The sequence below is a fragment of the Ancylobacter moscoviensis genome (assembly GCF_007559435.1).
In the GTDB taxonomy this organism is placed as follows: domain Bacteria; phylum Pseudomonadota; class Alphaproteobacteria; order Rhizobiales; family Xanthobacteraceae; genus Ancylobacter; species Ancylobacter moscoviensis.
Genome location: NZ_VMBP01000003.1, coordinates 170,725 through 395,797, shown reverse-complemented (window position 1 = coordinate 395,797; position 225,073 = coordinate 170,725). Strand labels below are relative to the sequence as shown.

Genomic DNA, 225,073 nt, shown 5'->3' with positions numbered 1-225,073 from the left:
GGCGGTGGGCGGGCGACGGGACAAGGGCGCTCATGACGGGCGGTCCCACGGGCAGCGCTCCGTCACCAGATTGGGCATCTGGGGCGCATCGCTGGTGCGGTTGGCGAGGCCCACCGGGGTGTCGTAGAGGCGCAGGGTCAGCACGATGCGGTCGCGCGCGCCGGTCGGCAGCCAGTTGCCCGGCCGCGCCCGCGGCCCGAGCAGCACGTCGAGCGTACCGTCGCGGTTCCAGACCACTTCGGTGCTGGTGAAGCCCGAACGATCGGCGGCGTTCTCGATCAGCCGGCCCTGGGCGTCGGTCGCGGTGAGCGTCCACAGGCGCGCCTGCGGCACGCTGCCGGACAGCCGGATGTCGCAGCGCCCGTCGAGCGCCCGCCCGTTCGCATCGACGGCGGCGGTGAAGGCGATGCCGTCCGCCAGTTCGAGCGGCAGTTCGCCGGCCCGCGCGAGGGCGGCGCGCGCATAGGGATCCGCCGTTTCCGTACCGGCCTTCGGCCAGGTCTCCCACGGGCCGGAGCGCACCAGGCCGGGGCCGTAGCCGTTCACCGTGGTGATCCAGGTGAGGCCGAGCCCGACGGCGGCGCCGATAGCCAAGGTCAGAAGGAACAGCAGGGAACGCACGGTCGGCAGCAATCCGGTGAAGCGGGGCGCCTCATGCATGGGCGCATGCGGCACGAAGGTCAATCGTGGGCGTAGTGTCAGTTGTTTCCGGCCTGGGGTGAGCCGGGCACCGCCACCGGTTCGGCGGCGGCGGTCGGACGGCGAACCGGTTGCCCCGCCGCCTCGCGCAGCCGGGCGGACAGGCCCATCAGCCGTTCGGCGGAAGCGGGTGTGAGGGTGACGGGACGCTGCACGCCCTCGATCTCGAGCGGTGCCGCCTGCGCGACCGCGCCGTCGAGCTTCGGCGCGGGCTGGTTGCCGAGGCCGGGCGTGGGCTTCAGCTCGATGCCCTGATGGGCGAAGGCCATCACCTTCTGCCAGGTCATGGCCGGGAGCGAGCCGCCGGTCATCTTCTTCGTCGAGGCATAGTCGTCATTGCCGAACCAGATCGCCCCCACATAGTTGCCGGTGAAGCCGACGAACCAGGCATCGCGATAGGCGTTGGTGGTGCCGGTCTTGCCGGAGACCTTGGTGCCCGGGATCATGGCGCGCCGGCCGGTGCCGTTCTCCACCACGCTGTTCAGCATCGGGTTGATCATGGCGATGATCTCGGGCGGGATGATCTGCTTCGGCTTGGGCGCGTTCTGCGCAAAGCTCCACACCGGATCGCCCGCCGGGGTGCGCATCTCGACGATGGCGTGGGGGTCGACCGAATAACCTCCGGAGGCGAAGACCGAGTAGGCGGTCGCCATGTCGACTACCGTCACCTCCGCCGCGCCGAGCGGCAGGGCGCGGGTGATCTTGAGTTCCGTGCGCAGGCCCATCGCATGGGCGAGGTCGACGATGCGCCCGCGCCCGATCGCCTCGGCGAGCTTCACCGCCACCGTGTTGAGCGAGCGGGTGAGGGCGCCGATGAGCTGGATCGAGCCGGCATAGGAGCGGCCGTAATTCTGCGGGCACCAGTTGCCGATGCAGATCGGCCCGTCGACCACGATGGTGGTGGGCTTGTATTTACCGGTCATCAGCGCCGCCGTGTAGACGAACGGCTTGAACGAGGAGCCGGGCTGGCGCAGCGCGTCGGTGGCGCGGTTGAACTGGCTCTCGCCATAGTCGCGCCCGCCCACCATGGCGCGCACCGCGCCGTTCGGCTCCATCACCACCATGGCCGACTGCTTGGCGCCGTAGTCCTTGCCGAACTGCTTGAGGCTGTCGCGGATGGCGGTGTCTGCGGCCTTCTGGATATTGGGATCGAGCGCCGTGCGCACGACGAAGGAGCGCTCGGCATAGCCTCTGGGCAGGGTGTCGACGATCTGCTTCACCTGATCGAAGGCGTAGTCGAGATAGTATTCCGGCAGGTCGTCCTGCTTGCGGTCGATGGGTGTCGCCGGGTTGCGGCGGGCGCCGAAGACCTGGCCCTCCGTCATGAAACCGGCGTCGACGAGATTGTCGAGTACGACGCTGGCGCGTCCGCGCGCCGCCGGCAGGTTGACGTGCGGGGCGAACTTCGACGGGGCCTTGAACAGGCCGGCCAGCATGGCCGCCTCGGCGAGGTTCACGTCGCGGGCGGACTTGCCGAAATAGTACTGCGCCGCGGCGTCCACGCCGAAGGCGCCGCCGCCCATGTAGGCGCGGTCGAGATAGAGCTTGAGGATCTGGTTCTTGGTGAGGTGGAACTCCAGCCACAGCGCCAGGAAGGCTTCCTTGATCTTGCGCTCCAGCGTGCGCTCGTTCGACAGGAACAGGTTCTTGGCGAGCTGCTGGGTCAGCGAGGAGCCGCCCTGCACGACGCCGCCGGCGCGCGCGTTCGACAGCACGGCGCGGAAGGTGCCGGGGATGTCGATGCCGAAATGCTCGTAGAAGCGCCGGTCCTCGGTGGCGAGCACCGCCTTGATCAGGTGATCGGGGAACTCCTCCAGCGGCACGGTATCGTTGTGGCGGATGCCGCGCTCGCCGATGGTGTTGCCGTAGCGGTCGAGGAAGGTGACGGAGAGCTCCGCCTTCTTGAGCCAGTCGTCCGAGGTCTCGTGGAAGGCCGGCACGGCGAGGGCGAGCACGAGCACGGCGCCGACCGCGCCCCACGTCATGCCCTCGGAAGCGAGCGAGATCGCCCAGCGTCCCGGTCCCTGCACGTTGAAGCGCTCGGTGAAGGCGACGAAGCCATCCCACGCTCCGCGCAGCCGCACGCCGCCCGAATAGATCGTGCTGTCGATCCAGGAATCGATCGCCAGCAGGGCATTGCGGATCCGCTTGCCGGCGGTGCGCGGTGCGGGCGCGCGTTCGGGCGGTTCCTGCGTATCCTGCGGCCGGCTGTCCGGCGGATCGGTGTTCGGCGTATCGTTCAAGCCCGTACTCCCGGGGCGCCCGGACGTTCCGTTCATGGCATCGCGCCCTTATAGCGAAGCCCGTGCCGTCGGACGAGGGCGGCATGAAGGCTCGCCAGAGCGAACGTGCAACGCTATCTAAGGTTTGATTGCCGGTTCGTGAAGCGCGGGGCCGGCTTCCTGATTATCCGACGGAAACTCGACCCTTATGGCTTACGACACGGCCGAGGATGCGGCCGATAGCGATGCAGCGCCGTTCTGGCGCACCAAGTCTCTGGAAGAGATGAATTCTTCCGAGTGGGAGAGCCTATGCGACGGCTGTGGCCGCTGCTGCCTCGTCAAGCTGCAGGACGAGGACACCGACGCCATCGCCTATACCGACATCGGCTGCAAATTGCTCGACGAAGACGGCTGCCGTTGCCGCGACTATCCCAACCGGCAGGCGCAGGTGCCCGATTGCGTGCGCCTGACGCCCGAGGCTGTGCGCTCGCTGAGCTGGCTGCCGCCGTCCTGCGGCTACCGGCTGGTTGCCGAGGGGCGTGACCTCTACTGGTGGCACCCGCTGGTCTCGGGCGATGCCGAGACCGTGCATGCGGCGGGCGTCTCCGTGCGCGGCAGGGTCCCGGTGCTGGAGGACGAACTGCCGCTGGAGGATTACCTCGACCACATGGTGCGCTGGCCGGTGCGCCTGCCGCGTGGGGCGATGCGCAAGGTCAGACGCTAGCGGGCAATCAGGGCGTGGGGCCGCCGCCGCCGCGCTCGTCGGCATATTCAATGCCGTTCTGAACCTGCTGGATTGCCTGCTGGATCAGGTCGATCGCCGTCTCGCGGTGGCCGCCCTTGTTCGGCGTCGCCTCGCGCAGGGAGGCCAAGGCGGAATAGAGCGCTGACAGCGCCCGTTCCATATTGCCCTGATAGGCGGAGGCCGGCAGCACCGGCAGGGTCGCGAAGGCTGCGGCGAGGGCGCCACCCGCCGCGAGCGCCGAAAGGTCACGGCGCGTCATCATCTCTTTGGACATGTCGATCTCCATCTCTCCCGGCAGAGCGAGCATGGATCGGCATCTCGCCGCGGGCAATGGAAAAGCCGCGCGTGAAGGGCGGCTGTCCGGGCATCTAGCGCAGAAGCGGCGCGGTCAGAAGCACAACCGCAAAGGCGCTGACAGCCGCGGCCCCGACCCGCGGCACCAATCCGGTGCGGCCGGCCGCTTCCGCTGCCCGTCCCATCAGGGCGCCGACGCCGATCCAGCCGAGGGCGACGCCGGCCGTGAGGCCTGCAAAGGCCACGAGATAGAGCCAACCGGCCTCGGCCTGCAGCGGCACGATGCCAAGGGCGAAGACGATGGCCTTGGGATTGAGCAGCGTGGTCAGAAAGACCCGGGCGGGCGTGACGATGCCCGCGCCGGCGGCAGGGCTCGCCGCGCCGCGCCAGAGCTTCCACGCGACGTGCAGCAGATAGAGGCCGACCAGAAGCCGCAGCGTCAGCCCCAGCGCGGGCGAGGCCGCCACCACCGGGCCGAGCAGGTAGCCGATGAGTGAAATGGCGATGAGATAGCCCGTCGCCTCTGCCGGAATGAGCGGCAGCGCGCGCCGGAATCCCGCCGCGGCGCCGGCCGTGGCCAGCAGCGCGTTGGTTGGGCCGGGAGTGGCCAGCAGCGCCAGGACGGCGAGGACGAACAGGACGGGATCGGTCATGCCGCCCTGTCTAGCGGCGATCGCGGAGCGCCCGCATCGGGGGCTCTGCTTAGGCGCCGACGGTCGCCCCGGCCGCCGGCAGAGCCGGAAGGCCGGGGGGAGACGCTCTTCGGGGCAGGTCCTCTCAGAGGGCGAGGACGCTCTTGTCGACCTGGGTGATGTCCTTGACGCCGGTGAGCGCCATGGAGACGTCGAGCTCCTTGCGGATGAGCTCGATGCCCTTGGCCACGCCCGCCTGGCCACCGGCGGCCAGTGACCACAGGAAGGCCTTGCCCATCATGCAGCCCCGGGCGCCGAGCGCGACGGCCTTGAGGACATCCTGACCCGACTGCACGCCGCCGTCGAACCAGATCTCGCTCTTGCCGCCGCCGATGGCGTCGACGATCTTCGGCAGCGCGGAGATCGAGGACACGGCGCCGTCGAGCTGGCGGCCGCCATGGTTGGAGACGACGATGGCGTCCGCGCCGGTGGAGGCGGCGATCTTCGCGTCCTCCACATCGAGCACGCCCTTGAGGATGAGCTTGCCCGGCCAGATCGAGCGGACCCATTCGACATCCTTCCACGACAGGGAGGGGTCGAACTGGCCGGCGATCCACTGCGAGAGGGTGGTGAGGCTGTCGGCGCCCGGCACGCGCTCGGCGAGATTGCCGAAGGAATGGCGCTTGCCCATCAGCACCTTGGCCGCCCAGACCGGCTTGGTGGCGACGTCGATGGCATTGGCGAGGGTGAGCTTGGGCGGAACGGCGAGGCCGTTCTTGAGGTCCATGTGGCGCTGGCCCTGGATCTGCAGGTCGAGCGTCAGCACGAGGGCCGAGCACTTGGCGGCCTTGGCGCGCTCGATCAGCGATTCCGAGAACTTGCGGTCCTTCATCACATAGAGCTGGAACCAGAAGGGCTTGTTCACCGCGCCGGCCACGTCCTCGATCGAGCAGATCGACATGGTGGAAAGAGTGAAGGGGATACCCGCGGCGTGCGCGGCGCGGCAGCCGTGGATTTCACCGTCGCCGTGGAACAGGCCGGTGAGGCCGGTCGGGGCGATGGCGAGCGGGAGGGAGACCTTCTCGCCGATCATCGTTGTCGCGGTCGAGCGCTCCGAGACGTCGATCATCACGCGCTGGCGCAGCGGGATGGCGGCGAGGTCGGCCTTGTTGGCCCTGAGCGTGGTCTCGTCATAGGAGCCGCGGTCGGCATAGTGGAAGATGGCGCGCGGCACCTTCCGCTTGGCGATGGCTCGCAGGTCCTGGATGTTGGTGACGGTGACCATCGTGCGGGCTCCTTGCAGAAGTGTTTCGGGGGAGGCTGATACGCCTCCCCCGGTTTACGTCAATGGTGGATGACGAGGCTGGTGAACGGCCAGACATAGGCCTGGAGCGTGACCAGCAGTCCGACCAGCACCGCGAGCGCGATGGAATGGAAGAACACGTACCGCAGGATGGTACCTTCCGAGTTCTGCCAGCCGGTCGCGGTGGAGGCGACCACGATCGACTGCGCGTCGATCATCTTGCCCATCACGCCGCCCGAGGAGTTGGCGGCGGCCATCAGCGTAGGCGACAGGCCGAGCTGCTCGGCGGTGATCTTCTGCAGGCCGCCGAACAGCACGTTCGACGCCGTGTCCGAACCCGTAAGCGCAACGCCCAGCCAGCCGAGCATGGTGCCGAACAGCGGGTAGAACGGCCCCGTCATCGCAAACGCCAGCCCCAGCGTGGCATCCAGACCCGAGTACCGGGTTAGGAAGCCTAGCGCCAGCATGATGGCGATCGTGGCCAGGGAGAAGCGCACCTTCCAGATCGTGCGGCCGTAGATCTTCACCAGACCCACCGGCGAGAAGCCCATCAGCAGGCCGCCGACGATGGCCGACAGGAAGATGCCGGTGCCGGTCATCGACAGGATGTTGAAGTTGAACACGGCGGCCTCGGCGTGCGCGGTCGCGACGACCGGCGGCACCTTGAACACCATGTTGTGCAGGCCCTCGAACGGGATCTTCGAGATGAAGATGGCGTCGAGCGCGGTCTTCACCTGCGGGATGCCCCAGGCGAACACGAACACGGTCAGGATCGCCCAGGGCAGCCACGCGCGCACCAGCGCGCCGGCGGTGGGACGGTCGGCCGAGAAGTCGGTGGCGGTCTTGGTGGTGAGCCCTTCCGAGCCGTCGCCGTTCGTGCGGCCCTTCAGCGCGGTCGAGGTCCAGATCTTCTTCGGCTGCCAGACGCGCAGGAAGGCGATGAGGCACAGCATCGACACGATGGCCGCCACCACGTCCACCAGCCACGGGCCGTGGAAGTTCGAGACGAGGAACTGCGGCAGGGCGAAGGTGACGCCGCAGACCAGGATGGCCGGCCAGATCTCCATCATGCCGCGCCAGCCCGCGAACGCCCAGATGAGCCAGAACGGCACGATCAGCGAGAAGAACGGCAGCTGGCGGCCGATCATCGCCGACAGGTCGAGCAGGTCGAGGCCGGTGACGGCCGCCAGCGCGATGACCGGGGTGCCGAGCGCGCCATAGGCGACCGGGGCGGTGTTGGCGATCAGCGACAGGCCCGAGGCGGCGAGCGGCGAGAAGCCGAGGCCGATGAGCAGCGCCGCGGTGACGGCGACCGGCGTGCCGAAGCCCGCCGCGCCCTCGAAGAAGGCGCCGAAGGAGAACGCGATCAGCAGCAGCTGCAGGCGGCGGTCGCCGGTGATGCCGGCGATGGAGCGCTGCAGCGTCGTGAAGGACCCGTTGGCCTCGGTCAGCTGATGCAGGAAAATGATGTTGAGAACGATCCAGCCGATCGGCATCAGGCCGTAGGCGGCGCCATAACCGGCGGCGAGACCGGCCTTGTCCGCCGGCATGCCAAACAGGAAGACGGCGATGACGAACGCGGCCACAAGGCCGGCAAAGGCGGCGACATGCGCCTTCATGTGCAGGAAGCCGAGGCCGACAAGCATGACGACAATCGGCACCGCAGCGAAGAGCGTCGACAGCGCCAAGCTGCCGAACGGATCGTATACTTGGTTCCAGGTCACGGGCGTTTCTCCGGGGGCAGGGGAACGGAGTTGCTCTCCGCTTATGGCGAATATGCTTGGGCGCGGCCTCGACCGTGCCAACCTTCCCAGGCTGGAAGGAGGTTACAAAAAAGTCTCGTTTGGTAAGTTCGTCTTACCAGACGAGTCAATTGGTTCTCAGCTTAGCCATTGGTTGTAGTGCGGCCAGCGGACGACCGAAAATAATATAGGAAAAACAATGGGGAGGGAGCCGACCGTGGAAAGGCTACGGACACCGAAGCTCGCCGAGGCGATTGCCGAACATATAGAAAGACTCATTCTCGAAGGCGTTCTGCGCCCCGGCGAGAAGCTGGCCAGCGAGCGCGACCTCGCCGAAAGGCTGGAGGTCTCGCGCCCTTCGCTGCGCGACGCGCTGGAGATTCTGGAGCGGCGCGGGCTGCTGGCGACGAGCCGCGACGGCACCCGCGTCACGCAGTTCCTCTCCGGCCTGACCGACCCGCTCGCCGGGCTGCTGCAATCCAACGAGCAGGTGACGGCGGACTATTTCGAATATCGCGCCGCGGTCGAGCGCACCGCCGCCGGCCTCGCCGCCGTGCGGGCCACCGAGCCGGAGCGGCAGGCGATCCGCGACTGCCTCGCCGAGATGGAGGCCGCGCATCAGGCACAGGAGGCCGACCGCGAGGCGGAAGCCGACATCGTGCTGCACCGGCTGGTCTACGCGGCCTCGCACAACCTCGTCATCCTGCACGTCATGCGCGCCTTCTCGGAGATGCTGCGGCGGGACATCTTCTTCAACCGCACCAGCCTGTTCACGCAGGCGGAGTTCCGCGACGCGCTGCTCACCCAGCACAAGGCGATCGGCGAGGCGGTGGTGGCGGGAGACCGCGAGGCGGCGGAGAGGGCGATCTACGACCACCTGAAATTCACCGGCGACACGGTGGAGCGGACGCGGCGCGACGCCGCGCGGGTGGACCTCGCGGTGCGCCGGCTCAACCGCTCCACGCTTCTGTCGCCGTGAGCGGGCGCGTGTCGCCGTGAGCGCGCGCGGAGCGGAAAAATGCCGCCGATCGCCGCGAGCGACTGTCCATCGGCCCGTTTAGAGAGTAGGGAAGGCCGATGAAAATACTCGATCGCTTCCAAGACCGTCAGCAAGCCTCCGCCACCGCGAAGGCCCGTCTCGTTGCCCGCCTCGCCGAACGGCCCAGCGCGGACGACCCCGCCGTGATCGCCCGTGCCGCCGAGCGCAAGGCCGCGGCGGAAGCCCGCGAGGCCGCCCGGATCGCCCGCAAGGAAGCCGCCGCCGCCGCGGCGGAAGCCGCAGCCGCAGCCGCGGAAGCCGCGCGCGCCGCCGCCGCCGAGCAGGCGGTCGCCGACGAGGCGGCCCGGAAGGCCAAGCGCGACGAGCGCTACGCCGCCCGCAAGGCGCGCGTCGGCCAGCGCTAGCCTCGGGCCAGCCAGAGAGACAACGCCTCACCGGCGCGGCGGGACACCCGTCGCGCCGTTTGCCTTCGCGCTGCTGCCTTCGCGCCGCTTGCGTGGCAGCGTCAGCCGGCCGCGCGCTGGCCGGCGAACTGGCCGCCATAGCCGCGCTGGGGAACGCCGAGCGTCTGTTCGAGGATGAGCTGGCACACCTTCATGCCGGCGCGCAGGCGGATGGGACGCGGGCCGAGATTGATGATCTCGAGCTGGATGCGCCCGGTGGAGCCGGCATGGATGGTCGGCGCGGTGAGATGAACGATGAGGCCGATGCGGGCGAGCGAACTCTTGCCCTCCACCCGCGCGGCGAGGCGCGCCCCGGCGCGCAGGTCCACCCGCTCCAGCGTCCAGCCCAGCACCAGCCGGCCGGGATCGAGCACGAAGCCGCCGTCGCCGATCTCGATATCGTCGGCCATGCCGGTGATGGCTTCGCGGAAGCTGTAGCCCGGCCCGGCGGGATCGATGACCGGATCCTCGCCCTCGGCGGGATCGCGGTACAGGGTGAGGCGGCTGTCGAGGCGCAGGTCCACGCCATTGGGCGCGTAGAACTCGGCCGGAGGGGCGGGGTCGATGGCGACGGAGCCTTCGGCCATGGCGTCGAGAATGTCGCGGTCGGTCAGGATCAAGGGGATCGGCTCTCCACAGATCAGCGCAACGTCAGGATCGGTAACATGGTTTTCCCGGCCGGGGAACGGCGCGGGGTGCGCGGCACATGCACGCCCGGATGCCCGGCCATGCAAGAAGCGTTGTGCGCGAATGCAATGAATCGGGCTTGAGCATCGCGCGGCGCCGCCCGAATGTAACCGTCGATGTGATCCGCCCGTTTCCGGGCGCAGCAATTGGAGTTTCTGATCGATGTCTGGCCTTCCCAAGCTTCTCGGCATTTCCGGCAGCCTGCGTTCCGGCGCCTTTTCCACCGCCGTGCTGGAGGCCCTGAAGGTCGCCATCGCTTCCAAGGCCGAGCTGACCGTGCTCACCCTCAACGACGTGCCGCTCTACAACCAGGACGAGGACGGCGCCACGCAGCCTTCCGGCGCGGCGGCGCTGCGCGCGGCCATCGCGGCGGCGGACGGCGTGATCTTCGCCTCGCCGGAATATAATTACGGCCCCTCGGGCGCGCTGAAGAACGCCATCGACTGGGGCTCGCGCCCCTATGCCAAGGGCGCGCTGCTCGGCAAGCCGGCGCTGGTGATCACCTCCTCGCCGGGCTCGACCGGCGGCATCCGCGCGCAGGCGCAGGTGCGCGAATCGCTGAGCGCGGCCGGCGCGCGGGTGGTGACCTATCCCCACCTCGCCATTCCCAATGTCGGCGACAAGATCAAGGACGGCGCGTTCGCCGACGAGAAGACGCAGAGCTTCGTGACCGGCGGCGTCGACGTGCTGCTGAAGGAAATCCGCCTGACGGCGCTCGCCAAGAGCGCGTGACGACGGGCGCCACGAGCGCATGACGGGGGCGCCGGCTGGCCGGCATCCCTTCCCGCAGATCGATCCCGGAGCGGCTGGCAGGCCGTCTCCGGGATTTGCGTTTCGGGGGAGCGGATTGGCCTGCCGGCGCTTGTCCGCACAGCGCTTTTCCCGATAGCGGTTTTCCCTTGAGAAGCCGGGGCGCTCGGTCACTATGTCCGCCGCCTTGCCATGGGGGAGACCCGAATGCCCAGCCAGCCCCGACCGACATCGGCGCGCCTTCGCTCCGGCGGCTCTGCGCGTGCCCGTCGCGCGCCCGCCTTGCTTGCCGCCAGCCTGGCGTCCACCCTGACCGGCCTCGCGCTGCTGGCCGTGCCCGCCGCGGCGCAGGGCGTCTCCCGCGAGCGGATCCAGGCGGCGCTGCCGCAGCTCGACGCCATGGCCGCCAGGGCGGTCGCGGATGGACAGGTGCCGGGGCTCTCCATCGCCATCGTCCACGAGGACGAGGTGGTGTTCCTCAAGGGCTACGGCCTGCGCGAGGCGGGCAAGTCCGGCGCGGTGGACGCGGACACGGTGTTCCAGCTCGCCTCCTTCTCCAAGCCGATCTCCGCCACCATCGTCGCGGCGCTGGTGAGCGAGGGCGTGGCGGACTGGGACGACACCGTCGCCGCGCTCGACCCGGCCTTCCAGCTCCACGACGCCTATCCCAGCCAGCAGGTGACGGTGCGCGACCTGCTCGCCCACCGCTCGGGGCTGCCGGGCGATGCCGGCAACGAGCTGGAGGCGCTCGGCTACGACCGCGCGACGATCCTCGAGCGGCTGCGGCTGGTGCCGCCCTCGTCGAGCTTCCGGGCGGGCTATTCCTATTCGAATTTCGGCTACACCGCCGGGGTCCTCGCCGCCGCCGCGCCGACCGGCAAGCCGTGGGAGGAGGTGGCGCGGGAAAAGCTGTTCGGGCCGCTCGGCATGGGCTCGACCTCCGCGCGCTACGCCGATTTCATCGCCCGCGACAACCGCGCCGCGCTGCATATCGGCGGCATCGGCCACTGGGCGGCGAAGCTGAAGCGCGAGCCGGACGCGCAGGCGCCGGCGGGCGGGGTCTCCTCGAACGCGCGCGACCTCGCACGCTGGCTGCGGCTGGAGCTCGCCGGCGGCACTTTCGACGGCAAGCGGCTGATCGCGCCGGAGGCGCTGGCCGCCACCCACCAGCCGGTGATGGCGCGCGGCAACAACCCGGTGACGGGCGCCGCCTCCTTCTACGCGCTCGGCTGGAACGTCGAGTTCGGCCGGCACGGGCTGAGCTGGGGCCATGCCGGGGCGTTCAGCGTCGGCGCGCGCACGCTGGTGACGATCTACCCCGAGGCGAAGATCGGCATCGTCGTGCTGGCCAACGCCTTCCCGACCGGCGTGCCGGAGGGGCTGGCCGACAATTTCCTCGATCTCGCCTTCGACGGCCGGCTGGAGAAGGACTGGATCGGCCCGTGGAACGCCGGCTATGAGGGGTTGTTCGGCCCGGCGGTGGCGGCGGCGCAGAAGCGCTACGCGCCGCGCCCGGACCCGCTGCCGGCGGCGCCGCCCGCCGCCTATGCCGGGCGCTACGCCAACGCCTATGTCGGCGCGGCCGAGGTGGCGGTGGCAGACGACGGGCTGGAACTTCGGCTGGGGCCGGAGGGGAAGGCGCGCTTCACGCTCACCCATTTCAACCGCGACGTCTTCACCTACACGCCGACGCCGGAGCTGCCGGACATGCCGGTCGGCGTCAGCTTCGCCCTCGGCCCGGACGGGCGGGCGGAGGCGGTGACGATCGAGGATCTGAACGGCTTCGGGATGGGGACGCTGGAGCGGCAGTGAGCGGCGGGCTCACTCCCCCACCTGCCGGTCGCCGGGCTGCTCGGGGGCGATGGGGGTGAAGAGGGCGCGATCGGGCTTCAGGTCGAGGAGCGGGGTGCCGTCGACGCAGTCGAGCCCGCGCACCAGCAGCACGCCGTCGCCGTCGATGCTGATGAGGCGGGCGATGGCGGTGCCAATGGGGTTGGGCCGCACCGGCGCGCGCAGCGAGAACGTGCCGTGCAGCTCGCCGTCATTGGCGGGGCTTTGCAGCACGAGGTCGCGGCGCGACAGGTGCATCCAGTACAGCACCTCGATCCGCGCATAGGCCTCGATGCCGGCCAGCGCCCGCCGCCACGGCTCGAAGATCTCGACATGGCAAAGCGGCCCGTCCGGCCGGCCGAGGCGCGGGGTCTCCAGCCGCGAGGTCCACGGCGTGCGGATGCGGCCGATGAAGACCAGGCCGGCATCGCGCGCGGCCGGCGGGTCGACGGCGACCTCGCCGGCCCTGATCTCGTTGAGACGGACGATGCCGGCCTCCCCTCAGTCGACGGCGATCATGACGTCGGAGGCCTTGATGACGGCATAGGCCTTGCCGCCCTCCTTCAGGCCGAGCTCGTCCACCGCCTCGTTGGTGATGGAGGAGGTGATGACCTGACCGCCGCCGATGTCGATGCGCACATGCGAGGTGGTGGCGCCCTTGGTGACCTTGAGGACGGTGCCGGGGACGATGTTGCGGGCGCTGAGCTTCATGGCGTTTTCTCCTGTGGGATGGGATCGAGCACGCGGACGGAAATCCGCGCGATGTCGAAGACGTTGCGCGCCCCGCGCCGGTCGCCCGGCACGATGAGGCGCGGAAGGCGATCGGCGGCGAGGGCCTCGCCCTCGCGCGCATAGGCGAGGAGTACGGGCGTGTCGCCCAGCTCCGGCGCGAGGTCGGCGGCCGCCAGCACGAGCGTGTAGCCGTCGCCGGCGGTGACGACGACGAGGGTGCGCAGCAGCGCCGGATGGTTCGCCGGATCGACGAAGCCGTGGCCGGCGAGCAGGTCCCACAGCCGCGTGCCGGTGTAGCGCGCCCTTTCCTCGCCCTTGGAGGAGAGGAAGGACACTTCGCGCGTCTCGGCCGGCAGGGCGCGCAGCGCGTCGAGCGGGAGGGCGACCTCCTGTCCCGGCGCCGGCCCGGCGAGCATCACCGGATCGCGCGCCGCCGCCGGGACGGCGAGCAGCGCGAGAAGGACCGGCAGCGCGGGGATCAGGCGGGGCAGGGGCATGGGGACGTGCTCAAAGGTATATCCGAAGGGATATATGAAGGCGCCTGCCGGGGCAATGCGCGGCGTGGGGCGGGGTCATGGCCGAAGAGTCTTTCCTGGGTCCCGGATCGGCGCTGCACGCCGTGCCGCTTGTCCGGGACACGGCGGCGCGCGGCCGATGGGGCGATGCGCCGCCCATACCGGATGGGAGCCGTCCCCGTGCACCGTCATGCCCGGCCTTGGGCCGGGCATTCAGACGTTCCGCCGGGTCGGAGGCGTGGATGGCCGGGATGGGCCCGGCTACGACCGCGAGAGGCGGAAAGGTTGCTTGTGAAGGGCGTCCGCACGGGCGGCTTTGGCGGGATATCGCGCTTGCAGCTCCGGCTTTGGCCAATAAATCCTATGATAGGAAAATAGTCCTTGACAGCGTGACGCTGCCGGGGTAGGTTTTCGTCATGCTCCACAAATGCGTCGAGAGGCCGGGCGTCCTTCCGGTGCGGGGCATAGGGATTGGCGGCGCTGCCCGACGGGCGCGCCGGGGCCGGCCTTCGGGCCGGCTTTTTGTTTCCAGCCTCATACGGGGAGGTGGCATGTCGGCAGGTAGTCGCATCGCTCCGAGTGGACGGAACCTCTCGCCGGCGGCGCTCATCGAGGCGCGGCAGCTCTATGAGGAGACCAACGTGCCGGTCGAGAGCATCGCGGTGCTGCTCGGCATTCACAAGACGACACTCTATCGCCATGCCCGGCACAAGGGATGGCGCTCGCGCCTTCTCGACGGCCGGGTGCCGTCGGCCGTCGCCGGGCAGACGCCGGTGCCGGCGGGGCCTTTGACGGAGGCGGCTTCGGTTCAGCCGGGCGTCGCCGCGCCGGATTTTTCCGCGTTGGCCGCCGGCGTGCCGGAGGCTTTGGGCGGCGAGGTTTCGGGCGGCAAGGTTTCCGGTGGCGAGGCTTCGGGCGGAGAGACGGCGGGGACGCCGGTCGCGGGGCGGGACAAGCTGCCGCGCGGCGAGCTGATCGCCCGGCTGGTGCGGCGGATCGAGGCGGAGATCGCCGCCATCGAGCGGCTGATCGCCCGCGCGGGCTGCGAGCGCGTGACCGACGGCGTGGCCGAGACCGAGCGCGCGGCGCGCACGCTGGCGGTGCTCGTGCGCTCGCTGCGCGAATTGTCGGCGCTGGAGACCAACGGGCCGGACGGGGACGAGAATGACGCCAGCCGTGACGCCGACGCCTTCCGACGCGAGCTTGGCGAAACTCTTGAACGTGTGCTGGCGGCAGGGGAGGCTCCCTGAGGCCATCGCCGCGCTGCCGCCGGGAACGGCGGAATGGCTGCTGCACCACTGGCCGCTGGTCGGCCGGCCGGCGCAGCAGCCGCCGCGCGCGGCGCAGGGCGGCGGCGACTGGCTGACCTGGCTGGTGCTGGGCGGGCGCGGGGCCGGCAAGACCCGCGCCGGCGCCGAATGGGTGCGCGCGCTGGTGTTCGGCCGGGCCGGGCCGCCGGCCGGGCGCATCGCGCTGGTGGCGGAAAGCCTCGCCGACCTGCGCGAGGTGATGGTGGAGGGCGTCTCCGGCCTGCTCAGCGTGCATCCGCGCCACGAGCGGCCGAGCTGGGAACCGACGCGCCGGCGCCTCGAATGGCCGAACGGGGCGGTGGCGCAGGGCTTTTCGGCGGACGACCCGGAAAGCCTGCGCGGGCCGCAATTCCATGCCGCCTGGTGCGACGAGCTGGCCAAGTGGCGCTACGCGCAGGCGGCGTTCGACATGCTGCAATTCGGGCTGCGGCTGGGCCGCCGCCCGCGCCAGATGGCGACCACGACGCCGCGCCCGAACCCGCTGATCCGCGCGCTGATCGCCGATCCGCGCACGGCGGTGACGCGGATGGGCACGGCGTCCAACGCGGCGCATCTGGCGCCGACCTTTCTGGAGACGGTGGTCGGCCGCTATGCCGGCACGCGGCTTGGCCGGCAGGAGCTGGACGGCGAGCTGATCGAGGACCGGCCGGACGCGCTGTGGAACCGCGCGGCGATCGAGGCGGCGCGGGAAGGCGCGGCGCCGGAGCTCGTCCGCCAAATGGAGCGTGTGGTGGTGGCGGTGGACCCGCCGGCCTCCTCGCGCAAGCACGCCGACGCCTGCGGGATCGTGGCGGCGGGGATCGACCGCGACGGCATGGTGCACGTGCTCGGCGACGAGAGTGCGCAGGGGCTGACGCCCATCGGCTGGGGCGGCCGGGCGGTGGGGCTGTTCCACCGGCTGGAGGCCGACCGGGTGGTGGTGGAGGTGAACCAGGGCGGGGAGATGGTGAAGACCATCCTCGCCGGGATCGACCCCGCCGTGCCGGTGAGCGAGGTGCGGGCGACGCGCGGCAAATGGCTGCGCGCCGAGCCGGTGGCCGCGCTCTACGAGCAGGGCCGGGTGCGCCATGCCGGCGCCTTTCCGGCGCTGGAGGACGAGATGTGCGATTTCGGCCCCGAGGGCCTGTCGAACGGGCGCTCGCCCGACCGGCTGGACGCGCTGGTCTGGGCGGTGACGGCGCTGGCGCTGGGGCCGCGGGAGGCCGCGCCGCGGGTGCGGCGGGTTTAGGTCGGCCGAAGGGTTTTCCTGGATCCCGGCTCGGCGCCGCGCTGCGCGCAGCTGGTCCGGGAAACGGAGAGCGGAACCGTGTCCCGGACCAGCGGAGGCGAAGCCGAAGCGCCGATCCGGGATCCAGCGCAAAACTCTGCTGCCCCCCACGGCGGCGGGTGTGGGCTGAAGCAAGCGGCTGTCATGGCCGGGCCTGGCCCGGCCATCCACGCCCTCTCCGTCGCCCGGGCAAGGGCAAGCTCTATCGCCCAGGCAAAGGCACGTCGTGGATCCCCGGGCCAGGCCCGGGGATGACGCCGATCCCTACGGAAGCGGCGATCCGTTTCGATACATCAGGAGCCCCCATGAAGCTCTTTCCTTTCCTGCGCCGGCCGGCGGCGCCGCCGGAGGCCAAGGCCTCGCGCACCCAGGCGCTGGTGGCGCTGCTCGCCGGACACCGGCCGCAATGGACGCCGCGCGACTATGCCGGGCTGGCGCGCGAGGGCTATCTGCGCAACGCCGTGGCGCATCGCTGCGTGCGGCTCGTCGCGCAGGCGGCGGGCGAGGTGCGCTTCACCCTGATGGAGGGCGGACGGGAGAGCGAGGCGCATCCGCTCGCCGAACTGCTGGCGCGCCCCAACCCGCGCCTTTCCGGCACCGGGCTGATGGAGGCGCTGGCGGCGCATCTGATGATCGCCGGCAACGCCTATGTCGAGGCGGTGGCGCTGGGCGGCGAGCTGCGCGAGCTGCACGTGCTGCGCCCCGACCGCATGCGGGTGGTGCCCGGCGCGGACGGGTGGGCGCAGGCCTATGAATACACGGCGGGCGGGCGCAGCGTGCGCTTCGCGCCGGAAGGTGGGGGTGGGGCGCCCGTTGCGCCGATCCTGCACATCGCGCTGTTCCACCCGCTCGACGACCATTACGGCGCCCCGCCGCTGGAGGCGGCGCAGGTGGCGCTCGACCTCCACAACGCCGCCGGCGCCTGGAACAAGGCGCTGATCGACAACGCGGCGCGGCCTTCCGGAGCGCTGGTCTATGGCGGGGCGGGCAACCTCTCCGACGAGCAGTTCGACCGGCTGAAGGAGGAGCTGGAGCAGAATTTCTCCGGCAGCGCCAATGCCGGGCGGCCGCTGCTGCTGGAGGGCGGGCTGGACTGGCGCCCGCTCTCGCTCTCGCCCAAGGACATGGATTTCCTCGAGGCGCGCAACGCGGCGGCGCGGGAGATCGCGCTCGCCTTCGGCGTGCCGCCGATGCTGATCGGCATTCCCGGCGACGCCACCTATGCCAATTACGCCGAGGCGAGCCGGGTGCTCTGGCGCCAGACCGTGCTGCCGCTGGCGCGCCGGCTGGGGCAGGAGCTGGCCGGCTGGCTGGCCCCCGCCTTCGGCGAGGCGCGGCTGGCGCTGGAGCCGGACCTCGACGCCATCGCGGCGCTGAGCTTCGAGCGCGAGGCGCTGTGGCGCCGGGTGAGCGAGGCGGACTTCCTCACCGACGAGGAGAAGCGCCAGGCGGTCGGCTACGGGACGCGGGACTAGGAAACACACGACGTCATGCCCGGACGTGATCCGGGCATCCACGCCTCGGCCGATGAAGGCGTGGATCCCCGGGTCAGGCCCAGGGATGACGGCGATCTGTGTGGAGGCGATCCATGAACACCCTCATCGAGGCATTCGCGGCCAAGGCGGACCTCGCCCATCTCGCGCTGCTGATGTGGGCGCTGGGCGCCTCGGCGCTGGCGGCGCTGGCGCTGCGCGAGCTTGGCCGCGCGGTGCGGCGCTTCGACGACTTCGTGCGCGAGATCGCGCGCTTCAACGCCCTGTTCGGCGATTTCGGAGACGAGGAATGACATCCACGCCCCGCATCCGGGCCTTACTGCCCGGCGGTTTCCATGGGGTGCGCGGCCGCCTGCCGGTGTCGAGCCGGGCCGGCGACGCGCCGCAGGTGTTTCGCCGGTTCGGCCACACGCTCAGCCGGCTGGAGCGCGCTGCCGCCACCCGCCGCCCGCGCGGCGACGGGGAGGGCGCATGAACGGGTGGACCCATCCCGCTGCGCCGATCCAGACCAAGGCGCAGCCCGGCGCGCTGGCGCGGATCGAGCCGGACGGCAGTTTCGAGGGCTATGCGGCGCTGTTCGGCCGGGTCGATCTCGGCCGCGACCTGATCCTGCCCGGCGCCTTCTCCCGCTCGCTCGCCGAGCGCGGCGCGCCGGGGGTGCGCATGCTGTTCCAGCATGATCCGGCCGAGCCGATCGGCACCTGGCTGTCGCTGCGCGAGGACGGCGTGGGGCTGCATGTGCGCGGCCGGCTGACGCTGGACGTCGCCCGCGCCCGCGACGTGCTGGCGCTGATGCGGGCGGGGGCGATCGACGGGCTTTCCATCGGCTTCCGCGCGGTGGAGGGGCGCACCGACCCGCGCACGCGGGTGCGGCGGCTCTCGCGCATCGATCTGTGGGAGGTGTCGGTGGTGACCTTTCCCATGCAGCCGGACGCCCGCATCGCCGGCGTGAAGCACGCCCCGCTCGCCGCTGCCATCCGCCGCGGCGCCCGGCGCCTGCGCGCCCTTCCCGGGCTGCGGCCGGCGATGGCCTAGCGGCCTTTTCGGACCGTCATGCCCGGACTTGTTCCGGGCATCCATGACCTTGCCGATGAAGGCGTGGATCCCCGGGCCAGGCCCGGGGATGACGGTGCTCTTTCGTCATATCGAACATGGACATGAGCAACATGGATTTCAGCCATTCCGCCCCTGAAGTGAAGTCCGTCGCCGGCCCGGAGGTCGCGGCGGCGTTCGAGGAGTTCATGGGCGCCTTCGAGGCGTTCAAGGACGCCAACGACCAGCGGCTCGGCGAGCTGGAGCGGCGCGGCGTCGACGCGGTGACCGCCGACAAGGTGGAGCGCATCAACGCCGCCCTCGACACGCAGAAGGCGCTGATCGACGAGCTGACGCTCAAGGCCCGCCGCCCGGCGCTGGGCGGCGGCGATCTCGCGACCGGCTTTGTGAGCGATCTGGCCGCCCGCGAGCACAAGGCGGCGTTCGACGCCTATGTGCGCACCGGCGAGGCGGCCGGGCTCAAGCGGCTGGAGGCCAAGGCGCTCTCCGCCGGCATCGGCGCGGACGGCGGCTATACCGTGCCGCACGAGACCGAGCGCGAGATCGGCAAGCGCCTGACCGCGCTCTCGCCGATCCGCGCTATCGCCGATGTGCGCACCATCTCCGCCGGCACCTACAAGAAGCCGTTCATGACCTCCGGCCCGGCGGTCGGCTGGGTGGCGGAAACGGCGGCGCGGGCGCAGACCGCGAGCCCGGTGCTGGACGAGATCGCCTTCCCGGCCATGGAACTCTACGCCATGCCGGCGGCGACGCAGACGCTGCTCGACGATTCGGCGGTGAACATCGACGAATGGCTCGCCATCGAGGTGGAGGCGGCCTTCGCGAGCCAGGAGGGCACCGCCTTCGTGACCGGCGACGGGATCGCCCGGCCGAAGGGCTTCCTCGCCTATGACACGGTGGCGGAGAACGCCTGGGAATGGGGCAAGCTCGGCTTCATCGCCACCGGGGCGGCCGGCGACTTCCCCGCCGCCGGCCCGGCCGATCCGCTGGTCGACCTCGTCTATGCGGTGAAGGCCGGCTACCGCCAGAACGGCAGCTTCGTGATGAGTCGGCGCACGCAAGGGGCGGTGCGCAAGCTGAAGGACGAGAACGGCCAGTATCTGTGGGCGCCGCCGACCGCGCCGGGGGCGCAGCCGAGCCTGCTCGGCTTCCCCGTCCATGAGGCGGAGGACGTGCCGGAGATCGGCGCGGGCAGCCTTTCCATCGCCTTCGGCGACTTCCGGCGCGGCTATCTGGTGGTGGACCGGGCCGGGGTGAGGGTGCTGCGCGATCCCTATTCGGCCAAGCCCTATGTGCTGTTCTACACGACGAAGCGCGTGGGCGGCGGCGTGCAGGACTTCGACGCCATCAAGCTGCTGAAGTTCGCGGCCTGACGCCGGTGCGGGGAACGGCATAAAGAAAAGGGGCGCCCGGAAAGGGCGCCCCATTCAAGACGGTCAGTCATGCGGGATCAGCGATTGCTGCGGGCGTCCTGCGCGACCGAGGCCTTGATGTAGGCGTCGGAGACGGTGGGGACGGCGACCGCGGCGTTGCGGCCTTCGACGATCTGCGTCACGGCCGGACGACCGTAGAGGCTGGGATCGCGGCCGCCATCCGCCTGGGCGGCGACGGAACCGAAGGCGGCCAGCGCGACGGCGGCAAGAACGATTTTGTTCATGATGGAATCTCCTGTCGGGGACCGGCGCTCGCTCTCATGGGGGCGCCGGATTGTCGGGAAGGGTTGTCGGAAGGGATCAGCGATTGCTGCGGGCATCCTGCGCGACCGAGGCCTTGATGTAGGCGTCGGAGACGGTGGGGACGGCGACCGCGGCGTTGCGGCCTTCGACGATCTGCGTCACGGCCGGACGGCCGTAGAGGCTGGGATCGCGGCCGCCATCCGCCTGAGCGGCGACGGAACCGAAGGTGGCCAGCGCGACGGCGGCGAAGAGGATCTTGTTCATGGTGACTTCTCCTGAAGAGTGGAGGCGGGTCGTTGTGGCCGCGCCGTTTTCATGAGGAGAAGCTAGGCTCGGCCCGGCTGCATTGCCAGTTGTGTTATGGCGCTGACGACATTGCGCATGTGCAATGAATTGGCCGTGCGGACGGGGAAGCGGGGGCTTGCCCCACGATGGAGCGGCCGGGCGTTTTCGACAGGCCGGCCCGGGACGGGCCGGGGAACCGGGAGGCGGTGAGCCGGACCGGCGCGGGCGGTTCGTGAGGGGTGCGTCGGCGCCGCGCGGGCGCCGCTTCAGCGGCCCATGCCGCGCGCGGTGGCGTCGATCCAGGCGCGCTGCGGGCCGACGAGGGTGGCGCCGGTGACGCCGCCGCAGCCACGCGCGCCGCCGGCCGCCGTGGACCAGCCGATGATGCCGGCGACCACGCCGTCGAGCAGCACCGGGCCGCCGCTGTCGCCGGTGCAGCCGCCCTTGGCCGCGCCGTCGGACAGACGGACCATGATGCCGCCGGTGGTGCCGATGCTGGGCAGATCGACACTGCGCAGCGTGCCGGCCGACTTGCCGTCGCCGTCCTTCGTCACGCCGAAGCCGGCGATGGTGAAGGCGGTGCGCCGGGCCGGCAGGGCCGGCTGGTCGGAGAGCGCGGCCGGGCGGAAGCTCGACGGCAGCCCTTCGGCGAGGCGGACCACGGCGAGGTCCGGCGTCGGGCGCCGGGTCTCGAAGGAATTCGGATCATAGGCCGGGTGCAGGGCGATGCGGGTGACGGGGACCAGCCGCGGCGCGCCGCCGGCCTCGAACACCACCACCGCGTAATCCGCCGCCGGCTGCACGCAATGGGCGGCGGTGAGCAGCGCGTTCGGCGCCAGCACCACGCCGGTGCAGGAGGCGCCGCGCGTCGAGACGATCATCGCCGTTTCCGCCTTCAGCGCCGGATCCGCCGGGCGCCCGCCGACGATGGCGTGGGCGGGCACAGTGAAGACGAAGGCGGCGAGGGCGGAGAGGATGAGGCGGCGCATCGGAGATTCCGGGTGTGGGCGCCGCCGTTGTGGCGGCGGCAGGGCGCGACGTCAATCGGCACCCGCATGAACGAGGTCATGCCCGGGCTTGACCCGGGCATCCATATCTTTTTGCCAGGCGCGTCCAGGCGGCACCGCGTGGATGGCCGGATCACGTCCGGCCATGACGTCGCCGTGTGGGGCGGGCCTTCCAGACATATTGCAGGAGCATCCATGCCCGCGATCCTTCTCGCCGGGCCGGCGGCCGAGCCGATCACGCTCGCCGAGGCCAAGACCTATCTGCGCGTCGACCACGACGCCGAGGATGCGCTGATCGCCTCGCTGATCACCGCCGCGCGGGCGACCGTGGAGGCGCTGACGCGGCGGGCGCTGATCGACCAGAACTGGCGGATCGTGCGTGACGCCTGGCCGGCGAGCGGGCTGATCCCCGTGCCGGTGAACCCGCTGCGGGAGATTCTCGCCGTCCATGTGGTGGATGCCGGCGGCGCCGAGGTGGCGGTGCCGGCCGACGCCTTCACCGCCGACACGGCGCGGCTGCCCGGGCTGATCCGGGTGGCGCGCGGCGGCGTGCCGGCGCCGGGGCGGGCGCTGGCGGGCATCGCCATCGACATCGTGGCCGGGCATGGCGCGAGCGCCGACCACGTGCCCTCGCCGCTGGTCGAGGCGGTGCGGGTGGTGCTGGCGCATTTCTACGAGCACCGCGACGTGCCGGGGCCGGGGGCGGCCTTTCCCGCCCGGCTCGACGCGCTGGTCGCGCCCTTCCGGGTGACGCGGCTATGAGCGCGCCTGGCGGGGGCATGGGCACGGGCACGGGGGCGCTGCGGCACCGGCTGGTGCACGAGACGCCGGTGGAGACGGCGGACGGCATGGGCGGGGTGACGCGCGCCTTCCTCGCCGTGGACGCGCTGTGGGGCGCGATCGAAACGGGCGCCGCTCCGGCGGAGATCGCCGACCGGCCCGGCGCGGTGCTGAGCCACCGGGTGAGCCTGCGGGCGCCGGCGACGGTGCAGCCGGGCGACCGGCTGCGGCTGGGGGCGCGGCGCTTCCTGGTGGAGGCGGTGAGCGATCCCGAGGGGCGGGGGCGGCGGCTCGTCTGCGACTGCCGGGAGGAGACGCCGTGAGGTTCGCGATCCGCCTGAGGGGACTGGAAGCGCTGCGCGACAGGCTGGCCGGTCTGGCGGCGCGGCGGGCCGCGCGGCCGAACGGGAGGGGGCGCCGATGAGCGGGGCAATGGCGGGCGCGGCGGTGGCGCTGCGCCGGGCGATCCATGCGGCGCTGGCGGGAGATGCGGCGCTGACCGCCGCGCTGGGCGGCGGGCGGGTGCATGACGTGCCGCCGGGCGCGCCGGACTTCCCCTATGTGACGCTCGGCGAGGCGCAGGTGACCGACTGGTCCACCGCCACCGAGAGCGGGGAGGAGCACCGGATGACGCTCGCCGTCTGGTCGCGCCAGGGCGGGCACGGGGAGGCGCACGCGCTCGCCCATCTGGTGCAGCAGGCGCTGCACGACGCGGCGCTCGAGCTGCCCGGCCACCGGCTGGTGAATCTGCGCTTTTCCAGCGCCGAGATCCGGCGCGAGCCGGGAGGACGCAGCTACCGCGCGCTGCTGCGGTTTCGCGCGGTGACAGAAACCGATTGAGGTTTTCCCGATGTGTGAGGAACTGGCCGCAAGCGACTCCGGGGACTCGGGAATCTGCGTGAATCTGAATCTGAAGATGAAGCGACTTGGCGGCGTTTGCTGAACCAGATCGTCAGCGTCCGCGCGGCGCATCCGGGCACCGCATGGGAGGCAATCTACCCCATCGCGGTTAACCGTCTCTGAATACCGACGGGCGCGAGCCCCTGCAAGGAAAGGATCGAGCCGATGGCGGCGCAGAAGGGCAAGGATCTCCTGCTGAAGATCCACGACGGAACGGCTTATGCGAGCGTGGCGGGGCTGCGCTCGCGGCAGATCGCCTTCAACACCGAGCCGGTCGACGTGACCCACGCCGAGAGCGCCGGGCGCTGGCGCGAGCTGCTCGCCGGGGCCGGGGTGAAGCGGGCGGCGGTGGCGGGCTCGGGGGTGTTCAAGGACGCCGCCTCGGACGCGCTGATCCGCCAGAGCTTCTTCGACGGGACGATCCGCCAGGCGCAGATCGTGGTGCCGGATTTCGGCGCCATCGAGGGGCCGTTCCAGATCACCGCGCTGGAGATCGCCGCCGAACACGACCGCGAGGTGACGTTCGACATCGCGCTGGAGAGCGCGGGCGAGATCACCTTCGCGGCGCTGTGAGGACGACGATGGCGAACCGGCATCGCGGCGAGATCGCCGCCGAGCTCGACGGGCGGACGTGCACCCTCGTGCTCACGCTCGGCGCGCTGGCCGAGCTGGAGGACGCCTTCGGGGCGCAGGACCTGGTGGCGCTGACCGAGCGCTTCGCCCGCGGGCGGCTCTCGGCGCGCGACGCCATCCGCATCGTGGCGGCCGGCCTGCGCGGGGCGGGCGAGAGCGTCACCGAGGACGAGGTGGCGCGCATGACCACGCCGGGCGGCGCGGCCGGCTTCGCGCGGATCGTCGGCGAGCTGATCGCCGCCACCTTCGGCGCGGCGGGGGAAGGGGCGGGGCGTGCCGTCTCCCCGCCGGGCGCGGCGGATGTCGCCGGCACCGATGTCGCCGGCGAGGGAGGGGCGGCGGAGGACGGCCGCCCTTTCGGGCCGGCGGGGCGTTGAACGGGACTTCGCGGGAGCGCGGATCGGATGCGGTCCGGGCGTTTCCGTGGGAGGCGGCGATGGCGTTCGGCTTCGGCCGCCTGCGGCTGTCCTCCGAGGCCTTCTGGCGGCTGACGCCGCGCGAGCTGGCGGCGGCCATCGGCCGGGAGACCGGCCCGGCCCACGCGCCGCTCGACCGCGCGGGCCTCGCTGCGCTGATGGCGCGGTTCCCCGATTGAGGGGAGCGAGCCCCGGCGGGCGGGACGCGTGGAGGTGGGGAGGTCTACGCATGCGGCGGGGAGACGGCTTCCGCAAACTGGCGCCTCACCTCCGAGACCGTGGGCATTCTGTATGCGTCGGGGGAGACGGCCGAAGAGTTTCTCCTGGGTCCCGGATCGGCACGGCGCGAAGCGCCGCTTGTCCGGGCGGCGTAGGCCGGGCAGATCGGGGAACGGATGGGTGCCCGCCGTGTGGTGGCGGTTGCTTCGACCTCTCCCATGGGAGAGGCGCGTCGCGCCACGCCGCATAGCGGCGGGTGAGGGGCGCGCGCTTGCGGCGCGTTGGAGATCCCTGCGGAGCGTCGAAGACCCCTCACCCCAACCCTCTTCCCGGCGGGGAGAGGGAGCGGACGCGGGGCGCGCGACGGCCCGGGAGGGCGGCGCTGGCGCTCGGGGCACCCGGTTCCGCGCCGGGACAGAACGGCGCCGGTCCGTCCTTAACGGGCGTTCCGGCGCGCGGCGATGGGCCGTTCCGCTCGCGCTAACGGTTGGCACCGGCCGCTCGCCGGTGACGCTTCCGGTTCGGGCCGGCGGCGCGGGCGATCATGGCATCACTCCAGCAGCGGGCACGACATGGCTGACGGTTTTTCCGACGATAAGCTGACGGTGGAGATCGACGCCGACACCAGCGCCTTCCGGCGCGAGATCGGCGAGGCGGAGCGGCTGGCGAAGGGGTTCGGGCGCTCGCTCGGCGACGCGCTGATCGGCGCGGCGGTGAAGGGGCGCGAGGCGGACGACGTGCTGCGCTCGCTGGCGTCGCGGCTGTCCTCGCTGGCGCTGGACATCGCGTTCAAGCCGCTCGAGCAGGGGCTCGCCGGCCTGCTGCAGGGCCTTGTGGGCGGCGGGCTGGGAAATATCGGCGGCGCGCTGGGCTTCGCCAGCGGCGGGGCGCTGGCCGGCGGGCGCGTGCTGCCTTTCGCGCAGGGCGGGGTGGTGGCGGCGCCGACCTATTTCCCGATGGCCGGCGGCAATCTCGGCCTGATGGGCGAGAGCGGGGCCGAGGCGATCCTGCCGCTGCAACGCGGCCCGGACGGCCGGCTCGGCGTCGCGGCGGGTGGCGGGCGGCGCGGCGTCAGCGTGACGGTGAACGTCGCCACGCCGGACCCGAGCGCCTTCCGCCGCTCCGACGCCTATCTGGCCGGGCTGGTGGCCCGCGCGGTGGCGCGCGGGGAAAGGAGCCTCTGAGCTACCTTTTCCCACCCTTCTTGTTGGCGGCCTGAGCCAGTGCTGAAGCGGCCACCGATACATGATGCGGAAGTCCCGGCATGGGCCGGGATGCCCTGTGAGCGATCGCCGGGGCGCCTTCGCCATGGCGCCCTTCCTCGCGCGCCTCGAGATTTCGATCCATCTCCCAGAATTGCGGGTGGCCGACATGCCGGGTTTTCACGAGACGCTGTTCCCGCTCGACATCGCGCTGGGCGCGGCGGGCGGGCCGGAGCGGGCGACGGAGATCGTCACCACGCTGACCGGCCGCGAGGAGCGCAACACGCGGCTCGCCCATTCGCGCCGGCGCTGGGACGCCGGCTATGGGGTGAAATCGCTGGCGCAGCTCTCAGGCGTGGTCGCCTTCTTCGAGGAGCGGCGCGGGCGGCTCCACGGCTTCCGCTGGCGCGACCGGCTGGACCATTCCTCCGCCGCGCCGGGCGCCGCGCCGACGCCGTTCGACCAGCCCATCGGCACGGGCGACGGCGCGCGCATGGTCTTCGCGCTGGCCAAGACCTATGGCGGGGCGCACGCGCCCTATGTGCGGCCCATCGCCAAGCCGGTGGCCGGCTCCGTGCGGGTTGCTGTCAATGGAGCCGAGCGCACGGCCGGCGCGCATTTCACGGCGGACCCGACCAGTGGCGCGGTGAGCTTCCTTGCCGGCCATGCGCCGCCCGCCGGGGCGAGCGTCACCGCCGGCTTCCTGTTCGACGTGCCGGTGCGCTTCGACACGGATTTTCTGGAGGTGAACCTCACGGCCTTCGAGGCGGGGGAGATCCCGCGCATCCCGATCCTGGAGATACGGATCTGAGGGGCGGAGCACCGTCATCCTGAGGTGCCGCCGCAGGCGGCCTCGAAGGATGGGACCGTGGCGTCGGGGCGAGCCTCCTTCGAGGCCCGGCCGCTGGCCGGGTACCTCAGGAAGGCACTGTGCCGGTCAGGACGGAGACCGGGCGGGGGCGGAAGGGTGACGCCTGCCGGGAAGGGCGGATCGAACCATGAGGAACTGCCGATGAGGGATATTCCCGCGCCGCTTGCCGCGTCTCTCGCCGGCGGGGTGACGACGCTGGCGCGCTGCTGGCGCATCACCCGCCGCGACGGGGCCGTGATCGGCCTGACCGAACATGACGAGGACCTGTTCGTCGATGGCACGGGCTTTCGCTCCGCCAGCGGCGCGGGCGGCAGCGAGGACGCGGCCGCGCTCGGCTTCGCGGTGGGCGGGGGCGAGATGTCGGCGGCGCTGACCTCCGAGCTGATCGACGAGGCCGATCTCGACGCCGGCCGCTATGACGGAGCGCGGATCGAGCTGATCCTCGCCGACTGGTCGGCCCCGGCGCATTTCCTGCTGTTGCGGCGGGCGAGCCTCGGCGAGGTGCGGCGCGAGGGCGGGAGCTTCACCGCCGAGCTGCGCGGACAGGCGAACCAGCTCAACGTGGTGCGCGGGCGGCTGTTCACCTCGGGCTGCGACGCCGATCTCGGCGATGTGCGCTGCAAGGTGGCGCTGGCCTCGCCCGCCTATGCCGGCGCCGGCACGGTGGCGGCGGTGGAGGGGCCGGGGCTGGTGGTGGCGGCCGGGCTGGAAGCCCATGCCGCCGGCTGGTTCACGCAGGGCCGGCTCGCCTTCACCTCCGGCGCCAATCAGGGCTTCGTCACCGAGGTGAAGACGCACGGCACGGCCGGCGGGGTGCGGCTGGAGCTGTGGCAGCGCCCGCCCGAGCCGATGGCGGCGGGCGACGCCTTCACCGTGAGTGCGGGCTGCGACAAGCGCTTCGAGACCTGCCGCGACCGCTTCGCCAACAGCCTGAATTTCCGCGGCTTCCCGCACATGCCGGGCAATGACGCGGTGCTGCGCATCGCCGTGCCGGGAGGGCAGTGACATGGGCCGTGACATGGGCGGGCGCGAGATGGGCGGGGGCGAGACGAGCGAGGGCGAGGCCTTGCGCGCGCGCATCGTCGCCGAGGCGCGCGGCTGGATCGGTACGCCCTATCTGCACCGTGCCTCGCTGAAGGGGCAGGGCGCGGATTGCCTGGGCCTGGTGCGCGGGGTGTGGCGGGCGGCGATCGGCCCGGAGCCGCAGCTGCTGCCGCCCTACGCGCCCGACTGGGCCGAGGCGACGAAGGCCGAACGGATGGCGCAGGCGGCAGGCCGGCACATGCGCGCGGTGGCGCCGGAAGACGCCGCGCCGGGCGACGTGCTGCTGTTCCGCTGGCGCGAGGGCTTTCCCGCCAAGCACGCGGCGGTGCTGGTGACGCGGGAGCGCATGGTGCATGCTCATGACGGGGCGGCGGTGGCGGAGGTGTTCCTCGCGCCCTGGTGGCGTCGGCGGCTGGCCTTTGCGTTCGCCTTTCCGGGGGCGTGAGGGCACGCCGGCATGCGCGGCCTCCGGCCGGGGAAGGCGTGGATGGCCGGGACAGGCCCGGCCATGACGGTGTTCATCCTCCTGCCGCCCTCCCGGACGGTCCGCAGGCGGGCGGAAGCGATGCTTTCCTTGATCTCTCGCCGGCGGGGACAGGTCGTCGCGCAGCGACGGGTGAGGGGAGGCGGCGGAAGCCCCTCACCCCAACCCTCTCCCGGCGGGGAGAGGGAGCCGGCGGCGTCTTGTCCGCCATTTGATCGGGAGCTTCCATGGCCACACTTGTTCTCGGCGCGCTGGGCGGAACCATCGGCGGGGCGCTGTTCGGGCCGCTCGGGGCGATGGCCGGGCGGGCGCTCGGCGCGCTCGGCGGGGCGGCCATCGATTCCATGGTGCTGACCCCCGGCCGACGCAGCGAGGGGCCGCGCCTGACCGAGTTCGTCACCATGACCTCGACCGAGGGGGCGGCCATGCCGCGCCTCTATGGCCGGGCGCGACTGTCGGGGCAGGTGATCTGGGCGGCGCCGGTGGAGGAGGTGGTCTCGACCCAGACGCAATCGGCCGGCGGCAAGGGCGGGGAGCTCGCCGGGGGCGTGACCACGACGACCTACCGCTATTTCGGCAGCTTCGCGGTGGGGCTGTGCGAGGGGCCGGTGACGCGTATCGGCCGCATCTGGGCGGACGGGCGGCTGCTCGACACCACGCGGCTCGCCGTGCGGCTGCACCGCGGCGGCGAGGACCAGCTGCCCGACCCGCTGATCGAGGCGCGCGCGCCGGGGGCGCCGGCCTATCGCGGGCTCGCCTATGTGGTGTTCGAGCGGCTGCCGCTGGTGGGCTTCGGCAACCGCCTGCCGCAGATCTCCATCGAGGTGGAGCGGGCCGTGGGGGCGCTGGAGAACCAGCTCCGGGCGGTGACGATGATCCCCGGCGCGACCGAGTTCGGCTACGAACCGCGCGAGGTGGTGCGGGGCGACCGGCCGGGCGTCTACCAGCCGGAGAGCCGGCATGTGACGACCCATCCCAGCGACTTCTCCGCCGCGCTGGACCAGCTGCTGGCGAGCTGCCCGAACCTGGAACGGGTGGCGCTGGTGGTCTCCTGGTTCGGCACCGACCTGCGAGCGGGGGCGTGCGAGGTCCGCCCCGGGGTCGAGCGGCGCCACAAGCCGACGCAGATCTTCGGCCTGAACAAGGAATGGAGCGTGGCGGGCGAGACGCGCGCCTCCGCCTATCTGGTCAGCCAGCACGACGGGCGGCCGGCCTATGGCGGCACGCCGGCCGACGACAGCATCGTCATGGCCATCACCGCGCTGAAGGCGCGCGGGATCAAGGTGACGCTCTATCCCTTCGTGATGATGGACATTCCCGCCGGCAACGCGCTGCCGGACCCGTGGAGCGGGGCGGGCGCGCAGCCGGCCTATCCCTGGCGCGGGCGCATCACCTGCCACCCCGCGCCCGGCCGGCCCGGCTCGCCCGACGGCACGGCGGCGGCGGGGGCGCAGGTGGCGGCGCTGTTCGGCGCCGCCGGCGCGGCGGACTACGCGGTGGCGGGGCAGCGCGTGGTCTATTCCGGGCCGGAGGAATGGACGCTGCGCCGCATGGTGCTGCACTACGCGACGCTGGCGGGGATCGCCGGCGGGGTGGAGGCGATCCTCATCGGCTCGGAGATGGCGGCGCTGACGCGCGTGCGCTCGGGCCCCGGCATCTATCCGGCGGCGGGCGCCTTCGCGGAGCTGGCGGCGGAAGTGAAGGCGATCGTCGGCGCGGGCACGCAGGTCGGCTATGCCGCCGACTGGACGGAATACGGCGCGCATGTGCGGGACGGGGGAGCGGAGGTGCGGTTTCCGCTCGACCCGCTCTGGGCCGCGCCGGGGCTCGATTTCATCGGCATCGACTGGTACCCGCCGCTCGCCGACTGGCGCGACGGCGACGCCCATCTCGACGCGGCGGCCCATGAGAGCGGCTACGACCGCGCCTATCTCGGCGGCAACCTCAACGCCGGCGAGGCGTTCGACTGGTACTACGCGGATGAGGCGGCCCGCGCCGCGCAGGCGCGCGTGGCCATTACGGATGGGGCCTATGGCGAGCCGTGGATCCACCGCCAGAAGGACGTCGCCTCGTGGTGGGGCAACGCCCATCACGAGCGCGTCGGCGGGGTGCGGCTCGCCTCGCCCACGGCCTGGGTGCCGGGCTCCAAGCCGATCCGCCTGACCGAGATCGGCTGCCCGGCGGTGGACAAGGGCGCCAACCGGCCGAGCGTGTTTCCCGACCCGAAATCCGCCGAGGGCGGCGTGCCGCCCTTCTCCAGCGGGCGGCGCGACGACCTGATCCAGCGCCGGCACCTCGAGGCGACGCTCGCCGGCTTCGCGGGCTCGCTCGCCGTCAACCCGCCGGCGCCGGGCCTGCCGGGCGGGCGGATGGTGGACCCGGCGTCGATCTATGCCTGGACCTGGGACGCGCGGCCCTTCCCGGTGTTCCCGCTCGCCCGCGACGTGTGGGCGGACGGGGCGAACTGGGAGAGCGGGCACTGGCTGACCGGCCGGCTCGGCACCGCCCCTCTGGCGGAGCTGACGGCGCGGCTGGCGGTGGATTTCGGCGTCGAGGGCCTGGATACCTCGGCGCTGCGCGGCGTCGTCGACGGCTATGTGATCGACCGGCCGATGACGGCGCGGGCGGCGCTGGAGCCGCTGGCGCGCGGCTTCGGCTTCGACCTCACGGAGCGCGGCGGCGCGCTGGCCCTGCGCCCGCGCGGCGGGCGGGTGCGGGCGGTGCTGACCGACGCGGAGATCGTGACCGGCGAGGGCGTACCGGCGCCGCAACTGGTGCGCGCGGCGGAAGGCGAGCTGCCGGCGAGCGCCACGCTGGGCTTCATCGACGGGGCGGCCGACTACCGCCGCGCCACCGCCGCCTCCCGCCGCCTTGCCGGTGGCGCGCGAGCGGAGACCGGGCTCGACATCGCCATGGTGGCCGATCCCGGCCTCGCGGCGGGGCTGGCGGAGATGTGGCTGCAGGACATGTGGGCGGGGCGGGATAGCGCCAGCTTCGCGCTGCCGCCCTCCTGCCTCGCGCTGGAGCCGGGCGACCTCGTGCGGCTCGACCGCGACGGGCGGGCGCGGCTCCTGGAGATCACCGCTATCGAGGATCGCGAGGCGCGGGCGGTGAGCGCACGCGGCATCGACCCTTCCGTGTTCGACCTCGCGGTGCGGGTGGGGCGGCCGGCGCAGATGGAGGTGCCGGCGAGCGCCGGGCCGCCGCAGGTGCAACTGCTGCAACTGGCGCTGCCGGGCGGCGAGGGCGGCGCGGTGCTGGCCTGGATGGGCGCCTTCGTCGCGCCCTGGCCGGGCGGCCTGAATGTGTGGCGGGCGGTGGACGGCGGCAGCTTCCAGCCGGTCGCCACCCTCGCGGCCCCGGCGGTGACGGGCGCGACGCTGGCCGACCTGGCGCCGGGCCGGCCCTGGTGCTGGAGCCGCGCGAGCCTCGACATCGAGCTCGACGGCGGGCTGGTCGCCGGGGCGAGCGAGGAGGCGGTACTGGGCGGGGCGAACGCGCTGGCGCTGATCGCCCCTTCCGGGGAGGCGGAGGTGATCCAGTTCACCGAGGCGGTGCTGACCGGCGAGCGCCGCTGGCGGCTGACCGGGCTGCTGCGCGGCCAGCTCGGCACCGAGGCGCGGGCCGGTGCCATCTGGCCGGCGGGCACGCGGCTGATGCGCGTCGACGCGAACCTCGTGCCGGTGGCGACCGGGCTCGACATGCTCGGGCGCGCCGTCGTCTACCGCATCGGCCGGGCCAATGCCGACCATGGCGACGCCGCCGTGAGCGAGCTTGCGGCGACGATCGGGCCGGCGGCGCGGCTTCCCTTTGCCCCGGCGCATGCGCGCGCCCGGCGCATCCCGGCCGGCATCGCGCTGGGCTGGACCCGCCGCACGCGGGCGGACGGCGATTCATGGGATCTGGTCGAGGTGCCGCTCGGTGAGGCGAGCGAGGCCTACCGCGTCGAGATCCTGAACGGCGCGACGGTGGTGCGCGCCTTCACCGTGAGCACCCCCGCGCTGACCTATGAGGCGGCGCAGGAGATCGCCGATTTCGGCGCGCCGCAAGGCTTCCTCGACGTGCGTATCGCCCAGCTCTCGGCCGCTGTCGGAGCGGGCGCGGCGCTGGAGGCGCGGCTGCGGCTTTGAGGCGTGCCCCCTTACCGTCATGCCCAGCCCGGCCGGGCATCCATGACTGGCTCGGCGGCCGAGCGGAAGGCGTGGATGGCCGGGTCGAGCCCGGCCATGACGGGGGCGAGGGTTCCTGCGGCCTTCGACACTCCTCTCATTCTGATCTCTCTCAACTCGCCTCCCTCGCAGGGGAGCGCGGCCGGAGTTCTTCATGTCCGAGACCACACCCCATCTCGCGCTGCCGCTGATGGCGGCGGCGCAGGCGCAGAAGCATGTGACGCACAATGAGGCGCTGCTGCTACTCGACGCGGCGGCGCAGCTCGGCGTGATCGATCGGCTGCGCACCGTGCCGCCCGCCGCGCCCCAGCCGGGCGACCGGCACATCGTGGCGCCGGGGGCGGGCGGCGAGTGGACCGGGCATGACAACGAGATCGCGCTGCATGACGGTGGCGGCTGGCGCTTCCTGATGCCGCGCGCGGGCTGGCGCGCCTATGTGGACAGCGACACGCGCGCGCTCCAGTTCGATGGAAGCGGCTGGCGCGACATACTGGTCGGCTCGGCCTCGGGAGGGCGAGCGACGCTGCGGGTGGTCGAGGAAGATCTCGCGCTGGCCGGGGCCTTCGTCGAGAGCAGCATCGCCATCCCGAACCGGGCGATCTGCCTCGCCGTGGCCAGCCGCACCCTGGAGACCGCGACCGGAGCGACGGCCTATGAGGTCGGCGTTGCCGAGGAGACATCCAAGTTCGGCGGGCTGCTGAGCATTGCCGCCGGCGCGACCAATATCGGCGTGATCGGGCCGCAGGCCTTCTATGCGGCGACGCCACTGCGTATCACCGCGCTCGGCGGAAGCTTCACGGGCGGCCGCGTGCGGCTCGTGCTGAGCTATTTCGTCTTCGGCATCTGACCGGCGGCCGGCTATTCGGCCGGGCCGGGCGTGCGGTAAGCGGCCGGAGGCGTCGTCATGCGGGCCGGCGTCGCGACGATGCGGCGCTGGGCGCTCTCCACCACCTCGGTGAGCTTTTCCAGCCGCTTGAGCCGGGCGATCTCGTTGTTGAGGCGGTCGATCTCGCGGCCGACCGCGTCGCAGATCGCATGGTAGCTCTCATGCGTCAGGCGATCGCGCATGAAGGCAACTTCATGCGGCCGGCCGGGGGTGGCGCCCTTCAGGACGAAGGGTGCCGTAGCGAGGAGGGCCTCGGCCTGAACATGGCCTGAGGTTTTACGCGCATCGTCGAAGATACTCCTCAGATCGTCGACGAGTTGATCCGACTTTCCCATACCGAGCAACGCCCCTTTGCTGGATGTTGCGCAAATCGTCCATGAAATTCCCGAAAATTGCAACGGACGAGCGGCAACGGCTGGCGCTAATAACGCGATTCGTCCCCAGCGGGTTCCGTTTTTTGCGCTGATCCCTTCCTCCATTACCGGAGAATACGATGACCGTGGCGAGCTTCGAGGGGGCGCTCCGGCGCGTCCTTGCGCATGAGGGCGGCTATGCCGACCACCCGGCCGATCCCGGCGGGGCGACGATGAAGGGCATTACCCAGCGCGTCTATGACGGCTGGCGCCGGCGGCAGGGGCTGCCGGCGCGGGCGGTCCGCCGCATCGCGGCCGGCGAGGTGGCGGCGATCTACCGCCGGCAATACTGGGACGCGGTGCGCGCCGACGACCTGCCGGCGGGGCTCGACTACTGCGTCTTCGACGGGGCGGTGCATTCCGGGCCGGCGCAGGCGGCGAAATGGCTTCAGCGCGGCCTCGGCGTCGTCGCCGACGGGCAGGTCGGCGAGGCGACGCTGGCGGCGCTCGCCGGGCGCGCGCCGGCGGCGCTGGTCGACGCGGTGTGCGACCGGCGCCTCGCCATGCTGCGCGGCCTGCGGACCTTTCCAACTTTCGGCGCCGGCTGGACGGCGCGCGTCGCCGAGGTGCGCGCGGCGGCCCGGAGCATGGCGCGCGGCGGCGCGGGGCCGGAGCCGGCCGTGCCCGTGCAGGGGCCGGCGGACGCCAAGGCCCGGCCCGCCGACACGCGGCTCTCGCGGACGCCGGAAGGGGCGGGCGGGCTGATCAGCGGCGGCGGCGCGCTGGGCGCGGTGATCGCCGAGCAGGCCGACCGGCTGGCGCCGCTCGCCGGCTTCGCCGAGACGCTGAAATGGCTGTTCGCGGCGCTGATGCTGGCCGGGGTGGCGCTGACGCTGGCCGGCGCGCTGCGGCGCGTGCGGGCGGGCGAGGCGGCGCCGTGACGGCGCTGCTGGGCCTGCTCGCCAGCCCGCTCGGGCGGGCGGCCGTGCTGCTCTTCGCCGTGCTGGCGGCGATGGCCGGGAGCTATCTCAAAGGACAGGCGGCGGGCGGCGCGGCCTGCCGGGCGGAAGGGGAACGCGATGTTCTGGAAACCATCGAGCGGGCGGCGCGCGCGCGTACTGATGCTGACCGGCGCCATGCTGACGAGCGCCGGCTGCGCGACGACGACGCCTTCCGCCGCGACTAGGGGCGCGTGCGGCGCCTTCCGGCCGATCTCATGGGCGCGCGCCGACACCGGTCCGACCATCCGGCAGGTGAAGGCGCACAACGCGGTGGGGCGCGAGCTGTGCGGGTGGCGGGGAGCGCCGGCGGCCTCCTGACCTGACAGCGGCGCCGTTGGGTGGCATTCTCCCCGCGCCGCGCCCGCTTCGCGCGGCGATGCGTCGAGGAACTGCCGTGCGCCTGCTCGTTGTCGAGGACGATCCCGATCTCAACCGCCAGATGTATGAGGCGCTGAACGACGCCGGATACGCCGTCGACCGCGCCTATGACGGGGAAGAGGGCCACTATCTCGGCGAGACCGAGCCCTATGACGCGGTGGTGCTCGACATCGGCCTGCCGAAGATGGACGGGCTCTCGGTGCTGGAAGCCTGGCGCCGCGAGGGGCGCAAGATGCCGGTGCTGATCCTCACCGCGCGCGACCGCTGGAGCGACAAGGTGCAGGGCTTCGACGCCGGCGCCGACGACTATGTCGCCAAGCCCTTCCACATGGAGGAGGTGCTGGCGCGCATCCGCGCCCTGCTGCGCCGCTCCGCCGGCCACGCGGCGAGCGAACTGACCTGCGGGCCGGTGATGCTCGACACCCGCTCGGGCCGGGTGACGGTGGACGGGCGGCAGGTGAAGCTGACCTCCCACGAGCACCGCCTGCTCGCCTATCTGATGCACCATACCGGGCGCGTGGTCTCGCGCGGGGAACTGGTCGAGCATCTCTACGACCAGGATTTCGACCGCGATTCCAACACCATCGAGGTGTTCGTCGGGCGGCTGCGCAAGAAGCTCGACGTCGACGTGATCCAGACCGTGCGCGGGCTCGGCTATCTCCTGGCGGCGCCCGAGAGCCCACGCCAGGAGGCGCCGTCAAAGGGAACGCCCGGCTGATGCGCACCGGCTCGCTGGCGCTACGCCTGTTCATCTCGGCGACGGTGATCAGCGGCGCCGTGCTGACGATCACCGGCTTCGCGCTGCATTCGGTCTATCGCGACGCGGTGGAGCGCGCCTTCGACCAGCGGCTCGACGTCTATCTCAAGACCATCGTGGCGGACGTCGCCAACTCCGCCACCGGCAGCATGCCGGAGCCGACGACGCTCGGCGACCCGCTGTTCAATTTCCCGATCTCCGGCTGGTACTGGCAGATCACCCGCACCGACGGGGCGGCGCCGCAGGTGAAGACCTCGCGCTCCCTGCCGGAGGGCAAGCTGCCGCTGCTGTTCGAGCGCGAGGGCCGGTCCGACGTCTCGGGCCTGCGCGAGGGCTATGCGAAGGGCCCGGCCGACCAGAACCTGCGCATCGTCGAGCGCGTGGTCGATCTCGGCGAGGACGGGCGCTACGCGGTGGCGGTGGCGGCCGACGCCGGCGAGATCGAGGAGGAGGTGCAGGCCTTCGACCGCGCGCTGGAGCTGACGCTGGCGGTGCTGGGCGGAGCGTTCCTGCTCACCCTCGTCTTCCAGGTGCTGTTCGGCCTGCGCCCGCTAAAGCGCATGCTCGCCGCGCTGCACGACGTGCGCACGGGACAGGCGGACCGGATCGTCGGCGACTATCCCGTCGAGATCGCCCCGCTCGCCGCCGAGGTGAACGCGCTGATCGAGACCAACCGCGAGATCGTCGAGCGCGCCCGTACCCATGTCGGCAACCTCGCCCATGCGCTGAAGACGCCGATCTCCGTGCTGCAGAACGAGGCCGCGCGCGCCGCCGCGCAGGGCGACCCGCTCGCCGCCAAGGTGGGCGAGCAGGCGGAGATCATGACGGGGCAGGTGGCGCACCATCTGGAGCGCGCCCGCATGGCCGCGCGCGCCTCGGTGGTCACCACGGTGGAGGAGGTCGGGCCGATCGTCGGCAAGCTGGCGGGGACGCTGGCCAAGGTCTATCGCGGCCGGGGGATCGAGGTGGAGGCGGAGGTCGCCGACGGCGTGCGCTTTCGCGGCGAGCGGCAGGATCTGGAGGAGATCCTCGGCAACCTCGTCGACAATGGCTGCAAATGGGCGCGCTCGCTGGTCGAGATCGCCGTGGCGCCGGTGCCGGGGACGGCGGGCGAGCGCGACTATTTCGAGATCACCATCGACGATGACGGGCCGGGGCTGACGCCGGAGCAGCAGGCCGAGGCGCTCAAGCGCGGCAAGCGGCTCGACGAGACCCGGCCCGGCTCGGGGCTCGGGCTGTCGATCGTCTCCGAGCTGGCGGGGCTCTATGGCGGCCGGCTGGGCCTCGACCGCTCGCCGCTCGGCGGGCTGCGCTGCGTCGTGCGGCTGCCGGCGGCGTAGGAATGCGACACGGAATGTGACCAGGGCGCTTGACGCCTCGTCATGGCCGGGCTTGGCCCGGCCATCCACGCCTTCGGTTCGGCGTGGAGCGCCCGGCAAGTCGTGGATCCCCGGGGCCGAGCCCGGGGATGACGGTCCATAGGCGGTGTCGGCAGACCAATTGCGCGTCGACCTGCGGTGTCCCGATATAGGTGACGGAGCCGCGCTTTCGCCCTATTCCTCACGCTTGGTGCGGCAAAGTTCCGTGACTGTGCTGGAGGGATTCGTTTCATGCGCGCATACCAACTCGTCGCCGTCGGCCTGGTCGGAGCCACCCTTGCCGGGTGCAGCACCGCCCAGGAAAACCCGAACACCGTCGGCGGCGCGGCTCTCGGCGCGCTGGCGGGCGGCGTGATCGGCGCCGCGGCCGGCCGCAACGTGGCGGGCGCGGCCATCGGCGCCGCCGTGGGCGGCCTGATCGGCGGCAGCATCGGCAACGCGCTGGACCAGCAGGATCGGGCGCGGGCGCGCGACGCGGAGATGCAGGCGCTGGAATACGGCAACCCCGGCGCGCCGGTGAGCTGGCGCGGCGACAGCGGCGCCTACGGCACCATCGTCCCCGGCCCGGCCTATGCGCGCGGCGGCTCGCCCAAGTGCCGCGAGTTCACCCACACCATCTATATCAACGGCCAGCCGCAGACGGCGCGCGGCACCGCCTGCCGCAACCCGGACGGCACGTGGTCGCCGGTCGCGGGCTGACGCCGGCTTCCGGTCACGGCTGACGCCTTGGCCTCTCACGGGCGCGGTGCGGACCCCCGCACCGCCGACCTGTGGCGGGTTGACGCAAGGTCCCGTCGCGCTCTCGCGACTGTGAGCCTGCGGCGATCGGACTGAGGCTGTTACGGATTGGCGACGGCGTTCCGGTCGGCTACCTCAGCGCATTAGAGGAAGACTAATGTTGCTGTGGATCGCCTTCTCGCTGATGACCGGCGCCGCCATTCTGGCGGTGCTTTGGCCTTTGCGCTCCGTGGCTGCCGGCGTGCCGGCGGCGGCCAGCGCCGCCGAGGCCGACCTTGCCGTCTATCGCGACCAGCTCGCCGAGATCGAGCGCGACCGCGAGGCCGGGCTGATCGGCGCGGCGGAAGGCGAGGCGGCGCGCACGGAAGTCGCCCGTCGCATCCTGCGCGCCTCGGCGGAGGCGGAGCAGCAGAAGGCGGCGTCGAAGGGCGCGGACACGCGCCGGCGCGCCGCTGCCATCATCGCGCTGATCGGCGTGCCGGCCATGGCCGGCGGTCTCTATCTTTTCCTCGGCTCCCCGCTCTATCCGCCGCAGCCGCTGGCCCAGCGGCTGGAGGCGCGGCCCGACCAGACCGACATCGCCATCCTCATCCGCAAGGTCGAGACGCATCTCGAGGCCAACCCGAATGACGGGCGCGGCTACGAGGTGGTCGCGCCGATCTATTCGCGCCTGGGACGGCTCGACGACGCGGCGCGCGCCTGGTCGAACGCCATCCGCCTGCTCGGTTCCAACGCGACCCGCCAGACCGGCCTCGGCGAGGCGCTGACCACGCAGGCCGGCGGCGTGGTGACGGCGGAGGCCAAGGCGGCCTTCCAGGCGGCGCTGGCCGCCGATGCCAAGGACCCGAAGGCGCGCTATTTCCTCGGCCTCGCCGCCGAGCAGGACGGCAAGCCCGCCGAGGCGGGCCGGATCTGGGGCGCGCTGGCGGCGGATTCCCCGCCGGATGCGCCGTGGCTGGGGCTGGTGCGCGAATCCATGGCGCGCGTCGGTGCCACCCCCGCCCCCGCGCCGGCGGGAGCCGTTGCCGGGGCGCCCGGCCCGAACGCCGCCGATGTCGCGGCCGCCGAGAGCCTGACGCCCGAGCAGCGCAGCCAGATGGTGCGCGGCATGGTCGAGCGCCTCGAAACCCGTCTCGCGGAGGACGGCAACGACATCGAGGGCTGGCTGCGCCTGATGCGGGCGTGGAACGTGCTGGGCGAGGCGGAGAAGGCCAAGGCCGCCGCCGGCGAGGCCCGCGCCCATTTCGCCAAGGACGAGGGCGCGCTCGGCCGCATCGATGCGCTGGCGCGCGAACTCGGTCTCGGGAGCTGATCATGACCCGCAAGGGACGCCGCCTTCTCCTCATCTCCTGCGCGCTCGGCGTGCTCGGCGTCGCCGCCGGCGTGGTGCTGTTCGCGCTCAACGACACCATCGTGTTCTTCCGCTCGCCGAGCGAGATCGCCGCCGAGCGGACCGCGCCCGGCACGCGGCTGCGGCTCGGCGGGCTGGTGAAGGACGGCAGCGTGGTGAAGTCCGACAACACCCATGTGCGCTTCGTCGTGACCGACGGCGGGGCCGACGTGGCGGTGAACTATGTCGGGCTGCTGCCGGACCTGTTCCGCGAGGGACAGGGCGTGATCGCCGAGGGCGTGATGGTGCCCGACGGCAGCTTCCGCGCCGACAGCATTCTCGCCAAGCACGACGAGAACTACATGCCCAAGGAAGTGGCCGACGCCCTGAAGAAGCAGGGTGTCTGGAAGGAAGGGGAGACGGCGCAATGAACCCGGAGATCGGGCATTACGCGCTGGTGCTGGCGCTCGCCGTCGCCATCCTGCAGACCGCCCTGCCGATCTGGGGCGCGCGCACCGGCGACGCGGCGCTGATGCGGGTGGGGCCGGTGCTGGCGCTGGTCTTCGCCGGCTTCGTCAGCCTTTCCTTCGCGACGCTGGTCACGGCCTATGTGCAGTCCGATTTCTCGGTGCTGAACGTCGTCGAGAACTCGCACTCGGCCAAGCCGCTGCTCTACCGCATCACCGGCACCTGGGGGAACCATGAGGGTTCCATGCTGCTGTGGGTGCTGGTGCTGGCGATCTTCGGGGCGCTGGTGGCGCTGTTCGGCGGCAACCTGCCGGCCCGCCTGAAGGCGAACGTGCTGGGCGTGCAGGGCTCGGTGGCGGTGGCCTTCCTGCTGTTCATCCTGCTGACCTCCAACCCCTTCATCCGCGTCGTGCCGGCGCCGGCGGAAGGGCAGGACCTCAACCCGATCCTGCAGGATATCGGCCTCGCCATCCATCCGCCGCTGCTCTATCTCGGCTATGTCGGCTTCTCCATCACCTTCGCCTTCGCCGTGGCGGCGCTCATCGAGGGGCGGCTCGACGCCGCCTGGGCACGCTGGGTGCGGCCCTGGGCGCTGACCGCCTGGGCCTTCCTGACGCTGGGCATCGCCATGGGTTCCTACTGGGCCTATTACGAGCTCGGCTGGGGCGGCTGGTGGTTCTGGGACCCGGTCGAGAACGCCTCGCTGATGCCGTGGTTCGCCGGCACGGCGCTGATCCATTCCGCCGTGGTGATGGAAAAGCGCGACGCGCTGAAGGTGTGGACGGTGCTGCTCGCCATCCTCGCCTTCTCGCTGTCGCTGCTCGGCACCTTCCTCGTGCGCTCGGGCGTCCTGACCTCGGTGCACGTCTTCGCCGCCGATCCCTCGCGCGGCGTGTTCATCCTCGCCATCCTGATCTTCTTCATCGGCGGCTCGCTGGCGCTCTACGCGCTGCGCGCGCCGACGCTGCGCCAGGGCGGCATCTTCGCGCCGGTCTCGCGCGAGGGCGCGCTGGTGCTGAACAACCTGCTGTTGACGGCGGCGGCGGCGGCGGTGTTCGTCGGCACGCTCTACCCGCTGGCGCTGGAAGCCTATAACGGCGCGAAGATCACGGTCGGGCCGCCCTATTTCAACCTGACGGTGGGCGTGCTGATGCTGCCGGTCGCCTTCGCCATGCCGTTCGGGCCGCTGCTGGCCTGGAAGCGCGGCGATCTCGCCGGGGCGGCGCAGCGGCTGATGGCGGCCTTCGGCGCGGCGCTGGTGGTGGCGGCGCTCGCCGCCTATGCACAGGGCGGCGGCCCGGTGCTGGCGCCGTTCGGCATGGGGCTGGCGGCGTTCGTGATCATCGGCGCGGGAGTGGAGATCTTCGAGCGCGCCGGCTTCGGCCGGGTGCCGCTCGCCACCGCCTTCGCGCGCCTGCGCGGCCTGCCGCGCTCGGTCTTCGGCGGGGCGCTCGCCCATGCCGGCGTCGGCATCTGCCTGCTCGGCATGATCGCGGAGACGAGCTGGAACGCGGAAGGCGTCGCCGGCGTGCGGGTCGGCCAGAGCCTGAATGTCGGCGGCTACGAGCTCACCCTCGACCGGCTGGAGCCGCGCAGCGGGCCGAACTACCGCGATCTCACGGGAGTGTTCTCGGTGCGGCGCGGCGGGGTGGACGTCGGCACGATCGAATCCTCCAAGCGCCTGTTCACCGCCCGCAACATGCCGACCACCGAGGCCGGCATCCGCACCCTCGGCCTCAGCCAGCTCTATGTGAGCCTCGGTGACGAGCTGCCGGGCGGCGCGGTGGGCGTGCGCGCCTACTGGAAGCCGCTGGTGACGCTGATCTGGCTCGGCGCCGTCATCATGGCGCTCGGCGGGGCGCTGTCGCTGACCGACCGGCGCCTGCGCGTTGGGGCGCCCAAGCCCGCGAAGAACAAGTCGGCGAAGAAGCCGGAGAACGTCGTTCCGGCGCCGGCGGAGTGAGCGGGATGCGTGCGGCGATCGCCCTCTCCCTGCTGGCCCTGACGCTGGTCGTCCGCCCGGCGGCGGCCGTCCAGCCCGACGAGATCCTGCCCGATCCGGTACAGGAGACGCGAGCGCGCGAGCTCTCCAAGGAGCTGCGCTGCATGGTCTGCCAGAACCAGTCGATCGACGATTCCGACGCGCCGCTGGCGCGCGACCTGCGCCTTCTGGTGCGCGAGCGCATCACGGCCGGCGATACCGACCGCGAGGTGCTGGACTATCTCGTCGCGCGCTATGGCGAGTTCGTGCTGATGCGCCCGACCTGGCATGGGGCCAACGTGCTGCTGTGGGGGGCGCCCTTCGCCGTGCTCGTCATCGGCGGCTTCGGCCTGTGGGTGGCCTATCGGCGCCGCGCCGCGACCGTGCCGGCCGCCGCCGCGCTCAGCGCCGAGGAGGAGGCGCGGCTGCGCGACGTGCTGGGCACGCACAGTGCCGGCGATGCTCCGGCCGACGTTACGAAAGTTTAACGCCGCCGCCAGCCTGCGTTAAGGAGACGCCCTCTACGTTCCCGTTCAAGCCTCCCTGAGGGGAGTGAGATTTGTCGAACGAGGAACGACACATGTCGCGCAACGCGCTCAACCAGACCCGCACCGCTTCGTCCACCCTGCGCGGGAGCCGTTCGCGGCTGCTCGCCGGCGTCTTCACCCTGGTGCTCGCCGGTGGCGCCGTTGGCGCCTTCGTGATCCCCGAGACCGTCACCCCCGCCTTCGCCCAGCTCTCCACCAACCAGCCGGCCGGCACGTTCTCCTTCGCCGACATCGTCGAGAAGGTTTCCCCCGCCGTCGTCAGCGTGAAGGTGAAGAAGGACGAGGAGCAGGTCGCGGCGAATGGCGACGAGGACTCCCTCGGCGGCCAGAACGTTCCCCCGCAGATCGAGCGCTTCATGCGCCGCTTCGGCTTCGGTCCCGGCTCTCCCGGCGGCCCCGACATGGGCCCGCGCCGCGGCCCCGGTCACCGCGCCGTCGTCGGCCAGGGTTCCGGCTTCTTCATCTCGGCCGACGGCTATGCCGTGACCAACAACCACGTGGTGGACGGCGCCTCCGAGGTCGACCTGACTACGACCGACGGCAAGACCTACACCGCCAAGGTGGTGGGCACCGATCCGCGCACCGACATCGCGCTGATCAAGGTCGACGGCAAGTCGGACTTCCCGTGGGTGAAGCTCGCCGAGAAGGCGCCGCGCGTCGGCGACTGGGTGGTGGCGGTCGGCAACCCGTTCGGCCTCGGCGGCACGGTGACCGCCGGCATCGTCTCGGCCCGCGGCCGCGACATCGGCTCGGGCCCGTATGACGACTTCATCCAGATCGACGCCCCGATCAACCGCGGCAATTCCGGCGGCCCGACCTTCGGCCTCGACGGCGAGGTCATCGGCGTGAACACCGCCATCGTCTCGCCCTCGGGCGGCAATGTCGGCATCGCCTTCGCCATTCCCTCCGAGACCGTCTCCGAGGTGGTCGCGGCGCTGAAGGAAGGCGGCCAGGTGGCCCGCGGCTATGTCGGCGTGCAGATCCAGCCGGTGAGCGACGATGTCGCCGAGGCGATGGACCTCAAGCAGGCGGAAGGCGCGCTGGTCGCCCAGGTGCAGCCCGGCACGCCCGGCGAGAAGGCCGGCCTCAAGCCCGGCGACATCGTGACCGCGATCGACGGCGCGACCATCAAGGACTCCCGCGAGATGTCGCGCGAGATCGCCCGCAAGAAGCCCGGCACCACGGTGAAGCTGAGCGTGCTGCGCGACGGCAAGGCGATCACCGTGCCGGTGACGCTGGAGCAGCTCCCGACCAACGTTGCCTCGGCCGACAAGGCCCAGGGCGGCGAGGAGCGTGAGCAGGGCGCCCGCGACGTGCCGCGCCTCGGCCTCTCGCTGGCTCCCGCCAAGGGTGTCGCCGGCGCCGGTGACATCGGCGTGGTCGTCACCGAGGTCGATCCGAACGGCCCGGCGGCCGAGCGCGGCCTGAAGGCGGGCGACGTCATCCTCGACGTCGGCGGCAAGCCGGTGATGACCCCCGCCGACGTGCGCGACGGCCTCGCCGCCGCCAAGAAGGACAACCGCAAGGCCGTCCTGATGCGCGTCAAGTCCGAGCAGGGCACCCGCTTCGTCGCGATCTCCCTCGGCGATCAGCGCGGCTGATCCCCGGCGGACCTGAGAGTTCCGGTTGCGGCTCGTTCCGTCGCCCCTTGGGCTGCGGCCGGTTCGGTGGCGCGGGGAGTCCGAAAGGGCTTCCCGCGTCATCTTTTTCGCAGGGGCGCAGGCACGGCTTCCCTGACCATGGGAGCGATAGGCGCGAGGCTCGAAATGACGTACATGGTGACGAATTCGAATCCCACCGCCGCCGCCGATTCCCCGTCGCGTCACGATGGCCCGGTCATCGACCTCGTGGATATCCGGCGGGCCACCCGCGAGTCCGCCGAAGAGTCCCCCATGCGCCTGCTCATCGTCGAGGACGACCGTGACGCCGCCGACTATCTGCGCAAGGCGTTCCGCGAGACCGGCCATGTCGTCGACGTCGCGTCGGATGGCGAGGAGGGCCTCGCCCTCGCGCTGGACGGGGGCTACGACGTGCTGGTCATCGACCGCATGCTGCCGCGCCGCGACGGCCTGTCGCTGATCACCGAGCTGCGCGGGCGCGGCGACAAGACGCCCTCGCTGATCCTTTCCGCCCTCGGCCAGGTGGACGACCGCGTGACCGGCCTGCGCGCCGGCGGCGACGACTACCTGCCCAAGCCCTACGCCTTCTCCGAGCTGCTCGCCCGCGTCGAGGCGCTGGCGCGGCGCGGCGGTCCGCAGGCGACCGATACGACCTATCGCGTTGCCGATCTCGAGCTCGACCGGCTGGCGCATCGCTGCACCCGCGCCGGGCAGGAGATTCCGCTGCAGCCGCGCGAGTTCCGCCTGCTCGAATATCTCATGCGCCATGCCGGGCAGGTGGTGACGCGCACCATGCTGCTGGAGAATGTGTGGGACTACCATTTCGACCCGCAGACCAACGTGATCGACGTCCACGTCTCGCGCCTGCGCTCGAAGATCGACAAGGGCTTCGATCCGCCGCTGCTCCATACGGTGCGCGGCGCGGGATACATCATCCGTGACGGCGCTCGGTAAGCTCATCCGCACCACCGCGTTCAAGCTGATCGCGGCCTATCTGCTCGTCTTCGCGGTCTTCGCCGGCTCGGTCATCGCCTATCTCGGCTGGCACACGCAGCGTCTTGTCACGCGGCAGGCGATCGAGGCGATCGAGAACGACACACGCTTCATGCAGGCGCAGTTCGAGCGCGGCGGCATCTCGCGCCTCGTGCAGGTGGTGACGCGCCGCGCCCGCGCGCCCGATGCCGGGCTGCTGCTGCTGACCAGCTTTTCGGGCGAGCCGCTTGCCGGCAACGTGCTGAACCTGCCGCTGAACTTCCTCGACAAGGAAGGCTGGCGGGAGATCGACTATGTGCGCTCGGAGGAGGCCGCCGGGCCGCCGAGCCGGGCGCTGGTGCACGTCATCTTCCTGCCGGGCGAGTTCCGCCTGCTGATCGGCCGCGACATCGTCGAGCGCGAGGAACTGCGCCAGATCATCATCGGCCCGGCGGTGTGGGGGCTGGTGCTGCTGGTGGTGCTCGGCGTGGCCGGCAGCCTGTTCGTCACCCGCCGCGTGCTCAAGCGCATCGACCAGATGACGGCGATCTCCGACGGCATCATGGCCGCCGATCTTTCCGGGCGCCTTCCGGTCGCCGGGACGGGCGACGAGTTCGACCGCCTCGCGCTCAGCGTCAATGCCATGCTGGAGCGCATCGCGGCGCTCATGGCCGGGCTGAAGGAGGTCTCCGACAACATCGCCCACGATCTCAAGACGCCCCTGACACGCCTGCGCAACCGCGCCGAGGACGCGCTGCGCACGGCGAGCGGCGACGAGGAGTGGCGCGCCGCGACGGAGCAGACCATCGAGGAATCCGACGGGCTGATCCGCACCTTCGACGCGCTGCTGATGATCGCCCGCGCCGAGGCCGGGCAGGCCAGCGCGCGCATGGTGCGCTTCGACCTCGCCGATACCGCTTCAAGCGTCGCCGAGCTCTACGAGCCGGTGGCCGACGAGGCCGGGCTCGACCTCGTGGTCGAGGCGCCGGGGCCGCTGCCGATCCACGGCGTGCGCGAGCTGTTCGGGCAGGCGCTGTCCAACATGATCGACAACGCGATCAAGTACAGCGCGCCCGACACGCCCGGCGAGCGGCGTGAGATCACGCTGACGGCGACGCGCGAGGGCGAGCGGGCGCGCCTCGTCGTCGCCGACCGCGGGCCCGGCATTCCCGAGGCGGACCGGCCGCGCGTGCTGGAGCGTTTCGTGCGGCTGGAGGCGAGCCGCACCCGTCCCGGCTTCGGGCTCGGCCTGTCGCTGGTTTCCGCCGTGGTGCACCTGCACGGTGGCACGCTGTCGCTGGAAGGCAACGATCCGGGCCTGCGGATCGTTATCGAGCTGCCGCTCGATCTTTCGGATGAGACGCCGCCGGCGTGACGGCGGGAGCAATCACCGGCGGATCGGGGTAAGGTTGCCGCAGAGGGAGGCGGATACGTATGGCGGCGCGGCGGGGCAAAGCGGCGGGCAAGGCGGGAGCGGCAAAGGCGGCGGGAGCGGCGGTGCGGCCGGGGGCGGACGAGCGCAGCCTCGTGGCATGCCTGCGACACGACGCCGGCTTTCCAGTGCCGGACGGGCTGCCGGCCGCGCTGAAGGATGCCATTTCCGACGCGCCGAAGGCGGTGCGCACGCGCATCGAGACCCTGCTGGCGGCACAGCCGCAAGCGCGCGCCGTGCTGGCCGGCATCGCCGACCATTCCCCATTCCTGACCGACCTGATCCGCGTCGACCCGGCGCGGCTGGTGCGGGTGCTGGAGGGCGATCCCGTCGACACGCTCGCCGCCGCCCGCGCCGCCACTGTGGCGGCGCTGGAGGCGACCAGGGACGAGGACGCGGCGATGGCGGCGTTGCGCCGCCTGCGGGCGGAGACGGCGCTGACCGTCGCGCTGGCAGACATCGGCAACGTGTTCGACCTCGCCACGGTGACGGCGGAGCTGACCGCGACGGCGGACCTCGCCATCGCGCTGGCGGTGGATTTCCTCGCTCGCGAGGCGGTGGGCGCGCGCAAGCTGAAGAAGGTCGGCGACGAGGGGCTCGGCTACACCGTGCTCGCCATGGGCAAGCACGGGGCGCGTGAGCTGAACTATTCCAGCGACGTCGACCTGATCGTGCTCTACGACCCCGAGGTCGCGCCGCTGGGCAAGGACGTGGAGGCCGCGCCCTTCTTCGTGCGGATGACCCAGCGCCTGGTGAAGCTGATCCAGGAGCGCACCGGCGAGGGCTATGTGGCGCGCGTCGACCTGAGGCTGCGCCCGGACCCGGCCTCGACGCCGGCGGCGCTCTCGGTGGACGCGGCGCTCGATTATTACGAGCGCGAGGGCGCCACCTGGGAGCGCGCGGCCTATATCAAGGCGCGCCCCATCGCCGGCGACATCAAGCTCGGCCACGCCTTCCTGCGCCAGCTCGCCCCGTTCGTCTGGCGGCGCGCGCTCGACTATGCCGCGGTGGCGGAGGTCCATGCGATGAAGCAGGACATCCACGCCTTCCGCGGCCATGAGGCGATCGCGGTCGAGGGGCACAATGTGAAGCTCGGGCGCGGGGGCATCCGCGAGATCGAGTTCTTCGCCCAGACGCAGCAGCTCATCGCCGGCGGGCGCGACCCGCGCCTGCGCACGCCGCGCACGCTGGAGGCGCTCGCCGTGCTGGCGGAGACCGGCTGGATCGGCGAGACGGCGCGGGCGGAGCTGGATGAGGCCTACCACTTCCTGCGCCGTGTCGAGCATCGGCTGCAGATGGTGGCGGACGCGCAGACCCATACCCTGCCCGAGGACGAGGAGGCGCTCGCCGGCTTCGTGCGGTTCATGGGCTATGAGGACCGCGCGGGCTTCGCGCAGGCGCTGACGGCGCGGCTTGCCCGCGTGCAGGACCATTATTCCAAGCTGTTCGAGGACGCCCCGCCGCGCGCGGTGGTGGAGGGGCGGCTGGAGTTCCCGCCGGCCAAGGACGACCGCGAGACGCTGGCGACGCTGAGCGGGCTCGGCTATGCCGACGCGAAGGCGGCGAGCGCCACGGTGCGCGGCTGGCTGGCCGGCGAGCCGCGGGCGCTGCGGCCCGAGAGCGTACGCGAGGAACTGGCGGCCATCGTGCCGCTGCTGATCGACGCGCTGGCGCGCGGCGGCGCTCCCGATGCCGGGCTCAACGCCGCCGACCGCTTCTTCCGCGAAATGCCGACCGCGCTGCGCCTGATGCCGGCGCTGCGGCACAATCCCGACCTCGTGCGCCTGCTGGCGACGATCCTCGGTACCGCGCCGCGGCTCGGCGAGATGCTGGCGCACCGGCCCTCGCTGCTCGATGCGCTGCTCGACCCGGCCTTCTTCGGCACGCTGCCCGACGAGCCCGAGCTCGCGGCACGGCTCGACGCCGAACTGGAGCTGGCCGAGGACGAGGAGGACCTGCTCGACCGCGCCCGGCGCTTCCGGCAGGAGCACCATGTGCTGATCGGCGTGCGCATCCTCTCCGGCACCCTGCCGGCGGCGCGGGCGGGGGAAGCCTTCGCACGGCTGGCCGACATCCTCATTAGGGCGCTGGAGAAGGCGGTCGCCGCGCGCTTTCGCGAGGCCCATGGCCGCCTTGCCGGTGCCGAGGTGGCGGTGCTCGCCATGGGCAAGCTCGGCGGGCGGGAGATGACGGCGGGCTCGGATCTCGACCTCATCGTGCTCTACGATTTCGACGAGGAGCACCCCGAGAGCGATGGGCCGCGCCCGCTCTATGGCGGGCAGTATTTCGCCCGGCTGACCCAGCGCCTCGTCAGCGCGCTGACCACGCCCACCAATGCCGGCCAGCTCTACGAGGTGGACCTGCGGCTGCGCCCGTCGGGTCGCGCCGGTCCGGTGGCGACCAGCCTGCCGCGCTTCGAGGCCTATCAGGCCGAGGAGGCGTGGACCTGGGAGCACATGGCGCTGACGCGGGCCCGCGTGGTGGTGGCCTCTCCGGCCTTCCGCGTGCGGGTGGAAGCGGCGATCGGCGAGGTGCTGCGCCGCCCGCGCGATGCGCGCCGGCTCGCCGCCGATATCGTCGACATGCGCGGCGCCATCGCCGACGAGAAGGGCGACGACGCGCCCTGGGACCTCAAATATGCGCGCGGCGGGCTGATCGACATCGAGTTCATCGCCCAGTACCTCGTCCTCGCCCACGCGGCGAATGAGCCGCGCATCGTCGACACCTCGACGCTGCGGGTGATCGAGGCGGCGCGCCGTGTCGGGCTGCTCGACGCGCAGGACGGGCAGGTACTGGCCGATGCCTGCCGCCTGCTGCACGACCTGACTCAGGTGCTGCGCCTCGCGCTCACGGGCCCCTTCGTGCCGGGCGAGGCGAGCCCGGCGCTGCGCCGGCTGCTGGCGCGGGCCGGCGCGATGCCTGATTTCTCGACGCTGGAGGCGCATCTGTTCGACACGCAGCGGCAGGTGCGGGCGGCCTTCGAGCGGCTGCTGAGCACCGAGCCGCAGCGCCGGCGGAAGCGAGCCTGAAAGGCGCTTCCTCCTCGTCGGAACGAGGGAGCTAGGCGAGCTTCTCCGCCACCCGATCGGCGATGGCGAGGCTGGCGGTGAGGCCGGGGGACTCGATGCCGAAAAGCTGCACCAGCCCCGGCACGCCATGCTCGGCCGGGCCGTCGATGCGGAAGTCCGCCGCCGGCGCGCCGGCCGGGACGATCTTCGGCCGGATGCCGGCATAGGCCGGGTTCAGCGCGCCGTCCGGCAGCGCAGGCCAGTAGCGGCGGATGGCGGCATAGAACGTGTCCCCGCGCGCCGGATCGACATCGTAATTCGGCGCGTCGATCCATTCCGTGTCCGGCCCGAAGCGGGCCTGCCCGCCGAGGTCGAGCGTCAGGTGAACGCCGAGCCCGGCCTGTTCCGGCACGGGATAGACGAGGCGGGAGAAGGGCGCCCTGCCGGACAGGGTGAAATAGGAGCCCTTGCAGAAATAGGCGGGCGGGATCGTCTCGGCGGGAATGCCGGCGATGGCGCGGGCGAGCGGCACCGCGCCGTGGCCGGCGGCGTTGACGAAGATGGAACACGTGAGCCGCATCGGCTCGGCCCCGCCGACCTCCAGCACGATGCCGTCCGCCGTCACCTCGCCGCGCAGCACCGGCGCGTTGAAGGCGATCATGCCGCCCGCATCTTCCAGATCGCCGCGATAGGCGAGCATCAGCGCGTGGCTGTCGACGATGCCGGTGGAGGGCGAGAGCAGGGCCGCCTCGGCGGAAAGCGCCGGCTCCAGCGCCCGTGCCTGCGCCCCGGTGAGCGGTTCGAGATCGGTGACGCCGCAGGCGCGGGCATGGGCATCGATGGCGGCGAGCCGGTCGGTTTCCGCGGCGCTGGCGGCGACGATGAGCTTGCCGCAGCGCCGGTGCGGGATGCCGCGCTCGGCGCAATAGGCATAGAGCGCGTCCCGCCCGGCGACGCAGAGCCGGGCCTTCAGCGTGCCGGGGGCATAGTAGATGCCGGCGTGGATGACCTCGCTGTTGCGCGCGGAGGTGTCCGAACCGACGAGCCCGGTCGCCTCCAGCACCAGTACCTCGCGCCCGCGCAAGGCCAGCGCGCGGGCGACGGCGAGGCCGATCACCCCGGCCCCGGCGACCACGCAGTCGACCGACGATTCCTCACTGGCGCTCATGCGGCGATCTTATTCGGCGGGAACGCTGCGGCCACTGCGATATTGCAGCGCCGGCCGTCCGTTGAGCGGCAGGCGGATGACGATCGTGGTGCCGACGCCTTCCGAGGAGCGGATGCGCATCGTGCCGCCATGCAGCTCGACCAGCGACTTGGCGATGGCGAGGCCGAGGCCCGATCCCTTGTGGGTCTTGGTGAACTGGCTTTCCACCTGCTCGAACGGCTTGCCGATCTTGGCGAGCGCGCTCCTGGGGATGCCGATGCCGCTGTCCTCGATGACCAGCAGGGCGGCGCGGGCGGAGCGGCGGGTGCGCACGGTGACGCGGCCCTTCTCCGGCGTGAACTTGATGGCGTTGGAGAGCAGGTTGAGGGCGATCTGCTTCAGCGCCCGCTTGTCCGCCTCGATGGTGACGGCCTCGTCGGAATCGGCGCTGATGGTGAGGTGCTTCTCGTCGGCGCGCACCGACATGACGCGGATCGCGTCGGCGATCACTTCGTCGAGCGCGACCGGCTGCAGGTTGAGCTGCACGCGGCCCGCTTCGATGCGCGACATGTCGAGGATGTCGTTGATGACGTCGAGCAGGTAGCGGCCGGAATCGCGGATGTCGCGGCAGTATTCGTTGTACTTGTCGCTGCCGAGCGGGCCGAACAGGCCGCTCTCCATCAGCTCGGAGAAGCCGATGATGGCGTTGAGCGGCGTGCGCAGCTCGTGGCTCATATTGGCGAGGAATTCGGACTTGGCGCGGTTGGCGTCCTCGGCCTTGGTCTTCTCGTCGGCGTAGTTCTGGGCGAGCTCGGCGAGCTGGAGGGCCTGCATCTCCAGCGTCTGCTGCGATTTGCGCAGGTCCGCGACGAGGGCCATGAGGCGCTTCTCGCTCTCCATCAGCCGCTCTTCGTGACGCTTGAGCGCGGTGATGTCGGTGCCGACCGAGACGTAGCCGCCATCCTTGGTGCGGCGCTCGGCGACCTTGAGCCAGCGGCCGCCCTCGAGCTGGGCCTCGAAGGCGCGGGCGCCTTCCTCCGGCCTGTCCTCGGGGCGCAGCGGAATGCGCACGACGGGCTGGCGGGCGAGGGAGGCGACGGCGTCGAACTCGGTGCCGGGGATGACATTGGCGTCGCCGATCCCGTGCAGCGACTGGAACTTCGAGTTGCACATCACCAGCCGGTTCGCGCTGTCCCACAGCACGAAGGATTCGGAAATGCTCTCGATGGCGTCGCGCAGGCGCATGTCGGCGGTGGCGGTGCGCTCGGCGAGGCGGCGCTCCTCGGTGACATCCACGGCGATGCCGACGAGATGGGGCGGCTCGCCATTTTCCTGCGGCACCACCTCGGCGCGGGCGCGCAGCCAGATCCAGTGACCGTCGGCATGCTTCATGCGGAACACCCGGTCGATGGTCCGGCCGGGCTTGTCGGCGATTTCCTTGGCGATGTCGTAGAGGTTGGTGTCGTCGGGATGGACGAGGCTCGCCACCTCGCCGAAGGAGACCAGCTCGTCGCGCGGCTCGTGGCCGATGATCTCGAACATCGATTCCGACCAGAACATGCGCCCGCGGCCCATGTCCCAGTCCCACAGGCCGCAGCGCCCGCGGGAGAGGGCGGTGTCGATGCGCGCGCGCACCGTCTCGTAGATGCCGTCGGCCTCGCGGGCGCGGCTCGCCTGCCAGTGGAAGGCGAAGCCGAGGATGAGCAGCACCGCGCCGGTGGTCGAGAGCAGGGTGACGGTGAGGATGGTGTCGGACTGCCAGGTGGCCAGCGCGCCGGCGAGCGGCTGCACCACGACGAGCTGCATCGGTGCGCGGGGCAGGTTGCGCACCGTGGCGAGCGCCGGCGAGCCGTCCGGCATGGCGACGTCGAGGACGCCGGCATTCTCGGCGAAGATGGTCAGCGCCTGCGTGTTGGCGAGAAGTTCGCTGAGCTCCGCCGGCGCCGTCGCGGCGTCGTCATGCGCGGCGAGCACCTTGCCGCCGGCGTCGACTAGACCGTAGCGGCGGCCATCCTCGGTGGCGCGGGGCGGCAGGCTGGATTTGAGCAGGGTGTCCGGCCCCATGGCGGCCGGGTCGTGGCGGCCGGTCTCGCTGGCGATGGCGGCGGCGAACAGCGCCAGCTCGTCCTTCGCGTTGGCGATGGCATCGGCGCGGTAGGCGCGGATCTGCACCACGGCGGCGATGGCGATGGAGGCGATGAAGGCAATGATGAGCGCCGGCACAGCCTTGCGCATGAAGGGCTCTGCGTCGACCAGCCGCTGATACGCAGGTCGCGCCACCGAGCGTGCAAGCCCTCGCATGGCTTGTACGCGCACGGACGCGCCTGCAGCGTTGGCGCGAGCCATCGCCGGCCTCCCCCGAAGTCCCAATACCCGTTCCCATCTTGATAGGAGCGATGTGCCGCATCTCTCCGAATCACCCTGATTTGAATCGAATCGGCCCCTCCCTGTCCAGAGTCCTCGGGAGTCAAGTTAACGATTCGGCAACCTCCGGGTGGTCCCGCGGTGCTGCGATACGTGGCGGAAGCCGACAGCGGCCGCGGCGGAAGGCGACAACCGCGTCGCATGGACGCCGCGCGGCGCCCGATGTTATGCGCTGACGCCCGATTTCGGGTGCCAGAAGGGAGAGACGACCACATGAGCGACATCTGGTTCCGCACCGGCGAGGCGACCGTGCTCGCCGCCGACGGGCAGTTCACCGACGCCATGCCGGAGGTTCTGATCGGCTCGGTCCGTGGGCCGGCCGGGCATGCCTTCGCCTCGATGATGGGCCAGGTCCAGGGCCACACCCGCATGTTCGTGGTGCGCGACCTGAACCAGATGGTGCGTCCGGCCACCATGATGACCACCAAGGCGACCATCCATACGCTGGAATATGTCGACCTGCTGGGCGGCGTGGTGCAGGGCGCGATCGGCGACGCCATCGTCGACGCGCTGGCCGAGGGCATCCTGCCGAAGGACCAGGCCGACGAGCTGTGCATGATCGTGATGGTGTGGCTCGACCCGCGCTGCGCCGAGGATCCGAACCTCGACAAGGCCGACCTCTACCGCACCAATTACGAGGCGATGAAGATCGCGCTCGAACGCGCCATGACCGGCAAGCCGACGGTCGACGAGCTGATCGCCAACCGCAAGACGATCAAGCACTACGCGCTGGACGGCGTGGTGGAATACTGAGGTTCAGCGCCGGGCCGTTGAGCCCGGCGCGGCCGTCCCGTCCGGGGCGGGCGGAACCCCGTCCGCGACCGGCACGGGGCTCATGGAGCCGTCCGCGCCCAGCACGAGAATGCGGTTTCGTCCCGCCTGCTTGGCGGCGTAGAGCGCGCGGTCGGCGCCGGCGATGAGGCCGGGGCTGGGCAGGGGCGGCGTGTTCGCGTCGTACAGGGTGATGCCGATGCTCACCGTCACGATGCCCTGCGGGGTGCCGGCATGGGGCAGGCGCAGCGCCCGCACCGCCCGCAGCATGTGCGTGGCCACGGCGATGGCGTCGTTCTCGTCGGTGTCGGCGAGGATGGCGGCGAACTCCTCCCCGCCATAGCGGGTGACGAGGTCGCCGGCCCGGCGCGCGCAGCCGCGCAGCGCCTCGGCGATGCGGCGCAGGCACTCGTCGCCCTCGATGTGGCCGTAGAGATCGTTGTAGGTCTTGAAGTCGTCGACATCGATCATCATCAGCGCGAGCGAGGGCTTGTGCCGCCCCGAGCGCTTGATCTCGTGCGCCAGCACCTTGTCGAACTTCCGCCGGTTGGGCAGCTCGGTGAGCGGGTCCATCTCGGAGAGTTCGGTGAGGCGGCGGTTGGCCTCGATCAGCTCGCGTTCCAGCCGCTCGCGCTGGCGCACCGTGGCGGCCAGCTCCTCCTCGATCTGCTTCTGCCGGGTGATGTCGACGCTGGTGGCGAGCAGGCGCAGCGGCCTGCCCTCTGCGTCGCGCTCGACGATGCGCCCGCGCCCGAGGATCCAGCGCCAGCGGCCGAACTTGTCGGGCACGCGGTAGACCGCCTCGAAGATGTCGCTGCTGCCGGAGAGCACCTGCTCGTAGCGCTGCACCACCATCGGCCGGTCGTCGGGATGGATGATGCTCCAGGGGGTGCGCTCGTTCTCCTCGGGCGTATCGTCCGGGCCGAAGCCCAGCGCCATCTTCCAGCGCGGCGAGCGCCGTACCACGCCGGAGCGGATGTCGAGCTCCCACACCCATTGCCCGGCGCTTTCGAGCGCCACGCCGATGCGCCGCTCGCGTTGGGCGAGGCCGGCGCGCAGCAGACGGCGGCGGGTGATGTCGGTCAGCGCGATCGACAGGCTGGCGGACTTGCCCTCGACGTCCGGCACGGCGCGCGCGGAGGCGAGATAGGTGCGCCCGCTCGCCGGATCGGACCATTCCTGCTCGGAAACCGCGCGGCCGGCGGCTACCCGCTCGAACCAGCGGCGCACGAGGGCCGAGGACCCCGGCAGGAAGTCGTCGACGGGATGCCCGACGATCTCCTGAGCCGGCCGGCCGAGCAGGGCGGCCATCTGCATGTTGACGGCGAGCAGCCGCAGGTCGTCGCTCACGACGCACAGCGCAACCGGCGCCTCCGCGAGAGCCGCTTCCGATTGCACCCGGGCCGCGTCATTCGACGGGAGTGCGTCACTGCTCATCGACCGGCTTTCCCTCCGCCGCGACGCAGTCTAGCGCCGATCCGCACCGCCCGGAATGCCCGGAAACCGGATAACTATACAGTTGTCCAATGCGGCGGATGCGGGCCGGAGCGGCGCTCGGCCGGTGTCAGGCCGGTTCCAGCGAGCGCGAGACGATGTCGACGACATCCGGCGAGAGGCCCGGCTTGGCGGCGACGCGGCGCAGGGCGCGCTCGGCCGAGGCGCGGCGTCCCGGTTCCAGCGAGCGCCAGCTCTTGAAGGCGGCGAGCAGGCGCGCCGCCACCTGCGGGTTGCGTCCGTCGAGTTCCAGCACCGCGTCGGCGACGAAATCGTGCCCCGCGCCGTCCGCCCGGTTGAACTGCGTCTGGTTGGCGCCGGCGAAGGAGCCGACGAGCGAGCGCACGCGGTTGGGGTTGCCCCACGAGAAGGCCGGATGGCCGGTGAGCCCCCGTACCCGTTCCAGCGTCCCCGGCTCGGCGATCTGCGCCTGCAGGGCCAGCCATTTGTCGACCACCAGCGGATCGTCGCGGAAGCGCTCGTAGAACGCCGCCAGCGCCTCCTCCCGCGCGTCGGGCGCGTTGTGGGCGAGCACCGACAGGGCGAGGAAGCGATCGGTCATGTTGTCCGCGTCGCGGAAATGAGCGAGCGCCCGCGCGAGGCCAGGCGCCGTGCCTCCCGCCGCGAGCAGGTCGAGGCAGGCGTTGCGCAAGGCCCGCCGGCCGGCGGAAGCGGCGTCGGGCGCATAGGCGCCGGTCGGGGCATGCCGGTCATAGGCGCCCTCCAGCGCCGGCCTCAGGGCCGCGCTCAGGGCGCGCCGCAGCGCCTGGCGGACGTCGTGGATGGCGTCGGGGTCGACATCGTCGGCGATCTCCCGCGCGACATCGCTTTCCGATGGCACGGAGAGCGCCTGGGCGATGAAGGCGGGATCGAGCGTGGCGTCGGACAGCGTCGCGCCGAGCGCCTCGACGAGGGCGGCGGGGGACGGCAGGTCGCGCCCGGCCCGCCGCGCCGCCGTCGCCTCGACCAGATGGGCGAGGGCGATGGTCTGGGCGGCATCGAAGCGGTTGAACGGATCGGCGTCGTGGCGGGCGAGGAAGACGAGGTCCTGCGTGGTGAGGTCGCTGGTCAGCTTCACCGGCGCGGAGAAGCCCCGGTTGAGCGAGGCCACCGGGCGCTCGGCCACATCGCGGAAGACGAAGCTCTGCCGGGGCCGGGTGACCAGCAGCACGCCGCGTTCGGCATTGGTGCCGTCGTCGAGGCGCATCGGCAGGTCGTTGCCGTCCGGCCCGACGAGCCCGAGCGCGAGCGGGATCACCATAGGCTGCTTTTCAGGCTGGCCGGGCGTAGGCGGCAGGGTCTGGACGACATCGAGCCGATAGGTGCGTGCCTGCGCGTCCCAATGGCCGCTGACGGCGAGGTGCGGCGTGCCCGACTGGGCGTACCACAGCGCGAACTGGGTGAGATCGATCCCGTTGGCGTCGGCGAAGCAGGCGAGGAAGTCCTCCACCGTCGCGGCGTCGCCGTCGTGGCGATCGAAGTAGAGATCCATGCCGGCGCGGAAGCCTTCCTCGCCCAGCAGGGTCTTCAGCATGCGCACGACCTCGGCGCCCTTCTCGTAGACGGTCGCCGTGTAGAAGTTATTGATCTCGCGATAGGTCGAGGGGCGCACCGGATGCGCCAGCGGGCCGGCGTCCTCGGGGAACTGGTGCCCCTTGAGCAGGCGCACGTCGGAGATGCGCTTCACCGGGCGCGAGCGCTGGTCGGAGGAGAATTCCTGGTCGCGGAAGACGGTGAGCCCTTCCTTTAGGCAGAGCTGGAACCAGTCGCGGCAGGTGATGCGGTTGCCGGTCCAGTTGTGGAAATATTCGTGGGCGATAATGCCCTCGATATTGGCGTAGTCGGCGTCGGTCGCGGTCTCGGGGCTGGCGAGCACGTATTTGTCGTTGAAGATGTTGAGGCCCTTGTTCTCCATCGCGCCCATGTTGAAGTCGGCCACGGCGACGATGTTGAACACGTCGAGGTCGTACTCGCAGCCGAACACCTCCTCGTCCCAGCGCATGGAGCGCTTCAGCGCGTCCATGGCGTAGCCGGCGCGCTCGGTCTTGCCCGGCTCGACATAGATGCCGAGTTCGACCTTCTTGCCGGTGGCGGTGACGAAATGGTCGGTGATGCGGTCGAGCCGCCCGCCGACGAGGGCGAACAGATAGCTCGGCTTCGGCCAGGGATCGTGCCAGATCGCATAATGGCGGCTGGTGCCCTCGACGGCGCCGCTCTCGACCGGATTGCCGTTGGCGAGCAGCACGGGCGCTTCCTCGCGCTCGGCCTCGATGCGGGTGGTGTAGACGGCGAGCACGTCCGGCCGGTCGGGAAAATAGGTGATGCGGCGGAAGCCTTCCGCCTCGCACTGCGTGCAATAGGCGCCGCTGGAGCGGTAGAGGCCCATCAGCTTGGTGTTGGCCGAGGGGTCGACGACCGTCTCGATCTCCAGCGTCAGCGCGCGCTGCGGCGGGGCGAGGACGGTCAGCGTGCCGGCGGTGGTGACATAGGCGCTGCCGGCAAGCGGCGTGCCGTCGAGCGCGATGGACTTCAGCGACAACTCGTCGCCGTCCAGCACGATGGGCGAGCCCTCGCGCCCCTCCGGATTCGGCCGCAGCGCGAGCCGGGCGAGGATGCGGGTGGCGGTGGGGTGCAGGCGCACATCGAGATGCACCGTGTCCACGAGCCAGTCCGGCGGCCGGTAATCGCTGAGGCGGACGGGCTGGGGCACGGCATCGCGCGGCATTGGAAGGCTCCGGTTCTTGGGCGTAGCGCCATCTGGTCCTTCAAGAGTTAGGCCTTCGCGCGCCGAACCGAAAGCCCCCGCTGACGGGGGCTGCCCCGGAATGGTCAGAGTTGTCGTGACAATCGGGGAACCGCTTCGGCAGAGATTCGTTAGTCGTTCCGGGAAAGCTTGGGATTAACAAACGACAGGATGGCTCGGCATGCAGGAGAACGTGAGCTCCGAGAGGTTCGGCGCGCTCGATTCGTGGAGGGGTCTATGCGCCATCATGGTAGTGATCTATCACTACATCTACGTTGTCCGGGTTGACGTTCTGCATTCTACGCTGGTTGCCAATTCCTATCTGTTTGTCGACTTCTTTTTCGTATTGTCCGGCTTCGTCGTCTGCCATGCCTATCGCAGCCGTATCGGCGATGCGCGGCAGGCTGGCGGCTTCCTTTTGCGACGGGTCGGGCGGCTCTGGCCGCTGCACCTGACCGTGCTGTTCGCGCTGATGCTGGCAGTGATGGCGATCAATCTCGGCGGCCGGCATCCCGAGCAACTCATGATCGAGGCCGGCACCGGCAACTACTCGATGCGCGCGCTGCTGCTCAACGCGGCGCTGTTCAACTCCATGGGCTTCTACGGCGTGGCGTGGAACGGCCCGGCCTGGAGCATCGGCGCGGAGTTCTACACCTACACGCTGTTCGCGGCCGTGCTGCTGCTGGCGGGCGCGCGCCGCCTGCCGATGGTGGCGGCGCTGCTGTCGCTGGCGGCGATGGGGGCGGTGCTGGCGGTGGCGCCGACCTACATGAACGTGACGGCGGATTTCGGCTTCCTGCGCTGCATCGCCGGCTTCTTCGCGGGCGTCGTCGCCTGGCACGCGCATCGGCGCTGGCGCGACCGGCGGCTGCCGGCCGCCGGGCTGTGGGAGGCGGCTTCCGTGGTCGCCATCGGCCTGTTCATCGTCGCCGCCGGCACGGGGCCGGACCAGGTGCATCCCTGGAGCGTGGCGGCGCCGCTGGTCTTCGCCGCCGCCATCCTCGTCTTCGCCCGTGAGAAGGGCACGCTGTCGGCGCTGATGCGCACGGCGCCGCTCGCCGCGCTGGGGCGCTGGTCCTATTCGATCTATCTCATCCACATGCCGCTGCTGATCGTGCTCGGCTACGGCATCTGGCTCTATGGCGACGTCGCCGGCATCGCCATGCGCCAGCCGATCGCGGTGCTCGGCTATGAGAAGCAGCTCTATGACCTCGGCGGGCCGGGCACCGCGCTCGCCGTGCTGACCGTCTTTACCGGCCTCGTGGTGGCGCTGGCGGCGCTGAGCTACCGCCTGGTCGAGGCGCCGTGGCGCGACCGCTTCGCGGTCTTCGCCCGCAATTACGAGAGGGGCGGACGCAGCCTCGCGCCGCTGCCGCCGCGCGCGGTCGCCTCGGTGGCGGTGCGGGCGGAGGAGCGGCGTTAGCGCGGTTCGCCCTAGGGCTACCGCGTGCGGGTGATCTCGACGCCGGCGTCGCCGAAGATGCCGGCGATCGGGGCGGAGGGCTTGTGTACCTCCACCCGCACCTTCTCCACGCGCGGATAGCGGGAGAGAACCGTCTCGGCGATGGCCTGGGCGAAGGCTTCCAGAATGTGGAAGCGGTGGCCGGCGGAGACCTCGTGAATGGCCTCGAACACCTTCTCGTAGCCGACCGTCTCGCCGTAATTGTCGTGCGCGGCGGCGGGGCCGGTGTCGAGCCACCAGTCGATGTCGACGACGAAACGCTGGCCGAGCCGCGCTTCCTCCTCGTGCAGCCCGTGATAGGCGTGCAACTCGACGCCTCGAAGGAAGATGCGGTCGGACATGGGGATGGCGTTCCGGCTTGTCGGTTGAGAGGGATCAGGCGGGCGAGAGGGCGGCGGCGAGCAGGCCGACCGCAACGGCCGGCGCGCAGTCGGCGGCCTGCCCGGCGAGGGCTGGATCGTCGGTCAGCACGTCCGCGAGGTCGAGATAGGCGAGGCTGCGGCGCTCGGCGAGCCGGGCGGCGATGAAGCGTCCGACCCCGGCGCCGACGATCATGCCGGGCTCGGTTTCGAGACCGGACACGACGCAGTCAAGGGCACGGCCGAGGCGGGCGGTCTGCGCTTCGGCGAGATGGCGGGCCAGCGCCTTCGCCTTGGGCAGCGTCGCCGGGGTGAGGTCGTGTCCGACCATGCGCAGCAGGCGGCGGGCGCTCGCCTCCTCGGTCTTCGGCCCTCCATCGGCGCTGGGGTGCAGGTCGGCGCCCTCCGGCAGGTCGCCGGCAAGGCGGTGGACATCGGCCGTCGTGGCGTAGTGCTCGGCCATCAGCGGCAGCCAGCGGCCGCCGAACGGTGCCTCGGCGGCGAGCGCCATCACCGGCGTGCGGACGGCGCCGGTATAGATGAGCTCATTGTTCGCCAGCCGCTCGGCATCGGTGAAGCCGCGCGCCGCCACCCGGCCGCTGCCGAAGGGAATGAGGTCGGCAGTGGTCGAGCCGATATCCATCAGGATGCCGTCCGGCAGCAGATGCGCCAGCACGGCGGCGGTAGCGTACCAGTTGGCCGAGCCGATGGTGTCGGCATGCGCCGCCGCCTGCTCGGGCGCCACGAAGCCTTCCGGCCCGGCGAAAAGGGCGAGCGGCGCGCCGCCCAATTCGCGCATCAGCAGCGCGGCGGTCCCGACGACGCCGGCATGGCGGTCCGGCCAGAGGTCGGCGACCTCGGCGGTCATGGTGACGGCGGAGGTTGCGTCCGGCCCGAACTCGCTCCGCAATTCGCGCACCGCGCCGGCGAGATGGTCGGCGCCCTTCCACACCGGGCAGGCGGCGATGCGCACCGCTTTCAGCCGGCCGTCGGCGCCGAAGGCGGCGAGCTTCACATGAGCGCCCCCGACATCCCATCCAAGGCGGACGATATTCTTCACAGCAGGACCTCGACGGGCAAAGCGGGCGGGAGACGGGGCAGGTCGGGCACCATGCCCTCGCGAATGAATTCGGCGAGGAAGGCGACCGGGTTTACCCCGAGCGAACGGCGCAGGCCGACATAGGCGGTGGTGAGGCGCGGATTGACCTCGACCACCACCGGCCCCTGCGGTGTGGCGATGTAGTCGACCCCGACAATGCCGTGCAAGCCGGGCAGCGCGGCGCCGATGCTCCCGGCCAGCGCGCGCAGCGGCGCGTCGGCCGGGAAGGCGCCGACCGTCAGCCCGCTGAAATGGAACCGTCCGTCCGCCCGCGTCACATGCTGGCGGTTGGCGGTGAGCACATGGGTGCGGCCTTCCTGGCAGAGCAGGGTGAGGCTGGCGGGCATGCCCTCGACCAGCGGCTGGGCGATGGAGCCGGCGGGGAAGGGCGGGGCTGGACGATCCGGCGAGAGGCGCACTTCCTCCGTTCCCGTCCCGTCGTCCGGCTTGGTCACGAAGGGGCCGGCGACCTCGGCGGGCACGGCCTCGATCGGCCACGTCGGCACCACCGGAATGCCGGCCGCCGCCAGCGCTCCGGCGGTGGCGCGCTTGCTCGCGCACAGCGCCAGCGTCCGCTGATCGGGAAGGATCACCCGGCGGTTGCGCGCCCGCAACTGCCCGGCGAGCTGTTCCAGCACGCCACCGGTCTCCGGCGCGATGGGCCAGCAGCAATCGGCCTCCTCGGCCATCATGTTCCAGATCGAGCGGGGATCGTCGCCGAGGCGCAGCGCCGTCGAGGTGCCGCGTGGGGGAGGCGGCAGGCGGGCGTCGTGCGTCGTGACGACGCGCACGCCGGGAAGATCCTCCAGATCGCCGATGAGCGTGTCGCGCATCAGCGTGGCTTCGGCTATCAGCGAGGCGGGCGGCTCGCCGCCGAGATAGTCGCCGCCGGTGACGGTTTCCAGGACGAAGACGTGCATCATCGATACGTCGGAAAAGGAAGAGCAGGGTGGAACTTATACCGGTGATCGACCTGATGGGAGGTGCGGTCGTGCACGCCCGGCGCGGGGCGCGCGACGCCTACCGTCCCATCGAGACGCCGCTCTGCGCGGGTGCCGGGCCGCTCGACGTGGCGGAGGGGCTCCTGGCGCTCGGCGCCTTCCGTACGCTCTACATCGCCGATCTCGATGCCATAGCCGGAAAGGGTGGCCACGACGCGGTGCTGGGCCGCCTCGCGGCACGCCACCCCGCGCTCGCCCTGTGGGTCGATGCCGGCGAGGCCAATCCCGAAGCGCTCGCCCGCCGCGTCGCGCAGGGCCCCGGCCGGCCGGTGGTCGGCAGCGAAAGCCTCGCCAGCCCTGATGCGGCGGTGGAAGCGCTCGCCGCCGGCGGCGGGGTGCTCTCCCTTGATTACGGGCCGGAGGGGCCGCGCGGTCCCGCCGAGCTGCACGCCCGGCCGTCCCTGTGGCCGGACGCGGTGATCGTGATGACGCTGGCCCGCGTGGGGGCGGGGGAGGGACCGGATCTCGACCGTCTCGGCGACATTCTGGCCCGTGCCGAAGGGCGGCGCGTCTATGCCGCCGGCGGGGTTCGCGACGTGGCGGACCTTCATCGGCTGGCCGATCTCGGCATCGCCGGCGTGCTGCTGGCGAGCGCGCTGCATGACGGGAGGCTGTCCCGGCACGACATCGGCGCCTTCACCGGCTGACGAGAGCGGCGGCGAACAGCGTGGCGACCGTGAGGTCGGCGCTGGTGCCGGGATTGAGGCCGCGCGCCTTGAGCGCCGCGTCGAAAGCGGCGAGCGGGCGGTGACGCTCGTCGGCCGGCGCGCGGAAATCGATGCGCGGCAGCAGCGCGGCGGCCTCCATGCGCACCTGCTCGGCCGTCTCGGCTCCGAACTTGCGCAGGATATGGCTGTCGGGAAACGCGGCCATGAAGGCGAGATGCACCGCCTCCGTGCGCGCCTCCGGCTCGGCGCCGTCGAGTGCCTCGAAGCGGGCGAGACCGATGTCGAACAGGTCGGCGAAGCCGTTGGCGTATTGCCGGGCGATGAGGTCGCGCTCCGCCGCCAGCGCCATCGCCTCCCGAAGGCCGATGCGGGCGGGGCCGGCGACGTCGTGCTCGTCCTGCCGGCCGAGCCCGCCGGGATTGGCGGCGGCGATGCCCCGGAAGGCGGCCTCCGCATCGGCGATGTCGAGGCTGTCCAGCACGTCCTGAAGACGGGCGCGTAGCGGGCCGGCGCGCTCGGCCGCCGCCGCCAGTGGGGCGCAGAGCAGCACGATGCCGAGATTGGTGTTGAGCCCCGCCACCTTCAGCGAGGCCTCGACAGCGCCCTCGATGCGGACGCCCACCCGCGCGCCGGGCGCGGCGATGAAGGGAGCGGCGGCGGTGGCAGCCCGCTCGAAATGAGCGACCTCCATGCCGTGGCCGGCGCTGAAGCGGTGCACGTTGCCCGGCTTCAGCGCGTCGAGTTCGGCGAGACAGGCGGCGCGGAAGGCGGCCTCGATGGCGTCCGCCTTCATGTCGCGGGAACCGGCGCGAGGGTGGCGGCGAGATGGCGGGCGAGGGCAGCGGCGACGTCGATGTCGGTGGCCCGCTGCAGCCCCTTCCAGGCCGGCATGGAGTTGACCTCCAGCACCTGCAGCGCGCCGCCCGCGTCCTCGATCAGGTCGACCCCGGCATAGTCGGCGCCGACGGCGGCGGTGGCGCGGATGGCGAGCTCATGAGCGCGCGCATCGAACGGCGCGGGCACGCCGACCGCACCCTGATGAATGTTGGTGATCCAGCGCGGTGAGCGGCGCAGCATGCTCGCGACGACCGTCTCGCCGATGACGAAGACACGCCAGTCCTGATAGGTCTCGGCCTCGGGCGCGGCGACGAAATCCTGCAGATAATAGATGCCGCCCACCTTCTCTGGCTCCGGCAGGGGAGAGCGGCGCGGAATGCGGCGGATGCCGCGCCCCTGCGCGCCGAACAGCGGCTTCAGCACCATGTCGCCCGGCGCCTCGTCGACCAGCGCCTGCATCGCCGCGCGATCCTCGCCGACGAAGCTGCGCGGCGTCGGCAGGCCGGCGCTGGCGATGAGGAAGCTGGTCATGGACTTGTCCACGCAGCGCTCGATGGCGCGCGCGTCGTTCATTACCTTCACGCCGGATTCGCGCAGCGCGTGCAGCAGGCCGAGGCGGGCGGTGATCTGCTCGGTGGAGCCCTTGTCGATCAGCCGCACGAAGGCGGCGGCCGGCAGCCGGTCGCCGAGACCGGGCAGCACGAGGCCGTGCGCCGTCTCGCCGATGGCGAAGCCGCAATCGTTCAGCGAGAGCACGAGGACGTCGAAGCCCTCGTGCTCGATCGCCGCCTTGAGGCGGCGCGTGTGCCAGTCGGCATCCTCGGTGAAGATGACGACCGTATCGGAGCGCGTGGCGCTCATGCGAAGGAGCGCTCCAGAATCTCGTCGTGGAAGGCGCCGAAGGTGAAGCTGCGGCCGGTTTCCAGCGCGGTCACGGTGACCCGCGCCGGGCTGAACAGCATCGGGTCCATGGCGTAGAAGTCGCCCTTATAGGCGGTGAAGATCTCCGCGAAGGTGCGGCCATGGTCGCGCGAAGAGGAGCTGGGCAGTCCCTCGGCCAGCTCGCGCGCCTCGCTCTCCGGCCCGGTCACGAAGAGCTGCACGTCGCCGCCATAGAGCGTCGCGTCGTTGGTGCGGCCCATCGCGGCGACGAAGTCCGGCGCCGGCGGCGGCAGGGGCGACGAGCCGATGCCGTCCACCACGCGGTCGAGCGGGAAGTGCAGCGCGTGCGTCTTGTGCAGCGCCACCTCCAGCACGCGGGCGACGATCTGCACCGTGCCGGCGAGGCTGCTCGTGGGGGTGAGGATCAGCGTCAGCTTCTCCGGCGCGACGCCGCATTCCTCGGCGATGCGCGCGACCAGGCTGTCGGGCGGGGTGCGGTCGACCTCCAGCACGAGGCAGGCATGGTCGGCACTGTCACGATAGCCGAGCTCGCCGAACAGCGTCTCCTTCGCCCAGAGCGCGCGGGCGGGGCCGGAGCCGAGGGCGAAGAAGTCGCCTTCCGCCAGGCTCCAGCCAGCATACTGGCTGCCGAGGCAGGCGATGACCGGATCGGCCGTGGTGACCGTGATCATCGTGCCCCAGCGCGGGAAGCGCCCGGCGGTGTCGACGCTGACCCGGCCGAGCCCGCCGAGGCAGATCTCGGCGATGCGCCGGCCGGCCTCGATGCCGCCGCGCGCCTTGATGCCGGCATCGACGATGCGCGCGCCGCAGGGGCTGCGGCTCACGTCGAGGCGCAGCACGGCGGCCTTGGCGATGAGGTCTTCGACGAGCGGCGCGCTCAGCGCGGCGACGCTCGGCCGCAGGAGTTCGATGGTGTCGCTTTCGATGGTGTCGCCCATGGGGTCTTCACTCCGCGGCTTGGCGGTCGGCTGTGGTCAGCGCGCGCCAGAGATGATCCATGCGCCGCGACAGGGTTTCGCGGGCGTCGATAGTGTCGTGTCCGGCCGCGAGCACCGTGCAGACGGGCTCGCCGGCGTCGAAGCGCGTGCCGTAGCGGGGGCGGTCCGCCACCCAGTCGGGCAGCGGATCGAGCCGCATGTCGAAGGCGGCCGGCGCGTAGAGGACGCCGGCGGCACGCGCTTCCACGCCCTCGCCGGGAGCGAGAAGAGCAAGCTCCGGCAGCCGGCCGGCGCAGGCGTCGAGATGCAGGCGCAGAAGCGGCGGCAGCGGCGGCCGGTCGAAGATGTCCAGCGTCGCGCCGGGGCGCGGGTTGATCTCGAGGAGCGACCAGCCCGCTTCTCCGACCATGAGATCGGCACTGGCGAGGCCGACGAGGCCGCTGGCCTCGACGAGGCGCGACAACGCATCCGCCACGTCCCGCGCGATCCCGTCATCGAGGCGGATCGGCCCCGCCGCCCCGCCATAGCGGAACGGCGTGCCCTCTGCCGGGGCGCACCATTGCTCGGAGAAGGCGAGGAGCCGTGCCGTGCGTGCGTCGCCCAGGAACAGCGCCGAGACGCTGCGGCCCTCGACCTGCTCCTGCAGGTACCATCCCTCGCCGCGCGCCATTGTCGCCGGCCGCACATGCGCGCCGCCGGCGCCGCCGACCTGCTTTTCCAACGCCCACACCCCTTCCGGAGCAGTACCGTGGAAGAGGCGCGGATGGGCGATGTCGAAGTCGGCGAGCAGGCGTTCGAACGCCGCCGGCTGCTTGAGCCGGGCGAGCGTGTCGGGACCGCAGCCGGCAAGCCGGTAGCGCGCGGCCAGCGCGCCGACGATTTCCGGCGCGTGCTCGAAACCCGTGCCGAGCACGACCGGGAGGGTGTGCCCCGCATGGATGTCGAGCTGGGCGAACAGCTCGCCGGGGTCGATGGCGAAGCCGGGATGACGGCGCAGCGCGATCGTCTCGACCGCCAGCGCGCGCGTATCCTCGTCCCCGAACAGGTCGAGGGCGACGGCGCGCAGGCCGGCGCGGCGGGCGGCGGCGGCGAGGCCACGCGCGGCGATGCCGAGGACGACGACATCCGCCCTGTCCTCAGGCGGTGAGCGATCTTGCCAGGAAGAAGGCATCCTCGAACCCGACCGTCATCGCCTTGGACGTTACCCGCATCTGTTTCAGCAGTTCGTGCTGCACGCGGTATTTGAGATGGCCGATGGTCAGCGCGCCGATGCCGACCGCCCCGTTGGCGAGCGGCTTGCCGTCGGCATGGGCATCGATGCCGGCGATGCCGGCGGGCGGCACGGCGTTGACGTCGGCGGCGACCTTGAGCCGCTTCGCTCCGGCCAGTGCTTCGGCCGACAGGATCTCGACGCCGGCGCGCCCGCAGGCGAGCACCACCTCGGCATCGGCCAGCAGGCCGCGCTTGTCCTCGTCGCTCTTGCCGACCGCGCCGGCGAGGTCGACCCCGAAGCGCTGCTTGAAGTCGCGCGCCTTGGCGGCGACCGCCTCCAGCTCGCGGTGGCTGACCAGCGTCACCTCGGCGCCCGCCTGTGCGGCGATCACGCCCGCGATGCCGCCGACCACGCCGGTGGCGCCGTAGACCTGCACCTTTACGCCCTTCAGCCCTTCCGGGTGGCTCGGGCGCAGCTTCAGCTCGACTTCGGCCACCATGGCGGCGGCGGTGGTGAAGGAGCCGGCCGGATCGACGAAGACGGAAATCTCGAAGGGCGGGAACAGCACGCTCTTCGCCTTGTCGGCCATGTCAAGGGCGAGGCCCGCGTCCTTGCCGCCGATGAACAGGCCGGTGCGCGGGGCGGCATCCGGATGGCGCGAGAACATCATGTCCTGCGTCAGGTCGCCGACCTCGTCGAGCGTCACCCCCGAATAGGGCAGGATGGTCGCATAGCCGGCGTCGACGGCCATGTTCACGTCGAACGGGCTGACGTGGCGAAGCGGCGAAATGATGTGAAGAATGGGGGCGATATCCGCCATTGCGTTCATTCCCTAGGTCAGAATCGGGCCTTGCGGCCTCTCATGCGGAGGAAAAGGGAGCGACGCGGGCGTTACGCCAAAACCGCCGCTAGCACTGCTCGACGCAGGCAAGCCACTCGATGCGGGCACCGGCATTGCTGCCGCGCACGCAGTCGAAAGCCAGAGCGGGCCGGTCGCCGAAATGGGCGCGGGCCTCGCGGATGAGCTGATCGGCCTCGTCCGGGCTGCCGAGAATGGCGAATCCGGTAGGCCCCCAGGAACTCTGGCCGAGACCGCGCAGACCGCGAGCCCCCAGCCAATCCATCACCTCGGCGACGGATGAGCTTGTATAGCGGCCACCCTGGGCACTCGCATAGTGCTCTCCGAGCAGCCGCTGCATTTCACCGACCGCCGCGGCGAAGTAATCCACATCCGCTTCGGCCAGAGCGGGCAGCGCGACCATGACCGCGAGCCGCGCCATGTGGCCGGCCAGCGTGTCGGCGAAGGGCGGCAGGCCCTCCATCGCCTTCACTTCCTCCGGGCCGCTAAGTCCTTGATGCGCGTGGTCATATACCAGCAGGATGCGCCAGTTCTCGGGGAAGGGCAGGCGCGAGAGGATGGGGGGCGGCGCGTCCGAGCCGCGCTTCTTGCCGCCATCGAGGATGACGCCGCCCTCGGTGAAGGCGCCGATGCCGATGGACGAGCGAGCGCCGCGACCCAAAGCCGCGCCCACCTCGCGGGGCGAGATGTCGCGCCCGCGCAGCAGGCACAGGCCGGTCGCCACGGCAAGGCCGAGCTGGGTCCCCGAGCCGAGGCCGGAATGCGGCGGGAGCGCCGATTCCACCGTCACCTCGACCGCCTTGTCGAGGCCGAAGCGGGTCGCCGCCTTCTCCACCGCCGCGACCGCGCGGCCGGCATCGGGCCCGCTGGCGGAAAGCCGCTCCGCGCGCTGCATGCGCACCACGGTGGACGGCCGGTCGAGCGTGATTCCAAGGCTGCCGAAGCGGCGGCCCAGCGTGCCGGCGAGATCGAGGAATCCCAGATGCAGGCGGCCCGGCGCGATGATGCGCACCGTGGCCCGGTCGGTCCCCTCGTTTGCCGCCTCGAAGTTTCGTGTTGTGCTGTTCACGGGCGTTTCCTCGACCGCCATCGTAAGGCGGGGAGCGCGGCGCGGACAAGCCGGCCGCGTCATTTACGGGTTTGCGGGAAGCGCCGGCTGCGTGCTACCGAATCAGGAAAAGCCGCTCGCGACAGAACGAGCGGACGCCGCCAGGAGGACGCCAGGACATGGCGCTGGATCCGAAAAAAACCTTCACCGACAACGAGGTGGAGGAGCGCCTCGCCGTCGAGCTGCCGCACTGGAAGCTCAAGGACGGCTGGATTCGACGTACCTACCGGACGTCGAGCTGGAAGGGCACGCTGATGGTGATCAATGCCGTGGGGCATCTCGCCGAGGCAGCCTGGCACCATCCCGACATCACCGCCTCCTATGCCTGGGTCGAGGTGCGGCTGGTGTCGCACGACGTGAAGGGCATCACCGAACGGGACTTTCAACTGGCGAAGAAGATCGAAGAGGTCGTCGGCTGGCAGCCGGGGACCGAGCCGGACAGCGCGCTGGAAGGCACGCCGCGCGGCGATCTACGCTTCTCCTACATCAAATACGATTGAACGATTGCGATAAAGCCATGGCCGGAGCTTCGACCGAAACGATCCATGACGTGGTGTGCGGCTTCTGCGGGCTGGGCTGCGACGACCTTTCCGTCGAGGTCGAAGGCCGGGACGTCCGCGCCAAGGGGACCATCTGCCCCGAGGCCGCGCGGCTGCTGCGTCGTCTCGACGTTCCCGACCGTCCGGCGAGCGTCGCCGGCGCGCCGGTGAGCCTGGACGAGGCGGCCGCGGCCGCCCGGCGCATTCTCACGGAGGCGCGGGCGCCGGTGATCGGCGGGCTGGGCACGGACATGGCAGGCGCCGGGGCGCTGGTCGATCTCGCCATCCGCTTCGGCGGCGTGCTCGACCACTATGCCTCCGACGGTCTTTTCCGGAACTACGCGGCGACGCAGCGCACCGGCTGGCTCTCGACCACGCTGGCCGAGGTCCGCAATCGCTGCGACGTGCTGGTGGTGGTCGGCGACGATCCGTCCGCCGTCTGGGGGCGCCTGTTCGAGCGCTTCTTCCCCGAGACGCCGCTTTTCGCCGATCAGGGCCGCAAGGTCGTCTTCCTCGGCAGCGCGCCGGGCGAGAAGGCGAAGGCCCACCTCGCCCGCGCCAAGGTCTTCCATCACGCCGCGAGCGATGCGGTGGCGGCGCTGGAAGCCCTCGGCAGCTTCGTTGCGGGCCGTCAGCCTCCGGGCGAGAGCTTCGGCGGGATCGCCGCCAACGCGCTCGCCGGCCTCGCCGAGGAACTGCGCAGCGCCCATTACGCGGTGGTCACCTGGAACGCGGCGGAGATCGACGACGGCGATCTCGTGGCCGAGCGGGCGACCGCGCTGGTCGACGCGCTGAACGTTACCACCCGCGCCGGGGTGTTCCCGCTCGGCGGGCGCGACAACATCATCGGCGTCAACCAGCTCATGCTGTGGCGGATCGGCTATCCCCTGCGCACGGCGATCCGGGGGCAGGAGAGCGCGCATGACGGCGTGCTCTACGCCAGCGAGGCCGCGCTCGCCGATGCCGACGTGCTGGTCTGGGTCTCCGCCTTCCGGCCGGAACCGCCGCCGGCTTTCACGGGCAAGGTGATTGCGCTTGCCCATCCCGAAACGGTGTTCGAAAAAGAACCGGATGTCCTGATCCCTGTGGGCACCCCCGGCGTGGACCACGCCGGCACGGTGTTCCGCATGGATTCCATCGTGAGCCTGCCGCTCGGCGCCTTGCGCGTCGCGACGCTCCCCAGCGTCGCCGAGGCTGTGCGTCGTATAGCGGAGGGGTGAATGCGGATAAGGCTCAAGGGCGGGCGTGTGCTCGACCCGGCCAATGACGAAAACGGCGTCGCCGCCGGCAGGGCGCGCGACATCGAAATCCACGACGGGCGCATCGTCGCGCCGACCGACCTCAAGGCCGACGCCGAGTACGATCTCGGCGGCGACGTCGTCATGGCCGGCGGCATCGATCTGCACAGCCACATCGCCGGCGGCAAGATGAACCTTGCCCGCCTGCTGATGCAGGAGGACCGGCGCACCTGGCCCGAGCTGCCCGGCAATTTCTGCGGCTGCGGCGGCGGGCGGGCGGTGCCGACGGCGCATGCCACCGGCTGCCGCTACGCGGAGCTGGGCTACACCACCGTGTTCGAGCCGGCCATGGTCGGCGCGAATGCGCGCGGCGCGCATCTCGAGATGGCGGACATCCCCAATCTCGACACCGGCGCCTATCTCGTGCTCGGCAATGACGACTTCTTCCAGCGCCTGCTGGCGGCCGGCGCCGGGCAGGAGCAGGTGAACGCCTATGTCGGCTGGATGCTGGAGGCGACGCAGGCCTTTGCCATCAAGATCGTCAATCCGGGCGGCATCAACGCCTTCAAGTTCAACGCCCGGAAGATGGACCTCGACGAGGCCAACCCGCATTACGGGGTGACGCCGCGCAAGGTGCTGACCACGCTGATCCGGGCGGTGACGGAGCTGGGCATCCCGCACCCGATCCATCTGCACGGCTGCAATCTCGGCGTGCCCGGCAATGACGAGACGACGCTCGCCACCATCGCCGCCGCCGAGGGGCGCCGGCTGCACCTGACGCATCTCCAGTTCCATTCCTATGGCACGGAGGGGGACAAGCGCTTCTCCTCTTCCGCCGCGCGGATCGCCGAGCTGGTGAACGCCAACCCGAACATCTCGGTCGATGTCGGGCAGGTGATGTTCGGCCAGACGGTCACGGCTTCGGCCGACTACATGTCGCAATACCGCAACCGCGCCCTTGCCAGCCCGAAGAAGTCCATCGGCATGGACATCGAGCTGGATGCCGCCTGCGGCGTGGTGCCGTTCGAGTATCGCGACCGCAATTTCGTCAACGCGCTGCAATGGGCGATCGGGCTGGAGCTGTTCCTGCTGGTCGAGGACCCCTGGCGGATCTTCCTGACCACCGACCACCCCAATGGCGGCCCCTTCACCACCTATCCGCACCTGATCCGGCTGCTGATGGACCGGGACTTCCGCAACGCCCAGCTCGCCACCCTCAACAAGGTGGCGCAGAAGCACACCATGCTGGCGGAGATCCGGCGCGAATACTCGCTGGAGGAGATCGCCATCCTCACCCGCGCCGCACCGGCCCGCATTCTCGGGCTCAAGGACAAGGGCCATCTCGGTCCCGGCGCGGTGGCGGACATCGCCGTCCACAAGGAGGACGCCGATCGCGAGGCGATGTTCTCGACCACGCGCTTCGTGTTCAAGAACGGTCGGCTGATCGTGAAGGACGGCGTGGTGGTGGAGCTCGCGCAGGGCACCACCCATGTCGTGCGGCCGGAGTTCGACCGCGCGATCCAGAAGGACATGGACCGCTGGTTCGACGAGGCGGTGGGCCTGAAGGCGCAGCATTTCCGCGTCGCCGACGGCGAGCTGCGGGGCGGCGCCGGTCCCACTGTCCTGAACTGCCAGGGGGTGGCGCCATGATCCTCAACGGCGTCGAGATCCGCGACACCTTCGCGGAAGCCTTCCCGATGGTCGGCACCCGTCTCATCGTCACCGCCGACACGCCGGAATGGGCGTTGACGGCGGGGCGTACCACCACGGGCTTCGCCACCTCGGTCATCGGCTGCGGCTGCGAGGCGGGCATCGAGCGCGTCCTCGCGCCCGAGGAGACGCCGGACGGGCGGCCGGGCGTGTCGCTGCTCATCTTCGCGATGGACTTCAAGCAGTTGAAGACCGTCGTGCCGTTGCGCCTCGGCCAGTGCGTTCTGACCTGCCCGACGACCGCCTGCTACGCCGGCATCGAGACCGGCAAGCGCGTGCCGCTGGCCAAGACCATCCGCTACTTCGCGGACGGGCATCAGATCTCCAAGAAGATCGGCGATGGGAAAGGCGCGGGGATGCGCTTCTGGCGCCTGCCGGTGATGGAGGGCGAGTTCGTCTGCGACGAGGACACCGGCTCGGTGGACGGCGTCGGCGGCGGCAATTTCCTCATCCTCGCCCGTTCCCGTGCCGCGGCCCTGAAGGCGGCGGAGGCGGCGGTCGCGGCGATGGGAACGGTCGGAGGCGTCATCCTGCCCTTCCCGGGCGGCGTGGTGCGCTCGGGCTCCAAGGTCGGCTCCAAGTACAAGGGGCTGTTCGCCTCCACCAACGATGCCTACTGCCCGACCCTGCGCGGCACGCGGCCCAGCGCCCTGCCGCCGGAAGTCGGCTCGGTGCTGGAGATCGTCATCGACGGCGTGAGCTTCGAGGCGGTGTCGGAGGCGACGCGCGTCGGCATTACCGCCGTTTGCGCGCTCGGCGCGGAAGGCGGTGTGGTGGCGGTCGATGCCGGCAATTATGGCGGCAATCTCGGCCCGTTCCACTTCAAGCTGCGCGAGATCATGAAGGACAGCGCGGGAGGCGCGGCATGAGCGGGGTTTCCCTGAAACCGCGCGCGCCCTTCGAGGCGCGGGTGGACTTTTCCGGCATCACGCCGGCCGTCACCTGTCCGCTGACGCTGCGCGAGCTGGAGCACCTGCCGGTGCCCCATGGCGCGCGCAGCGTGAAGCTGGCGGAGCTGTTCTTCATTGAAAGCGCGCCGGAAGGCGTGCTGCTGATCGAGGGCGGGGACGAGCGGCTCGACGGTGTCGGCGCCGGCATGCTGGAAGGCGAGCTGATCGTCGACGGGCCGGTCGGCGCCTGGGCCGGGCGCGGCATGGGCGGCGGCGTGCTGCGCATCGCGGGCGATGCCGGCGATTTCCTCGGTGCCGAGCTTTCCGGTGGGCGGATCGAGCTGGCCGGCAAGGCCGGCGCGCATGCGGGTGGCGCGAGCTCCGGCTCGCGGCGCGGCATGTCCGGCGGCGTGCTCAAGATCGGCGGCAGCGCCGGTCCACGCGCCGCCGAGCGCCAGCGCGGCGGCCTCCTGCTCGTCGCGGGTGACGCCGGCGAAGGGCTGGCCACCGACATGATCGCCGGTACGGTGAGCGTCGGCGGTGCCGTCGGCCCGCTTGCCGGGCGCGGCATGAAGCGCGGCACGATCTTCCTGCGCGAGGTGCCGGCGCTGCCGGCCGGCTTCGTCGATACCGGCGCGCACGAGCTCATCGCGCTGCGCCTCATCGCCCGGCGCGTGCCGGAGCTGGCGGAGGTACTGGCCGGCTGGACCCTCGCACGGCGTATCGTCGGCGATACGCTGCTCGGCGGGCAGGGCGAGGTGCTGGCGCCGGAATAGGGCCGGGGCGCCGGCCATTCGCGCGCGGGCCGTTCAAGCGGTCTTATGACGTAACGTCATGATCGCAGGCCCGGTTTCGTGATTAGGGGTGGCCGGCGCCGGGGGTGTAAATTCTTCCTCCGGCGCCGGGCGCCCCGTTCGGCGTGCGAACCACAGGAGGCACTTATGGGCCGAATGTTCGTCGATTGCCGGGAAATGCCCGGCGACAAGAAATGCTCCGTCGCCATCGCCGCCGACAATGAAAAAGAACTGCTCGACGCGGTGGCCCAGCACGCCGTTTCCGTGCATGGCGCCACGGATACGCCGGAGCTTCGGAGCCAGCTCAAGAAGGCGATCCATCAGGGCACGCCTCCCATGGCGGTTCACCGCGCCGCCTGACGCGACCTTGCCGTTCCCGGCCGATGGTGCGCGGTTCCGGCCGGCCATCCACGGTTTCCACCCGCAAGGGCATCAATCCCCGGGCAAGGCCCGGGGATGACGTGGTTCATGTGGCCGGCGCGGCCAGAGCGGGTTCCGCGCCGCCACCTCCGCCCCTACAGCAGCGTTCCCTGCAGGATGAGCAGCGCGACGCTGAAATAGATCACCAGGCCCGTCACATCGACGAAGGTCGCTACGAAGGGCGCCGAGGCGCTCGCGGGGTCGAAGCCGAGCCGCCGCAGCACGAAGGGCAGCATCGAGCCGATCAGCGAGCCGAAGGTGACGATGGCCACCAGCGCCGCGCCCACCGTCGCCGCCACCAGCACCCAGTGCTCGCCGTAATCGTGCAGGCCGAGCATCTGCCAGGCGGTGATGCGGGCCATGCCGAGCACGGCGAGGATGGCGCCGAGCACGAGGCCGGAGGGCAGCTCGCGCAGCGCCACGCGCCACCAGTCGCGCACCTTGATCTCGCCCAGCGCCAGCGCACGGATGATGAGCGAGGTCGCCTGCGAGCCGGAATTGCCGCCCGAGCTCATGATGAGCGGGATGAACAGGGTGAGCACAATGGCCCGCTCCAGCTCGTCCTCGAAATGCTGCATGGCGTTGGCGGTGAGCATCTCGCCGAGAAACAGGATGGAGAGCCAGCCGGCACGCTTCTTCAGCATGTTGAAGAAGCCGATCTCCATATAGGGCTCGTCCAGCGCTTCCATGCCGCCGAACTTCTGCACGTCCTCGGTATTCTCCTCGATGATCGCGTCGATCATGTCGTCGACGGTGACGATGCCGAGCACATGCTCGTTCTCGTCGACCACCGGCACGGCCAGCAGGTCGTATTTGGAGATGAGGCGCGCCACGTCCTCGCGGTCGACGAGCGGGGTGGTGGTGATCGGGTCGTGCTTGGGCGCCACGGTGAGGATGGGCTGGCCCGTCTCGCCGGTGATCAGCTGGCGCAGCGTCACCGCCTTGATCAGCTTGTGGGTGATGGGGTCCAGCACATAGATCGCGTAGATCGTCTCGCGGGTGCGCTCGATCTGGCGGATATGGCGCAGTGTCTCGCCGACCGTCCAGGTGGAGGGGACGGTGACGAACTCGGTCGTCATCAGGCTGCCGGCCGTGTGCTCGGGCCAGGCGAGCAGGCGGTTCAGCTCCCCCTGCGTCTCCGGCGGCAGGCGCGCGAAGAGATGTGAGCGTGCCGGCTCGTCCATCCAGCGAAACAGGTCCGCCGCGCGGTCGGCGGACATTTCGGAGACGAGGCGCACCGCCTCCTCGACCGGCAGCGCTTCGATGAGCTCGCTGGTCAGGTCGACGTCGGGCAGGTCGAGAATCTCGACCTGCTGCTCGCGCGGCAGGCTGGCGAGCACGGCGGAAGCGGTCTTCGGCTCCTGCTCGTCGAGCGCTTCGGCGATGTCGGCGGGGTGTTCCTCGGCGAGCTCGGCCGCAAGGGCGGCGGCGTCCACCGTCTCGTCGTTGCGGCGGAGATCGTCACGGCGGTCGTCACGGCGGAAATTGTCGCGGCGCTCGGGTGCCGGATTCCGGTTGTCTTCCATTTCGGCTCTCTTTCCGACGTCCGGCCTTCGGAAGGCGGGCGCAGGGAGCCGAAACCCAGATCAGTTCTGCGGTCGGCTCACGGCGCCGGCCGCCGCCGGCCGGACAATCGACTGTAACTGTCGCTGGGCATGGTTAGGGGATTCCGATTTCGCCACGGTGACACGCGGCGCGGGGGAGATGGACCCGCGCGGGCGGGGAGTCAACCCTCGTGAAATCAGGGGCGCGGCAGGTCGCTGGGAGCGCGCAGCCGGGCGCTCACCTGGCCGAGCCGCAGGGGATCGAGCGTGCCGGAGCGCCCGCCCGCGCACAGCGCGCCGCGAAAGCCGAGATAGTCCGCGCCGACGCCGATCAGGCCCGGTATGTCGTCGATCCTCAGCGAGCCGGCGAGGCCGGTGATCAAGCCGTGCCGGCGAGCCTCGCTCACGAACTGGCTCAGCGTCAGCGGGTCGAGATGTTCGGTCAGCGAGCCGGACTTCTTGTCCGCCGTGTCGATCATCACGCCGGCGAAACCGGCGCGGCCGAGCGTGCCGATGAGGCCGAAATCCGGTCCCTCGTCGGCGAACATCACGCCGATCAGGCGGGTGCGGGCGGCGAGCGGGGCGAGCGCTTCCACGCATTCCCCGGCATGTTCGGAGGCGAACAGGCCGAGCTTGACGATCGGCACGCCGGTGGCGGCGACCCGTTCGGCGGCGGCGCGCATCAGCGCGGGCACCATGGGCTGGTCGCCGGCGGTGGCACTCAGCGCCGGGCGTGCGTGCGCGGGCATCTGCGTGCCCCAGGCGTTCCACAGCATCACCGCGGCGGTCAGCGCCTCGGTGCTCCACGCACCCAGCGCACCGAAAGCCGGCTGCTTGAGATCGACGATGTCGGCGCCGCCCGCGCGTGCCAGCTCCATCTCATGGAGATCGGCGACGCTGGCGAGCAGGCCGGGCGGGGTCTCGCTCATGCCGGGCTCACGACGCCCGCTTGCGGCGGTGCTCGGCGACAGCCTCGACCATCCAGCCCCAGGCTTCCAGTTCCTCCGGCCCGGCGGTCTTCTCCACCGCGATGGCGAGATAGGCCATCTCCTGGTCGACCTTCTCGTCGGGCAGCATGGTGAGGCGGCTCACCAGCACGGCGGCCTCCAGCACCGCCGCCTTGGCGCGGTTCAGCCCCTCGAAGCGGCGGTGGCCTTCCGAATGGTAGGTCTTGCAGAAGAATTTCGGCCGCTGCGGATCGTCTTCCGCCCGCTCCACCGTGATCTCGTCATGGGAGAGCGCGTCGGCGAGGCGCGGGCACTCGATATGGGTGGATTTCATCACCTCGACGGGCACGCGCCGGCCGGCGACGCAGCCGGCGAAGATGCGCACGTCGTCGGTGAAGTTGATCACCGCGATGCGGGTGCTGGCAAGGTTGTCCAGCGTGCGCGAGGGGCGGAAGGGCTGAAGCAGATAGCCGCCCTCGATCACCGTCGCACCCATCGGGGCGATGTGCGGCTCGCCCTCGCGCGAGCGGGTGGTGACGATGACTTCACGGATCACTTGAAGGCGCCTTTCCCGATGCGGCCGGCTTGTCGACCTTGGCCTGCAAGGTCGTGCCGGCTTCCTTGAATGTCAAACGATGGGCCTCCTCCGGGCTGCCGGCGATCTCGCCGACGACGCCCCATCTCAGGCCCTCGTCCTGCGCATAGCGCTTGCCGAGCTTGTAGGCGATCTCGGCGCGCGCCGTCTCCACGCCGAGATAGAAGGCGTGCGCCCCGTCGTCCTCGACCTTGAGGTGCGGGAACAGCGCGAAGGGATCGGCCGCGACGTGGTGGCCCTCGCGGTTGTAGATGTGGATGCCGTCCTCGGTCACGTCGATGCGGAAGTTGCGGTCGCGCACCTCCGCCGCGAGGCGGGCGATGTCCTCGGGCGCGGCGGGGAAGGGCTTGCGGTCGCGCAGCGCCATAAGCCCGCCGCCGAAGCCCTGCGGCAGCGCCCCGGCCTGCCGGGCAGCGTAGAATTCGCGCCGCGCGCGGTCGAACTCGCGCACCGCCGTGCGGCAATGCGGGCTCACCTGCACCGCCAGCACCGCCTGGATGTGCAATTCGGAAATCATCCCCATCAATATGGCGTTGATGCCGGTGGTGTCGGCGTCGGTCAGCTCGGTGACGTTGCCGATGCCCATCAGCATCGGGATGTCCGGGTAGCGCCGGCGCAGCTCGGCGTAGCGCACCACCGAAGGCGTGAAGCCGTAATGGATGGGGTCGAGGATGGGGTCGGCGTAGAAGGGCTGGCCGGCGGCGAGGCAGGCGTCCACGGCGCGGCACAGGGAGTCGAGATCGCCCTGCTTCGCCGGCACGAGAACCGGCACCGCCGTCCCTTCCTTGGCGATGTGCAGGTTGTCCTCGTTGAGGCTGAGCAGGAAATCGGCGCCGGCGCGGGTGGCGCGCGCGAGTTCGGTGAGATCGAAGCTGTCGACGCTGACCTTCAGCCCCTCCGCGTGCAGGGCGGCGATGGCTTCCTCCAGATGCGGGAAGGCCGTGTCGGGCATGCAGCCGAGATCGACGACGTCGGCCCCTTCGCCGCGCAGGTAGAGCGCGCGCGCGACGATGCCCTCCACGTCGAGCACGGTGGCGTCGACGATCTCGGCGAAGATCGTCACGTCGTGCTTCGACAGGTCGACCGCCCGGCGCTGCTGGCCGAAATAGTCGGGAATATCCGCCATCTCGTCCGGCCCGCGTGCGAAGGGCACGCCGAAGAAGCGCTCCAGCCGGTCGAGATCGCCGCGGAAGCGGCCGGGCATCAGCACCCGGTCGGTGCCCTCCGGCAGCTTCAGCCGGCGCTCGACGATCTCCGCCGTCATCAGCGCCGCGACCTTGACCCCGACATTGACCACCACCGGGTCGAGCGCCGCGTCGGCGATCTCGCCGGCGATCTTCGTCAGGCGCGGCTCGGCCAGCGAACCGGTGACGAGGGCGATCCTCGAAGGTTTCTTCGCGGCGGTGGAGGCGGTGTCGGACGCGTTCTCGTCAGCCATCGACGGGGGCGGCCTTCTCGGCGAGGTGCAGCTGGCGCGCGGCGATGGCGTCCTCCAGCTCGCGGATCGATTCGACCACCGTGGTGTCGTCGAACTCCTTGAGCTTGGCGGTGTTCTCGAGGTCGATGCGGCGCGGATAGACCGGCACCGGGCCCTTCGGCGCCATGGTGATCATCTCTGGCGCGGTGTCGCAGGCGAAGACGATGGCGTGCACGCGGCATTTTCCCGCCTGCGCGAAGCAGTTCGTCACCAGCGTGTCGGAAATGCCGAACACTGCCTTCGCCACCGTGTTGGACGAGGCGGGCGAGACCACCAGCGTGTGGTAGAGCCCCTCGTAGAAGCGCCCGACCGGGGCGGAGCTCGCCGTGGTCTCGTGGAAGATGCGGGTGTCGGCCGGCAGCTCCTGCTTGTACATGCGCAGCACCTCTTCCGCCGCCTTGGAGACGAAGAGGTCCACGGCATCGAGCGCCTTGATGAGGGCGATCGACTCCGTGAAGAAATGCCCCGAGCCGGTCAGCGCCCAGGCCCAACGCGGATAGACACCCTTCTTGACGCTCATGCCGCGAGGCTCCCATGTTCGAGCGAGGCCAGCGCCGCCTCGACCGTCGTCACCGCGACGGGGCCGGCAAGGCGCGCGGCGAAGGCCGGAAACAGCGGATCGACCAGCCCGGCGGCGGCCCAGTCCGCCGGCGCGCTGCCCGGCGCGGCGGCGGTGGACTTTACCAGCACCAGCCCGGCGGCGCCGGTCTCGCCGGCAAGCCATGCGGCAAGGCTGTCGGAGGTCAGATCCCAGTTCTCCGGCAGGTCGCGCGCGGCCAGCGCCATGCGGGCCGGCAGCCAGAGCGCGGCACGCCCTTCGGCCTGCGCGTGGGCGATGGCTTCCGGCCCGTCCGCGAGCGCAATATGGGGGGCGAGGTCGGCGAAAGCGATGGCGGTCTGCTCCATGGCGAGGATCGCCATGCGGTGGCAGGCACCCTCGCTCAGCGACAGGCGTGGCTGCAGCACGCGCACACCGTCGGCCAGCGGGCCGCCGCCGGCGACGAGGAGCAGCGGCGCGCCACGCCGCGCCAGCGCGCCGAGCAGCGCCGGCAGGCGCGGATCGCCGGTCAGGCTGCCGCCGAGCTTGACGATCTCGGGGCGGCGGGGGAGTTGAAGGTCCGGCATGGTCTGACTTCCGTTCGGGGCCGAGAGGCTACGCCAAACGCCGGGCCGCGCAAGCCGGCGCAAGGCGCCGCAATATCAGCAAAAACTGCCGGGCCAAAGGCGGCAGCGCATAGAAAAAGGCCCGAGGTGAAACCCCGGGCCTGACAAGGTGACGATCAGTCAGACGGCTGCCCGCCTGTATCAAGTACGCCGGAGCATGCGCCTCGGAATCGCGATTGTCGAGCGCTGATTCGCGCTCTCACGCGTGCTTTATCGGCCTGACGTAAGGGCGTGTAGCGCGATACCGCCGGCGGTCGCGACGTTGAGGGAATCGAAGCCGGCCCTCATCGGAATGCGCACCGTGCGGGTGCGGGCGAGGATGGATTCCGGCAGGCCCGGTCCCTCGGCGCCGAGCAGCAGCGCGGCGCGCTTCGGCCGGCGGATATCGCCAAGCGCGGTCGCGCCCGCCGGGCTCAGCGCCAGCAGCTCGAAGCCGTGGGCGGCGAGCAGGTCGAGGATCGCTTCGGCCGAGCCTTCGCGTGCGAAGGGCACGACGAGGCTGCCGCCGACGGAAACGCGGATGGCCTTGCGATAGAGCGGATCGCAGGAGGCGAAGTCGAACAGCGCGGCATCGGCGCCGAAGGCGGCGGCGTTGCGCATGATGCCGCCGACATTGTCGTGGTTGGTGATGCCGAGCGGCACCACCACCAGCGCCTCCTCGGGAAGCGAGGCGACGAGTTCCGCCATGGAAGGCATCTCGCCGCGCAGCCCGACGCCGAGCAGGCCGCGATGGATGTGGAAGCCGGTGATGCCGTCGAGGATCGCCTGCGAGGCGGTGTAGATCGGCAGCCCCTCGGGCGCCTGTGCCAGCAGTTCGCCCAGAGCGTGGACGCGGCTTTCCGCCAGCAGCAGGGATTCGAGCTTGAAGCGGTTGCGCGGGGAGAGCGCCACGTCGAGCACGGTCCGCCCCTCGACGATGAACCGCCCGCCGCGCCCGACGAGATCGCGCTCCTTGATGACGCGATAGGGCTCGATGCGCGGGTCGTCGGAGGAGGCGAGGGGAATGAGAAGGGGCATGGCGCGTCTTATCGTCTTCCGAGGCCGATGTCGCGGCTCAGCGGGGCAGAAGGCGTGGATGCCCGGCTGAAGGCCGGGCATGACGTGGATCTGGCTGGAGCGTCCAATACGAACGCCGTCATGGCCGGGCTTGGCCGGCCATCCACGGCTTTACCTATGGCGCAGCGGCACCGCTTACGCCCCCAGTTCCTCGCGCAGCATCTCCAGCTCCAGCCACTGTTCCTCTGCCTTGGAAAGCTCGCCCTGCGCCTTCTCCAGCGCGGCGGAGGTTTTGGCAAAGCCGGAGGGGTCCTTCGTATAGAAGTCCGGCGCCTGCATCTTCCCGGCGAGCTTGGCGATCTCCGCCTCCAGCGCGGCGATCTGCTTGGGCAGTTGTTCCAGTGCGTGCTTCTCCTTGTAGGAGAGCTTGCGCTTCGGCGCGCCCTTCTCTGCCGGGGCGGGCGCGGCTTCGGGCTTGTCCGCCGCTTTGGGTGCCTTCTCGGCGCCGCCGCGGGCGGTCACGCCCTGGCCGCGCTGGGCCACCATGTCGGAATAGCCGCCGGCATAGACGTTCCAGTTGCCGTCGCCCTCGAAGACGATGGTCGCCGTCACCGTGCGGTCGAGGAAGTCGCGGTCGTGGCTGACCAGCAGCACGGTGCCGGCATAGTCGTCGATCATCTCTTCCAAGAGGTCGAGCGTTTCGAGGTCGAGGTCGTTGGTCGGCTCGTCGAGCACCAGAAGGTTCGAGGCCTGCGCCAGCGCGCAGGCGAGCAGCAGCCGCCCGCGCTCGCCGCCCGAGAGCGAGGACACCGGCGTGCCGGCCTGCTCGGGCGCGAACAGGAAGTCCTTCATGTAGCCGATGACGTGGCGCGGATTTCCGCCGATGAATACCTGGTCGCCGCGCCCGTCGGTCAGCGTGTCGCGCACCGAGCGGGTGGGGTCGAGCTTGGCACGGCGCTGGTCGAGCGTCGCCATTTCGAGATTGGTGCCGAGCTTCACCGTGCCGCTGTCGGGCGCCAGCTCGCCGGTCAGCATCTTCAGCAGCGTCGTCTTGCCGGCGCCGTTGGGGCCGACGATGCCGATGCAGTCGCCGCGCTGGATGCGGATGGAGAAGTCGCGGACGATCACGCGCTCGCCGAACGACTTCGAGATGTGTTCGGCCTCCATCACCAGCTTGCCGGAGGTTTCGGCCTCGGTCGAGGTCAGCGTGACCGTGCCGAGCGCCCGGCGGTGCTCGCGGTACTGCTTGCGTAGGTCGGCGAGCTCGGCGACACGGCGCATGTTGCGCTTGCGCCGGGCGGTGACGCCGTAGCGCATCCAGTGCTCTTCCGCGACGATCTGCCGGGCGAGCTTCTGCTGGTCGCGTTCCTCTTCCTCCAGCACCTGGTCGCGCCATTCCTCGAAGAACCGGAAGCCGCGCTCCATGCGCCGCGTCTGCCCGCGGTCCAGCCAGACGGTGGCGCGGGTGAGGTCTTCGAGGAAGCGCCGGTCGTGGCTGATCAGCACGAGAGCGGAACGAGTCGAGGCGATCTCGCTTTCCAGCCATTCGATGGCCGGCAGGTCGAGATGATTGGTGGGCTCGTCGAGCAGCAGGATGTCCGGCTCGGGCGCCAGCACGCGGGCGAGCGCGGCACGGCGGGCCTCGCCGCCCGACAGGCTCGCCGGGGATTCCTCGCCGGTGAGGCCGAGTTGTTCCAGCAGGTAGCGCGCGCGGTACTCCTGGTCGCCCGGCCCCATGCCGGCCTCGACATAGGCGAGGGTGGTGGCGAAGCCGGAGAGGTCCGGCTCCTGCGGCAGATAGCGCACCGTGGCGCCGGGCTGCACGAAGCGCGTGCCGGAATCCGCTTGCACAAACCCGGCGGCGATCTTGAGCAGGGTCGACTTGCCCGAGCCGTTGCGGCCGACGAGGCCGACGCGCTCGCCCTGGGAGACGGAAAGCTCCGCCCCTTCGAGCAGCGGCGTGCCGCCGAAGGTGAGCCTGATGTCCTGAAGCAGAAGAAGAGGTGGCGCCATGGCGCGGGGATAGGGGATGCGCGGCCGGCGGGCAAGGGGCAGGCGTCGGAAGCCGCCCCCTCCGGCGCGGCGTTATTCCGGCAGTCCGTAGCGGTGGAAGACGGCGGCGAGCTTGTTGCCGTCGGGGTCGCGGACATAGGCCGCGTAGAAATGTGGCGTGTAGTGCGGGCGCAGGCCCGGCGCGCCATCGCTGCTGCCGCCATGGGCGAGCGCGGCGGCGTGGAAGGCGTCCACCTGCCCGGCGCTGGCCGCGCGCATCGCCACCATCGGTCCGTTACCGGGCTGCGGGGCGTTGCCGTCGAAGGGATGGCACAGCCAGAGGCTGACGCCGCCGTCATAGTCCGGGCCGTAGCCCGCCCAGCCGGGCGTCGCATCGTCGCTGCGGCTCTGGCCGAGGCTCGCCATTACCGGATCGTAGAAGGCGAGGGAGCGGTCGAAGTCCGAGACGCCGAGCGTGACGTAGAGGATCAGCGAAGGCATATGGATCTCCTGTCCTGCCGCGGGATGTACCGCGATCCTGATGCAGGGGCGGGACGGGTCAAGCGCCGGCATCCGGGCTGCGGCGATAGAACATGGTCGCCTGGCACGCGCGCCCTCCTGACCCGCGCCGCGAGCGCGCCTATGATCCGGGAACGACGCCACGCAGCCAGCCATCCGGACGCCGCCATGCTCTCCACGCCTTCCGCCGACCTCGCCCCGCTCCTTGCCGCCATCGCCGGGCGGATCGGTGCCCAGCACGTGCTGACCGACCCGGCCGACATGGCGCCCTATCTGCGCGAGGAGCGCGGGCTCTATCAGGGGCGGACGCCGGCGGTGCTGCGGCCCGGCACGAGTGAGGAGGTCGCCTTCATCGTCGGGGCCTGCGCCGACGCGGGCGTTCCCGTCGTGCCGCAGGGCGGCAATACCGGGCTGGTCGGCGGGCAGATGCCGTTCGGCGAGGTGCTGGTGTCGCTCGCCCGGCTCGACCGCATCCGCAACGTCGATCCCGTCGACATGACGATGACGGTGGAGGCAGGCTGCATCCTCGACAAGGTGCACGAGGCGGCGGAGGCGGCCGGCTGCCTGTTCCCGCTGCACATCGCCTCGCAGGGCTCCTGCCGCATCGGCGGCAATTTGTCGTCCAATGCCGGCGGCACCGCCGTGCTGCGCTACGGCAATGCGCGCGAGCTGGTGCTCGGCCTCGAGGTCGTGCTCGCCGACGGGCGGGTGTGGAACGGCCTCAAGCGGCTGCGCAAGAACAACGCCGGCTATGACCTGAAGCAGCTCTTCCTCGGCACCGAGGGAACGCTCGGCATCATCACCGCCGCCGTGCTCAAGCTGTTTCCCCGGCCGGTGCAGCGCACCACCGCCTTCCTCGCCGTGCCCGACCCGCAGGCCGCTCTCGCCTTGCTCAAGCGCCTGCGCGGCGAGGCGGGGGACGCCCTCACCACCTTCGAGCTGATGGCGGCGTTCGGCGTCGAGACGGTGCTGAAGCACATGCCGGGCGTCGTGCGTCCCTTCCGCGACACCCATGACTGGTATGTGCTGGCCGAGTTCTCCGCCCCGACCCGCGCCTTCGACCTCGCCGCGCTGATGGAGGAAAGCCTCGGCGCGGCGATGGAGGCCGGCGAGGTGACCGACGCGGTGATCGCCGCCAGCGAGGCGCAGGCGGCCAATATGTGGCGGCTGCGCGAGGACATGTCGGAGGCGCAGAAGCACGAGGGCGGCTCGATCAAGCACGACGTCTCGGTGCCGGTTTCGCGGGTGCCGGAGTTCCTCGGCCGGGCGCTCCCCGCCTGCATGGCGGCGCTGCCGGGGCTGCGGCCCTGTCCGTTCGGCCATGTCGGCGACGGCAATATCCACTTCAACCTCAGCCAGCCCGTGGGCATGGAGAAGGCTGCCTTCATCGGCATGTGGGAGACCTTCAACCGTATCGTTCACGACATCGTGGTGGACATGGACGGCTCCATCGCCGCCGAGCACGGCATCGGCGTGCTCAAGCGCGAGGAACTGGCGCATTACGCGGACCCGGTCGGCCTCGACCTGATGCACCGGCTCAAGGCGGCGCTGGATCCGGCGGGTACGCTCAATCCCGGAAAGGTCATCGCTTCGTAGTTGGCAATATTTCTCAGTCTAGAACGATGATAAACTGGATTTCGTCAGCGTATTCATTGTTTTGAAGTGTTCTACAGTTGCCGTTTCGGGCGTTTTTATATTGTCGAGCGCGCGCTTGCGGGTTTATGGAAGCCGGTAACTGACGGGCCGGCCCGCCGATACGTCCGTGATGGAACGTGTGGCGTGGCGGCCGACCGGAACTTCGGAAACCCGCCATGCCGACACTTCGCAGGACTTCTCCGCATCGCACCGGCCTGAGCGCGCTGCTGGCGCTCGCCGTTCTGCTCGCCGCTCCGGCGGGGATGCAGGCCCTGGCGCAGCAACCGGCGGCCGAGGCCACGGCACAGACCGGCGTTCCCGCGCCGACGGCGCCCGTCGTCCAGTCCCCCCCTGCCGTGGCTCCGTCCGTCCAGACCCCGGCCCCCGCCGTCCAGACGGGCGCGCCCGCGACCGCGGAAGCCGCCGATCCGCTGGTGCCGCCTCTGGTCCCGGCCGGCGCGGCGGCCGATGCCGGCGCGACGACGCCCGGCGCTGCGGATCCCGCGCTGGCCACGTCCGCCACGGAAGGCGAGGACGCCTCCGTCGCCGCCCAGCTTCCGCACGACCTGTCCCCCTGGGGCATGTTCATGGCCGCCGACTGGGTGGTGAAGGCGGTGATGATCGGCCTCGCCTTCGCCTCGGTCGTGACCTGGACGGTCTGGCTCGCCAAGTCGCTGGAACTGATGGTCGCCAAGGCACGCCTGCGGCGCGCGCTGAGAGGCTATCTCGCCAGCGCCTCGCTGGACGAGGCGCGTAAGGTCGGCGCCGCCGGCCCGGCGGGTGCCATGCTGCGCACCACCGATCTCGAGCTCCAGCGCTCCGGCGACCTGCCAGCCGACGGTATCAAGGAGCGCGTGTCGATTTCGCTCAGCCGTATCGAGGTGGCGGCGGGGCGTGCCATCACGCGCGGCACTGGCCTCCTCGCCACCATCGGCGCCACCGCCCCCTTCGTCGGCCTGTTCGGCACGGTGTGGGGCATCATGAACTCCTTCATCGGCATCTCGAAGGCGCAGACCACCAATCTCGCCGTGGTGGCGCCGGGCATTGCCGAGGCGCTGCTCGCCACCGCCATCGGCCTCGTCGCGGCCATTCCGGCGGTGGTGATCTACAACCACTTCTCCCGCCAGGTGTCCGGCTATCGCGTGCTGATGGGCGACGCCTCGGCCGAGGTGCTGCGCCTGCTCTCCCGCGATCTCGACCGGCGCGACGTGGCGCGCCGCGCCCGTCCCGAGGCGGTGCGCTCCGAGGCGGCGCGCCTGCGCGCAGCGGCGGAGTGAGCCGGCATGGCCGCCAAGCTCCAGAGCAGCGACAGCGACGATCTCGTCGAGAACCACGAGATCAACGTCACGCCGTTCATCGACGTGATCCTGGTGCTGCTGATCATCTTCATGGTGGCCGCCCCGCTCTCCACCGTCGACGTGGCGGTGGACCTGCCGGCCTCCAATGCGCAGGTGCAGCCGCGCCCCGACAAGCCCGTCTACCTCACCGTGAAGGATGATCTCGTCCTCGCCCTCGGCAATGAGGACATCGCGCGCGGCGAACTCGGCGCCACGCTGGACCGCACCACCGAAGGCAAGCGCGACACGCGCATCTTCCTGCGCGCCGACAAGGCGGTCGCCTATGGCGACCTGATGGAGGTGATGAACCTCCTGCGCGCGGCGGGCTATCTCAAGATCGCGCTGGTCGGGCTGGAAATGGCCGGCCAGCCGGCCGCCGCGCCGGGTGCTCCGGCGGGTGCTGCCCCCGCTGGCGCGGCCCCCGCGAACCCGGCTCCCGCGGCTCCTGCCTCGGGGGCGCCGGCCCCATGAGCCTTCTGCTGCTCAAGGGTGGCCCGCGCCACAAGCTGCGCGAGGCCGGCATCTGGCTGACCTGCGGCGCCGTCGTGCTGGCGGTGCATGGCGGGGCGCTCGGCTACATGATGTCCGAGCCGCCGATCGTCGCGGCCGAAGAGCCGGCGGCGATCATGATCGAGCTTGCCGAGATGCCGGTCGCGCCGGAGTCCGAGCCGCTGGAGCTGCCGCCCGGCCCGCAGATGGTGGAAGCGCCGGAAAAAGTCGAGGAAGAGGTTCCGCCCGATCCTCTTGCCAAGGACGAGGACGTGCCGCCGCCCGAGCCCGTGGAGGAAGAGGAGCCGGTGCCGGAAGTGACCGAGTCGCCGGCCCCCGAGATCGAGGTGCCGTTGCCTCCGCCTCCACCGCTTGCCGCCGAGCTGAAGCCGCGCGAGAAGAAGCCCGATCCGCCGAAGCAACGGCCGAAGCCGAAGCCCAAGCCGCGCGAGCGCGACAAGAGCGACAAGCCCCCGGCGCCGCGCACCACCTCCGCGCCGTCGCTCGACGCGGCGCGCTCGGACCGTGTCGCCGCCCCGACTTCCGGTGCGTCGTCGGCGAATAGCCGGGCGCCCGCCAATTGGCGCTCGCGGCTGATGGCCCATCTCAACCGCCACAAGCGCTATCCCGGCGGGGCGAGCGGCAGCGGACGGGCGCGGGTGTCCTTCTCGATCAACCGTTCCGGCCAGGTGCTCTCGGCACGGCTGGCCGGCAGCTCGGGCAATCCGGCCTTCGATCAGGAGGCGGTCGCCATGGTCCGCCGTGCCTCGCCGGTCCCAGCGCCACCGCCGGAAGTGCCGGGTGGCACCATCGTCTTCACCGTGCCGGTACAGTTCAGCCCGCGGTAATGGCGGGTGAGGACGGGGAGCTAGCCGAGATCGGCGAAGGCCGGCGCGTGGCGCAGGTCGCCGGTGCGCGCCGGCAGGTCGCCATCGAGAGCCAGCGCCATGAAGTACGGCCCGGCATAGGGCGAGGCGAAACCGGCGGCGAGCCCGGCATCGAAGCCGAAGCGGCGGTAATAGTTCGGCTCGCCCAGCACGAAGATGGTCTGCCAGCCGTGACGGAGGGCATGGTCGATGGCGGCGTGCACCAGTGCGGCGCCGATGCCCTGTCGCTGCCGGTCCGGCCGCACCGCCAGCGGGCCGAGCGCGAGGGCGCGCAGCGGCGCCGCCATGCGGCTGAGCAGAACATGGCCGAGCAATGCCTCGTCCGCGCCCGTGCCCTCGACCGCGACGAGCGACAGCACCACGTCACCGTCCGCCCGCAGGCGGTCGACGAGATCGGCCTCGACCGGCTGGCCGAAGGCGGCGCGGTTCAGCGCATGCACCGCCCTCCGGTCGGCGGCCGTCTCCGGGCGGATGTCCATCTCGCCAGACGAGCCGGTGCTCAGCTTACGGCCCAGCAGGCGACGAGCTGGGCGCCCTTGCGCTCCAGCGGCGGCATCTCCACCCGGCAGCGGTCCATCACCAGCGGGCAGCGCGGGTTGAAGGGGCAGCCCTTGGGCGGATTGAAGGGCGAGGGCAGCTCGCCTTCCAGCACGATGCGCTCTTTCCTGGCCTCGGGATCGGCCACCGGCGTCGCCGAGAGCAGCGCGCGTGTATAGGGGTGCTTGGGCGCGCCAAAGATGGCGTCGCGCGGGCCGTGCTCGACGGCGCGGCCGAGATACATCACCAGCACCTCGTCGGCCATGTGCCGGACCACGCCGAGGTCATGGCTGACGAACACATAGGCGACGCCGAGGCTCTCCTGCAGTTCGACCAGCAGGTTCAGCACCTGCGCCCGCACGGAGACGTCGAGGGCCGAGACCGGCTCGTCGAGCACGAGGATTTTCGGCCGCAGCACCAGCGCGCGGGCGATGGCGATGCGCTGGCGCTGGCCGCCGGAGAACATGTGCGGGTAGCGCCCGTGATGCTCCGGCCGCAGGCCGACGCGCTTCATCATGTCGAGCGCCCGCTCGCGCCGCTCAGTGGCGGAGAGGGTGGTGTTGACCAGCAGCGGCTCCTCGATCGCCTTGCCCACCGTCTGGCGCGGGTTGAGCGAGCCGTAGGGGTTCTGGAACACCATCTGCACCTCGCCCCGGTAGCGGCGCCGCGTGGCGGCGTCGGCTTCCGCGACATCGGTGTCGTCGAGGCGCAGCGCGCCCGAGCCGGGGCGCTCGATCAGGGTGAGCATGCGGGCCAGCGTCGACTTGCCGGAGCCGGATTCGCCGACGACGGCAAGCGTTGAGCGCGGCGCGAGGCGGAAGCTGACGCCGGCCACCGCCTTGACCGTCGCCGATTTGGCGAACAGCCCGCGCGACACTTCGTAGCTCTGCGCGAGGTCGACCGCCTCCATCACCGCGTCGGTGGAGGTGCGGGTGGGGAGGGCGGCCTCCGTGGCCATGGTGGGAACAGGTTCGCTCATGCCGCGATCTCCCGGCGTTGCGGCACGCCCGCGAGCAGCGGGGTGTGGCACAGCGCGAAGCCGAACTCCGCTCCCGCGCGCGGCGGCGGCACGTTGCGGCAGGTGTCGGTGGCGAAGCGGCAGCGTGGCGAGAACAGGCAGCCCTTCGGCCGGTCGGCCAGCCCCGGCACCACGCCGGGAATGGAGGGCAGCATCCGCCCCTGCGCGCGCTCGGGCAGCGCCGCGAGCAGGGCGGCGGTGTAGGGGTGGTGCGGATCGCGGAACAGGCCGCGCGTCTCCTGCATCTCCACTTGCTGGCCGGCATAGTGCACGCAGACCCGCTGCGCCGTCTCCGCCACCACGCCCATGTCATGGGTGATCAGCACGAGGCCCACGCCGCTGTCCTTCTGCAGGCGGAGCAGAAGGTCCAGTATCTGCGCCTGTATCGTCACGTCGAGCGCGGTGGTCGGCTCGTCGGCGATGATCAGCTTCGGCTTGCAGGCGAGCGCCATGGCGATCATCACGCGCTGGCTCATGCCGCCGGAGAGCTGGTGCGGGAAGGCGCTCAGCCGCCGCTCCGGTTCGGGGATGCCGACCAGTTCCAGCAGCTCGACCGCCCGCGCCTGCCGCTCGGCACGCGAGAGGTCGAGATGCGCCTTCATCGCCTCGCGGATCTGGAAGCCGACGGTGAAGCAGGGGTTCAGGCTCGACATCGGTTCCTGGAAGATCATGGCGAGGTCGCGCCCGATGATCTTCCGCCGCCCGCGGGCGGAGAGGGCGAGCATGTCGCGCCCGTCGAAGGTCAGCCGGTCGGCCGTCACCGTGGCGGTCCACGGCAGGAGGCCCATCACCGCCAGCATGGCGACCGACTTGCCGGAGCCGCTTTCGCCGACGATGGCGACCAGCTCGCCCGCCTCGACGTCGAGGTCGACCCCGTCCACCGCGCGGAACGGGCCGCGCGAGGTGGCGAAGGTGACGGACAGGTTGCGGATGGAGAGCAGGGGCATCAGCTTCTCCTCAGCTTCGGGTCGAGCGCATCGCGCAGGCCGTCGCCCATCAGGTTGATCGCCACCACGGTGACGAGGATGGCGAGGCCCGGCAGCGTCACGATCCACGGCGCCGAGCGGATGAACTCGCGGCTGTCGGCCAACATGGCGCCCCATTCCGGGGTCGGCGGCTGCGCGCCGAGGCCGAGGAAGCCGAGCGCGGCGGCCTCGAGGATGGCGTCGGAAATGCCGAGCGCCGCCTGCACGATCAGCGGCGCGAGGCAGTTCGGCAGCACGGTGACGAACATCAGCCGGAGCTTGCCGACGCCGGCGACCTGCGCCGCGACGACGTATTCCTTCGACAGCTCGGCGATGGCGGCGGCGCGCACCAGGCGCACATAGCGCGGCAGATAGACCACCGTGACGGCGATGATGGTGTTGGCGAGGCTCGGCCCCAGCACCGCCACCACGAGGATGGCGAGCACGAGGCTGGGGATCGCCACCACCACGTCCATGATCCGCATCACCACCACCTCGACGACGCCGCGCATGAAGGCGCTGGCGAGGCCGAGCACGATGCCCAGCGCCACCGAGACGACCATCACGGAGAGGCCGATGCCGAGCGAGATGCGCGCGCCGTAGATGAGGCGCGAGAGCACGTCGCGCCCCACCGCGTCGGTGCCGAAGGGGAACTGCCAGCTTCCGCCCGCCCAGACTGGCGGCTGCTGCACGAACTGCCGGAACTGCTCGACCGGGGAGTGCGGCGCCACCCATGGGGCGAAGATCGCCAGCAGCGCGATGAACGCCACCACCATGAGGCCGAGCACCGCGCCACGGTTCTCGCTGAAGGCGGACCAGAAGGCGCGCAGCGAGGAAACCTCGGGCGGCACCGTTTCTACCATGGCAATGGCGGCGGGATCGAAGGCCGGGCCTTCCCTCATGTTGTCACCCGCCATGCTGTCACCCGCCATGACGGATCCTCGGGTTGATCGCGACATAGAGCAGATCGACGATGAGATTCACGAGGATGACGATGCCCGAGATCAGCATGATGCCGCCCTGCAGGGCCGGGTAGTCGCGGCGCGAGATCGACTCGATCAGCCATTTGCCGACCCCCGGCCAGGCGAAGATGGTCTCGGTCAGCACCGCGCCGGCGAGCAGTGTGCCGGTCTGCAGGCCGATCACCGTCACCACGGGGATCAGCGCGTTGCGCAGCGCGTGCAGCCCTACCACCCGCAGCGGCGAGAGGCCCTTGGCGCGGGCGGTGCGCACATAGTCCTCGCCCAGCACCTCCAGCATGGAGGAGCGCGTCATGCGGGCGATGACGGCGAGCGGGATGGTGCCGAGCACGATGGAGGGCAGGATGAGGTGCGCCACCGCCGCGCCGAACGCGCCCTCCTGGTCGGAGAGCAGGCTGTCGATCAGCATGAAGCCGGTGACGGGCTCGAAATAGTAGTTGATCAGGTCCATGCGGCCGGAGACGGGCGTCAGCCCGAGATATTCCGACATGAACATGATCAGCAGCAGGCCCCACCAGAAGATCGGCATGGAATAGCCCGCCAGCGCCGCCGTCATCACCGTGTGGTCGAAGATGGAACCGCGCTTCACGGCGGCCAGCACGCCGGCCGGAATGCCGAGCACGATGGCGAAGACCAGCGCGCAGAAGGCGAGTTCCAGCGTCGCCGGGAAGAGGATGAGGAATTCGTTCAGCACCGGCGTCTTGGTGACGATGGAAACGCCGAAATCGCCGTGCAGCAGGCCGTTCGCATAGTCGAGGAACTGCTGCCAGATCGGCCGGTCGAGGCCGAGCTCGTGGCGGAACTGGGCGAGGCGCTCGGGCGAGATGCCGCGTTCGCCGGTGCGCACCTCGATGGGGTCGCCCGGCACCAGGCGCACCGCGACGAAGGTGACGAACATCAGCGCCACGAAGGTCGGCAGCGTCAGCGCGACGCGGCGGAGAAAGAGTTTCAGCATGTCGGTGCGGGGGATCCCGTCGAGGCGGTGTGGCTGCCGGACGTGTCGCGGTCGGACGCATCGTGGCCGGGCATGTCCCGGCCGGGTGCGTCCCGGTCATCCACGATGCCGCCTGCGTGCAAGGCGTGGATCCCCGGGCCGCAGCCCGGGGATGACGGTGAAGCGGTGATGGCCACGCCCGGCGGCGTCGGCCTTTTCATGTCACTTCAGGTCGACGCCGTAGAATTCATGCCGGCCGAAGGGGCTGACCTTGTAGTCGACCACTTCCTTCCGGGTCGGCTCGTAGACCACCGAATGGGCGATGGTGAACCAGGGCGCCTCTTCCTTGAAGATCACCTGCGCCTGCTCGTAGAGCTTGGTGCGCTCGTCCTTGTCGGCGATGGTGCGGGCCTTGGTGATCAGCGCGTCGAAGTCCTTGTTGCACCACTTGGCGAGATTCTGGCCGCCCTTGCGCGCGGCGGGGCAGCCGAGCAGGAAGAAGAAGTTGTCCGGGTCGCCATTGTCGCCGGTCCAGCCGAGCTGGCCGGTCATGTGCTCGCCTTCCTGCATGCGCTTGCGGTACTCACCCCACTCATAGGAGACGAGCTTGGCGTTGATGCCGAGCTTGGAGAGATCGGACTGCATCATCTCGGCGATGCGCTTGGCGTTGGGGTTGTAGGGGCGCTGCACCGGCATCCACCACAGGTCGATGTCGAGCGGCGTCTTCACGCCCGCCGCCGCCAGCATGGCCTTGGCCTTCTCCGGGTCGTAGGCGTAGTCCTTCACGGCGGTGTTGTAGGACCAGATGGTCGGCGGGATCGGATTGACCGCCGCCTGACCGGCGCCCTGGTAGACGTCCTTGATGATCGCCGCCTTGTCGATCGCCAGGTTGAAGGCCTGCCGGACCTCCTTCTTGTCGAAGGGGGGCTTCTCGACGTTGAAGGCCCAGTAGGCGATGTTCAGGCCCGGCTGCGAGAGCAGGTTCACCGCCGGGTCGGTCTTCATGCCGGCGATGTCGGCCGGGTTGGGCGCGATCATCACATGGCACTCGCCCTTCTTCAGCTTGGCGTAGCGCGCGGTCGGGTCGGGGGTGATGGCGTAGACGAGGTTGTCGATCTTGGCCGGGCCCTCAAAATAGGCCGGGAACGCCTTGAAGCGGATCACCGCGTCCTTCTGGTAGGTCACGAACTGGAAGGGGCCGGTGCCGACCGGAATCTGGTCGAGCTGTTCGGGCGCGCCCTTCTTCAGCAGGAAGTCGGCATATTCCTTCGACATGATCGTGGCGAAGTCCATCGCGAGGTTCGCCAGCATCGGCGCGTTCGGCTCGGTCAGCACGAACTTCACCGTGTAGTCGTCCACCTTGTCGATCGACTTGAGCAGGCCGGGCATGCCCATGTCGTTGAAGTAGTCATACGCGCCGCCCGTAACCTTGTGATACGGGTTCTCGGGCTTCCACTGGCGCTCGAACGAGAACAGCACGTCGTCGGCGTTGAAGTCGCGGGTCGGCGTGAAGCCGTTGACGCCCGAGTGGAACTTCACCCCCTTGCGCAGCTTGAAGGTGATCTCCTTGCCGTCGTCGCTCACCGTCCAGCTCTCGGCGAGGGCGGGAACGACGTTGGTGGTGCCGCGCTCGAATTCGACGAGCTGGTTGTAGACCGGGCGCGCCGCGTCGAAGCTGGTGCCGGTGATGTTGAGCGCGGGCGTGAAGTTTTCCGGGCTGCCTTCGGAGCAGTAGACCAGCGTCTTGGCCGCGTAGGCGGGCGCCGCGAACGCGGTGAGCATGGCAGCCGCAAGGGCCACTTTCGTGTTGATGGCCGGCATGGAATTAGTCCCCTCTTGAGGACGGCGGCTGGCGTTCCCTGTTGATCGGGATGGCCGGTTTTTGGTCGCCGCGGTCCGATCTCGAAACTGAAACACGTGTCCGAATATTGCGCAATCACACCCCACCCCCCGACCAAAGTCGCATGACGCAGGGGAGCCTTGAAGCCGCGCGCCGGGTCGGCAACCCGCCGGATGCATCCTGCCGTGCGAAGTTGTAAGAGCATGGAGCCGGCGTCATCCGTCGCTCGTCGCCGCCGGCTCGTTCGGGAGATTTTCTCATGAGTGCCGCGCCGTCTTCCGCTCTCGCCGCCGCATCGGCCCCCGCCAAGCCGGCACGGGCCGTCTTCGACTGGGCCGATCCGTTCGGCCTCGATGACCAGCTCACCGAGGAGGAGCGGCTGGTTCGCGACACGGCGCGCGACTACGCGCAGGAGAAGCTGCTGCCGCGCGTCGCCTCCGCTTTCATGGAGGAGCGCTTCGACCGTGAGATCATGAACGAGATGGGTGAGCTGGGCCTGCTCGGTCCCACCATCCCGGAGGAATATGGCGGCGCCGGCCTCGGCTATGTCTCCTACGGCCTCGTCGCGCGGGAGGTGGAGCGGGTGGATTCCGGCTACCGCTCGGCCATGAGCGTGCAGTCCTCGCTCGTCATGCACCCGATCAACGCCTATGGCAGCGAGGCGCAGAAGCGCAAGTTCCTGCCGAAGCTGGCCACCGGCGAGCTGATCGGCTGCTTCGGCCTCACCGAGCCGGATGCCGGCTCCGACCCCGCCGGCATGCGCACCCGCGCCGAGAAGATCGACGGCGGCTATCGTCTCACCGGCTCGAAGATGTGGATCACCAATTCGCCCATCGCCGATGTCGCGGTGGTGTGGGCGAAGTCTGCCGCCCATGACAACGAGATCCGCGGCTTCCTGCTGGAGCGCGGCATGAAGGGCTTCTCGACCCCGAAGATCGAGAACAAGCTCTCGCTGCGCGCCTCCATCACCGGCGAGATCGTGATGGACGGCGTCGAGGTGCCGGAGGAGAACCTGCTGCCGACCGTTTCCGGCCTCAAGGGCCCGTTCGGCTGCCTCAACCGCGCCCGCTTCGGCATCGGCTGGGGCGTGATGGGCGCGGCGGAGGCCTGCTACACCTCGGCGCGCCAGTACACGCTGGACCGCAAGCAGTTCGGCAAGCCGCTGGCGGCGACGCAGCTCATCCAGAAGAAGCTCGCGGACATGGCGACCGAAATCGCGCTGGGCCTCCAGCTCGCGCTGCGCGCCGGCCGTCTGTTCGACGAGGGGCAACTCCCCGTCGAGGCCATCTCGATGCTGAAGCGCAACAATTGCGGCAAGGCGCTCGACATCGCCCGCCTCGCCCGCGACATGCACGGCGGCAACGGCATCTCCGGCGAGTTCCCGGTCATGCGGCACATGGTGAACCTCGAGACGGTGAACACCTATGAGGGCACGCACGACATTCACGCCCTGATCCTCGGCCGGGCGATTACCGGGCATCAGGCGTTCTTCTGAGGGTCTCGAAGCAGCCCGCCATCCCCGGGCTTGACCCGGGAATCCACGGCTTTCCTCACGCGCCAAGAAATGGATGGCCGGGCCCAGCCCGACCATGACGACGTTACTGCGGGAGGTTGTCTATTCGTCCGCCGCCACGGCCGCGATCAGCATCTGCGCGGTGGCGGGGTTGAGCGCCAGCGGGATGTCGTAGACCAGAGCCACCCGCATCAGCGCCTTCACGTCGACGTCGTGCGGCTGCGCGGTCAGCGGGTCGACGAAGAACACCAGCGCCCGCACCCGGCCCTCGGCGATCAGCGCGCCGATCTGTTGGTCGCCGCCCAGCGGGCCGCTCTTCAGCCGCGTCAGCCGCAGCTCCGGGCAGGCTTCGAGGATGCGCCCGCCCGTCGTGCCGGTGGCGACGATCTGGAAACGGGCGAGGACGTGCCGGTGGGCGATGGCCCAGGCGACCATCTCGTCCTTCTTGCTGTCATGGGCGACGAGGCCGACGAGGCCCGGTCCAAGCGAGGCACCCAGCGTCATATGTTGTACATGAGGTCTGCGTTGGGCGTTTCGGCGAAGACGATCATGTCCTGCAGCGACATGCCGTCGAGGATGTCCGACATGGCGTCGCGCACCTTGCTCATGGTGATGCGCACCGAGCAGGTCTTAAGGTCCTCGCAGTCCTGGCAGGGGACGTAGGCGCTCTTGCTGGCGCAGTTGATCGGCGCCAGCGGCCCGTCCAGCGTGCGGATGATGTGGCCGATGCGGATCTCGCGGGGCGACTTGGCGAGCGCATAGCCGCCGCCCGGCCCCTTCTTCGAGCGCAGCATGCCGGCGTTGCGCAGTTCGAGCAGGATCGCGTCGAGGAACTTCTTGGGGATATTGTTCGCGGTGGCGATTTCCTGGCCCATCGCGCTCGATCCCGGTTCGAGCCGCGCAAGGAACAGCATGGCCTTCAGGCCGTACTTGCCTTTGTTGGTCAACATATCCGCATATCACCCAGCACGCGCGGCCGGAGCGAATCTCCGCCGGCAACACGCTATATAGATGGTAGATCAGTCGGACTTTTACCAGAAGGCGAAATCAGCGGGCGGTTTCCGCAACGGCGACAGGGGGAGCGGACGGCGCGTCGCGGAACGGCTGCGCGAAAAGGACGGCGCCCACAACGGCGCCATAAGCCAGGGCGAACAGCAGCTTGTCGCGATAACGGCGGATGCCGGCCTGACTCATCGATCCCTCTCCGACTGAGAAGTATAATCTATCAACAATATGGATTTTGTAAAGCCGCTAGGCCGGGGCGAGCGCCGCGCCCGCCTCGAAGGCGGCGGTGAAGGCGGCGACGCGGCGGTCGATGCGGATGTCGGAGGTCCGTAGCGGCCGGGCGAGCGAGAGTCCCTCCAGCGAGCGGGCGCGCGAGAGCGCGACATAGGCCTGCCCTGCGGCGAAGGCGCCGCTGTCGAAGTCGATGCGCACGTCGTCCAGCGTCAGCCCCTGCGCCTTGTGCACCGTCACCGCCCAGGCGGGGACGAGGGGCAGCTGCGTGTAGGTGCCGACCACCTTGGCCGCGACCTTGCCCGTCGCCTCGTCCCAGTCGTAGCGGATGCGCTCCCAGCTGGTGCGCTCGATCTCGACCAGCCCGGCCCCGTCCAGCCGCACGAAGGCGCGGTCAGGCGCGAGGCCGGTGACAGTGCCGACCGAGCCGTTCACCCACTGCTTTTCGGGGTCGTTGCGCACCGTCATCACCCGTGCGCCGATCTTCAGCGCCAGCGTCTCCGGCACCGGCAGGCGGTCATTGGCGAGGTCGAACTCGCCCTCGCTCTTGCCCTCGTAGAGGCGTCCTTCATCGTGCAGGGCGTCGAGGCCGCGCCGGTTGTAGGCGTCGACCCGCATATTGGTCGGCGCCAGCACCACCGGGATGCGCCCCGACCGGTGCTCGCGGTAGGAGGCCTCATTGATGGCGGCCACCGCGTCCGCCACATAGCGGCCGGTGCGCAGCTCGGCGAGGACGCCGACGAAGGCGTCGTCGGTCTGCCGGTGCACCTGCAGGAAGGGCAGGCGCGTCGGCTCCACCTCGCGCAGCACCCGCGCGTCGAAGGCGAAGGGGCCCTCATAGCCGAGATGGCCGAGGATCTCGCGCTCGGCCGTGGGCACCACCGGTGGCAATTGCAGGAAATCGCCGACCAGCACCACCTGCACCCCGCCGAAAGGCTCGGGGTTGCCGCGCGCGATGCGCAAGGACCGGTCCACGGCGTCGAGAACGTCCGCCCGCACCATCGAGATCTCGTCGATGACGAGGCGTTCCAGCTTCTTCATCAGCGTGCGCTTCGGCGAGCGCGGCTTCACCTGGTCGGGGTCGACGAGGCGCGGCGGCAGGCCGAAGAAGGAATGGATGGTCTGCCCGCCGAGCTGCAGCGCGGCGACGCCGGTCGGCGCGAGAAAGGCCTGCCGGCCGCCGCCATGCCGCCGGAGCGCGTGCAGGAAGGTGGTCTTTCCCGTGCCCGCGCCGCCCAGCACCATCACCAGCGGCGCGCCGGAGCCGACCACGGCGAGCGGTCCGGCGAAGGCGTTCTCCGGGATGGCGGGACGAATCGGCAGCGACGTTTTCTCGTTCATCGGCGCAATGGAGCACAGGAGGGACGACGGGGCGAATATGGGGACGGCTTCCGTGGACCGTCATCCCCGGGGCTTGGCCCGGGGATCCACGACTTGGGCTGGTCGCACGGCGTTCCCGAAGACGTGGATGGCCGGGCCAAGCCCGGCCATGACGGCATGCGGGTGGACCGCGTCTGACCGATCTTCTCGATGATTCAATGCAGCTTGATCAGCGCCAGCCCGGCGACGATGAGGGCGGCGGCGAGGATGCGCTCGCGGCGCAGCGGCTCGTGCAGCACCACCACGGCGATGACCGCGCCGAACAGCACGCCGGATTCGCGCACCGCCGCGACGAGGCCGATGGGCGCCTTCGTCATCGCCCAGATCGAGATCCAGTAGGCGGCGAGCGACATCGCCCCGCCGGCGAAGCCCGGCCCGATGAAGGAGAGCGTCGGCGCCAGCGCGCGCGGCCCCTTCCAGGCGAGGCCGACGAGGGTGATCAGCAGGCTGTCCATCACGAACAGCCAGGAGGTGTAGAGGTGCGGCGAGGAGGCGCTGCGCGCCCCGAGGCCGTCGACCAGCGTGTAGGCGGTGATGGAAAGGCCGCACATCAGCGCGAGGCGTAGCGCCGTGCGGTCGAAGGCGGCGAAGCCGGCCCGGCGCCAGGCGATGGTCAGGATGCCGAGCGCCAGCAGCGCCACGCCGAGGAAGCCCTGGGCGTCCACCGCCTCGCCCACCAGCGTCACCGAGAGGATGGTGGTGAGCAGCGGCGCGCTGCCCCGCGCGATGGGATAGACGAGCCCCATGTCGGCGCGCCGGTAGGCGCCGCTCAGCGTCAGATAGTAGACGAGATGGATGAGGACCGAGGCGAGGATCCACGGCCAGACATGCGGCTCCGGCAGGCCGAGATAAAGCGCCACCGGCAGGGCGATGATGCCGCAGGCGGCATTGACCAGCACCACGGCGAGGAAGGGATCGAGCCGGATCTTGAGGACGGCGTTCCAGCCCGCATGCATCGCGGCGGCGGCGATGACCGCCATGAAGACGCTGGGTTCCATGAATGGGGGACAGGCCTCAGGGGGCGATTCGTAAATTGCTGCGTGCGCGCAAGCTTAGCTGGAGAGCGTCGTGGAGCGCCGCATCTTCTACCGTCGGTGGATCGATCGACGTGGAGCCTGCCGATAACCGCCAGATCCGCCGTCATCCCCGGGCTCGGCCCGGGGATCCACGACGTCCTGCATGGAACCGGACCAAGGCGTGAATGCCCGGGCCAAGCCCGGGCATGACGTTCGACAGGGGAGTGGCCGCCTGCGAGGGCGGCCCCGTCTCACACACCCAGCTGGGTGACGAACTTGGTGTTCACATAGGCTTCCATGGCCTCGGTGCCGCCTTCCGAGCCGTAGCCGGAATCCTTGATGCCACCGAAGGGCGTCTCCGGCAAAGCGAGGCCGTGGTGGTTGATCGAGACCATGCCGCTTTCCACCCGGCGGGCGAACTCGTCGGCGCGGGCGGAGGAGGTGGTGTAGGCATAGGCGGCGAGCCCGTAGGGCAGGCGGTTCGCCTCCTCGATCACCGCTTCGGTGGAGGAGAAGGGCATGATCGGGACGATCGGCCCGAAGGGCTCCTCGTTGAGGATGCGCGCGTCGGCCGGCAGGTCGGTCAGCACGGTGGGCTGGAAGAAATAGCCCTTGTTGCCGATGCGCGAGCCGCCGGCGCGCAGCGTGGCACCCTTGGAAACGGCGTCGGCGGTCAGCGCCTCCATCGCCTCGACGCGGCGCGGATTGGCCAGTGGGCCCATGCGCACGCCCTCGTCGAGGCCGTTGCCGACCTTGATCGCCTGCACCGCCTCGGTGAAGCCGTCGACGAAGCGGGCATAGATGTCCTCGTGCACGAGGAAGCGGGTCGGCGAGACGCAGACCTGCCCGGCATTGCGGAACTTGGCGCCGGAGAGCAGCTTCACCGCCACGTCGACGTCGGCGTCCTCGAACACCACGGCCGGGGCATGGCCGCCGAGTTCCATGGTGACGCGCTTCATGTGCGCGCCGGCCAGCGCCGCGAGCTGCTTGCCCACCACGGTCGAGCCGGTGAAGGAGATCTTCTTCACGATCGGGTGCGGGATCAGGTAGCTGGAGATTTCCGCCGGCACGCCGAAGACGAGGTTGACGACGCCCTTGGGCAGGCCGGCATCCTCATAGGCCTTGATCAGCGCGGCGCAGCTCGCCGGGGTCTCCTCCGGTCCCTTCAGGATCACCGCGCAGCCGGCGGCGAGCGCCGCCGAGACCTTGCGAACGGCCTGATTGATCGGGAAGTTCCAGGGCGTGAAGGCGGCGACCACGCCGACCGGCTCGCGGTGGACGATCTGCTGCACGCCGGCGGCGCGGGCGGGAATCAGCCGGCCATACTGGCGGCGGGCTTCCTCGGCGAACCAGTCGATGGTATCGGCGGCCGCCTGCGTCTCCATGCGCGCCTCGGGCAGCGGCTTGCCCTGCTCCATGGTCATGATCTGGGCGATGCTCTCGGCGCGCTCGCGCAGCAGCTCGGCGGCCTTGCGCATCAGCTTGTAGCGCTCGTGCGCGGCGGTGTGGCGCCACACGGCGAAGCCCTTCTCGGCCGCCGCCAGCGCCGCGTCGAGATCGGCCCGGCTGGCATTGGCGAGGGTGCCGATGGTCTCTTCCGTCGCCGGGTTGACGATCGGCTGGGTCGCCGGCGCACCGCCGTGGTTGCTGCCTCCGCGCCACTGGCCGTCGATGAAGAGCAGGACGTCGGGATAGGACACGGAGTGCTGCATGGCCGAACCTTTCAAGCTAGGATGCTGGGCATACCTAATCGCCCCGGCGCCGGACGGGAAGGGGTAAAGGTAGCCTGCCGTAGGGGAATTGGATCCAATTTCGCTTTTCAGCGAAAGTCCGTGCCCCGCGTTGAGTGAGCGGGGCTTTGATGTTCTTCGACGACGCCGATCTCGACAACCTGCTGCGCCTGCTGGCGGCGACCGTCATCGGCATGGTGATCGGCACCAACCGCGACCTGAAGGGCAAGGTCGTGGGCATGCGCACGCTCGGGCTGGTCTGCATGGGGGCGACGCTGGTGTCGCTCACCGCGATCCGCGTCGGCGAGGTCGCGCTGCATCCCGACGCGATGAGCCGCGTCGTGCAGGGGGTGCTTCAGGGCGTGCTGACCGGGGTCGGCTTCATCGGCGCCGGCGTGGTGCTGCGCAGCGACGCGGAGGGGATGCAGGGCCACCGGCTGACGACGGCGGCCACCGTCTGGGCGACCGCCGCGCTGGGCATCGCCTGCGCGCTGGCGAGCTGGCGCCTGATCGCGCTGGGGATGCTCATCACCATGGGGCTTCTGGTGGTGGTGAACCCCATCGAGCGCCTGGTGGAGCGCGTCGCGTCCCGCGCCGGCATCAGGGGCGACAGCGGGCGCCCGCCGGATGACGGGACGCCGGACCCCGGCTGACCGGAGGAACCGGCCAGCCTTCGGGCAGTGTCAGCGCGAGTCCTTCAGGATCTCGCGCTTGCCGGCGTGGTTGGCGGGGCCGACGATGCCTTCGTTCTCCATCCGCTCCATCAGCGAGGCGGCGCGGTTGTAGCCGATCTGCAGGCGGCGCTGGATGTAGGAGGTGGACGCCTTCCTGTCGCGCATGACCACCGCCACCGCCTGATCGTAGAGATCGCCGGCTTCCTCGCCCATCGCCGTGCGGTCGAACACCGCGCTTTCCTCGGCGACCGGCTCCTCGTCCTCTTCCGCCGTCACCTCGTCGAGATATTCCGGCCGCGCCTGCGCCTTCAGGTGCTCGACCACGCGTTCGACCTCGCGGTCGGAGACGAAGGGGCCGTGCACGCGGGAGATACGCCCGCCGCCGGCCATGTAGAGCATGTCGCCCTGGCCCAGCAGCTGCTCGGCGCCCATCTCGCCCAGAATCGTGCGTGAATCGATCTTCGACGTCACCTGGAAGGAGATACGGGTCGGGAAGTTGGCCTTGATGGTGCCGGTGATGACGTCCACCGAGGGGCGCTGCGTCGCCATGATCAGGTGGATGCCGGCGGCGCGGGCCATCTGGGCGAGACGCTGGATGGCGCCCTCGATGTCCTTGCCGGCGACCATCATCAGGTCGGCCATCTCGTCCACCACGATCACGATGTAGGGCAGGGGAGCGAGATCCATGATCTCCTCCTCCTCCAGCATCTCGCCGGTCTCCTTGTCGAAGCCCTTCTGCACGGTGCGGGTGATGATCTCGCCCTTGGCGGCGGCCTCCGCGACGCGGGCGTTGAAGCCGTCGATGTTGCGCACGCCGAGGCGGCTCATCTTGCGGTAGCGGTCTTCCATCTCCCGCACCGCCCATTTCAGGGCGACGATGGCCTTCTTCGGATCGGTGACGACCGGGGTGAGCAGATGCGGGATGCCCTCATAGACGGAGAGTTCCAGCATCTTCGGATCGATCATGATCAGCCGGCACTGTTCCGGGCGGTGCCGGTAGAGCAGGCTCAGGATCATGGTGTTGATGGCGACCGACTTGCCCGAGCCGGTGGTGCCGGCGACCAGCAGGTGCGGCATCTTGGCGAGGTCGACGATCACCGGCTCGCCGCCGATGGTCTTGCCAAGCCCGATGCCGAGCTTGGCCTTGGCCGCCTCGAATTCGTGGCTGGACAGCATCTCGCGCAGCCACACCGTCTCGCGGCGCTGGTTGGGCAGCTCGATGCCGATGACGTTGCGGCCCTCCACCACGGCGACGCGAGCGGAGAGGGCGCTCATCGAGCGGGAGATGTCGGCGGAGAGGCCGATGACGCGGCTCGACTTGATGCCGGGCGCCGGCTCCAGCTCGTACAGCGTGACGACGGGGCCGGGATTGGCGTCGATGATCTCGCCGCGCACGCCGAAATCGTGCAGCACCTGCTGGAGCTTCACCGAATTGCGCTCGAGGAATTCCTCGGAGAGCTCGTAGTCCGGCTCGTTGGTCGGCGGTTCGGTCAGCAGGTCGAGCGGCGGCAGTTCGTAGTCGGCCGCCTCCGCGAACGCCGGCTGCGGGGCGGGGCGTGCCGGGATCACCGGAGCGGCGGGCCGCGGCGCGGCCATGGGCGCGACCGGAGCGCGGGCGGGCGACGGCTCGGCCGAAACCGGCGCGGCCATGACCGGTGCGGACACAACCGGTGCAGCCACGACCGGCGCGGTCGCGACGGGAGCGGCCGGGACAGGCGCCGCCGGCACCATGCCGAACATCGGCCAGGAGAAGGAGACGTCGGACGGCGTGACGCTGTAGCCGCCGAAGCTCGTCGGCCCGGCTTCCGGCGCGGCGGCCTCCGGCATGGCGCTCGCCGTGTCGGGGATCTCCTCGACAAGAAGCGGCTCGTCGGCGTCGTTCGCGGCGTCCATGCGGAACGTCTCGTCCTCGAACGCATCGTCCTCATAGGCCGCCGGGTCGAACGCCACGTCCTCGTAGCGGCCGTCCTCGTAGCCTGCGTCCTCGTCGCCGTACCCGTAGAGCTCGTCCGCATAGGCATCGGCCGCAACGGCCTCGTCCTCGTCGAGGCCGGCATCGGCGGCGACGTGCTCCGGGGGCCTATCCTGCGGCACCATATCCTGCGGCGCGGGAGTGACGGGCGGCGTGTCCCAGCCGAGCTGGATCATGCCGGCGATCTGCCGGATCGAACTCGGCGCCTCGGTCGGCAAGGGGGTGATAGGCAGTGCCTGGAGGGACATCGGCTGGACGGGTATCGGCTGGGCGGCGAAAACCGGCGCTTCCGGCGCGACTTCGGCCACCTGCGGAGCCGCTTCCGGCATGGCCGGCGGAACCGCGTCCGGCGTCGGCTGGTCGGCCAGCGCGCGGCGGGCATGGGCGGCGATCAGCGCCTTCGGCACGGCGCCCAGCGGCGGCTTGCGCGGCGGCACGCGCAGCACCGGGGTCTGCGAGGGGCGGGGCGGGAGAACCGCCGCGGCCGTCGCCGGCGGTTCCGGCAGGGCCGGTGCGGGCTCGGGCGCCGGCGGTTGGCGCAGCAGATAGTCCGGCGTGCGGGTGAAGCGGGTGTTCGGCGGCATGGTGAAGGGTTGCAGCCAGCTCGGCACCACCTCGCGCGGGGCGCTCGCCGGGGCCGGCTTCACGCCCCGCGGCATGCCCTTCGGCGCGGCATGCGGCGCCTTCTCGGCCTGCGTCACCCTGGGGGCGTACGTCACCTGCGGGTTGGCCCGGGAGAACACATGGGTCGGGCGCGCCGGGGCGCCCGTGTTCTCGGAAGCCTTGTCCGCCTTCGGATCGGAGGGATGCGCCGGGTTACGCATGGGACGCTGGAACCTTTACCGCTTCTGCCGTTGGGCCTCGCGCCGGGAGGCGCGCGGGGCGCCGTCTCGGCCGTGCTTCATGGTTAGGAGCACAGCGTTAACGAACGGTATGGAGCAGCGGTTTTTCCCCCGGCGAAGACCCTCCGTTCCGGCTGGCGGCGCAGACCGGCGGTCCAGACCCGTGGCCCAGACCCGTGGCTCAGACCGGCAGGCCGAGCGTGGCGCGGATCTCCGGCGCCATCAGGTCATGCGTCTCGGGATGCTTCATCATGTAGCGGCCGAACACCGAGCAGCGCGGAACCACCGACAGGCCGCGCTGGCGGGCGCTGGCAAGCCCGGCCTCGACCAGCCGCGTCGCAAGGCCGCGCCCGCCGAGTTCCGCCGGCACCTCGGTATGGGTGAAGATGATGTGGTCCGGCGCGAGAATGTACTGCGCGATCGCCAGATGGCCCTCCAGGTCGATTTCGAAGCGGTCGGCGGCGCGGTTGTCGCGCACCGGAATGTCGCCGTTCATGCTCATGCTCTGCTCCTTGGGGCGCCCCTTATGGGTCTGTCGCAGCGTTCGGACGCCATGGGATATTGTCGACCAAAATGCGTGCCGCGTCGCCCCCCGATTGATCGTGCGGGATGAATTTCTCGGCCGGGTCCGATATAGCGCGGCTGACCTCATCGGGAAGGCTTCGCTCATGTCCTCACCCACCCGTCGCCCGCCGCAGCCGGAATGGCTGGCCGCGCTGGAGCGCCGCCGCTCCGTCTCCGCCGCCGGTCTCCACGCCCCCGGGCCGGACCCGGAGGAGACGTGCCGGCTGCTCGCCATCGCCGCCCGCGTGCCCGATCACGCCATGCTGGTGCCCTGGCGCTTCATTCTCATCGAGGGCGCCGCGCGCGGCGAGGTCGGCGCCCTGCTGGCGGAAGCCTATCGCGCCCGCAACCCGCAGATGCCGCCGGAGAAGCGCGAGAAATTCGCCGGCATCATGTCGCGCCTCTTCCCCGCGCCGCTGGCGGTGATCGTGGTCAGCCGCCCGGTCGGCGGCACGATGATTCCCGAATTCGAGCAGGAGCTGTCCGCCGGCGCAGTGTGCATGAACCTGCTCACCGGCGCGCGGGCGCTGGGCTTCGACGCCATCTGGGTGACGGGCTGGGCGGCCAGCGATGCGGAGGCGCGTCGCATCCTCGGCCTCGGAGAGGGCGAGCGCGTCGCCGGCATCCTGCATGTCGGCACGGCGGCGGAGACGCCGGCGGACCGTCCGCGCCCGGATGTCGAGGCGCTCACCACACGCTGGGCGCCGCCGGAATGACGCGGCGCCTGTAAAGGCCGTTTGTAAAGCGCGCCTGCAAAGGCGGGCGCCCTGAATCGGAAAGGCCGTGCCGGTTCCCCGGCACGGCCTTCGCTTTTTGGCGTTTCCTCGAGGGGGGAGGCCGCGCTCAGGCGGCGGCCGCCTGCGCCTGCTTGGCCTCGCGGCGGCGGCGGGTCAGCACGAACTCGGTGTAGCCGTTCGGCTGCGTGCGGCCCTCGAAGATGAGGTCGCGCGCGGCGCGGAAGGCGACGCCGTCATAGGCCGGGGCCAACGGCGTGTAGTCGGGGTCGCCGGCATTCTGCCCGTCGACCACCTTGGCCATGCGGCGCAGCGTCTCCTCGACCTGCTCCGGGGTAACGACGCGGTGCAGCAGCCAGTTGGCGACGTGCTGGGAGGAGATGCGCAGCGTCGCGCGGTCTTCCATCAGCCCGACATCGTGGATGTCCGGCACCTTGGAGCAGCCGACGCCCTGGTCGATCCAGCGCACGACATAGCCGAGGATGCCCTGGATGTTGTTGTCCAGCTCTTCCTGCACGGCTGCCGGCTCCCAGTTGCCGCGGTCGACCGCCGGGATGGTCAGCAGGTCGCGCTTGGAGGCGCGCGCCCGCGAGCGCAGCTCGGCCTGGCGCTTGAACACGTCGACCTTGTGATAGTGCAGGGCGTGCAGCGTGGCGGCGGTCGGCGAGGGCACCCAGGCTGTGTTGGCGCCGGCGAGCGGATGGGCGATCTTCTGCACCAGCATGTCGGCCATGCGGTCCGGCATCGCCCACATGCCCTTGCCGATCTGGCCGTGGCCGTCGAGATGGGCTTCGAGGCCCGCGTCGACGTTGTTGTCCTCATAGGCCTTGATCCAGGCCTGCGCCTTCATCTCGTTCTTGCGCACCATCGGGCCCGCCTCGATCGAGGTGTGGATCTCGTCGCCGGTGCGGTCGAGGAAGCCGGTATTGATGAAGACGACGCGCTCGCGGGCGGCGCGGATGGAGGCGGAGAGGTTGGCGCTGGTGCGGCGCTCCTCGTCCATGATGCCGATCTTCAGCGTGTTGGCCTCGAGGCCGAGCAGCTTCTCGACGCGGGCGAACAGCTCGACCGCGAGGGCGACCTCCTCCGGGCCGTGCATCTTCGGCTTCACGATGTAGACCGAGCCGGCGCGGCTGTTGCGCAGCTTGCCGGTGCCCTTGAGGTCGTGCAGCGCAATCAGCGTGGTGACGGCGGCGTCGAGGATGCTCTCGGGAATCTCGTTGCCCTGCGCGTCCAGCACGGCGTCGGTCAGCATGTGCTGGCCGACATTGCGCACCAGCATCAGGCTGCGCCCGTGCAGGGTCAGCCCGCTGCCGTCCGGCGCGGTGTAGTGGCGGTCGTCGGCGAGGCTGCGCTCCACCGTCTCGCGGCCCTTGGCGAAGGTGGCGCTGAGCGTGCCCTTCATCAGGCCGAGCCAGTTGCGATAGACCAGCACCTTGTCCTCGGCATCGACGGCCGCGACGCTGTCCTCGCAGTCGACGATGGTGGTGACGGCGGCCTCGATCACGATGTCGGCGATGCCGGCCGCGTCGGTCTTGCCGATGCGATGGGTGCGGTCGATCACGATGTCGATGTGCAGGCCGTGATTGACCAGCAGCACCGAGGAGGGCGCTTCCGCCGCGCCGTCGAAGCCGGCGAACTGCGCGGGGTCCTTCAGCCCGGTGACGGCGCCCGAGGCCAGCGTGGCTTCGAGCTTGCCGCCGCTCACGCGATAGGCGGTCGCGTCGGCGTGGCTGCCGGTGGCGAGCGGCACGCTCTCGTCGAGGAAGGTGCGGGCACGCTCGATCACGCGCTGGGCGCGGACGGCGTTGAAGCCGTTGGAACGGCTGGCGCCGTTGTCCTCGGGCAGCGCGTCGGTGCCGTAGAGCGCGTCGTAGAGGCTGCCCCAGCGGGCGTTGGCGGCATTGAGCGCGTAGCGGGCATTGGTCACCGGCACGACGAGCTGCGGTCCGGGAATGCGGGCCAGCTCCTCGTCGACCTTGGCGGTGACGACCTCGAAGGGCTCGGGCTCGGGCAGCAGGTAGCCGATCTCGGCGAGGAAGACCTCGTAGGCGGCGGGGTCGACCGGCTTGTTCCTGTGCGCGCGGTGCCAGGCGTCGATCTGCGCCTGCAGCTCGTCGCGGCGCTGCAGCAGTTCCTTGTTGCGCGGGGCGAGGTCACGCACGATGCCGGCGAAGCTCTCCCAGAAGGCGGCTACCTCCACCCCGGTTCCGGGGATCGCTTCATCGTTGATGAAGTCGACAAGGGTGGAATTCACCTTCAGGCCGGCGACGTCGGTATAGCTCATGACGGGTTCCTTCGGTCGAATGGAAGGCAGGCGTCGCCTTGCGGCGACACCTCTTCGATTGTGCTATGCAATGTGGACGGGTGCGGCGCAATATCGCACATAGTCGGAGAGGCGCGCCCCGCAAGGGGGCGCCCTCTTCACTTCGGCGGTTCGCGCGGTGTTGAAGCCGCGCAAGCCGATGAAGGTGTCATCCCGGGCCGCCCGGCCTTTGCCGGACCGCGAAGCGGACCTTCCCCCGGCCCGCTCCGGGCTCGCCGTGCTCACGTCCCGGGATGACGAGCTCTCAGAACTGCGCCGTCTCGGTCGATTCCTTCATCGCCGTGGTCGAGGAAGCGCCCTCGCTGAGCACGGTGGCGATGGCGTCGAAGTAGCTGGTGCCGACCTCGCGCTGGTGGCGCATGGCGGAGAAGCCCTTCGCCTCGGCCGCGAACTCCGCCTGCTGCAGCTCGGAATAGGCGGCCATGCCGTCCTCGCGGTAGCGCCGCGCCAGCTCGAAGGTGGTGAAGCACTGGTTGTGGAAGCCGGCCAGCGTGATGAACTGGTAGCGGTAGCCCATCGCCCCCAGCTCGCGCTGGAAGATCTTCATCTGCGCCTTGTCCATGTGCTTGGCCCAGTTGAAGGAGGGCGAGCAGTTGTAGGCGAGCATCTTGCCCGGGTGGACCTTGTGCACGCCCTCGGCGAAGCGCCGCGCGTCCTCCAGGCTCGGGGTCGAGGTCTCGCACCACAGCAGGTCGGCATAGGGCGCGTAGGCGATGGCGCGGGCGATGCCGGCGTCGAAGCCGCCATTGTAGCGGTAGAAGCCTTCCGGCGTGCGCTCGCCGGTGATGAAGGGCCGGTCCAGCTCGTCGATGTCGGAGGTGATGAGCCGGGCGGATTCCGCATCCGTGCGCGCCATCAGGACGGTCGGCACGCCGAGCACGTCGGCGGCGAGGCGCGCGGCGTTGAGCGTGCGGATGAACTGGCGGGTGGGCACCAGTACCTTGCCGCCGAGATGGCCGCACTTCTTCTCCGAGGCGAGCTGGTCCTCGAAATGGACCGCGGCCGCGCCGGCCTCGATCAGCGCCTTGGTCAGCTCATAGGCGTTGAGCTGGCCGCCGAAGCCGGCCTCGGCGTCGGCGATGATCGGCACGAAGAAGTCGTATTCCGGCCCCTTGGCGCCGTCGGCCTTCTCCATGGTCTGGATCTGGTCGGCGCGGGCCAGCGCCTTGTTGATGCGCCGGACCACCGCCGGGACGCTGTCGACCGGGTAGAGGCTCTGGTCGGGATACATGTCGCCCGACGAGTTGGCGTCGGCCGCGACCTGCCAGCCGGAGAGGTAGATCGCCTCCAGCCCCGCTTTCACCTGCTGCACCGCCTGGATGCCGGTGTAGGTGCCGAGGGTCGGCACGTAGTCCTGGCTCTGCAGCAGTTCCCACAGGCGGCGGGCGCCGTTCTGCGCCAGCGTCTGCTCGATGCGCAGCGAGCCGGCGAGGCGGGCAACCTCAGCGGGCCCGTAGGTGCGGCGGATGCCGTTCCAGCGCTCCGGCGCCCAGTGCGGGGCGGGGAAGCTGTCGGGCGTGGTGCGAAGCGTGTCCAGCATGGTTCTTCTCGGCTGATGTGTCGGAAAGGGGTGAGGAAGGCGCGGGCGCCGTGGAGGGGGCGGCACCCGCGCGGGCCGGTCCGCGGGTCGGGGCGCGTCGTGCGTCCTCGAGGCGGATCGGCCGGAAGCGCGGCCTGGCAGCCATCCCGCTAGCGGGCCCGGCGGGTATAGGTGGCGGCCACGAGCTGGCGGCCGTCGAGGAGCGACAGCAGGTCCTGCCCGGTGGGCAGGGCGAAGCGGTGGCGGCCGATGCGGTGGACCACGGCGTAGTCCTGCTCGGCGAGGCCCTGTTCGCGAAACGCCCGGCTGATCTCCTCGGCGGTGCCGCCGACGATGGTGACGAATTCCTCGCTGCCGTCGGGCTGGCCGTTGTGCGGGCCGTCATGCTGATTGCGTGTCATCTCCGTTCCTCCGTTCGAGGTGTGATGTAAAGATTTAACACTCGACACGGAAAGGCAATAATTATAATGATTTGAGCGTGTTAAGCTGATAAGACTTGTAAAGTTTACACGCGTGTTTTGTAAATCGAGCAAAGGAGGCGGCCATGCTCGCCACCGAACCGCGCATCGGCAGCCGGGTGCAGAGGCTGCGCCGCACCAAGCGTATCTCGCAGGCGGACCTCGCGACCGCGCTCGGCATTTCCGCGAGCTATCTCAACCTCATCGAGCACAATCGCCGGCGCATCACCGTGCCGCTGCTGATGAAGATCTCCGGCTATTTCGGCATCGAGCCGGGCGAGCTGGTGGAGAATGACGAGCCCCGCCTCGTCGGCGACCTGATGGAGCTTTTCAGCGACGAGCTCTTCGCCGAGCACGCGCTGACCAACCAGGACATCCGCGATCTCGCCGCCTCCAACCCGACGGTGGGCCGCGCGGTGGTGCGCCTGTTCGACCAGTTCAAGACGCTGCGCGAGGCGCACCGCACCGGCGCCACCGGCGCGCTGGACGACGATGCCGGCTCGCATCCGGCCACCGATGCCGTCTCCGACTTCATCCAGGAGAACGCCAATTATTTCCCGACGCTGGAGGTCGCCGCCGAGCGCATTCGCCGCGACATCGACTTCGCCTCGGATTCCTTCGAATACGGTTTGAAGACCTATCTCTCCAACGTGTTCGGGCTGAACTGGCGCTCCGCCTCGCTGCCCGCCGGCATCGCCCGGCGCTACGACGCGGGCGCGCATGAGCTGATCACCGCCGAGGTGCTGCCGCCGGAATCGGCGCTGTTCGCCGTCGCCCACCAGCTCGGCCTGCTCGCCGCCTCCCGGCAGATCGACGAGCTGATCGAGGCCGGCAACCTCTCCGCCGACGCGCCGGTGGTCACGCGCAACGCGCTGGCGAGCTATTTCGCCGCCGCGCTCATCATGCCCTACGAGCCGTTCCTGAAGGCGTGCCAGGAGACGCGCTACGACATCGAGCGCATCCAGCGCCGCTTCCGTACCAGCTTCGAGCAGATCTGCCACCGCATGACCACGCTGCAGCGGCCGGGCATGAGCGGCATCCCGCTGCATCTCGTGCGCACCGACATCGCCGGTAACATCTCCAAGCGCTTCTCGCTGTCGGGCATCCACATCTCCCGCCATTCCGGCGCCTGCCCGCGCTGGAACGTCTATGCCGCCTTTTTCCATCCCGAGCGGATCAACGTGCAGGTCAGCCAGATGCCGGAGGGCCAGCGCTATTTCTGCATCGCCAAGTCGATCACCAAGGGCGGCTACCGGCACAACGCGCTGCGCCGGCACCTGTCCATCGGGCTCGGCTGCCACATCAGCCATGCCCAGCAGATGGTCTATTCCGACGGCATCAACCTCAACGATCCCTCGCAGACCGTGCCGATCGGCGTGGGCTGCCGCATCTGCCCGCGGCTCGACTGCGAGCAGCGCGCCCAGCCGCCCATCGACCATCGCTTCACCCTGAACGAGACCGACATGTCCGAGAGCTTCTACGCCCCGGCGCGCCGGGCGGTGTGAGCGCGGGCGCCTCGTTTCCCGCTACCCGCCTCGTGCGTGGGTCATGCGCGCCGAGGGTGTCTGGACGATCCCGCCGGCCGGCTTACATGTCAGCCGACCGGTATCGCACGCCGGGGCGCCCGCGCGCCCCGCGACGGGCGGTGCCATGGATCCATCAGGACGGGAGTTGCGCATGAGCGCGTCCGAATACACGCCGCCGAAGGTCTGGACCTGGGACAAGCCCAGCGGCGGCGCCTTCGCCAACATCAACCGCCCCATCGCCGGGGCGACGCATGAGAAGGAGCTCCCCGTCGGGCGTCATCCGCTCCAGCTCTATTCGCTGGCGACGCCCAACGGGCAGAAGGTCACGATCCTTCTGGAGGAACTGCTCGCCGCCGGGCACGCCGGCGCGGAATACGATGCCTGGCTGATCCGCATCGGCGAGGGCGACCAATTCGGCAGCGGCTTCGTCGCGGTCAATCCGAACTCCAAGATCCCGGCGCTGCTCGACCGTTCGGGCGACACGCCCGTCCGCGTCTTCGAATCCGGCGCGATCCTGCTCCATCTCGCCGAGAAGTTCGGCACCTTCCTGCCCGCCGATCCGGCCCGGCGCGCCGAGTGCCTGTCCTGGCTGTTCTGGCAGATGGGTAGCGCGCCCTATGTCGGCGGCGGCTTCGGCCATTTCTATGCCTATGCGCCGGTGAAGATCCAGTACGCCATCGACCGCTTCACCATGGAGACCAAGCGCCTGCTGGACGTGCTCGACCGACGTCTGGCGGAGAGCGAGTATCTCGCCGGCCCGGAGTACAGCATCGCCGACATCGCCTCCTTCCCCTGGTATGGCGCGCTGGTGAAGGGCTGGGCCTACAACGCCGCCGAGTTCATCTCCGCGCAGGACTACAAGAACGTCCTGCGCTGGGCGGACGCGATCGCCGCCCGGCCGGCGGTGCAGCGCGGGCGCATCGTCAACCGCACCTGGGGCGAGCCCTCCGAGCAGTTGCACGAGCGTCACGACGCCAGCGACTTCGAGACCCGCACGCAGGACAAGCTGGCGGCGCAGTAGCGCCGCGCCTCGACGAGCCGGGCGGCCTTGCGGGGCCGCCCGGTTTCCGCCTTAAGGAAAAATACCTGCGCAAAAATACTTGCGTTTTTATGATTGCAATTTTCTGCAATTGAATTACCTCAAGAGACGGCAGGAACGGACCTGCCTGCTCAGGGGACGGACATCATGACCCGCAATCTCGGAAGCCTCGACCGCACGCTGCGCATCCTCGTCGGGCTGGTTCTGCTGTCGCTGCTCTTCGTGCTCGACAGCGGCGCGCGTTGGTTCGGTCTGGTCGGCCTCGTGCCGCTGCTCACCGGCCTCGTCGGCAACTGCCCGCTCTATTCCGTGTTCGGCTTCTCGTCCTGTCCGCTGAGCGGGCGCAAATGAGGCGCGGGTGACGACGGCGAGGAGCGAGCCATGACCCAGAAGCCTGAAGTGACAGGGTTTTTCGACCCCCGCACATGGTCGATCCAGTATGTCGTTGCCGACCCCTCGACGAAGCGCTGCGCCATCGTCGATCCCGTGCACGATTTCGACGAGAAGTCCGGCCAGACCGCCACCCTCAACGCCGACCGCATCCTCGACTTCGTGCGGGAGCGCGGCTACGCGGTGGAGTGGATCCTCGATACCCACCCGCACGCCGACCATTTCTCCGCCGCCCGCTATCTCAGGCAGAAGACCGGCGCCCCGACCGCCATCGGCGAGCGGGTGAAGGACGTACAGACGCTCTGGAAGGGCTATTACAACTGGCCCGACTTTCCCGCCGACGGCTCGCAATGGGATCGCCTCTTCGCCAACGGCGACACCTTCAAGGTGGGCGGCATCGACGCGAGGGTGATGTTCTCGCCGGGCCACACGCTGGCCTCCGTCACCTATGTCATCGGCGATGCGGCCTTCGTCCATGACACGCTGTTCATGCCGGACAGCGGCACGGCGCGGGCGGATTTTCCCGGCGGCAGCGCCAGCGTGCTGTGGACGTCGATCCAGGACATTCTGGCGCTTCCCGACGAGACCCGTATCTTCACCGGCCATGACTACCAGCCGGGCGGGCGCCGGCCGCTGTGGGAATCCACCGTCGCCGAGCAGAAGGCGACGAACATCCACATGGCGCGGTGCAGGACGCAGGCGGACTTCGTCGCGATCCGCGAGGCGCGCGACCGGAGCCTGCCCATGCCCAAGCTGATCCTGCAATCCCTGCAGATCAACACCAACGGAGGACGGCTGCCGGAGCCGGAATCGAACGGGGTTCGCTATCTCAAGATCCCGCTCGACGTGCTCAGGGGAGCCGCCTGGGACTGACACGATGATCGAGACGCTCTCCAGCGAGGTTGCCGGAATGAAGGCCCGGGTCGACGAGGCCTCGGCCTTCCTCAAGAAGCTGTCGAACCCCGACCGGCTGCTGGTCGCCTGCGCGCTGGTCGACGGCGAGCGCTCGGTGCGCGAGCTGGAGGATTTGCTCGGCATCCGCCAGCCCGGCCTGTCGCAGCAGCTCGCCGCGCTGCGCGAGGCGGGGCTGATCGTCGGACGCAAGGAGGGCAAGCAGGTCTTCTATCGCCTCGCCGACCCGCGGGTGGAGACCTTCATCATCACCATGCACCGGCTGTTCTGCGCGCCTTCGGGCGGCGAAGCGGCCGGGCAGGGGCAGGAAAATCATGACTGAGTTCACCCCCGTCGCCTCCCTCATCGGCGGCATGCTGATCGGCCTCAGCGCCGTGCTGATGATGCTGCTGGAAGGGCGCATCGCCGGCATCAGCGGCATCGCCAGCCGGGCGCTGCCGCCCTGGCGCGACAATGCCGTCGCCGGCCGGCTGGCCTTCATCGCCGGCCTCGTCGCCGCGCCGTTCCTGGTGGCCGGCGTCACCGGGGCGCCGGTGGTCCAGACGGTTTCCTCCAATACCCCGTTGATGCTCGCCGCCGGCCTGCTGGTCGGCTTCGGCTCGGTGTGGGGCGGGGGCTGCACCTCGGGCCATGGCGTATGCGGCCTGTCGCGCCTGTCGCGCCGCTCCTTCGTCGCCACCGCCATCTTCATGGTGGCCGGCTTCCTCACCGTCTTCGTCGTCCGCCACCTGATCGGAGGCTGAGCCATGTCGATCCTGGTCAATCTCGGCCTCGGCCTGCTGTTCGGCGTCGGGCTCATCGTCTCCGGCATGGGCAACCCCGCCAAGGTGCTGAACTTCCTCGACCTGTTCGGCACCTTCGATCCCTCCCTCGCCTTCGTCATGGGCGGGGCGGTGGTCGTCGCCTTCATCGGCTACCGGCTGGTGCTGGCGCGGCCGGCGCCGCTGCTGGCGGAGCGCTTCCAGGTGCCGACGCGCACCGACATCGACGCGCGCCTCATCCTCGGGCCGGCGCTGTTCGGCATCGGCTGGGGGCTCGGCGGCTTCTGCCCCGGCCCGGCCTTCACCGCCCTCGGCCTCGGCGCGCCGGGCACGCTGGTCTTCGTGCCGGCCATGCTCGCGGGAATGTGGGCGGCGCGGGCGCTCGCCGAACGTCGCACCTGACGCCGGGCGGGAACGCTCTTCCCGCATCACACCCGTGCGATCCGGACAGATCGGCGTTTCCCCTGTCGCAGGATTGGAATAAATCGCGGCTATTAATTTCAGAAATTTCTGAAATTATCGTAGACGACGAATTTCGAGGCGCCTCCCGCCTCCGCCAGCCAGGACCCCGCCGCCGTGAACCTGCCGCCCCTCATCCAGTCCTTCGTGCTGCATTTCGGCGAGATGGGCAGCCGCTGGGGCATCAACCGCACCGTCGGGCAGATCTACGCGCTGCTCTATGTCTCGCCCGAGCCGCTCTGCGCTGACGAGATCGTCGAGGCGCTCGGCATCTCGCGCTCCAACGTCTCGATGAGCCTGCGCGAATTGCAGGCGTGGAACCTCGTCCTGCTGCGCCATCTGCCCGACGACCGGCGCGACTTCTTCACCACGCCCGACGATGTCTGGCAGATCCTGCGCACCCTCGCCGAGGAGCGCAAGAAGCGCGAGGTCGACCCCACCCTCTCGGTGCTGCGCGAGATCCTCATGCAGCAGCCCGGCAGCGAGAAGGAGCGCTACGCCCAGCAGCGCATGGCGCAGATGCACGGCCTCATCGAGCAGCTCACCAACTGGTACGACGACGTGAAGCGGCTGGAGACCGAGCGCCTCGCCAACCTGCTGAGCCTGGGCTCGAAGATCAGCCGCCTGCTGGAGACCAAGGACCGGATCGTCTCGCTCGGCCGCCGGTCCAAGGCGAAGGCGAGTGGGTCCCAGCCGGCCGATATTCCGCCCGGCGACGGCGAACCGGATGGCGGAGCCGCGCGGTGACATGAGCGCCACCCCCGCCACAGCCGCCCCGGCGACAGCTACTCCCGCAATAGCCCCCGGCGCCGCGTCGGAGCCCGCGCCCGCCCGTCGGGCCGCCTCGGATGCCGTTCCCGGCCTGCGCGCCGCCCTTGCGTTGCAGATCGCCGCTGCGCTGCTCTGGCTGCCGCAGGCGGCCCTGCTCGCCGGGGCGGTCGCGGCGCTCGCGTCCGGCGGCGGACTGGCCGAGGTCACGCTGCCGGCGGCTGGCATCGCCGGGCTTGGCCTCGTGCGCGCGCTGGCCGAGGCCGGTGGCGGACGCATCGCCTTCCGCGCCGCGCGGGCGGAACTGTCTCGCCGCCGCGCGGTGGCGGCCGTGGCGCTGGCGCGCCGCTCCCCGCTCGATATCGCCCGCCCTCCCTCCGGCCTCGCCGCCAGCGTGCTGGCCGAGCAGGCGGAGGCGGTGGTGCCCTATCTCTCGCGCTTCCTGCCGGCCCGCTACCGGGCGGTGGTCGTGCCGCTGGTCATCCTCGCCTGCGTGCTGCCCCTCTCCTGGGCGGCGGCGCTCATCCTCGCGGTCTGCGCGCCGCTGATCCCGCTCTTCATGGCGCTGATCGGCTGGCGGGCGAAGGAGGCGAGCGAGGCCCAGCTCGTCGAGATCGGCGGCATGAACGCCTTCCTGCTGGACCGGCTGCGCGGCCTCGCCACCATCCGCAGCTTCGGCGCGGTGGAAGCCACCGCCCGGCGGCTGCGCGCGGATGCGGAAAATCTCCGGCAGCGCACCATGGCGGTGCTCCGCATCGCCTTCCTGTCCTCGGCGGTGCTGGAGCTGTTCTCCGCCGTCGGCGTCGCCATGGTGGCGGGCTATATCGGCTTCCATCTGCTGGGCATGATCGGCTTCGGCGCGTGGGGAGCCCGCCTCGGTCTCGGCGAGGGCCTGTTCATCCTGCTCGTCGCGCCGGCCTTCTTCGAGCCGCTGCGCGACCTCTCCGCCGCGTGGCACGATCGTGCCGCCGGGCAGGCGGCCCTTGCGGCGCTCGACCGGCTGGGCGCGGACGGCCTGCCGGTGGTCGGCACGGACGAGCCGGTGCCCGCGCGTTCCGGTAGCGCGCCGGAAGTGCGGCTGGAAGGCGTGCGCTTCGTCCACGCCCACCGCGCCGGTTCCGGTTCCTCCGCGCCGCTGTTCGACGGCTTCGATCTCACGGTGGCGCCGGGCGAGCATGTGGCGCTCTTCGCGCCGAGCGGCGCCGGCAAGTCGACCCTGCTGGCGCTCGTCGCCGGCCTCGCTCCGCCTCAGGCCGGGCAGGTCTTCGTCGGCGGCGAGGCGCTGACGGGCGAGAGCGCCGCGCGCCTGCGCGCCGGCATGGCCTATATCGGCCAGCAGCCGCACATCTTCGCCGGTACGCTCAAGGGCAATATCGGTCTCGGCCGCGCCGGCATCGACGCCGAGACGGTGCGCGCCGCCCTGCGGGTGGCGCGGCTGGAAGAGGTCGCCGCGCTGCGCGGGCCGGCCCCTATCGGCGAGGGCGGGCGCGGCCTGTCGGGCGGCGAGGCGCTGCGTCTCGCGCTGGCCCGGCTCGCGGCGACGCCGGATGCCGGCCTCATCCTCGCGGACGAGCCGACTGCCCATCTCGACAGCGACACGGCGGCCGAAGTGGCGGACGGTCTGCTGGAGCTGGCGCGCGGGCGCACGCTGATCCTCGCCACCCACGATCCGCTTCTGGCGGCGCGGATGGACCGGGTGATCCCGCTCGGCAACGGGGAGGTGGCCCCATGACCGCGCTGCGCTCCATGGGCGCGATCCTGCGCCTGTTCTTCGCCGAGCGCCGACTGGCGCTGCTGGGCGGCATCGCGCTGGCGGCGCTGACGCTGATCGCCGGCACCGCGCTGCTCGGACTGTCCGGCTGGTTCATCACCGCCACCGCCCTTGCCGGGCTTTCCGCCGTCGGCGCCGTGGCCTTCGACGTCTTCGCCCCCTCGGCCGGCATCCGTTTCTTCGCCATCACCCGCACCGTCGCCCGCTACGGCGAGCGGCTGGTCACGCACGATGCCGCGCTGGCCGTGCTGGCGGGCCTGCGCGAGCGGCTCTTCCTCGGCTGGGCGGCGCCCGAGGCGGCGGGCCGGCTCGCCGATCGTCCCGCGCGGCTGCTGTTCCGCCTCACCCTTGATATCGACGCGCTGGATTCGCTCTATCTGCGCGTGCTCGTGCCGGTGCTGGCGGCCATCGCGGTCACGCTGGCGGCGGCCGTCTTCATCGGCTTCATCGATCCGGGCACCGCGTTCGCCTTCGCCGCCGTGGTGCTGGGCTGCGGCTTCCTGATTCCCCTTCTGGGCCTGCGCGCCGCGCGCCGTCCGGGGCGCCGCCGCGCCCATGCGCTGGAAGTGCTGCGCGCCCGCGCCATCGATCTGGTGGCCGGCCAGACCGAGCTCGTCATGACCGGCCGTCTGGCCGCCCAGCGCGAGGCCCTCGTCGAGGCCGACCGGCGGCAGGGCGAAGCCGACGACGCGCTCAACCGCGTCGAGGTCTTCACCGGCGCCGCCCTGTCCGCCGCCGGCGGTCTGCTGCTGGCGCTGGCGCTGCTCGTCGCGGCGGCGCTGAAGGGGGAGGGCGTCGTCGACGCCCCGCTGGCGGCGCTGCTGCTGCTCGTCGCGCTCGCCGCCTTCGATCCCTTCGGGATGCTCAAGCGCGGCGTGGTCGAATGCGAGCGCGCGCTCATCGCCGCACGTCGCGTCGCGCCGCGTCTGGCCGCTCCCGTCGTGGCGTCCGCGCTGCCGGCGCCGGAGCCGGGCGTGGCCCTGCGCCTCGATGGCGTGGCCGTCGGTCATGCCGGCTCGACCCGCCCGGTGCTCACCGGCGTCGATCTCGTCGTCCGCGCGGGCGAGCGGCTGGCCATCGTGGGCGCGAGCGGGGCGGGCAAGTCGACGCTGCTCGCCGCCATCGCCGGGGAGATCGGCATCAAGGCCGGCCGCCTCGCCGCCGTATCCTCGACCCTGCTCACCCAGCGTACCGAGCTGTTCCGCGACACGCTGCGCGGCAACCTGCTCATCGCCGATCCCGATGCCGACGACGCCCGCCTTCTCGCCGCCCTCGAGGCCGCCGGCCTCGGCGCGGTGGTCGCCGCCCTGCCGGAGGGGCTCGGCACGCTTCTGGGCGAGGGCGGTCTCGGCCTCTCGGGCGGACAGGCCCGCCGGCTCGCACTCGCCCGTCTGTTCCTGCGCGCCGCGCCGCTCTGGCTGCTCGACGAGCCGACCGAGGGACTGGACGGTGCTACGGCGCGCGACGTGGTAGCGCGAGTAGCAGCCGTGTCGCACGGAAACGCTACGGTTTTTGCTACTCACCTGCGACGCGAGGCGGAGGTGGCCGACCGCATCGTCCTCATCGCCGACGGCCGCATCCAAGCCATTGCCAACAAAGGAGAACCGGCGTTCGACGCCGCGCTCGCCACGCTTCGACCTGACTAGACACCCCCGAAGACCGACAGGAGACCGGAAAGCAACCGGAACCGACCATGGAACTCGATGTCGTCGACCTCTCGCGCCTGCAATTCGCAATGACGGCGCTGTATCATTTCCTTTTCGTGCCGTTGACGCTGGGACTTTCGGTGCTCCTGGCGGTCATGGAGACGGTCTATGTCATGACCGGCCGGCGTATCTGGCGGCAGATGACCAAGTTCTGGGGCACGCTGTTCGGCATCAATTTCGTGCTCGGCGTTGCCACCGGCATCGTGATGGAATTCCAGTTCGGCATGAACTGGAGCTATTACAGCCACTATGTCGGCGACATCTTCGGCGCCCCGCTGGCGATCGAAGGGCTGATGGCCTTCTTCCTTGAGGCGACCTTCGTCGGCCTGTTCTTCTTCGGCTGGGACCGGCTGTCCAAGATCGGTCATCTCATCGCCACCTGGGCCGTTGCTCTGGGTTCCAATTTTTCGGCTTTGTGGATTCTCATCGCCAATGGCTGGATGCAGAATCCGACCGGCGCGGCGTTCAATCCGCAGACCATGCGCATGGAGATCACCGATTTCTTCGCCGTGGTGACGAACCCGGTGGCGCAGGCGAAGTTCGTCCACACCGTCTCCGCCGGCTACGTGACGGCTTCCATCTTCGTACTCGGCGTCTCCGCCTGGTACCTGCTGAAGGGCCGCCATATCGAGATCGCCAAGCGTTCGATGACGGTCGCCGCCTCCTTCGGCCTCGCGGCTTCGCTGTCGGTCGTCGTGCTGGGCGACGAGAGCGGCTATCTCACGACAGAACATCAGAAAATGAAGCTCGCCGCCATCGAGGCGATGTGGGAGACCGAGCCGGCGCCGGCCGCCTTCACCGTGTTCGGCCTGCCGAGCCAGACCGACCGGGAGACCCATTTCGCCGTGCGCATCCCGTGGGCGCTGGGCCTCATCGCGACGCGCTCGCTCGACACCGTCGTGCCCGGCATCGACGAACTGGTGCGGAAGGCGGAGGATCGGATCCGCGACGGCATCGTCGCCTTCGACGCCCTGCAGAAGATCCGCGCCGCCAGCAGCCCGGCCGCCATCCCGCCGCAGGTCCGCGAGGCGTTCGAGGACAACGGCGCCGATCTCGGCTACGCCTTGCTATTGCGACGCTACGTCGACGACCCCCGCCAGGCCACACCCGACCAGATCGCGCAGGCCGCGTGGGACACGGTGCCGAGCGTGCCGACGCTGTTCTGGTCGTTCCGAATCATGGTCGGGCTCGGCTTCTTCTTCATCGCGCTCACCGCGAGCTTCTTCTTCCTCTCTGCCCGCCGGCTACTCGATTGCTACCGTCCCATGTTGTGGGTAGCAGTACTCGCCATCCCACTACCGTGGATTGCAGCGGAGCTGGGCTGGGTGGTGGCGGAGTTCGGCCGCCAGCCCTGGATCATCGAGGGCGTGCTGCCGACCGCCGCCGCCGTCTCCAGCCTCGGGGCGGCCACCGTGCTCACCACGATCATCGGCTTCGCGCTGATCTACACGGTGCTCATCATCATCGAGATGACGCTGATGGTCCGCGCCATCGCCAAGGGGCCGGAGCCGGATGAGGAGCCGGACGCCGAACTCGTTCCCGCCAACCTCGTCGCCGCGGAGTAGGACCATGATCCTTCACACGCTCATCGACTACGACACGCTGCGCGTCATCTGGTGGCTGCTGCTCGGCGTCCTGCTGATCGGCTTTGCCGTGATGGACGGCTTCGACCTCGGCACGGACATCCTGCTGCCCTTCGTCGCGAGGACCGACCTCGAACGGCGGGTGGTCATCAACTCGGTTGGCCCCGTCTGGGAAGGCAACCAGGTGTGGCTGATCCTCGGCGGCGGCGCGATCTTCGCCGCATGGCCGCCGCTCTATGCGGTGTCCTTCTCCGGCTTCTACCTCGCCATGTTCGCGATCCTGTTCGCGCTCATCCTGCGCCCCGTCGGCTTCAAGTACCGCTCCAAGCGCGACAGCGCGCTGTGGCGCGGAGCCTGGGACTGGGCGCTGTTCATCGGCGGCCTCGTGCCGGCGCTGGTGATGGGCGTGGCGGTCGGCAATGTGCTGCAGGGCGTGCCCTTCCACCTGAACAACGACCTGCGCATCTTCTATGACGGTACGACGCTGTTCGAACTGCTCAACCCGTTCGGCCTGCTGTGCGGGCTGCTCTCGGTGGCGATGCTGGTCATGCACGGTGCCGGCTGGCTGGTTCTGAAGACGCAAGGCGACGTCGCGGCGCGCTCCCGGATGGCGGGCAGCGTTGCCGCGGTGCTGACCATCGCCCTGTTCGCGCTTGGCGGCGTGTGGCTGTGGTTCGGCGACGAAGGCTATCGCATCACCGGCGGGATCGTCGCCGGAGGGCCTTCCAACCCGCTCGCCAAGACGGTCGAGCTGGCCCCCGGCGCCTGGTTCGCCAACTATGCCGCGCATCCCTGGATGCTGGCGGGGCCCGCGCTCGGCCTCGTCGGCGCGCTGGCCTGCCTTGTCCTGCTGCGCGTCCGCGCCGAAATCGGCGCGCTGCTGGTGAGCGCCGTGTCGATCTTCGGCATCATCGCGACAGTGGGGCTGTCGATGTTCCCCTTCATCCTGCCGTCCTCGCTCGATCCGGGGTCCAGCCTGACGGTGTGGGACGCCTCGTCGAGCCATCTCACTTTGTTCATCATGCTGGTCGTGACCGTGATCTTCATCCCGATCATCGTCGCCTACACCACGTGGGTCTACCGCGTGCTGTGGGGGAAGGTGGACGCGCGGGCGATCCAGAACGACAGCAGCCACGCCTATTGAGGGGAGGAGAGCGACATGTGGTATTTCGCCTGGCTTCTCGGCCTGCCGCTGGCGGCGGCCTTCGCCGTGCTCAACGCCATGTGGTACGAGCTGATGGACGATCTGGCCCGTTCCAGGGCCAAGCCGCAGCCGGCCCCGGCAAGCGCGCGCCGGCCGCGCTGAACGGACGGATTGTCCTGACATGACAAAGGGCGCCCGCGCGGCGATGCGACGGGCGCCCTTTCCATTGCGGTGGGATCAGGCGCACAGGCGCGTGAGTTCGCGGATGTCGGCGACCTGCTCGAGGCGGCGCACCGTCTCGATGATGGCCTCGGTCTTTGCCTTGTCCCACTTGGCAAACTCGGCGCAGCCACGGAACTTGTCGGCGGCCTCGTCATAGGTCATCGGGTTGGCCGGGCTGCCCTTGCCGAAGTCGGAGCGGCCGGAGATGGTGCGCCCGTCCTTCATGTGGATGTCGATGATGGTGGTCATCTTGTCGTAGCCGGCGGCCTCGGCCTCCGGATGGACGTGGAAGTTCACCTTCTCGATCATCGCCTTGACGTCTTCGCGCTCGACCACCTCGTCGGTGAACTCCGGCAGGCTGCCGCGCCCGTCGAGCAGCAGGATCGCCATGCAGAATTCCATGGAGAACTTGGCCTGAAGCTCGTTCTTCGGGCGGTGATGAATCAGCGCGTTCGGCATGTTCTGGTTGGTGCCGACATCGACGCGCTCGACGTCCTCCGCCTTGATCCCATGGGTGCGGATCAATTCCAGCATCTTGGTCATGCCCGGATGGGTGAGCGAGCCCGACGGATGCGGCTTGATCGAGACGCCGGGGAAGACGAACGTCCAGGGCTGGCCGAGCTTGCCGACGATCGCGCCGGCATCGAAACCGCCACCCGCCGCCTGGAAGAAGCCGCGGGGCGCCTCCAGGATCTTGTCGGTCGTGGTCCAGCCGAGCGCGGCGAAATCAGCCGCGACGACGCCGCTCTCCGAGGAGCGGCCGGCATGGAACGGCTTCATCATGGTGCCGAAGTTCTCGCGCAGGCCGGCCGACTGGCTGCCGGCGCAGCCGAAAGCGCGCACGACCTGCTCGACATCCAGCCCCTTGAGCTTCGACGCGGCGGCGGCAGCGGCATAGGTGCCGCAGGTCGCGGTGGCGTGGAAACCGTGCTGGTAGTGGCGCGGGTTGATCGCCTCGGCGATCTTGCACTCCACCTCGACCCCGAGATGGTAGGCGAGCATCGTATCGGCGCCCGACCGGCCACCGGCCTCGGCGACCGCCAGCGCGGCGGGCAGCGCCGGGGCGGTGGGGTGGGTGAGCAGGCCGTAGACACGATCCTTGGCGACGGCGAGCTGGGTGTCGTCATAGTCGTCGGCGTGGATGCCGACGCCATTAGCGAAGGCGGCGAAGCGCGGGGGCACTTTCAGCGAGGTGCCGATCACCGTGGCCGGTCCGTCCTTGATGCCGAGGCCGGCCAGATAGGACTGGATGTATTCGCCGCTCTTGGCCACCGAGCCGGACAGGGCGAGACCGATGCCGTCGAGGATCGACTTCTTGCCGAGCTCGATCACCTCCGCCGGCAGGTCGGCATAGCTTGTGCCGACGACGAATTCGGCGACGTCGTGGGTGAGCCCCTCGACGATGGGCTGGGCCTGCGCGGGGTTGGTCTGGTGCAGCGTCATGGAGCGTTTCCTGTTGTTCGTTCAGCGTGTGGCGTGGCTCAGGCCGCCGGCGCGCGGGCGAGGGAGAAGGGGAGCGCGCCGATGATGGCGTCGGCGAGCTCGCGCGTGCCGGCCTTGCCGCCGAGATCGCGGGTAAGGCTGTCGCGGCGGGCGAGCACCTTCTCGATGGCGCCCTCGATGGCGGCGGCGGCGGCCTCTTCGCCGAGATGGCGCAGCATCATCGCGCCGGACCAGATCTGGCCGATCGGGTTGGCGACGCCCTTGCCGGCGATATCCGGCGCCGAGCCGTGCACCGGCTCGAACATGGAGGGATATTCCTTCTCCGGGTTGATGTTGCCGCCGGGCGCGATGCCGATCGAGCCGACCACCGCCGGACCCAGATCGGAAAGGATGTCGCCGAACAGGTTGGAGGCAACGATCACGTCGAACCAATCCGGATTGCGTACGAAATGCGCGGTCAGGATGTCGATGTGGAACTGGTCGGTGGTGAAGCCGGGATATTCCCTGGAAATCGCCGCGAAGCGCTCATCCCAGTACGGCATGGTGTGGCTGATGCCGTTCGACTTGGTGGCCGAGGTGACGTGCTTCTTGCGGCCCTTGGCCAGCTCGAAGGCGTAGCGCATCACGCGGTCGCAGCCACGGCGGGTGAAAATGGACTGCTGCATCACCAGCTCGTCGTCGAGCCCGTCATAAAGCCGGCCGCCGATGGAGGAATATTCGCCCTCGTTGTTCTCGCGCACGACGTAGAAGTCGATCGAGCCGGGCTCGCGGCCCTTCAGCGGGCTCTCGACGCCGGCGAGCAGCTTCACCGGGCGCAGGTTCACATACTGGTGGAAGCCGCGGCGGATGGGGATGAGCAGGCCCCAGAGCGAGACGTGATCCGGCACGCCGGGAAAGCCGACGGCGCCGAGGAAGATGGCGTCCTTGTCGCGGATCTGCGCGAGGCCGTCCGCGGGCATCATGGCGCCGGTCCTGGCGAAGCGTTCGCAACTCCAGTCGTAATGGGTCCAGTCGAAGGAAAAGCCGCCGGAGCGCGCAACGGCCTCCAGCACGCGCTGCGCCTCGGGCACGACCTCGTTGCCGATCCCGTCGCCGGGAATGACCGCTACGGAATATGTCGTCATGGGAACTCCTGAATGTCTGGCGGCACGGCCCGGAACGTCCGCCGGTGGAGGGATGGTGTTCAATCAATCGAAAACTGTCAACAGTTTTTAGAAGAGGTGGCTCCCGAATGGCGGCGTGGGAAGGTATGTGTATGGATTGAGATGTGGATATTTACGTTTATTTGAAAGGATTTTCTGGCTCTCGACGCGATCTTTTTGGGTGCCCTAGCGGAAGATGAGATCGGCGACAGAATGCTCGAGATTTTGCCGATTGTGACCCTTAGTGTTGACAATATCCTTTTTCGCGGATGAAATGTCGCCATGCTCCGACGCTCGCCCGCCAACCCCGCCCGTACTCCGCGCACCGCGTCCTTCGTGCCGGTGATCCAGCGCGAGATCGAGCGCATGATCGGTGCTGGCGAGCTGACCGGCGGGACGCGCATCAATGAGAGCTCGCTGGCGCTCAAGCTCGGCATCAGCCGGGGGCCGGTGCGCGAGGCCTGCCGGGCGCTGGAGCAGATCGGCCTGTTGCGCAGCGAGCTCAATCGCGGCTTCTTCGTGCGCGAGGTCAGCACCAAGGAGGCGCTGGATCTCTACGATATCCGCGCCGGCCTGTTCGGCACTGCGGGGCGGCTGGCGGCGTCCATCATCCCGACCACCCAGCTGCGCGCACTGGAAGAGCTCATCCGGCAGATGGAGGCGGCAATCGATGTGCCGGATATCGCCGCCTTCTACACGCTCAACAACGAGTTCCACCGCCAGGTGGTCGTCGCTTCCGACAACGCCAAGCTGATCGAGCTCTATCCGTTGCTGGAGGCGGAACTGCACCTGTTCCGCCGCCGGGGCCTCGTGCTGCCGGGCTCCATGCGCACCTCGAACGACGAGCACAAGGCGATCCTCGACGCTCTCAGCCAGAGCGACGGTACGGCCGCCGCGCGCCTTCTCGAACGGCACATCCTCGCCGGCAAGGCGCGCTTCCTGCGCACGCTGGAGGACGAGACGGCCACCGACGCGCGGCCCGGACCGCTCGATCCACGAAATTCCCGTTTCAAAGACAGGTAAGTGCCATGACGCGCGATCCGCTCCCCGTTCTCGCTCTCGTTCCCGGCGACTGCACCGGCATCGGTCCGGAGCAGACGGCACGCCTTCTGGTCGAGGGCGGCATGCGCGAGGTGGTACGGCTCGTGGTGGTCGGCGACGCCCGCGTATTGGAGATGGGAGCCGGTCATGCGGGCGTCACGCTGAACGTGCGGCGCTACGCTTCCCCGGCGGCGGTGGACTGGAGCGCCCCCGAAATCCCGCTCGTCGACCTCGGCAACATCGATCCGAGCGGGTTCGAGCTGGGCGTGGCAAACCCGGATTCAGGTCGGTTGACGGGCGACACGCTTGCCCGCGCCATCGACTTCGCCAAGGCGGGCGAGGTCGATGGCGTGTGCTTCGCCCCACTCAACAAGCAGGCGATGTTCAACGGCGGCTGGCGTTTCCCGGACGAGCACAAGATGTTCGCCCACCTGCTCGACCACAAGGGCCCTTTCAGCGAGATGAACGTGCTGGAAGGCCAGTGGATGACCCGCGTCACCTCGCATGTCTCGCTGCGCACGGCGCTCGATCAGGTGACCTTTGAGTCTGTCTGCGGCGCGCTGCGGCTCGCCGACGACACGATGCGCAAGGCGGGCATCGAAAGCCCCCGCATCGCCGTCGCGGCGCTCAACCCGCATGGCGGGGAGGGGGGGCTGTTCGGCACCGAGGAGATCGAGATCATCCGCCCGGCGGTCGAGGCCATGGCGAAGGAGGGGATCGACTGCAGCGGGCCGTTCCCGTCCGATACCGTCTATCTGAAGGCCTTCGCCGGCGCCTATGACAGCGTGCTGGCGATGTATCACGACCAGGGGCAGATCGCGACAAAGCTCAAGGGCTTCAACAAGGGCGTGACGATCACCGCCGGGCTGGAAGTCGTCTTCACCACGCCGGCGCACGGCACGGCCTTCGATATCGTGGGCAAGGGCGTGGCTGATATCGGGGCCTTCCAGTCCGCCGTCCGCCTCGCCGCCCGCGTGGCGGCGCGCAGGATCGAAGCGCGCGCCGCTGCCTGAGGGCGATGGCAGCGGAATGGTCAGTCGATGCGCGAGGCGCCGTCGACGGCGGCGATGAGGCGGCGCTTGGCGAGCGCGACATGCCGCCAATGCGTCATCTGCGCCCGGTCGCCGTCGCCGGAGGCCAGCGCTTCCAGCATGGCGCGATGCTCGCGGTTCGACACGGCGAGGCCGCCGCCCTGAACCAGCGCGCGGGCCCGGAACAGATGCAGCTTGTTCACGAAGCGGTGGTACTCGGCCATCAGCGTGCGATTGCCGCACGAGCTGACGATGAGATTGTGGAAGGCGAGATTGAGGGGGTAGTACTCGTCGAAGCTGCCCCGCTCGGCGACCACGTCCATCTCGTCGACAAGACGCGTAAGCTCGGCGAGCAACTCGTCGGTCATCCGCTCGGCGAGCAAACGCCCAGCCTGGCCGAACAGCGCAGCGCGCACGTCGTAGATCTCGATGGCGTCCTCGACCGACAGCCGGCGCACGAAGACGCCCCGGTTGCGCACGACCTCGACGAGGCCCTTGGCTTCCAGGCTGCGGGTGGCCTCGCGGATCGGGCCGCGGCTGGTGCCGAAGCGGTTCGAGAGATGGATCTCGTTGATCCGCTCGCCCGGCTCCAGCTCGCCCGTCAGGATGAGGCGCTCGAGCTCCTTCTCGAGCGCGCTCGTGAGGGAAACGCTCTTCACAACGGAGAGATCGTTCAAATGACCGGAATCGCTTTCCATGCTCATTCGTTAATTGTAAACAATCTCAGGCTGGAAGGCTTGTAGTATCTACGCGACGTGACGGGAAGCTCCCGGTGTCGCGTCATTCTGTCGTTCAATAAGGCCGATCACGGCGCGCGTCACCTCGTCCGTGCGGGCCGTGCCGCCGAGATCGGGTGTCAGCGTCGTTCCTTCCGCCGTTACCCGTTCGATGGCATCCATGAGCCGCCCGGCTGCTTTCGCCTCGCCCAGATGCTCCAGCATCAGCACGGCGCTCCAGAGGGCGCCGATAGGATTGGCGATGCCCTTGCCGATCAGATCGAAGCCGGATCCGTGGATGGGCTCGAACATCGATGGGGCCGAGCGGTCCGGCGCCAGATTGGCGGTGGCGCCGATGCCGAGGCTGCCGCTCAGCGCCGAGGCGAGATCGGAGAGCACGTCCGCGTGCAGGTTGGTGGCGAGCACCGTATCCACCGTGCCGGGGCGCAGCACCAGCCGCATCGTCATGGCGTCGACCAGCATCCAGTCGACGTCGAGGGCGGGGAAGTCCTTCACCACGGAGCGGCACACCTCGTCCCACAGCACCATGCCGTGGCGCTGGGCATTGGACTTGGTGACGATGGTGAGCTTGCGCCGGGGGCGGGACATGGCGAGTTCGCAGGCGAAGCGGGCGATGCGCTCGACGCCGGTGCGGGTGAAGACCGAGACGTCGAGGCCGACCTCGATCGGCAGGCCGCGATGTGCCCGTCCGCCGGCGCCGGCATATTCGCCCTCGCTGTTCTCGCGCACGATCACCCAGTCAATGTCGCGGCCGAGATCGGGGCGCAGCGGGCCGGTGATGTTGGGCAGCAGCCGGGAGGGGCGCACATTGGCGTACTGGTCGAGGCCCTGGCAGATGGCGAGGCGCAGTTCCCACAGCGTGATGTGGTCTGGGATCTTCGGGTCGCCGACAGCGCCGAAATAGATGGCATCGAAGCCGCGCAGCGTATCGACGCCGTCGTCGGGCATCATCTTGCCGACACGTCGGTAGCGATCCGAGCCCCAGTCGAAGCTCTCGAAATCGAAGCCGAAGCCGCCATCGGCCGCCGCCAGCGCATCGAGCACCTGCCGGCCTGCGTGGATGACGTCGGAGCCGATGCCGTCTCCGGGAATGAGAGCGATCTTATGCCGCCGCATGAGCGTGGTTCTCCATAAAGCCGAGGATGGCGTCGACCATGTCGATCTGGGTGCCGGTGCCGCGAATGTCGGGGGTGCGGGTGGCGGGGTTCGCCAGCGCGGCGTCGATGCCGGCCTTCATCAGGGCGCTCGCGCGGCCGGCGGCGGGAAGGTTCCGCCGGCGGCCGAGCCATTCGATCAGCATCCGGGTGGATTCGATCATCGCGTAGGGGTTTGCCAGCCCCTTGCCGGCGATATCGGGCGCGGAGCCGTGCGTCGCCTGCGCCATGGCGATGTCGCCACGGCCGATGCACAGGCCCGGCGCCATGCCGAGCCCGCCGACGAGACCGGCCGCTTCGTCGGTGAGGATGTCGCCGAACATGTTGGTGGTCACGACGGTGTCGAAGCGCTGCGGCTCGCGCACCAGCTTCATGGCGAAGGTGTCGACGATGACTTCCTCGATGATGACATCGGGGAAGTCCTTGCCGGCGCGGTAGCACTCCTCGACGAACATGCCGCAGCCGAGCTTGAACACCGTGTTCTTGTGCACGACCGTCAGCCGCTTGCGGCGGGCCCGGGCGATCTCCAGCGCCGCCAGCGCCACCTTGCGGCTGCCCTCGCGGGTGATGACGCGGACCGAGATGGTGGTGTCGTGCGTCGGGCGGAATTCGCCGGAACCTGCCACCACGTTGCGGTCGGGCTGGAAGCCCTCATTGTTCTCCCGCACGATGACGAGATCGATATCGTCATAGAGGCAGCCGAGGCCGGGATAGGACCGGGTGGGACGGACATTGGCGAAGAGGTCGAAGCTCTTGCGCAGGATCGGGTGCGGATTGATGGCTTCCGGCACCTTCGGATAGGCCTGATGTCCGATGGGCCCGAGGACGAAGCCGTCCAGCTCGGCCAGTTTCTCCAGCGTGCCGGGCGGCATGGTGTGGCCATGCTCGTCCAGCGCCCGGCGGCCGATGGGCATGGGCTGCCAGTCCACGGCAAGCCCGCAGGCGCGCGCGGCCGCGGCGGCGATGCGGTGGGCGGCGGGCACGATTTCATGCCCGATATCGTCGCCTTCGAGAACGCCGATGCGCAGAGGCGTGTGCGTCGTCATGGCCTCACTCCGCCGCGTCGCGCAGGCCGGCGGGCACGGAAGCGCGGGCGATCTCGCCCACATCCGCCAGCTCCGGCAGGCGCCAGCACAGGGCCATCAGCCGGTCCGTCACCTCGGTGCCGACCACGAGGGCGGACTGGTGGGCGAACTTGCGCTCGAGCTGTTCGTTGCTCAGCGGCCGGTCATGGCTGCCGATGGCGCGCTCGATCACGCGCTCGATACGCCGGCCGTCCTCGAACTCCACCTCGATGACGACCGAGGCTTCGTGGATCGAGGGATCGGAGGTGGCCTCCACCTTGCGGCGCAGGGCGATCAGCTCCGGGGCGTTGGCCGCCTCGTCGGTGAAGGCGGTGGGCGACCCGTCGCCACGCAGCAGTGCGCAGGCAGCGGCGTGGAAGACGCTGAACTTGGTCTCCAGCCCTGTCTTCGGCTCACGCTTGCCGGTCAGCTCAAGCACAAGCGGATTGGTACGCAGACGCACCGCCGCGATGCGCCCGACATCGGTGCCCAGTTCCTCGCGAAGCTGCTGGCAGCCATCGATGGTCGGATGGATGACGATGCCGCAGGCGAAGGGCTTGTAGGAGTTCAGCCCCGCTTCCCAGCGTTCACCAAGCCCGCCGAGGATCTCCTCGTAGTCCTGCTTGGTCGAAAGCACGTTGGCGAAGCCGCGCGGCGCCTCGATCGACTGTAGCGAGCTGTCGAAACCGGCCTGGGCGAGGAAGGCGGCGAGCGCTCCGTTCCGTGCCGCCGCACCGGGATGCAGGCTCTTGCACATGGTGCCGAACATCTCGCGCAGGCCCGAGGCCTGCGTGGCGGCGATGCCGAGGGCCCAGGTCATCTGCCGCTCGTCGAGCTTCAGCATGTGGCCGACGGCGGCGGCGGCGCCGAACACGCCGGTGGTGCCGGTGATGTGCCAGCCGCGGTCGTAATGGTCGGGATAGACGCTGTTGCCGATCCGGCACTCGACCTCCACGCCGACGATCAGCGCGTTTAGGAAGTCGCGGCCGGAGAGGGGGTGGTATTCCGCCGCGGCGAGCAGGGCAGAAGCGACCGGGCCGGCGGGGTGGATGATGGTCTTCAGATGCGTGTCGTCATAGTCGAGCACATGCGAGGATATGCCGTTGACGAGCGCCGCGTTCGGCACGTCGAGACGTTCGCCGCGGCCGATCACCGTCGCCTGCGGCTTGCCGGCGAAGGGGGTGATGCCGGCGAGTGCCCGGTCGACGGTCTCGTGGCGCGCACCACCCACGGCGCAGCCCATCCAGTTGAAGAAGGTCCGCACGCCCTCCTCGCGTACCGGGGTGGGAATGTCGTCGAGCCGGCACCCCACGATCCAGGCGGCGAGCTTCTTCGTCACGTCTTTGTCGGACATTTTCTTCTCCTTTAAACGAGGCCGCGCGCGATGCCGCCGTCGACATTGATGGCCTGGCCGGTGACGTAGCTGGCGAGCGGGCTGGCGAGCCACGCGACCATCACCGCGATCTCGGCTGGCTCGGCGAAGCGCTTGAGGGGGATTTCGTGCGAGAATTCCTCGAAGACGTCCTCGATGGCGACGCCGCGCTCGGCGGCGATGCGGGTGGCGCGGTTGATCCAGAGCGGGGTCCTGGTGCGGCCCGGCCCGACACTGTTGATCCGAATGCCCTGTTCGCCGAGTTCCAGCGCCAGCGTCTTCACGAGGCCGAGCAGCCCGGCCTTGTGGACGTTGGTCATGACCTGATGCGCGTAGGGCATCTTGGCCGCGGCGGCGCCCAGCGTGACGACGGCCGGCGCCTTGCCCTTCGCGAGCAGCGGCACGCCGGCGCGGATGGTGCGCACGGTCGAGAGGACGTTGAACTGGTAGCTGGCCAGCCAGTCCTCGTCGGTCAGCTCGGCGAAATCGGCGCGCACGCTGCCGCCGACGGCGCTGACGAGGATATCCAGCGCGCCCCAGCGTCGTCCGGCCTCCTCCGCCAGCGCGGTGGCCGATTGTGCGTCCTTCACGACATCCGCGACGAAGATGTGCGGGGCACGACCGCTCGCCTGGACGAGGCGTGCGGCGGCGGCCTCGAGATTGTCGCGGCTGCGTGAAGCGATGATCACCTCCGCGCCTTCACGCAGCAGAATGTCGGCGGTGGCCTCGCCGATACCGTAGCTGCCGCCCACGATGACGGCGCGACGGCCGTCAAACCCCAGATTCATAATGGCTCCTCAGGACAAGGCGGTAGACGCGAAACACCACCAGGATGGTCGAGGCGATCACCGCGATGCGCACGATGTGAAAGGCGGTCACGAGCTCGGCGTCGGCGTGCATGGCCTTGGCGGTGAGCACCATCTCGGTGATGGCGGCCGGCGCCAGGGCGAGGAAGCTCGTCGTCAGGGGCAGGCCGGTCGCAAAGGAGAGGACCTCCGCGCCGATGGCGGCGGCGAGGATCAGCAGCAGCGCGACCAGCAGGCCGGCGGCAGCCACGCGGGGCAGGCGCATGAACAGATCACGCCGGAACCGCATGCTGAGCCAGACGCCGATCATGATCTGCGCCGCCACGATGAGTAGGCCGGGCACCGCCACGTTGAGCAGTCCGGAGGCGCCGAGCGCCGCACTCGGCAATAGCGAGCCGAGCAGCCACGGATTGGGGATCACAGTGGGACGCAGAAGCTGGGCGCCGAGATAGGCGACGGCAAGGGCCAGCAGCAGGAGCATCACGTCATGCGAGGTGGCGGGATCGACGGCGGTGACCGTGCCCTGTTCCCCGAAGGCGAACACCATGAAGGGCACGACGCTGACCACGGTCGTCACCCGCAGGGCGTGGACGATGGAGACGGCATTCGTGTCGCCGCCCCGCGCCGCGGCCACCACCGCCATGTCGGCCATGCCGCCGGCGGCGGTGGCGAAGAAGGCCGTGGTCGGATCGATCCGCGCAAGCGGACGCATCAGCAGGGCGCCGAGGAAGGTTGCGGCGATGATGTAGAGGGTCGCCGCCAGCATCGCCGGGAGCAGCTCCAGCGAGACGAGCAGAAGATGAGGCGTGAAGCGCATGCCGATGGCAAGGCCCACGATGACCTGTCCGATCTCGCGCAGATGAGGGCCTGCCTGCAACGGGACGCCCAGCAGGGTGAGCGTGCCGCAGACGAAGAGCGGTCCGAGCATCCAGGGCAGGGGAATATGAATGAGCGAGGCCAGATAGCCGGCGACGGCGGCGATCGAATAGGTCGCAATCAACCGCAGCCACCAGCGGAACACAGGGGAGCCCAGCGCGCCGGTCTGGTTCGAATCCTCTGGGATTTCGGCCATCAGCTGTCCGCCGCTCCGGCGCGCCGATCAAAAGCCTTCACGGCTGATGCCGGTGGCAGTCGTGAGCGGTCGGGCGAGCCGATGGACATGGCGAATCTCCCATGGCTTCCATCTCGAAGCGGCAATGTCCGCCGGCGGAGCCTGGAATGATTGAGCCAGCTTGAGTGAAAACTGTCAACAGAACAAAGGTGCCGCATTCACGTGGCGAGCAGCACGTCCATGCGGTTCGGTCGCTAATTTCATTGACAGGAAAAGCAGTGGCCGCGCTGACTTGCCGCCATGACGCTCTGGTATTCCAGCGAAGCGGTCTGCAAATCTGTTGACAGTTGACGGATGCGGAGACAGTCTGAGTCCCAGCCTGAACCCACACGGTCGCGCAGCCATTGCCACGAGACGACCGATTCAGATGGAACGGCGGGAGGAAAACATGACAGATTTCACACGCAGAGATGCATTCAAAATCACGGCGGGCGGGCTGGCGGTCGCCGGCGGTCTCGTCGCCATGCCGTCGATCGTGCGCGCCGCGAACTATCCCTCGCGCCCGATCAACGTGATCGTGCCGTTCGCGACGGGAGGCTACAACGACCGGCTCTCGCGCGCTTTCATGCCGTATCTCGAAAAGGAGATCGGCCAGCCGATGGTAATCGTGAACAAGCCGGGCGCCGGCACCCAGCTCGGCAATTCCTATGCGCTGAACCAGCCGGCAGACGGCTACAGCATCCTGTGCACGTCCGCGGCCCCCTATATTCCGCTCACCGTCCTGCTGCAGAACGCACCCTACAAGGTTGAAGATTTCGCGATGCTGAACCTGCCGTCGCGCGACTACACGCTGGCGGCCACTTCGGCGGGCAGCGAGATCAAGACTTTCGCGGAGGTGATCGAGAAGCTGAAGGCCGATCCGGGCAGCCTGAGCATCGGCGTGCAGCCGGCTTCCGCCGACTACGCCAACATGATCCTCGCTTTCCAGGCGGCCGAGATCGATCCGACCAAGCTGCGCATCGTGACCTATGATGGCGGCGGTCCCGCCCGCAACGCCACGGCCGGCGCGCAGGTCGATGTCGGCTTCGTCGGCGGCGAGGGCTTCCTGCCGCTCAAGTCGAAGATCCGTCCCCTCGCCATCTTTGCGGGCGAAAAGGTCGATTGGTTCCCCGAGGCTCCGCTGGTCTCCGAGAGCGGCCTGAAGACCGACTTCGTCGAAGGCTCGCAGCGCGGCTGGGCGGTGACGACCAAGCTCAGGAACGAGCAGCCCGAGATCTACAAGTTCCTTGTCGGTGCGGTTGAGCGGGCGAGCAAGAACCCGAAGGCCATCGAGACGCTCAAGCTGCAGGAACTGGCAACGACTTGGTACGGCCCCGAAGCGTCGGACAAGGCCTATCTCGACAACGCCGCCAAGATGGCCAAGTACGTCGACCTTCTGAAGTAACCCGCATCAATGGAAGGCGGACGGCGCCCGTTCTCCGTCCGTCTTCGCTCTCCTTCCTCTGGCTAACGGAGATGACGATGCGCATCGGTCGGCACACCTACGCCATCGATTACGGCCATCTGACACTCATCACGCTGATCGCGGTTGCCATCTTCTGGTATCTGCTCGACGCCCGCAGCGTTTCGCTCAGCATCAACAATATTCTTCTGGTCCAGCCTGTCGCGATATTCGCGCTGGCCATGTACCTCTTCATCCTTCCGCAGTGCTTCCGCAAGGTGGATGCGCGGGAGATGGCGAAGGCGCCGGCCGAGCAGGACCCGCTGTCGCCGACCCTGCCCTCCGAACGTTCCGATATGATCCGCATGGCGGCGCTCGGTATCTCGCTGGGCCTGATGGTGGTGCTCCTCGATGTCATCGGCTTCGACATCGCGTTGTTCCTGTTCACCGCCGCCGCCATGGCGATTTGCGGCGAGCGCCGGCCGCTTCACCTGCTGATCTTCTCGCTCGTCGTCACCGTGGTCGCGATCTACGGCTTCCGCGCGCTGATCCCCTTTCCCATGTTCACCACCATCCTGTGAGGCGCGAACATGATCGATCTTTCCGCCTTTCAGGATGCGCTGGGCATCATGTTCTCGTCGGTCGGTTCCTGGGGATGGATCGTCCCCGGGCTGATCGTCGGCCTCGTCTTCAGCGCCATTCCCGGCATCTCGATCACCATGGCGATGGCGATCGTGCTGCCGATGTCGCTCTACATGGACTTCTTCTCGGCCATCGTCTTCCTGACCTCGGTCTATACCGGCGCCGGCTTCGGAGGGTCGGTACCGGCCATCCTGATGAACATACCAGGATCGCCATCCTCCTTCGCCACGACCTTCGACGGCTATGCCATGTCGAAGAAGGGCGAACACAATGAGGCGCTGGGCTACGCGCTGTTCGCTTCCACCATCTGCGGCATTGGCGGCTATCTCCTGCTGCTGCTCGTGGTGGAGCCGCTCGCCGACATCGTGCTGCGCATCGGACCGGTGGAGATGTTCGCGGTGGCGATCTGGGGCATGCTGCTGCTCGGCTCTCTCGGCTCGACCTACATCAGCCGCGGCCTGCTCGCCGCCGCCTTCGGCATCCTGCTCGGCACTGTGGGCATGAACACCGCCGGCTTCACCCGAGGCACGATGGGCATTCCGGTGCTGCTCGACGGCATCGCGCCCATTCCCGCGATGATCGGCCTGCTGGCGGCGGGCCAGCTCCTGAGCCTTGCTGGCCGTGACTACATCATCGAGGCCGAGGGGGCCCGCGAAGTCAGTGTGCGCCGCATCCTCAAGGGCTGCTGGGGCACGCTGAAGTTTCCGGGCGTGCTGCTGCGTGGCTCGATCATAGGCATCGTCATCGGCGCCGTGCCCGGCGTCGGCTCGTCCATCGGCAACCTGATCGCCTATGCGGAGACCAAGCGCACCGCCAAGGACAGCGCGACCTTCGGCAAGGGCAACCCCAAGGGCGTGGTGGCGGCCGAGTCCGCCGTCGCCAGCGCCGAGGGCGGGTCCATGGCGACCATGCTGGCGCTCGGCATTCCCGGCGGCGGCGCGACCGCGATCCTGATCGCGGCGTTCATGATGCACAACATCGTGCCGGGCCCGAGCTTCATCGAGACGCAGAAGCCGATGGTTTATGCCATCATCCTCAACAACATCGTCCAGGCGATCGTGCTGCTGGCGGTGGGCATCGGCTTCATCTACGTCGCCTCGAACATCGTCCGGGTCCGCACCCGCTACGTGCTGCCGGCCATCCTCGTCATCGCTACCCTCGGCACCTACGCCGTGACCGGCGAGACGGCCGGGCCGATAACGCTCTTCGTCTTCGCCCTGCTCGGCTACGCGCTCGCCCGCTACCAGTACCCGGTCGCGGCGGTGGTGGTCGGCATCCTGCTCGGGCGCATGCTGGAAACGGAGTTCCTGCGTTCCTACCAGCTCAGCGGCGGCAACCCGCTTTACATCCTTGAGCGTCCCGGCGCGCTCGCCATCTTCGCGGTGATGTTCGCCTCGCTGGCGATGACCGCCTGGGGCAAGCGCAAGCAGAACAAGGCCGAGGCCGAGGAGGAGGCGGCCATGCTGCGCCTTCAGCAGGAGGACGCGGCTCGCGGGGCTCACACCACGGCCAGCAAGGGCTGAAGCTGCCCGTCTCCCGATTGCTCCCCCAGCGGGGCGGGTGCGAACCCGCCCCGTTTTCTTGAGCGGTGGATCACAAGAAAACAAAGCCCCTCCACCGGCGATGGAGGGGCTTTCGACTTTGGGAATGCTTGGGCGTCAGGCGAGTGTGTCGATGGGAACCCAGCCGAAGGAAGCGCGCTCATCTTCGTCGAGCTGGGCGACGAGGCCCATCTCCCAGGCGAGGTAGCGACGCGAGGCTTCTTCGTTGCCGTCATGGCGATCGTGCACGAACCAGATGCGGTCCAGCGCTTCGCCCCGGCTCATTGGCCGGCGTTTCCCGTCGATCGCCCAGCCGGCCGTGGCGCAGGCATCGAGGTCGGCGGCGAGCCAGTCACAGGCGATGCCGTGTTCCGCAAGGTCGACAGCCATCGCGGCGGCGGCGCCGGCATCGCCATGGAGCAGTACCCGCTCGGTGCCGGTCGGTAGTTCGATGGTCCGGCCGCGCAGGGTCCAGTGCGCGCCGGCGAGGCGCCGCTCCTCCCATTCGGCGGAAGACCGCAGATCGAGCACCGGTACGCCGCCCGCGGCGCGCTTGGCCGCGGCCGAGGGGGAAAGCGCGACCAGCTCTGCCGGCGGCTTCAAGCCGGGAGGGGGGACCGACAGGGCCGGCGGATCGTTTTGATCGCTGAGCGTAAGGACGTGCACCTCGTAGCCGAGTGCGCGCAGGAAAAGCCCGGCGAGCCCGGCCCGGAGCCCGGTGTCGTCCATCAGGATCAACCGCGCATGGCGGACGCCGACATATTGGTCGGTCGCCTGCACGAGCTGCCCCGTGAGCACGGGAACGGCGCCCGGCACGGGCCGGGCCGAGCATTCGGTTGGGCTGCGCAGGTCGAACAGGAACGTCGTCCGACCTTTCTCGGTGAGCCATGTCTGGGCTTGAACGACCGTGGCGCGAGGCAACTGGGCGGCGGCGATGAGGCGGTCGGCACGCCGGCGGCTGATGGCCGCTGCCTCGTCATCCAGTTCGGGCATCGGGCTGGGCTCTGCGCCGCGCTCCAGCGGCAGACCCGCGAGCGCCCAGCCCTGCGTTCCGTTCTCGAGAGCATAGACGGGGTTGCGAACGCCGAGCGCGCGCAGGCCAAGTGCGCCCACGATGCCGCGCGTCCGGCCGGCGCAGGTGATGACGATGGGCGTCCCTTCATCCGGAACCGTTGCGGCGAGGCGATGCGCCAGCTCGCCATTGGGCACGCAGCGAGCCCCGGCGATGCGCATCTTGGCGAACTCGCCGGGCGGCCGTGCGTCGAAAAAGGCGTGCGGCTTGCCCTCGCGCTGCCAGAGGGCAAGCGTCGCGGCGGGGATCATCCTCGGGTGGTGATCGTGTTCGAGCAGTTCCCCGAGCGTTTTGCTGGGCACGTTGACGCCCGCGAAGACGCCGAACCCGGCCGCTGCCCAGGCCGGCATGCCACCCGTAATGACCGCGAGATCGACATAGCCGCAGGCGGCGAGGCGCCGGGCGGCCTTCTCCGCCGTGCCGTCATCGTCGTCGATCAGAAGAATCGGACAATTCCGGCGTGGAACCAGCGAAATTGCCGACAGTTCCAGCCGGCTATAAGGGCAAGGGATCGCGAAGAGTGCATGCCCGTCACCGAAGGCGGCCGCCTCGCGAACATCGAGGAGGGCCACCTCGTCTCCGGCATGGAGACGGCTCTTCGCCGTCTCCGCCGTCACCTGGGTGAAGGTCATGCCACCGGCTCGCCGCGGAAGAAGCGATAGAAGGCGGCATAGATGAGATCCGGCCGATGCTCCGCCGGATAGTGGCCGGTCGGTACGGAGAAGCCAACCAGATCGTCGGCCCATTCCGACCACGCCTCGACCGGCTTGAAATGGCGGCCGCAATGGCTGTTGTCGCCCCAGATCACCAATGTGGGGCAGGCGATGCGTCGCTTGCCGTAGTCCGCCGTGTCCATGTCGAGATCGACGGTGATGGTGGCGCGATAATCCTCGCAGACGGCGTGGATCTGCTCAGGGGTGGCGCAGCGTATATATTCCTCCATCGCCTCCGGCGTGAAGATGTCGAGGCCGACGCCCTTCTTGTTGAGCTTGTAGCGCATGTAATAATCGAGATCGGCGCCCAGCAGTTTCTCCGGGAAGGGGGCTTTCTGCGCCATGAAGAACCAGTGGTAGCTCTCGCGCGCCCACCCGAGCGTGATGTTGTTCAGCACGTGGTGGGTCGGCACGATGTCGAGTGCCGCGTAGCGGGTGATGCGCTGGGGCTGGTCGAGGCACATGCGGAACCCGACGCGCGCGCCTCGGTCATGGCCTGCCACCGCGAATGTCTTGTGACCCAGTGCGTCCATGACGTCGAAGGCATCCTCGCCGATGGCCCGGAAGGAATAGCCGGAATGATCCTCGCCGCCATAGGGCTTCGAGCTGTCGCCATAGCCGCGCATGTCGATGGCGACGACGGAGAAGTCGCGAGCGAGCGAGGGGGCGACCTTGTGCCAGCTCACCAGCGTCAGCGGGTTGCCGTGGATCAGCAGGAGCGGCGGTCCTTCGCCGGCGGTGGCGACGTTGATCTCGGCGCCGCGCGTCTTGATGCGGTGACGGGCGAAGCCCTCCATCAGCCGGGTGGACGGAACGAGCTCGGGCACGGCTTCTGCGATGGCCATGGGCGTTTCCTCTCCTGTTTCCGATTTCTGTCTACTCTATTGTTGCCAACTGTCAACAATTTGGTCGATGTGTCGCGGGAGGTGGAGAGGACCTTGACGTGGCTGCTCGCGATGGCCGCGCCTACTGCGCCCAGTAGGCGCGGTCCGCGATGGCGGAGGCGTCCGGCAGCGGCTGGTCGGCGGGGCGCGGGTGGATGTTGGTGTAGTCCTCGCACAGGGTCATGTACCAGAGGCTGCTCTGGCCGGTGCCGGGGTCGACGATGCTGCGCACATAGGCGTCGTCATGGCCGGGCGCATCGGTGAAGCGGGTGCGCAGCGAGATGTCGAACGTGCCTCCGGCCGGTGGGCTGCAGCGGCCGCGCTGGCGCAATTCGCGGGCGAGGTCGGTGGCCGAGCGTCCGCTGCGCGGATGGACCCAGCCTTCCCGCGCCCATTTCTCCCAGCGGGAGAGGCCGAATTCGCGCGTCCAGTAGGTCTGCTCCATCTGCATGGTGCGGCCGGGAGAGAGGCCGTCACGGCTCGCCTGCGCGAAATGGTTGGAGACGATGGAAGTCATCTCGCGGCCGGACTTGTAGCGCATGGGTGTGACGAGCCAGGTCGTCAGCGCGCGGCGGAAGCGGGTCGGGCAGGCGGTGGGAAGCTGGGAGGCGGAGCCCGTGGCGAGGCGGCTGAGGAACACGCCGAAGCCCGTTTCGCCCGTCGCCGGAACCTGCGCCGGCGCGATCACCCAGCCGCGGAAGAAGCGGCGGGAAGAGCTGCTGCCGTCACGGCAGAACGGCGTCTGGTAGATCGACAGCGCGACCGGGCTGTAGCTGCCCATGATGAAGCCGTAGCCCTCGTCGTGCCACTGGATCGAGGCGGTGCCGTCCTCCGGCCGCGCGGCGCCGTCCCGGCTGCCGCTGCAGGGGGAGGGGGGCACGCCCTGCGTCGAGGAGATGATGCGCGTCTGGCCTTCGCGCTCCACCGGGCGGTTGAGCTTGCGAACCGTGCCCCCGTCGTCGGTGCAGCTGCGGCCGGGGTTGAGGAAGTTGCGCAGCTCGTAGGGAGGAAGCTCGTCCGCGCGGATGTTGCGGCGTCGCTCGCACCCGGCATCGCCGGGGACCATCGAGGGCACGATGCGGTCGGCCGCGTCGACGCAGACGTCCATGACCATGTAGTCGGCGATGGAGGTCGGCTCGGCCGCCCGGAGCGGCGGGGCGAGGCAGCCGAGCAGCGCCACGCCCCACACGAGATGAATTCCGCGCCTCATATTGCCTCCCCGGTTGCGGGCGAAGCGCTACTCCGTCCAGGCCACATTGCCCGAGCGCGCCACCGAGCTGATCATCAGCGCCATGCGCAGGAACTTGGTGAACTCGGCGGCGGGCGAATTCGCGACATAGACGATGTCGCCGGCGCGCACCGGGAAGGCGCGGGCGACGAAGTAGCCCGTCGGATCCTTCAGGTTCAGGCGGTAGACGACCGGCACCTCGCTGTTGCCGGACAAATGCGGGGATTCCGGATTGATCGCCCGCAGCACGCCCGCCTGCTCGTAGCGGAAGATGAACACGCCGCTCGGGTCGGCCTGGTTGTCGATCAGGCCGCCGGAGGTGCCCATCGCCGAGGCGACGGTGAAGTCCTCGCGGTCGATCGGCATCTCGCCGGCGCCCTTCACCGCACCCAGCGCCGTGAAGGTCTGCGGCCGACGGAACACGTACACCGTGTCGCCCGGCTGCATGAAGATGTTCTCGTCCGGCTTGGCGAGGACGGCGGTAAGGGGCATCGTCGTGCTGCGCTTGCCGCGCGTGACGCGCAGGAAGGTCTCGTGCGGCGAGGCCTTGATGCCGCCGGCCTGCGCGATCACTTCCAGCAGCCGGTCGCCCTTGACGTTGAGGTTTACCCGGCCCGCGCCGGTGAGGTCGCCGACCACGACGACCGAGGAGGCGGTCTGCTGGGGCAGCGTGACCAGCACCTGCGGCTCGATGGCCTTGCCCTTCAGCCCGTCCTCGATGGTCTGCGCGATCTGGCTCGGACGCTTGCCGACGACCGAGATGTCGCCGACATAGGGCACCTTGATGCGGCCGTCGCGGTCCACCGTCTGGATGGGCAGCGTCTCGCTGCCGGAGCCGGCATCGACACCGCCGCGCCCGCCGAACAGGCCGCCGGAGCCGGCTTCCCAGATCGAGATGGAGACGGCATCGCCGACATTCACCCGTGTTTCCGGCGCCGCCTGGCGGGCGCCGAAGCTGCGCGCGAGGCTGGTCGAGCGCCATTCGCGCATCGCGTTGATCGCGCGGCTGTCGACGTCGACGATCTCGTAATCGGTCGGCGTTTCCCGTGGTGACACGACCTCCTGGGTCAGAGGCCCCGACCCGGAGAAGAAAACACATCCACCAAGCGCCATACACAACGCTGCAAGCCCGGTGAGGCGGGCCGTCGCACCAAGGTTAAGCAAGTCGGCCAATCCCTTTGAATATAATCCGGGACTTATAGAACAGATAAAGGTTCAGAATTCGCTATACGGGCGAGACTGGCGGAACATATTCACTCAATGTGTTCGGAATAACACAAAAAAATGAACTAAATTTCCGTTTGTTACTATAGTACCGTCACTTGTATACAATAGAGTATGCGGACGCGGACGCCGGCCGCGAGAGGCCGGCGTCCGCTTGCTTCAGGTGGGCGATCTCACTCGGCCGCGGGCGGCAGAGCGGTCTGGCGGGAGAAGAAGTGGCGTTCCGCCTTGAGCGCGCGGCGTGCCGCCTGGATGCATTCCTTGCGCTTCTGGATGCTCAGCTCCTTCCAAGCCGTCTGGTCGAACTCGACGAGGCGACGGGCGACGAAGCGTTCCAGCTGTCGGCTGATTTCGGGCATGTCGGTCATAGTGGCTCCTCCAGAGTAAGGTCGGGAACGTCCCGACCGAAAGCGATGGACAGGTTTCAGGCCAGTGGCCCGAAGGGCTCGTCGACGTAACGCTCCTCCGTATCGTCGTCCTCCAGCGGGGCGTCCGCCGCGCTGTCGTCGATGGTCCGGTAGAGGCGTATGGCGTCGCCGATACGGTCGAACATGTGCAGTTGCCCCTCATGCAGCACGGCGCCGATATCGGCGAAGCGGCGCAGCATCTGCGGGGACCGCGTGGTGAAGATGAGCGTGGCCTGCGCCCGCCGCGCCTGCACCAGTTCGGCGCAGCGCTCGCGGAAGACGCCGGCCCCGCCGAACAGGGCCTCGTCCGCGATGAAGATGTCGAACGGCATCGCGTAGGAGGCGGCGAAGAGGAAGCGGGCGCGGCGCTCGCGCGTGTAGCTCGACAGCGGATGGTCGATGGCCTCACCCATCTGCGCGAAGCGGGCGACGAAGCGGGCCGCGGCATCGCCGTCGAAACCGTTCACCCGGGCGACGAAATGCAGGTTCTCCCGGCCGGTCAGCGCCGCGTGATAGGCCTGCGTCGTCGCGACCGGCGGCGAGATGGAGCCGACGCGGCGCACCTTGCCGTGGTCGGGCAGGGTCGAGCCGCCGATCAGGCGGATGAGCGTCGACTTGCCGGCGCCGCGCGCCCCGAGAATGCCCACCGAGGCCCCGCGCGGGAACGCCGCGTTGAGATGCTCGAAGACGTGGTTCGGCCCGCGCGCGGAGCGGAACGTCTTGGCGATGTCGCGCATCTCCACCGCCATCATATCAGCCTCGGACGGAACACACGCTCGAGCGCCAGCCCGATCAGCAGCGACACGAGGCCGAAGCCGATCAGATAGGACTTGTCGAGGGTGAGGGTGGGATAGGTCAGGTAGAAGCCCGAGCGGAACCATTCGAGCCCATGCAGCAGCGGGTTCCAGCTCAGGAAATAGCGGATCGGCGGCGGCATGAAGTCGGGCACGAAGAACACGCCGGACATGAAGATGAGCGAGCGCGACAGCACCCCGTAGATGATCGCCCAGAGCCGGAAGAAGGCGCCGATCACGCCGTTGATCAGGCCGACGCCGATGGCGAGCAGCGCCGTGGCGGCGAAGCCCTGTATGGCGAGCATCGGCCGGCTGGGGATCGCGTCCTTCACGCCGGTCGCATAGATGAAGGTGAACAGCAGGATGGCGACGATGAGCAGCGTCGCCGTCTCCAGCAGCGCCCGCGCCAGCATGATGTCGAGCGGCTGTATGGGTGCCAGCGCCCGCACCAGCCCGCTGGCGCGGATGGCGCCGGTCGTGCGCCCGGAAACGTGGGTGAACAGGAAGAACGGCAGGATGCCGGTGCCGAGGAACAGCAGCAGGCTGGTGCCGAAGTCCGGGCGGCGGCCGATGAAGGTGAAGATCGTCATCATCATCGTGAGCTGGAGGATCGGCTCCAGCAGCGCGAGCAGGTAGCTCAGCCGCGACTGCACCGAGCGCAGCCGCATCTCGCGCAGCATCAGGGCGATGATGACGCGTCCCTGCGTGCGCAGGCCTTCCGCGATCCGGCTCAGGTCCGGGCCGCGGCGGGGTGCGTCGAAGGGGGGGATGTAACTCATCGCGCTAGGCTTTCCCGCTCACGCCACGTGGTCGCGGATGGACAGGAAGATCATGACGCTGACGAACCACAGCGCGCCTGCCGCCAGGAACACGATCAGCGTCGAGATCAGGCGCTGCGGATACTGGCTGGACTGGGCGATGGCGGGCTGCACATAGGTCGCGACATAGGTCTGCTGGGACGCCGCCTCGGAGCGCGCGAGCTCCAGCGCGGCCAGCGTCGTGTCGTAGTACTTCTCGGCGAACTGCCGGCTGAGGTCGACGTCCTCATAGTTCGACAGGACGTCGGACAGGCGGGACTGTGTTCCTGCCGCCGTGCCGGTGGAGGCGTCGGTGGTCTGGCCGTCCCGGCCGCCCTTGCCGATCTCGCGCTCGGTAGTCGCGATCTGCTTGGTGGTGGCGGCGATGCGGCTCTCCAGCACCTTCACGGTCGGGGCGTTGGGGTCCATGTAGGTGCGCAGCGAGGCGAGCTGCGACTGCAGGCCCGCCAGTTCCCCGCGCAGTTTCATCGCAAGGTCGAGCGTGCCGCCGGCGGTGCGGGCGGCGTCGGGGGTCTGTTCGAGGTCGCGGAACCGGCGCATGTCGGCGCGGGCGCCGCGCAGGCGCTCCTCCGCGCGCGATACGTCCGCCTCGGCGAACTTGACCGCGTCCCGCCGCGAGCGCGCCGAGATGTCGTTGATCAGCTTCTCGCTCTGCGTCACCAGTGTGGCGGCGATCTTGTGGGCGTCCTCCGGGGTGAAGGCACGCACGCGCACGAGCGCGAGGCCTGTCGCGAGATCGAACGAGGCGTCGATCATCGACTGCCAGTAGCTGACCAGATTCTCCATCGTGTCGTCGCCGCGCAGCCGCGAGAGACGGTCGACACCGGAGCGGGAGTACATATCCCGGAGGTTGACCGTCGCCATCAGGTCCTCCACCGCCTGCCGGCTGGTGAGGTAGTCGATGACGAGGAAGTTGTCGGTGTAGACGCCCGCCCGCGCGGCGGCGCCCAGCGCGCTGGTGGCGGAGGTCGTGCCGGCCGGCGCGAAGTCCTGGTTGCGCACCGCGAAGCGGAACTCCGATACGTACTGATTGGAGACCATCAGGCCGTAATAGAGGCCCGCCGCCAGGGTCGGCAGCACCACCATCAGCAGGAACGATGCCCACAGCCCGGCCGAGCGCCGCCGGCGCCGCGAGCGCGGCAGGCCCTCGGTGATCTCCGAACTCTCCGCCTCGGGCAAGGCGAAGGCGTCGCGCCGGGCGACCGGGCGCGCGGGGCGGGGCCGGGCGCGGACCGGGGCCTCGTTGGTCGCGTCGATGTCTTCGTGTGGCACCGGCCGCAAGGCCTTGGCCTTGGGAAGGCCGAGAGGCGGTGTCCGGTCCCGGGAGGGAGGCAAATCCTTGGATGCGGACAGGCCGAGAGCTGGGTTCAGTTTACTCATGAGAATAACCTTTCCCGACACGCGGCGCCCCCGCGATGTGTGTTGAAAAGCGGCATCTCTCTGCTGATAGGCAGACTTCAGCTTCAATATAAGCGTAGATATCGAACTCATTATTGTGTTTTTTCTCGTGGAAAAATTCAATTTTATTGTCTAGCTTCGCCTCGACTGTACGAAGCGTGCGTGAGGAGTTGCGGTGAATACCATCAAGGCGGCCGCGGTAATTTTCGTTCTGGCGATCATGGTCGCCGGTGCCGGCTGGCTGGATCGTCAGGCTGTGCCGCAGCGCGCGCGGGCGATGCGCCCGCCCGTGGCCGCGCACCTTCTGGGCAGTGTCGTCATGGGCTGGCTCTGGCTGCTCTGGTTCGGCCTGTCGGCGCGTCCCTTCTTCGCCGCGGCGGCCGCGCTGGCGACGCTCGCCGTCTTCGTGCTGATCTCGCGCGTGAAGCACGCCTATCTGCGCGAGCCGCTGGTCTTCAGCGATCTCGGCTTCCTGCCGACGCTGCTCCGCCATCCCGACCTGTTCTATCTCGGCCGCGCCAGCGCGGCGGGGCTGGGGCTGGCCGTCATCGTGCTGGGAGGCCTGATCGCCGCCTGGACCTCGGTGGAGCCGTCCGACCTTGGCGGTGCGGCGCAGCTCGCCGCCTTGGCGCTCGCCCTGCTCGCCGCCGCCGGCTTCGCCCTGCGGCCCGCCGGGCTTGCGGGTATCCTCGTCTCGCTCGAGAAGCCCCTGATGGAAACCCCGGCGAATGTCTTCGTCGGCACGCTGGGATTGAGCGTCTCGCTGGTCGCCGGCTTCGTCTTCTGGCGCCGTGACGGCAAGAGAGCCGGGCCGGGTGGAATGGCCGGCGTCCCGGCGGGGGAAAGCCCGTACCGCGCCGTCATCATCCTGCAGGCGGAATCCTTCGCCGACCTGCGCCGGGAGGGCGTCCCGCTCGACCTGCCGAACCTCGACCGGCTGCGCCGCGGGGCGATGGCACACGGCCGGCTGGAGGTCTCCTGCTACGGCGCCTACACCCATCGCTCCGAGGTAGAGATGCTGACCGGCGTGCCCTTCGCGCGCCAGCGCATGGACCGCTTCGATCCCTATCTGCGGCCGCAGAAGCTGGCCCCGGCCTCGCTGGCCCGGGCGCTGGGGGGTGCCGGCTGGCGCACCGTCTTCCTGCACCCGCACGATGCCCGCTTCTTCCGGCGCGACCGGGCGATCCCCCGTCTCGGCTTCGCGCGCTTTATCGGCGAGGAGGCGTTCGCGCCGGGCGACCGTTTCGGTCCCTATGTCGGCGATCGCGCCGTGGCCCGGCGCATCGTCGAGGAGATCCGGGCGGCGAGCACGGCCGACGAGCCGCTGTTCCTCATGTCGGTCTCGATGGAGGCGCACGACCCCTACGGCCCCGGCCGCCTGTCCGGCATCGCCGACCCCGTGCAGCAATACGCGCGTCATCTCGCCAATGCCGATGCCATGCTCGGCACGGTGGCGGCAGCGCTCGACGCGCTGACGGACCGCTCGCTGCTGGTCTTCTACGGCGATCATGCTCCGATCCTTCCCGGGCATGAGGGGTTGGCGGACGACACGGCCACGGACTACCTCGTGCTCGAATGCGGCTGGACGGCGAAGCAGAGCGCGCGGACGTCCTCGACGTGCTCGCCGGCCGGAATCAACGGCCTGCTGCGCTCGCTGCTCGCGGCGGGACGCCAGCCGGCCACCGGACGCGGGGTGCCGGTCGGCCGGGCCACGACGTCGATGATGCGGTCGACGATGGAGAAGTGATCCGACCAGCGCGGCATCCACAGGCCGGAGAGCTGGCGCATCTGTGCGGCGCGTGCCTGCGAATCCGGGCGGGCATATTCCTCGATCGCCCGCGCCCAGCCGAGCCCGTCGATCGGGTCGAGATAGCAGGGGGCGGAACCGGCGATGTCGCGGAAGGCCTGCAGGTCGGAGCAGATCACCGGCACGCGCAGCGCCATCGCCTCAAACAGCGGCAGGCCGTAGCCCTCGGCGAAGGAGGGGAACAGCACGGCGCGCGCCTGCTTCATCAGCCGGCGCAGGTGCACATCCGGCAGGCGGTTGCACTCCAGCACGTGGTCGCCGAGCTTCCGGCAGCGCTCGATGATGTCGATGACGTTCTCGTTCTCCCACCCCCGCCGGCCGACGATGATCAGCTTCGGCGCCTTGGGGCCCAGCTTCTCCACCAGCACGCGCCAGGCATGCAGCAGCACGAGATGGTTCTTGCGCGGCTCGATGGTGCCGACGGTGAGGAAGAAGGGATGGGCCGGCGGCGGCGGCGCTTCCTCGGTGTCGAACTCGTCCTCCACCCCGAGGGGACTGACGATGGACGGGGGCACCGCCATGCCGCTGCGCTCGGCGAAGGATTTGAGCTGGTTCAGCGTGTGATGGGAGTTGCTGATGATCGCCTCGGCGGAGGCGAGCACGGTGCGCATGCGCGTCTCGTGCTTCTCCGCGTCGCCCGGGCGGACATATTCCGGGTGGGTGAGCGGGATGAGGTCGTGCACGAGGTACATCGGCCGCAGCCCGTGGCCGCGCACCATCGAGCGCACGCCGTTGATCGAGTTCAGCCCCTCATGCGAGACGTTGAGATAGACGGCGCCCTGCGAGTTGCGCCGGCGCATCAGCCGCGGCAGCAGGTTGACCGGCGACAGCAGGCGCTTGAGCGGTGGCAGCATGTCGGGCAGGGCCGAGCGCAGGGCCGGCGCGGTATCGACCGGGGGGAGCGTGCCGGGCGCGAGGTCGAGGAAATTCTCGATCGCCACCAGCTCGCGCCGCGTGACCCGGCTCTCGGACTGCTTCCACTTCAGCGCCAGCGTGTCGATGAAGGCGGAGACGGTATCGGCGTCGAGATACCAGGTGGACGAGCGCACCCGCGCCACGAAGGCCGTGCGGTCCTTGTACTGCCGGTTGCCGATCAGGTGGCGCGCATAGGCGAGCTCGACCCGGTCGATGCCAGTCGGCGTCGCCTGCGCCGAGCGCCGCAACAACCGGGTGATATCCAGCACGACCCTCATGTCATTCCCCCAAGCGCCGCACGCGCCGCCGCATCGTGATCCCCCTCCGCAAACCCCAGCGCGGCGAGGAGGCGGGTGCTCTCGTCGAGTTCCTCGACCAGGATGCGGACGGTGTCGTCCAGCTGTTCCCGGTCATGGTCGGTGGTGATGAAGAAGCGCAGCCGGGCCGATTTGTGCGGCACCGCCGGATGGATGATCGGCAGCACGTTGACCCCGCGCGCGAGCATCCGCTCCGAGAGCAGGACCGCCTTCAGCGAGTCGCCCACCATGACCGGCGCGATGGCATGGCCTTCGGCGGTGCCGGTGGAGAGGCCGGCGGCCTGCGCCGTCGCCAGGAAATGCCGGGCATTCCTCTGAAGCGCGGCGACGCGGCCGGTATCCTCGCCCATGACGTCGAGGGCGGCGAGGGCCGCGCCCGCCGCCGCCGGCGGCAGGCCGACGCTGTAGACGAAGCCCGGCGCCGTGACCTTCAGGAAATCGATGAGCGGCTGCGGCCCGGCGATGTAGCCGCCGCAGGAGGCGAGCGACTTGGACAGCGTGCCCATCCAGATGTCGATCCGGGCGGGATCGAGCCCGGCCTGCTCGGCGATGCCGTGCCCGTGTGCTCCGAGGACGCCGATGCTGTGCGCCTCGTCCACCATCAACCAGGCGCCGAAGCGTTCCTTCAGCACCACCAGGCGCGACAGGTCCGGCGCGTCGCCGTCCATCGAGTAGAGCCCCTCGACGACGATGAGGGCCCGGCGGTGGCTGGCGCGCTCGTGGACGAGCATGTCTTCCAGCGCGTCGAGGTCGTTGTGCGGGAAGGACCGCCGCGCCGCGCCAGCGAGCTCGGCCCCGACGATGACGCTGTTGTGGATGAGCGCGTCGTGGAACACCACGTCGTCGGCGCCGACGAGGCTGCCGATGGTGGTGACGTTGGCGGCGTGGCCGGAAACGAAGACGACGGCGTCGTCCGCACCGTGAAGGCTGGCGAGCCGGGCCTCCAGCTCGCGGTGGATCGGCCGCTCGCCGGCCACCAGCCGGCTGGCCGAGACGCTGGTGCCGTAGAGCTCCATCGCCGCCTGCGCGCCGCGCCGCACGTCAGGGTGGCCGTTGAGGCCGAGATAGTCGTAGGAGGCGAAGTTGATCACCTCCCGCCCCTCGATACGGCTCACCGCCCCGGCCCGTCCCTCATGTGGGCGGAAGAACGGATTGCCGATGCCGAGCGCCTCGCCCGTCGCCCGGATGAGGCGCAACTCCTCGAAGCCGGGAAGCGTCTCGAACGAGGTGTCGTAGCTGGGCGTCACGGCCGGGCGCGCGGGTTCCGGGGCGCGCTGGCGCATGCGGGCGAGGAGTGTCGCCCTGGCGGTCGCGTCGAGCCGGATGCCGTCCTGAAGGGTCATCGCAGCAGGCTCCCGTCACGGCGGTTCTCGGCGCCGATCCGCGCCTGCAGGGCCTCGATGGCGCCGGCCGAGGGCTCAACCCGCAGATGGCGGTCGATGAGGCCGGCTCCCTCCTCGGGAAGATGGATGCCCGGCGCCGGGATCGCGTCGCCGCCCGTCTCGGCCGAGGGGCGCAGCTTGCGCATGACCTTGTCGGCGACGTCCTGCAGCGTCGCTCCGGCGCCGAGGCCGAGCATGGGCATCGCGACCTTGTGGCGGCGCTGCATCTCCATGTCGAGCTCCAGCGCCATCAGCGAGTCCATGCCGATGTCCCCGAGCGGGCGGGTTGGGTCGATTTTCTCGCCGGGCAGCCGCAGGATGCGGCCGACCTCAGCACTCAGCAGGCGCAGCACGGTGGCGCGCGCCTCGCTGTCGCTCTGGTCGGCGATCAGCGCGAGCATCCCGGCTTCGGCATCGCTGTCCGTGTCTTCCGCGAAGGCGGGGCGCAGGGCGGCGAAGCTGGCGCCACGCATCACCGCGAGTTCGCGCGCCGCGCGCCAGTCGACGGGCGCGTGAACGGAAACCGGCGGCGCGTCCGCCGTGGCGAGGCAGGCGCCGAGGTGATCGAGCGCCTCAGCGGCGCCGAGCATGCCGAGCCCAAGCCGGCGGCTCAGCTTCTCCGAGGTCGCCGCATCGCGCGCCAGCACGCCGGCATCGGAGATCGCCCCCCAGGCGACGGCGAGGGCCGGACGCCCCTCGGCCCGACGCCGGCGCGCCAGACCTTCGAGATAGGCGTTCGCCGCGACATAGGCGGACTGGCCGGGATTGCCCACCAGCGTGGTCGCCGAGGAGAACAGCACGAAGTAGTCGAGGTCGAGGCCGGCGGTGGCGGCATCGAGGTTGCGGGCGCCATCGACCTTCGGGGCCAGCACGGCTTCGAAGCGGTCGTGGTCGAGATCGCGCAGCAGCGCGTCGTCGAGAACCATCGCCGTGTGCACGATGCCGGCGACACGCCCGTAGCGGGCGGCGAGGCGGGAAAGAAGGTCGGCGCAGGCGTCGGGATCGCGGGCGTCGAGCGTCTCCGCCACGATCTCGGCCCCTTCCACCGTCAGGGGCGGCTCGATGATGCCGCGCCGCGAGGCGACCACCACGTGGCGCGCACCGTGCTCCGCCAGCCAGCGGGCCGTCTCCCGGCCGAAGCCGCCGGTGCCGCCAACCACCACATGCACGCCCTCGGGCGAAGCGGCGAAGGCGGCGTCCGCCACGGGACCGGGGGCCGTTCCGGTCGGCAGGAACGCCGGCGGCCGGATGAGGATCTTCCCGACATGGCCGGAGCTCTGCATCAGCCGGAAGGCCGAGCGCACGTCGTCGGCGGCGAAGAGGCGATAGGGCAGCGGCCGCAGCGTGCCGGCCTCGAACAGGCGGGCAAGCTCCGCCAGCATCTCCTTCACCAGCGTCGGCCGGGCGGCGATGAACTGGTCGGCATCGACGCCGAAATAGGTGAGGTTGCGCGCGAAGGGGCGCAGGCCGAGGCCGGTATTGGCGATGAAGTCGCGCTTGCCGAGTTCGACGAAGCGGCCGAACGGCTTGAGCGCGCGCAGGGAAAGCTCCATGGCGCGGCCGGCGAGCGAGTTCAGCACCACGTCGCAGCCGCCCGCCGCCTTCAGCCGTTCCGCGAACAGCGTGTCGCGGGAATCGTGAACCTCGTCGGCGCCGAGCAGCCGGACCAGCGCCCGCTTTTCCGGCGAGCCGGCGGTGGCGACGATGCGCGCGCCGCGCGCCTTGGCGATCTGCATCGCCGCGAGACCGACGCCGCCGGCGGCGCCGTGGATCAGCACGGTCTCGCCGGCTTCCAGCCGGGCGCACTGCACGAGGCCGTACCAGGCGGTGAGGAAGGCGACGGGCAGCGTCGTCGCCGCCTCGATGTTCATGCCGGCCGGCACCTTCAGCGCCGCGGCGGCGGGAAGGGTGGCGTGGCTGGCGAAGGCGCCGGGCGCGAAGGCGACGATCTCGTCGCCGGGCACGAGGCCGGCGACATCCGGCCCCACGCGGGTGACGGTACCGCCGCCCTCGAAGCCGAGCGTCGGGCCGGCGAAGCCGTGCGCCAGCATGTCGTCGCCGATGAGCCCCTGCGCGAACATCACGTCACGGAAATTGAGGGCGGCGGCGGAGATTTCGATCTCGATCTCGCCCGGGCCGGGGGCTCGGCGCGCCTGCGGTTCCCAGGTGAGGCGGTCGAGCGAGCCCGGCCGCTCCATCACCAGCCGCACGGCGGCGTCCGGCTCGCCCGCCGGTGCCGGCGCGGCGGCGATGCGGACGGCGAGAAGCCCTCGCTCGTCGAGCACCAGCTCGCGTTCGTCTGTCAGGCCGGCGATGGCGCGGGCGAGATCGGACACCGCCGCCGCGTCCAGCGCCGGACGGTCGATGGCGACGAGCTTGATGTCGAGATCGGGATATTCGTTGATGACCGTGCGGCCGAATGCCCAGAGCGCGGCGGCGGTGGGCGCCTCGCCAAGCGGATTGTCCGCGACGACAAGGCGAAGGGCCGGCGCCTTGCCGCCCGCGCGCATGGCCTCCACCAGCCCGCGCACCTCGTCCATGACGGCGGCGAGCGAGGCGGCGTCGTCGCCGGCCTCCAGCCGCAGCACGAGGATGTTCCCGGTGCCGGCGCTTGCCGCGTCGGCGGGATCGGCGTCGAGCCGATGACCACGCTCGCCGATCAGGCAGGAGACGGCGTCTGCCTCGTACAGCGCCGCGATGCCCCCGGCGGCCGCGCGCTGTCGGGCGGGCTCGGTGGTTGCGGCGGCAAGGATGGCGATCTCCGTCGTCGCTCGCGCGTCGGACAGGGGGCGGGCGTGCGGCAGGGGCGGCACATCCATCGTCAGCAGGCGGGCGAAGCCGCTCGGAGCGACGCGGAGCGCCGCCAGCGCGCCGCCGGGGCGCAGCGTGCCGAGCAGGCGGCGCGTCGCCTCGTCGGTGGCATCGAGCGGTTCACGCGGATCGACATGCAGCACGAGGTCCGCCGTCGGCAGCGCATCCTCCTCGCACAGCGTCATCCCCACGCGGGGCGATATCCGGTCGGCAAGGCGCAGGCGCGCGGCGCTGTCGGCGGGCAGCACCGCCAGCGAGATCGCGCCGGAGGCGACGAGGGTGCGCAATCCGTCGAGCGTCGTGCCATGCCGTTCCACGAGCAGCACGGCGAGGGGCGCCTCGCCGTCGCGCGCGGCGGCCTCGACCAGCGCCACCGCCTGCGCGGCGACGGTCCGGGCGGCGGGCGATCCGGCCTCCCACTGGTCGATGAGGCCGACGGGATGGGAGATCGAAACGGCCCCGCGCAGATGATCGGCGAGATCGGCCGCGAGGCGGGCGCCGATGGCGAGCTCGGCGGCGCGGTCCGGCGCCGTGTCGGCGATCTCGTGCAGCAGCGGCTCGGGCGCGGGAAGATCGCTGTCGGCCTCGACGCGCCAGCCTTCTTCCGGCGTGTGGCGGGCGAGACCGCCCTCGGCGAGGAGCCGCAGCAGGGCGAGGAAGGTGGTGCGCCGCTCGTCGGCGAGAGCGCCCCGGCCGACCAGCGCATCGATATCGACCGGCATTTCCGTGGCCGTCTTCCCGATGACCGCCATCACCGCGCGGTGGGCGATGGCGTAGGCGAGGGCGTCGAGCACGAGCAGGTCGTCGGCGGCCGGCACCTCCTCCCGCGCGTCGAGGAAGGCCTCGATCCGGGCCGCGGTCCCGGTTCGCGCCGGCCCGAGGCGGACGAGGCTCTGGCGGAAATCGCGGTCGAATTCTTCCGTGGCGGCAAGGGCGACGGCCCGCAGCTCGACGCCGTCGATGCGCGCGACCTCGGCGTCCTCGGCATCGAACAGGGCGACGTCGAGGGCGAGCGCGCGCGGGCTGGCGCGATGAACGGTCAGCGTCGCCCGTACCGGCGGCGCGGCGCTGCGGACGGTGAGCGCGGCGAAGCGGACCGGCAGATAGGCCGAGCCGGCTTTCGAGGGCCCGCCCTGCGCCGCCACCTCGGCCGCCATCACCAGCCCATGAAGAGCGGCATCGGCCAGCGTGGGTGGCAGCACATAGATGCCGGGCTCCGGCGCCTCGGCCGGCATGAGATCGAGATGGATCCGCGTCCCGGCACGGCGGGCGGAATGCACCAGCCGGAAGGCCGGGCCGTAGTCGAGGCCGAGCCGCGCGGCGCCGGCATAGAGCGCGTCGGCATCGAGGACGCTCTCCGCTTCTTCCGCCGGTGGGGCTGGCAAGACCTCGGCGGCCGGCACGCCGGCGTCGGCGAGGACGCGTCCCCGGGCGTGAACGGCCCATTCCTGCGAGCCGCGGGCCCGCGAGCCGATGGTGACGCCACCATCGGCCGCCATCCGCACCTGCGTCTCGACGCTCTCGCCGGGCGTGAGCCGCAGCGCGCTGAAGATGTCGAATTCTTCCAGCCGCAGCCGGTCGGTGCCCAGCGTCTCGCGCCCGGCCGCCAGCGCCATCTCGGCGAGGCCGGTCGCGGGCATGACGGCGTTGCCGCCGACCTTGTGGTCGGCGAGGAAGGGCCGGGAATCGAGGTCGAGCAGCCCGCGCCATTCGCGCCCGTCGCCATGCAGCCGGGTGCCGAGGAGCGGATGGTGCTGGCCGCCGGTGCCGGTCAGGTCGACCGCCTCGCCGGTGCGCGGCGGACGGATCGGCTGGCGGTGCCACGGCGTCTTGGGCAGGTCGATCCGCCCCGGCGCGGCGGCCGGGCCGAAAAGCCGCGCCTCGTCCATCGCCGCGCCGTTGACCAGCGTCGCCAGGATGGTGCGCCCGATCGGGTCTTCGTCCGCCCCGTCCTTTTCCTGCAGCGAGGCGAGCACCGTCGCCGGCCGCCCGACATCGGCGAGGATCTCCCGCACGAAGCCGGTGAGCACCGCTTTCGGGCCGATCTCCAGGAAGATGCCGATGGAGTCGTCCTGCGCCAGCGTGCGGATGGCGGGATCGAACTGCACCGGCTGGCGGATATTGTCCCACCAGTAGCCGGCGTCGAGCGAGGCGTCGTCGACGATCTCGCCGGTGAGTCCGGAGACGAAGGGGATCGCCGGGGCCTGCGGCACCAGCGGTGCGAGGGCCTCGATGATCGCCTCGTAGAGCGGGCCCATGCCGGGAGCGTGGAACGGGTAGTCGATGCCGAGGCGCTTGCCGACGACGCCCTGCCGGCGGGCAAGGCGCAGCACCGCGTCCACCGCGCCGGCCGGGCCGGAGAGCGTGACGCCCTTTGGCGCGTTGAAGGCGCCGATGACGACGTCCGGCTGCTCGGCGGCGGCGATGAGTTCGCTGGCCCGGTCCGGGCTCGCCATGAGAAAGGCCATCAGCCCGGTGCCGCGGGTCTCGGCCTGCAGGCGGCTGCGCCAGTAGATGAGGTGCGTGGCGTCCGACAGGTTCAGCGCGCCGGCGACATGGGCGGCCGCAATCTCGCCGACGCTGTGGCCGACCACGGCGGCCGGCTTGCAGCCGGACACCATCAGCACCCGGGCGAGCGCGACTTCCAGCGCGAAGATGAGCGGCTGGGCGATCTCGGTGGCGGCGAGCGTCGTCTCGTTCGGCGGCTGCCGGAAGGCGGCGGCGAGCGACCAGCCGGCCAGCGGCTCGAAGATGGCGTCGATCTCGTCGACGGCGGCGCGGAAGCCGGCGCTGGCGTGCCAGGCCGCATGGCCCATGCCGGCATATTGCCCGCCATTGCCGGTGAAGACGAAGGCGACCTTGGTGCCGGTTCCGCGCGCGGTGCCGCGCAGCAGGGCGCCGTCCTTGCCGCCGCGGGCGATGCGGCGCAGCTTGCCGGGCGCGTCGGGATCGCTGGCCGGAATGGCGAGGCGATGCTCCAGCCGCGCGCGGCCATGCGCCACGGCATGGGCGAGGCGTTCCGGTTCGGCTTCGCTCTCCAGCCGCCCGGCATAGTCCTCCGCAAGCGCCGAGAGCGCCTCCGCGCTGTGCGCCGAGAGCATTAGCACCGGCGCCAGGGATGCGGCGGTGGTAGGTACCTCATGCGCCTCGGGAAGGCGGATGACGGCATGGGCGTTGGTGCCGCCGAAGCCGAAGGAGGAAATGCCGGCGGCGCGTGCGTCCGCGTCGAGCGCCAGCGGTTCGGCGGCGGGGCGCAGGTTCAGCGCCTCGAAATTGATGTGCTCGTTCAGCGTGTCGAGATGCAGCGAGGCCGGCAGCTCGCGCCGTTCCAGCGCGTTGAGCGCCTTCAGCAGCCCCGCGAGCCCGGAAGCCGGTTCCAGATGGCCGATATTGGACTTCACCGAGCCGATGGGCAGCGGCCGCGTGCGCCGCGTGCCGATCGCCTCGCCGACGGCGCGGGCTTCCGCCGGGTCGCCCACCAGCGTTCCCGTGCCATGCGCCTCGATGAAGGCGAGACTGTCCGGGTCGATGCCGCGCGCGGCGTAGAGTTCCTCGAGCAGGCGCTGCTGCGCCCGGCTCTCCGGCATGGCGATGCCGAGCGTGCGCCCGTCGGAATTGGTCCCGCTCGCCATCACCACGGCGCGGGGCGTCGCGCCCATCGCACCGGCGGGACCGAGACGACGCAGGATGGTCACCACCCCACCCTCGGCACGGACATAGCCGTCGGCGCTGCCCGAGAACGGCCGGCAGCGCCCCGTCGGCGAGAGCATGCCGGCGCGGGCGAAGCCGACGAAGTTGAACGGGCTCGCCAGCACGTTCACGCCCGCCACCACGGCGGTGTCGATCTCCCCGCTCTCGATGGCCTTCACCGCGCGGTCGAAGGCGACCAGCGAGGAGGAGCAGGCCGTGTCGATGGCAAGGCTCGGGCCGGTGAAGCCGTAGACGTGGGAGATGCGGTTGGCGACGATGGACAGCGCGTTGCCGGTGACGAAATGCGTGTCGGCCGCCGCGATGTCGGCGACGAAATGCAGCGAATGGTCGAGCGAGGAGGCGCCGACGAAGACGCCGACATTGGCCCCCGCGACCGCCGACAGCGGAATGTTCGCGTCCTCGAACGCCTCCCTCACCAGTTCCAGCAGCAGGCGCTGCTGCGGGTCGATCTGCTCGGCCTCGCGCGGGGAGAGACCGAAGGCGCCGGGATCGAAGCCGTAGATGTCGTCGAGCACGCCCGCCGCGAAGGTGTAGGAGCGGCCCGGCACGCCACGGCCCGGATGCAGGAAGCGCTCATGCGACCAGCGGTCGGCCGGAATCTCGCTCACGGAGCATTCGCCGCGCGCCAGCAGCGACCAGAACGCCGCCTCGTCCGCCGCACCCGGCAGACGGCAGGCGCAGCCGACAATGGCCGCGGCGTGCACCGGCTGCGGCGGGACGGCGTGCGGGGCATCCGCTCCATGAACGATGCGATCCAAACGGCACCTCATACGGCTTCGCCGGATGTCGACAACCGACCATGCGGCAGGCCGGTCGCCTCATGCGGCGATATGGTCGAGCGGAACGGCAACGGAACCGGAGCGGGTAGGGCGGGCCTCAGGACTGGGCGTCCGCCGTGACATCGGCGGACGCGGCCGGCTCACCCGGCGCCGCGTCCTGCTTCTGCCTGACCCGCTCGATCCGTTCCGCGATTCGGGCGCCGACCGCGCCGGTCCAGTTCGCGAAGTCGTACTTCTGCACGACCCGCTCCTGGCCGGCCTTGGCGCGAACGGCGCGCAGGTCGGCATCTTCGGCCGCCTCGTACATGGCCCGTGCGGCGGCCTCGACGTCGGGGATGCCCCACTGGCCGATATAGCCCCGGCTCGCCAGAGATTCCGGCGGCGCAGGCGTCTGCTGCACGGGAACGAGGAAGGCGTTGTCCACGTCGCAGAAGTCCTGCGAGCCGGAATAGTCGGAGACGACGACCGCCTTCTCCGCGAACATCGCGTCGGCGATGACGTAGCCGAAGCCTTCCGAGCGGTGCAGCGAGACCATCGCATCGACGGTCCACAGCAGCGTCCAGTATTCCTCCGGCGTCAGATTGCCCTCGACGATGGTGATGCGGTCGTCGCCGGCGATCCGCTCCTCGATCTCCTCCCAGTAGGAATCGATGTTGCTCCAGTGTCCGGGATTGACCTCGCGGATCTTGATGAGGAGCCGCACGTTGAGGTCGCTGCCGTCGAAGGCCCGCTGGAACGCCTTCACCACATCCAGCGGGTTCTTGCGCACGATCGACGAGCCGAACTCGGCCGCGGTGAGGAAGATGAATTCCGACGGATCGTGCCGGAAACGGTCGAGGAACGGCACATAGGCGAGCGGGGTGTGAAGCCCCTTGTCGACCACCGTCACCGGCACCGGGGTGATCTTGCGATAGGCCTCGGCGACGTAGTTGCTCGGCGTCCAGATCTCGTCGACGGCGAGCGCGCCGAGCGTGTGGTTCGCCGGCGGGCGGTCGCTTTCCCACAGATAGAAGCCGATGATGTGCGCGTCCTCGCAGATGCCGGCGAAGCGGGCGATCATCTCCGGCGCGCGGTCGGCGTTGACGCAGAGCAGGACGACGCGGGCACGCACCCCGACGGCCGGGTTGTAGCCGGCATCCGGGTTCACGCAGGCGCCGTCATCCGCGTTGAAGACGAGCGGGTTGAAGCTGGAAAGTGCCTCGACGAACATGCTGAGATTGCGGCCGACGCCGGTCTCGTTGGCGTGGCCGATAATGACCAGGTCGCACCGCGGCACCGCGTCCTGCACCGCCGGCGGCAGGCCCTCGACGCGGCCGGCGGCGGAAAGGACGGCGAGCTCGGGAATGCGCTCATAGACGTCGTGCCGCAGCCGTTCGCGCCAGAACTCCGCGCCGCGCTCGGCGATGGCCCGCTCCGGGCTGGGCGTGTCGGCGAGGATGGAGATCAGCGCGAGATCGAAGCGGGTGAAGTCCCCCGTGCCGCCGGCGCCCCAATAGGCCCGCCAGACATGCGGGGCGAAGGAGAGGCGGTCGGGCTGGGTGACGTCGAGCGCCACTTCCTTGAAGCTGGTGAGGCGGGCGAAGCCCTCCTCGCGCATCCGGTTGCCGAGGCCCTGGTCCTCGAGCAGGAACAGCCAGTACCAGCTCCAGGGCAGTTCCCGGTTGCGGTACATGTCGGCCGGCGCGGAGAGCGAGCGGCGCAGCCCGTCCGAGACCAGCTTGACGTTGTTCTTGTCGGAGATGAAGGGCGCGGTGGCGAACTTGTACTGGACGAGGCGCAGCCCTTCCTCGGTGAAGATGTCGATGTGCGGGTAGTGCCGCCGCCAGAAGGCGAAGAGGGTGAGGCTGATCTCGTGCTTCATCACCCGGCGGTTCATCACCGGCTCGCTGAGAAGCGTGTGGATCTCGTCGGTCAGGCAGAAGACCTGGCGCTTGTACCAGTCCTCGAACACCTCGGAGACGATCCAGTTGGCCACCGACTGGCCGCCGGACAGCTTGCCCTGCAGGCCGAGCCGGTTCGCCATGTAGCGGGTGTAGACCGAAGCGCGCCAGCGCGCGGCAGGCTCGTCGGAGGTCTCCAGCCGGCGGGTGACGTTGGGAATCTCATGCCAGACGAGGTGATGCAGGCGTGCGTCCCGCGCGCTCGCGCCGAGGCCGATGACGAAATTCGCCAGATCCTCGCGGGTCTCCGCATCCGGCCAGAGATCCTGCCCGGCGAACGGGCCCGCGGCGGCGCTGGCCCCGTCGATCCCCAGCCCCATCTGCCGGTGCGCGGAGAGCTGATGGCCCGTGCTGTGGATGGGCATGACGGCTTCCGGCGAGGTCGTGCGCTCGAACACCGTGGTGCCGTCGATCACCAGGCGCAGCGTGACCGGCTTCAGCACGTCGGACCGGTTGAAGCCCCAGACGAGGCACTGTCCGTCTTCGACGAACACGCCGCCGACGACGTGCGGGTCATTCGCAATTCGTAAGTAATTGTGGCGCGAATCGGCCAGCTGCTGAGCGTTCAGAAGTTGTTCTTCAGGTTTGACGTCGCCTCCGCTGACGCGAAGGTCACGCAGATTCTCGGCCAGCGACGCGATATCCGCCTGTCCGAAATCGTGCCCAGCCTGACGCCTGAAGGTCTCGAGATTCATGAGCCACCCGTTTCGCTGGTCGACGTGTTTTTACAGAAACAACCCCTGGGCACCGTCACATAGCCCCCGCAAACGGTGCGCGAGGTGTGCATTGCAGCATCAAAAGCAAACGGCTGTCTAGATACTTTTTCATGTAGTACTGCACCAATATGTTGTACCTGAGGTATCTGATAACCGAATTTGCTTAGTAATATGTCTCCATTCTGCGAATGTAACGAATTTCGAATTAATCTTTTACCGTTTCATGGCGAGTCATGATGCAATCGACAGTCTATTTAGACTCATCTGAATGCGGCGATAACATGAAACCTAGCGTAAAGGTGCAATGATACCGATTGATTGTATCAATTGATTGATCCGCTCTATCGACGTGACCAATCATTGGTTGTTGCGTTGCGGCCGCTTGCTTCTTGCGGTGCATGTGGCCCTGGTATGCCAGCGGCGGGGAGGGTGCGGGGTGTTCCGCAACGGCATGGAGGGCGTGCGAGCGGCCTCGCGAGTGGCTCTTTGCCCCGTTTCCGCCCAAAAGGTTCCAAATTCGAAAATATTTTCGTTGGTGTGGACAGCGGAAACGAAAGTAGTCATTCTACTGGAAACAAGACCTCGATAAGGGAGCTTCATGCGTCGGTTATTTCGACATTGCTTTCAGTTCGTGAGGTAGTATGCGGGCACCGCTGGAAGATATCGTGCGGGCCGAGGGTGAGGTCAGGCTCGGATGGGCCGGTTCGACCACCCTCATGGACTATCTGAATTTCGAGGACGCCCTCAGTCCCGTCATGACGGCGATGGTGGGTGGCCTGCCGGTGCGGCGCGTGCCGGCCAAGTCGCGCTCCGTGCGGATGGCGGCCATCGGGGCGATCGGCCATACGTTCGAGGGCGGCGAGGTCCACGTCTGGGGCACCGGCTGCTCGCCGTGGAAGAATCCGTCCGCGCCGGCCGACCGGCGGGTCGCCTTCGCGCCGTCCGGTCACGGCGCCATCGTGCTGCACGCGACCAGCGGGCCGGTGGCGGAAAAGCTGATGAGCAACGGCGGCCCGCGCCCGGGTCTCTACGGCGATCCCGCCTGGCTGCTGCCGCGCTTCTATCGCCCGCGCATCCGCAAGAAATGGAAGCTCGGCGTCATCCTGCACCTTTCCGAGCTTGCCGACCGCTCCTACGAGGCGCGCCCGCAGCCGGCCTTCGCGCGCTACCGCGTCCCGGAGGAGTTCCGGGACGACGTCCACCTCATCACCACGGTGACGCCCCTCGGCGTGCCGGCGCTCAAGGCCAAGCTCGACGAGATTCTCGCCTGCGAGCGCATCGTCTCCATGAGCATGCACGGGCTGGTCGTCGCCGAGGCCTACGGCATTCCGTGCCTGTATTTCCCGCCGCTGCCGGAACCCCGCGGCCTCGGCCGTCTGGAGCTCGATCCGGACGGGCCGGCGGACCTGCGGATCGTCGACCTCTATCTCGGCCTCGGTCGCCGGCACGTCGCCGCCTATTTCCAGGACCGCGGCCTGCCGACCGACTGGCAGGCGGTGATGGATGCGGTGGACCGCGCCTGGGAGCCGGTACAGTTCGACGCCGATCGCCTGATCGACGTCTTCCCCTTCTCGCCGGCGCCGCTCAAGGCGTCGTCGGGCAGAAGCATCTGGGATCATCCGACCATAAAGGGACTTGTCTTGCAGCATGACGTGGCCCTGCTGCGCCAGCAGGATCGTGACACCGAGGGCGAGGTCGAAGCGGAGGCTCCCGCCGCGGCGCCCTCTTCGAACCAATCGCCGGCGCGCGCGTTGAACGGGGCGCGGCAGAGCGAACCCGAGATCAGCCCGGTGATGAACGGGGTCGCGGCCGAGCCGAAGGGGCCCGCACCGCAGATGACGCCCGAGGTCGCCACCCTCCTGCGCATGAACGCCGACCGGATATCCATTCCGTTGTCGTGGGCAGCGACGACGCGGGAATCGCCGCACGCGAATCTGGGCGATACGCTGAGTGCGCTCATCGTCGCCGGCATGGCCGGCGTGCCGGTCCGCCGGGCCGGGTTCGACCAGCCCATCGAGCGCATGGTCGCCGTCGGCACCATCGGCCACAACCAGCGCAACGGCGTGCTGCATTTCTGGGGCACCGGCGTCGATGCCGAGCGCAATCCGGTCGATCCGCTGGTGCGCGGCTATGTGCGCCCGTCCGACACCCAGTTCCACATCCACGCGCTGCGCGGCCCCAACAGCGCGCGCACGCTGCGCGCGGCCGGCATGCACGTGCCGGATATCTTCGGCGATCCGGTGTGGATGCTGCCGCGCTTCTGGCCGATGAAGGATGTCGAGAAGACCCACGATCTCGGGGTCATCCTCCACATCACCGAGCTGGAAGACCGGACGCTGGAGGCCGCCGTGAAGCCGGCGCTTCGCCGCTACGGCATTCCAGAGGCCTTCAAGGACCGCATCCGGCTCATCAACACGCACTGCCCGCCGACCCCGGAAGGCATGCGCCGCAAGGTGGCGGAGATCGTCTCCTGCCGCGCCATCGTCTCCACCAGCCTGCACGGTCTCGTCATCTCGGAGACCTACGGCATCCCCTGCGCCTGGTTCGCCACCTATGGCGACGGCGAGGGGCGGATGCTCGAACTGGGCAATCCGCAGCACCAGATCGACCACCGCATGCGGGATTTCTATTCCGGCGTCGGGCGTTCGACCCTGTCTTCCTATTGTCTCGACCGCTCGCGGCCGACCGACTGGAACGCCGTGCTGTCCTGGGTCCACGGCAAGTGGCAGCCGCTGGTCTATGACGACACGCCGCTGATCCGCGCCTTCCCGATGCCGCTCGCCGTATCGCCGGAGGCGCCCTCGTGGCCGCTACCGGGCGAGATCGTCGATCGGATCGACTATTGAGCGCCGCCACGGCGCAAGGCGCGGCGATGAACCGCGTGGAACATGCGGGCGTCGCCTTCGACGTGCCGCGCCGGACGGCGACGGGAACGTCGTCCGGAATGGACGAGGATACCCGGCGCCGGGGCGGGGGGAAGGGCCTCGCCGGGCGTTGCTTCCTGTTCCTTCAGGGGCCGGCCTCGCCCTTCGGCTGGCGTCTCGCCCGTGCGCTGCGTCGGCGCGGGGCGCGCGTGGTGAAGGTGAATCTGTGCGGGGGCGATGTGGTCTTCTGGCCCGGCCCCGCGCGGTTCTATCGCGGCAGGCCGCAGGATTGGCCCGCCTATGTGGAGCGGCTCATGGCCGAGGAAGCGGTGAGCGATCTCGTGCTGTTCGGCGACTGCCGGCCGTATCACGCGCCGGCGGTGGCGGCCGCTCGCGCGCGCGGCGCCGGCCTGCATCTGCTCGAGGAAGGCTATGTCCGCCCCGGCTGGATCACCCGCGAGCGCCATGGCGTGAACGCGCATTCCGACCTTCCGCGTACGTCCGAGGGCGTGCGGGAGGCATCGGCCGGCCTGCCGGAGGTCATCCGCGCGGCGGAGGCGCTGCCCGAGCCTTTCGCCCGCCGCGCGCTGTGGGACATTGCCTGGCACGCCGGCCATGCCGCTCTGGCGCCGCTGTTCTTTCGCTACCGGCGGCACACGCTGGTGCATCCGGCCGCCGACTATGCTGGCTGGCTGGTGCGCTGGTTCAGTGCGCCGGCAGCGGCCCGCCGGGACCGGGCCGCGATGTCCCGTCTCGCCGATGGCCGCCCCTATTTCCTGCTGCCGCTGCAGTTGGAAGGCGACTACCAGATGCGGGTGCATTCGGACTTCCGCTCGGTGGAGGAGGTGGCCCGGCTGGTGCTGGGCTCCTTCGCGAGGCAGGCGCCGTCGGGGGCACGTCTCGTCGTCAAGCGGCATCCCTATGACACCCGCCTGCCGGCGACCGGCCGGATGATCGCGCGGCTCGCCGACGAATATGGGCTGGCGGACCGCGTCGTCTTCATCGAGGGAGGCGACATCGATGCGCTGGTGGTGGCCAGCGCCGGCGTCGTGCTGGTCAACTCGACCACGGCGGTCATCGCGCTGCGGAACGGGCGTCCCCTGAAGGTGCTCGGCCGCGCCACCTACGACATGCCGGGGCTCGCGCATCAGGGCTCCCTCGATGCCTTCTGGCGCGAGGCGCCGCGGCCCGATGCCGAGCTGGTGCGGGCCTATCGCCGGCTCGTCATCGCCCGCACGCAGATCGCCGGCGGCTTCTTCGCACCCGCTGCCATCCAGCGGGCGGTGGACGGGCTGGTCATGCGCATGGTGACGGAGGGGGCGCCCGCATGAGCGGCCGGCACATCCTCATCACCGGGGCCTCGGGCGGGATAGGCGCCGCGCTGGCCCGGCACTATGCGAGGCCCGGCGTGGCGCTCGTGCTGGTCGCCCGCCATGCGGGGCGCCTCGGTGCCGTCGCCGAGGCATGCCGCGAGCGGGGCGCGCAGGTCAGCGCCCTGACGCTCGACGTGCGCGAAAGCGAGGCGCTGGCCGATCTCATCGCCCGCTTCGACGCGGAAAGGCCCATCGACACGGTGATCGCCAATGCCGGCGTCGAGTCGAGCCTTGGCCGGGAAGGGCAGGCCGAGCTGCTGTCCGACGCGCTGGCGCAGATCCGCACCAATTTCGAGGGCGCGGTGGCGACGGTGCTGCCGCTGCTCGATCCGATGCGCGCGCGGGGCGCCGGGCGCGTCGTCCTCGTCGCCTCGCTGGCCGGGCGCATGCCGCTGCCGGACCAGCCGACCTACAGCGCCACCAAGGCGGGGCTCATCGCCTTCGGCGAGGCGCTGCGTCCCGTGCTGGCCGCGCGCGGCGTGAGCCTCACCGTCGCCTGTCCCGGCTTCGTCGCGACCGGCATGAGCCGGGACTATGGCGGCTGGCGGCCGCTGGAATGGAGCGCCGAGCGGGCGGCGGCGGCCATCGCCGCCGCGGCCGATCGCGGGGCGCGCGGGATCGCGTTCCCCTGGCCGCTCGTCGCGCTGGTCGGGCTGGGGCGCTGCGTGCCGGCGCGGCTCCGGGAATGGGTGCTGCGGCTGCTCTTCGTCGCCGACATCCGGCGCGGCGCGCCGTCTACGCGCGTGGGCGGCATGGTGCGGGTGGAAGGTGAATCTGTCCGTTGATGACAGAAATGTTTCACGCTTTCGCCCTATTGGTAAATATTCGTTTCGAATATACGTGTCGAAAATGAAATAATATTTGAAATAAATCATACGTCGACTCTAATGTTGACGTATTTTGTCTTATATATACTATCTCGCATGTGCGAAATCTGACAATTCAGACCCTATTTCAATACCGCGTCGACGTCGCAACGTGAGGAGAACAACCGATGGCCGCTGGCTCCAAGATCGTCCCTGTCATTCTCGCGGGCGGGTCCGGCACCCGGCTCTGGCCGATCTCGCGGGATTCGCTGCCGAAGCAGTTCCTGCCGCTGTCGACCTCGGGCGGCACGCTCTATCAGGACACGTTGCAGCGCGTTGCGCCGGGCGAGATGTTCGCCTCGCCGATCATCGTCACCAATGAGGAATTCCGCTTCTTCGCCCAGCGCCAGGCCCGCGAGGTCGGCATCGAGCCGACCGTGCTGCTGGAGCCGGTGCGTCGTGATTCCGCACCTGCGCTGATCGCGGCGACGCTGCTCGCCCAGAGCCTGCACGGCGACGAGGCGACGCTGCTGGTGCTCGCGGCCGATCACGTCATCGGCGACACCGGCCTCTTCCACGAGGCCTGCCGCAAGGCGCACGGCGCCGCCAAGCTCGGCAACATCGTCACCTTCGGCATCACCCCGACCGAGCCGCGCACCTCCTACGGCTACATCCGCCGCGGCGCGGCGCTTAACGGCGGCTCGGCCGCGCAGGTCGAGGCCTTCGCCGAGAAGCCGACCGCGGAGGTGGCGCGCGACTATGTCGAGGCCGGCTATCTCTGGAACTCCGGCAACTTCCTCTTCCCCGCCCATGTGATGCTGGAGGAGGCGGAAGGCTTCGAGCCGGAGATCGTCGACGCGGTCCGCCGCGCCGTCACCACCGCCAAGAACGATCTCGGCTTCTGCCGGCTCGGCGCGGACTTCCACGCCGCTCCCAGCCTGTCCATCGACTATGCGGTGCTGGAGCGCACCAGCCGCGCGGCCGTCGTCGAGGGCAATTTCCCCTGGTCGGACGTCGGCAGCTGGAACGCCATGCGCGAGATCGGCGAGACCGACGAGTTCGGCAACGTGCAGCGCGGCCCGGTACGGGTCATCGACGCCGAGAATTCCTACGTCCATTCCGAGGGCCCGCTCGTCGCGGCCATCGGCGTGAGCGGCCTGTCGGTGGTCGCCACCGGCGATGCCGTGCTGGTCATGCCTTCCGAGCGTTCCGAGGAGGTCAAGCACCTCGTCGCCTCGCTCAAGAAGGAGCGCCGCAACGAGGCCAACGAGCATCCCAAGTGCCACCGGCCCTGGGGCAGCTACGAGACGATCAATCTGGGCGGCCGCTTCCGCGTGAAGAAGATCATCGTCGATCCGGGCGAGCGGCTGTCGCTGCAGAAGCACCACCACCGGTCCGAGCACTGGATCGTCGTGCGCGGCACGGCCGAGGTCACGGTGAACGAGAAGGTGTTCATGGTTCAGGAGAACGAGTCCACCTACATCCCGCTCGGCGCGGTGCACCGGCTGACCAATCCCGGCCGCATCCCGCTCGAGCTCATCGAGGTGCAGGTCGGCTCCTATCTCGGCGAGGACGACATCGTGCGTCTGGACGACGTGTACAACCGCGTCGAGGCCCCTGCGGCCGTCGCCGTCTCCTGAACGAAACAAGAGAGGACAAGCGAGTGATCGCACCCACCCTGCGCAGCATCGTGCGCGACACCGGCGTCGTTCCGCTCACCTGGGCCGCCGCCACGCGCACGCAGCACTACCTCAACCTGGGCGACGCCCTCAGCCCGGTCATGGTCGCGCTGCTGTCCGGCAAGCCGATCATGCACCAGGCCCACGACTCCACCGGCACCCGCATGGCGGCGGTCGGCACCATCGCCCAGAACCTCAAGGGTGGCGACATTTCGGTCTGGGGCACGGGCTCGTCCCGCTACCTCAACCCGGTGCAGGAGGGCGAGCGCGTGCTGTTCCGGCCCGATCCCGCCTCGCGCTACCGCGTGCACGCCACGCGCGGCCCGGTCAGCCGGGCCATTCTCGGCGAGGAGAACGCGGTCGGCGCGCCGGTGTTCGGCGATCCGGTGTGGGCGCTGCCGCGCTTCTACAATCCGAAGATCGAGAAGAAGTGGGAGGTCGGCGTCATCGTCCATCTCTCCGACCTCACCGACCGCTCGCTCGATACCAAGCCGCGCGAGGCCTATGAGCGCTATCACATCCCGCCGGAGCTGGAAGGCAAGGTCCACATCATCAACACGCTGACCGCGATCAGCTCGAGCGCGATGCGCGAGAAGCTGGACGAGATCCTTGCCTGCAAGCGCCTCGTCTCGACCAGCCTGCACGGCATGGTGTTCGCGGAGAGCTACGGCATCCCCTGCCTCTACTTCTCGCCGCGCGGCGCGCCGGAAGGGCTGATCAACCGCAAGCTCGACCCGGACGACGGCTACGATCTGCGCATCACCGACCTCTATCAGGGGCTCGGCCGCACGCATCTGCCGGTCTATGTGCAGCGCCGAAACCGGCCGACCGACTGGGAGCACCTGATGTGGTCGATCGACCTGGCGTGGGAGCCGATCGACTTCGACATCGATCCGCTCATCGACGCCTTCCCCATCGACGTCGCCCCGGTTCGCGCGGCGAAGGGAAGCGACGTGTTCGAGCTTCCGCTGATCCGCGACATTCCCTACGCGCATGTGGGCGGTCCCGCGCCGGCGCGCGCCCGGGTGCCGGAGGCGCACGCTGTTGCGGGGTGACGAGAGCGGCGCGGGCGCGCCGCCGGTCCGTTCGACGGTTTCGCGGCCGACGCGCCGCGGAACCGTGATGATCGACGGGTACAATCTGGCGCTGGAAGCGGGCACGGGTGTCGCCACCTATGCCCGCAATCTGAGCTTCGCCTGCGGCGAGCTCGGCTACCGCACCGAGATCCTCTACGGCACGCGGGCGGCGCCCAGCGCGGACCCGCTGCTGCGCGAGATCGCGTTCTTCGATCCCAATGCCGGCTCGCCGTCCTTCCTGCTGGAACTCAGCCGGCGGCTCATGCAGCTGTGCACCTCGCCGCTCGGCATCCGCGCGCGGGAGGTGCCGATGTCCGGCAAGGTGATCTCCCGGGCGTTCCAGTCGCGCATGCCCCATTACGACCGGATCTGGAACGCGCCGGAGCTGTTCTCGCGCAGCTACTGGCATTTCCATGCCTACAAGCGCTTCCTCACCGTGGGCGGCGTGACGCGGCCGGAACTGATGCACTGGACCTATCCGCTGCCGATCCGGCTGCCGGGCACGCGCAACATCTACACGCTGCACGACCTGGTGCCGCTGCGCCTGCCCTTCACCACGCTCGACAACAAGAAGTTCTACAAGCGGATGATCGAGGGCGTGCTCAGGCGTGCCGATCACATCGTCACCGTATCGGAGACCTCGAAGCGCGATATCGTCGAGCTGTTCGGCTATCCCGAGGAAAAGATCACCAACACCTATCAGGCGGTCTCGATCCCGCGGAAATACGCGGAGAAGCCGGACGATCTGGTGCGCGAGGAAGTGGAGGGGGCCTTCGGCCTGCCCTACAAGGGCTACTTCCTGTTCTTCGGCGCCGTCGAACCGAAGAAGAACATCTCCCGCCTGATCGAGGCCTACCTCGCCTCGCAGGTGGAGGAGCCTCTGGTGCTGCTCGGCAAGACGGCGTGGAAGGCGGGGGAGGAGCTGCGCTTCCTCAACGAGGGCTCGAACCGCTATCTGGAGCAGCTCGACAACCTCACCTTCACGCGCGACCGCGTGCGCCGCTTCGACTACGCGCCGTTCCCGCTGCTGGTCAGCCTGATCCGCGGCGCCAAGGCGCTGGTGTTCCCCTCGCTCTATGAGGGCTTCGGCCTGCCGGTGCTGGAGGCGATGTCGCTCGGCACGCCGGTCATCAGCTCCAACACCGCCTCGCTCCCCGAGGTGGCGGGCGACGCCGCGCTGCTGGTCGATCCCTATGATCCGCGCGCCATCGCCAACGCCATCAAGACGATCTCCACGGATGGCGAGCTGCGCGCGGCGCTGTCGGCGCGCGGTCGCGCGCAGGCGGCGCTGTTCTCGGAAGAGCGCTACCGCGAGAGGCTGTCGGCGCTCTACGACCGGCTGATGCCGGCGGACGGCGCCGTCGTCTGACGCCGCCGCCCATGCGGTGCGCTATGCCACCGCGCCGGACTTGATGTAGTCCACCATCTGCGTCGCCACCGTGCCCCAGCCGTCGTGGAAGCCCATCTTCTCGTGGGAGTCGCGGGTTTCCTCGTTGCCGTGGATGGCGAGCGCCGTGTAGCGCGTGCCGGACCCCACGGGCGTCAGGATCAGCGCGCCGGTGAAGAACGGGTTCGGCGCCGGGCGGAAGCCGGGCAGCAGCGTGTCGGTGAAGACGAGGCGCTGCTGCGGGACGACGTCGAGATAGCAGCCGGCATTGTCGTGCTCTTCGCCTTCCGGCGAGCGCATCACCGTGCGGAAGACGCCGCCGGGCCGCAGGTCGATCTCGCAGGCGGAGATGCTCCACGGCTTGGGGACGAACCACTCCTTCAGATGGGCCGGCGTGGTCCACGCCTTCCATACGAGATGGACGGGCACGTCGATCTCGCGTTCCAGCTTGAGGTCGTATTTCGAGTCGAACGTGGCGAGGGGCGAGGTCATTCCGGCGTCTCCTCCTTCATGGACAACAGGTAACTGTCGAGCCGGTCGAGCCGCTGCTCCCACAGGGTACGCTGGCGGCCGAGCCAGTCCTCGGCGAGCTTCAGCTGCGCCGTTTCGAGCTGATAGGTCCGCACCCGCCCCACCTTGCGCGAGCGCACGAGCCCGCAGCCCTCCAGCACCTTCATGTGTTCAAGGAAGGAGGGCAGGGCCATGCGGTAGGGGGCGGCGAGTTCGCTCATCGACGCCTGCTTGGCGGTCAGCCGCTCCACCACGTCCCGCCGCGTCGGGTCCGCCAGCGCGCGGAAGATGCCGTCGATGACGACGGCGGGAGGGGCGGGAGACGGGACGGCAGGCGGCATGGAGATCCTCGAACGGGACGGTGCCGGCAACAGGAGCCGTCACCTCGCATCTGTCTATCGGACGTCAATACTTAGGTCAATAACTAAGTATTTGGACATACCGAAAACCCCGCCGGGCGGGGCGTCCGGTCGAAGGCGGGAAGCCCGGCCGGAAGGGCCGGGCGGAAAGGGTCAGATGACAGTGACCTTGCCGGTGGCGAGGTCGTAGACGCCGCCGACGACCTTGAGCTTACCGTCGCGGATGAACTCGGCGATGATCGGCGTCGAGGTTTCCAACTCGCGCACATTGTAGCGCACGTTCTCGACGATCGCCGCGTTGAGCTGGTCCTCGGGCTTGGCCTTCAGCGCGATCTCGACGGCCGGCTTGATGTTGCTCACCAGCTCGCCGAGATGGCCGGGCAGGCTGATATTGTCCTTCACCACCTTGATGGTGGCGTCGACGGCGCCGCAATTGGTGTGGCCCAGAACCATGATGAGCGGCATGCCGAGGAACTTCACGCCGTATTCGAGGCTGGCGAGCCCGTCGTCATTGACGAAATTGCCGGCGACGCGGACGACGAACAGTTCGCCCGGCCCCTGATCGAAGGCCAGCTCCGGCGCGACACGCGAATCCGCGCAGCTCACCAGCCCGGCGAAGGGGTGCTGCGACAGCGCGCGGGCGGCCCGGCTGGCGGAGAAATCCGTGCAGTTCGGCGTCCCGCCGGCGTAGCGGGCATTGCCCTCCATCAGCCGCTTCAGCGCCTCGTCGGGGCTGATCGCGTTCGGCGCGGTAGTCGTCGTCGCGGTGTCCGCGGAAGCGGGCAGGGCGAAGCCGCCGAGAAAGGCGGCCGAGGCCACGCCGAGCCCGGCGCCGAAGACGTGGCGGCGGGACAGGGCAGGGCGTTCATCATCGTGGTGGCTGTGGTCGACACACATGAGGTTTCCTCTCTGGATCGATCTGTTGTTGGTGCGGCGTGGGTCGGCCGCCGGGCGGACATCCGTGCGGCCGCGATGTTCCTGCACATGCGCGCTTTCGCTCGCATATCCGTCCGCTCGCTTACTTCAGCGGGTGTGTCGGACGGATATCGCGTGAAGGTAGGTTCGTTCCGGGCCGGAACGCCAGTATTTCTATGTGGCCATCCGGGGCCAGCCCAAACTTTGCAGGTATCGCGCGGTGCCGAGACGACGGTCGATCGAGGGAGACGCGGGCCCCACCGGACGCCCGGCGCAGGTGCTGCCGGAGGGTTTCGGCGCGCGGGCCGACCATCTGCTGCGGCACCCGCGCTTCCGGCCCGCTCTCGCCGGCTACTGCGCGGGCATGTCGGCCGGCGCGTCGATCCGTTGGCCCTATTACAAGCTGTTCGATCAGCTCGGGCGTTACCTCGTCTGCTTCATGCTGATCCACAACTACTACGCCTGGCGCTACCGGGGCGGCCCACCGCCGACCCTCTCCGCCCTGCAGAAGGTGGCGGGGGTGAGCGCCCGCCACACCGCCGGCTTCGTTGCGGCGCTGAAGGCCGGGCGCCTGGTGGAGGTCGCGGCCGATCCGGCGGACCGGCGTGCCACGCTGCTGGTGCCGACCGCCATCGTCATCGCGGAGATCGGCCGCTCCATGCGCCTTTTCGTCGAGGCGGTCGACGCCATCGAGGAACGCCGCCCCGGCCATGCCGAGGCGCTCGCCGATCCCCATCGGCTCGGCGACCTGATCAGCCGTTCGGCGGCCTATGTGCTGGCGAACGGCACGCTGCTCCACGCCTTTCCCGGCGTTCTCCACTTCACCCAGCGCGATTGCGGCTATCCGCTGCTGACGGCGGTGGTCGGCCGGCACTATGCGCAGACGCTCAACGCCGCGCCGCCGGCCGGGCCGCTGCTGCGGCGGGCGCTCGCCGGGCGGCTGCAGGTCTCGCCCGCCCATGTCGGCAGCCTGCTCGCGGAGGCGGAGGCGCGAGGCTGGTTCGCGGTGGGGCCGGGCGGGTCGGTCACCTGGATGGCCGAGCCCTTCCTCGACGAGTTCGAGCGCTGGTCCGCCTGGCAGATGGCGCATTTCGAGGCGCTGCGCGAGCCGTCGGACGAGGCCCCGGCGGCCCTGCCCGCGTGACCCGGCCGCGCGCGGGATCGGGTCGCGAGGGATGCTCTCCCCCGCGACGAAATGCACCGCGCGCGATGGAGCTTTCCACGTCTAGGATCGTTCTAACCGGAGCGCTATGATCGGCGCCCTGTCGCAGGCGCCGCGTGAGACGGCGCCGTTCAACGATGTCTGCCTGGAAGGACGCCATGAATCGCTTCGTCATCACCGCTGCCCTGCTCGCGCTGGGCTCCACCGCCGCCCTCGCCCAGAGCCCGGCCGGCGACCCGGCCAAGGGCGCCAACGTCTTCAAGAAGTGCATGGCCTGCCATGCCGTCGGCGAAGGCGCCAAGAACAAGGTCGGCCCGGAGCTGAACGGCATCGTCGACCGCAAGATGGGCGCGGTGGAAGGCTTCAACTATTCCGACACGCTCAAGGAGCACAACGCCAAGGGCGACGTGTGGACCGCCGAGGTGTTGAGCAAGTACCTCGAGAATCCGAAGGCTTACATGCCGGGCATCAAGATGGTGTTCGCCGGCCTGCCCAAGGAGACCGACCGCGCGGATCTGCTCGCCTATCTCTCCGGCTTCAACGCCGACGGCACCAAGAAGTAAGATCGCCGCCCCCGCGCCCGACGCGGGGGCTCATGACGCCGGCCCCTAGCTCGGTCGTCCCATGCCGGTCCCGTTCCGCCCGGATCGTCGCCGCCTTCTCGCCCTCGGTGCCGCGCTGGCAGCGGGGGGCGCCGGGGGCGTGCGTCCCGGTGCTGCGGCCGCCGCCGGGCCGCTGCCGCTGGAGCGGGTCGCTGACGGCGTCTTCGTCTATCGCGCGCCCTACGAGCTGATCGCCCCCGCCAATGACGGGGCGATCGCCAACATGACGCTGGTGGTCGGCAGCAAGGTCGCGGCGGTGGTCGATACCGGCAACAGCCGACTGTCGGGCGAACGCATGCTCGCGGCGGTACGGGCCGTGACCGACCGGCCGCTGCGCTACGTGATCAACACCCACATGCATCCCGACCACACGCTGGGCAACGCCGCCTTTGCCGGTGAGGGCGTGCGCTTCGTGGGGCATCACAAGCTCCCGCGCGCCCTGTCGCTGCGCAGCGAGACCTATCTCGCGCAGGCGAATCGGCTGCTCGGGGCGGAGGCGGAGGGCACCCGCATCGTGCTGCCCGATCTCCTCGTGGAGGACCGCCTCGCGCTCGATCTCGGCGGGAGGGCGCTGCAGCTCGAAGCGCATCCCACGGCCCATACCGACAACGACCTGACGGTCTTCGATTCGGTCACCGGCACCTGGATCATGGGCGATCTGCTGTTCGTCGGGCATATCCCGACCCTCGACGGCAGCCTGCAGGGATGGCTCGCGCTGCTCGACACGCTCACCGCCCGGCCGGCCGCGCGAGCCGTACCCGGGCACGGCCCGGCCAGCGTCGCATGGCCGCAGGCGGCGGCGGCCGAGCGCGCCTATCTCGACGGCCTGCGCGCCGATGTGCGTCGCATCATCGCCGAGGGGCAGCCGATGAGCGCGGCGCCGGACCTCGCGCGCCCGTCGGAACGCGAGCAATGGGCGCTGTTCGATGAGTTCAACGCGCGCAACGCCATCGCCGCCTATCATGAGTTCGAATGGGAATAGTTCTGTTGCGGCGCAGCAGGCGCGTCCGCGGCGGATCATGGTAAGTTCAAGTATAAATCCCTGGTATATTGTATTTTTGTTCGCACTTGCAGCAAAATCATAATAAGAGCTCTTTCTCTAAGAGTTCTTATTGCGCGCCCCAGGAATTCGGATTAGCCTCGCTTTGTCTTCGGCTTCAACGGCTTTCGGGGGAAGTCCCGATCCGGTTCGTAGGCCAGCTTGGGGCAGGTGCCCCCGTGAAATCCGGCTGCTTCTCCCCCAGCCGGTCGTGACACGCTGCCGAGGACGAAAGGTCAGAACGGCAAAACAAGCCGCGGCGGATCGATCGTTATGGTCGGTCCCGGAGGATCGTTCAGGAGGAGAGTAGGCATGCGCAAGCTTTTTGCGGCGGCATTGATGAGTGCTGCGGCAGTCTATGCTTGGCCGGCTTCGGCCAATGACGGGCTGATGAAGATCATCAAGGACCCCAAGCAATGGGGCATCCAGACCGGCGACTACGCCAACACCCGCTATTCCAAGCTCGACCAGATCAATGCCGCCAATGTCGGCAAGCTTCAGGTCGCCTGGACATTCTCGACCGGCGTGCTGCGCGGCCATGAAGGTGGTCCGCTCATCATCGGCGACATGATGTATGTCCACACGCCGTTCCCCAACATCGTCTATGCCCTCGACCTGAACGACGACGGCCGGATCGTCTGGAAGTACGAGCCCAAGCAGGATCCGAACGTCATCCCGGTCATGTGCTGCGACACCGTCAACCGCGGTCTCGCCTATTCCGACGGCATGGTCTTCCTGCATCAGGCCGACACGACGCTGGTCGCGCTCGACGCCAAGACCGGCGAGAAGAAGTGGTCGGTGGTGAACGGCGATCCCAAGAAGGGTGAAACCAACACCGCCACCGTTCTTCCGGTGAAGGACAAGGTGATCGTCGGTATTTCCGGCGGTGAGTTCGGCGTGCGCTGCCACGTGACGGCTTACGACACCAAGACCGGCAAGCAGATCTGGCGCGGCTATTCCATGGGCCCGGACAGCGACCTGCTCGTCGACCCGGAGAAGACCACGGCGCTCGGCAAGCCGATCGGCAAGGATTCCTCGCTGAAGAGCTGGGAAGGCGATCAGTGGAAGATCGGCGGCGGCTGTACCTGGGGCTGGTACTCCTACGACCCCGAGACCAACCTCGTCTATTACGGCTCGGGCAACCCCTCGACCTGGAACCCGGCCCAGCGCCCGGGCGACAACAAGTGGTCGATGACCGTCTGGGCGCGTGACGCCGACACCGGAATGGCCAAGTGGGTCTATCAGATGACCCCCCACGACGAGTGGGACTATGACGGCGTGAACGAGATGATCCTCACGGATCAGCAGTTCAACGGCCAGCCGCGCAAGCTGCTCACCCATTTCGACCGCAACGGCTTCGGCTACACCCTCGATCGCGTGTCCGGCGACCTGCTCGTCGCCGAGAAGTACGATCCGGCGGTGAACTGGGCCACCAAGGTCGACATGGACCGCAACAGCCCGACCTTCGGTCGTCCGCTGGTCGTCTCGCAGTACTCGACCGCTCAGCAGGGCGAGGACGTGAACACCAAGGGCATCTGCCCGGCGGCGCTCGGCACCAAGGACCAGCAGCCGGCGGCCTTCTCCCCGAAGACCAACCTGTTCTACGTGCCCACCAACCACGTGTGCATGGACTACGAGCCGTTCCGCGTCAGCTACACCGCGGGCCAGCCCTATGTCGGTGCCACCCTGTCCATGTATCCGGCGCCGAACAGCCATGGCGGCATGGGCAACTTCATCGCCTGGGACAACACCAAGGGTAAGATCGTCTGGTCGCTGCCCGAGCCGTTCTCGGTGTGGTCGGGTGCTCTCGCCACCGCCGGCGACGTGGTGTTCTACGGCACGCTGGAAGGCTACCTGAAGGCGGTCGATAGCAAGACGGGCAAGGAACTCTACAAGTTCAAGACCCCGTCGGGCATCATCGGCAACGTCACCACCTACGAGCACAAGGGCAAGCAGTACATCGCCATCCTGTCGGGTGTCGGTGGCTGGGCGGGCATCGGCCTTGCGGCCGGCCTGACCGACCCGAACGCCGGTCTCGGCGCGGTGGGTGGCTATGCGGCCCTGTCGAACTACACCAACCTCGGTGGTCAGCTCACGGTGTTCGCTCTGCCGAACTGAGGCATGGAGGGCCGGCGTCCTTGGGGCGCCGGTCATTTCCAGTAAGTGCGGGGGGCCTGGCCGCCGGTCGAACCGGCGGGCCAGGCCCCACCGTCTCAGGCCCTTGGGCCTTATGAAAATCTTAGAACAATTCCGAACGAGCGCTGTCGGCCCGGGAGCCGTGCGCGCTTCGACCGTCGGACATGGCCCCCTCGCGGCGCCCCCTGAGGAGACTGCTTCATGAAGAATACCGTTCGCGGATGGCTTGTTTCCGGCGCTCTGCCGGCGTCCGCCGGCGTGTCGGCTCTGATCCTGGCGGCCGCCCTTGTTCTGCCCGTTCCCGCCCTTGCCCAGCAGGCCGCTCCGGCGGCGACGAGCGCCGAGCCGGTCGTCAAGGAGAGGGACGATCTGGGCAAGTACACGCTGCCTGACGGCGATCCGACCTACAACATCCAGCCCGACGGCACGATGGACTGGTACACCTATTCCGGTTACCGCCGCTATCACGCCGAGTGCCACGTCTGCCACGGCCCGGACGGCATGGGTTCCACCTACGCCCCGGCGCTGGCCACCTCGCTGAAGACCCTGACCTACGCGCAGTTCATGGAAACCGTGGTCAATGGCAAGAAGACCGTGGGCGTCGGCACCGCCGACCAGGTCATGCCGGCCTTCGGCGAGAACAAGAACGTCATGTGCTACCTCGACGACATCTACGTCTACCTCAAGGCCCGCGCCGACGGCGCCCTTGGCCGCGAGCGGCCGAGCAAGCGCGAGGACAAGGCGAAGGCATACACGGACAATGAGAAGCAATGCTTCGGAGGCTGACGTGATGGCGGGCGTGCGCGCGGTGGCCGGGCCCTCCGCCGGCCTTGCCGGAAGGGGCGTCGCGGCGCTGATGCCGGCGCTCGCCCTCCCCCTTGCCCTTGCCCTCGCTCTCGCCGCTCCCATGCCCGCGGCGGCGCAGGTGTCCGACCTCGTCGACCGCTCGACGCTGCGGGTCTGCGCCGATCCGGCGAACATGCCCTTCACCAATGAGGAAGGGCAGGGCTTCGAGAACAAGATCGCCGAGCTCATGGCCGAGAAGCTCGGCCTGCCGCTCGACTACACGTGGTTTCCGCAGGCGACCGGTTTCTACCGCATGACGCTCGGCGCCAAGCGCTGCGACGTGGTGATGGGCTATGTCGCCGGCGGCGACCCGGTGCTGAACACCAATCCCTACTACCGCTCCGCCTGGGTGCTGGTCGCCAGGAAGGACAGCGACCTCGCCGGCGTCGACACGCTGGAGGATCCGCGCCTGAAGGGTCGGCGCATCGGCGTCGTCGCCGGCTCGCCGCCGGGCGACCTGATGACCCGCAACGGGCTGATGCCGATGGCGAAGCCCTACGCGCTGATGGTCGACCGCCGCTTCGAAAGCCCTGCCGAAGCGATGATCGCCGACATCGACAGCGGCGACATCGATGCGGGCATCCTGTGGGGGCCGATCGGCGGCTATTACGCGAAGAAATCGCAGATCCCGCTGTCGATCGTGCCGCTGGTGAAGGAGAAGGGCGACCCCTCGCTGGTCTACCGCATCACCTTCGGCATCCGGCCCGGCGAGCTGAACTGGAAGCACCAGCTCAACGAGTTCATCAAGAGCCAGCAGGGCGCCATCGATCGCATCCTGCTCGACTATGGCGTGCCGCTGCTGGATGGGCAGGACCGTCCCATCGTGCAGGCCCCCTGAACGAGGCGCGGGAGGAGGCGATGAGCACCCGTCCCGAGAAACCGCTCAGCCGCCTGGCGTGGCTCGGCATCGCCGGGCTGGCGGTCGTGCTCTACGCGCTCGCGCCCTCCACCGGGCGCGGCGAGACCGCCGTGCCGGAGCCGGACGGCTACCGCATGGACGGCTACCGCGCCCCGACGCCGGCCACGCTGCGCGGCGCGCGGGTGGTCGATACCGCCGGGGCGGAGAAGCTGTGGCGCGACAAGGCGGCGCTGTTCGTCGACGTGATGCCGCGCGACGTGAAGCCGGCCAATCTGCCGCCCGGCACCATCTGGCGCGACAAGCGGCGCGACGACCTGCCCGGCAGCGTCTGGCTGCCCAATGTCGGCTACGGCGCCATCACCGCCGAGACGGACGGCTATTTCCGCCGCAGCCTCGAGACCCTGACCGGGGGCCGGCGCGATGCCGCGCTGGTGTTCTACTGCCAGACCGATTGCTGGATGAGCTGGAACGCCGCCCGCCGGGCGCAGGGCGAATACGGCTATACCAACATCATCTGGTATCCGCTCGGCAGCGACGGCTGGGCCAGGGCCGGCCTGCCGCTCGAAGAGGCCAAGCCCTTCCCCTGACATCCGTGACCCGGCGACCCTCCCGATACCGCCCTGCCGGCGGCGGCGAAAATCAGGTTATGCTCGCCGCATGGAAGATCCGGAAACCGGCCCGCATCGGGAATTCAGGCTGACGCCGCGGCTCATCGGCCTGCCGCTCGTCGGTTCGTGGCTCGCCGGCCATTGGGTGGCGGGGGCCGGCTTCATGGCCGCCGCGCTGGTCGCCGCCGTGCCGCTCCTCGTCGTGACGGCGCCGCTCGCCCTGCTGCTGATCTTCCTGCACAGCCCGGCCTATATGCTCCACCAGGTCGAGGAGCATGCCGGCGACCGCTTCCGCCGCTTCGCCAACGCGGTCGTGTTCGGCGGACGCGAGGGACTGAGCACGGCCGGTGTGCTGGTCATCAATGTCGGCGTCGTCTGGACGCTGAACCTCGCCGCGCTCTACGCCGCGCTATTGTGGGGGCCGGGCTACGGGCTGGTGGCGCCCTATGCGGTGCTGGTCAACGGGCTGACGCATATCGGCGCCCGGCTGCGGCTCGGCGTCTACAATCCCGGCCTCGTCACGGCGGTGGCGCTGTTCCTGCCGCTCGGCCTCGTCACCATCGCCGTGGTCGGAAGCGAGCCGGGCGTGAGCTGGCGGTTCCATGCCGTGGCGCTGGCGGCCGCGGTGCTGCTGCATCTCGCCATCATCGCCTATGTCGCGTGGCGCCTGCGTCGGCTCGGCCGGGCGGCGCCGCGCGGCTGAGGCTCACTCCATCACGTTCTGGATGGCGCGGGCGAGCGAGAAGGCGCGCTGTTCCAGCAGCACCGGGCTTTCGCACACGGCCGTCACCGCCTGGTTGCGGGCGTCGTAGATGCGGGTGTCCCAGAGCAGGCGCTGTTCCAGCTCCGCCGCCTTCGCCTTGTCGGCGTCGCCGGTCGCCGCCTTCTTCGCCTTGGCGAGGTCGAGGCTCTCGTCCTTGATGCGCTTGGAAAGTTCGATCTGGTGCTGCGAATAGCGCTCGATGCCGCTGATGATGCGGCTGCGCCGGGCGTTGATCTGGTCGAACACGCCGGCGAAGAGCCGGGTCAGCCGCTCCTTCTTCTCCGCGCCGGCCTTGCCGGCGAATTCCTCGATGCGCCTGGTGGCGTCGTCGATCGGCGTGCGCTGGGCCACCAGCACCGGCACCAGCTCGGCGACGGCGCGGTCGTCCTGCCAGGCGAGGTTCTCGATCGACGGGCCGGACCACATCTGGCCATAGGCGAGCACGGGCACCTTGCGCTGGATGCACGGCCACAGCCCGCCGGTCGGGGCGGCGGCCAGCGCCGGGGCGGCGGTCAGCAGCAGGAGCGGGACGGCGAAACGCAGGCTTCGGAAAGGCGTCGCGGACATTGGCGTTTCCTCGGGTGTTCCTCAAGGCGTCTGGTCGGGGCCGCTAGGGGGCCCCTTGTCGTTTGGCCGGCTCAACGGGCGGTCTCCGGCCCGCCGCGGCGGGCCATGACGCCGGCGGAGGGATCATACGCCAGGATGGACGCCGCGAGGAACACGAGCGCGCAACCGGCGACGACGAGGGCGGAAAACGGCTCGAACTGGCCGTAGAGCGCGAAGCGGATCAGTTCCACCGCATAGGTGAAGGGGTTCAGCGTGCAGATCCACCACAGCACGAGGCTGCTCTCCTGTACCCGCCAGAGGGGGTAGAGGGCGGAGGAGGCGAAGAACATCGGGAAGATGACGAAGTTCATCACGCTGGCGAAGTTCTCCATCTGCCGGAACACGGAGGACATCAGCAGCCCCATGGCGCCGAGCATCAGCCCGGTCAGCAGCAGCGCCGGCAGCACGGCGAAATAGCCGATGGGCGGCAGCTCCACCTCCCAAAACCACGCGATGGCGAGGAAGGCGTAGACCTGCAGCAGCGAGACGCAGATGCCGGCGACGAGTTTGGAGACCAGCAGGAACCAGCGCGGATAGGGGCTCACCAGCAGGATGCGCATGGCCCCGACCTCGCGGTCATAGACCATGGAAAGCGACGACTGCAGCCCGTTGAAGAGCTGGATCATCGCCACCAGCCCCGGCGTCACATAGACCTCGTAGAGCACGTAGGTGTCGTAGGGCGGGATGATCGAGACGCCGAGCACCGAGCGAAAGCCGGCGGCGAAGATGAACAGCCACACCAGCGGGCGCACCAGCGCGGAAAGGAAGCGGCCGCGCTGGTTCAGGAAGCGCAGCCCCTCGCGCCAGCAGATGCCGGCGAGCACGATGAGATAGCCGCCGAGCGGCAGCCGGAAGCGGGGCGAGGGGGCGCTCATGGATGCCTCCGATGGTGGGCCCGTACGTGCTGGCGGCAACTCCCTTCCTTTCCCCAGCGGGGAGACGTGGCCCGCGAAGCGGGTCGGTGAGGGGCGACACCATGGCGGCGCGGCGAAGCCCTCTCTCCCCCGCGGGGAGCGGGAGCAGGTCCAGCGGTCGGTAGCGATGCGTGCCTCATGCCGCCTCCGCCTCGTCGCCGACCAGCTTCAGGAAGGCGGCGCCGAGTTCGTCCGTGCCGGTCTGCGCCAGCATCTCCTCGTAGCTGCCGCGCGCCCGCACCCGGCCCCGGTGCAGCACCACGATGCGGTCGCCCGGCTGGATCTCCTCGATGATGTGGGTCGCCCACAGCACACCGATCGCCTCCTGCGCCACCAGTTCGCGCACCTGCGCGACCAGCGCCGCGCGCGAGGCGATGTCGAGCCCCACTGTCGGCTCGTCCAGCAGCAGCAGGCGGGGGCGGTGAATGAGCGCGCGCACGATCTCGACCCGGCGCATCTGCCCGCCGGAGAGGTTGCGCACCTTGTCGCGGGCGCGGTCGGCGAGGCCGGCCTGCGCCAGCAGCTCCATCGCCCGGCGGCGGCCGGCGCCGAAGCCGATGCCGTGCAGCGTCGCGTGGTACAGCAGGTTGTCGAGGACGGAGAGCTCGAGGTCCAGCGTGCGCGCCTGGAACACCACGCCGAGCTGGCTCAGCGCCGCCGCCGGCTGGCGGCGCACATCGTAGCCGAGCACGTGGATCGCGCCGCTGCGGTTGTCGTAGAGCCGGGTGACCAGCGAGAAGAGCGTCGTCTTGCCGGCGCCGTTCGGGCCCAGCAGGGCGGTGAAGCTGCCGGCCGGCACATCGAGGCTGACATCGTCCAGCGCCTTGCGGGCGCCGAAGGTGTGGGTGACGTCGCGAACCGCCAGCGCCGGCACGGCCGCTGGCGCCGCCCCGGCTCCGCGAGGGGAAGCCGTCTCGCGAGGCTGTTCCGTCATGGCGTCTCCCGCGTCGAGAGAAGAAAAGTCCCCGGCGCGGGCCGGGGACAGTGTTCACGAGGAGTATAAGTGGAAAACCTGGCGGGCGCCGCCGTCACTTGACGATGAATTCGCCCTTCATGCCGCGCTCTTCCATGCCCTTGCAGTACCAGGCGTAGTTGCCGGGCTTGATGGGCACGAAGAACATCTCGGCCTCGCCCTCTTCCTCGAATTCGAGCTCGGTGAGGTGGACGGCCTTGATCTCCATGCCGCCGGCCTCGACCTTGCGCAGGAAGATGTTCTGGAACAGGCCCGGCGACTGCCAGGCGCATTCCTTCTTGCCGGTGGACTTGATGGTCAGGGTATAGGACTTGCCGGTCTCCAGCTCGTATTTCTGCTGGGAGACGCCGAAGCCGGAATCGCCGAGCCCGACGGTGAGTTCCTCCAGCTCGGTCGGCTTCAGCGTGAGGTCACCCTTGGCATAGGCGAGACCCGAGAGGGCGAGCGTGGCCACCGCGGCGATGGCGAAATGCGTCTTCATGGCGAATCCTCCGAATGGTGCGTTTTGCTTGCTGTTGTCGCGGGTCACGGAACCACGACCACGCCCCAGGGCGCGCGGCCGACGGTGACGGATTTGGTGACCTTCTCCTCGGCGACATCGATGATGGAGATGTCGTTCGAGTTGCCGTTGGTGGTGACGAGGAACTTCTCGTCCGGCGTGAAGCCGAGCTGCCAGACGCGCTGGCCGACGAGCAGGTACTTCTCCACTTCCAGCGTCTTGGCGTCGATCACCGCCACCCGGTTGGCCGGGCCGAGCGCGACGAAGGCCTTGGAGCCGTCCTTGGTGATGCGCACGCCGACGGGCTGGATGGCATCATCGGTCACGCCGGGGATCTTGAAGGAGATCTTCTTGATGATCTTCCAGGTCGCCGGGTCGACCACCGCCACCGTGCCGCCGACCTCGGCGGAGATCCAGAGCTGCTTGCCGTCCTTGGAGAATTCGGCGATGCGCGGGCGGGAGTCGACGAGGATGTTCTCGATGATCTCGTTCGTCGCCGTGTCGACCACATGGGCCATGTTGGTCGTCTCGGAGGTGTTCACCATGAACTTGCCGTCGGGGCTGATGCCCATGCCCTCCGGCTCCACGCCGACCGGGATCTCGACGATCAGGTCGTTGTTCTCGACATTCACCACCGTGACCATGTTGTCGTCTTCGTTGGCGATGTAGAGCGGGTTGCCGGACGGATGCAGCACGAACAGTTCGGGATCCGGCCCGGAGCGCAGCGTCTTCACCAGCTTGAGCGTGGCGGCGTCATACACCTCGACGCGGTTGTCGTCGGAAGCGCACAGATAGATCAGCTTGCCGTCCGGGCTGGCGATGATGCCGCGCGGGCGCCGGCCGGTCTTGATGGTCTCGATGACCTTGAGCGTGTCCATGTCCACGACGCTCATCGTGTGGTCGCGCTCGTTGGAGACGAAGGCGCGCGGGCCGGCCTCGGCGGGCAGGGCGTCGGCCAGCATGAGCCCGGCGAGGGTGGCCATGCCGACGGACAGCATGAACGGGCGTTTCATTCGGTTCCTCCTGGCAATCATTTGGTCTTATTGAAACGTGCAGGCCGATTCCGGTCGGTCGAAGCCGAGCGTGTCGAGCGGCGAGCTCTGGTGCAGGAAGCCGGCCTGCGGCGAGAGCGTCACCGTGTTGGTGGCATGGGTGAGCAGGATCGGCTGGCGCAGCTGGTGGTCCCAGCCGCGGAAGCTCGCGGCGACGCCCTTGAACACCGGCAGGTCGTAGTCGGGCGCCAGCATCTGCGCCTTCACCTTGGCCGGGTCGCTGCTGCGCGTCTTCAGGCTGGCCGATCCGATGGCGAACACGCCTTCCCACATCTGGAAGTCGAGCGGCTGCATCAGGCGCTTGGACTGCTTGAAGAAGCGGCTCTGAAGCTGCGAGGCGCCCCAGTTCTCCATGGTCGGGTGCCAGGAGAGCGGCATCAGGCCCTGCGTGCCGGCGATGGGGCGCGCGAGCCAGGTGTTGTAGGGCAGGATGTCGCCGAACTCGCCCAGCTCGTCGGCGACGATGAGGATGTCGTACTCGCCGACCTGCGTGCCGCGCGGCACTTCCGACTGGGCGGTGGCGCGGGCGTCCGGCCCGTAGTCCCATTCCTTCTCGGCGACGATCTTGCCGCCGAACTTCTTGGCCGAGCGGCGCACCGCCTCGGCGTAGAGCTTGTCGGCGTCGGTGCGCCCGACCATGAGGAACCAGTTGCGCCAGCGCTTGGTCACCAGGAACTGGGCGAGCGCGTCGGCCAGCATGGCGCGGCTCGGCGCGACGTGGAACACGTTGGCACGGCAGTCCTTCTGGCGCAGGCGGTCGTCGGCGGCGCCGACATTGACGAAGATCACGCCGCTGTCCTTGAACGCGTCGGCGATCTTCACCAGCTGCTCGGCCGGCACGTCGAGCAGGATGAAATTGTTGCCGGCCTCGACCAGCTTCTGCACCGCCGGCAGCGGATCGCCGTCGGTCGGCACGATCTCCGGGGTGAGCTTGTAGTCCAGCTTGAGGAAGCGCCCGCTGGTGAGGTTGTCGCGGATGCCGAGCTCGGCGCCGGCGATGCCGAGATCATCCGGCGGCATCTGCAGCGGCGCGATCCAGGGCGGGGGCACCGGCATCTGCCTCACCACGCCGATCTTGAAGGTCTGCTCCGGCGGAATCGGCGCGGCCGGCTTCGCCGCGAGCGGCGGGGAGGAGGGGGTAGCGGGCGCGGGTGCCGCGGGCGTCGCGTCTTGCGCGCGCGCGGGGCTCGTTGCGCAGGCTGCCGCTATCAGCACCGCTCCCGCGGCGCTCGCCATCCATCTCATCGGCATTCCATCCCACGGCTAATGTCTTTGTCCGCGACAAGTGTCTTCGGAACTTTTCTCGGCTGCCGTGGGAAAACTCTACGCAATCAAAATCAAGCATTCAATAAAATAGCGCACATAAGAAACTAATAAGAAAATGTAACGCCGTCGTTATCCAAAGCATATCACATGTATTAAAATCGGGAACTTTTTCCCGGTGGCTTGCGGGAGCGTCTTCCGGCGATATGATTGCCACATGTCGGGAACAAAGCCGGCGCAGGGAGGCAAAATAGGATGAGTGCTTTCAGCCGCACCGGCAGGCTCGCCGCTCTCGTCCTCGGCCTGGGACTCGCCTTCGCCGCCGATGCCCGCGCGGCGACGCGCGTGGCGGTGTTCGACTTCGAGCTGTTCGACACCAGCGGCGAGGCCGGTTTCAACGGCCCCCGCCCGGCGGAGGCGAAGCGCCTCGCCCTCATCACCGGGGAGGTGCGCCGCCGCCTGAAGGATGCCGGCTATGAAGTGCTCGACCTCACGCCCGAGGCGGCCCGCATCGCCGAGGCGACGCCGTTCCGCAACTGCAACAGTTGCGAACTCCCCATCGCCCGCTCCCTCGGCGCGCAGATCGAGGTGATCGGGCTGGTGCAGAAGGTCTCCAACCTCATTCTCAACATCAACTTCCAGCTGCGCGACGTCGCCACCGGGCAGGTGCTCCGGGCCGGCAGCGCGGATATCCGCAACAACACGGACGAATCCTGGCTGCGCGGCGTCTCCTATCTCGTGCGCAACCGACTGCTCGATCCCCCGCTGACCGGGAAGGCCGCCCCATGACGATTCCGCATCTTTCCGCCGCGCTCTCGCGCCGCGCCTGGCTCGCCGGCGCCGCCGCGCTGGCGGGGCTGCCCCTGCTCGCGGCGCTGCCCGGGGCCGTCATGGCGCAGGGGAGCGGGGTGGCGGATCCCGCGCTGCGGCTGCGCATCGGCACGCTGAAATTCGGCACGCTCAACTGGCTGCTGGAGACCATCCGCGCCGAGGGGCTCGACCGTCGCGAGGGCCTCTCCGTCGAGAGCGTGGACCTTGCGAGCGGGCAGGCGACGACCGTCGCATTGCAGGCGGGAGACGTCGACCTCATCGTCAGCGACTGGCTCTGGGCCCTGCGCCGCACGCAGGATGGCGAGCGCATGCGCTTCGCCCCGTTCTCCAACGCGCTCGGCGCGGTGATGGTGGCGGCGGACGGTCCGGTGAAGGGCCTCGCCGATCTCAAGGGCCGCAAGATCGGCGTGGCCGGCGGCGCGCTGGACAAGAGCTGGCTGCTGCTGCGCGCCTATGCCAGGGCCGAGCTCGGCGTGGACCTCGCGACCGCCGCCGAGCCGGTCTTCGGCGCCGCGCCGCTGGTCAGCGAGCAGCTCGCGCTCGGCCGCGTCGACGCCGTGCTCACCTTCTGGCCCTATGCGGCGCGGCTCGACGCGCGCGGCTTTCGGCGGCTGCTGGATGTGAAGGACATCATCAAGGGCCTCGGCATCGATCCCGCCCCGCCGCTGGTCGGCTTCGTCTGGCGCAACGCCGTGATGGCGGAGAGGGGCGCGGCCATCGCCGGCTTCCTGCGCGCCGCGGCGGCGGCCAACCGCGTGCTGGCGACGAGCGATGCCGCGTGGGACCGGATCCGCCCGCTGATGCAGGCGGCGGACGACGCCGAGTTCGCGCGGCTGCGCGACTACTACCGCGCCGGCATTCCTGGCAGCTTCGGCGAGGCCGAGCGGGTCTCCTGCGCCCGGCTCTACCAGGTGCTCGCGCAGACCGGAGGGGAGGAACTGGTGGGGCCGAATCCCGGCTTCGACCGCGCGCTGTTCGGCCCCGTCGGCGAATAGGATAGGGAGAGCATGTCGGCCGCCGCCCGCCTGCTGCTGACCGCCGTCTCGCTGCTGGTGCTGGTGGCCGTCTGGCAGGTCGCCGCGCTCTGGGTGGCTTCGCCGCTGCTGCCCGGCCCGCCGGCCGTGCTCGCCGCCATGGTGCGCGCGACGGAGACCGGAGCGTTGCCGACCAACATCGCCATCACGCTCGGGCGCGTGGCCGCGAGCTTCCTCATCGCCATGGCGGTCGGCTCGGCCATCGGCATCGCCCTTGGCCGCTCGGTGGCTCTCAACGAACTCTTCGGACCGTGGGTCGTCGTGCTGCTCAACCTGCCGGCGCTGGTGGTGATCATCCTCTGCTATGTCTGGTTCGGCCTCACCGAGGCGGCGGCCATCACCGCGGTGGCGATCAACAAGATCCCCAACGTCGCCGTCACCATGCGCGAGGGCGCGGCCGCGCTGTCGCGCGATCTCGACGAGATGGCGAAGGTCTATCGCCTGCCATGGTCGCGGGCGCTGCGCCACGTCACCTTGCCCCAGCTCGTGCCCTTCTTCGCCGCGAGCGCCCGTTCCGGCCTCGCGCTCACCTGGAAGATCGTGCTGGTGGTGGAACTGCTCGGCCGCTCCAACGGCGTCGGCTTCGAGTTGCAGACCGCGTTCCAGCTTTTCGACGTGGCGACCATCCTCGCCTATGCGCTGGCCTTCACGGCGGTGGTGCAGCTCATCGAGGTCGGGTTGCTCCAGCCCTGGGAGCGGCGGGCCAACAGGTGGCGGCGATGAGCGCGATCGCGATCGACATCGGCGAGAAGCGCTATCCGGCGCGGGCCGGCGCGCCGGCGCGGGATATCTTCCGCGCTTTCCGCCTCGACATCGCGTCGGGGGAGTTCCTGGTGCTGCTGGGCGCCTCCGGCCTCGGCAAGACGACGCTGCTCAACATCGTCGCCGGGCTCGATCGGGAGTATCGCGGCACGGTGCGCTTCGATGCGGGGGGCGGGGCAGGCGCGGTCGCGCCGCGCATCGCCTATGCCTTCCAGAATCCGCGCCTACTGCCGTGGCGCACCGTGCTGGAGAATGTCGCGCTGCCCTTGCCGCCGGGCGAGGAGAGCCGCCGCCGGGCGCTGGCGATGCTGGAGGAGGTGGGTCTTGCCGAGCTGGCGCCCGCCTATCCCGAGCGCCTGTCGCTCGGCCAGCAGCGGCGTGTCGCGCTGGCCCGCGCCTTCGTCATCGAGCCCGAGGTGCTGCTGATGGACGAGCCCTTCGTCTCGCTGGACGAGGTGGGCGCGGCGCGGCTGCGCGATCTGCTGCGCCGCCTGCTGGCGGGCCGTCCGGCGACCGTGCTTTTCGTCACCCATGACAGCCGCGAGGCGGTGGAGCTGGCGAGCCGCATCGTCGTGCTGGAAGGAACACCCGCGCGGATCGCCCACGATATCGGGCTTCACCTGTCGCGCGAGGAGCGCGCCGCGCCGGGCCGGCTGGAAGAGCTGCGCCGGGCGCTGGCCGGTGCTGCCGGCTGAGCCCTCCGCGGCCAATCCCCCATTCCGGCGACCGGCCGTCGGCGCGCAAAATGAAAAGGCCCGGAGCACGAGGCTCCGGGCCAGTCAGTCGGTAAGATGGGCAATCAATGGGCAGGAGAAGGCGGTTTCCCGCCGTCCCCGTGGCGCAAGTAACGACGGCGCGCCGTCGTCACTTGTTCAAAAAGATCGCCGCCAACCGCTGGAGCAGGCCCTTCGGATACTGGGCCGCGGGCGGTGGTGTTGTCTGCCCAGGGTTGCTTCCGATCTAGGCGGCGAAGGGGTGCTTGGCCGAAGCGGCCTGCGACAGGACGTCCTTGATCTTCGGCTCGCCGTCGACGGCGCGCTTCAGGGCTTCCTTGGTCGCCTGGTAGTTGAACTGCTGGATCTTGGCGTCATCCGCCGCTTCCCAGTGGATGAACACGCCGACCGAGATGAACAGGTCGTCGGCTTCTTCTTCCGGGATCACGCCTTCGGCGACGCTGTCGACGACAGCCTTCGCGACCGCGTACTGGGCCGGGCCGAACATCTGGACGGCCTGACGGGCGTCCTTGATCGTCACCTTGTTGAACAGGATGGTGTTCGGCTTGGCGAGCAGGTTCGGGGTCACGACGGCGAGCAGCGAGGTGAAGCCGTCCTTGTTGTTGGTCAGCGCGTTGACGAAGGCGCTTTCCGCAGCCGAGCCGCGCGGGCCGATGATGAGGTCGATGTGAGCGACCTCGTTGCCGTCACCCACCAGCGACTCGCCGATGAGCACCTTGTTGATCTTGGCCATCTAATCCTCCCAGAACGGGGTTGCATGATAAGGGACGGGAATTGCCCCTCTCGATGTCCCGGCTATCTTTGTTGCAGCGTTTGGGAACCAAACCGGTTGGCCCGATAGCGCGACCAGACACGTAACGAGCGAGAGACTGGCCCGCTTCGTCTTTATCCGCAAGGGATTCTTCATCCGTATGACGTCGCTGCGGTAGCTTGCCCCATGCTTTCTGCTGCCGTGCCGGAAGCCGCCCCGGCGGATGCGAATTATGGCGGCATGGTCAAAAGAGCGGCAGCTCTGTATCCCGCCGCGATCACGGACTATGCTGCGGCGTGAAGCTGATCGGTGGCGTCGGGACGCCCGGCCCCCCGAGAGGTAGCCGCGTAGCGTGTTTGCGATGTGGTCTGTTTTTTGCTGCAATGCAGCGAAATCGGCGCGACCCAACTGCCGCGGGCGGCGTATGGGTCGGGTTCAGTTCAGTGAAAGGGGGAGCGCTCGGGCGGCTTCGAACCCACGCCTCGAGGACGACTTATGGAGCTTATTCTTTCCATCTGCCTCATCGCGAATCCCGGCACCTGCCGCGAGGAGGCCGTTTCCGTCAGCGCGGAGCTTCGCCCCGCGCCGGTCCAGTGCATGATCGGCGCGCCGCCGGTCATCGCCGAGTGGAGCGAGACGCACCCGAAGTGGAAGGTCACGAAGTGGCGCTGCGCCCGTCCCGGCGCGGCCGGCCGCGACATCTGACCGGCACCCGCGCGTTTCCCACGCCGCCGTTTTTCCCGCCGGTTCCTGCTGCATCGCAGCGTGCACCGTTCCCTGGTCCGTGGAATCATTGAAACGTCATTGATTTGCGATGGCGTTATCCAGTGAGGCGGCATGGGAAGGGGCGTGTTCGGGCGTGGCTTGTTCGCGTCGCTCAGGGCGCGCATGGCGCTGCTGCTGTCCGTCGCCGTGCTGGTGACGGCGGCCTCGACGGCGGCGCTCGTCCTCGCGCTCGGCGCGGCCAACACGCAGCTCGACCGGCTGGTATCGGCCCAGCATCGGCTGGAGCTGCTGTCGGTCATCTCCGGCCGCATCGGCGACTACGCGCTGATGGCGTTGCAGACCGCGCAGCAGCCGAGCGCGCGCACCTATGAATCGCTCGTCGCCGCCCGTCAGGCCGCGCTGACCGCCTTCGAGCGCTTCGAGAGCACGCTGTCGGACGATGTGCTGCGCTTCCAGGACGAGGAGCAGCGCACGCTGATGGCGGCGCGCAGCCGCACCGTCGCGCGCCTCAAGGCGCAGTTCGAGGTGCTCGACCGTCAGGTCGCCGGGGCGCTCGCCAATCCCGAGCCCGCGACGGGCGTGCGCGTCGTGCTCGACGTCTTCGCCGCCGGTTTCGGCGGTCCGCTGAGCCAGTCGATGGAGGAGGAGCGCACCGCCGCTCACAACGCCCAGGTCGAAGTGCGCCAGCTGCGCGACCGCACCATACGCTGGGGATTGATCGGCGTGGCCTTGGCCTGCCTCGTCGCGGTGCTGCTCTATCACCGCCTCGGCCGCTCGCTGGTCAATCGCGTCGCCGATGTCGCCGCCGCCGCCGCCGCCATCGCGCGCGGGCGCTCCGACACCCGCATCGCTGTGACCGGCCACGACGAGCTCAGCCTCGCCATGGCCCGCTTCAACCGCATGGCGGCGCATCTGGCCCGCCGCGAGCAGCGGCTGGTGGCGGCGCAGAAGCACCTGCAGGAGACCGTCGACGCGCGCACCGCCGAGCTGCGCGCCGCCAATACGCGGCTGGAGAATGTCGACCTCGCCCGCCGGCGCTTCTTCACCGATGTGAGCCACGAGCTGCGCACGCCGCTGACCGTCATCCTCGGCGAGGTGGAGATCACGCTGCGCCCGGCGCAGCCGCGCGAGGAGGACCTCAAGGCCGCGCTGCTGGTCATCCAGTCCCGCGCCCGCCGCCTGCATCGCCGGGTGGAGGATCTTCTGCGCATCGCGCGGTCGGAGAGCGGGCAGATCGAGCTCGACCGCTCGCTGTTCCTCGTCGACGAGCTGCTGGTCGACGTGCGCGAGAGCATGCTGCCGGTGGCGCGCGCCGCCGGGCTCGCGCTGGAGATCGCCTGCCCGTCCGAAAGCCTTGCCGTGGATGCCGACCGCGACTGGCTGCGCCAGACGTTCGACGGGCTGGTCGCCAATGCCGTGCGCCATTCGCCGCCCGGCGAGACCGTCCATCTGGAAGCCGCGCGAGAGGGCGACGAGGTGGTCATCCGGGTGCGCGACCACGGCACCGGCATCCCCTCGGACGAACTGCCGCACGTGTTCGAGCGCTTCTGGCGCGGCGCCACCGGCACGCGCGAGGGCACCGGCTTCGGCATCGGCCTGGCACTGGCGAAATGGATCGTCGACCGCCATGGTGGGCGCATCGAAATAGAAAGCGGTGCCGGAGGAGGCGAGGGGAAGGGGGGCACCTGTGTCACCGTCCGCCTGCCCGTACCGGTGCCCGACATGACGTTGGAGGCGGCCCAATGAACATTCTCATCGTCGAGGACGATCCGGACATCGGCTCGCTGCTGCGGCGCGGCTTTTCTTCCGAGAGCTACGACGTCCAGCTCGTGGGAGACGGCGAGGAGGCGTTGCGCGCGGCCAATGGGCGGGCGTGGGAGGCGATCATCCTCGACGTCATGCTGCCCGGGCGTTCCGGCATCGAGGTGTGCAAGGCGCTGCGGGCCGGCGGGCAGACCGCGCCGATCATCATGCTCTCCGCCCGTTCCAGCGTGAACGAGCGCACGGAGGGGCTGATGGCGGGGGCGGACGACTACATCGTCAAGCCCTTCGCCTTCGAGGAGCTGCTGGCGCGGGTGAAGGTGCAGGCGCTCCGGCGCAGCAATGCCGACGGCGAGCCGCGCACGCTGGCGGTGGGCGCGCTCGCGCTCGATCTCGAAACCCGCCAGGCCCAGCTCGGCGGCACCCGCGTGCGCCTGACCGAGCGCGAGGTGGAACTGCTGGCGCTGCTCATGCGCCACCCCGGCGAGCCGCTCTCGCGCGCGGACATCTTCGCCGCGCTGTGGGCCGGCCATGGCGGGGCCTCGCTCAATGTGGTGGACGTCTATGTCGGCTATCTCCGCCACAAGCTGGCGGAGGCGCTGCCCGATGGCGGGCACCTCATCGTGACGGTGCGCGGGCGCGGCTTCATGCTCGACGCCGAGCCGGCGTGAGCCGCGAGAGGGCTTCCGGCGTATGTTCCGCCACCGTTCGCGCTGGTATAATGTACGCCTGAACGAAAGATGATCACGCCTTTCTTGACGAAGGCGAAAATGATCCTCACATTGCTAGGGCGGTGTAATAACCGCAAATCAACATGATCTCTTATGATCTTCTTATGAAGTAAAAAGAGATCAAAAATTCGAGGAGGAAGAAATGGCCTGGACCACTCCGCGCATTGTTGAAGTTTGCGTCGGCATGGAAGTCAACGCCTACTATCCGGCTGACTTCTGAGCCTTGAGGGGCGGGTTGGCGCGAAGTCGCTTTGCCGATGATAACGTCCCCGTCCCGCTTCAGGCTCGTCGTCCTCGGGTCGGCCGCGGGTGGCGGATTCCCGCAATGGAACTGCCGCTGCGCGGTCTGCTCGCTTGCCTGGGCCAATGACCCGCGCGTGCAGCGGCGGACTCAGGCATCGATTGCCGTGAGCGCCGATGGCGTCCATTGGGCGCTGGTCAATTGCGCGCCCGAAGTCCTGTCGCAGATCCAGTCCGTGCCGGCGCTGCACCCGCAGGCGGGTCTCCGGCATTCGCCGGTGGCTGCCGTGCTCCTGACCAACGCCGATATCGACCACGTCGCCGGGCTGCTCAGCCTGCGCGAGGCGCAGCCTTTCACGCTGCTGGCGACGCCCTCCGTGCAGGGGGTGCTGCGTTCCAGCAGCGCCTTCGACGTGCTGGCCGAGGGCGTGGTCGCGCGCCGGGAGGTCGAGCTGGGCTCGTCCTTCGATCTGGTGGAGGGCGTCAGCGCCACCATCTTCCCGGTGCCCGGCAAGATCGCGCTCTATCTCGAAGCGCGTGAGACGGCCGAGAAGGGGGCGCTCGCCACCGATGTCGAGGGCGAGCAGACCATCGGCGTCGAGCTGCGGGCAGGGGGGCGTCGGGTGCTCTACATTCCCGGCTGCGCGGCGATGACCGATGCGCTGCGTGCCCGCCTCGACGGGGCCGATCTCGTGCTGTTCGACGGCACGCTGTGGCAGGACGACGAGATGGTCCGCGCCGGCGTCGGCACCAAGACCGGCGCGCGCATGGGGCACATGTCGATGTCGGGCGAGAATGGTTCGATCGAAGCTTTGCGCCAAGTCAATGTGGGCCGAAAAATCTATGTTCACATCAACAACACCAATCCGGTGCTTGTTGATGGCTCGAAAGAGCGGATCGCGGCAAATAAAGCCGGATGGGAGATCGCTCAAGATGGGATGGAGATCGCCCTATGACTACGCTTCTTTCGCCGACTGAACTTGAAGAGCGCCTGCGTGACGTGGGCAAGCGCCGCTATCACAGCCTGCATCCCTTTCATCGTCTGCTGCACGGCGGCAAGCTGAGCTTCGGGCAGATCCAGGCCTGGGCGCTGAACCGCTACTACTACCAGGCGATGATCCCGGTGAAGGATTCCTCCATCCTCGCCCGCATGGAGGAGGCGGAGCTGCGCCGCGTCTGGCGCCAGCGCATCATCGACCACGACGGCGACCATGAGGGCGAGGGCGGCATCGCCCGCTGGCTGGTGCTCACCGACAGCCTCGGGCTCGACCGGCACTACGTGACCTCGCTCTCCGGCCTGTTGCCCGCGACCCGCTTCGCGGTGGATGCCTATGTGCATTTCGTGCGCGAGAAGAGCCTTCTGGAGGCCATCGCCTCCTCGCTCACGGAGATGTTCTCGCCCGGCATCATCGGCGAGCGTGTGGCCGGCATGCTGAAGAACTATGATTTCGTCTCGAAGGAGACGCTGGCCTATTTCGACAAGCGTCTCACCCAGGCGCCGCGCGATGCGGATTTCGCGCTCGACTACGTGAAGCAGCACGCGCGCACGCCGGAACAGCAGGAAGCGGCCATCCGGGCGCTCGAGTTCAAGTGCGACGTGCTCTGGGTGCAGCTCGACGCGCTCTATTTCGCCTATGTCGAGCCGAAGATGGCCTATCCGGGGGCGTTCGTCCCGAAGGAGGCGTGATGACCGAGATTCTCGTCGCGACCGGCATTCCCAAGCTCGCGCGCGGTGTGCGCCTGCGCCACGACGAGGCGCGCGGGCAGTGGGTGCTGCTCGCGCCCGAACGTGTGCTCAACCCGGATCCGGTTGCGGTCGAGATTCTCAAGAAGGTCGACGGCACCCGCTCCATCGACGCCATCGTCGACGAGTTGGCGAGCGCCTTCACCGTCGACCGCGAGCGCGTGGCGACCGATGTCGATGCCTTCCTCGCCGGTCTGGTCGAGAAGGGAATGATCGAGATCGCCTCGCCGCTGATCGGAGACGCGGCATCATGAACGTCGTGGCGGACCCGCATACGCACCGCGAGGCGCCGGTTCGCCCGGCGCCTCCGGCGCCCTACGGCATGCTGGCGGAGCTGACCCACCGCTGCCCGCTGCAATGTCCCTATTGCTCGAACCCGGTCGAGCTCGACCGCCGCAATGTCGAACTCGACCTCGACACGTGGAAGCGGGTCTTCTCCGAGGCCGCCCGGCTCGGCGTGCTGCAGGTTCACCTGTCCGGCGGCGAGCCGACGGCGCGGCGCGATCTGGAGGACATGATCCGCCACTGCGTCGAGGTCGGCATCTACACCAACCTGATCACCGCCGGCGTCGGCGTGACGCCGGAGCGGCTGCAGGCGATCTCGGACGCCGGCATCGACCATGTGCAGCTCTCCTTCCAGGGAGCCACGGCGGAGACGACCGACAAGGTGTCGAATTTCCGCGGCGCCCATGAGCGCAAGCTCGCCGTGGCGCGCGAGGTGCGCCGGCTCGGACTGCCGCTGACCATCAACTCGGTCGTGCACCGGGCCAACATCCACCAGATCCCGGCCTTCATCGACCTCGCCCTGTCGCTCGACGCCAAGCGCATCGAGATCGCCCACTCGCAGTACTACGGCTGGGCGCTGCGCAATCGCGGCGCGCTCATGCCGACGCGCGAGCAGGTGTTCTGGGCGCTCGACGTGGTGGAGGAGGCGCGCGCCCGGCTCAAGGGCAAGCTGACCATCGACGCGGTGGTGCCGGATTATTACGCCAAGTACCCCAAGCCCTGCATGAACGGCTGGGGGCGCCAGTCGCTCAATGTTACGCCGTCGGGCAAGGTGCTGCCCTGCCACGCGGCGGAAACCATCCCCAGTCTCGATTTCTGGAACGTGCGCGAGCATTCGCTGAGCGAGATCTGGACGGACTCGCCCGCCTTCAACGCCTTTCGCGGCACGGACTGGATGCCGGAGCTGTGCAGGAGCTGCGAGCGCAAGGAGATCGACTGGGGCGGCTGCCGCTGCCAGGCGATGGCGATCGCGGGCGATGCCGCCGCGACCGATCCTGCCTGCCACAAATCCCCGCTTCACGCCCACATGCTCGCCCTCGCCGAGGCCGATGCGGAGGGATCCTCCGAATATGACTACCGGCGCTACCTGACGCCGGACCGCCCAAGCTGACCGGGAGCGCCCCCATGTTGCGTCTGGCGACCACCTTCGCCGCTGCTACTTCAATCGCTACTTCGATCGTTGCTGCTACCTCGATTGCTACGCTTTTTGCTACTGCCGCCCTGGCCGGTCCGACAGCTTCCGAGCTGTTCTTCGACACGCCCTATCTGTCGAAAATCGAGCCCGGCACGACGCTGAATTACGCCTACAAGCACGTGACGAGCGAGGCGAAGCTGGGCGACAGCTTCGACGAGACGCTGGAAATGAAGGTCTCGGCGCCCGCCGACGACGCTTCCAAGCGCATCGCCGATGTCGTCATCCATCGCGGCGACAAGGAAGGCGAGGCCGGCCCGTTCCCCACCATGAACGGCAATCCGATCTCGCTCATCCTGCTGGAGCGCGACGTCAAGGAGATGGCGCAGCTCAGCAAAGGCAGCCCCTTCTACCTCCGCAACCGGGTTCGCGAGCATCTCGGCACCGGAACGGTGGAGCCCGCGCGCTTCACCTTCAACGGCAAGGAGATGGAGGGCTGGAAGCTCACCATGCTCCCCTTCGCCACCGATCCCAACAAGGACAAGCTGCAGGAACTGGCCAGCCGCCGCTACGAGTTCCTGTTCTCGGACGCGGTTCCGGGCGGGCTGTATTCCATCGGTGTCGTCACGCCCAAAGCGGACGGCACCTCGAACATCATCGAGACCAGCCTGACGTTGACCGGCGCTTCCGCGACGCCGGCGGCGAAATAGGCGGCCGGCCGGGAGGAACTGCCATGACGAAAGCCACCGGGACCGCCTTGCGTGTCGTCGCCGGAACCTTGCTGGCGCTGACGTTCGGGGCCGGCGCGGTCGCGGCTCAGGAGGCCGCCCCGGGGCTTTCCCCCGGCCTCGCGCCGGGCGTCACGCCGGGCGTGACGCGGCCGGCTCCCTCGGCCCCGCAGGCCGGCCTGATCAACGATTATCCCACCGTCGCCCGCGCCGATTACGTGTTCGGCTGCATGGCCGCCAACGGCCAGACCCGGCAGGCGCTGGAGAAGTGCTCCTGCTCCATCGACACCATCGCCACGATCCTCCCCTATGAGCGCTACGTGGAGGCGGAGACCATCCTCAGCGTGGGGCAGGTCGCGGGGCAGCAATCGGAGCTGTTCCGCAACACCGGCATCTTCCGCGACATCGTGGCCGAGCTGCGCCGGGCGCAGGCCGAGGCCGAGGTGACCTGCTTCTATTGAGGGCGTGCCGGCGGCGCGTCAGCCCGCCGGCTTCAGCTCGCCGTTGAACCTGCTTCCGTCCGTATCGGCGGCATCGACGCGAATCTCCTGGCCGGTCGGCTGGTAGGTGAAGCGGATCGCCGGGTCCTCGCTCAGCGAGATGCCGCCCGTCATCGAGAAGATGAGCTCGTCGCCCTGCTTTACCTCGATGTCGTCGACGAACTTGGCGGGGATATAGGCGCGGGTGAGCGGATCCATCTGCAAGCCCGAATAGTTGGGATGCCGGATCATGAGCTGGAGCTGCGAGACGCGGCTCGCCTTGGTGGGGTCGCCCAGCTCGCCGGCATTCACTGATTTCAGCTTGAGCTGGCCGAGATTCTTCAGCGCGGCTTCCTCGTCCTTCATCGCCGGAGCGGAGCAGCCGCCGGAGGCCTTCACATAGCGCTCCGCCATGTGCAGCGTGCCGTCGCTGGTCTCGGCGATGGCGCGGACGAAGGAATAGGAGTTCACGCGCAGCCGCGTGCCGAGGGCCAGGTCGTGGCGCTCGCCGCCGAAAGTGAAGGTTGCCGCGACGGGCGCCGGGTTTTCGTCGACGATGAGCGTGAGCTTGCTGACGGTGCGCGGATCGCCCTCCGGCAGCATCACCTCGACCTCCACGGGCACCATGGCGGCATCTTCCGCGCGGGTCGGGGCGGTGAGGCGGACAAGCGGACTTGCTACCTCGATGCTACGGTCGCCGAACACATCCCCCCTCAACGCCTTCCAGGTGGCATCGGCGCCCGGCTCCTGCGCCGCTGCAGCGGTGACGGCCAGGGCGGAGAACAGGGCGACGGCAAGGACGAGGCGGATACGGCGATGCATGGAGACCTCCCGGGCCGTCGGATCGTTGGCTGTCCGGCGGTTCGGGTCATCATACACTGAACTGGCGTAAATTGCAGGCACGAAGAGGCGAGCGGACGACCCCATCATTTTGACGCAGCGATCGGCTTCCTCCCGCGGCCGGCCGATGCCATGTTCCCGCCGGACCGCCAACATTCGGCATCACAGGAAAGCCCGTCATGCTCTCGCGCCGTTCGCTCTTGAAGACCCTTGCCGTCACTCTCCTTGCCGCGCCGCTGGGCATAACGGCGCTTTCGGAGGCGCAGGCGCAGTCGGTGCCGACCAGCCGCCCGCCGGCGCCGCGTCGCGAGCCTCGCCCGGTGCCGCGCCGTGGCTACACCTGGGTTCCAGGGCACTGGGCATGGCATCCGCGCCGGGGATGGGTCTGGACGTCGGGCCACTGGGAAGAGAACCGTCGCGGCTTCGAATATGTCGGTCCTCGCTGGGTGCTCCGTCGTGGTCAGTGGGTGTATGAACCTGGCCGCTGGGTCCGTAGCTGGCGATGAAGTTTTCTCGGTAAGAATTTCTTCGGTGATGCTTGGTGCCCTACGATTGTAGGGCGCATCGGCCGGCGATATTCTCACCTCGACTCAAACTGGGGGAATGCCCGAATGTCCAAGTCTGTTGCCGTCAAGCTTACCGTCGTCGCCGTCGTCGCTCTGATCGCGGCGGGCTGCTCCAACACCCAGCGCCGCGCCGGCACGGGTGCCCTGATCGGTGCCGGCACCGGTGCGGTGATCGGCGGCATCGCCGGCGGCGGCACGGGTGCGGCGTGGGGCGCGGGTATCGGCGCGGCGGCTGGCGCGGGCATCGGCGCCGCTACGGCGAACTGAACCGTTCCAGAGAAGGGGCCGGGGCCTTATGGGTTCCGACAGCCGCTTTTCGATGAGGCGGCCGCGTTTCCGAGCCGGGGCGCGGCCGTTTTCATGAGGCGTTTCGATTGCCCGGAACGGAGACGAGCGTGACGGTCACGATCTACGGCATCAAGAACTGCGACACGATGAAGAAGGCGCGCGCTTGGCTCGACACGCACGGCGTCGCCTATGACTTTCACGATTACAAGACGTCCGGCATCGACACCGCGCATCTGAAGGAATGGGCCGGCAAGGTCGGCTGGGAGCCGTTGCTCAACCGCGCCGGCACCACCTTCCGCAAGCTCACCGACGCCGAGAAGGCGGATATCGACGAGGCCAAGGCATTCCGCCTGATGCAGGCCCAGCCCTCGCTCATCAAGCGGCCGGTGCTGGATGCCGGCGGCAAGGTGATCGTCGGCTTCAAGCCGGAGATCTACGAAAAGCAGTTCGGCTGACGGTCCGGCGGGACGGAAGCGCTCCGCCGCCTCTTGATCCGGCGCGGCTTCCCTGCCACATCCGCGCGCATGAACGCTCTCTCTAATTCCGCCGCCTCGCCCATCGCGCTCGAAGTCGCGCGCCGGCGCACCTTCGCGATCATCTCGCACCCGGACGCGGGCAAGACCACGCTGACCGAGAAGCTGCTGCTGTTCGGCGGCGCGATCCAGCTCGCCGGACAGGTGCGCGCCAAGAAGGACCGCCGCTCGACCCGCTCGGACTGGATGGCGATCGAGCGCGAGCGCGGTATCTCGGTCGCCACCTCGGTGATGACCTTCGAGTTCGGCGGCCACGTGTTCAACCTGCTCGACACGCCGGGCCACGAGGACTTTTCGGAGGATACCTATCGCACGCTGACCGCCGTCGACGCGGCGGTGATGGTGATCGACGCGGCCAAGGGCATCGAGGCGCGCACGCGCAAGCTGCTGGAGGTCTGCCGCCTGCGCGACATTCCGATCATCACCTTCATCAACAAGATGGACCGCGAGAGCCGCGACCCGTTCGAACTGCTGGACGAGATCGAGAAGACGCTGGCGCTCGACACTTCCCCGATGACGTGGCCGGTCGGGCGCGGACGCGATTTCGTCGGCACGATGGACATCGCCACCAGCGGCATGCGCCTGCTCGACGGCGACGAAGGCAAGACCGGTCCGCTCAGGCAGATGAGCATGGCTGAGATTGCAGCGCTCAACGTGACGCTCGATGAGGGTGCGCTCGAAGAGGAGCTGACCCTCGTGCGCGAGGGCTGCAATCCGTTTGAACTCGGCGCCTTCCTTGAAGGCCATCTGACGCCGGTGTTCTTCGGCTCGGCGCTGCGCAATTTCGGCGTCGGCGACCTGCTGGAAGGTTTGGGGCGCTACGCCCCGCCGCCCCGCGCACAGCAGGCCGACGCGCGCAGGGTGGAGGCCGAGGAGCCGCGCATGACGGCCTTCGTCTTCAAGATCCAGGCGAACATGGATCCGAACCACCGCGACCGCATCGCCTTTGCGCGCCTGTGCTCGGGCAAGCTCCAGCGCGGCATGAAGGCCAAGCTCGTGCGCACCGGCAAGCCGATGAGCCTCGCCACGCCGCAATTCTTCTTTGCGCAGGACCGCCAGCTCGCCGAGGAGGCCTATGCCGGCGATGTGGTGGGCATCCCCAACCACGGCAATCTGCGTATCGGTGACACGTTGACCGAAGGCGAGGAAATCAACTTCGTCGGCGTGCCGAGCTTCGCGCCGGAAATCCTGCGCCGCGTGAAGCTGCCCGACGCGATGAAGGCCAAGAAGCTCAAGCAGGCGCTGCAGGAGATGGCGGAGGAGGGCGTGGTTCAGGTGTTCCGCCCGACCGACGGCTCGCCGGCGCTTGTCGGCGTGGTCGGCCCGTTGCAGCTCGACGTGCTGAAGAACCGGCTGGAGGCCGAATATGGCCTCGAGGTCGGCTTCGACATGTCGGAGTTTCAGCTCGCCCGCTGGGTGTCGTCGGAAGACCCGAAGAAGCTGGACGAGTTCGCCGCCGGCAATCGCCTCTCTACCGCCGAGGATCTGGATGGCGATCTCGTCTTCCTCAGTCCCTCGGCCTTCATGATCGGCTATACCGGCGACCGCTGGCCCGGCATCGTCTTCACCGACGTGAAGGACGTGAAGAAGGCAGCGTGATCACGCCGGATCCGGCGCCGAGGGCGGCGACCACTGTGCGGTCGCGCCCTTCGCGCTTGGCGCGATAGAGCGCGGTGTCGGCCTGGCTGAATGCCTGGTCGAACAGCATTCCCCGCGTGCCGATCCCAATGCCGGCGCTGGTGGTAGAGGCGAAGCCTTCCTGGTAGAGCACCTGCGCGGCGAAGCGCAGCCGCACCTGCTCCGTCTGCAGCAGGGCGAGGTCGAGCGTCCGGTGCGGACGGACCAGCACGAACTCCTCTCCGCCGATCCGCGCCGCCTGCTGGCCTTCCGACAAGCTCTCGCGAAGCGCCTGCGCGAACAGGGCGATGACGCGATCGCCGGTCGCGTGGCCGTGCGTGTCGTTGATCGACTTGAAGTGGTCGATATCGAACAGCACCACCGTGATGTCGTCGGCCAGCGGCTCGGTGCCGATCATGTCGAACAGGGCACGGCGGTTGAGCAGTCCGCTGAGCGAATCCGTCATCGCCTCGCGCTTGTGGGCGCGGGCGAGCCGGGTCTGGTTGAGCGCCAGCGTCATCGCACCGATGCCCGGCACGCCGGCAATGACCGACAGCACGTTGAAGTCCTCCGCCCAGTTGGCGGGTGGGCCATCGAGAACGAGCCTACCGTCGAAGGCCAGCACCAGTGCGCAGGCCGCAAAGGACGTGCCGACGAAAAGATAGAGGCCGCACATGCCGGCGATGGCACCGGGCGCCTCGGCCCGGGTCTGCCAATACTCGAACGCCGTGAGTGCCAGCAGCGCCGCAGCCGAGAGGTTCACCAGCATGAAGCCGGCGCCGTCATAGCCCATCGCGAGTGGCGTGAGGGCGATGGGCAGGCTCGCCATGCCGATGAGAATGCGCCCGCGCGGCGAGCCTCCAAGGCGAAAATAGAAGGCCCCGCCGTACAAAATTGAGAGGCCGGTGAGGAGGTGGGCGAATGCGATGGTAGCAAGCGAGTAGTGCGGATTGGAGAGATAGAGGCTGTAGAGGAACACGTCGCAGACGATGAAGCCGGCGGCGATGGAGCAGATCAGCAGGTATTTGTCCGCGCGCGCGGTGGACCAGGTGCCCAGCAGGATGATCGACAGGCAGATCGCCGAGAAGCCGATGGCGATGAGCAGCGACGTGTAGTCCAGCAGCATGAAGGCCCACCTGCGCAAATGGCCTTCAGCCGGGCCGTCGGTAGCTCCGGCATGTGCCTACCGACGCTAGCAATGCCCCGATCAACGGGTAATGACAATGCGCGTATTGGCGCGCCCGTAATCATTCACAAGCGCGAACAGCGTCGCGGCGTTGCCCGGATGCAACCGGACGCAGCCATGCGAGGCCGGACGCCCGAGCCGGTTCAGATCGTTCGTCCCGTGAATGGCATAGCCGCCGTGGAAGAAGATCGAGTAGGGCATGGGCGAGTTGTAGTACTTGCGCGAGAAGTAGCGCCGATGCAGCCGCTGCGGCCGGTAGCTGCCGACCGGCGTGCGGTAGCCCTTGCGGGCGGTGGAGACCGGCCAGACATAGCGCGGCACCCCGTCCACCGAGACCTTCATCACCTGACGCGACAGATCGATGTGGGCCGTCACGCTCTGCGCACCGGCCGGCGCGGCGAGAAAGAGGAGCATGCCCCCAACGAGGGCGGCAAGAAGATGTCTCATCCCGGCATCCCCGACATTGTGGCGGTATTCTGGCACGATACCGGCGACGGCGGGAGCCTCGAAACGTCTTATGGTTTACACATCCGGCTGATCGGCCGGCATCGGATCGCGCCACAGGCACGCGGACCGACGCGCGAGGGGATGGGCAAACGGACGCGGCCAACCCGGATGGCGCTCCGATTGGAAACGATCTAGCGTCGCGCCGGAATCCAATCCGGGAGCGCATTTCCATGATCCTGATGCTGGCGGGCCTCGTCCTGTTCGTTGCCATCCATATCCTCACCGCGCGCCGCAAGATCGGCGCGGCGGCGTCCGCCCAGCTCGGCACGACGACCTACCGCGTCATTCACGGTGTCGTCGCCCTCGCCGGCGTGCTGCTGATCGCCTATGGCTACGGCCAGTGGCGGGCTGAAGGGCCGGCGCAGCTCTACGATCCGCCGGTCGGACTGCGTCATCTGGCGCTGCTGCTGATGCTGATCGCGTCCATCGCCACCGTGGCCGCATTGGTGCCGAGCCACCTCAAGGCATGGCTGAAGTTTCCCTTCCTGGTGGCGATCAAGACCTGGGCGCTGGCGCATCTGCTCGCCAATGGCGACGCCGCCACGGTGACGCTCGCGGTGGTCATCCTCGCCTGGGCGGTGGTGATGCGCATCATGGCCAAGCGTCGCGGCGCGCCGCTGCCGGTGGCGCCGGCCGGCTGGGGCGGCGACATCATTGCGATCGTCGGCGGTGTCGTGCTTTATGCGGCCCTTGCCTTCTGGTTCCACCCCTACATCGTCGGGGTGCCGGTGATGGGCTGACCAAGCCCTTACAAGAACACGAGGAAACCGCCTGAAATGTCCGTCCAGTCCGCCGCGCGCCGTCTGACCGCACCGGATATCCGTGCGAAGAAGGGCGGCGATCCGATCGTCTCGCTGACCGCCTATCACGCGCATACCGCCCGTCTCATCGACCCGCATGTCGACTTCATGCTGGTGGGCGACTCGCTGGGCATGGTGATGCACGGCATGGAGACCACCGTGCCGGTGACGGTCGACATGATGATCCTTCAGGGACAGGCGGTGATGCGCGGCTCCGCGCGGGCGCTCGTCGTGGTGGACCTGCCCTTCGGCTCCTATGAGGGCTCGCCCCAGCAGGCCTTCGCCACCGCCTCCCGCGTGCTCAAGGAGACCGGCGCCGGCGCCGTGAAGCTGGAAGGCGGGCGCCGCATGGCCGAGACGGTGCGCTTCCTCGCCGATCGCGGCGTGCCGGTGATGGGCCATGTCGGACTGACCCCGCAGGCGATCAACACGCTCGGCTCCTTCAAGGCGCTCGGTCGCGACGAGGCGAGCGCGGCGCTGATCCTCGACGACGCCCGCTCCATCGCCGATGCCGGCGCCTTCGCCATGGTGCTGGAGGCGATCTCGGAGCCGCTGGCCCGGCAGATCACCGAGGAGGTCGCTCCGCCGACCATCGGCATCGGCGGGTCGGTGGCCTGCGACGGGCAGATCCTGGTGCTGGAGGACATGCTCGGCCTGTCCGACCGCGTGCCGCGCTTCGTCAAGAAGTTCGCCGAGATCGGCCCGGCCATCGGCGCGGCCGTGGAGGCCTATGCCAGCGAGGTGCGGGGCCGCAGCTTCCCCGGGCCGGAGCATGTCTACGCGCCGAAGAAGGGGTGAGGCGCCGGCGGGGCGGCGGCCTTTGGACCGTCATCTCCGGGCCCCCGGCCATGACGAGCCAACTGGCGCCCGGCGGCAAATTACGATGGGCAGTGGAGAGGCGGCGCGCCGATTTGCCTTGTTGAAGCCGCATCGCTAGTTTACCCGGCCTTTCAGATACCGCCCGGCGCCTGTGTGCCGGCGCCTTGCGACGAGTTCCACGGACCGACATGGCTGACATCTTCCACGAGATCGACGAGGATCTGCGTCGCGAGCGTTTCAACCGTCTCTGGACGCGTTACGGCGCCTATGTCGTCGGTCTCGCGGTGCTGATCGTCGTCGCTGTCGCCGGCTGGCGCGGCTATGAATGGTGGCGCCTGCAGCAGGATCAGGCGGCCGGCGCGCAGTTCGAGGCCGCGCTGCAACTCGCGGCGGATGGCAAGGCCGCCGAGGCGGATGCCGCGTTCCAGCAGATCGAGAAGGACGGCACGCCGGGCTATCGCGTTCTCGCGCGCTTCCGCGCGGCGGCCGAGCTGGCCAAGACCGACCGGGCCGCCGCCGTCGCCGATTACGATGCGCTCGCCAAGGATCCGTCGATCAGCCGGCTGATGCAGAATGTGGCGCAGATCCGCGCCGCGCTGCTGCTGGTCGATACCGCGCCGTTCGCGGACATCGAGGGCCGGGTGAAGCCGCTCGACACGCCGGAAGGCGCCTTCCGCTATTCCGCGCGCGAGATCATCGGTCTCGCCCAGTACAAGGCCGGCGACTACAAGGCGGCGACCGACACCTTCACCGCGCTGCTGAACGATGGCCAGATCCCTCCCGGCCTGCGCCGTCGCGCCGAGCTGATGCGCACGCTGGCGGCCGCTTCCATGCCGCTTCCGGCGCCGGCCGCGGCCCCGACCTCCGCTCCGGCTCCGGCAGATGCGCCGGCCGCCGCTCCTGCCGTGCAGTGAGGAGAAGCTCCATGCACCATGCCAAGCTCCGGTTGCGCCGCGCGCTGCTGCTGGTCCCCGTGCTCGGGCTGACCCTCGCATCCGCCGGCTGCGAGACCCTCGAATCGCTGAACCCCTTCAACGAGCGCGAGAAGCCCCTGCCGGGCGCGCGCCAGCCGGTGTTCCCCGAGGGCGTGCCTGGCATCGACTACAACCAGGCTCCGCCGCAGCCGGCCAACTCGGCCTATGGCCTGTCGACCGAGCCTTCGGCCGCTCCCGCCGCGCCCGCCTCGGGCACCACTCCGGCCCGCTGACCGGCGCGGAGGCGCCCCCATTCCATGACGATGACCGTCGCCATTGTCGGCCGGCCCAATGTCGGCAAGTCGACGCTGTTCAATCGCCTCGTCGGCAAGCGTCTCGCGCTGGTCGACGACCGTCCCGGCGTGACCCGTGACCGGCGCGAGGGCGATGCCCGGCTCGGCCATCTCTCCTTCCGCGTGATCGACACGGCGGGGCTGGAGGAGGCCAAGGCCGAATCGCTCGAAGGCCGCATGCGGGCGCAGACCGAGGCGGCCATCGACGACGCCGACGTGCTGCTGTTCCTCATCGACGCCAAGGCCGGCGTCACGCCGAGCGACCGCGCCTTCGCCGAACTCGCCCGCCGTTCCGGCAAGCACACCATCCTCGTGGCCAACAAGGCCGAGGCGCGGGGCTCGGAGGGCGGCACGCTCGATTCCTATGCGCTGGGCCTCGGCGAGCCGGTGGAGCTTTCCGCCGAGCACGGCGACGGCATGGCGGACCTCGTGCGCGCGCTGGCGCAATGCCTGCCGGACGACGCCGACGAGGACGAGGAGGAAGGCGGCGAGGGCGGCCGGCGCATCCGCGTCGCGGTGCTCGGGCGGCCCAATGCCGGCAAGTCCACGCTGATCAACGCGCTGCTGGGCGAGGACCGGCTGCTGACCGGCCCGGAGGCCGGCATCACCCGCGATTCCATCGCCGTGGATGTGGAGCGCCACGGCGTGGCGCTGCGCGTCTTCGACACCGCCGGCATGCGCAAGCGCGCCCGCATCGACGACAAGCTGGAGAAGCTCTCCGTCGCCGATGGCCTGCGCGCGGCGCGCTTCGCCGAGGTGGTGATCGTGCTGATGGACGCCACCCATCCCTTCGAGGAGCAGGACCTGCGCATCGCCGACCTCGCCGAGCGCGAGGGGCGGGCGGTGGTGCTGGCGCTGTCGAAATCCGATCTCGTCAAGGACCAGCCGGGCTTCGTCACCCGCGTGCGCGGGGAGGCGGACCATTGGCTCCCGCAGCTGCGGGGCGCGCCGGTGGTGCTGGTCTCCGGCCTCACCGGCGAGGGGCTCGATCGTCTCGTGCGCGCGGTCGGCCAGGCGCATGAAGTGTGGAACCGCCGCGTCGCGACCAACCCGCTCAACCGCTGGCTGGGCGAGGTGACCAGCGAGCATCCGCCACCGGCCGTCTCCGGCCGTCGCATCAAGCTGCGCTACATCACCCAGCCGAAGGCGCGCCCGCCGAGCTTCGTGCTGTTCTGCTCGCGCGCCGACGCGCTGCCGGAGAGCTATGTCCGCTATCTCGTGAACAATCTGCGCCAGAGCTTCGATCTGCCGGGCGTGCCGATCCGGCTCACGCTGCGCGAGAAGGACAATCCCTACGCCGAGAAGGACTGAGCGGGATCGGTCGACGGAATGCAAAAGGGACGGCTCGCGCCGTCCCTTTTTTCGTCTCGTGCGGGGGCGTTCACACCGGAACCGGGAACGCCTTGAGGCTGCGGGTGGGGAAGTCGTAGAGGCGGCCGGTTTCCTCGAAGCCCGGCAGGCAGAGGGCGAGGATGGCGGCGGCGACCTCTTCCGGGGCGGGGAGGGTGTTCGGGTCCTCGCTCGGGAAGGCCTTGGCCCGCATGCGGGTGCGGATCGGCCCGGGGTTGATGAGGTTCACTTTGAGGTTCGAGATGTTCATCACCTCCGCCGCCCAGGTGCGGGCCAGCACTTCCACCGCGGCCTTGGTGATGGAATAGGGCCCCCAATAGGCCCGCGCCTTGTGCGCGGCGCCGGAGGAGACCAGCACGGCGCGGCCGGCGGTCGACAGGCGCAGCAGCGGATCGAGCGAGCGCACGAGGCGCCAGTTGGCGGTCAGGTTCACGGCCAGCGTGTCGTCCCACTCCTTGGGGTCGATCTGCGCCAGCGGCGTCATCGGGCCGAGCACGCCGGCATTGCCGACGAAGATGTCGAGCTTGCCGAAGCGCTCGTAGAGAGCGCCGCCGAGCCGGTCGATGCCCTCGCCGTCCTTCATGTCGAGCGGCACCAGCGTCGCGGTGGAGCCGGCCGTGACGATGGCGTCGTCGAGCTCCTCCAGCGCGCCGGTCGTGCGGCCGATGGCGACGATGTGCGCGCCGGCCTCGGCGAGGGCGAGGGCGGTCGCCTGGCCGATGCCGCGGGTGGCGCCGGTGACGAGGGCGATGCGCCCGGCGAGCGGGCGCGCGGACGTGTCCGCCGCGGGGATATCCGACATGGGGTTTCCTCGAACGCTTACGTTTCGTCGGTCATGACCACCGACGGCGCGGAACGCCGGGCGGGGCCGTGAGTGACCGCTTCGATGTTGTTGCCTTCGGGGTCGAGCACGAAGGCGGCGTAATAGCCGGGATGATAGTCCCGCAGGCCCGGCGCGCCATTGTCGCGCCCGCCGGCGTTCAGGGCGGCGGCGTGGAAGCGCCGCACGGTTTCCTCGTCCGGCGCCTGGAAGGCGAGGTGGGCGCGGCCCGTGGTCGGCTCGCCGGCGCTGACGAAGAGTTCGTCGGCGAAGAAATAGCCTTCGCCGTCGACCACCGGGACGCCGAGCACCTCAAGCGCGGCGCCGTAGAAGCGGCGGCAGGCCTCGAGGTCCTTCACCACCAGCTGGATGTGGTCGATGAGGCGGCCGCGATGCCATTCCCGAAGCTCGACCACGGCGTGTCAGCTCGCCTCGGCCAGCAGGGAGAGCTGGCGCGGCGAAACCTCGCCTTCGCGGTCGGTCAGCGGGGTCGGATACTCGCCGGTGAAGCAGTGATCGGTGAACTGCGGGCACACGGGATCGCGGCCCTCATAGCCCATCGACTTGTAGATGCCGTCGATGGAGAGGAAGGCGAGGCTGTCGGCGCCGATGTAGCGGCGCATGCCTTCGAGGTCATGCGTCGCGGCGAGCAGCTTGTCGCGGTCCGGCGTGTCGATGCCGTAATAGTCGGGGTGGGTGATTGGCGGCGAGGAGATGCGGAAATGCACCTCGCGCGCCCCGGCCTCGCGCATCATGCGGACGATTTTGACCGACGTCGTGCCACGCACCAGGCTGTCGTCGATCAGCACGATGCGCTTGCCCTCGACGACGGCGCGGTTGGCCGAGTGCTTCATCCGCACGCCCTGGTCGCGCACCGACTGGGTCGGCTGGATGAAGGTGCGTCCCACATAGTGGTTGCGGATGATGCCCAGCTCGTAGGGAAGGCCGGAGGCCTGCGAGAAGCCGATGGCCGCCGGCACGCCGGAGTCCGGCACCGGCACCACGAGGTCGGCATCGGCGGGCGCCTCGGCGGCGAGCTGCATGCCCATGGTCTTGCGGACCTGGTAGACCGAGCGGCCGCCCACGACCGAGTCCGGGCGGGCGAAATAGATGTACTCGAAGATGCAGGGACGCGGCGGCACGCTGCCGAAGGGGCGCAGCGTCTCCACCTTGTCGGAGGAGAAGACGATGACCTCGCCCGGCTCGATGTCGCGCACATGGCGCGCACCAATTATGTCGAGAGCGCAGGTCTCGGAGGTCAGGATCGGGTGGCCGTCGAGTTCGCCGAGCACCAGCGGGCGGATGCCGAGCGGGTCGCGGGCACCCACCAGCTTCTTGTTGGTGAGGCCGACAAAGGCATAGGCCCCCTCGATGGAGCGCAGGGCGTCGACGAAGCGTTCGGTGAAGCGGGGGCGCTTGGAGCGGGCGACGAGGTGGAGCATCACCTCGGTGTCGGAGGTCGACTGGCAGATGGCGCCGTCACGGATGAGCTGGCGGCGCAGGGTGAGGCCGTTGGTCAGGTTCCCGTTGTGGGCGATGGCGAACCCGCCGCCGTCGAGCTCGGCGAAGAGCGGCTGCACGTTGCGCAGGATGGTCTCGCCGGTCGTCGAGTAGCGGACATGGCCGACCGCGATATGGCCGGGCAGACGCTTGATCGCGTCGCCGTCGGAAAAGGCGTCGCTGACGAGGCCGAGGCGGCGTTCCGAGTGGAAACGGCTGCCGTCATAAGTGGTTATGCCGGCTGCTTCCTGCCCGCGATGCTGCAGGGCGTGCAGGCCGAGGGCGGTGATCGCCGCGGCGTCGGGGTGCCCGTAAATGCCGAACACGCCGCACTCCTCGCGCAGCGTGTCCCCGTAGTCGTCGTAGAAATCGTCGGCCACCGCCGATTTCGGCGCCACGTCGTCAACAGTCAGGTCGGCCATAGGACCATCGCTCCTCGGCGCAGTTCGAGGCTGCGCCCGCTCCACTAGCTCAAATGCAACAGCGCCCCGGGACGGCTTTGTCCCACGGGCGCGGTCGAATTAAGGCGCCGGCGGCGACGCCGGGCCGGGAGTGGCCGGGGCCGTGCCCGGATTGAAGGGCTCCGGCGGCGGCTCGTTCGGCTCGGCTTCCTTCGAGTTGCGAATGTCGCGTATCAGGCTCTCGGGATCTTCCGGCAATACGGAGATGAGCCAGTCACCCGCACTTTGCAAGACCACCTTCGCCCGCGCGTCGCGAATCCAGTCCGGCTGGCCCTGTTCGTTCTGGACCAGCCAGTTGAAGAACAGGAAGGCCACAACCATGATCAGGAAGCCGCGGGCGAGGCCGAAGAGGAAGCCCAGCGTGCGGTCCAGCGCGCCGATGCGGCTATCGAGCACGAGGTCCGAAATCCGCACCGTGATGATCGAGACGATCAGCAGGGTGAGGAGGAACACCGCACCCACGCTCGCGGCCATCGCGAAGGTGTCGTTGGCGATATACTGCTTCGCCAGCGGCAGGACGTGGGGATAGGCGTAGAGGGTGACGATCGCCGCGGCGACCCAGGAGGCGATGGCGAAGACCTCGCGCACGAACCCGCGCACCATGGCCAGAAGGCCGGAGATCACCATCACGGCGACAAGGATGATGTCGAGCAACGTCAAGACGAGCGCACCGTGATCCTAGCGGCTTTCGACAGGAAAGCGCAGCGAATCTGCGCTGTTCCGGCCCCGTAAGGGACCGCGCGACGTATAGCGCGGAGCAGGGCGTCCGTCATCCCTCTTGCCGCTCGCGGGAGGCGCTGCGGCGGCCCCGGGCGGCGATGTTGGCGACGATATCCCCAAGAGAGGTGACGGTATCGATGGCGAGGGGAGGCTCCTGCGTCTCCTTAGAGGCTCCGTTTCCCTTGCCCGCGCCCTTGTCCGCGTTCTTGCCGGACCCCTTGGCTTCCGGCGCGACGGCGCGGTTGAACCCCAGCTTGGCGGCTTCCTTGAGCCGGGCGACGGAATGCGGCACGGCGCGCACGGCGCCGGTGAGGCTCACCTCGCCGAAATAGACGCTGTCGGCGGGCAGCACGGCGCCCGACAGCGAGGAGACGAGGGCGGCCGCCACGGCGAGGTCGGCGGCCGGCTCGCTGATGCGGAAGCCGCCGGCGACGTTGAGGTGCACGTCATGGGCGCCGAGCTTGATGCCGCAGCGCGCTTCCAGAACCGCCAGCACCATGGAGAGCCGGCTCGGGTCCCAGCCGACGACGGCGCGGCGCGGCGTGCCGAGGCTCGTCGGCACGACCAGCGCCTGGATTTCCACCAGCACCGGGCGGGTGCCCTCCATGCCGGCATAGACGGCCGTGCCGGGGGCGCCGCTGTCGCGATTCGAGAGGAACAGCTCGGAGGGGTTGGCCACCTCGCGCAGGCCGAGGCCGGTCATCTCGAACACGCCGATCTCGTCGGTGGGCCCGAAGCGGTTCTTCTGTGCGCGCAGGATGCGAAAATGATGGGCGCCGTCGCCCTCGAAGGAGAGCACCGCGTCGACCATGTGCTCGACCACGCGCGGACCGGCGATCTGGCCGTCCTTGGTGACATGGCCGACGAGGATGACCGCCGCGCCGGCGCGCTTGGCGTAGCGGATGAGGATCTGCGCCGAGGAGCGCACCTGCGTGACCGTGCCGGGGGCGGATTCCACCGTGTCGGTCCACATGGTCTGGATGGAATCGATCACGACCAGAGCGGGGCGCTTGCCCTCGGAGAGGGTGGCGACGATGTCCTCGACATTGGTCTCGGCGGCGAGCTCGACCGACGAGCCGGCCAGACCGAGGCGCTCGGCGCGCAGGCGCACCTGCGCCACCGCTTCTTCGCCCGAGACATAGATGATGCGGTGTCCGGCATTGGCCAGCGCGGCCGAAGCCTGGATCAGCAGGGTCGACTTCCCGATGCCGGGATCGCCGCCGATCAGCAGCACCGAGCCGGGCACCAGCCCGCCGCCGGCGACCCGGTCGAGCTCGGAGATGCCGACGCGCACGCGGGGAGCGTCCTCCGAGGTGCCCGACAGGCTTTCCAGCGCGATGAGCCGGCCCTTGCGCCCGCCGCGCAGATTGGCGGGCAAGGTATCGGAGGCGGCGGTTTCCTCGGCGATGGAGTTCCACGCGCCGCAGGAATCGCAGCGCCCCTGCCAGCGCGAATGCACCGCGCCGCAGATCTGGCAGATGAAGGAGGCGGCGCGTTTGGCCATGGGCGGTCGGAAATCCGGAGTGAATCGATCCGTCGAGGTTCTACCGCCATTTGGCGTGAGAACAAACAGGGACCAAATTCGCGGGTGCGGGCGCTATACCCAGCGGCGGTGATAGCGCCGGCCGAGGGAGGTGAGGATCTCGTAGTCGATGGTGGCGGAATGGCGCGCCAGATCCTCGAGGCCGAGCCCGTCGCCGAGCAGAGTGGCGAAGTCGCCCGGGGAGACGGCATCCTCGGGCACCTCGGTGATGTCGAGGGCGAGGAGGTCCATCGAGATGCGGCCGATCAGCGGGCAGCGATGGCCCGCCACCACCGCCTCGGCGCCGGGACGGAGATCCGAGGCGCCGGCCAGCCGGGGAATGCCGTCGGCATAACCGGCCGAGAGGATGGCGACGCGCGAGGGGCGCAGGGCGGTATGCGCGGCGCCGTAGCCGACCGTCTCACCCTCGTGCACGTGGCGCACCTGCGCGATCCGCAGCTCCAGCCGCACCACTGGCCGCAGCGGCGCGACATCCTTGCGCGGGCGGCCGCCATAGACGGCAATGCCCGGCCGTACGAGATCGAAATGCAGCGCGCGATCGCCGAGCGCGCCGGCCGAATTGGCGAGCGACGCCCGCACGTCCGGGAACAGCGCGGCGATGGCCCGGAAATCCTCGAGCTGGCGGGCGGTCAGCGGATGGTCGGGCTCGTCGGCGCAGGCGAGATGGCTCATCAGCAGGGCCAGCGTGAAGCCGATCTCGTCGCGTCCCTCGGCGAGGTTCACCGCCTCCGTCGCCGACAGGCCGAGCCGGTTCATGCCGGTGTCGACATGGACGGCGGCGGGCAGGGCGGTGCCTGTATCTTCGCAGAACGCGCTCCAGCGCTCGATTTCCGACACGCTGCCGAGAACCGGGCACAGCCGCTTGTCGCGATAGGCCGCCTCGGTGCCGGGGAAGAGCCCGTTGAGCACGAAGATCTCGGCCTCGGGAAGCAGGTTGCGCAGCTCGCGCGCCTCGCTGAGCAGCGCGACGAAGAAGGTGCGCGCTCCCGCCTGCCAGAGCGCCGAGGCCGCCGGCACGAGGCCGATGCCGTAGCCGTCGCCCTTCACCACCGCCGCGCAGGCGGCCGGCGTCACGCGGCGGGCGATCTCCTCGTAATTGGCGCGCAGCGCCGCGAGATCGATAGTGAGGACGCCGCCGGCTTCGGGCGGGGGAATGTCGTGGCTGGTAATGTCGTGGCTGGTCACGATGGCGAACTCAATGCTCGGGCAGCCGGTCGTTCTGGGCCAGCGTGGAGAAGCGGGTGTACTGGGCCTCGAAGGCGACCTTCACCGTGCCGGTGGGGCCGTGGCGCTGCTTGCCGATGATCACCTCGGCGATGCCCTGCGCCGCCTTCATGTCCTGGTCCCACTTGAACCATTCCTCGGTGCCTTCCTTCGGCTCGCGGCTCTTGAGGTAATATTCCTCGCGGAACACGAACATCACCACGTCGGCATCCTGCTCGATCGAGCCGGATTCGCGAAGGTCGGACAATTGCGGACGCTTGTCGTCGCGCGCCTCGACCTGACGCGAGAGCTGGGACAGCGCCATGATCGGCACGCCGAGTTCCTTGGCGAGCGCCTTGAGGCCGGTGGTGATCTCGGTGATCTCCTGCACGCGGCCCTGCGACGAGCTCTTGGAGGAGCCGGTGAGCAGCTGGAGGTAGTCGACGACCATGAAGTCCAGCCCGCGCTGGCGCTTGAGCCGGCGGGCGCGGGCCCGCAGCTGGGCGATGGAGATGCCGCCGGTGTCGTCGATGTAGAGCGGGATCGTCTGCATCATCTGCGCGCAGCTCGCGAGCTTGTCGAATTCGTGCTCGGAGATGTCGCCGCGGCGGATCTTGTAGGAAGCGATCTCGGCCTGCTCGGCGAGAATTCGGGTGGCGAGCTGCTCGGCCGACATTTCCAGCGAGAAGAAGCCGACCACGCCGCCGTTGAGCGGCCGGATCGAGCCGTCCGGCAGCGTCTCCGACTGGTAGGCGGCGGCGACGTTGAAGGCGATGTTGGTGGCGAGCGAGGTCTTTCCCATCGCCGGGCGGCCGGCGAGGATGATGAGGTCGGACGGCTGCAGGCCGCCCATCATCTGGTCGAGATCGTCGAGGCCCGAGGCGGTGCCGGACAGATGACCGTCGCGCTGGAAGGCGCGGCTGGCCATGTCGACCGCTTCCTTCAGCGCGTCGTTGAAGCGCATGAAGCCGCCGTCGTAGCGCCCGGTCTCGGCGAGCTCGTAGAGGCGCTTCTCGGCCTCCTCGATCTGCTCCTGCGGGGTGGCGTCGACCGGGGCCTCGTAGGCCTCGTTGACGATCTCCTCGCCGATGGCGATCAGGTCGCGGCGCACCGAGAGGTCGTAGATGGTGCGGCCGTAATCCTCGGCGTTGATGATCGTCGTCGCCTCGGCGGCGAGGCGGGCGAGATATTGCGGCACGGTGAGGCCGGCGATGTCGAACTCGCCCGGCAGGAAGGTCTTGAGCGTGACCGGCGTCGCCACCTTGCCGGCGCGGATCAGCGCCGCCGTGGTCTCATAGATCGCCACATGGATCTGCTCGAAGAAATGGCGCGGCTCCAGGAAGTCCGAGACCCGGTAGAACGCCTCGTTGTTCACGAGGATCGCGCCCAGCAGCGCCTGTTCCGCCTCGATGTTGTGCGGGGCGGTGCGATAGGTCGCGTCTGTCTCCGCCGAGGGACGGGCAGGGGAATCGAGCATATCTCTTCCGGGTGCGGATGGGCTGCTGCAACAGCTACCTTCACCCCGGCGCCGAGTCCGGGGTGAATCGCGCACGCCTCATTTTGTCCTGTGGAGGGCCTGTGGAAAGCTAAATCTTGCTTGACGCCCTCCGGCCCCCCGAGCCGCCCCGAGGCGGGGGCGCTATTCCCCCGCCAGCCGCAGGCCAGGACGGTTCTCGCGTTCGATCCTGCGCAAGGCTGTCTCGGCTTCGGCGATGTAGTTGCGCGTCAGCGGCACCACGCCCTCGCGCTTGGCGAGCTGGATCTGGAAGATCATCATTCCCTGATGGCGGAACGCCATCTCGGACGAGGCGAGATAGAATTCGAACATCCGCACGAAGCGCGAATCGTAGAGCCGCTCCACCTCCTCGCGATGCGCCAGGAAGCGCTCGCGCCACGCCTTCAGCGTCTCGGCATAGTGCAGGCGCAGGATCTCGATGTCGGTGACGAAGAGACCCGCCCGCTCGATGGCGGGAAGCACCTCTGACAAGGCCGGGATGTAACCGCCGGGGAAGATGTACTTGGCGATCCACGGATTGGTGATGCCGGGGCCTTCCGAACGGCCGATGGAGTGGATCAGCGCCACGCCGTCATCCTTCAGAAGCTCCGCCACCCTGCCGAAATACTCGTCGTAATGGCCGACGCCGACATGCTCGAACATGCCGACCGAGACGATGCGGTCGAACGGGCCGGGCACGTCCCGATAGTCCTGCAGGCGGAAGTCGGCGCGTTCGGCAAGGCCGCGCTCCTCGGCGCGGCACCGGGCGACACCGAGCTGTTCCTGCGAGAGGGTGACGCCCGTCACCTGTGCCCCCGTATGCCCGGCGAGGTAGAGCCCCATGCCGCCCCAGCCGCAGCCGATGTCCAGCGCGGTGAGGTCGGGCTTGTCGAACAGCAGCTTGGCCGCGATGTGCCGCTTCTTGGCGAGCTGCGCGTCGTCGAGCGACTGGTCGGGCGTCTCGAAATAGGCGCAGGAATATTGCCGGTCGGCATCGAGGAACAGCGAATAAAGCCGCCCGTCGAGATCGTAATGGTGCGCGACGTTCTTCTGCGAGCGGTCGCGCGGATTGAACTGCGCCAGCCGGCGGAACAGGAAGCGCAGCTTCATAAGGAATTTGGCGCTGGCGCTGGGGACCTGGAGCCCCACCTGCGCCATGAGCAGGGCGAGAAGCTGGGCGATGTCGCCCCGCTCGATCACCAGACCGCCTTCCATGAACGCCTCGCCGAGCTTCAGCTCGGGGTCGAGGGCGATCTGGCGTTGCCAGGCGTCGGAAGTGAAGCGGACTTCGAGAGGTTCGCCCGTTCCGTCGCCGAAGGTGGCGCGCGTGCCGGAAGCGAAAGTGACGACAACGGAACCGCGGCGCACGACGCGCGCAAGAACCTGCGAGAGCAACCGTTCCATCGGCCAACTCCAACGGTACCGGCAGTCGGCGACGACAAACCACTAAGGGGCGTCCCCGCGTGAAGACCGCCTGCCCATCGCGTGGGCATGTTCATGATGTGCAAATCATTGCATCACAACATTTTCCTCCTCGCAACAATCCAAACGTTGCCACGCATGCAAAAAAGCCCGGCCGCAGGCGGCCGGGCTACGCAATTCGACGTATTCCGCAGGGTAATTGCTTCAGGCCTGTTCGGCCTCAGCCTCGGTCTCGGCCTCGGCCGGAGCCTCCTCCAAGTATTCGTCCTCGTCCTCCTCGTCGCGGATGACGGTGAGGTCTTCACCGCGCGACTGGCGCTCGGCTTCCTCGGCGCTGCGGGCGACGTTGGCGCGGACCGACACTTCGACTTCCGGGTGCAGGGTGACGGGCACCTCGTGCAGGCCGATGGTCTTGATCGGGTGGTTGAGGACGATCTGCTTGCGCTCGACGGTGAAGCCGGCGGCGGTCAGCGCCTCGGCGATGTCGCGGGTCGACACCGAGCCGTAGAGCTGGCCGGTCTCGCCGGCCTGGCGCACGAGCACCACGATCGTGCCGTTCAGCTTCTCGCCGACCTTGGTGGCCTCGTTCTTCAGTTCGAGGTTGCGGGTCTCGAGCTGGGCCTTCATCGATTCGAAGCGGGTCTTGTTGTCCTTGGTGGCGCGCAGCGCCTTGCCCGAGGGGAGGAGGAAATTGCGGGCGTAGCCGTCCTTGACGCGGACGACTTCACCCATCTGGCCAAGCTTGGCCACGCGCTCCAGCAGAATGACTTCCATTTCAGTTCTCCATTCGATTCGTCAGATTTCAGGAATGAGGGGGGTCAGCCGTCATTGGCCGCCGGCGGTCCCCCGGAGGGGTTCCCGCGCCGGAAGCGGCCACGAAGGCCGAAGAGGGTTTCGGCGAGGCCGAGCAGGGCGAGCGCCGCGAAGGGCCAGCCCAGCGCCAGCGCGGCGATCCATACCGTGGCGATGACCAGCGTTCGTCCGGCGGCGCCACGGGTGATCCAGTGGATCGCCGCGATGCCGACGAGCGCGAAGGCCATGACCAGCGTGGCGCTGAACAGCTCGGCCAGCAGGCCGACGAAGCCGCCGGCGAGGCTGGCGGCGATGAGCGTGCCGGCCAGCAGCGCCACGCTGGCGCGCGGCAGGGCGATGGCGGCGAGGTCCGGCCACGGGCGGATGAGGCGCCCGGACACGCGGGCGACATGGGCGCCGAGCCAGAGATTGGCGAGCTGCGTGACCATCGTCACCACGGCGGCGGCCGGGGGCATGACGAGGACCAGCAGGTCGACCAGCCGCTCCATGTCGGCGCTGCCCGCGCCCGGATTCTCCTCGAACATCGCCTGGAACAGCGAGCGCAGCGCCGCCTGATAGCCTTCGACGCTGCCGGCCACGAGCGGGATCAGCGCGGCGACGGCCAGGCAGCCGAGAATGGCGGCGGCGAGCACGATGCGGCCAACGGGGAACCATTCGAGCGGGCCGTCCGGCTGCTCCTGCCGCGCCATCAGCGCGAGATAGGAGAGCACATAGGCCGGCAGGCCGACGCCGGCGACATAGGCGAGCAGCAGCTCCAGCCCGAAGAAGACGCCGATGGCGACCGCCGCCGCGGAGGCGGCGACCAGCGCGGAGAGGTGATTCCAGCCGAGGCCGACGATGAGGACGGGAAGCGGCGCGAGATAGAACAGGGGCAAAGCCAAGGCGCTGCCGGTGGCAACCGTCGCCACCAGAAGGGCTGACGCCGCGCCAGCGCCGAAGGCTATGAGCCAGTTCTGAACCATCGACGAGCTGTCCCGCTCCGAGCGGTTAGGAGCGGATCATCGTCCGCCCCAGCCAAGGTCCTTCGGGAATGTCCCCGCGGACCTGTCGGAAAATAAAGGTCGAAACGTCCCCGGCCGGAGCCGGGGACGGAAAATCTTACGCGATCAGCGGATCACGAAGGGCAGCAGGCCGAGGAAGCGCGCACGCTTGATGGCCTGGGCGAGCTCGCGCTGCTTCTTGGCGGAGACCGCCGTGATGCGCGAGGGGACGATCTTGCCGCGCTCGGAGATGTAGCGCTGCAGCAGCCGCACGTCCTTGTAGTCGATCTTCGGCGCGTTGGCGCCGGAGAACGGGCAGGTCTTGCGACGGCGGAAGAAGGGGCGACGCGCGCCCGTGTTCGCGGACGAGCCGCCGGTGCCACCGAAAGCCATCACTCAGTCTCCACGTTGGCCGGAGCCTCTTCACGATCACGGCGCGGGCCGCGATCACCACGGTCGCCGCCGAAGCCGCGCCCGCCACCGAAGCCGCGGTCGCCGCCGAAGCCGCGATCACCGAAGCCGCGCTCGCCGCGATCGTCGCGGTCGCGCTTCTGCAGCATGACCGACTGGCCTTCCTCGAGCTCCTCGACGCGGATCGTCAGGAAGCGGAGGATGTCCTCGTCGATGCGCATCTGGCGCTCCATCTCGGCCACGGCAGCGGCCGGGGCGTCGATGTTGAGCAGCGAGAAGTGCGCCTTGCGGTTCTTGCGGATGCGATAGGTGAGGGTCTTCACGCCCCAGTACTCGGTCTTCTGGACCGAGCCGCCATTCGCCTCGATAACGCCCTTGAAGCGGGCGGTGAGTTCCTCGACCTGCTGCGCCGTCACGTCCTGGCGCGCGAGGAACACATGCTCGTAGAGAGCCATGTCTCGTGCCTTTCCTAATGTTCCGCACTATTGCGGCCATCGTCCCGACGCCGAGCCCTTCGAGCCCCGGAAAGGCTCGAAATATCTCGAAGGCGGGGACACGGGACGACGAAGACCCTTGAGTCTCCTGCCGCGCCGGCCGCTTCCCCTATAGGGAAATCGACGCGCGCAACCGTCCGTTCAGCCCCCGGCCGGGACCGACAGTGGGCGCGCTTATACGCGAAATGCACCGGAAATCAAGGCGCACGGCCCTTGCGCGGCGCAGCGGAAGGGTGCCGAACTTGACACGGCGCGCTGGTCAGTGTTCCTGCCCGCGCCAATTCTAACGAATGGACCACGCGACGTCATGAGCAGCGCCTACGTATTTCCCGGCCAGGGCAGCCAGGTCGTCGGCATGGGCAAGGCCCTCGCCGAGAACTTCGCCGCGGCCCGGGCCGTGTTCGACGAAGTGGACGAGGCTCTCGGCGAGAAGCTGTCCTCCGTCATGTGGGACGGGCCGATCGAGAGGCTGACGCTGACCGCCAACACCCAGCCGGCGCTGATGGCGGCCTCGCTCGCCGCGCTGCGCGTGCTGGAGAGCGAGGCGGGTCTCGACCTCGCGCGCGACGCGGCCTTCGTGGCCGGCCATTCGCTGGGCGAATATTCGGCTCTGGCCGCCGCCGGTTCGATCTCGATCGCCGACACCGCCCGCCTGCTGCGCCTGCGCGGCACCGCCATGCAGGCGGCGACGCCGGTGGGCACCGGCGCGATGGCCGCCATTCTCGGCCTCGACTTCGACAAGGTGGCCGCGGTGGCCGCCGAGGCGGCGCAGGGCGATGTCTGCGACATCGCCAACGACAATGCGCCGGGCCAGGTCGTGGTTTCCGGCAATGCGGCGGCGGTCGAGCGCGCCTGCGAGATCGCCAAGCGGGAAGGCGCCTCGCGCGCGATCCTGCTCACGGTGTCCGCGCCCTTCCATTGCAGCCTGATCGCCTCCGCCGCCGACGCCATGCGCGCGGCGCTGGCCGGCGTCGAGGTGCGCGCGCCGAAGGTGGCGCTCGTCGCCAACGTGACCGCCGCGCCGGTGAGCGATCCCGACACCATCCGCGCGCTGCTGGTGAAGCAGGTGACGAGCACGGTGCGCTGGCGCGAATCCGTCGCCTTCATGGCGGAGCAGGGCGTGACCCGTCTCGTCGAGGTCGGCACCGGCAAGGTGCTGTCCGGCCTCACCAAGCGCATCGCCCGCCAGGTTGCCGCCGCGAATGTCGGCACGCCCGAGGACGTCGCCGCCTTCGCCGCCGTCCCGGCGGAAGCGTGAAGCACCCGGCTTGAGAGATTTCAGGAGATTTCCGTGTTCGATCTGACTGGCAAGACCGCCCTCGTCACCGGCGCGACCGGCGGCATCGGCGGGGCGATCGCCAAGGCGCTGCACGCGCAGGGCGCCACCGTCGCGCTCTCCGGCACGCGCCGCGAGGTGCTGGAGAAGCTCGCCGCCGAACTCGGCGAGCGCACCCATGTGCTGCCCTGCGATCTCTCCAATACCGAGCAGGTGGAGCAGCTGGTCCCGCAGGCCGAGGAGGCGCTGGGCGAGCTCGACATCCTGGTCAACAACGCCGGCATCACCCGTGACGGCCTGTTCGTGCGCCTCACCGACGAGATGTGGGACACGGTGATCGCGGTGAACCTGACCGCCGGCTTCCGCCTGACCCGCGCCGCCGCCCGTTCCATGATGCGCCGCCGCACCGGCCGCATCATCGGCATCACCTCGGTGGTGGGCGTGACCGGCAATGCCGGGCAGGGCAATTACGCGGCCGCCAAGGCCGGCATGATCGGCATGTCCAAGGCGCTCGCCAAGGAAGTGGCGGCGCGCGGCGTGACGGTGAACTGCATCGCGCCGGGCTTCATCGCCACGCCGATGACCGACGTGCTGAACGACAAGCAGAAGGACGCGATTCTCTCCGCCGTCCCGGCCGCGCGCCTCGGCACGCCCGAGGACATCGCGGCGGCCGCCGTCTACCTTGCCTCGAGCGAGGCCGCCTATGTCACGGGCCAGACGCTGCACGTGAACGGCGGGATGGCGATGATCTGATTCAGCCCGCGGAGACCGGCGTTAACCAGTGCTTTACGGTGCTGGTTTTGCCGGTTGAAGTGTGCTAACGACCGCCTCGGCTCACAGGGGTGGACACCGCGATCCCAAAGCGGACAAGTCCGGTCACTTCCTGTAACTCGGGGCAGAAAACAGGCCGCCAAAACCGCGTTCGCGCGGGGGCCAGATGGAACAACGTAGCAACCTCCGGATACGGACGAGGGTGAACCGATGAGCGATATTGCCGAGCGCGTGAAGAAGATTGTAGCCGAGCATCTGGGCGTGGAGCCCGAGAAGGTTACCGAGAATGCGAGCTTCATCGACGACCTCGGCGCCGACAGCCTCGATACGGTCGAGCTGGTCATGGCCTTTGAAGAAGCCTTCAACTGCGAGATCCCGGACGACGCCGCCGAGACGATCCTGACCGTCGGCGACGCGATCAAGTTCCTGGAAAAGAACGCGGCCTGAGGCCGTTCGGCGCGCTGCGGCGGCTTCTCCGTCGCGGCGCCTATGTTTGAGAGTTCTCCGGAGACATCGGATGAGGCGCGTCGTCGTTACCGGCCTCGGCATGGTGACGCCGCTCGGCTGCGGCGTGGACACCACCTGGGAGCGTATTCTCGAAAGCAAGAGCGGCGCACGCCGCATCGACACTTTCGAGGTGAGCGACCTGCCATGCCAGATCGCCTGCTCGGTCCCGCGCGGGGACGGCAGCGACGGCACGTTCAATCCCGATCAGTGGATGGAGCCGAAGGAACAGCGCAAGGTCGACGACTTCATCGTTTACGCGATGGCGGCGGCCACGCAGGCGCTCGACGACGCCAGGTGGCACCCCTCGACCTATGAGGAGCAGATCACTTCCGGCGTGCTGATCGGCTCCGGCATCGGTGGCCTGCAGGGTATCGCCGAGACCAGCCTTCTGCTGCAGGAGCGCGGTCCGCGCCGGGTCTCCCCCTTCTTCATTCCCGGCCGGCTGATCAACCTCGCCGGCGGCTACGTGTCGATCGCGCACGGCCTCAAGGGGCCGAATCACGCGGTGGTCACCGCCTGCTCGACCGGCGCGCACGCGATCGGCGACGCCGCCCGCCTCGTCGCGCTCGGCGATGCCGAGGTGATGGTGGCCGGCGGCACCGAATCGCCGATCAGCCGTATCGGCATCGCCGGCTTCGCCGCCTGCCGCGCGCTGTCCACAGGTTTCAACGACACGCCCGAGAAGGCCTCGCGCCCCTATGACCGGGATCGCGACGGCTTCGTCATGGGCGAGGGCGCCGGCGTGGTCGTGGTCGAGGCGCTCGAGCACGCGCTGGCCCGCAGCGCCAAGATCTATGGCGAGATCGTCGGCTACGGCATGTCGGGCGACGCCTTCCACATCACCGCTCCTTCCGAGGACGGCGACGGCGCCTATCGCAGCATGCAGGCGGCGCTGAAGCGGGCCGCCATCACGGCGTCCGAGATCGACTACATCAACGCGCACGGCACCTCGACCATGGCCGACGAGATCGAGCTGGCAGCGGTGCAGCGCCTGCTCGGCAACGCGACCGCGACGGCCTCGATGTCGTCGACCAAGTCGGCGACCGGGCATCTGCTCGGCGCGGCCGGCGCCATCGAGGCGATCTTCTCGCTGCTGGCGATTCGCGACCAGATCGTTCCGCCGACCATCAATCTCGACAATCCGTCGGTCGAGACGCCGATCGACCTCGTGCCGCACAAGGCGCGCAAGCGGCCGGTCGAGTACGCGCTGTCGAATTCCTTCGGCTTCGGCGGTACCAATGCCTCGCTGGTCTTCAAGCGCTACGCGAACTGATCGCGCGGCGTTCACGATACCGGGGAAAGCGCAGCTTCCCCGGGCGGCAGAGTTCCCGCTTTCGCCATTTTTTGGGGTAGTCTGCCTCTGCGTTGCGCGGCTCGCGGACGCCAGGTGATGAGCCTCAGGTGAGGCACCCCAGGCGAGGCACTCAGTGACCGATCAGATTCCCCCGACACCGACCCCTGCCAGTGCGCCCCCTCCGGCCAAGCCGGCGGAGAAGCGGCGCACCTCGCGCCATGCGCACCATCCGGTGATCGTGGCGGGCAGTGCCTTCTTCACGCTGCTGCTCATCGCCATCGTACTGGGCGGCGGCGCGCTGTGGTACGGCAAGTCGCGCTACTACGCGCCGGGCCCGCTGGCCGAGGACAAGGCGGTGGTCGTGCCCAACGACTACGGGGTGATGGACATCGCCGACCTGCTGGTGAAGCAGGGCGTGATCGACGACAAGTGGGTCTTCGTCGGCGCGGCCGTCGGCACCCGTGCCTCGGGCAAGCTGAAGGCGGGCGAATATGCCTTCGCCAGGGGCGCCTCGATCCAGCAGGCGCTGGGCACCCTCGTCTCCGGCAAGGTGATCGAATACACCGTCACGATCCCCGAGGGGCTGACCAGCGACCAGATCGTCGAGCGGCTGACCGAGGTGGCGGAGCTCGCCGGTGCCATCCGCCAGGTGCCGCGCGAGGGCAGCCTGATGCCCGACACCTACAAGATCACCCGGGGCACGACGCGCGAGGACCTGCTGCGCCGGATGATGCGCACGCAGGACGCCACGCTCAAGGAGGTCTGGGCCAAGCGCGATCCCGACCTGCCGCTGAAGACGCCGGAGGAACTGGTCATCCTCGCCTCCATCGTCGAGAAGGAGACCGGCGTGGCGGAGGAGCGCCCGCAGGTGGCGGCCGTGTTCCTCAACCGTCTGAACAAGAAGATGCGCCTGCAGTCCGACCCGACCATCATCTACGGTCTGGTGCGCGGCAAGGGCCGGCTGGAGCGCCCGCTGACGCGCACCGACATCTCCACGCCGACGCCGTTCAACACCTACACCATTCCCGCGCTGCCGCCGGGGCCGATCGGCAATCCCGGCCGCGCCTCGCTGGAGGCGACCGCCAAGCCGGCGAAAACCAAGAACGTCTACTTCGTTGCCGACGGCTCGGGCGGCCATGCCTTCGCCGAGACGCTGGAGCAGCACAACCGCAACGTCGCGCGCTGGCGGCAGATCGAGCGTGACCGCAAGATCGACCCGGCCGCCCAGCCCGCCGGAACCTCCGGCACCACCGGCGCGACTGCCATCGACTGAGCCGATCTCGCGGGTGTGCGCCGGCTTGAGGCCGGCGCCGCCCGCCGTTATGTTCCGCCCGCCGCGAGGGGCGGGGCAGGGGGGACTTTATGGCGCTGGCCAGCATGACGGGCTTCGCACGCACGCAGGGAACGAGCGGTGCGTGGAGCTGGGCCTGGGAACTGAAATCGGTCAACGGCAAGGGGCTCGACGTCCGGCTGCGGCTGCCGGGCGGCTGGGAAGGTCTGGAGCCCGGCCTCAAGCAGATCGCCTCGCGCGTGCTCGCCCGCGGCAACGTCAACGCCAATCTCTCCCTCGCGCGGACCGACCCGGACGTCAGCGTGCGCGTCAACGAGGACGTGCTGCGTGCCGTGGCGCTCTCGGTGCGCCGCATCGCCGCCGACCTCGACGCGCCGCCGGTACGGCTGGAGAGCCTGCTCGGCCTCAAGGGTGTGATGGAGATCACCGAGGCCGAGGAAAGCGAGGCCGAACGCCGCGCCGCCGAGGCGGCGGTCGTCACCGGTTTCGAACAGGCCCTGGCCGACCTCGCGGCCATGCGCGCGCAGGAAGGCGCCGCGCTGGGCATCGTGCTGAACGAGCGGCTGGACGGCATCGCCGCGCTCACCGCGGCGGCGGAGGCCAACCCCGCCCGCCAGCCCGAGGCGATCCGCGCCAAGCTGGCCGAGCAGGTGCGGACGCTGATCGGCACCAACCCGAATTTCGATCCCGACCGGCTGCATCAGGAAGCGCTGCTGCTCGCCTCCAAGGTCGACGTGCGCGAGGAGCTCGACCGGCTGGTCGCCCACGTCGCCGCCGCGCGCGCCATGCTGGGCGAGGGCGGCGCGGTCGGGCGACGGCTGGATTTCCTCGCGCAGGAATTCAATCGCGAGACCAACACGCTCTGCTCCAAGGCCAACGACGTGTCGCTGACCGCCATCGGGCTGGAGCTGAAGGGGCTGGTCGAGCAGTTCCGCGAGCAGGTCCAGAACATCGAGTGAGGCGCATGACCAGCCCTTCCCAGATTTCCGTCGTCCGCCGCGGCCTGATGCTGGTGCTGTCCTCGCCCTCGGGTGCGGGCAAGTCGACGCTGGCGCAGCTCCTGCTGAAGGAGCATCCCGAGATACATCTCTCGGTCTCGGTGACGACGCGCGAGCGGCGTCCGAGCGAGGTGGAGGGCATCCACTACCATTTCATCAAGCGCGAGCGCTTCGAGAGGCTGCGCGAGACCGGCGACCTGCTGGAATCGGCGGAGGTGCACGGCAATTTCTATGGCACGCCGCGCGAGCCGGTGGAGAACGCGCTGGCCGCCGGCAAGGATGTGCTGTTCGACATCGACTATCAGGGCACGCTGCAGCTCTACGAGAACATGCGGGCGGATATCGTCGGCGTGTTCATCCTGCCGCCATCGGCCAACGAGCTGAAGATGCGGCTGGAGCGGCGGGCGGAGGATGCCTCCGGCGTCATCGAGAAGCGCCTGAAGAACGCCCGCACCGAGATCGCCCACTGGCGCGAATACGACTACGTGCTGGTCAACGAGGATCTCAACACGACCTTCATCAATCTCAAGGCGATCCTTGCCGCCGAGCGCCTGCGCCGCGAACGCCAGCTCGGCCTGCCGCCGATCGTCGAGCGGCTCGATCAGGAACTGGCGACGCTGACGTCCTGAGGGCCGCCGACGTTGCCATCGGTGGCGCTGCCCTTGCGCAGCGCCACCCAGGCATTCGCCAGCGCGACGAAGCCTTCCACCGGCACGCGCTCGGCCCGCTCGGTCGGCTCGATGCCGGCGGCGCCCAGCAGATCCCTGACATCGACGCCGAGGCTCTTCAGGCTCTGGCGCAGCATCTTGCGGCGCTGGCCGAAGGCGGCTTCCGTCACCCGCTCCAGAGCCCGCAGGTCGCAGGGCAGGGGATGCGGGCGGGGCACGATGTGCACGACGGAGGAGGTGACCTTGGGCGGCGGCACGAAGGCGGAAGCTGGCACGTCGAAGGCGATGCGCGCTTCCGCCCGCCAGCCGGTGAGGATGGCCAGCCGCCCGTAATGATTGGTGCCCGGCGCGGCCACGATGCGCTCGGCGACCTCGCGCTGGAACATCAAGGTCAGGCTCTCGTACCATGGCGGCCACGGATCGGCGGAGAGCCAGCCGATGAGCAGCGGCGTGGCGACGTTGTAGGGCAGGTTGGCGATGACGCAGGCCCGCCCTTCCGCCGGCACCAGGGCGCGGTAATCGGCCTCCAGCGCATCGCCCTCGACGATCTCCAGCCGGTCGGGATAGCGGACGGCCACGTCGGCCAGCGCGGCCACGCAGCGCCGGTCGCGCTCGATGGCGACGACCTTGCGGGCGCCGAGAGCGAGGATGGCGCGGGTGAGGCCGCCCGGACCGGGGCCCACCTCGACGACCGTCACGTCTTCCAGCCGGCCGGCAGTGCGGGCGATCTTCGAGGTGAGGTTGAGGTCGAGCAGGAAATTCTGGCCAAGCGACTTCAGCGCCGAGAGCCCGTGCTCCCGGATGACCTCGCGCAGCGGAGGCAGGTCGTCGATGCTCATGAGCGCCGCGCCCGCTCAGGCCGGAAGGCGGGCGGCGGAGGCGGCGGCCCTGTCGCGGTCGGCGAGCCGGCGCGCGAGCCGCAGCGCCTCGATCAGGCTGGACGGATCGGCGCGGCCGGTGCCGGCGATGTCGAACGCCGTCCCGTGATCGGGCGAGGTCCGCACGAAGGGCAGGCCCAGCGTCACGTTCAC

213 protein-coding genes and 3 pseudogenes (1 of these 216 cut by a window edge) are annotated in these 225,073 nt (G+C 69.5%); 116 read left to right on the top strand and 100 right to left on the bottom strand.

Annotated elements, in window-relative coordinates:
• Window positions 1-30 precede the first annotated feature (30 nt).
• Both FO470_RS11920 and FO470_RS11915 read right to left on the bottom strand, forming a co-directional pair.
• Entirely contained in the window at window positions 31-621 is a 591-nt protein-coding gene (locus FO470_RS11920; protein ID WP_144343286.1) for a DUF1214 domain-containing protein, read from the bottom strand.
• Between the two features lie 77 nt (window positions 622-698).
• Window positions 699-2,942 (bottom strand): transglycosylase domain-containing protein, encoded by a 2,244-nt coding sequence (locus FO470_RS11915; RefSeq protein WP_144343168.1) that lies wholly within the window; start codon window positions 2,940-2,942, stop codon window positions 699-701.
• 187 nt (window positions 2,943-3,129) lie between these two features.
• Between FO470_RS11915 and FO470_RS11910 the strand changes: the two genes are divergently transcribed.
• The gene (locus FO470_RS11910) at window positions 3,130-3,645 is read left to right on the top strand and encodes a YcgN family cysteine cluster protein (RefSeq protein WP_144343167.1); all 516 of its coding nucleotides are present in this window, start codon (window positions 3,130-3,132) and stop codon (window positions 3,643-3,645) included.
• Between the two features lie 7 nt (window positions 3,646-3,652).
• Here FO470_RS11910 and FO470_RS11905 read toward each other — a convergent pair whose 3' ends face one another.
• The 4 genes from FO470_RS11905 to FO470_RS11890 all read right to left on the bottom strand — a co-directional run bounded on the left by FO470_RS11905 (window position 3,653) and on the right by FO470_RS11890 (window position 7,619).
• Window positions 3,653-3,940 carry a hypothetical protein gene (locus tag FO470_RS11905; RefSeq protein WP_144343166.1) on the bottom strand — a complete coding sequence of 96 codons (288 nt, stop codon included), beginning with the start codon at window positions 3,938-3,940 and terminating at the stop codon, window positions 3,653-3,655.
• Between the two features lie 94 nt (window positions 3,941-4,034).
• The gene (locus FO470_RS11900) at window positions 4,035-4,613 is read right to left on the bottom strand and encodes a LysE family transporter (protein ID WP_144343165.1); all 579 of its coding nucleotides are present in this window, start codon (window positions 4,611-4,613) and stop codon (window positions 4,035-4,037) included.
• A gap of 124 nt (window positions 4,614-4,737) precedes the next feature.
• A complete protein-coding gene (locus FO470_RS11895) occupies window positions 4,738-5,877 on the bottom strand; it encodes an alpha-hydroxy acid oxidase (RefSeq protein ID WP_144343164.1) in 1,140 nt (379 codons plus the stop codon).
• 59 nt (window positions 5,878-5,936) lie between these two features.
• Window positions 5,937-7,619, bottom strand: a complete 1,683-nt coding sequence (locus FO470_RS11890) for an L-lactate permease (RefSeq protein ID WP_144343163.1) — start codon at window positions 7,617-7,619, stop codon at window positions 5,937-5,939.
• A 235-nt stretch (window positions 7,620-7,854) separates the two neighbouring features.
• Between FO470_RS11890 and FO470_RS11885 the strand changes: the two genes are divergently transcribed.
• Together FO470_RS11885 and FO470_RS11880 are read left to right on the top strand one after the other, a co-directional pair.
• Window positions 7,855-8,616, top strand: a complete 762-nt coding sequence (locus tag FO470_RS11885) for an FCD domain-containing protein (protein ID WP_244616530.1) — start codon at window positions 7,855-7,857, stop codon at window positions 8,614-8,616.
• A gap of 98 nt (window positions 8,617-8,714) precedes the next feature.
• The gene (locus FO470_RS11880; protein WP_144343161.1) at window positions 8,715-9,041 is read left to right on the top strand and encodes a DUF6481 family protein; all 327 of its coding nucleotides are present in this window, start codon (window positions 8,715-8,717) and stop codon (window positions 9,039-9,041) included.
• 101 nt (window positions 9,042-9,142) lie between these two features.
• Here FO470_RS11880 and dcd read toward each other — a convergent pair whose 3' ends face one another.
• Window positions 9,143-9,700 (bottom strand): dCTP deaminase, encoded by a 558-nt coding sequence (dcd, locus tag FO470_RS11875; protein WP_144343160.1) that lies wholly within the window; start codon window positions 9,698-9,700, stop codon window positions 9,143-9,145.
• Window positions 9,701-9,929: 229 nt separating this feature from the next.
• Here dcd and FO470_RS11870 point away from each other — a divergent pair, with 229 nt between their 5' ends.
• Complete coding sequence (locus FO470_RS11870; RefSeq protein ID WP_144343159.1) at window positions 9,930-10,499, top strand: NADPH-dependent FMN reductase; 570 nt, start codon at window positions 9,930-9,932, stop codon at window positions 10,497-10,499.
• A gap of 225 nt (window positions 10,500-10,724) precedes the next feature.
• Window positions 10,725-12,329 carry a serine hydrolase gene (locus FO470_RS11865; RefSeq protein ID WP_144343158.1) on the top strand — a complete coding sequence of 535 codons (1,605 nt, stop codon included), beginning with the start codon at window positions 10,725-10,727 and terminating at the stop codon, window positions 12,327-12,329.
• 9 nt (window positions 12,330-12,338) lie between these two features.
• Here FO470_RS11865 and FO470_RS11860 read toward each other — a convergent pair whose 3' ends face one another.
• Genes FO470_RS11860 through FO470_RS11850 form a run of 3 tightly spaced genes read right to left on the bottom strand, consistent with a single transcriptional unit; the run spans window position 12,339 to window position 13,576 of the window.
• Entirely contained in the window at window positions 12,339-12,836 is a 498-nt protein-coding gene (locus FO470_RS11860) for an SAM-dependent methyltransferase (RefSeq protein WP_144343157.1), read from the bottom strand.
• 12 nt (window positions 12,837-12,848) lie between these two features.
• Complete coding sequence (locus FO470_RS11855; protein ID WP_144343156.1) at window positions 12,849-13,058, bottom strand: TOBE domain-containing protein; 210 nt, start codon at window positions 13,056-13,058, stop codon at window positions 12,849-12,851.
• Window positions 13,055-13,576: a molybdopterin-binding protein gene (locus FO470_RS11850; RefSeq protein ID WP_144343155.1), complete on the bottom strand. Its 522-nt coding sequence runs from the start codon at window positions 13,574-13,576 to the stop codon at window positions 13,055-13,057. The genes FO470_RS11855 and FO470_RS11850 overlap by 4 nt, the downstream gene beginning before the upstream one ends.
• Before the next feature lie 569 nt (window positions 13,577-14,145).
• On the opposite strand from FO470_RS11850, the gene FO470_RS19545 reads away from it, so the two are divergent.
• From FO470_RS19545 to FO470_RS11815, 7 genes are all read left to right on the top strand, one after another.
• Window positions 14,146-14,844: a helix-turn-helix domain-containing protein gene (locus tag FO470_RS19545; protein ID WP_186291935.1), complete on the top strand. Its 699-nt coding sequence runs from the start codon at window positions 14,146-14,148 to the stop codon at window positions 14,842-14,844.
• Window positions 14,798-16,132, top strand: a complete 1,335-nt coding sequence (locus FO470_RS11840) for a DNA-packaging protein (protein ID WP_246659570.1) — start codon at window positions 14,798-14,800, stop codon at window positions 16,130-16,132. The genes FO470_RS19545 and FO470_RS11840 overlap by 47 nt, the downstream gene beginning before the upstream one ends.
• 344 nt (window positions 16,133-16,476) lie before the next feature.
• A complete protein-coding gene (locus FO470_RS11835) occupies window positions 16,477-17,646 on the top strand; it encodes a phage portal protein (RefSeq protein ID WP_144343154.1) in 1,170 nt (389 codons plus the stop codon).
• A gap of 113 nt (window positions 17,647-17,759) precedes the next feature.
• Window positions 17,760-17,957, top strand: coding sequence for a hypothetical protein (locus FO470_RS11830; RefSeq protein ID WP_144343153.1), 198 nt, complete (start codon window positions 17,760-17,762; stop codon window positions 17,955-17,957).
• A complete protein-coding gene (locus FO470_RS11825; protein WP_144343152.1) occupies window positions 17,954-18,139 on the top strand; it encodes a hypothetical protein in 186 nt (61 codons plus the stop codon). The genes FO470_RS11830 and FO470_RS11825 overlap by 4 nt, the downstream gene beginning before the upstream one ends.
• A complete protein-coding gene (locus tag FO470_RS11820) occupies window positions 18,136-18,699 on the top strand; it encodes an HK97 family phage prohead protease (protein WP_144343151.1) in 564 nt (187 codons plus the stop codon). The genes FO470_RS11825 and FO470_RS11820 overlap by 4 nt, the downstream gene beginning before the upstream one ends.
• A 131-nt stretch (window positions 18,700-18,830) precedes the next feature.
• On the top strand, window positions 18,831-20,090 hold the full coding sequence (locus FO470_RS11815) for a phage major capsid protein (protein ID WP_144343284.1): 1,260 nt from the start codon (window positions 18,831-18,833) through the stop codon (window positions 20,088-20,090).
• 77 nt (window positions 20,091-20,167) lie between these two features.
• On the opposite strand, the gene FO470_RS11810 is transcribed toward FO470_RS11815, so the two are convergent.
• The 3 genes from FO470_RS11810 to FO470_RS11800 form a co-directional block, all read right to left on the bottom strand.
• Window positions 20,168-20,374: a hypothetical protein gene (locus tag FO470_RS11810; RefSeq protein WP_144343150.1), complete on the bottom strand. Its 207-nt coding sequence runs from the start codon at window positions 20,372-20,374 to the stop codon at window positions 20,168-20,170.
• Between the two features lie 76 nt (window positions 20,375-20,450).
• Window positions 20,451-20,657 (bottom strand): hypothetical protein, encoded by a 207-nt coding sequence (locus tag FO470_RS11805; RefSeq protein WP_144343149.1) that lies wholly within the window; start codon window positions 20,655-20,657, stop codon window positions 20,451-20,453.
• A 287-nt stretch (window positions 20,658-20,944) separates the two neighbouring features.
• Window positions 20,945-21,667 carry a S1 family peptidase gene (locus FO470_RS11800; RefSeq protein WP_144343148.1) on the bottom strand — a complete coding sequence of 241 codons (723 nt, stop codon included), beginning with the start codon at window positions 21,665-21,667 and terminating at the stop codon, window positions 20,945-20,947.
• Window positions 21,668-21,880: 213 nt separating this feature from the next.
• On the opposite strand from FO470_RS11800, the gene FO470_RS11795 reads away from it, so the two are divergent.
• The 12 genes and pseudogenes from FO470_RS11795 to FO470_RS11740 all read left to right on the top strand — a co-directional run bounded on the left by FO470_RS11795 (window position 21,881) and on the right by FO470_RS11740 (window position 33,250).
• Entirely contained in the window at window positions 21,881-22,447 is a 567-nt protein-coding gene (locus FO470_RS11795) for a head-tail connector protein (RefSeq protein WP_144343147.1), read from the top strand.
• A complete protein-coding gene (locus FO470_RS11790) occupies window positions 22,444-22,788 on the top strand; it encodes a head-tail adaptor protein (protein ID WP_246659569.1) in 345 nt (114 codons plus the stop codon). The genes FO470_RS11795 and FO470_RS11790 overlap by 4 nt, the downstream gene beginning before the upstream one ends.
• Window positions 22,789-22,897: 109 nt before the next feature.
• A complete protein-coding gene (locus FO470_RS11785; RefSeq protein ID WP_144343282.1) occupies window positions 22,898-23,305 on the top strand; it encodes a DUF3168 domain-containing protein in 408 nt (135 codons plus the stop codon).
• Window positions 23,306-23,530: 225 nt separating this feature from the next.
• Window positions 23,531-23,938 (top strand): phage major tail protein, TP901-1 family, encoded by a 408-nt coding sequence (locus FO470_RS11780; RefSeq protein WP_144343146.1) that lies wholly within the window; start codon window positions 23,531-23,533, stop codon window positions 23,936-23,938.
• Between the two features lie 8 nt (window positions 23,939-23,946).
• A pseudogene (locus tag FO470_RS11775) lies at window positions 23,947-24,273 on the top strand (gene transfer agent family protein); the annotation flags it as partial.
• Between the two features lie 98 nt (window positions 24,274-24,371).
• The gene (locus FO470_RS11770) at window positions 24,372-24,593 is read left to right on the top strand and encodes a rcc01693 family protein (RefSeq protein ID WP_272482972.1); all 222 of its coding nucleotides are present in this window, start codon (window positions 24,372-24,374) and stop codon (window positions 24,591-24,593) included.
• 612 nt (window positions 24,594-25,205) lie between these two features.
• Window positions 25,206-25,817: a phage tail tape measure protein gene (locus FO470_RS11765; protein WP_144343143.1), complete on the top strand. Its 612-nt coding sequence runs from the start codon at window positions 25,206-25,208 to the stop codon at window positions 25,815-25,817.
• A 187-nt stretch (window positions 25,818-26,004) separates the two neighbouring features.
• Window positions 26,005-26,646 (top strand): DUF2460 domain-containing protein, encoded by a 642-nt coding sequence (locus FO470_RS11760; RefSeq protein WP_144343281.1) that lies wholly within the window; start codon window positions 26,005-26,007, stop codon window positions 26,644-26,646.
• A 201-nt stretch (window positions 26,647-26,847) separates the two neighbouring features.
• Window positions 26,848-27,711, top strand: a complete 864-nt coding sequence (locus FO470_RS11755; protein WP_144343142.1) for a DUF2163 domain-containing protein — start codon at window positions 26,848-26,850, stop codon at window positions 27,709-27,711.
• A gap of 28 nt (window positions 27,712-27,739) precedes the next feature.
• Window positions 27,740-28,195, top strand: coding sequence for an NlpC/P60 family protein (locus tag FO470_RS11750; protein ID WP_144343280.1), 456 nt, complete (start codon window positions 27,740-27,742; stop codon window positions 28,193-28,195).
• Between the two features lie 266 nt (window positions 28,196-28,461).
• Window positions 28,462-32,364 (top strand): baseplate multidomain protein megatron, encoded by a 3,903-nt coding sequence (locus FO470_RS11745; protein WP_144343141.1) that lies wholly within the window; start codon window positions 28,462-28,464, stop codon window positions 32,362-32,364.
• A 193-nt stretch (window positions 32,365-32,557) separates the two neighbouring features.
• Complete coding sequence (locus tag FO470_RS11740; protein ID WP_144343140.1) at window positions 32,558-33,250, top strand: DUF2793 domain-containing protein; 693 nt, start codon at window positions 32,558-32,560, stop codon at window positions 33,248-33,250.
• Between the two features lie 11 nt (window positions 33,251-33,261).
• Here the strand turns inward: FO470_RS11740 and FO470_RS11735 are convergent, their stop codons facing one another.
• Window positions 33,262-33,471, bottom strand: coding sequence for a hypothetical protein (locus FO470_RS11735; RefSeq protein ID WP_144343139.1), 210 nt, complete (start codon window positions 33,469-33,471; stop codon window positions 33,262-33,264).
• A 311-nt stretch (window positions 33,472-33,782) separates the two neighbouring features.
• Here FO470_RS11735 and FO470_RS11730 point away from each other — a divergent pair, with 311 nt between their 5' ends.
• From FO470_RS11730 to FO470_RS11670, 13 genes are all read left to right on the top strand, one after another.
• On the top strand, window positions 33,783-34,583 hold the full coding sequence (locus FO470_RS11730) for a glycoside hydrolase family 108 protein (protein WP_144343138.1): 801 nt from the start codon (window positions 33,783-33,785) through the stop codon (window positions 34,581-34,583).
• The gene (locus FO470_RS11725) at window positions 34,580-34,828 is read left to right on the top strand and encodes a hypothetical protein (RefSeq protein WP_144343137.1); all 249 of its coding nucleotides are present in this window, start codon (window positions 34,580-34,582) and stop codon (window positions 34,826-34,828) included. Before FO470_RS11730 ends, FO470_RS11725 begins: the two co-directional genes overlap by 4 nt.
• Window positions 34,829-35,037: 209 nt before the next feature.
• On the top strand, window positions 35,038-35,739 hold the full coding sequence (locus FO470_RS11720) for a response regulator transcription factor (protein ID WP_144343136.1): 702 nt from the start codon (window positions 35,038-35,040) through the stop codon (window positions 35,737-35,739).
• Window positions 35,739-37,118, top strand: coding sequence for an ATP-binding protein (locus tag FO470_RS11715; RefSeq protein ID WP_144343135.1), 1,380 nt, complete (start codon window positions 35,739-35,741; stop codon window positions 37,116-37,118). Before FO470_RS11720 ends, FO470_RS11715 begins: the two co-directional genes overlap by 1 nt.
• Window positions 37,119-37,388: 270 nt before the next feature.
• A complete protein-coding gene (locus FO470_RS11710; protein WP_144343134.1) occupies window positions 37,389-37,856 on the top strand; it encodes a glycine zipper domain-containing protein in 468 nt (155 codons plus the stop codon).
• A 196-nt stretch (window positions 37,857-38,052) separates the two neighbouring features.
• Entirely contained in the window at window positions 38,053-39,207 is a 1,155-nt protein-coding gene (ccmI, locus tag FO470_RS11705; RefSeq protein ID WP_144343133.1) for a c-type cytochrome biogenesis protein CcmI, read from the top strand.
• Between the two features lie 2 nt (window positions 39,208-39,209).
• Window positions 39,210-39,656, top strand: a complete 447-nt coding sequence (gene ccmE, locus FO470_RS11700; RefSeq protein WP_144343132.1) for a cytochrome c maturation protein CcmE — start codon at window positions 39,210-39,212, stop codon at window positions 39,654-39,656.
• Complete coding sequence (locus tag FO470_RS11695) at window positions 39,653-41,656, top strand: heme lyase CcmF/NrfE family subunit (protein WP_144343131.1); 2,004 nt, start codon at window positions 39,653-39,655, stop codon at window positions 41,654-41,656. Before ccmE ends, FO470_RS11695 begins: the two co-directional genes overlap by 4 nt.
• A gap of 5 nt (window positions 41,657-41,661) precedes the next feature.
• Window positions 41,662-42,162 carry a cytochrome c-type biogenesis protein gene (locus tag FO470_RS11690; protein ID WP_144343130.1) on the top strand — a complete coding sequence of 167 codons (501 nt, stop codon included), beginning with the start codon at window positions 41,662-41,664 and terminating at the stop codon, window positions 42,160-42,162.
• Between the two features lie 92 nt (window positions 42,163-42,254).
• Window positions 42,255-43,823 carry a Do family serine endopeptidase gene (locus tag FO470_RS11685; protein WP_144343129.1) on the top strand — a complete coding sequence of 523 codons (1,569 nt, stop codon included), beginning with the start codon at window positions 42,255-42,257 and terminating at the stop codon, window positions 43,821-43,823.
• A 291-nt stretch (window positions 43,824-44,114) separates the two neighbouring features.
• Window positions 44,115-44,795 carry a response regulator transcription factor gene (locus FO470_RS11680; RefSeq protein ID WP_200837893.1) on the top strand — a complete coding sequence of 227 codons (681 nt, stop codon included), beginning with the start codon at window positions 44,115-44,117 and terminating at the stop codon, window positions 44,793-44,795.
• Window positions 44,779-46,188, top strand: a complete 1,410-nt coding sequence (locus FO470_RS11675; RefSeq protein WP_144343127.1) for a sensor histidine kinase — start codon at window positions 44,779-44,781, stop codon at window positions 46,186-46,188. Before FO470_RS11680 ends, FO470_RS11675 begins: the two co-directional genes overlap by 17 nt.
• Window positions 46,189-46,247: 59 nt before the next feature.
• Window positions 46,248-49,274 (top strand): bifunctional [glutamine synthetase] adenylyltransferase/[glutamine synthetase]-adenylyl-L-tyrosine phosphorylase, encoded by a 3,027-nt coding sequence (locus FO470_RS11670; RefSeq protein WP_144343126.1) that lies wholly within the window; start codon window positions 46,248-46,250, stop codon window positions 49,272-49,274.
• Window positions 49,275-49,305: 31 nt separating this feature from the next.
• On the opposite strand, the gene FO470_RS11665 is transcribed toward FO470_RS11670, so the two are convergent.
• Both FO470_RS11665 and FO470_RS11660 read right to left on the bottom strand, forming a co-directional pair.
• Entirely contained in the window at window positions 49,306-50,421 is a 1,116-nt protein-coding gene (locus FO470_RS11665; protein ID WP_144343125.1) for an NAD(P)/FAD-dependent oxidoreductase, read from the bottom strand.
• A 9-nt stretch (window positions 50,422-50,430) separates the two neighbouring features.
• The gene (locus FO470_RS11660; RefSeq protein ID WP_144343124.1) at window positions 50,431-52,635 is read right to left on the bottom strand and encodes a PAS domain-containing sensor histidine kinase; all 2,205 of its coding nucleotides are present in this window, start codon (window positions 52,633-52,635) and stop codon (window positions 50,431-50,433) included.
• 402 nt (window positions 52,636-53,037) lie between these two features.
• Between FO470_RS11660 and fae (FO470_RS11655) the strand changes: the two genes are divergently transcribed.
• Window positions 53,038-53,577: a formaldehyde-activating enzyme gene (fae, locus tag FO470_RS11655; protein WP_144343123.1), complete on the top strand. Its 540-nt coding sequence runs from the start codon at window positions 53,038-53,040 to the stop codon at window positions 53,575-53,577.
• Window positions 53,578-53,580: 3 nt separating this feature from the next.
• Here fae (FO470_RS11655) and FO470_RS11650 read toward each other — a convergent pair whose 3' ends face one another.
• Window positions 53,581-55,032 carry a sensor domain-containing diguanylate cyclase gene (locus FO470_RS11650; protein ID WP_144343122.1) on the bottom strand — a complete coding sequence of 484 codons (1,452 nt, stop codon included), beginning with the start codon at window positions 55,030-55,032 and terminating at the stop codon, window positions 53,581-53,583.
• Between the two features lie 127 nt (window positions 55,033-55,159).
• The gene (gene pepN, locus FO470_RS11645; protein WP_144343121.1) at window positions 55,160-57,814 is read right to left on the bottom strand and encodes an aminopeptidase N; all 2,655 of its coding nucleotides are present in this window, start codon (window positions 57,812-57,814) and stop codon (window positions 55,160-55,162) included.
• 199 nt (window positions 57,815-58,013) lie between these two features.
• Here pepN and FO470_RS11640 point away from each other — a divergent pair, with 199 nt between their 5' ends.
• On the top strand, window positions 58,014-59,255 hold the full coding sequence (locus FO470_RS11640) for an acyltransferase family protein (RefSeq protein WP_144343120.1): 1,242 nt from the start codon (window positions 58,014-58,016) through the stop codon (window positions 59,253-59,255).
• Between the two features lie 17 nt (window positions 59,256-59,272).
• Here FO470_RS11640 and folB read toward each other — a convergent pair whose 3' ends face one another.
• From folB to FO470_RS11625, 3 genes are read right to left on the bottom strand one after another with little or no spacing between them, the layout of a single operon-like run.
• Window positions 59,273-59,635: a dihydroneopterin aldolase gene (gene folB, locus FO470_RS11635; RefSeq protein WP_144343119.1), complete on the bottom strand. Its 363-nt coding sequence runs from the start codon at window positions 59,633-59,635 to the stop codon at window positions 59,273-59,275.
• Between the two features lie 34 nt (window positions 59,636-59,669).
• Window positions 59,670-60,713: a hydantoinase/oxoprolinase family protein gene (locus FO470_RS11630; protein WP_144343118.1), complete on the bottom strand. Its 1,044-nt coding sequence runs from the start codon at window positions 60,711-60,713 to the stop codon at window positions 59,670-59,672.
• Entirely contained in the window at window positions 60,710-61,675 is a 966-nt protein-coding gene (locus tag FO470_RS11625) for an ATP-grasp domain-containing protein (protein WP_246659568.1), read from the bottom strand. The genes FO470_RS11630 and FO470_RS11625 overlap by 4 nt, the downstream gene beginning before the upstream one ends.
• Before the next feature lie 26 nt (window positions 61,676-61,701).
• Between FO470_RS11625 and FO470_RS11620 the strand changes: the two genes are divergently transcribed.
• Window positions 61,702-62,400: a HisA/HisF-related TIM barrel protein gene (locus FO470_RS11620; protein WP_186291933.1), complete on the top strand. Its 699-nt coding sequence runs from the start codon at window positions 61,702-61,704 to the stop codon at window positions 62,398-62,400.
• Here FO470_RS11620 and FO470_RS11615 read toward each other — a convergent pair.
• The 6 genes from FO470_RS11615 to FO470_RS11590 all read right to left on the bottom strand — a co-directional run bounded on the left by FO470_RS11615 (window position 62,390) and on the right by FO470_RS11590 (window position 68,240).
• Window positions 62,390-63,214 carry a triphosphoribosyl-dephospho-CoA synthase gene (locus FO470_RS11615; protein WP_144343117.1) on the bottom strand — a complete coding sequence of 275 codons (825 nt, stop codon included), beginning with the start codon at window positions 63,212-63,214 and terminating at the stop codon, window positions 62,390-62,392. The two genes, FO470_RS11620 and FO470_RS11615, sit on opposite strands and share 11 nt — an antisense overlap.
• The gene (locus FO470_RS11610) at window positions 63,211-64,119 is read right to left on the bottom strand and encodes a RimK family alpha-L-glutamate ligase (RefSeq protein ID WP_144343116.1); all 909 of its coding nucleotides are present in this window, start codon (window positions 64,117-64,119) and stop codon (window positions 63,211-63,213) included. Before FO470_RS11610 ends, FO470_RS11615 begins: the two co-directional genes overlap by 4 nt.
• Window positions 64,116-65,099 carry a methenyltetrahydromethanopterin cyclohydrolase gene (gene mch, locus FO470_RS11605; protein ID WP_144343115.1) on the bottom strand — a complete coding sequence of 328 codons (984 nt, stop codon included), beginning with the start codon at window positions 65,097-65,099 and terminating at the stop codon, window positions 64,116-64,118. The genes FO470_RS11610 and mch overlap by 4 nt, the downstream gene beginning before the upstream one ends.
• Before the next feature lie 7 nt (window positions 65,100-65,106).
• Window positions 65,107-66,270 carry an ATP-grasp domain-containing protein gene (locus FO470_RS11600; RefSeq protein WP_144343114.1) on the bottom strand — a complete coding sequence of 388 codons (1,164 nt, stop codon included), beginning with the start codon at window positions 66,268-66,270 and terminating at the stop codon, window positions 65,107-65,109.
• The gene (locus FO470_RS11595) at window positions 66,236-67,132 is read right to left on the bottom strand and encodes an NAD(P)-dependent methylenetetrahydromethanopterin dehydrogenase (RefSeq protein ID WP_144343113.1); all 897 of its coding nucleotides are present in this window, start codon (window positions 67,130-67,132) and stop codon (window positions 66,236-66,238) included. Before FO470_RS11595 ends, FO470_RS11600 begins: the two co-directional genes overlap by 35 nt.
• An 88-nt stretch (window positions 67,133-67,220) precedes the next feature.
• Window positions 67,221-68,240 carry a beta-ribofuranosylaminobenzene 5'-phosphate synthase family protein gene (locus FO470_RS11590; RefSeq protein ID WP_246659567.1) on the bottom strand — a complete coding sequence of 340 codons (1,020 nt, stop codon included), beginning with the start codon at window positions 68,238-68,240 and terminating at the stop codon, window positions 67,221-67,223.
• A 158-nt stretch (window positions 68,241-68,398) separates the two neighbouring features.
• On the opposite strand from FO470_RS11590, the gene FO470_RS11585 reads away from it, so the two are divergent.
• The 6 genes from FO470_RS11585 to FO470_RS11560 all read left to right on the top strand — a co-directional run bounded on the left by FO470_RS11585 (window position 68,399) and on the right by FO470_RS11560 (window position 73,810).
• Window positions 68,399-68,779, top strand: coding sequence for a 4a-hydroxytetrahydrobiopterin dehydratase (locus FO470_RS11585; protein ID WP_144343111.1), 381 nt, complete (start codon window positions 68,399-68,401; stop codon window positions 68,777-68,779).
• Window positions 68,780-68,796: 17 nt separating this feature from the next.
• Window positions 68,797-70,038, top strand: coding sequence for a formylmethanofuran dehydrogenase (locus tag FO470_RS11580; RefSeq protein ID WP_144343110.1), 1,242 nt, complete (start codon window positions 68,797-68,799; stop codon window positions 70,036-70,038).
• A complete protein-coding gene (locus FO470_RS11575; RefSeq protein WP_144343109.1) occupies window positions 70,039-71,706 on the top strand; it encodes a formylmethanofuran dehydrogenase subunit A in 1,668 nt (555 codons plus the stop codon).
• Window positions 71,703-72,635, top strand: a complete 933-nt coding sequence (gene fhcD / locus FO470_RS11570; protein WP_144343108.1) for a formylmethanofuran--tetrahydromethanopterin N-formyltransferase — start codon at window positions 71,703-71,705, stop codon at window positions 72,633-72,635. Before FO470_RS11575 ends, fhcD begins: the two co-directional genes overlap by 4 nt.
• Window positions 72,632-73,432 (top strand): formylmethanofuran dehydrogenase subunit C, encoded by an 801-nt coding sequence (locus tag FO470_RS11565; protein ID WP_144343107.1) that lies wholly within the window; start codon window positions 72,632-72,634, stop codon window positions 73,430-73,432. Before fhcD ends, FO470_RS11565 begins: the two co-directional genes overlap by 4 nt.
• Before the next feature lie 165 nt (window positions 73,433-73,597).
• On the top strand, window positions 73,598-73,810 hold the full coding sequence (locus FO470_RS11560; RefSeq protein ID WP_144343106.1) for a DUF1059 domain-containing protein: 213 nt from the start codon (window positions 73,598-73,600) through the stop codon (window positions 73,808-73,810).
• 155 nt (window positions 73,811-73,965) lie between these two features.
• On the opposite strand, the gene mgtE is transcribed toward FO470_RS11560, so the two are convergent.
• From mgtE to FO470_RS11515, 9 genes are all read right to left on the bottom strand, one after another.
• Entirely contained in the window at window positions 73,966-75,396 is a 1,431-nt protein-coding gene (gene mgtE, locus FO470_RS11555) for a magnesium transporter (RefSeq protein ID WP_144343105.1), read from the bottom strand.
• A gap of 215 nt (window positions 75,397-75,611) precedes the next feature.
• On the bottom strand, window positions 75,612-76,343 hold the full coding sequence (locus tag FO470_RS11550; protein ID WP_144343104.1) for a (5-formylfuran-3-yl)methyl phosphate synthase: 732 nt from the start codon (window positions 76,341-76,343) through the stop codon (window positions 75,612-75,614).
• Window positions 76,344-76,350: 7 nt separating this feature from the next.
• Window positions 76,351-76,917 carry a DUF447 domain-containing protein gene (locus tag FO470_RS11545; RefSeq protein ID WP_144343103.1) on the bottom strand — a complete coding sequence of 189 codons (567 nt, stop codon included), beginning with the start codon at window positions 76,915-76,917 and terminating at the stop codon, window positions 76,351-76,353.
• Window positions 76,907-78,394, bottom strand: a complete 1,488-nt coding sequence (locus tag FO470_RS11540; protein ID WP_144343102.1) for a DUF6513 domain-containing protein — start codon at window positions 78,392-78,394, stop codon at window positions 76,907-76,909. The genes FO470_RS11545 and FO470_RS11540 overlap by 11 nt, the downstream gene beginning before the upstream one ends.
• The gene (locus FO470_RS11535) at window positions 78,387-78,953 is read right to left on the bottom strand and encodes a flavoprotein (protein ID WP_144343101.1); all 567 of its coding nucleotides are present in this window, start codon (window positions 78,951-78,953) and stop codon (window positions 78,387-78,389) included. Before FO470_RS11535 ends, FO470_RS11540 begins: the two co-directional genes overlap by 8 nt.
• Window positions 78,950-79,558 (bottom strand): amino acid kinase family protein, encoded by a 609-nt coding sequence (locus FO470_RS11530; RefSeq protein ID WP_144343100.1) that lies wholly within the window; start codon window positions 79,556-79,558, stop codon window positions 78,950-78,952. Before FO470_RS11530 ends, FO470_RS11535 begins: the two co-directional genes overlap by 4 nt.
• A gap of 249 nt (window positions 79,559-79,807) precedes the next feature.
• Window positions 79,808-80,614, bottom strand: coding sequence for a TrmH family RNA methyltransferase (locus tag FO470_RS11525; protein WP_144343099.1), 807 nt, complete (start codon window positions 80,612-80,614; stop codon window positions 79,808-79,810).
• Window positions 80,615-80,788: 174 nt separating this feature from the next.
• On the bottom strand, window positions 80,789-82,606 hold the full coding sequence (locus FO470_RS11520; protein WP_144343098.1) for an ABC-F family ATP-binding cassette domain-containing protein: 1,818 nt from the start codon (window positions 82,604-82,606) through the stop codon (window positions 80,789-80,791).
• Window positions 82,607-82,678: 72 nt separating this feature from the next.
• The gene (locus FO470_RS11515) at window positions 82,679-83,086 is read right to left on the bottom strand and encodes a VOC family protein (protein ID WP_335880680.1); all 408 of its coding nucleotides are present in this window, start codon (window positions 83,084-83,086) and stop codon (window positions 82,679-82,681) included.
• A gap of 186 nt (window positions 83,087-83,272) precedes the next feature.
• Here FO470_RS11515 and FO470_RS11510 point away from each other — a divergent pair, with 186 nt between their 5' ends.
• The 4 genes from FO470_RS11510 (at window position 83,273) to FO470_RS11495 (ending at window position 87,413) form a co-directional block, all read left to right on the top strand.
• Window positions 83,273-84,700 (top strand): FAD-binding oxidoreductase, encoded by a 1,428-nt coding sequence (locus FO470_RS11510; RefSeq protein ID WP_144343276.1) that lies wholly within the window; start codon window positions 83,273-83,275, stop codon window positions 84,698-84,700.
• Between the two features lie 215 nt (window positions 84,701-84,915).
• On the top strand, window positions 84,916-86,016 hold the full coding sequence (gene exbB / locus FO470_RS11505; protein ID WP_144343097.1) for a tonB-system energizer ExbB: 1,101 nt from the start codon (window positions 84,916-84,918) through the stop codon (window positions 86,014-86,016).
• A gap of 6 nt (window positions 86,017-86,022) precedes the next feature.
• A complete protein-coding gene (exbD, locus tag FO470_RS11500; protein WP_144343096.1) occupies window positions 86,023-86,547 on the top strand; it encodes a TonB system transport protein ExbD in 525 nt (174 codons plus the stop codon).
• Window positions 86,544-87,413 carry an energy transducer TonB family protein gene (locus FO470_RS11495; RefSeq protein WP_144343095.1) on the top strand — a complete coding sequence of 290 codons (870 nt, stop codon included), beginning with the start codon at window positions 86,544-86,546 and terminating at the stop codon, window positions 87,411-87,413. Before exbD ends, FO470_RS11495 begins: the two co-directional genes overlap by 4 nt.
• Window positions 87,414-87,433: 20 nt before the next feature.
• On the opposite strand, the gene FO470_RS11490 is transcribed toward FO470_RS11495, so the two are convergent.
• The 6 genes from FO470_RS11490 to FO470_RS11465 form a co-directional block, all read right to left on the bottom strand.
• Complete coding sequence (locus FO470_RS11490) at window positions 87,434-87,931, bottom strand: GNAT family N-acetyltransferase (protein ID WP_144343094.1); 498 nt, start codon at window positions 87,929-87,931, stop codon at window positions 87,434-87,436.
• Window positions 87,932-87,951: 20 nt separating this feature from the next.
• Window positions 87,952-88,947, bottom strand: coding sequence for a dipeptide ABC transporter ATP-binding protein (locus FO470_RS11485; protein WP_144343275.1), 996 nt, complete (start codon window positions 88,945-88,947; stop codon window positions 87,952-87,954).
• Between the two features lie 17 nt (window positions 88,948-88,964).
• Window positions 88,965-89,954: an ABC transporter ATP-binding protein gene (locus FO470_RS11480; RefSeq protein ID WP_144343093.1), complete on the bottom strand. Its 990-nt coding sequence runs from the start codon at window positions 89,952-89,954 to the stop codon at window positions 88,965-88,967.
• A complete protein-coding gene (locus FO470_RS11475; protein WP_144343274.1) occupies window positions 89,954-90,835 on the bottom strand; it encodes an ABC transporter permease subunit in 882 nt (293 codons plus the stop codon). Before FO470_RS11475 ends, FO470_RS11480 begins: the two co-directional genes overlap by 1 nt.
• Before the next feature lie 58 nt (window positions 90,836-90,893).
• A complete protein-coding gene (locus FO470_RS11470; protein WP_144343092.1) occupies window positions 90,894-91,907 on the bottom strand; it encodes an ABC transporter permease subunit in 1,014 nt (337 codons plus the stop codon).
• Window positions 91,908-92,108: 201 nt separating this feature from the next.
• Window positions 92,109-93,707 (bottom strand): ABC transporter substrate-binding protein, encoded by a 1,599-nt coding sequence (locus FO470_RS11465; protein ID WP_418655052.1) that lies wholly within the window; start codon window positions 93,705-93,707, stop codon window positions 92,109-92,111.
• Window positions 93,708-93,985: 278 nt separating this feature from the next.
• On the opposite strand from FO470_RS11465, the gene FO470_RS11460 reads away from it, so the two are divergent.
• Window positions 93,986-95,221, top strand: a complete 1,236-nt coding sequence (locus FO470_RS11460; RefSeq protein ID WP_144343091.1) for an acyl-CoA dehydrogenase — start codon at window positions 93,986-93,988, stop codon at window positions 95,219-95,221.
• A 120-nt stretch (window positions 95,222-95,341) separates the two neighbouring features.
• Here FO470_RS11460 and FO470_RS11455 read toward each other — a convergent pair whose 3' ends face one another.
• The 6 genes from FO470_RS11455 to FO470_RS11435 all read right to left on the bottom strand — a co-directional run bounded on the left by FO470_RS11455 (window position 95,342) and on the right by FO470_RS11435 (window position 100,583).
• Entirely contained in the window at window positions 95,342-95,743 is a 402-nt protein-coding gene (locus FO470_RS11455) for a methylglyoxal synthase (protein WP_144343090.1), read from the bottom strand.
• The gene (locus FO470_RS11450; RefSeq protein ID WP_144343089.1) at window positions 95,740-96,189 is read right to left on the bottom strand and encodes an RrF2 family transcriptional regulator; all 450 of its coding nucleotides are present in this window, start codon (window positions 96,187-96,189) and stop codon (window positions 95,740-95,742) included. The genes FO470_RS11455 and FO470_RS11450 overlap by 4 nt, the downstream gene beginning before the upstream one ends.
• Before the next feature lie 97 nt (window positions 96,190-96,286).
• A complete protein-coding gene (locus tag FO470_RS19540) occupies window positions 96,287-96,433 on the bottom strand; it encodes a hypothetical protein (protein WP_186291932.1) in 147 nt (48 codons plus the stop codon).
• 57 nt (window positions 96,434-96,490) lie between these two features.
• The gene (locus FO470_RS11445) at window positions 96,491-97,816 is read right to left on the bottom strand and encodes an ATP-dependent DNA helicase (RefSeq protein ID WP_144343088.1); all 1,326 of its coding nucleotides are present in this window, start codon (window positions 97,814-97,816) and stop codon (window positions 96,491-96,493) included.
• Window positions 97,817-98,010: 194 nt separating this feature from the next.
• Window positions 98,011-98,853: an EamA family transporter gene (locus FO470_RS11440; protein ID WP_144343087.1), complete on the bottom strand. Its 843-nt coding sequence runs from the start codon at window positions 98,851-98,853 to the stop codon at window positions 98,011-98,013.
• 269 nt (window positions 98,854-99,122) lie between these two features.
• Window positions 99,123-100,583 (bottom strand): NAD-dependent succinate-semialdehyde dehydrogenase, encoded by a 1,461-nt coding sequence (locus FO470_RS11435; protein ID WP_144343086.1) that lies wholly within the window; start codon window positions 100,581-100,583, stop codon window positions 99,123-99,125.
• Between the two features lie 149 nt (window positions 100,584-100,732).
• Between FO470_RS11435 and FO470_RS11430 the strand changes: the two genes are divergently transcribed.
• Window positions 100,733-101,254, top strand: a complete 522-nt coding sequence (locus FO470_RS11430; protein WP_144343085.1) for an MgtC/SapB family protein — start codon at window positions 100,733-100,735, stop codon at window positions 101,252-101,254.
• Between the two features lie 30 nt (window positions 101,255-101,284).
• Here the strand turns inward: FO470_RS11430 and FO470_RS11425 are convergent, their stop codons facing one another.
• Complete coding sequence (locus tag FO470_RS11425) at window positions 101,285-104,071, bottom strand: DNA translocase FtsK (protein WP_144343084.1); 2,787 nt, start codon at window positions 104,069-104,071, stop codon at window positions 101,285-101,287.
• A gap of 199 nt (window positions 104,072-104,270) precedes the next feature.
• Window positions 104,271-104,591 carry a GNAT family N-acetyltransferase gene (locus FO470_RS11420; RefSeq protein WP_144343083.1) on the bottom strand — a complete coding sequence of 107 codons (321 nt, stop codon included), beginning with the start codon at window positions 104,589-104,591 and terminating at the stop codon, window positions 104,271-104,273.
• 166 nt (window positions 104,592-104,757) lie between these two features.
• Between FO470_RS11420 and FO470_RS11415 the strand changes: the two genes are divergently transcribed.
• Entirely contained in the window at window positions 104,758-105,369 is a 612-nt protein-coding gene (locus FO470_RS11415) for a nitroreductase family protein (RefSeq protein WP_144343082.1), read from the top strand.
• Between the two features lie 127 nt (window positions 105,370-105,496).
• Here FO470_RS11415 and FO470_RS11410 read toward each other — a convergent pair whose 3' ends face one another.
• The 3 genes from FO470_RS11410 to FO470_RS11400 form a co-directional block, all read right to left on the bottom strand.
• The gene (locus FO470_RS11410) at window positions 105,497-107,674 is read right to left on the bottom strand and encodes a malate synthase G (RefSeq protein ID WP_144343081.1); all 2,178 of its coding nucleotides are present in this window, start codon (window positions 107,672-107,674) and stop codon (window positions 105,497-105,499) included.
• Between the two features lie 283 nt (window positions 107,675-107,957).
• On the bottom strand, window positions 107,958-109,253 hold the full coding sequence (gene aceA / locus FO470_RS11405) for an isocitrate lyase (protein ID WP_144343080.1): 1,296 nt from the start codon (window positions 109,251-109,253) through the stop codon (window positions 107,958-107,960).
• A gap of 149 nt (window positions 109,254-109,402) precedes the next feature.
• On the bottom strand, window positions 109,403-109,654 hold the full coding sequence (locus FO470_RS11400; RefSeq protein WP_144343079.1) for a hypothetical protein: 252 nt from the start codon (window positions 109,652-109,654) through the stop codon (window positions 109,403-109,405).
• A 143-nt stretch (window positions 109,655-109,797) separates the two neighbouring features.
• Between FO470_RS11400 and FO470_RS11395 the strand changes: the two genes are divergently transcribed.
• The 13 genes from FO470_RS11395 (at window position 109,798) to cydX (ending at window position 121,932) form a co-directional block, all read left to right on the top strand.
• Window positions 109,798-111,216, top strand: coding sequence for a helix-turn-helix domain-containing protein (locus FO470_RS11395; protein WP_144343078.1), 1,419 nt, complete (start codon window positions 109,798-109,800; stop codon window positions 111,214-111,216).
• A 172-nt stretch (window positions 111,217-111,388) separates the two neighbouring features.
• Window positions 111,389-112,258, top strand: a complete 870-nt coding sequence (gene yghU, locus FO470_RS11390; protein WP_144343077.1) for a glutathione-dependent disulfide-bond oxidoreductase — start codon at window positions 111,389-111,391, stop codon at window positions 112,256-112,258.
• A 165-nt stretch (window positions 112,259-112,423) separates the two neighbouring features.
• Entirely contained in the window at window positions 112,424-112,627 is a 204-nt protein-coding gene (locus tag FO470_RS11385; RefSeq protein ID WP_144343076.1) for a YgaP family membrane protein, read from the top strand.
• Between the two features lie 30 nt (window positions 112,628-112,657).
• Window positions 112,658-113,539 (top strand): MBL fold metallo-hydrolase, encoded by an 882-nt coding sequence (locus FO470_RS11380; protein WP_144343075.1) that lies wholly within the window; start codon window positions 112,658-112,660, stop codon window positions 113,537-113,539.
• 4 nt (window positions 113,540-113,543) lie between these two features.
• Entirely contained in the window at window positions 113,544-113,900 is a 357-nt protein-coding gene (locus FO470_RS11375; protein WP_144343074.1) for an ArsR/SmtB family transcription factor, read from the top strand.
• Entirely contained in the window at window positions 113,893-114,321 is a 429-nt protein-coding gene (locus FO470_RS11370) for a YeeE/YedE family protein (RefSeq protein ID WP_144343073.1), read from the top strand. The genes FO470_RS11375 and FO470_RS11370 overlap by 8 nt, the downstream gene beginning before the upstream one ends.
• Window positions 114,322-114,324: 3 nt before the next feature.
• Entirely contained in the window at window positions 114,325-114,741 is a 417-nt protein-coding gene (locus FO470_RS11365) for a DUF6691 family protein (RefSeq protein WP_144343072.1), read from the top strand.
• 174 nt (window positions 114,742-114,915) lie between these two features.
• Window positions 114,916-115,545, top strand: coding sequence for a GbsR/MarR family transcriptional regulator (locus FO470_RS11360; protein ID WP_144343071.1), 630 nt, complete (start codon window positions 114,916-114,918; stop codon window positions 115,543-115,545).
• 1 nt (window position 115,546) lies between these two features.
• Complete coding sequence (gene cydD / locus FO470_RS11355) at window positions 115,547-117,298, top strand: thiol reductant ABC exporter subunit CydD (RefSeq protein WP_246659566.1); 1,752 nt, start codon at window positions 115,547-115,549, stop codon at window positions 117,296-117,298.
• The gene (gene cydC / locus FO470_RS11350; protein WP_144343069.1) at window positions 117,295-118,983 is read left to right on the top strand and encodes a thiol reductant ABC exporter subunit CydC; all 1,689 of its coding nucleotides are present in this window, start codon (window positions 117,295-117,297) and stop codon (window positions 118,981-118,983) included. Before cydD ends, cydC begins: the two co-directional genes overlap by 4 nt.
• A gap of 47 nt (window positions 118,984-119,030) precedes the next feature.
• On the top strand, window positions 119,031-120,608 hold the full coding sequence (locus FO470_RS11345) for a cytochrome ubiquinol oxidase subunit I (protein ID WP_144343068.1): 1,578 nt from the start codon (window positions 119,031-119,033) through the stop codon (window positions 120,606-120,608).
• A 4-nt stretch (window positions 120,609-120,612) separates the two neighbouring features.
• Complete coding sequence (gene cydB / locus FO470_RS11340) at window positions 120,613-121,770, top strand: cytochrome d ubiquinol oxidase subunit II (protein WP_144343067.1); 1,158 nt, start codon at window positions 120,613-120,615, stop codon at window positions 121,768-121,770.
• A gap of 15 nt (window positions 121,771-121,785) precedes the next feature.
• A complete protein-coding gene (gene cydX, locus FO470_RS11335) occupies window positions 121,786-121,932 on the top strand; it encodes a cytochrome bd-I oxidase subunit CydX (RefSeq protein WP_144343066.1) in 147 nt (48 codons plus the stop codon).
• A gap of 75 nt (window positions 121,933-122,007) precedes the next feature.
• On the opposite strand, the gene FO470_RS11330 is transcribed toward cydX, so the two are convergent.
• Window positions 122,008-123,435, bottom strand: coding sequence for an MmgE/PrpD family protein (locus FO470_RS11330; RefSeq protein WP_144343065.1), 1,428 nt, complete (start codon window positions 123,433-123,435; stop codon window positions 122,008-122,010).
• Between the two features lie 38 nt (window positions 123,436-123,473).
• A complete protein-coding gene (locus FO470_RS11325; RefSeq protein WP_144343064.1) occupies window positions 123,474-124,559 on the bottom strand; it encodes a tartrate dehydrogenase in 1,086 nt (361 codons plus the stop codon).
• A gap of 300 nt (window positions 124,560-124,859) precedes the next feature.
• On the opposite strand from FO470_RS11325, the gene FO470_RS11320 reads away from it, so the two are divergent.
• Entirely contained in the window at window positions 124,860-125,600 is a 741-nt protein-coding gene (locus tag FO470_RS11320) for an FCD domain-containing protein (RefSeq protein ID WP_144343063.1), read from the top strand.
• A 5-nt stretch (window positions 125,601-125,605) separates the two neighbouring features.
• The gene (locus tag FO470_RS11315) at window positions 125,606-126,631 is read left to right on the top strand and encodes a PdxA family dehydrogenase (protein WP_144343062.1); all 1,026 of its coding nucleotides are present in this window, start codon (window positions 125,606-125,608) and stop codon (window positions 126,629-126,631) included.
• A gap of 20 nt (window positions 126,632-126,651) precedes the next feature.
• Here FO470_RS11315 and FO470_RS11310 read toward each other — a convergent pair whose 3' ends face one another.
• Genes FO470_RS11310 through FO470_RS11285 form a run of 6 tightly spaced genes read right to left on the bottom strand, consistent with a single transcriptional unit; the run spans window position 126,652 to window position 132,854 of the window.
• The gene (locus tag FO470_RS11310) at window positions 126,652-127,347 is read right to left on the bottom strand and encodes an FCD domain-containing protein (RefSeq protein ID WP_244616544.1); all 696 of its coding nucleotides are present in this window, start codon (window positions 127,345-127,347) and stop codon (window positions 126,652-126,654) included.
• A 48-nt stretch (window positions 127,348-127,395) separates the two neighbouring features.
• Window positions 127,396-128,502 (bottom strand): tartrate dehydrogenase, encoded by a 1,107-nt coding sequence (locus FO470_RS11305; protein WP_144343060.1) that lies wholly within the window; start codon window positions 128,500-128,502, stop codon window positions 127,396-127,398.
• Window positions 128,489-129,586: an isocitrate/isopropylmalate dehydrogenase family protein gene (locus FO470_RS11300; protein WP_144343059.1), complete on the bottom strand. Its 1,098-nt coding sequence runs from the start codon at window positions 129,584-129,586 to the stop codon at window positions 128,489-128,491. The genes FO470_RS11305 and FO470_RS11300 overlap by 14 nt, the downstream gene beginning before the upstream one ends.
• A gap of 4 nt (window positions 129,587-129,590) precedes the next feature.
• A complete protein-coding gene (locus FO470_RS11295; protein WP_144343058.1) occupies window positions 129,591-130,958 on the bottom strand; it encodes an MmgE/PrpD family protein in 1,368 nt (455 codons plus the stop codon).
• Window positions 130,959-130,969: 11 nt separating this feature from the next.
• On the bottom strand, window positions 130,970-131,764 hold the full coding sequence (locus FO470_RS11290) for an SDR family oxidoreductase (RefSeq protein ID WP_144343057.1): 795 nt from the start codon (window positions 131,762-131,764) through the stop codon (window positions 130,970-130,972).
• Window positions 131,748-132,854 carry an AbrB family transcriptional regulator gene (locus tag FO470_RS11285; RefSeq protein WP_244616546.1) on the bottom strand — a complete coding sequence of 369 codons (1,107 nt, stop codon included), beginning with the start codon at window positions 132,852-132,854 and terminating at the stop codon, window positions 131,748-131,750. The genes FO470_RS11290 and FO470_RS11285 overlap by 17 nt, the downstream gene beginning before the upstream one ends.
• Before the next feature lie 427 nt (window positions 132,855-133,281).
• On the opposite strand from FO470_RS11285, the gene FO470_RS11280 reads away from it, so the two are divergent.
• The 3 genes from FO470_RS11280 (at window position 133,282) to FO470_RS11270 (ending at window position 136,439) form a co-directional block, all read left to right on the top strand.
• Entirely contained in the window at window positions 133,282-134,277 is a 996-nt protein-coding gene (locus tag FO470_RS11280) for a tripartite tricarboxylate transporter substrate binding protein (RefSeq protein WP_246659565.1), read from the top strand.
• Window positions 134,278-134,354: 77 nt separating this feature from the next.
• A complete protein-coding gene (locus FO470_RS11275) occupies window positions 134,355-134,855 on the top strand; it encodes a tripartite tricarboxylate transporter TctB family protein (protein WP_246659564.1) in 501 nt (166 codons plus the stop codon).
• 9 nt (window positions 134,856-134,864) lie between these two features.
• Window positions 134,865-136,439, top strand: a complete 1,575-nt coding sequence (locus FO470_RS11270) for a tripartite tricarboxylate transporter permease (RefSeq protein ID WP_144343054.1) — start codon at window positions 134,865-134,867, stop codon at window positions 136,437-136,439.
• Between the two features lie 135 nt (window positions 136,440-136,574).
• Here the strand turns inward: FO470_RS11270 and FO470_RS11265 are convergent, their stop codons facing one another.
• From FO470_RS11265 to FO470_RS11230, 8 genes are all read right to left on the bottom strand, one after another.
• Window positions 136,575-138,161: a rhodanese-like domain-containing protein gene (locus FO470_RS11265; RefSeq protein WP_144343053.1), complete on the bottom strand. Its 1,587-nt coding sequence runs from the start codon at window positions 138,159-138,161 to the stop codon at window positions 136,575-136,577.
• The gene (locus FO470_RS11260) at window positions 138,158-139,087 is read right to left on the bottom strand and encodes an alpha/beta fold hydrolase (protein ID WP_144343052.1); all 930 of its coding nucleotides are present in this window, start codon (window positions 139,085-139,087) and stop codon (window positions 138,158-138,160) included. The genes FO470_RS11265 and FO470_RS11260 overlap by 4 nt, the downstream gene beginning before the upstream one ends.
• Window positions 139,088-139,208: 121 nt before the next feature.
• The gene (locus tag FO470_RS11255; protein ID WP_144343051.1) at window positions 139,209-140,336 is read right to left on the bottom strand and encodes a hypothetical protein; all 1,128 of its coding nucleotides are present in this window, start codon (window positions 140,334-140,336) and stop codon (window positions 139,209-139,211) included.
• 27 nt (window positions 140,337-140,363) lie between these two features.
• Complete coding sequence (locus FO470_RS11250; RefSeq protein WP_186291931.1) at window positions 140,364-141,410, bottom strand: polysaccharide biosynthesis/export family protein; 1,047 nt, start codon at window positions 141,408-141,410, stop codon at window positions 140,364-140,366.
• A 341-nt stretch (window positions 141,411-141,751) separates the two neighbouring features.
• Window positions 141,752-141,946: a hypothetical protein gene (locus FO470_RS11245; protein ID WP_144343049.1), complete on the bottom strand. Its 195-nt coding sequence runs from the start codon at window positions 141,944-141,946 to the stop codon at window positions 141,752-141,754.
• A gap of 56 nt (window positions 141,947-142,002) precedes the next feature.
• A complete protein-coding gene (locus FO470_RS11240; protein ID WP_186291930.1) occupies window positions 142,003-142,737 on the bottom strand; it encodes an ABC transporter ATP-binding protein in 735 nt (244 codons plus the stop codon).
• Window positions 142,734-143,558 (bottom strand): ABC transporter permease, encoded by an 825-nt coding sequence (locus tag FO470_RS11235; RefSeq protein WP_144343047.1) that lies wholly within the window; start codon window positions 143,556-143,558, stop codon window positions 142,734-142,736. The genes FO470_RS11240 and FO470_RS11235 overlap by 4 nt, the downstream gene beginning before the upstream one ends.
• Window positions 143,559-143,576: 18 nt before the next feature.
• The gene (locus FO470_RS11230; RefSeq protein ID WP_144343046.1) at window positions 143,577-144,869 is read right to left on the bottom strand and encodes a KpsE/RkpR family capsule polysaccharide export protein; all 1,293 of its coding nucleotides are present in this window, start codon (window positions 144,867-144,869) and stop codon (window positions 143,577-143,579) included.
• Window positions 144,870-145,215: 346 nt separating this feature from the next.
• Here FO470_RS11230 and FO470_RS19835 point away from each other — a divergent pair.
• Window positions 145,216-146,535, top strand: a pseudogene (locus tag FO470_RS19835) (LTA synthase family protein); the annotation flags it as partial.
• A 20-nt stretch (window positions 146,536-146,555) separates the two neighbouring features.
• Here the strand turns inward: FO470_RS19835 and FO470_RS11220 are convergent.
• From FO470_RS11220 to FO470_RS11205, 4 genes are all read right to left on the bottom strand, one after another.
• Complete coding sequence (locus tag FO470_RS11220) at window positions 146,556-147,995, bottom strand: glycosyltransferase family 4 protein (protein WP_144343044.1); 1,440 nt, start codon at window positions 147,993-147,995, stop codon at window positions 146,556-146,558.
• Window positions 147,992-149,377, bottom strand: coding sequence for an aminotransferase class I/II-fold pyridoxal phosphate-dependent enzyme (locus tag FO470_RS11215; RefSeq protein ID WP_144343043.1), 1,386 nt, complete (start codon window positions 149,375-149,377; stop codon window positions 147,992-147,994). Before FO470_RS11215 ends, FO470_RS11220 begins: the two co-directional genes overlap by 4 nt.
• On the bottom strand, window positions 149,374-156,696 hold the full coding sequence (locus tag FO470_RS11210) for a type I polyketide synthase (RefSeq protein WP_186291929.1): 7,323 nt from the start codon (window positions 156,694-156,696) through the stop codon (window positions 149,374-149,376). The genes FO470_RS11215 and FO470_RS11210 overlap by 4 nt, the downstream gene beginning before the upstream one ends.
• 118 nt (window positions 156,697-156,814) lie before the next feature.
• Window positions 156,815-159,151 (bottom strand): glycosyltransferase family 4 protein, encoded by a 2,337-nt coding sequence (locus tag FO470_RS11205; RefSeq protein WP_186291928.1) that lies wholly within the window; start codon window positions 159,149-159,151, stop codon window positions 156,815-156,817.
• Window positions 159,152-159,193: 42 nt separating this feature from the next.
• Here FO470_RS11205 and FO470_RS19535 point away from each other — a divergent pair, with 42 nt between their 5' ends.
• The 7 genes from FO470_RS19535 to FO470_RS11175 all read left to right on the top strand — a co-directional run bounded on the left by FO470_RS19535 (window position 159,194) and on the right by FO470_RS11175 (window position 168,540).
• Entirely contained in the window at window positions 159,194-159,415 is a 222-nt protein-coding gene (locus FO470_RS19535; protein ID WP_186291927.1) for a hypothetical protein, read from the top strand.
• A 623-nt stretch (window positions 159,416-160,038) separates the two neighbouring features.
• Entirely contained in the window at window positions 160,039-162,219 is a 2,181-nt protein-coding gene (locus tag FO470_RS11200; protein WP_246659563.1) for a polysaccharide pyruvyl transferase family protein, read from the top strand.
• Complete coding sequence (locus FO470_RS11195; protein ID WP_144343039.1) at window positions 162,216-163,568, top strand: capsule biosynthesis protein; 1,353 nt, start codon at window positions 162,216-162,218, stop codon at window positions 163,566-163,568. The genes FO470_RS11200 and FO470_RS11195 overlap by 4 nt, the downstream gene beginning before the upstream one ends.
• A complete protein-coding gene (locus FO470_RS11190) occupies window positions 163,565-164,395 on the top strand; it encodes an SDR family NAD(P)-dependent oxidoreductase (protein ID WP_144343038.1) in 831 nt (276 codons plus the stop codon). The genes FO470_RS11195 and FO470_RS11190 overlap by 4 nt, the downstream gene beginning before the upstream one ends.
• A gap of 209 nt (window positions 164,396-164,604) precedes the next feature.
• Window positions 164,605-166,056 carry a mannose-1-phosphate guanylyltransferase/mannose-6-phosphate isomerase gene (locus tag FO470_RS11185; RefSeq protein WP_144343037.1) on the top strand — a complete coding sequence of 484 codons (1,452 nt, stop codon included), beginning with the start codon at window positions 164,605-164,607 and terminating at the stop codon, window positions 166,054-166,056.
• Window positions 166,057-166,079: 23 nt separating this feature from the next.
• Window positions 166,080-167,150, top strand: coding sequence for a polysaccharide pyruvyl transferase family protein (locus FO470_RS11180; RefSeq protein ID WP_246659562.1), 1,071 nt, complete (start codon window positions 166,080-166,082; stop codon window positions 167,148-167,150).
• A 67-nt stretch (window positions 167,151-167,217) separates the two neighbouring features.
• Window positions 167,218-168,540: a glycosyltransferase family 4 protein gene (locus tag FO470_RS11175; protein ID WP_144343036.1), complete on the top strand. Its 1,323-nt coding sequence runs from the start codon at window positions 167,218-167,220 to the stop codon at window positions 168,538-168,540.
• Window positions 168,541-168,561: 21 nt separating this feature from the next.
• Here the strand turns inward: FO470_RS11175 and FO470_RS11170 are convergent, their stop codons facing one another.
• The 3 genes from FO470_RS11170 to FO470_RS11160 all read right to left on the bottom strand — a co-directional run bounded on the left by FO470_RS11170 (window position 168,562) and on the right by FO470_RS11160 (window position 170,324).
• Complete coding sequence (locus tag FO470_RS11170; RefSeq protein ID WP_144343035.1) at window positions 168,562-169,050, bottom strand: SRPBCC family protein; 489 nt, start codon at window positions 169,048-169,050, stop codon at window positions 168,562-168,564.
• Window positions 169,047-169,409, bottom strand: a complete 363-nt coding sequence (locus tag FO470_RS11165; RefSeq protein ID WP_144343034.1) for an ArsR/SmtB family transcription factor — start codon at window positions 169,407-169,409, stop codon at window positions 169,047-169,049. Before FO470_RS11165 ends, FO470_RS11170 begins: the two co-directional genes overlap by 4 nt.
• A 171-nt stretch (window positions 169,410-169,580) precedes the next feature.
• Window positions 169,581-170,324, bottom strand: coding sequence for a carbonic anhydrase (locus FO470_RS11160; RefSeq protein WP_144343033.1), 744 nt, complete (start codon window positions 170,322-170,324; stop codon window positions 169,581-169,583).
• Window positions 170,325-170,562: 238 nt separating this feature from the next.
• On the opposite strand from FO470_RS11160, the gene FO470_RS11155 reads away from it, so the two are divergent.
• From FO470_RS11155 to FO470_RS11120, 8 genes are all read left to right on the top strand, one after another.
• Window positions 170,563-171,486 (top strand): helix-turn-helix domain-containing protein, encoded by a 924-nt coding sequence (locus FO470_RS11155; RefSeq protein ID WP_246659561.1) that lies wholly within the window; start codon window positions 170,563-170,565, stop codon window positions 171,484-171,486.
• A 176-nt stretch (window positions 171,487-171,662) separates the two neighbouring features.
• Window positions 171,663-172,067: a c-type cytochrome gene (locus FO470_RS11150; RefSeq protein WP_144343032.1), complete on the top strand. Its 405-nt coding sequence runs from the start codon at window positions 171,663-171,665 to the stop codon at window positions 172,065-172,067.
• Between the two features lie 61 nt (window positions 172,068-172,128).
• Entirely contained in the window at window positions 172,129-173,088 is a 960-nt protein-coding gene (locus FO470_RS11145) for a quinoprotein relay system zinc metallohydrolase 2 (protein ID WP_144343031.1), read from the top strand.
• A gap of 369 nt (window positions 173,089-173,457) precedes the next feature.
• Entirely contained in the window at window positions 173,458-175,263 is a 1,806-nt protein-coding gene (gene xoxF5, locus FO470_RS11140; RefSeq protein ID WP_144343030.1) for a lanthanide-dependent methanol dehydrogenase XoxF5, read from the top strand.
• 219 nt (window positions 175,264-175,482) lie between these two features.
• Window positions 175,483-176,067: a c-type cytochrome, methanol metabolism-related gene (locus FO470_RS11135; RefSeq protein WP_144343029.1), complete on the top strand. Its 585-nt coding sequence runs from the start codon at window positions 175,483-175,485 to the stop codon at window positions 176,065-176,067.
• Between the two features lie 70 nt (window positions 176,068-176,137).
• Window positions 176,138-176,965: a substrate-binding domain-containing protein gene (locus FO470_RS11130; RefSeq protein ID WP_144343269.1), complete on the top strand. Its 828-nt coding sequence runs from the start codon at window positions 176,138-176,140 to the stop codon at window positions 176,963-176,965.
• 20 nt (window positions 176,966-176,985) lie between these two features.
• The gene (locus FO470_RS11125) at window positions 176,986-177,573 is read left to right on the top strand and encodes a PQQ-dependent catabolism-associated CXXCW motif protein (RefSeq protein ID WP_144343028.1); all 588 of its coding nucleotides are present in this window, start codon (window positions 176,986-176,988) and stop codon (window positions 177,571-177,573) included.
• Between the two features lie 70 nt (window positions 177,574-177,643).
• Complete coding sequence (locus FO470_RS11120; RefSeq protein ID WP_144343027.1) at window positions 177,644-178,297, top strand: HXXEE domain-containing protein; 654 nt, start codon at window positions 177,644-177,646, stop codon at window positions 178,295-178,297.
• Between the two features lie 3 nt (window positions 178,298-178,300).
• On the opposite strand, the gene FO470_RS11115 is transcribed toward FO470_RS11120, so the two are convergent.
• The 6 genes from FO470_RS11115 to FO470_RS11090 all read right to left on the bottom strand — a co-directional run bounded on the left by FO470_RS11115 (window position 178,301) and on the right by FO470_RS11090 (window position 183,637).
• Window positions 178,301-178,924 (bottom strand): hypothetical protein, encoded by a 624-nt coding sequence (locus tag FO470_RS11115; RefSeq protein WP_144343026.1) that lies wholly within the window; start codon window positions 178,922-178,924, stop codon window positions 178,301-178,303.
• 71 nt (window positions 178,925-178,995) lie between these two features.
• Entirely contained in the window at window positions 178,996-179,838 is an 843-nt protein-coding gene (locus FO470_RS11110; protein WP_186291926.1) for an ABC transporter permease, read from the bottom strand.
• A gap of 175 nt (window positions 179,839-180,013) precedes the next feature.
• Window positions 180,014-180,811: an ABC transporter ATP-binding protein gene (locus FO470_RS11105; protein ID WP_144343025.1), complete on the bottom strand. Its 798-nt coding sequence runs from the start codon at window positions 180,809-180,811 to the stop codon at window positions 180,014-180,016.
• 94 nt (window positions 180,812-180,905) lie between these two features.
• On the bottom strand, window positions 180,906-181,331 hold the full coding sequence (locus FO470_RS11100) for a cupredoxin domain-containing protein (RefSeq protein ID WP_144343024.1): 426 nt from the start codon (window positions 181,329-181,331) through the stop codon (window positions 180,906-180,908).
• A 44-nt stretch (window positions 181,332-181,375) separates the two neighbouring features.
• Complete coding sequence (locus FO470_RS11095; protein WP_144343023.1) at window positions 181,376-182,362, bottom strand: PQQ-dependent catabolism-associated beta-propeller protein; 987 nt, start codon at window positions 182,360-182,362, stop codon at window positions 181,376-181,378.
• Window positions 182,363-182,389: 27 nt separating this feature from the next.
• A complete protein-coding gene (locus tag FO470_RS11090) occupies window positions 182,390-183,637 on the bottom strand; it encodes an ABC transporter substrate-binding protein (protein ID WP_246659560.1) in 1,248 nt (415 codons plus the stop codon).
• 282 nt (window positions 183,638-183,919) lie between these two features.
• On the opposite strand from FO470_RS11090, the gene FO470_RS11085 reads away from it, so the two are divergent.
• Genes FO470_RS11085 through FO470_RS11070 form a run of 4 tightly spaced genes read left to right on the top strand, consistent with a single transcriptional unit; the run spans window position 183,920 to window position 186,986 of the window.
• Window positions 183,920-184,453 carry a DUF3280 domain-containing protein gene (locus FO470_RS11085; RefSeq protein ID WP_144343022.1) on the top strand — a complete coding sequence of 178 codons (534 nt, stop codon included), beginning with the start codon at window positions 183,920-183,922 and terminating at the stop codon, window positions 184,451-184,453.
• Window positions 184,450-185,490 (top strand): ABC transporter substrate-binding protein, encoded by a 1,041-nt coding sequence (locus tag FO470_RS11080; protein WP_144343021.1) that lies wholly within the window; start codon window positions 184,450-184,452, stop codon window positions 185,488-185,490. The genes FO470_RS11085 and FO470_RS11080 overlap by 4 nt, the downstream gene beginning before the upstream one ends.
• A 12-nt stretch (window positions 185,491-185,502) precedes the next feature.
• Window positions 185,503-186,252, top strand: a complete 750-nt coding sequence (locus FO470_RS11075; RefSeq protein WP_144343020.1) for an ABC transporter permease — start codon at window positions 185,503-185,505, stop codon at window positions 186,250-186,252.
• On the top strand, window positions 186,249-186,986 hold the full coding sequence (locus FO470_RS11070) for an ABC transporter ATP-binding protein (RefSeq protein WP_246659559.1): 738 nt from the start codon (window positions 186,249-186,251) through the stop codon (window positions 186,984-186,986). The genes FO470_RS11075 and FO470_RS11070 overlap by 4 nt, the downstream gene beginning before the upstream one ends.
• 265 nt (window positions 186,987-187,251) lie before the next feature.
• Here FO470_RS11070 and fae (FO470_RS11065) read toward each other — a convergent pair whose 3' ends face one another.
• Window positions 187,252-187,758 (bottom strand): formaldehyde-activating enzyme, encoded by a 507-nt coding sequence (fae, locus tag FO470_RS11065; protein WP_144343018.1) that lies wholly within the window; start codon window positions 187,756-187,758, stop codon window positions 187,252-187,254.
• Window positions 187,759-188,271: 513 nt separating this feature from the next.
• Between fae (FO470_RS11065) and FO470_RS11060 the strand changes: the two genes are divergently transcribed.
• The 9 genes and pseudogenes from FO470_RS11060 (at window position 188,272) to FO470_RS11015 (ending at window position 195,584) form a co-directional block, all read left to right on the top strand.
• The gene (locus tag FO470_RS11060; RefSeq protein WP_144343017.1) at window positions 188,272-188,481 is read left to right on the top strand and encodes a hypothetical protein; all 210 of its coding nucleotides are present in this window, start codon (window positions 188,272-188,274) and stop codon (window positions 188,479-188,481) included.
• Window positions 188,482-188,625: 144 nt separating this feature from the next.
• Window positions 188,626-190,248 carry a sensor histidine kinase gene (locus FO470_RS11055; RefSeq protein ID WP_246659558.1) on the top strand — a complete coding sequence of 541 codons (1,623 nt, stop codon included), beginning with the start codon at window positions 188,626-188,628 and terminating at the stop codon, window positions 190,246-190,248.
• A complete protein-coding gene (locus tag FO470_RS11050; RefSeq protein WP_144343015.1) occupies window positions 190,245-190,934 on the top strand; it encodes a response regulator transcription factor in 690 nt (229 codons plus the stop codon). Before FO470_RS11055 ends, FO470_RS11050 begins: the two co-directional genes overlap by 4 nt.
• A gap of 202 nt (window positions 190,935-191,136) precedes the next feature.
• Entirely contained in the window at window positions 191,137-191,214 is a 78-nt protein-coding gene (pqqA, locus tag FO470_RS11045; protein WP_144343266.1) for a pyrroloquinoline quinone precursor peptide PqqA, read from the top strand.
• A 37-nt stretch (window positions 191,215-191,251) separates the two neighbouring features.
• Entirely contained in the window at window positions 191,252-192,190 is a 939-nt protein-coding gene (gene pqqB, locus FO470_RS11040; RefSeq protein WP_144343014.1) for a pyrroloquinoline quinone biosynthesis protein PqqB, read from the top strand.
• Window positions 192,151-193,232: pseudogene (gene pqqC / locus FO470_RS11035) on the top strand (pyrroloquinoline-quinone synthase PqqC). The gene pqqB and the pseudogene pqqC overlap by 40 nt, the downstream one beginning before the upstream one ends.
• Window positions 193,229-194,374: a pyrroloquinoline quinone biosynthesis protein PqqE gene (pqqE, locus tag FO470_RS11025; RefSeq protein ID WP_144343011.1), complete on the top strand. Its 1,146-nt coding sequence runs from the start codon at window positions 193,229-193,231 to the stop codon at window positions 194,372-194,374. The pseudogene pqqC and the gene pqqE overlap by 4 nt, the downstream one beginning before the upstream one ends.
• A 14-nt stretch (window positions 194,375-194,388) precedes the next feature.
• Complete coding sequence (locus tag FO470_RS11020; RefSeq protein WP_246659557.1) at window positions 194,389-195,105, top strand: hypothetical protein; 717 nt, start codon at window positions 194,389-194,391, stop codon at window positions 195,103-195,105.
• 23 nt (window positions 195,106-195,128) lie between these two features.
• Complete coding sequence (locus FO470_RS11015) at window positions 195,129-195,584, top strand: hypothetical protein (protein ID WP_186291925.1); 456 nt, start codon at window positions 195,129-195,131, stop codon at window positions 195,582-195,584.
• Window positions 195,585-195,602: 18 nt separating this feature from the next.
• Here FO470_RS11015 and FO470_RS11010 read toward each other — a convergent pair whose 3' ends face one another.
• A complete protein-coding gene (locus FO470_RS11010) occupies window positions 195,603-196,424 on the bottom strand; it encodes a quinoprotein dehydrogenase-associated SoxYZ-like carrier (protein WP_144343010.1) in 822 nt (273 codons plus the stop codon).
• A 197-nt stretch (window positions 196,425-196,621) separates the two neighbouring features.
• Here FO470_RS11010 and FO470_RS11005 point away from each other — a divergent pair, with 197 nt between their 5' ends.
• The 4 genes from FO470_RS11005 (at window position 196,622) to FO470_RS10990 (ending at window position 199,428) form a co-directional block, all read left to right on the top strand.
• Window positions 196,622-196,948 (top strand): twin-arginine translocation signal domain-containing protein, encoded by a 327-nt coding sequence (locus FO470_RS11005; protein ID WP_144343009.1) that lies wholly within the window; start codon window positions 196,622-196,624, stop codon window positions 196,946-196,948.
• 105 nt (window positions 196,949-197,053) lie between these two features.
• On the top strand, window positions 197,054-197,275 hold the full coding sequence (locus tag FO470_RS11000) for a YMGG-like glycine zipper-containing protein (protein ID WP_144343008.1): 222 nt from the start codon (window positions 197,054-197,056) through the stop codon (window positions 197,273-197,275).
• Between the two features lie 128 nt (window positions 197,276-197,403).
• Window positions 197,404-197,751, top strand: a complete 348-nt coding sequence (locus FO470_RS10995; RefSeq protein WP_144343007.1) for an ArsC family reductase — start codon at window positions 197,404-197,406, stop codon at window positions 197,749-197,751.
• A 69-nt stretch (window positions 197,752-197,820) separates the two neighbouring features.
• Window positions 197,821-199,428, top strand: coding sequence for a peptide chain release factor 3 (locus tag FO470_RS10990; protein WP_144343006.1), 1,608 nt, complete (start codon window positions 197,821-197,823; stop codon window positions 199,426-199,428).
• On the opposite strand, the gene FO470_RS10985 is transcribed toward FO470_RS10990, so the two are convergent.
• On the bottom strand, window positions 199,394-200,572 hold the full coding sequence (locus FO470_RS10985; protein ID WP_144343005.1) for a GGDEF domain-containing protein: 1,179 nt from the start codon (window positions 200,570-200,572) through the stop codon (window positions 199,394-199,396). The two genes, FO470_RS10990 and FO470_RS10985, sit on opposite strands and share 35 nt — an antisense overlap.
• A gap of 81 nt (window positions 200,573-200,653) precedes the next feature.
• Window positions 200,654-201,079, bottom strand: coding sequence for a L,D-transpeptidase (locus FO470_RS10980; protein ID WP_144343004.1), 426 nt, complete (start codon window positions 201,077-201,079; stop codon window positions 200,654-200,656).
• A 230-nt stretch (window positions 201,080-201,309) separates the two neighbouring features.
• On the opposite strand from FO470_RS10980, the gene FO470_RS10975 reads away from it, so the two are divergent.
• The 5 genes from FO470_RS10975 to der all read left to right on the top strand — a co-directional run bounded on the left by FO470_RS10975 (window position 201,310) and on the right by der (window position 205,336).
• Window positions 201,310-201,879: an NnrU family protein gene (locus FO470_RS10975; RefSeq protein ID WP_144343003.1), complete on the top strand. Its 570-nt coding sequence runs from the start codon at window positions 201,310-201,312 to the stop codon at window positions 201,877-201,879.
• A 36-nt stretch (window positions 201,880-201,915) separates the two neighbouring features.
• Window positions 201,916-202,737, top strand: coding sequence for a 3-methyl-2-oxobutanoate hydroxymethyltransferase (gene panB / locus FO470_RS10970; RefSeq protein WP_144343002.1), 822 nt, complete (start codon window positions 201,916-201,918; stop codon window positions 202,735-202,737).
• Between the two features lie 209 nt (window positions 202,738-202,946).
• The gene (locus tag FO470_RS10965) at window positions 202,947-203,672 is read left to right on the top strand and encodes a tetratricopeptide repeat protein (protein WP_144343001.1); all 726 of its coding nucleotides are present in this window, start codon (window positions 202,947-202,949) and stop codon (window positions 203,670-203,672) included.
• Between the two features lie 11 nt (window positions 203,673-203,683).
• Window positions 203,684-203,965, top strand: a complete 282-nt coding sequence (locus FO470_RS10960) for a hypothetical protein (RefSeq protein ID WP_144343000.1) — start codon at window positions 203,684-203,686, stop codon at window positions 203,963-203,965.
• A 24-nt stretch (window positions 203,966-203,989) separates the two neighbouring features.
• On the top strand, window positions 203,990-205,336 hold the full coding sequence (der, locus tag FO470_RS10955) for a ribosome biogenesis GTPase Der (protein WP_144342999.1): 1,347 nt from the start codon (window positions 203,990-203,992) through the stop codon (window positions 205,334-205,336).
• Between the two features lie 70 nt (window positions 205,337-205,406).
• Here der and FO470_RS10950 read toward each other — a convergent pair whose 3' ends face one another.
• The 12 genes from FO470_RS10950 to rpsF all read right to left on the bottom strand — a co-directional run bounded on the left by FO470_RS10950 (window position 205,407) and on the right by rpsF (window position 217,198).
• On the bottom strand, window positions 205,407-206,177 hold the full coding sequence (locus tag FO470_RS10950; protein ID WP_144342998.1) for an SDR family NAD(P)-dependent oxidoreductase: 771 nt from the start codon (window positions 206,175-206,177) through the stop codon (window positions 205,407-205,409).
• Between the two features lie 17 nt (window positions 206,178-206,194).
• On the bottom strand, window positions 206,195-206,611 hold the full coding sequence (locus FO470_RS10945; protein ID WP_144342997.1) for a VOC family protein: 417 nt from the start codon (window positions 206,609-206,611) through the stop codon (window positions 206,195-206,197).
• Between the two features lie 6 nt (window positions 206,612-206,617).
• Window positions 206,618-208,117 (bottom strand): amidophosphoribosyltransferase, encoded by a 1,500-nt coding sequence (purF, locus tag FO470_RS10940; RefSeq protein ID WP_144342996.1) that lies wholly within the window; start codon window positions 208,115-208,117, stop codon window positions 206,618-206,620.
• Between the two features lie 99 nt (window positions 208,118-208,216).
• On the bottom strand, window positions 208,217-208,816 hold the full coding sequence (locus FO470_RS10935) for a CvpA family protein (RefSeq protein ID WP_144342995.1): 600 nt from the start codon (window positions 208,814-208,816) through the stop codon (window positions 208,217-208,219).
• A 109-nt stretch (window positions 208,817-208,925) separates the two neighbouring features.
• Window positions 208,926-210,380, bottom strand: a complete 1,455-nt coding sequence (gene radA, locus FO470_RS10930) for a DNA repair protein RadA (protein WP_144342994.1) — start codon at window positions 210,378-210,380, stop codon at window positions 208,926-208,928.
• 93 nt (window positions 210,381-210,473) lie between these two features.
• On the bottom strand, window positions 210,474-211,604 hold the full coding sequence (alr, locus tag FO470_RS10925) for an alanine racemase (RefSeq protein WP_246659556.1): 1,131 nt from the start codon (window positions 211,602-211,604) through the stop codon (window positions 210,474-210,476).
• A gap of 10 nt (window positions 211,605-211,614) precedes the next feature.
• Entirely contained in the window at window positions 211,615-213,099 is a 1,485-nt protein-coding gene (locus FO470_RS10920) for a replicative DNA helicase (RefSeq protein WP_144342993.1), read from the bottom strand.
• Window positions 213,100-213,261: 162 nt separating this feature from the next.
• Window positions 213,262-214,521, bottom strand: coding sequence for an SAM-dependent methyltransferase (locus FO470_RS10915; RefSeq protein WP_144342992.1), 1,260 nt, complete (start codon window positions 214,519-214,521; stop codon window positions 213,262-213,264).
• Window positions 214,522-214,743: 222 nt separating this feature from the next.
• The gene (gene rplI / locus FO470_RS10910) at window positions 214,744-215,313 is read right to left on the bottom strand and encodes a 50S ribosomal protein L9 (protein ID WP_144342991.1); all 570 of its coding nucleotides are present in this window, start codon (window positions 215,311-215,313) and stop codon (window positions 214,744-214,746) included.
• Between the two features lie 44 nt (window positions 215,314-215,357).
• Window positions 215,358-216,314: a DUF2232 domain-containing protein gene (locus FO470_RS10905; protein ID WP_144342990.1), complete on the bottom strand. Its 957-nt coding sequence runs from the start codon at window positions 216,312-216,314 to the stop codon at window positions 215,358-215,360.
• A gap of 144 nt (window positions 216,315-216,458) precedes the next feature.
• Complete coding sequence (gene rpsR / locus FO470_RS10900) at window positions 216,459-216,725, bottom strand: 30S ribosomal protein S18 (protein WP_144342989.1); 267 nt, start codon at window positions 216,723-216,725, stop codon at window positions 216,459-216,461.
• Window positions 216,725-217,198: a 30S ribosomal protein S6 gene (gene rpsF, locus FO470_RS10895; RefSeq protein ID WP_144342988.1), complete on the bottom strand. Its 474-nt coding sequence runs from the start codon at window positions 217,196-217,198 to the stop codon at window positions 216,725-216,727. The genes rpsR and rpsF overlap by 1 nt, the downstream gene beginning before the upstream one ends.
• Window positions 217,199-217,544: 346 nt before the next feature.
• Here rpsF and fabD point away from each other — a divergent pair, with 346 nt between their 5' ends.
• From fabD to gmk, 7 genes are all read left to right on the top strand, one after another.
• Window positions 217,545-218,495 (top strand): ACP S-malonyltransferase, encoded by a 951-nt coding sequence (fabD, locus tag FO470_RS10890; protein WP_144342987.1) that lies wholly within the window; start codon window positions 217,545-217,547, stop codon window positions 218,493-218,495.
• A gap of 33 nt (window positions 218,496-218,528) precedes the next feature.
• Window positions 218,529-219,266, top strand: coding sequence for a 3-oxoacyl-[acyl-carrier-protein] reductase (fabG, locus tag FO470_RS10885; protein WP_144342986.1), 738 nt, complete (start codon window positions 218,529-218,531; stop codon window positions 219,264-219,266).
• A gap of 228 nt (window positions 219,267-219,494) precedes the next feature.
• The gene (locus FO470_RS10880) at window positions 219,495-219,731 is read left to right on the top strand and encodes an acyl carrier protein (protein WP_013165911.1); all 237 of its coding nucleotides are present in this window, start codon (window positions 219,495-219,497) and stop codon (window positions 219,729-219,731) included.
• A 70-nt stretch (window positions 219,732-219,801) separates the two neighbouring features.
• Entirely contained in the window at window positions 219,802-221,064 is a 1,263-nt protein-coding gene (gene fabF / locus FO470_RS10875) for a beta-ketoacyl-ACP synthase II (protein ID WP_144342985.1), read from the top strand.
• A gap of 154 nt (window positions 221,065-221,218) precedes the next feature.
• Window positions 221,219-222,358 carry an endolytic transglycosylase MltG gene (mltG, locus tag FO470_RS10870; RefSeq protein WP_144342984.1) on the top strand — a complete coding sequence of 380 codons (1,140 nt, stop codon included), beginning with the start codon at window positions 221,219-221,221 and terminating at the stop codon, window positions 222,356-222,358.
• Between the two features lie 89 nt (window positions 222,359-222,447).
• Window positions 222,448-223,335: a YicC/YloC family endoribonuclease gene (locus FO470_RS10865; protein WP_144342983.1), complete on the top strand. Its 888-nt coding sequence runs from the start codon at window positions 222,448-222,450 to the stop codon at window positions 223,333-223,335.
• Window positions 223,336-223,340: 5 nt separating this feature from the next.
• Window positions 223,341-224,003: a guanylate kinase gene (gene gmk / locus FO470_RS10860; RefSeq protein WP_144342982.1), complete on the top strand. Its 663-nt coding sequence runs from the start codon at window positions 223,341-223,343 to the stop codon at window positions 224,001-224,003.
• Here the strand turns inward: gmk and rsmA are convergent.
• Window positions 223,976-224,881 carry a 16S rRNA (adenine(1518)-N(6)/adenine(1519)-N(6))-dimethyltransferase RsmA gene (gene rsmA, locus FO470_RS10855; RefSeq protein ID WP_144342981.1) on the bottom strand — a complete coding sequence of 302 codons (906 nt, stop codon included), beginning with the start codon at window positions 224,879-224,881 and terminating at the stop codon, window positions 223,976-223,978. The two genes, gmk and rsmA, sit on opposite strands and share 28 nt — an antisense overlap.
• A gap of 15 nt (window positions 224,882-224,896) precedes the next feature.
• On the bottom strand, window positions 224,897-225,073 hold the 3' end of the coding sequence (gene pdxA, locus FO470_RS10850; RefSeq protein WP_144342980.1) for a 4-hydroxythreonine-4-phosphate dehydrogenase PdxA. Its footprint extends 861 nt past the window's final position; 177 of the gene's 1,038 nt are visible here — the last part of the coding sequence; its start codon lies off the right edge, out of view; its stop codon occupies window positions 224,897-224,899.

Coding starts and splice junctions, on each gene's coding strand:
- FO470_RS11485 (WP_144343275.1), bottom strand. CDS start 88,947: ATGGCCACGGAGGCCGCCCTCCCCACCCGCACCTCCACCGACGCGGTG.
- pqqE (WP_144343011.1), top strand. CDS start 193,229: ATGAACGTCGTGGCGGACCCGCATACGCACCGCGAGGCGCCGGTTCGC.
- fabD (WP_144342987.1), top strand. CDS start 217,545: ATGAGCAGCGCCTACGTATTTCCCGGCCAGGGCAGCCAGGTCGTCGGC.
- FO470_RS11610 (WP_144343116.1), bottom strand. CDS start 64,119: ATGAGCGCCACGCGCTCCGATACGGTCGTCATCTTCACCGAGGATGCC.
- FO470_RS11695 (WP_144343131.1), top strand. CDS start 39,653: ATGAACCCGGAGATCGGGCATTACGCGCTGGTGCTGGCGCTCGCCGTC.
- FO470_RS11525 (WP_144343099.1), bottom strand. CDS start 80,614: ATGCCCCTTCTCATTCCCCTCGCCTCCTCCGACGACCCGCGCATCGAG.
- FO470_RS11710 (WP_144343134.1), top strand. CDS start 37,389: ATGCGCGCATACCAACTCGTCGCCGTCGGCCTGGTCGGAGCCACCCTT.
- FO470_RS11305 (WP_144343060.1), bottom strand. CDS start 128,502: ATGCGGCGGCATAAGATCGCTCTCATTCCCGGAGACGGCATCGGCTCC.
- FO470_RS11880 (WP_144343161.1), top strand. CDS start 8,715: ATGAAAATACTCGATCGCTTCCAAGACCGTCAGCAAGCCTCCGCCACC.
- FO470_RS11745 (WP_144343141.1), top strand. CDS start 28,462: ATGGCCACACTTGTTCTCGGCGCGCTGGGCGGAACCATCGGCGGGGCG.
- fae (WP_144343123.1), top strand. CDS start 53,038: ATGAGCGACATCTGGTTCCGCACCGGCGAGGCGACCGTGCTCGCCGCC.
- fae (WP_144343018.1), bottom strand. CDS start 187,758: ATGGCCAAGATCAACAAGGTGCTCATCGGCGAGTCGCTGGTGGGTGAC.
- FO470_RS11440 (WP_144343087.1), bottom strand. CDS start 98,853: ATGGAACCCAGCGTCTTCATGGCGGTCATCGCCGCCGCCGCGATGCAT.
- FO470_RS11020 (WP_246659557.1), top strand. CDS start 194,389: ATGTTGCGTCTGGCGACCACCTTCGCCGCTGCTACTTCAATCGCTACT.
- FO470_RS11750 (WP_144343280.1), top strand. CDS start 27,740: ATGGGCGGGGGCGAGACGAGCGAGGGCGAGGCCTTGCGCGCGCGCATC.
- FO470_RS11715 (WP_144343135.1), top strand. CDS start 35,739: ATGCGCACCGGCTCGCTGGCGCTACGCCTGTTCATCTCGGCGACGGTG.
- FO470_RS11560 (WP_144343106.1), top strand. CDS start 73,598: ATGGGCCGAATGTTCGTCGATTGCCGGGAAATGCCCGGCGACAAGAAA.
- FO470_RS11435 (WP_144343086.1), bottom strand. CDS start 100,583: ATGCAGCACTCCGTGTCCTATCCCGACGTCCTGCTCTTCATCGACGGC.
- gmk (WP_144342982.1), top strand. CDS start 223,341: ATGACCAGCCCTTCCCAGATTTCCGTCGTCCGCCGCGGCCTGATGCTG.
- FO470_RS11600 (WP_144343114.1), bottom strand. CDS start 66,270: ATGCCTTCTTCCTGGCAAGATCGCTCACCGCCTGAGGACAGGGCGGAT.
- FO470_RS11285 (WP_244616546.1), bottom strand. CDS start 132,854: ATGGCCGAAATCCCAGAGGATTCGAACCAGACCGGCGCGCTGGGCTCC.
- FO470_RS11330 (WP_144343065.1), bottom strand. CDS start 123,435: ATGACGCTGCACCAGACCAACCCCGCGCAGGCCCAGCCCATCGTCGAG.
- FO470_RS11740 (WP_144343140.1), top strand. CDS start 32,558: ATGTCCGAGACCACACCCCATCTCGCGCTGCCGCTGATGGCGGCGGCG.
- FO470_RS11670 (WP_144343126.1), top strand. CDS start 46,248: ATGGCGGCGCGGCGGGGCAAAGCGGCGGGCAAGGCGGGAGCGGCAAAG.
- FO470_RS11490 (WP_144343094.1), bottom strand. CDS start 87,931: ATGGACATCCGCCCGGAGACGGCCGCCGACCGGAGGGCGGTGCATGCG.
- FO470_RS11410 (WP_144343081.1), bottom strand. CDS start 107,674: ATGAGCTATACCGACGTCGCCGGCCTGAAGGTGAATTCCACCCTTGTC.
- FO470_RS11810 (WP_144343150.1), bottom strand. CDS start 20,374: ATGAACAAAATCGTTCTTGCCGCCGTCGCGCTGGCCGCCTTCGGTTCC.
- cydC (WP_144343069.1), top strand. CDS start 117,295: ATGACCGCGCTGCGCTCCATGGGCGCGATCCTGCGCCTGTTCTTCGCC.
- FO470_RS10920 (WP_144342993.1), bottom strand. CDS start 213,099: ATGCTCGATTCCCCTGCCCGTCCCTCGGCGGAGACAGACGCGACCTAT.
- FO470_RS11235 (WP_144343047.1), bottom strand. CDS start 143,558: ATGAGTTACATCCCCCCCTTCGACGCACCCCGCCGCGGCCCGGACCTG.
- FO470_RS11735 (WP_144343139.1), bottom strand. CDS start 33,471: ATGCGCGATCGCCTGACGCATGAGAGCTACCATGCGATCTGCGACGCG.
- FO470_RS11550 (WP_144343104.1), bottom strand. CDS start 76,343: ATGAGCGAGACCCCGCCCGGCCTGCTCGCCAGCGTCGCCGATCTCCAT.
- FO470_RS11310 (WP_244616544.1), bottom strand. CDS start 127,347: ATGGAAAGCGATTCCGGTCATTTGAACGATCTCTCCGTTGTGAAGAGC.
- FO470_RS11110 (WP_186291926.1), bottom strand. CDS start 179,838: ATGAGCGCCCCCTCGCCCCGCTTCCGGCTGCCGCTCGGCGGCTATCTC.
- FO470_RS11540 (WP_144343102.1), bottom strand. CDS start 78,394: ATGGCTGACGAGAACGCGTCCGACACCGCCTCCACCGCCGCGAAGAAA.
- FO470_RS11515 (WP_335880680.1), bottom strand. CDS start 83,086: ATGCCTTCGCTGATCCTCTACGTCACGCTCGGCGTCTCGGACTTCGAC.
- pqqA (WP_144343266.1), top strand. CDS start 191,137: ATGGCCTGGACCACTCCGCGCATTGTTGAAGTTTGCGTCGGCATGGAA.
- FO470_RS11520 (WP_144343098.1), bottom strand. CDS start 82,606: ATGGCGCCACCTCTTCTTCTGCTTCAGGACATCAGGCTCACCTTCGGC.
- FO470_RS11385 (WP_144343076.1), top strand. CDS start 112,424: ATGACCCGCAATCTCGGAAGCCTCGACCGCACGCTGCGCATCCTCGTC.
- FO470_RS11850 (WP_144343155.1), bottom strand. CDS start 13,576: ATGCCCCTGCCCCGCCTGATCCCCGCGCTGCCGGTCCTTCTCGCGCTG.
- FO470_RS11185 (WP_144343037.1), top strand. CDS start 164,605: ATGGCCGCTGGCTCCAAGATCGTCCCTGTCATTCTCGCGGGCGGGTCC.
- FO470_RS11830 (WP_144343153.1), top strand. CDS start 17,760: ATGAACACCCTCATCGAGGCATTCGCGGCCAAGGCGGACCTCGCCCAT.
- FO470_RS11565 (WP_144343107.1), top strand. CDS start 72,632: ATGAGCGGGGTTTCCCTGAAACCGCGCGCGCCCTTCGAGGCGCGGGTG.
- ccmE (WP_144343132.1), top strand. CDS start 39,210: ATGACCCGCAAGGGACGCCGCCTTCTCCTCATCTCCTGCGCGCTCGGC.
- FO470_RS11075 (WP_144343020.1), top strand. CDS start 185,503: ATGTCGGCCGCCGCCCGCCTGCTGCTGACCGCCGTCTCGCTGCTGGTG.
- FO470_RS10985 (WP_144343005.1), bottom strand. CDS start 200,572: ATGCTGCTGGACTACACGTCGCTGCTCATCGCCATCGGCTTCTCGGCG.
- radA (WP_144342994.1), bottom strand. CDS start 210,380: ATGGCCAAACGCGCCGCCTCCTTCATCTGCCAGATCTGCGGCGCGGTG.
- panB (WP_144343002.1), top strand. CDS start 201,916: ATGTCCGTCCAGTCCGCCGCGCGCCGTCTGACCGCACCGGATATCCGT.
- cydB (WP_144343067.1), top strand. CDS start 120,613: ATGATCCTTCACACGCTCATCGACTACGACACGCTGCGCGTCATCTGG.
- FO470_RS11220 (WP_144343044.1), bottom strand. CDS start 147,995: ATGAGGGTCGTGCTGGATATCACCCGGTTGTTGCGGCGCTCGGCGCAG.
- FO470_RS11295 (WP_144343058.1), bottom strand. CDS start 130,958: ATGTCCGACAAAGACGTGACGAAGAAGCTCGCCGCCTGGATCGTGGGG.
- FO470_RS11430 (WP_144343085.1), top strand. CDS start 100,733: ATGTTCTTCGACGACGCCGATCTCGACAACCTGCTGCGCCTGCTGGCG.
- FO470_RS11450 (WP_144343089.1), bottom strand. CDS start 96,189: ATGTTGACCAACAAAGGCAAGTACGGCCTGAAGGCCATGCTGTTCCTT.
- FO470_RS11115 (WP_144343026.1), bottom strand. CDS start 178,924: ATGTCCGCGACGCCTTTCCGAAGCCTGCGTTTCGCCGTCCCGCTCCTG.
- FO470_RS11870 (WP_144343159.1), top strand. CDS start 9,930: ATGTCTGGCCTTCCCAAGCTTCTCGGCATTTCCGGCAGCCTGCGTTCC.
- FO470_RS11120 (WP_144343027.1), top strand. CDS start 177,644: ATGGAAGATCCGGAAACCGGCCCGCATCGGGAATTCAGGCTGACGCCG.
- FO470_RS11005 (WP_144343009.1), top strand. CDS start 196,622: ATGCTCTCGCGCCGTTCGCTCTTGAAGACCCTTGCCGTCACTCTCCTT.
- FO470_RS11780 (WP_144343146.1), top strand. CDS start 23,531: ATGGCGGCGCAGAAGGGCAAGGATCTCCTGCTGAAGATCCACGACGGA.
- FO470_RS11095 (WP_144343023.1), bottom strand. CDS start 182,362: ATGAAACGCCCGTTCATGCTGTCCGTCGGCATGGCCACCCTCGCCGGG.
- FO470_RS11765 (WP_144343143.1), top strand. CDS start 25,206: ATGGCTGACGGTTTTTCCGACGATAAGCTGACGGTGGAGATCGACGCC.
- aceA (WP_144343080.1), bottom strand. CDS start 109,253: ATGCTGGACACGCTTCGCACCACGCCCGACAGCTTCCCCGCCCCGCAC.
- FO470_RS11580 (WP_144343110.1), top strand. CDS start 68,797: ATGGCCGGAGCTTCGACCGAAACGATCCATGACGTGGTGTGCGGCTTC.
- FO470_RS11375 (WP_144343074.1), top strand. CDS start 113,544: ATGATCGAGACGCTCTCCAGCGAGGTTGCCGGAATGAAGGCCCGGGTC.
- FO470_RS11825 (WP_144343152.1), top strand. CDS start 17,954: ATGACATCCACGCCCCGCATCCGGGCCTTACTGCCCGGCGGTTTCCAT.
- FO470_RS11680 (WP_200837893.1), top strand. CDS start 44,115: ATGCGCCTGCTCATCGTCGAGGACGACCGTGACGCCGCCGACTATCTG.
- FO470_RS11510 (WP_144343276.1), top strand. CDS start 83,273: ATGCTCTCCACGCCTTCCGCCGACCTCGCCCCGCTCCTTGCCGCCATC.
- FO470_RS10865 (WP_144342983.1), top strand. CDS start 222,448: ATGGCGCTGGCCAGCATGACGGGCTTCGCACGCACGCAGGGAACGAGC.
- FO470_RS11325 (WP_144343064.1), bottom strand. CDS start 124,559: ATGACGACATATTCCGTAGCGGTCATTCCCGGCGACGGGATCGGCAAC.
- FO470_RS11190 (WP_144343038.1), top strand. CDS start 163,565: ATGAGCGGCCGGCACATCCTCATCACCGGGGCCTCGGGCGGGATAGGC.
- FO470_RS11420 (WP_144343083.1), bottom strand. CDS start 104,591: ATGAGCATGAACGGCGACATTCCGGTGCGCGACAACCGCGCCGCCGAC.
- FO470_RS11445 (WP_144343088.1), bottom strand. CDS start 97,816: ATGAACGAGAAAACGTCGCTGCCGATTCGTCCCGCCATCCCGGAGAAC.
- FO470_RS11805 (WP_144343149.1), bottom strand. CDS start 20,657: ATGAACAAGATCCTCTTCGCCGCCGTCGCGCTGGCCACCTTCGGTTCC.
- FO470_RS11050 (WP_144343015.1), top strand. CDS start 190,245: ATGAACATTCTCATCGTCGAGGACGATCCGGACATCGGCTCGCTGCTG.
- FO470_RS11160 (WP_144343033.1), bottom strand. CDS start 170,324: ATGTGTGTCGACCACAGCCACCACGATGATGAACGCCCTGCCCTGTCC.
- FO470_RS11215 (WP_144343043.1), bottom strand. CDS start 149,377: ATGACCCTTCAGGACGGCATCCGGCTCGACGCGACCGCCAGGGCGACA.
- FO470_RS11815 (WP_144343284.1), top strand. CDS start 18,831: ATGGATTTCAGCCATTCCGCCCCTGAAGTGAAGTCCGTCGCCGGCCCG.
- pepN (WP_144343121.1), bottom strand. CDS start 57,814: ATGCCGCGCGATGCCGTGCCCCAGCCCGTCCGCCTCAGCGATTACCGG.
- FO470_RS11660 (WP_144343124.1), bottom strand. CDS start 52,635: ATGCGCAAGGCTGTGCCGGCGCTCATCATTGCCTTCATCGCCTCCATC.
- FO470_RS11690 (WP_144343130.1), top strand. CDS start 41,662: ATGCGTGCGGCGATCGCCCTCTCCCTGCTGGCCCTGACGCTGGTCGTC.
- FO470_RS11245 (WP_144343049.1), bottom strand. CDS start 141,946: ATGACCGACATGCCCGAAATCAGCCGACAGCTGGAACGCTTCGTCGCC.
- FO470_RS11760 (WP_144343281.1), top strand. CDS start 26,005: ATGCCGGGTTTTCACGAGACGCTGTTCCCGCTCGACATCGCGCTGGGC.
- FO470_RS10950 (WP_144342998.1), bottom strand. CDS start 206,177: ATGTCGGATATCCCCGCGGCGGACACGTCCGCGCGCCCGCTCGCCGGG.
- FO470_RS11260 (WP_144343052.1), bottom strand. CDS start 139,087: ATGGCCATCGCAGAAGCCGTGCCCGAGCTCGTTCCGTCCACCCGGCTG.
- exbB (WP_144343097.1), top strand. CDS start 84,916: ATGCCGACACTTCGCAGGACTTCTCCGCATCGCACCGGCCTGAGCGCG.
- FO470_RS11820 (WP_144343151.1), top strand. CDS start 18,136: ATGAACGGGTGGACCCATCCCGCTGCGCCGATCCAGACCAAGGCGCAG.
- FO470_RS11265 (WP_144343053.1), bottom strand. CDS start 138,161: ATGACCTTCACCCAGGTGACGGCGGAGACGGCGAAGAGCCGTCTCCAT.
- FO470_RS11465 (WP_418655052.1), bottom strand. CDS start 93,707: ATGCCGGCCATCAACACGAAAGTGGCCCTTGCGGCTGCCATGCTCACC.
- FO470_RS11685 (WP_144343129.1), top strand. CDS start 42,255: ATGTCGCGCAACGCGCTCAACCAGACCCGCACCGCTTCGTCCACCCTG.
- FO470_RS11470 (WP_144343092.1), bottom strand. CDS start 91,907: ATGCTGAAACTCTTTCTCCGCCGCGTCGCGCTGACGCTGCCGACCTTC.
- FO470_RS11370 (WP_144343073.1), top strand. CDS start 113,893: ATGACTGAGTTCACCCCCGTCGCCTCCCTCATCGGCGGCATGCTGATC.
- FO470_RS11625 (WP_246659568.1), bottom strand. CDS start 61,675: ATGATGCACGTCTTCGTCCTGGAAACCGTCACCGGCGGCGACTATCTC.
- FO470_RS11100 (WP_144343024.1), bottom strand. CDS start 181,331: ATGAAGACGCATTTCGCCATCGCCGCGGTGGCCACGCTCGCCCTCTCG.
- rpsF (WP_144342988.1), bottom strand. CDS start 217,198: ATGGCTCTCTACGAGCATGTGTTCCTCGCGCGCCAGGACGTGACGGCG.
- FO470_RS11905 (WP_144343166.1), bottom strand. CDS start 3,940: ATGTCCAAAGAGATGATGACGCGCCGTGACCTTTCGGCGCTCGCGGCG.
- FO470_RS11060 (WP_144343017.1), top strand. CDS start 188,272: ATGGAGCTTATTCTTTCCATCTGCCTCATCGCGAATCCCGGCACCTGC.
- FO470_RS11595 (WP_144343113.1), bottom strand. CDS start 67,132: ATGGCGGATATCGCCCCCATTCTTCACATCATTTCGCCGCTTCGCCAC.
- FO470_RS10905 (WP_144342990.1), bottom strand. CDS start 216,314: ATGGTTCAGAACTGGCTCATAGCCTTCGGCGCTGGCGCGGCGTCAGCC.
- xoxF5 (WP_144343030.1), top strand. CDS start 173,458: ATGCGCAAGCTTTTTGCGGCGGCATTGATGAGTGCTGCGGCAGTCTAT.
- FO470_RS11615 (WP_144343117.1), bottom strand. CDS start 63,214: ATGAAGGCGGACGCCATCGAGGCCGCCTTCCGCGCCGCCTGTCTCGCC.
- yghU (WP_144343077.1), top strand. CDS start 111,389: ATGAGCGCGTCCGAATACACGCCGCCGAAGGTCTGGACCTGGGACAAG.
- FO470_RS11150 (WP_144343032.1), top strand. CDS start 171,663: ATGAATCGCTTCGTCATCACCGCTGCCCTGCTCGCGCTGGGCTCCACC.
- FO470_RS11730 (WP_144343138.1), top strand. CDS start 33,783: ATGACCGTGGCGAGCTTCGAGGGGGCGCTCCGGCGCGTCCTTGCGCAT.
- FO470_RS11170 (WP_144343035.1), bottom strand. CDS start 169,050: ATGACCTCGCCCCTCGCCACGTTCGACTCGAAATACGACCTCAAGCTG.
- cydX (WP_144343066.1), top strand. CDS start 121,786: ATGTGGTATTTCGCCTGGCTTCTCGGCCTGCCGCTGGCGGCGGCCTTC.
- FO470_RS11320 (WP_144343063.1), top strand. CDS start 124,860: ATGCTCCGACGCTCGCCCGCCAACCCCGCCCGTACTCCGCGCACCGCG.
- FO470_RS11855 (WP_144343156.1), bottom strand. CDS start 13,058: ATGAAGCTCAGCGCCCGCAACATCGTCCCCGGCACCGTCCTCAAGGTC.
- FO470_RS11145 (WP_144343031.1), top strand. CDS start 172,129: ATGCCGGTCCCGTTCCGCCCGGATCGTCGCCGCCTTCTCGCCCTCGGT.
- FO470_RS11315 (WP_144343062.1), top strand. CDS start 125,606: ATGACGCGCGATCCGCTCCCCGTTCTCGCTCTCGTTCCCGGCGACTGC.
- rsmA (WP_144342981.1), bottom strand. CDS start 224,881: ATGAGCATCGACGACCTGCCTCCGCTGCGCGAGGTCATCCGGGAGCAC.
- FO470_RS11785 (WP_144343282.1), top strand. CDS start 22,898: ATGGCGGGCGCGGCGGTGGCGCTGCGCCGGGCGATCCATGCGGCGCTG.
- FO470_RS11290 (WP_144343057.1), bottom strand. CDS start 131,764: ATGAATCTGGGGTTTGACGGCCGTCGCGCCGTCATCGTGGGCGGCAGC.
- FO470_RS10975 (WP_144343003.1), top strand. CDS start 201,310: ATGATCCTGATGCTGGCGGGCCTCGTCCTGTTCGTTGCCATCCATATC.
- FO470_RS11665 (WP_144343125.1), bottom strand. CDS start 50,421: ATGAGCGCCAGTGAGGAATCGTCGGTCGACTGCGTGGTCGCCGGGGCC.
- FO470_RS11495 (WP_144343095.1), top strand. CDS start 86,544: ATGAGCCTTCTGCTGCTCAAGGGTGGCCCGCGCCACAAGCTGCGCGAG.
- FO470_RS11000 (WP_144343008.1), top strand. CDS start 197,054: ATGTCCAAGTCTGTTGCCGTCAAGCTTACCGTCGTCGCCGTCGTCGCT.
- FO470_RS11165 (WP_144343034.1), bottom strand. CDS start 169,409: ATGCCGCCTGCCGTCCCGTCTCCCGCCCCTCCCGCCGTCGTCATCGAC.
- FO470_RS11275 (WP_246659564.1), top strand. CDS start 134,355: ATGCGCATCGGTCGGCACACCTACGCCATCGATTACGGCCATCTGACA.
- FO470_RS10915 (WP_144342992.1), bottom strand. CDS start 214,521: ATGGAACGGTTGCTCTCGCAGGTTCTTGCGCGCGTCGTGCGCCGCGGT.
- FO470_RS11300 (WP_144343059.1), bottom strand. CDS start 129,586: ATGACGACGCACACGCCTCTGCGCATCGGCGTTCTCGAAGGCGACGAT.
- FO470_RS11535 (WP_144343101.1), bottom strand. CDS start 78,953: ATGAGCGTCAAGAAGGGTGTCTATCCGCGTTGGGCCTGGGCGCTGACC.
- FO470_RS11010 (WP_144343010.1), bottom strand. CDS start 196,424: ATGCATCGCCGTATCCGCCTCGTCCTTGCCGTCGCCCTGTTCTCCGCC.
- FO470_RS19545 (WP_186291935.1), top strand. CDS start 14,146: ATGTCGGCAGGTAGTCGCATCGCTCCGAGTGGACGGAACCTCTCGCCG.
- FO470_RS11130 (WP_144343269.1), top strand. CDS start 176,138: ATGCCGGCGCTCGCCCTCCCCCTTGCCCTTGCCCTCGCTCTCGCCGCT.
- FO470_RS11455 (WP_144343090.1), bottom strand. CDS start 95,743: ATGACGCTGGGTGCCTCGCTTGGACCGGGCCTCGTCGGCCTCGTCGCC.
- FO470_RS11085 (WP_144343022.1), top strand. CDS start 183,920: ATGAGTGCTTTCAGCCGCACCGGCAGGCTCGCCGCTCTCGTCCTCGGC.
- FO470_RS11135 (WP_144343029.1), top strand. CDS start 175,483: ATGAAGAATACCGTTCGCGGATGGCTTGTTTCCGGCGCTCTGCCGGCG.
- FO470_RS11575 (WP_144343109.1), top strand. CDS start 70,039: ATGCGGATAAGGCTCAAGGGCGGGCGTGTGCTCGACCCGGCCAATGAC.
- FO470_RS11080 (WP_144343021.1), top strand. CDS start 184,450: ATGACGATTCCGCATCTTTCCGCCGCGCTCTCGCGCCGCGCCTGGCTC.
- FO470_RS11280 (WP_246659565.1), top strand. CDS start 133,282: ATGACAGATTTCACACGCAGAGATGCATTCAAAATCACGGCGGGCGGG.
- fabF (WP_144342985.1), top strand. CDS start 219,802: ATGAGGCGCGTCGTCGTTACCGGCCTCGGCATGGTGACGCCGCTCGGC.
- FO470_RS11650 (WP_144343122.1), bottom strand. CDS start 55,032: ATGAGCAGTGACGCACTCCCGTCGAATGACGCGGCCCGGGTGCAATCG.
- FO470_RS11530 (WP_144343100.1), bottom strand. CDS start 79,558: ATGCCGGACCTTCAACTCCCCCGCCGCCCCGAGATCGTCAAGCTCGGC.
- FO470_RS11015 (WP_186291925.1), top strand. CDS start 195,129: ATGACGAAAGCCACCGGGACCGCCTTGCGTGTCGTCGCCGGAACCTTG.
- FO470_RS11800 (WP_144343148.1), bottom strand. CDS start 21,667: ATGCGCCGCCTCATCCTCTCCGCCCTCGCCGCCTTCGTCTTCACTGTG.
- FO470_RS19540 (WP_186291932.1), bottom strand. CDS start 96,433: ATGAGTCAGGCCGGCATCCGCCGTTATCGCGACAAGCTGCTGTTCGCC.
- exbD (WP_144343096.1), top strand. CDS start 86,023: ATGGCCGCCAAGCTCCAGAGCAGCGACAGCGACGATCTCGTCGAGAAC.
- FO470_RS11910 (WP_144343167.1), top strand. CDS start 3,130: ATGGCTTACGACACGGCCGAGGATGCGGCCGATAGCGATGCAGCGCCG.
- FO470_RS11755 (WP_144343142.1), top strand. CDS start 26,848: ATGAGGGATATTCCCGCGCCGCTTGCCGCGTCTCTCGCCGGCGGGGTG.
- cydD (WP_246659566.1), top strand. CDS start 115,547: ATGAGCGCCACCCCCGCCACAGCCGCCCCGGCGACAGCTACTCCCGCA.
- FO470_RS10960 (WP_144343000.1), top strand. CDS start 203,684: ATGCACCATGCCAAGCTCCGGTTGCGCCGCGCGCTGCTGCTGGTCCCC.
- FO470_RS10990 (WP_144343006.1), top strand. CDS start 197,821: ATGAACGCTCTCTCTAATTCCGCCGCCTCGCCCATCGCGCTCGAAGTC.
- FO470_RS11425 (WP_144343084.1), bottom strand. CDS start 104,071: ATGCGTAACCCGGCGCATCCCTCCGATCCGAAGGCGGACAAGGCTTCC.
- FO470_RS11865 (WP_144343158.1), top strand. CDS start 10,725: ATGCCCAGCCAGCCCCGACCGACATCGGCGCGCCTTCGCTCCGGCGGC.
- mch (WP_144343115.1), bottom strand. CDS start 65,099: ATGGGCGACACCATCGAAAGCGACACCATCGAACTCCTGCGGCCGAGC.
- fhcD (WP_144343108.1), top strand. CDS start 71,703: ATGATCCTCAACGGCGTCGAGATCCGCGACACCTTCGCGGAAGCCTTC.
- ccmI (WP_144343133.1), top strand. CDS start 38,053: ATGTTGCTGTGGATCGCCTTCTCGCTGATGACCGGCGCCGCCATTCTG.
- FO470_RS11380 (WP_144343075.1), top strand. CDS start 112,658: ATGACCCAGAAGCCTGAAGTGACAGGGTTTTTCGACCCCCGCACATGG.
- FO470_RS11105 (WP_144343025.1), bottom strand. CDS start 180,811: ATGACGGAACAGCCTCGCGAGACGGCTTCCCCTCGCGGAGCCGGGGCG.
- FO470_RS11395 (WP_144343078.1), top strand. CDS start 109,798: ATGCTCGCCACCGAACCGCGCATCGGCAGCCGGGTGCAGAGGCTGCGC.
- FO470_RS11585 (WP_144343111.1), top strand. CDS start 68,399: ATGGCGCTGGATCCGAAAAAAACCTTCACCGACAACGAGGTGGAGGAG.
- der (WP_144342999.1), top strand. CDS start 203,990: ATGACGATGACCGTCGCCATTGTCGGCCGGCCCAATGTCGGCAAGTCG.
- rplI (WP_144342991.1), bottom strand. CDS start 215,313: ATGGAAGTCATTCTGCTGGAGCGCGTGGCCAAGCTTGGCCAGATGGGT.
- FO470_RS11795 (WP_144343147.1), top strand. CDS start 21,881: ATGCCCGCGATCCTTCTCGCCGGGCCGGCGGCCGAGCCGATCACGCTC.
- FO470_RS11900 (WP_144343165.1), bottom strand. CDS start 4,613: ATGACCGATCCCGTCCTGTTCGTCCTCGCCGTCCTGGCGCTGCTGGCC.
- FO470_RS10980 (WP_144343004.1), bottom strand. CDS start 201,079: ATGAGACATCTTCTTGCCGCCCTCGTTGGGGGCATGCTCCTCTTTCTC.
- FO470_RS10880 (WP_013165911.1), top strand. CDS start 219,495: ATGAGCGATATTGCCGAGCGCGTGAAGAAGATTGTAGCCGAGCATCTG.
- FO470_RS11415 (WP_144343082.1), top strand. CDS start 104,758: ATGTCCTCACCCACCCGTCGCCCGCCGCAGCCGGAATGGCTGGCCGCG.
- FO470_RS11345 (WP_144343068.1), top strand. CDS start 119,031: ATGGAACTCGATGTCGTCGACCTCTCGCGCCTGCAATTCGCAATGACG.
- FO470_RS11240 (WP_186291930.1), bottom strand. CDS start 142,737: ATGATGGCGGTGGAGATGCGCGACATCGCCAAGACGTTCCGCTCCGCG.
- FO470_RS11400 (WP_144343079.1), bottom strand. CDS start 109,654: ATGACACGCAATCAGCATGACGGCCCGCACAACGGCCAGCCCGACGGC.
- FO470_RS11475 (WP_144343274.1), bottom strand. CDS start 90,835: ATGGTAGAAACGGTGCCGCCCGAGGTTTCCTCGCTGCGCGCCTTCTGG.
- FO470_RS11175 (WP_144343036.1), top strand. CDS start 167,218: ATGATCGACGGGTACAATCTGGCGCTGGAAGCGGGCACGGGTGTCGCC.
- FO470_RS11270 (WP_144343054.1), top strand. CDS start 134,865: ATGATCGATCTTTCCGCCTTTCAGGATGCGCTGGGCATCATGTTCTCG.
- rpsR (WP_144342989.1), bottom strand. CDS start 216,725: ATGGCTTTCGGTGGCACCGGCGGCTCGTCCGCGAACACGGGCGCGCGT.
- mgtE (WP_144343105.1), bottom strand. CDS start 75,396: ATGGAAGACAACCGGAATCCGGCACCCGAGCGCCGCGACAATTTCCGC.
- FO470_RS10965 (WP_144343001.1), top strand. CDS start 202,947: ATGGCTGACATCTTCCACGAGATCGACGAGGATCTGCGTCGCGAGCGT.
- FO470_RS11835 (WP_144343154.1), top strand. CDS start 16,477: ATGAAGCTCTTTCCTTTCCTGCGCCGGCCGGCGGCGCCGCCGGAGGCC.
- folB (WP_144343119.1), bottom strand. CDS start 59,635: ATGTCCGACCGCATCTTCCTTCGAGGCGTCGAGTTGCACGCCTATCAC.
- FO470_RS11365 (WP_144343072.1), top strand. CDS start 114,325: ATGTCGATCCTGGTCAATCTCGGCCTCGGCCTGCTGTTCGGCGTCGGG.
- FO470_RS11255 (WP_144343051.1), bottom strand. CDS start 140,336: ATGAGGCGCGGAATTCATCTCGTGTGGGGCGTGGCGCTGCTCGGCTGC.
- FO470_RS11895 (WP_144343164.1), bottom strand. CDS start 5,877: ATGGTCACCGTCACCAACATCCAGGACCTGCGAGCCATCGCCAAGCGG.
- FO470_RS11480 (WP_144343093.1), bottom strand. CDS start 89,954: ATGCCCCTGCTCTCCATCCGCAACCTGTCCGTCACCTTCGCCACCTCG.
- FO470_RS11070 (WP_246659559.1), top strand. CDS start 186,249: ATGAGCGCGATCGCGATCGACATCGGCGAGAAGCGCTATCCGGCGCGG.
- FO470_RS11125 (WP_144343028.1), top strand. CDS start 176,986: ATGAGCACCCGTCCCGAGAAACCGCTCAGCCGCCTGGCGTGGCTCGGC.
- FO470_RS11460 (WP_144343091.1), top strand. CDS start 93,986: ATGAGTGCCGCGCCGTCTTCCGCTCTCGCCGCCGCATCGGCCCCCGCC.
- FO470_RS11790 (WP_246659569.1), top strand. CDS start 22,444: ATGAGCGCGCCTGGCGGGGGCATGGGCACGGGCACGGGGGCGCTGCGG.
- purF (WP_144342996.1), bottom strand. CDS start 208,117: ATGGCCGACCTGACTGTTGACGACGTGGCGCCGAAATCGGCGGTGGCC.
- pqqB (WP_144343014.1), top strand. CDS start 191,252: ATGATAACGTCCCCGTCCCGCTTCAGGCTCGTCGTCCTCGGGTCGGCC.
- FO470_RS11090 (WP_246659560.1), bottom strand. CDS start 183,637: ATGGCGAGCGCCGCGGGAGCGGTGCTGATAGCGGCAGCCTGCGCAACG.
- FO470_RS11640 (WP_144343120.1), top strand. CDS start 58,014: ATGCAGGAGAACGTGAGCTCCGAGAGGTTCGGCGCGCTCGATTCGTGG.